This is a genomic window from Streptomyces coelicoflavus (genome assembly GCF_003112555.1).
In the GTDB taxonomy this organism is placed as follows: domain Bacteria; phylum Actinomycetota; class Actinomycetes; order Streptomycetales; family Streptomycetaceae; genus Streptomyces; species Streptomyces coelicoflavus.
Genome location: NZ_BEWB01000006.1, coordinates 389,599 through 568,030, shown reverse-complemented (window position 1 = coordinate 568,030; position 178,432 = coordinate 389,599). Strand labels below are relative to the sequence as shown.

Genomic DNA, 178,432 nt, shown 5'->3' with positions numbered 1-178,432 from the left:
TGGCCGCAGTCCTGGCCACCGCCGACGCGGATGACGACGTGGAGTGGACGGTCTCGCTGGACTCCACCATCTGCCGGGCCCATCAGCACGCGGCTGGGGCCGTGAAAAGGGGGCTGCGCGACGGTCGGAACCCGACGATCACGCACTCGGACGTTCTCGTGGCGGCCTGAGTACGAAGGTACATCTGGCCAGCGATAACCGGGCACGGCCGTTGGCCCTCTACGTCACCGCTGGTCAGGCGGGTGATGCTCCGGCATTCGAGGCCGTCATGGCGAGAATCCGCGTCCCGCGACGCGGACTCGGCAGGCCCCGGACTCGACCGGAGACCGTCCTCGCGGATCGCGCCTATTCTTCCCGCGCGATCCGTAGCCATCTCCGACGGCGAGGCATCCGCGCCGTCATCCCGCAGCCTGCCGACCAGGTCGGACACCGCCTGCGGAGAGGGCGAGCCGGAGGCCGGCCACCAGGCTTCGACGCGGAGGCGTACAAGCAGCGCAACACCGTCGAACGGTGCATCAGCCGCTTGAAGCAGTGGCGTGGTCTGGCGATGCGCACGGACAAGCTTGCCCTGGCCTACGAGGCTGCTTTGCACTTGGCGGCCATCCTGATCTGGTCCCGCTCGACGCGGTGATCAGAGCAGCTCGTGCACGACCAGACGCGACTGCCTCCCTGAAAAGACGCTTCGCAGGGCTCGAGCTTCGCGGTTCCGGGCCGCGAAGACTCCTCGTTTGTCCACGTGCACGACCAGGACGTCATAGCTGTCGATGACCTCGGAGATGCCCCGCGTCTGGATGGTGTCCCGCCAGGCTTCCGTGTTCCGGCCAAACCACTCCGGCAGTCCGCAAGGCTCAGCCACGGCGTCCCAGAAGTCATCGAGCATCTCGATCGACCTACCCCGCAGGTCAACCACCAGCTCCGACTCAATCCTCTTGGCCATCACGACAGAGTAATCGGCCCTCATCCAAGGCGTCAGACCTCCAAAGAGACAGGACCTAGGGCGCCTGCTCCGCGGACTCGAGGCACGCCCTCAACCCGACCCGACCCGACCGGAGTCGCCCAGTGGCAACCGGCACCGAACCTCCAGCCACCGATGACCGTCCCCCGGGCGGTGGCGTCCACACCCCGACGCGCGCCGCCATCCGCGCCCCGCACCTGCGCACCGACCGCTGGTGGCTGGCCCCGGCCGCCACCGCCGCGGGCCTGCTGGCCTTCGTCGTCTACTCGACCTGGCGGGCCTTCGCGAACGCCGACTACTACGCGGCCCCGTACGTCTCGCCCTTCTACTCCCCCTGTCTGGCGGAGAACTGCGAGCCGATGCGCTCGGGGCCCAACTGGGAGCTCTTCGGCACCTGGTGGGGCATCTCCCCGGCGATCATCATCCTGATCTTCCCGCTCGGCTTCCGCCTGACCTGCTACTACTACCGCAAGGCCTACTACCGGGGCTTCTGGGCGTCCCCGCCGGCCTGCGCGGTGGCCGAGCCGCACAAGAAGTACACCGGCGAGACCCGCTTCCCGCTGATCCTTCAGAACGTCCACCGGTACTTCTTCTACGCGGCGCTGCTGGTCGCGGGCATCCTCAGCTACGACACGGTGCTCGCCTTCCGCGACGAGCACTACGCCTGGGGCCACATGGGGCTCGGCACCCTGGTCTTCCTCGCCAACATCGCGCTGATCTGGGCGTACACCCTGTCCTGCCACTCCTGCCGGCACATCGTCGGGGGCAAGCTCAGGCACTTCTCCCGGCATCCCGTGCGCTACCGGATGTGGCAGTGGGTCGGGAGGCTCAACGCCCGCCACATGCAGCTGGCCTGGGCGTCGCTGGTGAGCGTGGCGCTGGCCGACTTCTACGTGTATCTCGTGGCGTCCGGTGCCTTCGACGATCCGCGTTTCTTCTGATGAGTGAGGCCTTCTGATGTCCGTGGTCGACCGGCAGGAATGGGACGTCGTCGTGGTGGGCGCGGGCGGCGCCGGGCTGCGCGCCGCGATCGAGGCCCGCGAGCGGGGCGCCCGTACGGCCGTGATCTGCAAGTCGCTGTTCGGCAAGGCGCACACCGTGATGGCCGAGGGCGGCATCGCCGCCTCCATGGGCAACGTCAACTCCGGGGACAACTGGCAGGTCCACTTCCGCGACACCATGCGCGGCGGCAAGTTCCTCAACCAGTGGCGGATGGCCGAGCTGCACGCCCAGGAGGCGCCGCAGCGGGTGTGGGAGCTGGAGACGTGGGGCGCGCTGTTCGACCGGACGAAGGACGGCCGGATCTCGCAGCGCAACTTCGGCGGCCACGAGTACCCGCGCCTCGCCCACGTCGGCGACCGCACGGGCCTGGAGCTGATCCGCACCCTCCAGCAGAAGATCGTCTCGCTCCAGCAGGAGGACTTCCGCGAGACCGGCGACCACGAGTCCCGCCTCAAGGTCTTCCAGGAGTGCACGGTCACCCGCGTCCTCAAGGAGGACCGCGTGGTCTCGGGGGTCTTCGGCTACGAGCGCGAGAGCGGCCGCTTCTTCGTCCTCCAGGCGCCCTCGGTGGTGATCGCGACCGGCGGCATCGGCAAGTCGTTCAAGGTGACGTCGAACTCGTGGGAGTACACCGGCGACGGCCACGCCCTGGCGCTGCTGGCCGGGGCGCCGCTGCTCAACATGGAGTTCGTCCAGTTCCACCCGACGGGCATGGTCTGGCCGCCCTCGGTGAAGGGCATCCTCGTCACCGAGTCGGTGCGCGGCGACGGCGGGGTGCTCAGGAACTCCGAGGGCAAGCGGTTCATGTTCGACTACGTCCCCGACGTCTTCAAGGAGAAGTACGCCGAGTCGGAGGAGGAGGGCGACCGCTGGTACGACGACCCGGACCACAACCGGCGCCCGCCCGAACTGCTCCCCCGCGACGAGGTCGCCCGCGCGATCAACGCCGAGGTGAAGGAGGGCCGGGGCTCACCGCACGGCGGGGTCTTCCTGGACGTGTCGACCCGGATGCCCGCCGACGTGATCCGGCGCCGGCTGCCCTCCATGTACCACCAGTTCAAGGAGCTGGCGGACGTGGACATCACGGCGGAGGCGATGGAGGTCGGGCCCACCTGCCACTACGTGATGGGCGGCATCGCCGTCGACTCCGACACCGCCGCCGCCCGCGGGGTGCCGGGACTGTTCGCGGCCGGTGAGGTGGCGGGCGGCATGCACGGCTCCAACCGGCTGGGCGGCAACTCGCTGTCCGACCTGCTGGTGTTCGGGCGCCGGGCGGGCCGGTACGCGGCCGAGCACGCGGCGGGCCGGGCGGACGGGGGCAGGCGCGCCCGGGTCGACGACGCGCAGGTCGACGCCGCCGCCGCGGAGGCGCTGCGGCCGTTCTCGGCCGAGGCGCACGAGCCCGCCGACGGCCCGCCGGAGAACCCGTACACCCTGCACCAGGAGCTCCAGCAGACCATGAACGACCTGGTCGGGATCATCCGCCGGGAGGCGGAGATGAAACAGGCCCTGGAGAAGCTGGCGGAGCTGCGGGTGCGCGCCCGCCGGGCCGGCGTCGAGGGGCACCGGCAGTTCAACCCGGGCTGGCACCTCGCCCTGGACCTGCGCAACATGCTGCTGGTCAGCGAGTGCGTGGCACGGGCCGCGCTGGAGCGCACCGAGTCGCGCGGCGGGCACACCCGTGAGGACCATCCGTCGATGGACCGGCGCTGGCGCCCGGCCCACCTGATCTGCTCGCTGGCCGACCCGGCGGGCGAGGCGGCGGGCGACCCGGCGACGACGGACCCGGAGCGCGGCCGGATCGCCCTGGAGCGGCAGGCCACCGAGCCGATCCGGCCCGACCTGCTCGCCCTCTTCGACAAGGAGGAGCTGGTGAAGTACCTCGCCGACGAGGAACTGGAGGGCCGGTCCGAATGAGCGGTTACGAGGCCCGCTTCCGGGTGTGGCGCGGTGACGTGGAGGGCGGCGGGCTCCAGGACTTCACGGTCGAGGTCAACGAGGGCGAGGTGGTCCTCGACATCGTCCACCGCCTCCAGGCCACCCAGGCCCCCGACCTCGCGGTGCGCTGGAACTGCAAGGCGGGCAAGTGCGGTTCGTGCTCGGCCGAGATCAACGGGCGGCCGCGGCTGCTGTGCATGACCCGCATGTCCGTGTTCACCCGCGAGGAGACGATCACCGTCACACCGCTGCGCGCGTTCCCGGTGATCCGGGACCTGGTGACGGACGTCGGCTTCAACTACACCAAGGCCCGCGAGGTCCCGGCCTTCGTGCCGCCCGCCGACCTCGGGCCGGGCGAGTACCGGATGATGCAGGAGGACGTGGACCGCTCGCAGGAGTTCCGCAAGTGCATCGAGTGCTTCCTGTGCCAGGACACCTGCCATGTCGTACGGGACCACGAGGAGAACAAGCCCGCCTTCGCGGGCCCGCGCTTCCTCATGCGCGTCGCCGAACTGGACATGCACCCGCTGGACGCCGCCGGTGACACCGGCCTGGACCGGTCGCGCACCGCCCAGGACGAGCACGGCCTCGGCTACTGCAACATCACCAAGTGCTGCACGGAGGTGTGCCCCGAGGGCATCCGGATCACGGACAACGCGCTGATCCCGCTCAAGGAGCGGGCGGTCGACCGCAAGTACGACCCACTGGTGTGGCTGGGTTCGAAGATCGGCCGCCGGTCCCGGGACGGGTCCTAGCGCACCCAGCCGTCCCGGTACGACGCCCAGTCCTGCTCCGTCGCCGCGAAGTCGATGTACGCGGCGACGCCGAACCGCTCCCGGTCGGCGTCCGTGCGGGACAGGCCGAGGCGGACGCCGCGGACGGCGGCGGCGACGGTCTCCGCGTGGTTCCAGTGGCCGAAACGGTTCTCGTGGTAGAAGGGCAGGCCCATCAGGAGGTGGGTCGTGGGCGGGGTGACCTCCAGAGCCAGTGAGGTCTGCTGGGCGACGTAGCCGCCGTACAGGCTCTCCAGGGGCTGCATGGTGTCGTACGACATGACGGCGATCTGGTCGACGCGGCGGGCGACCTGGCCGAAGAACTCCTGCGACCACCACTTGGGGTGCCCGGCGACCGTGCCCCAGAAGGAGTGGAAGCCCGGCAGCGGGTCGATCTGGTGAGCGGCGACGGAGAGCTGTGCGTCGCGGGCGCGGGTGACGGCGCGGATGTCGTCCAGGAGGGAGAGGTAGTTCCGGTCGCCGGAGTGCAGCGGCTCCAGGTCGAGGTGGACTCCGTCGTAGCCCACGTCCAGGACCTGGCGGGCCGAGTCGACGACGGCGGCGCGGGTGCCGGCCCGCTCCAGGCGCATGCCGTCGGGGCTCTCGGTGGCGAGGACGTCGCCGAGGAACGCCTGGACGCGGATGCCGGGCATCTCGCGGTGCACGCCGTCGACCAGCCAGCGGGCCCTGGGGTAGAGGGACTTCGGCAGGGTGCCGTCGTGTTCCATCGGGCCGGTGTGGACGTACAGGTCGCGGATTCCGGTGCTCTTCAGTTCCCGGGCCAGTGCCTTGAGGTCCGCGTCCTTCTTGCGGCCGTCGACCCAGGCGTGGCCGAGCCACATCGCGTCGCGGTTGCGGGTGTGGGTGCCGGCTGCGGGGTCGCCCATGTAGTTGATGCGGAGGGCGGTCTCGGCGGTGAGGAGGGGGACGAGGAGGACGAGGACGATGGCGAGCACCGTTCGGCGGATGCGGATGCCGGTGCGGCGGCGCGTTCGTCGGGACGCCTCGGCTTCGCCTTCGGCATCCCTGTTCCCACCCGCACCACCCGTGCTGCTTTCGTTGTCGGGTGCGGGTGGCCCCTGTGGGGGCTGATCGCCGTCGGCGGCTGCCGGATCGGCTTGTGGTTCGGTGTCTCTCGGCTCCGTGTCTGCCACGGTGTCCCCTCCCTGTGGCCCGTCCCCGGTCGCGGTGGCCGGCTGCCACGCTTACGATCCGAGCGTGTTGCCACCAGGGACGATGCGTACCGGTGTTCCGGTTGCGGTCAGGGGTGTGCGGTGACGATCTCCGCCGATCTGGTGCCGCCCCTGGTCACGGCCGGGGCGGCGCTGCTGCTGGCCGGGTACGGGCATGTGCGCCGCACCCGGCGGTCCCGGAACCGGACGACTCCGGGCCGGGTCAGAACAGGCTCAGCAACGCCTCCGCCGGGTCCGTGAGCTGGGTGTCGGCGCCCGGCAGGGGCAGTTCGAACCAGACCGTCTTGCCGCGCGGCGTACGGCGTGAGCCCCAGGCCGCGCTGAGCAGGCCGACCAGTTGCAGGCCCCGGCCGCCCTCGTCGGTGTCGCGGGCGCGGCGCCGGCGCGGCTGGACCAGGCCGGAGTCCCAGACCTCGCAGACCAGGGTGCGGTCCAGGAGGAGGCGGAGCCTGATCTCACCCTCGCCGTAGCGCAGCGCGTTGGTGACGAGCTCGCTGACGAGCAGTTCCGTGGTGTCGACCAGCTCCTCCATGTCCCAGGCCAGCAGCCGGGCGCGGGCGTACTCGCGGGCCCGGCCGACGCTGCGCGGCTCGCGCGGCAGCGTCCAGTCGCCGACCGAGTCGCTGGGCAGGCCCTGGACGCGGGCCATGAGCAGGGCGATGTCGTCCTCGCCGTGGTGGCTGTCGAGGGTGTTGAGGACCTGGTCGCAGACGTCCTCGAGGGGCTGGGTGGGGTCGGTGAGGGCGCCCACGAAGGCCTGGAGTCCCTCGTCGAGGGGGTGGTCGCGGCTCTCGACCAGTCCGTCGGTGTAGAGGGCGAGCAGGGCGCCCTCGGGCAGTTCGACCTCCACCTCCTCGAAGGGTTCCCCGCCGACGCCGAGCGGCAGTCCCGGCGGTACGTCCAGCATCAGCGCGGACTCGCCGGGCTCGACCAGGACGGGCGGCAGGTGGCCCGCGTTGGCGAAGGTGCAGCGCCTGGTCACGGAGTCGTAGACGGCGTACACGCAGGTCGCCAGGTACACCTCGGACAGGTCGGCCTCGCGGGGGCGGCGCGCGGCCCGGGTGGCCTGCTGGACGCCGGAGGGGGTGCCGAGGCCGCGGGCGATCTCGTCGAGCTGGGCCAGCACCTCGGCCGGTTCGAGGTCGAGCTGGGCCAGGGTGCGTACGGCGGTGCGCAGTTCGCCCATCGCGACGGCGGCGCGCAGGCCGCGGCCCATGACGTCGCCGACGACCAGCGCGGTGCGGTGCCCGGGGAGTTCGATGACGTCGAACCAGTCGCCGCCGACCTCGCTGGCCCGGCCGGTGGCCGCCTCGCCGGGCAGGTAGCGGCAGGCGATGTCGAGTCCGGAGGCCTCCGGGTCGCCGGGCGGGAGCAGGGAGCGTTGCAGGATCAGCGCGCGTTCGTGTTCGCGCCGGTAGAGGCGGGCGTTGTCGATGCAGACGGCGGCGCGTGCGGCCAGTTCCACGGCGAGGTCCCGGTCGCGGTCGCCGAACGGCTCGCTGCCCTTGGTGCGGGCGAACTGGACGAGTCCGACGACCGTGTCGTGGGCGACCATCGGCACGGCGAGCGTGGACTGCACGAGGCCGCCGTCCTCGGCGGGGACGCTGCGCGGCCGGGCGGTGCGCAGGGCGTCGGCGCAGGGCGAGTTGAACGGGTAATGGTGGACGGCGCCGAGCTTGACCCGCTCGCCGGTGCCGAGGAACGGGGCGTCGGAGACCGCGCTGGAGAAGGCGACGCGGCGCAGTTCCGCGCTGCCGTCGGCGAGTCCCGGCGGGGTCTCGTCGCCGACCAGCAGGCCCTGGTAGAGGTCCACGGTGGCCAGGTCGCAGAAGCCGGGGACGACGACGTCGAGGAGTTCCCGGGCGGTGGTCTCCAGGTCGAGGGAGTTGCCGATGCGGGCGCCGGCCTCGTTGAGGAGGGCGAGGTTGCGCCGGGCGTTGGCGGCCTCGCGGGCGGCCTGGCGGCGGGCGGTGATGTCGGTGCCGAGCCAGGCGACGCCGATGGGCCGGCCGGAACCGCTGTGCACGCGGTACAGGTTGACGGACCAGTGGCGGCGTTCCTCGGTGCCCGGCACGAAGCCCGTGACGTGCATGTCCGTGATGGAGTCGCCGGTCTCCAGGACCCGGCGCAGGGTCGCGGAGACCCGGTCGGCCTCGGCGCGCGGCAGGTAGTCGTGGACGCCCTTGCCGCGGTGGTCGTCGGGGGTGCCGCCGAAGGTGGAGGCGAACCGCTGGTTGGCGCGGCGCACCGTCAGGTCGGGGTCGATCAGCAGGAAGCCGAACGGAGACTGGCCGAATATGGCCTGTGAGGCGGCCAGGTCGGTCTCGATGCTGCGCAGGACGCGGACGTCGACGACGATGCAGACGGCGGCCTTCTCGCCGTCCTCGGTGCGCGTCGGCATGACGTACACCTCGGCCAGCCCGCGCTGTCCGCGCCGTCCGCTCGCCCGCGACCCGGACCCGGCGCCGCCGCCCGGTGTCCGGAAGGGGACCACGCCGGTCCACTCCCGGCCGTCGAGGATCTCGGTCATCTTGCGCCGGCCGCGCTCGCGCAGGTCGGGGTCGATGAAGGCCTCGATGGGGTCGGTACCCACGGCGTCTTCCGCCCGGATGCCGAGCAGTTGTTCCGCCCGCAGGCTCCATTGGTCGACGAGCCCGTCGGGGCCGATGGAGAAGGACGCGACCTTGACGTAGTCGTAGATGGAGCCGGGCGGGCTGCTCTGCCACACCGCGTCACCGAGGGGCGCGTCTTGCGACGGGCCCCCGGACTCCGTGGACTCCGTGGGCTCCTCGGCCCTCGCTGGTATCTCGCTCACGCGAACCGTCCCCTCCAGCTCACCGCGTCCGGCACCGGTCACCGGAGGCGGCTGCCCGCAGTATCCAGCACTACGGCGCCGCACGACACGGTGTTCACGATCACAGCACGGTCCCGATGGTTTTCGGTCCGGACCGTGACAACACTTCCAGTCTTCTAACCAGCGGACACGGCATCGAATCACGCAGTTCCACAACTGCCACTGGCCTGAACCGGTTGACGGCCGCAGTCAGGGGTGATGTCGGTACATTCCGGACACTTGTCGTCGCGATGGCAACGGTGTGTCACGAAGCCGTCGCGTCAGCTCGGCAGGGCGAGTTCGAACCACACCGTCTTGCCCGCCTCGCCGGGGCGCGTGCCCCAGCGCCGCGTCACGGACGCCACCAGTTGCAGGCCGCGGCCGTCCTCGTCGTCGGGGCGGGCGACGCGCTCGCGCGGCGGGTCGGGCAGCGGGTCGGACACCTCGACCAGCAGGACCCCGGCGGCTCCGGCCGGGTCGCGCACCAGGCGGACGCCGATGGGTCCGGTGGCGTGCCGCAGGGCGTTGGTGACCAGTTCGCTGACCAGCAGGGCGGTGATGTCGCCGACGCTGCCGAGGCGCCACTCGTCCAGCGTGCGGCGGACCAGGGAGCGGGCGGTCCGCACGGCGTCCGGGGCCGCGGGGAAGACCCACTCGGCACAGTCGCCCTCGTCGTCGCTCACGCCGATCACTTCCCCGGCCGACAACCCCCACCGGTGTCCCTTTTCATGGGGTTAATGGGCACATACCCTTTATCCGGGCCGGGTACCGCTCATCCGGTCCCGGTACCGCGCGCCGCGCCCCTCGCCCCGAGTCCCAGGTGGGCGAGCACCCGCTCGACGGCGGGTACGTCCTGCTCGAGCCAGGGAACGTCCCAGACCTGGGCGGGGGTCAGCCAGCGCAGGTCGTCGTGGTCCTCGAGGGGTTCGGGGGCGGCGGAGCCGGGGAGCAGGCGGGCGGTCCACACCTGGAGGACGAACGGCGCCCGCAGGGGCCACTGCCCCGGGACGCGCTCTCCGGCCTCGGCCGCCACTCCGAGTTCCTCGCGCAGTTCGCGCTCGAGCGCCGCCTCGGGCGTCTCCCCCGCCTCGACCTTGCCGCCGGGCAGCTCCCAGCGCCCGGCCAGTTCCGCGGGCGCGCTCCGGCGTGCGGCGAGCAGGCGCCCGCCGTCGAGCAGGGCGGCACCCACCACGATCCGTTCCGTCATGCGCCGGAGCCTACGGCCTCTCCGGCCGGCCCCGGCCCGCCCCCGCGGAGGGCGCCGGTCAGTCGGCCGTGCCCGTGCCCGCCGCGCCGAGCCTCTCGACCCAGTAGAGCTGCTGGTGTCCGCGACCGTCGAGGGTGTCCGCGATCTGCTGGGCCTCGGCCCGGGTCGCATACCTGCCCACGCGATAGCGATTGCCGTTGTCGTCCTGCCGGAAGACCAGCCAGGGAAGAGTGACCGTGCTGTCGTTCATCGCGCCCTTCCACCTCCCGTTCCCGCCCGCGGCACTCGCCGCGCCCCGCCCGCCAAGGAAACCGCAGTCCGCATATGCCCGAGCGTACGCCCAACCTTCACGGAGCGAATACGACTTTGCACAAAGAGGTACGCAACCAGCCAGAACGCAGGGGGCGCACGATGCAGAACGCGCCGCCCACGCACACCGATGCCTCCGGTCACAGGCATGGCGGGGCCGAGGGACGCGACCTGCGGGAACGGCCGGATTACGGCGCCGCGCGCGGAGGTACCGAGCCTCGGCCCGGGTGCGGGCAGGCGCGCGTGCGGCGGAAAGCGGCGCGGGAGGCGCACGACGGGCGTGCGCCATCTCACACCGTGGCGGCGGTGAACCGCCCTGGACCGGGCGCCGGTTGCCGGGTTACCTGACCGGCAGGTGGTACGCGACCCGGTAGCGGTCGGCCGGGACGACCACGTCGGCCGTCTCCACCGCGCGCCCCGAGGCGTAGAACGTGCGCTGGACGACCAGCACCACGTGCCCCGGTACGCCGCCCAGCGCGAGCAGCTCCTCGGCGAGGCCGGGGCGGGCGCCGACCTCCTCGGTGACGTTGTCGACGACGACGTCGATGGCGGCCATCCGCTCGACGACGCCCATGCCGCCGAGCGGCCCCTCCTCGGGCAGCATCACCGGGGTGCGCCCGGTCAGGTCCAGCGGCTCCCAGGAGGTGGAGAGCATGACGGCCTCGCCGGCCTCCCGGAAGACGTACCGGGTGCACATCACCCGGTCGCCGGGCTTGATCCCGAGCCGCTCGGCCACGGCACCGCTCGCCTCGGCCTGCTCGCTGCGCGATTCCCAGGTGCCGCGCGCGTCGGCGTCGGCCTGCTCCTGCCGGAAGGGCGTGGCGCCGCCGGCCGGCCGGTACCCGGAGCGGGCGACGCGCCTGGGGACGGGCCGCTCGCGCACGTAGGTGCCGGAGCCGGAGCGGCCCTCGACCAGCCCCTCGGCCATCAGCACCTTGCGGGCCTCCAGGGCGACGGTGTCCGAGACGCCGTACTCCTCGCGGATCCGAGCCTGGGACGGGAGGCGGGTATGAGGCGGCAGCAGGCCGTCGGCGATCTTCTTGCGGAGATCACCCGCGACACGGAGATACGCCGGCTGCTCACCGAATGTCACTGGCCGCTCCCATCAGGTTGTACAGACAGCAACAGCGTGGCAACCGCCGGTCGACCGGGCAAGCAAAGGCCAAAGAATCACTCGATGTGATGACTTCTGCGGCCCGAGGGCTTTACGCAGGCACTTTCTCCCCGCTATGGGCGCCCTCACACCTCCTTGCCGGGGCTCTCTCCCCCGTCGCCGCCGGACTCCGCGTACTCCGGCGGCGAGGTGTCGAGGCCGAGGGACTCGCGGGCGGTGACCGTGGTGTCGCCGTCTATGAGCGCGTAGCCCTGGTAGAGGTGCTCGTAGAACGCGTCCGCGTCGGGGGTCACCTCCGCCGCGGCGAACTCCTCGCGTGCCGCCTCCAGGTCGGTGACCAGCTCGTTGACCGGCTGCTTACTCGCGGACGGCCAGGAGTGCGCGCCCAGCATCCCGATCTCCTCGGTGAGCGCGTTCTCCACCCGGCCCGCCCACGCCTGCTGCGCGGTCGGGTCGTCCTCGAAGTACTCGTTCTCCGGCGTCGCCTCCAGGGCCCCGTCCAGGGACCGCGCCGCCTCCAGGTACGCGATCTGGTGCGCGTCGAGCGTCGTCGCGTCGTTGCGCAGCGAACCGGTCAGGTTCTTCCGCTCGTCCGTGCTGCCGAACAGGCAGGTGATCTCCCGGTCGTTCGACAGCCAGCTGCGCCGGGTCGGCGTCAGGTAGTACACGTCGACATCGGCGGGCAGGGCCCAGTCGTCCATGGCGTACTCGCCCACGAGCCCGTAGCAGCGCAGGTCGGCCATCGACGTGAGCGCGTCGTCCCCCGGGTACGAGCCGCCGCGCGGCAGGTCGAACACGGCGAACACCTCGCCGTCGTGCTCCCCGGCGCACGGCACCTGGTCGACGTCGTACGTCACCCCCTGGAGAGAGCCCCCGGGTGTGGTGAAGCACTCGCCCTTCTCCAGCGCGTAGGCGGTGCCCTCACCGCGCGCTGCGTCCCGGAAGCCCTCCCAGAAGTCGGCCACGGCGCCCGTGGAGAGCGTCAGCGCCCACAGGGCCAGCCCCACGGAGGACAGGACGCAGCCGGCCACCGCGAACCCCTTGCCCCGCTCGCCCCGCTTCCGGATCCGGGCCAGCGCGATCAGCCCCAGCACGAGCCCGACCGCCGGCACGAAGCACAGGACCCCGAGCACGAACGCGGCGACGGCGAGCCCGCTCACGGGGGCCTGCCGGGGGTACGGGCCGAGGGGGTGGCCCCACGGCGGAGCGTACGGGCCCTGCGGGTACGGCCCTTGGGGTCCCGGCGGTGGCGGTATCGACACGGGTGCCTTGCTCCTGTTCGCGAGGGTGGTGCACCGACGGGTGCGGCCTCGCGCATCGTAAGCGGCCCGGACGGGAGGCGGCCCGCGGACCGCGGACGCGCCGGGTGCCCTCACTGCCTCCACAGCCGTCTGAGCGCCGCGTTGACCAGGCAGACACCGGCGAAGGCGACCGCCCAGCGCGGTCTGCCGGAGGCGGCCAGGGCGGCCGCGCCGGCACCGAACCAGAGCACCTCCAGGACGATCCGCCACGCCCCGCGCGCGGGGTGTGCCGCGCGGGGCGACCCGAACAGGGCCCACACCGTCATCATCACCACCGGCGCCCCCGCCCCCAGGGCCGCCTCGACCGGCCACCGGTCGCCGACGGCGATCCCCCAGAGCACGACCGCGACGTACACCGCCAGTTCCAGCAGGAACATCAGCAGGAGGTTGAGGGACTTCAGGAACGAGAGCACGACGGACTCCTGGTTCGGACACGGGCACGGTCGGATGCGGAGACCAAGGTGTCAGCCCGCTCGCCATGGACGGAACAAAGCCGGGGAATCCGTCGCGCCGCGGCTCAGTCGTCGAACCCGGTGGCCCGGGTCTGCTTCTCCCACGCCTCGACGTCGGCACGGACCTGGTCGAGGTGGCCGAGGACCGCGCCGACGCCGTCGTCGCCCAGGGGCAGGCGCAGCGGGGTGTGCTCCGCCGCGAGGGCGGCCCGGATGACGGCCGCCGCCTTGGCCGGGTCGCCGGGCTGGCCGCCGTCGCCTCCGGCGATCATCCCGCGGGTCTCGCCGACCTTGGCGTACACGCCGCTGTCCGCGCTGATCCCGGCGTTGCCGGCCTGGAAGAGGCCGGTGCGGAAGGAGCCCGGCTCGACGATCAGCACCTTGATGCCGAAGTCCCGGACCTCGTCCGCGAGCCCTTCGGACATGCCCTCCAGCGCGAACTTCGTGCCGCTGTACGCCGAGAAGCCGGCGAAGGACATCTGCCCGCCCATACTGCTCATCTGCACGATCGCGCCCGAGCGCCGCTCCCGCATGGAAGGCAGCACCGCGCGCGTCAGCGCGGCCGGCCCGAAGACGTGCACGTCGAACAGCGCGCGCAGTTCGTCCTCGCCGGTCTCCTCGAGGGCGCCGACGTGCGTGCGGCCCGCGTTGTTGACGAGCACGTCGACCCTGCCGTGCCGTGCCAGCACGTCCCGCACCGCGTCCCCGGCGGCGGCCGTGTCGGCGACGTCCAGGCGCAGCGCCTCCATCTGGTCGGGGTACGCGGCCACGAGGCCGTCGAGTGCCTCGGGGCGCCGTGCCGCTCCGACCACGACGTCGCCGTCGGCCAGGGCCGCCTCGGCGATCGCCCGCCCGAAGCCACTGCTCGCACCGGTGATCAGCCAGACCTTGTTCATACCGACTCCTCGTGTCCCGTTCACGTCCGTCGCTCCGACGCCAACCAGCCTCGGCCACAAGCCGGTTGCCGGTCCAAGACCCACGGTGATAACCCATGGCTATGACGACGGACGTGCATCTGCGGGAGCTGCGCTACTTCGTGACGGTGGCCGAGGAACTGCACTTCACGCGGGCGGCCGAGCTGCTGTACGTGTCCCAGCCCGCGCTGAGCAAGCAGATCCGCGCGCTGGAGCGGCAGGTGAACGCCGAGCTGTTCCGCCGCGACCATCAGGGCGTGGCGCTCACCGAGGCGGGCACGGCACTGCTGCCGCACGCCCGGCGGGTGCTGGCCGACTGGGCCGAGGGCGCGGCGGCGGTGGAGGCGGTCCGGGAGGCGCGGCGCGGCACGCTGGTCGTCGGCATGAGCACCAGCCCCGGACGCGGCGGGCTGCTGCCGGCGATCCGCTCCCGCTTCACGGCGGCCCATCCGGAGGCGGTCCTGCGGCTGCGGCAGATGAGCTGGGAGGACTCGACCGCGGGCCTGGCCGACGGCACCGCCGACGTCGCGTACGTGTGGCTGCCGCTGCCCGACGCGGGCCGCCACGCCTGGACGGTGGTCGCCGAGGAACCCCGCCTGGTCGCCCTCCCCGACACCCACCCGCTCGCCTCCCGCGCGGAGCTCGACTTCGCCGACCTCGTCGCCGAGCCGTTCCTCGCCCTGCCCCCGGAGGCGGGCGTGCTGCGCGACTTCTGGCTGGCGCTGGACGAGCGGCGCGCACTCGGCGCCGGCCCACCGCGGGTCGGCGCCGAGATCTCCGGTACCGAGGAGACGTACGAGGCCCTGGTCGCGGGCCTCGGCATCTGCCTGGTGGCCACGGGCAACGCCCCGCTGATCACCCTGGGCGGCGTCGGCACCCGCCCGGTCCGCGGGCTGAGCCCCAGCCGCTACGCGCTGGCCTGGCGCCGCGAGGACGAGGGGCGGGCCCTGGTCCGGGGCTACGTGGAGGCCTGCCGCCGGGTGACGGCCGGGGGCTGACCGGGCGCTCGGGCACCGCCGTCCCGCACGTGCGCCCGCACCCCCTGGAGGCCGAAGAGGACGAGCAGTTCGACCGCGCCGCCGTCGGCGCTGCCCAGCCAGTGCGGCAGGGACGTGTCGAACTCCGCCGCCTCACCGGGCGTCAGCGTGAGGTCGCGCTCCCCGACCAGCAGCCGCAGCCGGCCGCTGAGCACGTACAGCCATTCGGAGCCCTCGTGGGTCTGCGGGGTCGGTTCCAGCGGTGCCGGACGGCTCGGGATGATCATCTTGAACGCCTGGGTGCCGCCCGGCCGCCGGGAGAGCGGCACGAAGACCATCCCGAAGCGCCGGACGGGCTTCAGGTGGATGCGCGGGTCGCCGGTGCGCGGGGCGCCGACGAGGTCGTCCAGGGGAACGTCGTAGATCCGGGCGAGCGGCAGCAGCAGCTCCAGGGTCGCCCTGCGCTGCCCGCTCTCCAGCCGCGACAGGGTGCTCTCCGACACCCCGGTCGCCGCAGACAGGTGGGCGAGGGTGATGCCCCGCTCACGGCGCAGCGCGCGCAGGCGCGGGCCCACCGCGTCGAGTACGTCGTCCACGTCGTCCGCTCCGGCGTCCATCGGGCCACCTTGCCACAACGGCAAGTTCTCGTGCCGGATCGGACGGCCGCTGCCAAGACTGTCCGCATCCGCCGCCCACGGCTGCCGGCCCAGCCCGGCCGAGCCCGAACGAGCCCGAACGAAGGAGTCCCGGTGAGTCCGAACGATCCGATGAGGCCGACGAGTCCGAACGATCCGCCGAGTCCGGCGAGTGCCGCCGAGGCGGTCACCTTCTGGGACGGCGTGTACGCCGCCCGCCCGGCGCCCGACGCCCCCCGGCCCAACGTCCGTCTCGTCGAGACGGTCACCGGCCTGCCTCCCGGCACCGCCCTGGACCTGGGGTGCGGCAGCGGCGGGGACGCGCTGTGGCTCGCCCGGCGGGGCTGGCGGGTCACGGCCGTGGACATCTCCGGCGTGGCGGCCGAGCGGCTCGCGGGACACGCCCGCGCGCACGGCCTCGGCGACCGGGTGGACGCCGTACGGCACGATCTGCGCGCCTCCTTCCCCGGGGGCCGGTTCGACCTGGTCTGCGCGCACTACCTCCACACCCCCTTCGACCTGGACCGGGCGGCGGTCCTGCGTGCGGCCGCGCACGCGCTGCGCCCCGGCGGGCGGCTGCTGGTCGTCGACCACGGCTCGACCGCGCCGTGGTCGTGGGACCAGGACCCCGACGCCCGGTACCCGGCCCCGCGGGAAGTCGCGGCGGACCTCGCCCTCGACCCGGCGACGTGGCGGGTCGAACGGGCCGAGGCCCCTCGCCGGACCGCGACCGGCCCGGACGGGCGCACCGCGGAGGTCGTCGACCACGTCCTGCTCGTCCACCGCACCGGCTGAAGGCACACGTCCACCAGGAGGTCACCATGTCCACCACACCCCGCCGGGACGCGCCGCCGCCCCGCACCGGAGACGGTGAGGCCGAGACCCTGCGCGGGTTCCTCGACTACCTGCGGACCTCGGTCGCCGGCAAGGTCGAGGACGCCCCGGAACCGCAGGTCCGCACGGCCGCGGTGCCGTCCGGCACCAACCTGCTCGGGCTGCTCAACCACCTGACCCACGTCGAACGCGCCCTCTTCCTCGGGGAGGAGGTGCGGAGTTGGCCGGCGACGTTCCGGGCCGCGCCCCGGGACGGCGTGGCCGATGTCGTCGCCCGCTACCGGGAGGCCGTCGAACGCGCGAACCACGTCCTCGACGCCTGCGCCGACCTCGGCGCCCCGCTCCCCCGGCCCCGTCCGGGCCGTCCCGCGCCCAGCGCCCGCTGGGCCCTCGCCCACATGATCGAGGAGACCGGCCGCCACGCGGGCCACGCGGACATCCTGCGCGAGCTGATCGACGGTACGACGGGACGCTGAGCGGCCGGCCCGTGGCGTGCCCCCACGTGGCCCGCCCTCAGGCCGCGCCCGTGGCCCGGCGGGCGCGGCGTGCGCGGCGGTTGCGCCACCAGGTGACCAGCCAGAGCACGTTGACCCCGCCCAGGACCACCAGCACCGTCACCGCGTCGGCGTTGCCGGCCAGGCCGTGTTCCGGTCCCAGTCCCCGCACGGCGCGGACCAGGAGGGCGATGTCGACGGGCAGGGTGACCGCGGCCATGAACGTCAGACAGGCCGCCGTACCGGCCACGAGGACGACGCTGTAGATCCGGACGGCCCGCCGCTCGTGCGCGGGCAGCCGGGTGCTCGGGTCGTCCCGTGCGTGCGCCGGTGCCTCGCCCCGGGCGAGGCGCCGCACCGGCCGCACCGCGCGCCGGAACCGGTACCGGGCGTACGCCAGGCCGTCTCCGTACAGGTCCCGGCAGCCGGTGAGGTCCTGGAGGACGAAGTACAGGTCGGTGCGGGTGAAGACCATGCACTGGAAGGGCAGCGGCAGCAGGGCGAGGAGCAGGGCCGCGGCCAGCAGGCGGTGGGCGGTCGTCCCGGCCTCCGTCGCGGCGAGGACCAGGACGAGGCACGACGCGACGGACAGGTTGAGGGCGATTCCGGCCAGGTAGGCCGTCAGCCGGTGCCGGCGGGGGGCGAGTTCGATGCCGCTGATGTCGGTCTGCATGACGAGGAACTGAAGCCGGGTGCCCAGCCGCATCCGCCCCGGCACGCCCGCCGCCCGGGCGGTCACCAGGTGCGCCAGTTCGTGGGCCAGCAGCAGCGTCCACCCGGCCGCCGCACCGCTCAGCAGGACCACGCTGCCGTGGCGGCTCCACAGCAGGTCGCGGTAGCCGGGAAGCAGGTCGGGACGGCGCACCAGGACGGCGACGGCGGCCGTCAGCAGTGCCCCGACGAGCAGCGGGAGCGCCGGGTGCAGGGCGAGACGGACGTGGCGGGGCCGCAGCCACGGCAGGGACGCCCGCGGCGGTTCGGCGTCGGGGACCGGACGGTCGCCGATCCGCGCCACGAAGCCCAGCGCGGTCAGGTCCCCGACGAAGTCCGCGATATCGAACTCCTCCCCGGTCTCGGCCCGCAGCGTCTCCTCCGTACGCGCCACGCTCAGCCCGTCGCCCAGGAGTTCCACCGCGCGCGCCCCGACCGCCGGCAGGGCGACGAAGTTCCGGGTGACCATGCGGCCCACGATCCACTCGTCGCGGTCGCGTCGTACGGCCAGGTCGTGCAGGACGACACGGGTCGCCGGCCCGATCCGGGGAGGGCCGCCGGCGGTCGTGTCCGTCACGAGGGGCTCCGGTCCCCGGAGCCGGAACGGGCGGCCGGCGCCGGGCCGTTCTCCGTCCGGCGGCAGGCCGGGCAGTCGGGTCGCCGCGGCGAGCGTTGCAGGACCGGGTCGCCCGGCATCATGAGGTTGAGGCCGAACCGGCATCCGGGTTCGACGGGCGGGACGCCGCACAGCAGCATCAGGGCGGCGTGGGCCAGCAGCCCGCCGGACAGGCCCGCGGTCACGGCGTTGGCCGGATTCCACGGCATGCGGGGCGAGGCCGCGTCCTCGTCCTGGCCGGGGCCGAGCCGCAGGTCGCGGCGTTCGGTCTCGGCGTCGCGCAGGCACTGCCAGCACGCGCCCCGGCCCGGCGTGAAGACGCCCACGGCGACCAGCGGTCCGCGGTAGCCCGCCTCGGCCCACGGTGTGCCCGTGGCCAGGCAGACCTGGTTGGCCCATCGGCGGATCGCGGCGGGGCGGTCGGCGGCGAGCAGCAGGGCGTCGTAGCCGGACGCGCCGCGGGCTCCCGTCAGCAGGTCCTCGAGGTCGGCCGGGCCCCGTACCTCGCGCCGCTCGCCGGTGACCTCGACGTCCGGGTTGAGCGCGCGCAGGGCGGTGAGCGCGGCGTCGAGCTTGGGTCTGCCGAGGTCCTCCTCGCGGAAGAGCGTCTGCCGGTTGAGGTTGGACAGTTCGACCACGTCCGGTTCGACGCAGTGCAGCCGCCCCACGCCGGAGGCCACCAGGTCCCGGGCGGCGGCCGAGCCGGTGCCGCCGACGCCGACCAGCAGGACCTCGGCCCGGCGCAGCAGCAGCTGCGGCTCCCAGGCACTGTCCCTGGGCCGGAGGTCCATCCACCGCAGGAGGGTCATGCCCCTGCCGTACCGCTCGCGTTCCCGCTCGGACAGTTCCGCCGGCGGCTCGGCACCGGCGTCCTCGACGTACCCGGCGTCGGTCAGGTCCGTCATGGCCTGGGCGATGTCCGGGGCCGGCAGCCGCAGTTCCGGGTGGCGTCCGGCCACCTCGGCGACGACGTCCGGGGCGCTGCGCGTCCCGTCCATGACCTGGACGAGCGTCCAGACCCAGCCGTCGTCGTCCCGCACCTCGGCGCCGATGCCGTGGACGACGCTGCCGATCCGCACGTGGCCGTCCACGGTCCGGTAGGCGCGGTGCTCCGGCTTGATCCGGGGCCGCCGCATCGGGTGCACCGTCATTTTCGCGCCAACCTCGCCATCCCCAACCACGCGTGCCACAACGGACATTGACAACGGTGCACGGGTGAGCGAACGCTGACAAGAGCACCAGGTGCCTCGCACGCCCAAGGCGCCACGGTCATCACCGGTCATCACCACCGGAAGGAGACGGCATGGCGAACAAGATCGAGATCCGTCCGCTGGACAAGAAGGAGACCACCGGCGACAGCGGTGGCAACGGCGGCTCCTGACCGGACACGCCCGATGCACCGCTACCTCACGGTCGCGGAAGTCACCGAGTCGGCGCGACGGCTGGTCTCCCGGTTCCCCGGGGCCGGCCGCCTGCGCCGCATCGGCACGTCCAGGGCCGGCCGGCCGATCCTGATGCTGTCGGTGGGGCACGGACCGCGCCACGTCCTGGTGGTGGCCCGGCCGCACCCGGACGAGCCGGTGGGCGGCGCGACGGCGCTGGCGCTGGCGGAGCGGGTCGCGGCCGGCGACCGCCGGTCCCCGGCGACCGACCCCGAGACCGTCACCTGGGACATCGTCCTGTGCCTCGACCCGGACGGCGCGGCACTGAGCGAGGGCATCGAGGCGGCGACGGCCGGCCCCGGCGCCACACTGGCCCGCTACTACCGCGCCGCCTTCCGCCCGGTCGCGGCGGAACAGCCGGAGTGGGCACCGATCGTCGGCCGGCGGCTCCCGGAGAGCCACGCCCTGTTCGACACGATCGACGCCCTCCGCCCCGTACTCCAGTGCTCCCTGCACAACGTCGACGCGGGCGGCGCCTGGGTCCAGCTCACCAGCGGCCTCCCGGGCCTCGCCGCCCCCTTCGCGGCATCCGCCGCCGACCTCGGCGTCCCCGTCCAGCACGGCACGTACGACGCCCTGTACTGGGAGAACCCGGCCCCCGGCGTCCACGTCCTGCCGCCTCCGGACAGCACCGCCCGGCTGGCGGCCGGGTCCGAGAACATCGGCCGGTCCACGTGGTGCGCGCCCCAGCGGTACGGCGGTGTCACGGCGATCGTCGAGGTGCCCCTGTGGTCCACCGGCACGGCCGACGACCCGGCCCCGCACCCGGACCCCGCCCGGGCCCTGCGCGAGCTGTCCCACCTGGTCCGGGAGGGCGGACGACACGTCACCGACGTGTTCGACAAGGCCCGCGGCTTCCTGCCCCCGGCCGCGGAAAGCCCGCCCGGTCGCGTACTGGAGTGGATGGCCGACGACCTGTACGACCTGGTCGCCGACTCCTGGCAGCCGCTGGTCCGGCAGGCGGAGTCGGCACCCCGCGCCGGCAGCTCCCCCGCGCTGACGACGGCCGGGATCAGCGCCCTGGAGGTCGTCGCCCGACGCCAGCCACTGCGCGCGGCGGGCCTCCTGCTACGCCTCCTGGACGCGACCGGCGACCCGGCGTCCATCGCCCTCCGCCACGAACTCGACGGCCTCTTCACCACCTGGTGCACGGACTTCGAGACGTCACTGCGCCTGCGCCCGGTCCCCGTCCGCACCCAGGTGGAACTCCAGACCCGCACGGTGCTGGCGGCGGCGGAGTGCGCGCTGATGCGCTGACGCTCTGAACCTACTGAACCTCTGAAGCTCTGCCGCTCTGCCGCTCTGCCGCTCTGCCGCTTTGAAGCGGTGATGCGCTGATGCGCAGTCGGGACGGGGGCCGGCTAGGGCAGTTGCAGGTCGATGACGTATTTGCCGCGGACACCGCCCGCCTCGAGCCGGCGATGGGCCTCCGCGACGTCCCGCATGGGGAAGACGGTGTCGATCACGGGCCGGATCGTTCCCGCCTCCGCGGCCCGGGTGAGCTCCGCGATCCGGTCGGCCGACGGGTTGTTGCTGAACATCTTGACGCGCCGGGGAACGGCGGCCGCCCGCAGCGCGGTGCCGAGCATGGAGGAAACGACGCGGTCGGCGTCGAAGGAGAGCGCGACCAGCCGCCCCTTGCGCGCCAGCCGTGCCTGATAGGCACCCACGTCGGTGCCGACGACGTCGACGATCACGTCGAAGCGGCCGAGGTCCTCGGGCCGGGTCGTGCGGTAGTCCAGGGCCTCGTCCGCCCCGAGCCGGGTGATCCAGTCGAGGTTGCGGGCGCCGGCGAGGGCGGTGACATGGGCGCCGAGCGCCTTGCCCAGTTGCACGGCGGCGCTGCCGACGCCACCGGTGGCGCCGCGGACCAGGAGCTTCTCCCCCGGCTGGAGCCGCGCCTTGTCGGTGAGGGCGGTCGTCGCGGTGGTGCCCGCCACCGGAAGGGCGGCGGCTTCGAGCAGGCTCAGGTTCTCCGGGGCGCGGGCGAGCCGCCGCTCGGGCACGGCGACGTAGTCGGCGACGGCCCCGAAGACGAGGTGCGGCATGAGCCCCCACACCGCCTCTCCGACGTGCCGGGCGCGTACGCCGCTGCCGACGGCCGCGACCCGGCCGGCGAAGTCGCTGCCCAGGCCGCGAGGGAAGCGGGTGCGGGTCACCCGGCGCATTGCGCCCGCCCGGAAGGCGGTCTCGCCGGCGTCCACGCTCGCGGCGCGCACCTCGACGAGGACTTCACCCGGGCCCGGCCGGGGCGTGGGGACGTCGTTGATGCGCAAGACGTCGGGCGGGCCAAAACGGTCGAACTGTACGGCACGCATGCCTCTGACTCCTCTCCCCGAAACGGGGTGCTCCCCCGTTTAAAATATGGGGGCCCACCCCACTTTGTGTCAAGCGGTGCCGTCCGACGCCGGTGCGAGAATGGGGCGGCGCCCCGTTTTCCGGTGGCGAGGAAGGAGAGCAGGAGCGTGAACAGGGAGAACCCCGGCCCGCCCAAGCGCGCGGACGCACGTCGCAACTACGACCGGATCCTCGAAGCCGCCGCGGCGGAAGTCTCCCGGCACGGAGCCGACGCCTCCCTGGAGGAGATCGCGCGGAGGGCCGGCGTCGGCTCGGCCACCCTGCACCGCCACTTCCCGTCCCGGTGGAACCTGCTCCAGGCCGTCTTCCAGGAGCGCGTGGCGCAGCTGTGCGACGAGGCCCGGTCGCTGGCGAGCGAGTACCCGCCCGCGGCCGCTCTGGCGAAGTGGCTGATGTCCCTGGCGGTCTTCGGCGCCGCCACGCGCGGCGCCGCCCGCTCCCTGTTGCGGGCGACGGGCACGGCCGGGGCGTCCTCGCGGGATTCGAGGTGCGAGCAACTGCTGACGGAGGCCTGCGCCGATCTCCTGGCCCGCGCCCAGGAACACGGGACCGTCCGCGACGACGTGACCGTCCTCGAACTGCTCACCCTCGCCAACGCGGTCTCCCTCGGGACCGAACAGGCTCCCGACGCCGCGCGGCACGCCACTCGGCTCATGGGGATCGCCATCGAGGGCCTGGGCGTGTCCGGGCACTGCGCCGGCGACTGATCCGCGCCGCTGTCCCCTGCCCTTGTTGCCGCGCCCGTCCGTCGGCCCGCTCTCCGGTGCGCGGAAGGGAGAGTGCGGAGGCGAGAGTGCGGGTCAGCTCCAGGCCCGTCGTTCCTCGCTGCGGGGGTCGTCGGTCCGGGTCCACTCGGCGTCGATGCGCATGGTGGCCCGGCGGTCGGTGTCGTACGGGTCCCAGCCGGGGTCGCCGGTCCGGGCGAACCGGATCCAGGTCCCGTGGACACGGGTGGCGAGGTCCGCGGGGGCCTCGTCGGGGCCGAGCAGGGCGTGGGGGCCGTTGAGTTCGGGCCGGTCCGCGAGGTCGAAGACGAAGGGCAGTTCCACGGTGTGCGTGGCGCCGAGTCGTCCGTCCAGGGCGTGGGAGCGCCAGGCGAACTCGTAGGCGTAGGTGCCGGAGCGCGGGTGCGCGGCATGGGCGTCGGCCAGCGCGCGGCTGCCCGCGCCGAACAGGGCGTCGGCCATGACGGCGGAGCGCAGCTCCCCGAAGCCGGCCTCGGGCCGGGACTTCCGGTAGGTCTCGACGAGCCGCACCGGATCGGGGTGCGCGCGTGCGGCGGCCTCGTCGACGTCGGCGGCGGTCGAGGTGGCGTACGTGCCCACCGGGACCAGGTAGAGGTTGCCCTCCTCCGCGTTGGTGCCGACGAGCAGGTCGACGTCGGCGGCGAGACCGGCGGCGACGGACACGGCGGGCTGGGTGTCCAGGACCAGGCTGAAGGGGCTGAGGCCGATCAGCGGATCACGGTGGGTCCCGGTCCGCAGGTCGAGGCCCGCGAGTCCGGATGCCGCCTCGACGAGCCGCTCGTCGGGGAGGCCGGCGAAGGCGTCGGCGTGGGGCTCCACGCCCAGCGCCCCGGCCGCGGCCCCGGTGACGCGGGCGGCCTGCTCGGGGGTGAACGCGCCCAGACCGCTGCCGCTCTGCACGATCGCCCGGCGGACCAGGCCGGCGGCCTCGGGGGTGGCGAGGACGCCGCCGACGATGGTCGCCCCGGCGGACTGACCGAACAGGGTGACACGGTGCGGGTCGCCGCCGAAGGCGGAGACGTTCTCCCGCACCCAGCGCAGCGCGGCGACGACGTCGAGCAGGCCGCGGTTGGCGGGCGCCCCCGGAAGGTCGAGGAACCCGGCGATGCCGAGGCGGTAGTTGAGGGTGACGAGGACGACGCCGTCCCGGGCGAACGCGGAGCCGTCGTACAGGGCGGCCCGCGTCGATCCGGCGACGAAGCCGCCGCCGTGGACGAAGACCATCACCGGCAGGGCGTCACCGCCGCCGGCGGGCGTGAAGACGTTGACGGTGAGGTAGTCCTCGCCCCGGCTCCAGCCGGTGCCGAAGTAGGGGGTCATGTCGACGTCGCCGAGCCTGCGTTCGGACTGCGGGGCGTTGGGCCCCGGCACGGTGGCGTCCCGTACCCCGTCCCACGGCTCGTGCGGCAGCGGAGCGGCGAACCGGCCGGCGCCGTGGGGCGGAGCGGCGTACGGGATGTTCAGGAAGGTGAGGGTGTCGCCCCGGCGCAGGCCGCGGACGGCACCCTGCGCGGTGGTGACGACGGGATCGGGGCGGTGCTTCATCTCTCGTGTCCTTCCGTGGATTCCATGGACTCCGTGGATTCCATGGACTCCGTGGATTCCATGAATTCCGTGTATTTCAGGCCGACTCGGTGTACGCGGCGTACTTGGCGAAGGGCGCCCAGCCCTTGACGGCGAACCTGCCGCCCTCGCGCACGACTTCGGCGGCACCGTGGCCACCGAGGTGTGCGGGGAAGACGAGGGCGTTGCCGTCGGCGGCCGAACCCAGGAGCCGGTGGCGGGTGGCGCGGGCTTCGGCGGGGTCCTCGCAGAAGCAACTGTTGGCGTCGGGCTCGACGATCTGGATCGGGCTGTGCATCAGGTCGCCGACGAACAGGGCCCGGTCGGAGCCGGACTCCAGCCTCAGCACGGAGGAGCCGGGGGTGTGGCCGGGGGCGAGGTCGAGGCACAGGTTGCGGTCGATCCGGTGGCTGCCCTCCCACAGCCGGGTGAGACCGGCCTCGTGCACGGGGGCGACGCTGTCCTCGAAGACGTTCTGGTTGCCGCGGCCGAGCAGGGTCCTGATCTCGTTGGCGGGGTTCCAGTAGTCGAAGTCCGCCTTGGCCATCAGGTAGGTGGCGTTGGGGAACGTCGGTACCCAGGTCCGTCCGTCGAGGTAGGTGTTCCAGCCGACGTGGTCGACGTGCAGATGCGTGTTGATCACGATGTCGACGTCCTCGGGGCGGACCCCGGCGCGGGCGAGATTGCCCAGGAAGTCGGTGTCCAGGCGGTTCCACACGGGCGCGTACGGCCGGTCCTTGTGGTTGCCGACGCCGGTGTCGACCAGGATGGTCCTGCCCTCGCTGCGCAGGACCCAGGTCTGGATCGCGGTGTTGACGATGCGGGTGTCGGCGTCCAGGAAGTCCGGGACCAGCCAGGAACGGTGCGTGTCCCACGCCTGGGCCGGGCTGTCCGGGACGAACGCCTCGGGCGTCAGGTCGACGGGGCCGTAGTACTCCCGGACCCGGGTCACGGTGACGTCGCCCAGGGTGATGGTGTCCACGGTGTGCTCCAGTGCAGAAGGTCGGGCTTGAACGCCCCTGTTCCGCAAGCGTGCGTCGCGGGTGGCGGGCCGCGGTATGCGTCATGTGACTGCACCCGGTTCCGCCCGACCCGTGGGGTCCGGCTGCGGGACGGCAGGAATACGGCCACGGCACCGCCACGTTGCCGTGAGGGCTGTCTCAGTTCCTGGAGCATCCGTGAAGCATGGTGAACGCGCCCGAGCGGGCCGGGGCTCGCCCGGGGATCCCGGTCCGGCCGTGGTGGGCCGGGAGAGCGAGACCGCGGAGATCATGGGGCGCGTCGCCGCCGACCGGTCCCGCGGCGCGGTGCTGGTCGTCGAGGGCGGCCCCGGTGCCGGCAAGAGCGTGCTGCTCGACCTCGCCGTGCGGCGGACCCGCGGTGCCGGCCACCGGGTGCTGAGGGCGGTCGGCAGCGAGTCCGAGGCGCGTCTCGCGTTCGCCGGCCTGCACCAGTTGCTCCGCCCGGTCCTCGGCGACCTGGGCGGCCTGCCGGCACGGCAGCGTTCCGCGCTCCGGGCGGCCCTGGGCCTGACCGAACACGCCGAGGCCCCCGATGCTCCCGACGCCCTGCTCGTCGGCCTGGCGGTGCTGACGTTGGTGTCGGACCTGGCGGAGCCGGCAGCACCGCTGCTCGTGGTGGTGGACGACGCCCAGTGGATGGACCGCGCGTCGCTGGACGTTCTCTCCTTCCTGGCGCGGCGCCTGGACGGCGAGCCCGTGACGCTGCTGCTCGGCGTGCGGACCGCGGCCGTGCTGCCCGGATTCGACAAGGGGTACGCGCGTCTGGAGGTCGGCCCACTGAGCGGTGACGCGGCGAACCGCCTGCTCGACGAGCAGCCGGAGCCGCCCACCGGCCGCACCCGGGTCCGGATTCTGCGGGAGGCGGCGGGCAATCCCCTGGCCCTGGTCGAGCTGTCCCGCGCCGTCGCGGGCAGACGGCCGGAAGACCTCGCGGCCGGGGGCCCGCTGCCCGTCACCGACCGCATGGAAGCCCTCTTCGCGCTCCGCGTGAGTCACCTGCCGGAAGTCACCCGCCGCGCTCTGCTGCTGCTCGCCGCCGCCGACGCGGTGGACGCGCCGGCGGCCGCACGGGGCCCGGCCGAGACGGACGGCACGGCATGGGCACCCGCCGAACGGGCCGGTCTCGTACGGCAGGACAGCGCCGGGATCTCCTTCCGTCACCCCCTCGTCCGCTCGGCGGTCTACCACGCCGCGTCCTTCCGGGAACGCAGGCACGCGCACCTCGCCCTCGCCCGGCTGCTGGACGACGACCCCGACCGCCGTGCATGGCACCTCGCCGCCGCGACCGCGGGGCCCGACGAGCAGGTGTCGGCGGTGCTCCTGGAGACGGCGGGCCGGGCCCGGCGCCGGGGCGGCCACGCGGCTGCCGCCGCCGCTCTGGAACGCGCCGCGGAACTCAGCCCGCGCCGCGCGGACCGGGCGCGGCTGCTGGCCGACGCGGCGGACATGGCCGTCTTCACCGGTCAGCTCGGCTGGGTGGCCCACCTGGCCGACGAGGTGCGCAGGCGCAGTGACGACCCGGCGCTGATCAGCCGGGCCGCGCTGGCGGCGGGGCGGCTCATGACGATGGGCCCGCACCACACGGCCGCCTTCGCGCTGCTGGCCCGCATCGCCGACGAGGCGGCGGACGCCCGGTCGCCCCGGCTGCTGGACGCCCTCGCCGCGGCAGCGGTGGTCCGCTACTACTCGGGCGAGGAGTCCCAGCGGCAGCGGATCGAGAGCCTGCTCGCCAACCTGCCGGACACCGCCGCGGGGGGAGCGCTGGGCGCCTGGGTGCGGGCCGTCTCCGATCCCGCCGGCGCGGGAGCTTCCCTCGCCCCGGCGCTGCCGCGGCTGATCGACGAGGCCGGGCACGACGCCGGGACTCTGACCGCGCTCGCCGTCGTGGCCTGGCTCCTGGACCGGACCGCCCTCGCCGCCAGGACCTTCGACGAGGCGGCCGACCGTTGGCGGGCCCACGGCCCGCTGCCGGCCGGTCTGGGCTGCGCCGTCGGCTGGACCTATCTGGAGCAGGGCCGCTGGGCCGAGGCCCGCTCGGTGGCCGCCGAGATCGCGGAGGTGGCCTCGCAGTCCGGACTGGACCACGCCGAGGCGTGCGCGCGAGCGCTCGACGCGGCAGCGGTGGCGCTGCTCGGTGAGCCGGCCGACGCACGCGAGAACGCCGAGCGGGCCCTGGCCCTCGTCGATCCGCTGGAGAGCCGCTCCGTCGCGGTCGCCGCCCGCCGTGCCCTGGGCATGGCGGCGGTGGCCGAGGGCGACTACGACACCGCGTACGCCCACTTCCGCTCCGCCTTCACCGAGGACGGCGACCCGGTCCACTACCACGTCTCCTACACCGTCCTGGCCGAACTCGCCGCGGCGGCGGCCCGCCGGGGACAGTGCGCACCCGCCGCGGAACTGCTGGAACGGTCGGTGCGGCGCTTGGGCACCGGTATGTCGGCACGGCTCGCCCTCCTGGTCGAGCGCGGCCGAGCCCTGCTCGCCGACCCGGAGCACGCCGAACGGCACTTCCGGGCGGCGCTGGCGGACGAGACGGGCGAGCAGTGGCCCTTCGAGCAGGCACAGACCCGGCTGGACTACGGCGAGTGGCTGCGCAGGCAGCGCCGGATCGCGGAAGCCCGCCCGCTGCTGACCGGAGCACTCGACACGTTCCAGCGGCTCGGCGCACGACCGTGGATCGAGCGCACGAAGGCGGAACTGCGCGCGGCGGGCATCGAGGCGACCGGTGCCGCACCCGGTGCGCTCACCGAACTCAGCCCCCAGCAGCAGCAGATCGTCCAGCTCGCGGCCCGCGGCCTGACGAACCGCGAGATCGGGGAGAGACTGTTCCTCTCCCCGCGCACGGTCGGCTCCCACCTCTACCGGGTCTTCCCCAGGCTGGGCATCACCGCCCGCGCCCAACTGCGCGACGTGGTCGACGGCACGCGATCGCTTCTACCGGATCGGCACAGCGGGACCGGCGCACCGGCCGCACGGTGAAGCGCACTGCGGGGGGAGCGTGCCTGGACCCGGCGCCCCGGGGGACCGGGGCACATCCAACCTGGACGGGCGTCGGAGCAACGACCCGACCAGGCCAGTTCTGGTTGGCGTGCGCTGGTCCCGGCCGTCGCTCACGGGTGTCCCGCGGACTCCCTGCGGACCGCCCCCAGCCGCGCCTGCTCCTCCTCGACGATCTGGCGGGCCATCGCGGTGTCCGAGACGTCGACCGCGTCCGGTGTCGACTCGGCGACCGCGCTGCGGCGCGCGTACGCGTCGAACAGGCGGGTCCCTGGAGCTGTGCGACTGACGCCCCCCCCTTGTGGGCCATCCCGCCGAGGACGGGTCCGGAACGCCCCTCGGCAGACGACCGGCAACTCGATATGACCGGGACAGTGCACGACCCGGCACGGGCGCCCGGATCCCATCTCAGCACGGGAAGAAGCAAAGGGCCCGACCCCGAAGGGTCGGACCCTCTCTGACCTGCATGTTTGCCAGATCAGCGACGTGGTGAACGTCAGCCGCTACACGTTGAAGCGGAACTCCACCACGTCCCCGTCCTGCATCACGTAGTCCTTGCCCTCCATGCGTGCCTTGCCCTTGGCGCGCGCCTCCGCGACCGAGCCGGTCTCGACCAGGTCGTCGAAGGAGATGACCTCGGCCTTGATGAAGCCCTTCTGGAAGTCGGTGTGGATGACACCGGCGGCCTCGGGGGCGGTGGCGCCCTTCTTGATGGTCCAGGCGCGGGATTCCTTGGGGCCGGCCGTCAGGTAGGTCTGCAGGCCGAGGGTGCGGAAGCCGACGTGGGCGAGGGTGGCGAGGCCGGGCTCCTCCTGGCCGACGGACTGGAGGAGTTCGAGGGCCTCGTCCTCGTCCAGCTCGGCGAGGTCCGCCTCCAGCTTGGCGTTGAGGAAGATCGCCTCGGCGGGGGCGACCAGGGCGCGCTGCTCGGCCTTGAAGTCGTCGTCGGTCAGCTCGTCCTCGTCGACGTTGAAGACGTAGAGGAAGGGCTTCGTCGTGAGGAGGTGGAGGTCGTGGAGGAGTTCCGCGCGCTCGGTGCCCTGGAGGATGCCCTGGGAGAAGAGGGTGTCGCCCTTCTCCAGGATCTCCTTGGCCTCCTCGACCGCCTTGACCTTGGGAGCGACGTCCTTCTTGATGCGCGACTCCTTCTGGAGGCGCGGGAGGACCTTCTCGATGGTCTGGAGGTCGGCGAGGATCAGCTCGGTGTTGATCGTCTCGATGTCGTCCTTGGGCGAGACCTTGCCGTCGACGTGGACGACGTTCTCGTCCTTGAAGGCGCGGATGACCTGGCAGATCGCGTCGGACTCGCGGATGTTCGCGAGGAACTTGTTGCCCAGGCCCTCGCCCTCGCTCGCGCCGCGCACGATGCCCGCGATGTCGACGAAGTCGACCGTCGCCGGGAGGATCTTCTCGGAGGAGAAGATCTCGGCCAGCTTGGTCAGGCGGGGGTCGGGGACGCCCACCACGCCGACGTTGGGCTCGATCGTGGCGAACGGGTAGTTGGCCGCGAGCACGTCGTTCTTGGTCAGGGCGTTGAACAGGGTCGACTTGCCGACATTCGGCAGACCGACGATTCCGATCGTGAGCGACACGTTGCGACTTCCCGTACGTGAGATGCGGAGGGATGGGCGGGATGGGGCAGGCCAGACGTGGGCCGATCCACCAGTCTACGGGGTGTGCCGCAGCGGACCCGCTCGGAGTCGAACGCTTGGCCAACGGGCGCCCGACGGCGTGTCTGTCGGCCTATTCGGCACATAAACCGACCTAAGTTGGTCCAGTGGAGCAATACAGGACGCGACCTGCGCAGTACGGACCGCGACGAAACGGGGCGCCGCTGCCCGCCCAGGGCCGGGGCGGTGCCGCCGCCGCACGGCCGCCGGCGGGGCGGGTCGGCCGGCCGGTGCGACAGCGACCGGCCCCGGTACGGCCTGCTCCCGGCCCGCCGGGTTCGCCGGTGGCCCGGGCGGTGCGCGCCCTGCGCGCGATGCCCAACCCCCGGTTGACGGGGCTGGGCAGCGGGCTGTTCTGCGCGGCCGTGATGACCCTGCTGGGCTTCCTCGACGAGCTGCTGTTCGGCGCGTCCCTGACCGTGTACGGGGTGCTGTTCGTGCCGGTGAGCCTGCTCACCGCGCTCTGGGTGCGCCGGGGCGACCTGCTCACCGCGCCCGTGGTGGTGCCGATCGCCTTCGCCGTGGGCCTGGTGCCCGTGGCCGAGAGCGGGGACGGTGTCGGCGGACGGCTGATGGGGCTGGTGACCGCGCTGGCCACCGAGGCGGGGTGGCTGTACGGCGGGACGCTGGTCGCCGGGTCGACCGTGATCGTCCGCCGGATCCGGCTGGTGCGGCGGCGGGCCGCGGCGCGGAACCGGAGCTCGACGTGACCGGCCTCGACGTGACCGGCCTCGGCGTGACCGACGTCGACGTGACCCGTCCCGCTCAGCCGACCACCCCCGCTCAGCCAACCACCCCCGCTCGGCCGATCTCCGCGCGGCCGACTCCCACTCAGCCGGCCGCGTGCATCGCCGCCCCTACGATGCCCGCGTTGTTCTGGAGCTGAGCGGGGACGATCTCCGCCTGGATGCCCTTGATGTGCGGCAGGAACTTGTGGGACTTCCGGCTGACCCCGCCGCCGATGACGAACAGCTCGGGCGAGAACAGCATCTCGACGTGGGCGAGGTACTTCTGCACCCGGTGGGCCCAGTGCTCCCACGACATGTCGTGGTCGTCCTTGACCTTGCTGGAGGCGCGCTTCTCCGCGTCGTGGCCGTCCAGCTCGAGGTGGCCCAGCTCCGTGTTGGGGATCAGGATCCCGTCGGTGAAGACGGCGCTGCCGATGCCGGTGCCGAAGGTGAGCAGGATGACCGTGCCCTTGCGGCCGCGGCCGGCCCCGAAGTGCATCTCGGCGACGCCCGCCGCGTCCGCATCGTTGACGACCGTCACGTCCAGTCCGCCCAGCCGCTCGCCGAACAGGGCGCGCGCGTCGGTATCGACCCAGCTCTTGTCGACGTTGGCCGCAGTGCGCACCGTCGCGCCGCCCGTCACCACGCCCGGGAAGGTGAGCCCGACCGGGCCGGTCCAGCCGAAGTGCTCGACGACCTCCTTGACCCCGTCGGCCACGCCGTCCGGGGTCGCCGGGTGCGGGGTCAGCACCTTGCAGCGCTCCTGGGCCAGGTCGCCCCTGTCGAGGTCCACAGGGGCGCCCTTGATCCCGGATCCGCCGATGTCCACGCCGAAGATCTGCATGGCCCTACGTTACGACGGACGACTGACAGTCACGCTCCCGCGGTACCCGCGGCGCCCGAGCCGCCCCGCTCCGCCACCAGCGACGCCGCCTCCTCGCGCAGGTCGCGGCGCAGCTCCTTGGGCAGCGAGAAGGTGATCGACTCCTCGGCGGCCTTGACGATCTCCACGTCCTCGAAGCCGCGCTGCGAGAGCCACTCCAGGACCTGCTCGACCAGGACGTCCGGCACGGAGGCGCCGGAGGTGACGCCGACCGTGGTGACGCCGTCCAGCCAGGACGCGTCGATCTCGTCGGCGAAGTCCACCAGGTACGCCGCGCGGGAGCCGGCCTGCAGGGCGACCTCGACGAGGCGCTTGGAGTTGGAGGAGTTCCTGGAGCCGACGACGATCACCAGCTCGGCCTCGGCGCCCATCTGCTTGACCGCGAGCTGACGGTTCTGCGTGGCGTAGCAGATGTCGTCGCTCGGCGGGGAGATGAGCTGCGGGAACTTGTCCTTGAGGGCGTCGACGGTCTCCATGGTCTCGTCGACGGAGAGGGTGGTCTGGGAGAGCCAGACCACCTTCGACGGATCGCGGACCTCGACCTTCGCCGCGTCCTCGGGTCCGTCGACGAGCTGGATGTGGTCGGGGGCCTCGCCGGAGGTGCCGATGACCTCCTCGTGGCCCTCGTGGCCGATGAGCAGGATGTCGTAGTCGTCGTTCGCGAAGCGGACGGCTTCCTTGTGGACCTTGGTGACGAGCGGGCAGGTGGCGTCGATGGTGGCCAGCTTGCCGCGCTCGGCCTCCTCGTGGACGACGGGGGCCACGCCGTGCGCGGAGAACATCACGATGTTCCCCTCGGGGACCTCCTCCGTCTGCTCGACGAAGATCGCGCCCTTCTTCTCCAGCGTCTGGACGACGTACTTGTTGTGGACGATCTCGTGCCGGACGTACACCGGAGCCCCGTACTGCTCCAGGGCTTTCTCGACGGCGATCACGGCGCGGTCCACACCCGCGCAGTAGCCACGGGGGGCGGCGAGCAGGACACGGCGGCCAGGCGAAGCAGTCATGGCACCCATCGTAAGGCCGCGTTCGGCGGGTCAAAGATCGCGGCGGTGCGGCGTTGCCGGGGAGACTGGCGGGAACGTCTGGAGACGGAGTCCGAGGCGCCCGCGGAGGAACGATGTCGCAGAACGGACAGACTGGACACAACGGTACGACGCCCGCCCCGGGGGCCGGTGCGGAACAGCAGCTGAGGCGCAGTCTGGGCTTCAGGGACCTGGTGGTCTACGGCCTGCTGTTCATCGCCCCCATGGCGCCGGTCGGCGTGTTCGGCACGCTGGACGCCAAGTCGCACGGCGCGGTGGCCCTGGTCTACCTCGTCGCCACGGTCGCGATGGCGTTCACCGCATTCAGCTACGCGCAGATGGTGCGGGTGGTCCCCCAGGCGGGGTCGGTGTTCGCCTACGCGCGCGCGGGGCTCGGAAACGGGGCCGGCTTCATCGCCGGGTGGATGGCGATGCTGGACTACGTCCTGATCCCGGCGGTGGCGTACCTGTTCTCCGGCATCGCCATGGAGGCACTCGTCCCCGAGGTGTCGCGGTGGGTGTGGACGGCGATCGCGGTGGTCGTCACCACGCTGCTCAACCTGTGGGGGGTGCGGACGGCGGCCCGGGTGGGCTTCCTGGTGCTCGCCATGGAGATCGTCGTACTCGTCGTCTTCGTGATCACGGCGATCGTGGTGCTGGCGCAGGACGGGGCCGAGCGCGACTGGCTCTCGCCGCTGTCCGGGGACGGCACGCAGGGGGCGTTCGCGCTGTCGGCGGTGGTCGGCGCGGTGTCGGTGGCGGTGCTGTCGTACCTCGGCTTCGACGCGATCGCCACCTTCGCGGAGGAGGTCACCGGCGGTTCGGCGAAGGTCGCGCGGGCGCTGCTGTTCTGTCTGGCGCTGGCCGGTGTGCTGTTCGTGGCGCAGACGTACCTGGTGGCGCTGCTCGAACCGGTGTCGTCGGCGCAGCTGGCGGCGGAGCCGGAGCGGCAGGGGTCGGCGTTCTACGACGCCGTGGACGCGTCGGTGGGCACGTGGCTGCACGACCTGGTGGCGGTGAGCAAGGCGATCGGCGCGGCGTTCGCGGCGCTGGCCGGGCAGGCGGCGGCCGGGCGGCTGCTGTTCGCGATGGGCCGTGACCGGCGGCTGCCGGGTGCGCTGTCGCGGACGGACTCCGGGGTGCCGCGCGTGGCGCTGCTGGTGTCGGCCGTGATCACGATGGCGGCGGCGGTGTGGGCGGCGCGCCGGGACGACGGTCTCGACCACCTGGTCTCGGTGGTCGACGTCGGCGCGCTGACCGCGTTCACGCTGCTGCACGCGAGCGTGGTGGGCTGGTTCGTGGTCCGGCGCGGCGGGGGCGGCGCGGTGCGCTGGGTGCGGCACCTGCTGGTGCCGGTGCTGGGCGCGGCGATCACCGTCGCGGTGATCGTGGAGGCGTCGGGCACCGCGCAGGTGGTCGGAGCGATCTGGCTGGCGGTGGGCCTGGCGGTGCTGGCGGCGCAGTGGAGGGGGCGCAGGGACGCGGAGCGGGCGGGGGTGTGAGCCGGGGACGCGGGCGCGGCCGGGGCGTTTCGATGGACCGGGGGCTCGGAGGGCCGGATTGTCGGACCCGGCCGTTACGCTCGGGCGCATGGCTGCCAACTCGACTCCCGAAAGCCCGCTGCCCGTGGGCGAGGTGTCCCGGCTGATCGGGGGCTGGATCGACCGGCTCGGCGCAGTGTGGGTCGAGGGACAGATCACCCAGTTGTCGCGGCGGCCGGGCGCCGGTGTGGTGTTCCTGACGCTGCGCGACCCGTCGTACGACATCTCGGTGAGCGTGACCTGCTACCGGCAGGTGTTCGACGCCGTGGCGGACGTGGTCGGCGAGGGTGCGCGGGTGGTCGTGCACGCCAAGCCGGAGTGGTACGCGCCGCGCGGGCAGCTGTCGCTGCGGGCCGCCGAGATCAAGCCGGTGGGCGTCGGGGAGCTGCTGGCCCGGCTGGAGCAGCTGAAGAAGGCGCTCGCGCGCGAGGGGCTGTTCGCGGCGGAGCGGAAGAAGCCGCTGCCGTTCCTGCCGCAGCTGATCGGCCTGGTCTGCGGGCGGGCGTCGGCGGCCGAGCGCGACGTCCTGGAGAACGCCCGGCACCGCTGGCCCGCCGTCCGCTTCGAGGTGCGCAACGTCCCGGTGCAGGGCGTGCACGCCGTGCCGCAGGTGGTGCAGGCCGTGAAGGAGCTGGACGCGCTCGACGACGTCGATGTGATCGTCGTGGCGCGCGGTGGCGGCAGCGTGGAGGACCTGCTGCCGTTCTCCGACGAGCAGCTGGTGCGGGCGGTCGCCCAGTGCCGTACGCCGGTCGTCTCGGCGATCGGGCACGAGCCGGACAGCCCGCTCCTGGACCTGGTCGCCGACCTGCGCGCCTCGACCCCGACCGACGCCGCCAAGAAGGTGGTGCCGGACGTCGGCGAGGAGTACGAGCGGGTACGGCTGCTGCGCGACCGCGCCCGGCGGTGCGTGGCGGCGTTCGTCGACCGCGAGGAGCGGGGGCTGGCCCACGCACTGGCCCGGCCGTCGATACAGGATCCGCACCGGATGATCGAGGAGCGGGCCGAGCAGGTGACGGCGCTCCTCGACCGGGGCCGCCGCTCACTGCGGCACCACCTCGACCGGGCCGACTCCGAGCTGACGCACACGCACGCGCGCGTGGTGGCCCTCTCCCCCGCCGCGACCCTCAAGCGCGGGTACGCCGTGCTCCAGCGGGCCGACGGCCACGCGGTCCGCGACCCCGGCGAGGTGGAGCCGGGCGAGACGCTGCGCGCTCGGGTGTCCGAGGGCGATTTCTCCGTACGAGTCGACGCATAGGGTGGGTGGATGACCAGCGAGGTGGAGCAGCCGACGGCGATGTCCGAGGCGCTCGGGTACGAGCAGGCGCGGGACGAGCTGATCGAGGTCGTCCGGCGGCTGGAGGCCGGCGGTACGACGCTGGAGGAGTCCCTCGCCCTGTGGGAGCGGGGCGAGGAGCTGGCGAAGGTCTGCCGCCGCCGGCTGGACGGCGCCCGCGCCCGCCTGGACGCGGCGCTGGCCGAGGAGGCGGGCACGGAGGACGAGGACGAGGACGCGGCCTCCTAGCCCTCGCCCAGCCCCCGTCCGGCCGTCGTCCAGCCCTCCGCGCGACCCGGTCGACCCCCGTGCGACCCGGTCGACCCCCCGTCGGCCCCGGCCCTCCCTCAGCCCTCCTTCGCCGTGTCCTCGGCCAGGGTGTGGGCGACGAGCGCGTTGGCGTGCCCGTGGCCGAGGCCGTGCTCGGTCTTGAGCCAGGTGACCAGTTCCATGTGCTTGCTGAGCGGCGAGGACCGGATGAGGTCCTTCCACTCCGCGATCGGGCGGCCGTACTTCTTCTCGATGGACGGGAAGTAGGAGGCGGGGCCCTTCACGGCGGCGGTCATGTCGATGCGCTCCCATTGGACGAGGTACGAGGCTCGAGGCCCCCGGTACGGGTGACGATGTCTCCAGTAGGACCGCGGCGGACGCGGGAAGTGATCGTCGCCCGCCTGTGATTCACGTCACTCGACCTCCAGCGAGGTGAAGCGGGGCCACCGCTGCTCCGCCCCGTCGTTGCGCACGCCGAGCGAGAAGCCGCCGGCCCCCTCCGCCGCCCGCCACCGGGTGCGCGCTGCCCGCCCGTTCGTGCCGCCGTACACGCCAGGGCCCCTTCACTCAGGCGGCCGTGTGAAGCGGATCACCGCACTCCCAGTTTGATTGAAGGTTGAACTTCTTTGCCGTAGTGTCGTCGCAGTCAACGGCTCCGGCCCCCACGTCACGCGGAGCCGACGCACCCCGCAAGGAAGATCACGTATGTCTCTCGTTCTTGACCCCGCCGCCCAGGACCTGCTGTTCCGCGAGGCCCGCACCGCGAACACCTTCACCGACGAGCCGGTGACCGACGAGCAGGTGCAGGCGATCTACGACCTGGTCAAGTACGGCCCGACCGCGTTCAACCAGTCGCCGCTGCGCATCACGCTGGTCCGTTCCCCCGAGGCCCGCGAGCGTCTCGTCCGGCACATGGGCGAGGGCAACCGGCCCAAGACGGCCACCGCGCCGCTGGTCGCGATCCTGGCGGCGGACAACGAGTTCCACGAGGAGCTGCCGCAGCTCTTCCCGCACGCCCCCCAGGTCAAGGACGCCTTCTTCAGCGAGCGTCCGGTGCGCGAGGGTGCCGCCTCGCTGAACGCCGCCCTGCAGGCCGCGTACTTCATCGTCGGCGTCCGTGCGGCGGGTCTGGCCGCCGGGCCGATGACCGGCCTGGACTTCGAGGGCGTGCGCAAGGAGTTCCTGGACGACGACCACACCCCGCTGATGGTCGTCAACATCGGCCGCCCGGGCCCGGACGCCTGGTTCCCGCGCTCCCCGCGCCTGGCCTACGACGAGGTCGTCACCACCGTCTGAGACCGACGCACACGACGAAGCCCCCGGTGGCGCACCGGGGGCTTCGTCGTGTGCGCGAGGGTGCTCCTTCAAGGAGCCCGTGCGGGTACGGCGGCGGGTCAGGCCAGCTTCAGGGCGGCCGCCATCTTGCCCAGCTGCTCGAACGAACCCGTGCCGGCCACGACCGTCGTCGCGCCCTTCACGCCGTCGGTGTCCCGCAGCACCAGGGCCTCGTACCGCCCGCCCGTGTAGCGGGTCCACGTCCGGCCGCCGATCTCCTCGGTGGTCTCGGTCTTCCGCGCGCCCTGGCTGGCTTCCTCGATGAACTCGGCCGGCTTCCCCGTCGACTGCTCGACCGCCACGTACTCCCCGTCGGGGGCGTGGTAGCCCAGGTGCCAGGCGTTGTCCTCGGCGCCGCGGTAGCGGACGGAGGTCGGCTTCCACTCCTGGGCCAGCCCCTCGGGCGCCGCCACCGGATACGGCGCGGCGCGGCGCGCGGTGGTCAGCTCGACCGTGTAGTCGACCCTCTTGAGGTCGGGCCCGTCGTCGTCGCCGTGCGGGATGAAGAGCCACATGACCAGTCCCGCGAGAACGATGACCCCCAGGGAGAGGACCATGTCCCGGGCCGTCTTCTGCTTGCCGTTCGTACCTGCCACGCGTCCTATCGTCGCAGGTACCCCATGTGCTCATACGTGGGGTCCCCTGCTCATTTTGTCGGACTGACGATAGAGTCGTGGCCATACCCTCATCCGGCCGTCGTCGTATCAGAAAGGTGCGTTCCGATGACCGAGCATCATCTGCCCTCCGAGCTGGACGTCCCCTCGGAGGCTCCCGACCGCAACCTCGCCATGGAGCTGGTGCGGGTCACCGAGGCCGCGGCGATGGCCGCCGGCCGCTGGGTCGGGCGCGGTGACAAGAACGGCGCCGACGGTGCCGCGGTGCGCGCCATGCGCACCCTCGTCCACACCGTCTCGATGAACGGCGTCGTCGTCATCGGCGAGGGCGAGAAGGACGAGGCGCCGATGCTCTTCAACGGTGAGCGGGTCGGTGACGGGACCGGGGCGGAGGTCGACATCGCCGTCGACCCCATCGACGGCACCACGCTGACCGCCAACGGCATGACCAACGCGATCGCCGTCCTCGCCGCCGCCGAGCGCGGCTCCATGTTCGACCCGTCCGCGGTCTTCTACATGGACAAGCTGGTCACGGGCCCCGAGGCCGCCGACTTCGTCGACATCAACGCGCCCGTCGCCGTGAACATCCGCCGGATCGCCAAGGCCAAGCGCCGCATGCCCGAGGACGTCACCGTCGTCATCCTCGACCGGCCCCGGCACCAGGGGCTGATCAAGGAGGTCCGGGAGACCGGCGCCCGCATCAAGCTGATCTCCGACGGCGACGTGGCCGGCTCCATCCTGGCCCTGCGCGAGGGCACCGGCATCGACCTGCTGCTCGGCATCGGCGGCACGCCGGAGGGCATCATCTCGGCCTGCGCCGTGAAGTGCCTGGGCGGCGCCATCCAGGGCAAGCTGTGGCCCAAGGACGACGAGGAGCGGCAGCGGGCCGTGGACGCCGGGCACGACCTGGACCGGGTGCTCACCACGGACGACCTGGTCTCCGGGGACAACGTCTTCTTCGTCGCCACCGGCATCACCGACGGGGAGCTGCTGCGGGGGGTGCGGTACCGGTCGGAGACGGCCACGACCGACTCGATCGTGATGCGGTCGAAGTCGGGGACGGTGCGGCGGATCGACTCCGAGCATCGGCTGAGCAAGCTGCGGGCGTACAGCGCGATCGATTTCGACCGGGCGAAGTGACTCCGTCGGTTGTGCGGGGCGCCCATTGAGTCGGGGGTGCCTGTTGCGTGGCGTCTGCGGCGCCGTCGTGGCTGGTCGCGCCCGCGCGGCGGAGCCGCAGATCGGACACAGCCCCGCACCCCTTGGCCGGCTGCAGTTCCCGGCGTTGAAAGGGCACCCTCTGTGCGGAGAGGGTGCCCTTTTCGGGTGGTGGGGTTTCAGCCGGCCGCGGCTATGCGGCCCGTGGTGCGGGCGGCGTTCTTGAGTTCCACGTCGCGGCGGCGGCGCCGGGCCAGGACCACGCGGCGTTCGGCGGCGGTGAGGCCGCCCCAGACGCCGTACGGCTCGGGCTGAAGCAGGGCGTGCTCGCGGCACTCGACCATGACCGGGCAGCGCGCGCAGACGCGCTTGGCGGCCTCTTCGCGGGAGAGCCTGGCGGCGGTCGGTTCCTTGGAGGGGGCGAAGAACAGTCCGGCCTCGTCGCGCCGGCACACCGCCTCGGTGTGCCAGGGAGCGTCTTGGTCCCTGTCCCGCACGGGCACCCGCTGGGCCGGAACGGCAGCTACCTGCAGGGACGAATGCGGCGGTTGCAGCACGGGTCTACTCCTGACGACGGCTTCGCTAGCGAGAGACGATGCGTCAAGGCTTACCCGTTGTACGCGTGCCTATGCACTGGGTTCCCAACCGCTGCCGGGCCGCGCTACAGGTGCTTGCGCACACCTTTCTCGACCCGCCGGTGCACCCGGTCCAGGATGTCCGCGACGACCTTGCCGCGCTTGGGACGCGCCTCGACGCTGCCGAGGACGGCCCAGCCGTCCACGTAGACGACGGGGGCGTCGGCCTCGGCGGAGTCGTGGGTGTGGACCTCGAAGCTGCCGAGCACGCCGCCGCCCGCGCCGCGCACCGACACGTTCTCCGGGACGCGCACCTCCACGCTGCCGAAGACGGAGAACGCCTTGACGACGACCTGCTGGTACTCGAAGACCGCCTCGCTGAGGTCTATCTCGACGCTGCCGAAGACCGCGTAGGCGTGGATGCGGCGGTTGGCCCGCCAGCGGCCCTTGCGGACCGCGCTGCTGAAGACCGCCACCACGTTCTCGTCGGGCTCCGCCGGGATGGCGCCGGCGGTGGGACGGTGGGGGGCCGGGGCGGCGTCGTCCCGGCCGCGGTGGGCGGCGGGCAGGTCACGCACGAAGACGTCCAGCTCGCCGACGGTCTTGGCGGCCAGCACGCCCTCGACGCGCTCGGCGTGCTCGTCGGCGGTGAGCCGCCCCTCGGCGAGGGCTTCGCGCAGCATGTCGGCCACGCGATCACGGTCGGCGTCCGAGGCGCGCAGCTCGGAGGTACGCGGTGCGGCGGGGGCGTGCTTGTGAAGGTCCACGGCCGTAGCGTACCGAAACGCGATAGATCGCGACCAGCCCTGTGGACAACCTTGTCGCACCCTGCCGTCGCCCCGAGGGCGGCCAACTGAGCCTTACCTCACAGGCTCGGCGCGGTGGGCAGGTTCTACGCTGGATGGCGCTGCCGATGGAGGCCAGCCGTCGTTGCTGCGAGAAGCGCCGGGGGATCCGCCGGGATCCCGCCGTGGGATCCGCCGGGATCCGGCGAAATCCAGCCGCGCGTGATGTCGAGTGAGGAATGGGCGAGATGCCTGAGTTCGCGTACACCGATCTGCTCCCCCAGGGCGAGGACACCACTCCGTACCGGCTGGTGACCGCCGAGGGCGTCTCCACCTTCGAGGCCGACGGGCGGACGTTCCTCAAGGTGGAGCCGGAGGCGCTGCGCAAGCTGGCGGAGGAGGCCATCCACGACATCCAGCACTACCTGCGCCCCGCCCACCTGGCGCAGCTGCGCCGCATCATCGACGACCCGGAGGCGTCCGGCAACGACAAGTTCGTCGCCCTGGACCTGCTGAAGAACGCGAACATCGCGGCGGCGGGCGTGCTGCCCATGTGCCAGGACACCGGCACGGCGATCGTCATGGGCAAGCGCGGCCAGAACGTGCTCACCGCGGGCGGCGACGAGGAGGCCCTGAGCCGGGGCATCTACGACGCCTACAAGAACCTGAACCTGCGCTACTCCCAGATGGCGCCGCTCACCATGTGGGAGGAGAAGAACACCGGCTCCAACCTCCCGGCCCAGATCGAGCTGTACGCGACCGACGGCGGCGCCTACAAGTTCCTGTTCATGGCGAAGGGCGGCGGCTCGGCCAACAAGTCCTTCCTCTACCAGGAGACGAAGGCCGTCCTGAACGAGTCCTCCATGATGAAGTTCCTGGAGGAGAAGATCCGCTCGCTCGGTACGGCCGCCTGCCCGCCGTACCACCTGGCGATCGTGGTCGGCGGCACGTCCGCCGAGTACGCGCTGAAGACCGCGAAGTACGCCTCCGCGCACTACCTGGACGAGATCCCGGCCGAGGGTTCGGAGCTCGGGCACGGCTTCCGGGACCAGGAGCTGGAGGAGAAGGTCTTCGAGCTGACCCAGAAGATCGGCATCGGCGCGCAGTTCGGCGGCAAGTACTTCTGCCACGACGTACGCGTGGTGCGCCTCCCCCGGCACGGGGCGTCCTGCCCGGTCGCCATCGCCGTGTCCTGCTCGGCGGACCGGCAGGCGGTCGCCAAGATCACCGCCGAGGGCGTCTTCCTGGAGCAGCTGGAGACCGACCCGGCCCGGTTCCTGCCGGAGACGACGGACGAGCACCTCGACGCGGACGGCGCCCGCGGCGAAGCCGCTGATCGGCCAAGTGTCAAGGTCGACCTCAACCAGCCCATGGACGACATCCTGGCCGAGCTGACGAGGCACCCGGTCAAGACCCGGCTGTCGCTGACCGGTCCGCTGGTCGTGGCCCGCGACATCGCGCACGCCAAGATCAAGGAGCGGCTGGACGCGGGCGAGGAGATGCCGCAGTACCTGAAGGACCACCCGGTGTACTACGCGGGTCCGGCCAAGACGCCCGAGGGGTACGCCTCCGGCTCCTTCGGTCCGACCACCGCCGGGCGCATGGACTCCTACGTGGAGCAGTTCCAGGCGGCGGGCGGCTCCAAGGTGATGCTGGCCAAGGGCAACCGGAGCAAGCAGGTCACCGACGCGTGCGACACGCACGGCGGCTTCTACCTGGGCTCGATCGGCGGTCCCGCGGCGCGGCTCGCGCAGGACTGCATCAAGAAGGTGGAGGTCGTCGAGTACGAGGAGCTCGGCATGGAGGCGGTCTGGAAGATCGAGGTCGAGGACTTCCCCGCGTTCATCGTGGTGGACGACAAGGGCAACGACTTCTTCCAGGACCCGGCGCCCGCGCCGACGTTCACGACGATCCCGGTGCGGGGGCCGGGACTGGCGTAACCCTCGCCGCTCCACGGCTCAGCGGCAGGCCGGTCCGGACCCGTCCGGGCCGGCCTTTCGTCTCTCCTCTCGTGTCCGGATAGCGAACACACGGTTCTTCTTTCGGACAACCTGCCCTCCCGGGCGTCCGCTCCATTGACTGCCCCGGCTTCCCCTGTGAGTCTTTCGCCGCTCCGACATGTACACGCCATGCGTACATGTTCTGCGTGGCCACCCCTCAGCCACTTCTGGAGGACCAAAGGTGAAACGAAGATTCGCCGTGGCGAGCCTGTCCCTCGCCGTCGCGCTCGGCCTCGGCACACTCCCCGCCGTCGCCGCCGACTCCGCGCCCACCGCCCAGTCGCCCGACGTCGACGTGACGAAGGTGAAGGCGCATCTGACCGAGCTGAACTCCATAGCCGGACGCAACGGCGGCAACCGCCGCTCGACCGGCCAGGGATACCGCGACTCCGTCGCCTACGTGAAGGGCAAGCTTCAGGCGGCCGGTTACACCGTCACCGAGCAGCCGTGCACGTCCGGTTGCAGCAGCGGCGCCGGTCCCAACCTGATCGCCGAGTGGCCGCACGGCGACGCCAACGATGTGTACATGTTCGGCGCCCACCTCGACAGCGTGTCGGCGGGCCCCGGCATGAACGACAACGGCTCGGGCTCGGCCGCCCTCCTGGAGAACGCCCTGACCCTGGCGCAGCAGAACCCGACGATGAAGGGCCGGGTCCGCTTCGCCTGGTGGACCGACGAGGAACAGGGGCTCAACGGCTCCGACTTCTACGTCCGCTCGCTCTCCTCGGCGCAGCGGTCCGCGATCACGGCGTACTACAACTTCGACATGATCGCCTCCACCAACGGCGGCTACTTCATCAACCACGTCACCTCGGCCGCCGCGGCGCCCATGAAGGCGTACTGGGACTCGCTGGGCCTGCAACCCGAGGAGAACACCGAGGGCGCCGGGCGCAGCGACGACTACTCCTTCGAGCAGTACGGCATCCCGACCTCGGGCTACGCGATGGGCGCCGGTGCCCGCAAGACCTCCTCACAGGCCGCCAAGTGGGGCGGCACCGCCGGGGCCTCGTACGACCCGTGCTACCACCGGTCGTGCGACAACCTCGACAACATCAACACCACCGGCCTGGACCGGGCGTCGGACGGCATCGCGTACACCATCTGGCAGCGCGCCGTGGGCACCGGCGACGACGGCGGCGACGGGTGCGACACCGACCCCGTCGTCAACGGCGGCTTCGAGAGCGGCAGCACGCCGTGGACCGGGGACACCGGCACCATCGGCGCCCACTCGGGCCAGTCGGCGCACAGCGGGACCCGCTTCGCGTGGCTCGCCGGATACGGTTCCACGCACACCGAGTCGGTCGGCCAGACGGTGACCGTGCCGGCCGGGTGCACCAGCCTCACGTACTGGCTGCACATCGACACCGACGAGTCGGGGTCGACGGCGTACGACACCTTCACGGTGAAGGCCGACGGCACCACGCTCGCCACCCTGTCCAACGTGGACGCCCGGAGCGGCTATGTGCAGCGCACGGTCGACCTCGGCGCCTACGCCGGCCGGCAGGTGACCCTGAGCTTCACCGGCAGCGAGGACCGCAGTCTTCAGACCAGCTTCGTCCTGGACGACGTGAGCCTGCGGGAAGGCTGACCCGCCGGACGGCAGGGCCGAACCGGACGGCCGGCCCACCCGCGGGCCGGCCGTTCCCGGGCCGCCGCCGAGTCACCACCCGTCCGCCGCCGAGCCACGCCGTGACCCCGCACCCGTTCGGCCCGGTCCAGGAACATCCGCCCCGCCCCGCACGCTGTACCCGGTATGAGCGACTACCGCATCGAGCACGACTCCATGGGCGAGGTCCGCGTCCCCGCCCACGCCAAGTGGCGGGCGCAGACCCAGCGTGCCGTCGAGAACTTCCCCGTCTCCGGGCAGCGCATCGAGCGCGCGCACATCGAGGCGCTCGCGCGGATCAAGGGCGCGGCTGCCAAGGTCAACGCCGACCTGGGCGTGCTCGACCGGGACGTCGCCGACGCGATCCGGGAGGCGGCCGCCGAGGTCGCCGAGGGGAAGTGGGACGAGCACTTCCCCGTGGACGTGTTCCAGACCGGCTCCGGGACCTCGTCCAACATGAACACCAACGAGGTCCTCGCGACCCTGGCCGGTGAACGGCTCGGCCGCGACGTGCATCCCAACGACCACGTCAACGCCTCCCAGTCGTCCAACGACGTCTTCCCGTCCTCCATCCACATCGCCGCCACCGCCGCCGTCACCCGTGACCTGATCCCGGCCCTCGACCACCTCGCCGGCGCCCTGGAGCGCAAGGCGGAGGAGTTCGCCGACGTGGTGAAGTCGGGGCGCACGCACCTCATGGACGCCACGCCGGTCACGCTGGGCCAGGAGTTCGGCGGGTACGCGGCCCAGGTGCGGTACGGCATCGAGCGGCTGGAGGCGTCGCTCCCCCGCCTGGCCGAACTGCCGCTGGGCGGCACCGCCGTGGGCACCGGCATCAACACCCCGCCCGGCTTCTCCGCCGCCGTCATCGAGGAGGTGGCCCGCGCGACCGGGCTGCCGCTGACCGAGGCGCGCGACCACTTCGAGGCGCAGGGCGCCCGGGACGGCATCGTCGAGACGAGCGGACAGCTGCGGACCATCGGCGTCGGGCTCACGAAGATCGCCAACGACCTGCGGTGGATGGCGTCCGGTCCGCGCACCGGGCTCGCGGAGATCGCGCTGCCCGACCTCCAGCCGGGGTCGTCGATCATGCCGGGGAAGGTCAACCCGGTGATCCCCGAGGCCGTGCTCATGGTCGCCGCCCAGGTCACCGGCAACGACGCGACGGTCGCCGCCGCCGGGGCGGCCGGCAACTTCGAGCTGAACGTCATGCTGCCGGTGATCGCCAAGAACGTACTGGAGTCGGTGCGCCTGCTGGCCAACGTCTCCCGGCTGCTCGCCGACCGGACGGTGGACGGGATCGTCGCGCACCGGGAGCGGGCCCGCGAGTACGCCGAGTCGTCCCCCTCCGTCGTCACGCCGCTCAACAAGTACATCGGGTACGAGGAGGCCGCCAAGGTCGCCAAGAAGGCGCTGGCGGAGCGGAAGACGATCCGTCAGGTGGTGCTGGAGAGCGGGTACGTCGAACGCGGCGACCTGACCGGCGAGCAGCTGGACGAGGCGCTGGACGTGCTGCGGATGACCCGTCCGTGACGGGCCCCATGGGGAGCCCCGGGGGACGAGCGCCCGGCGTACACCGGCGCACGCTCTCGCGATCACCGGCGCGCCGGATGGCCATGGCACCTAATATCTCCGCATGACAGACGCTGAAGCGGTGAGCGCGGCGACGGGACCGGCAGCGGACGGTCCGGCGGGCCCCGGGGGCCACTGGGCGCCCGGCCGTCACATCCTGTGGCGGTACCGGGAGAACGGCGGCCCGCACGTGCACATCGCGCGCCCCGTCACCGTCGTACGGGACGACGCCGACCTGCTCGCCGTGTGGCTGGCGCCCGGCACCGAATGCGTGAAGCCGGTCCTCGCGGACGGTACGCCCGTGCACCTGGAACCGCTGGCCTCGCGCTACACCAAGCCGCGCACCGTGCAGCGCGACCGGTGGTTCGGCACGGGGGTGCTGAAGCTGGCGCGGCCCGGCGAGGCCTGGTCGGTGTGGCTGTTCTGGGACCCGGGCTGGCGGTTCAAGAACTGGTACGTGAACCTGGAGCAGCCGCTGGCCCGCTGGGAGGGCGGCGTCGACTCCGAGGACCACTTCCTGGACATCTCCGTGCACCCGGACCGCACCTGGCACTGGCGGGACGAGGACGAGTTCGCGCAGGCCCAGCGGGACCGGCTGATGGACCCGGCGCTGGCCGGGCGGGTGCGCCGGGCGGGCCGGGCCGCGGTCGCGGAGATCCGGGCCTGGGGGTCCCCGTTCGCCGACGGCTGGGAGGACTGGCGGCCCGATCCGGCGTGGCCGGTACCTGCCCTGCCGGGGGACTGGGATCGCACGCCCGCGCACGTGTCCTCATGAGACCCTTGATGTGCCCCCCGGCAACAAACGTAGGATCGTCCTCCGCAATGAGCGCGGCAGCGGCAACCGGCGCAGTGGGCACTGCGCCTGACCGATCGTCACCGAGGGGCGGCAGGACGTGATCGAGAGGTACGAGGGCAACACCCGGGTGGGCCGCAGACGGTCCGACGGTGACACAGGAACTGCCTCTGACCACGCGGGAATCCCGTTCCTTGGACACGGATTGCGGGTATCGGGATTTCTGCGGGACGAACTGCACGCGCCGCGCGCAGTCCCGGACGGATGGATTCGACACGCGTGACGGAGCACCCGACATCCTTCGACCGCCCCTCGACGGGCGGCGACCCCACGGATCCCCGCGGGGCGCTCCTGCGTACCCCCGTGCCGCCGGACACCTCCGGGCCGGCCTTACCGGCCCAGGGGCGCACCGGACGGACCCCGACCGCCGCGGGCGCGGGCTCCCCGGGGACCTTCGAGCACGCCCAGCCGGGCGCCGAGCAGGCCGCCGAGCCCGACGCGCACCGGCCGCGTCCCGTGTCCGAGGGCGTCCCGGTCCAGCCGGACGGCGGGCAGCCGGCCGGCGCCCGGTCCGGCGACGTACCTCCGGCGGACACGGCGCCGGGCGACGTGGCCGCGGGTGCCCTGCCCCCGGGTGAGGTGGCCCCGGGTGACGTCGCCCCGGGCGGCGGACCGGCCGGTCCGGTGCGTCCGGGGTCCGGGGAGCCGGCCGGTGTCGCGGGCCGGCCCGGAGAGGCACCGGAGCCGGACCGGCGTACCGGGCAGCCCACCGCGCCCGGCCGGCCCACGCCCATGCGGCGGGACGGGGACCGGCTGCGCTTCGTGGGCGCCGCGACCCGGCGGATCGCCCGGGGCATGGACCTCGACGAGATCGTGATGGGGCTGTGCCGGGCCACCGTGCCGACGTTCGCGGACGCCATCCTGGTCTATCTGCGCGAGCCGCTGCCCGTCGGCGACGAGCGGCCCACCGGCCCCCTGGTGCTGCGGCTGCGGCGCACCGACCGCATACCGGCCGAGCGGGACACCGAGGGCGGCTTCGCCCCCGTGCCCCAGCCCGAGCCCACGGAGCTGGAGACGGTCGGCGCCGAGCTGTGCGAGGTGCGGCCGGGCAGCGCGCTGGCCGAGGTGCTGCGCGGGGTGCGCCCGGTCTTCACGGACACCCCGGCCGCCCGCGCCGCGCTGCCGGAACTGCTGGGCGAGGAGCGCGACTTCCCCCTGCCCGACGGCCGCAGGGCGATCCTCGCGCCGTTGCGCGGCCGCCGCCGGGTGATCGGCGCCGCGCTGTTCCTGCGCGGCCCGGAGCGCATCGCCTTCGAGGCCGACGACCTGCTGGTGGCGGCGCAGCTCGCCACGCACAGCGCGCTGGGCATCGACAAGGCGGTGCTGTACGGGCGCGAGGCGTACATCGCCGACGAGTTGCAGCGCACGATGCTCCCGGAGAACCTCCCGCGCTGCACCGGCGTACGGCTGGCCTCCCGCTACCTCCCGGCCGCCGAGACCGCGCGGGTCGGCGGCGACTGGTACGACGCCATCCCGCTGCCGGGCAGCCGGGTCGCGCTGGTCGTCGGGGACGTGATGGGCCATTCCATGACGTCGGCGGCCATCATGGGCCAGCTGCGGACCACGGCGCAGACCCTGGCCGGGCTCGACCTGCCGCCGCAGGAGGTGCTGCACCACCTGGACGAGCAGGCGCAGCGCCTGGGCACCGACCGCATGGCGACCTGCCTGTACGCGGTGTACGACCCGGTCACGCACCGCATCACCGTCGCCAACGCCGGCCACCCGCCGCCCGTCCTGCTGCACCTGGGCGGCCACGCCGAGGTGCTGCGGGTGCCGGCCGGCGCCCCGATCGGCGTGGGCGGCGTGGACTTCGAGGCCGTGGAGCTGGACGCCCCGGCCGGCGCGACCCTGCTGCTGTACACGGACGGCCTGGTCGAGTCCCGGCTGCGCGACGTGTGGACCGGCATAGAGCAGCTGCGGGAGCGCCTGGCGGCGACCGCACAGCTCACCGGACCCGACCATCCGCCGCCCCTCGAAGCCCTCTGCGACGAGGTGCTCGACATGCTCGGCCCGGGCGACCGGGACGACGACATCGCGCTGCTCGCCGCCCGCTTCGACGGCATCGCGCCCAGCGACGTCGCGTACTGGTTCCTGGAGCCGGAGGACGCGGCGCCCGGCAAGGCCCGCCGCCTGGCCCGGCGCGCACTCGCCCGCTGGGGCATGGAGGACCTCACGGACTCCGTGGAGCTGCTCGTCAGCGAGGTCGTGACCAACGCGGTGCGGTACGCCTCGAAGCCGGTCACCCTGCGCCTGCTGCGCACGGATGTGCTGCGCTGCGAGGTCGGCGACGACGTGCCGCAGCTGCCCCGGCTGCGGCAGGCGCGGGCGACCGACGAGGGCGGGCGCGGGCTGTACCTGGTGAACCGGCTGGCCCGGCGCTGGGGCGCCACGCGGCTGAGCACCGGCAAGGTGGTGTGGTTCGAGCTGAACCGCGGCTGATCCGCGACCGGCGGGCAGCAGCGCGCGAAGGGGCGCCCGGTGCTCACCGGGCGCCCCTTCGCGCGTCCTGGCGACGTCCGCCGGTCTACGGCACCAGGTCCCCGTCGGGGAACTCCGGGTCGCCCGACTCGGTGGACCCGCCGCCGTCCGGCGGTGTCTCGCCGCTGGACGCGCTGTTCGACGGCGACTGCGTCGGCGACTCGGGCGGCTCCTCGGTCGTCGGCTCCTTCGACGGGGGTGCCTCGGTCGTCGGATCGTCCGACGTGGGCGGTGCCTCGGTCGTCTCCTCCTGGGACGGCGACTGGCTCGGCGACTCGGAGGTCGTCGCGGACTTGGTGGGCTTCACCGCGGCGCCCTGCTTGGTGTCCAGGTCGAACTTGGTGACCTCGTCCATGACGCCGAAGGTGTACGCGGCCCAGATCTCCGCCGGGGGGCCACCGCCGTTGACGCGGTAGTCGACGCCGGCCGCCTTGTACATCGGGACCTGGGCGTGCGGGGGCTTGTCGTCCTCGCCGAACAGGCCGACCGAGGTGACCAGCTCGGGCGTGAAGCCGGTGAACCAGGCCGACTTGTTGTTGTCGGACGTACCGGTCTTGCCGGCCACCTGCTGACCGTCGCGCAGCGGGTTGTTGCGTACGGACTCCCTGGCCGTACCGTCGTCGACCACGCCGGTGAGTACCGACGTCACCGTGTCGGCGGCCTCCCGGCTGATGACCCGCTCGCCGATGGGGTCGGGCATCTCGATCGTGCGGTCCTTGTGCTCGACCGACTTCACGACCGCGGGGGTGACCTTCTTGCCGTGGTTGTCGAGGGTCGCGTAGACACCGGCCATCTCCATGGGGCTGGCGCCCATACTGCCCAGGGTCTGCGCGGGCACGGGGTCGTCGCCCTCGGTGTCCATGCCGAGATCGGCGGCGACCTTCATGACCTCGGTCATGCCCACGTCGATGCCCATCTGGGCGAAGACGGAGTTGACCGACTGGTTCATCGCCTCCTGGACGTCGATCTCGCCGTAGTCGACGTCGTTCTCGTTGGGCGGGGCGAAGCCGACCTCCTTGCCGTCGTCCACCACGGGGCGCTTGCTGTCGCCGTCGTAGCGGGTGCTGGCCGTGATCGGCACGCCGTCCTGGGTCTCGGCGTCGTGGTCGACGGCGGCGGCGAGGATCACCGGCTTGAAGGTGGAGGCGGGCTGGTAGTCGTCGCGGGTGGCGTTGCTGGTGTAGTGCTTCAGGTAGTTCACGCCGCCGTACATCGCCACGACGGAGCCGGTCTTCGGGTCGACGGAGACCGCTCCGGCCTGGACGTCGGCGTCGACCTCGCGCTTGTCGGGGTCCAGCCTGCTGGTGAGCTTGGCCTTGACCGCCTTCTCCAGCGCGGCCTGCTTCTTCTTGTCGATGTTGAGGGTGACGGTGTAGCCGCCGAGGTCCACCAGGGCCTTGGCCTGCTCCATGTCCTCGGCGGCGCCCTGGGCGACGAGCTGCTTCTTGAGGGCGTAGTCGGCCGCGTCCACGAGGTAGCCGATCTGGCCCTCCTTGCCGGCGGCGGGCTTCGGCTCCTCGGGCTCCGGGAAGGTCATGTCCTTCCGGTCGCCCGCGTCCAGCCACTTCTGCTCGACCATGTTGTCCAGGACGTAGTTCCAGCGCTGCTGGACGAGCTTCTTGCCGGTCTCGCTCGCGATCGCCCAGTCGTACTGGTTCGGTGCCTGGAGCAGGGCCGCGAGATAGGCGCCCTCTTCGACCGTCAGGTCCTCGGCGTCGACGCGGTAGTACGCCTGGGCCGCGGCCTGGATGCCGTAGGCGCCGCGGCCGTAGTAACTGGTGTTGATGTAGCCGGCGAGGATGTACTCCTTGGACTTCTTCTGGTCCAGCTTCAGCGAGATGACCAGTTCCTTGAGCTTGCGCGTGACCGTCTGTTCCTGGGTCAGGTAGTAGTTCTTGACGTACTGCTGGGTGATCGTCGAACCGCCCTGCGCGCCCTTGCCGGAGAGGGTGTTGAGGACGCCGCGGGCGGTGCCCTTGAGGTCGACGCCCGAGTCCTTGTAGAAGGTCTTGTTCTCGGCGGCGACGAACGTGCGCTGGACGTCCTTGGGGATCTTGGCGAGGTCGACGATCTCGCGGTTGCGGTCACCGGTGCGCGCCATGACGCTGCCGTCGCTGTACTTGTAGACGTTGCTCTGGAGATCGGCCTCGGGGTTGCCCTCGGGGATGTCAATCACCATGTACAGCACGATGAAGGCACCCATGCCGAGCAGGCAGAGGCCGAAGAACGTGCCGAGGATCTTCTTCCAGGTGAACAGCCGGCGTATGCGGCTCTTCCCGCCCGCGGCTCCGCCGGCAGCCCCGGCCGCGCCCGACGAACGGCGGCGTTTCGGCGCCGCGCGGCGTCCACCGCGCTGCCGCGCTCTTCTCTCGTCCGCACGTCCCATGGGTCCGATCCGCTCCGCTTCGGTCATCTGTGGGCACGTCTCGCTCACGCGTCACACAGGTTCGTCGCTCAGGTCAGCTCAGAAAGCTAACACCGGGAGATATGACAAAGGGCAACCGATCCAGCCTTGTACGGACGTGAGAATCAGCACCCGCTCCACAGGAACCGACGTGCGAGAGGGGTTCAGGGTTGTGATCCGAGGGTAAAGTGATATCACTTAGTAAGCGATGAGTGAGCAGTCAGAGAACGGGGGACCACCCATGTCCACGCACGATGCCCCGCAGGTCACCGCCGATGTGCCCGAGATGCCGGCGCCACGGGTGCGCGAGCAGCAGGCGCACAGCATCGGCGGCGGTTTCGCGCTGCTGCTCGGCCTGGTCGGACTGCTGGTCGGCGCCGGCCTGATCGCCACCGCCACGGCGGTCGACTCGACCGGGGGCAAGGCCGTCCTGATCATCGGCGGCATCCTGATCGCCCTGGCCGCCTTCCTCGCGATGTGCGGCCTGAACATGGTGGCGCCGGGCGAGGCCCGCGTGGTGCAGCTCTTCGGGCGGTACCGGGGGACGATCCGGCAGGACGGCCTGCGCTGGGTCAACCCCTTCACCTCCCGCACCAAGATCTCGACGCGGGTGCGCAACCACGAGACGGCCGTCCTGAAGGTGAACGACGCCTACGGCAACCCCATCGAGCTGGCGGCGGTCGTGGTGTGGCGGGTGGAGGACACCGCGCAGGCCACCTTCGAGGTGGACGACTACGTCGAGTTCGTCTCCACCCAGACCGAGGCGGCCGTGCGGCACATCGCCATCGAGTACCCCTACGACGCCCACGAGGAGGACGGCCTGTCGCTGCGCGGCAACGCCGAGGAGATCACCGAGAAGCTCGCCGTCGAGCTGCACGCGCGCGTGGAGGCGGCCGGCGTGCAGATCATCGAGTCCCGCTTCACGCACCTCGCGTACGCGCCGGAGATCGCCTCGGCGATGCTCCAGCGGCAGCAGGCCGGTGCGGTGGTCGCCGCGCGGCGGCAGATCGTGGACGGCGCGGTCGGCATGGTCGAGGCGGCGCTCGCCCGGATCAGCGAGCAGGGCATCGTGGAGATGGACGACGAGCGCAAGGCGGCGATGGTGTCCAACCTGATGGTCGTGCTCTGCGGGGACCGCGCCGCCCAGCCGGTCCTGAACACGGGGACGCTCTACCAGTGACGACTCCGTCCGAGGATTCCGCGCCCGGGGAGCCCGCGCCCCAGCCGTCCGCGCCCCGGGACTCCGCCAAGGACTCCGCGCCGTCCGGGGGCCCGGCTCCCAGGCGCCGGCCGCAGCAGCGCAAGCAGGTGCTGCTGCGGCTGGACCCGCAGGTGTACGAGGCGCTGGCCCGCTGGGCGGGCGACGAGCTGCGGTCGGCCAACGCCCAGATCGAGTTCCTGCTCCGCAGGGCGCTGGCGGAGGCCGGCCGGCTGCCCGGCGACACCGGGCCGCTGCCACGCCGGGGCCGTCCGCCGGGGGGCGGCCGCCCGGGGGCCGCGCCACCGCCCTGACCGTCGGGGCGGAGGCCGGCCCTCCGTCGTAGCGGAACCGTGACAATCGCCCCCGACCTGCACTCCCGCACCCACCGCACACCCGTCCCGCACCCGCCGCCACGGTCTCTGCACCGTGCGTATACATGGCGCGTATACACCGTGTGTAGAGTGCTCCGCATGTCCATCGGTCACACCCTCCTCGGGCTCCTGGAGTCCGGGCCGCGCCACGGTTACGACCTCAAGCGCGCCTTCGACGAGAAGTTCGGTCACGACCGGCCGCTCCACTACGGCCAGGTCTATTCGACGATGTCCCGCCTGCTGAAGAACGGCCTCGTCGTCGTCGACGGCATCGAGGCGGGCGGCGGTCCCGAACGCAAGCGGTACGCGATCACCGACGAGGGGATCACCGACGTACAGCGGTGGCTCGCCACGCCGGAGAAGCCCGAGCCGTATCTCCAGTCGACGCTGTACACCAAGGTCGTCCTCGCGCTGCTCACCCACCGCGACGCCGCCGACGTCCTCGACACCCAGCGTTCGGAGCACCTGCGCAGCATGCGCATCCTGACCGACCGCAAACGCAAGGGCGACCTCGCGGACCAGCTCATCTGCGACCACGCACTCTTCCACCTCGAGGCCGACCTGCGCTGGCTGGAACTGACCGCCGCGCGCCTCGACAAGCTCCGTGAGGCGGTAGCCCGATGACTCCCCCCGCAGGCTCCCTGCTCTCGGCGGACCAGCTCCGCAAGGCCTACGGCCCCACGCTCGCCCTCGACGGCGCCGAGTTCTCCATCCATCCCGGCGAGGTCGTCGCCGTCATGGGCCCCTCCGGCTCCGGCAAGTCGACGCTGCTGCACTGCCTCGCCGGCATCGTGCCGCCCGACTCGGGAACGATCACGTACAACGGGCGTGAGCTGTCCGCCATGTCCGACGCCCAGCGCAGTGCGCTGCGCCGCTCGGACTTCGGGTTCGTGTTCCAGTTCGGCCAGCTGGTGCCGGAGCTGACCTGTGTCGAGAACGTGGCCCTGCCGCTGCGGCTGAACGGCACCTCCCGCAAGGAGGCCGAGCGGGCCGCGCTGAGCTGGATGGAGCGGCTGGAGGTCGACGACCTCAGGAAGAAGCGGCCCGGTGAGGTGTCCGGCGGCCAGGGGCAGCGGGTCGCGGTGGCGCGCTCGCTGGTCACCAACCCCCGCGTGCTCTTCGCCGACGAGCCGACCGGCGCGCTGGACTCCCTCAACGGCGAGCGCGTCATGGAACTCCTCACGGACGCCGCCCGCTCCACCAACGCGGCCGTCGTACTGGTCACGCACGAGGCCCGGGTGGCCGCCTACTCCGACCGCGAGATCGTCGTACGGGACGGCAAGTCCCGGGACATGGAGCGGGTCGTATGAACGTGCGCCAGTGGGCCGCCGACCTGATGCTGGGCGTCCGCTTCGCCTTCACCGGCGGCCGCGAGGGCTGGACCCGGGCCGTACTGACGGCCGTCGGCGTCGGCCTCGGCGTGGCGCTGCTGCTGCTGACGACGGCACTGCCGAACGCGCTCACCGTCCGGCACGACCGGGAGGCGGCGCGCTCCGACATCACCTTCGCCATCCAGCCGATGCCGAAGGCGAACGACACGCTCGTCATCGCCGACGTCGACGAGGACTTCCGCGACAAGCAGGTCCGGGGCCGGGCCATGGAGCCCGAGGGTCCCAGGGCGCCGCTGCCGCCCGGGGTGGACGAGTTCCCGGCGGTGGGCGAGATGGTGGTCTCCCCCGCGCTGAAGGAGCTGCTGGACTCGGACTCCGGCGCGCTGCTGGGCGAGCGGCTGCCGTACCGGATCGTCGGCACGATCTCGGAGGAAGGGCTGATCGGCTCGGCCGAACTCGCCTACTACCGGGGCGCGGAAGGGCTCGCCGAACACATCACGCCGGGCAACGTCGAGCGCATCGACCGGTTCGGCGACCCGGAACCGGTCGAGGAGCAGTCCGACCCGGTGCTGATCCTGCTGATCCTCGTCGTCTTCGTGGTGCTGCTGATGCCGGTCGCGGTGTTCATCGCCGCCGCCGTACGGTTCGGCGGCGAGCGACGGGACCGGCGGCTCGCGGCGCTGCGCCTGGTGGGCTCCGACAGCCGCATGACCCGGCGCATCGCCGCCGGTGAGGCCATGGCCGGCGCGATCCTCGGGCTGCTCTTCGGTGCCGGGTTCTTCATGGTCGGACGGCAACTCGCGGGCAGTGCCGAGGTGTACCGCATCAGCGTGTTCCCCAGCTACCTCAATCCCTCGCCGGCGCTGGCCCTGCTGGTGGCGGTGGCGGTGCCGGCGGCGGCGGTGCTGGTGACGCTGTTCGCGCTGCGCGGGGTGGTCATCGAGCCGCTCGGCGTGGTGCGTGCCGGACGCCCGGCGCGGCGCCGGCTGTGGTGGCGGCTGCTGCTGCCGCTGGCCGGACTGGCGATGCTCTACCCGATGATCGGCAACGGCCGGGACAACGGCGACTTCAACCAGTACCTGGTGACCGGCGGTGTCGTCCTGCTCCTGGTCGGCGTCACCGCACTCCTGCCGTGGATCGTGGAGAGCGTCGTCGCCCGGCTCGGTTCGGGCGGTGTGGCCTGGCAGCTGGCCGTGCGCAGGCTGCAGCTGAGCAGCGGTACGGCGGCCCGGATGGTCAACGGCATCGCGGTGGCCGTCGCCGGGGCGATCGCCCTTCAGATGCTGTTCGCCGGCGTGGACGACGACTACACCAAGTCCACCGGGCAGGACGTGTCGTGGGCCCAGATGGAGGCGATCCTGCCGAGCGGGGTCCCACTGGACCGGGCGGCCGAGAAGTTCCGCGACACCAAGGGTGTGAAGGCCGTCTTCGCCTACTCCGAGAGCTGGCTGGGCGACCGCCCCCAGGACCCGGACAACGGCACGACGCTGACCGTGGGCGACTGCGCCGCACTGCGGGAGATCGCCCGCCTGCCCTCGTGCGCCGAAGGGGACGTGTTCGTCGTCCACGGCGCCGAGTGGGACGGCGAGGAGGACGTGACGAAGCTGGCCGCGCCGGGCCGGAAGCTCTACGTGGACCCGTCCTACGAGGGCGGCCCGGAGCGTCCGGCGGTCCCCTGGACGATGCCGGAGGGCGTCAAGGCCGCGAAGCCGCGCACCGGTCTGCTGGCCGGAATCGACCGGGGCGGCTTCCTGATGACGCGGGAGGCGATGCCGGACGCGTTCGCGCCGGCGCTGGACGGGCACGCCTACCTCCGGCTGGACGAGTCGGTACCGGACGTGCACGACCTGGTACGGAACACCACGGCGGCCATCGACCCGCTGGCGGACGCCATGACCTGGGCGTCGACCGAGCGGACCGACCGGTTCGACGCCATCCGCACCGGCCTGTTCGTGGGGGCGGCGTGTGTGCTGGCCCTGATCGGCGCCAGTCTGCTGGTCTCGCAGCTGGAGCAGCTGCGCGAGCGGAAGAAGCTGCTGTCGGCCCTGGTCGCCTTCGGCACCCGGCGCCGCACGCTCAGCCTGTCGGTGCTGTGGCAGACGGCGATTCCCATCGTGCTGGGCCTGCTGCTCGCCTCGGTGGTGGGCCTGACCCTGGGCACGGTGCTCCTGAAGATGACGGGCACCCCGGTCGGCGTCGACTGGACCGGCGTCCTCGCCATGACCGGCATCGGCGCGGGGGTCGTCCTGGTGGTGACGCTGTGCAGCCTGCCGCCGCTGCTGCGGCTGATGCGGCCGGAGGGGCTCCGGACGGAGTAGCCGCGCCGTACACCGCCCGGCCGAGCGACCGCCCGACGGGGCGGTCGCTCAGCCGTGCACCGTCCGCACCGGCAGGTCCGCCATCGCCTCCCGCAGGGCCGCGGCCAGTTCCCCGTACTCCGCCGAGCGGGCCGCGCCCGTGCGCATGGCGAGGGCGATACGGCGGGTGGGGGCCGGGTCGGTGAAGGACGCGGTGAGGAGCTGGCTGGAGCGCGAGGTCTCCACCCGGACGGCGGTGCGCGGCAGCAGCGTCACCCCGAGGCCGCCCGCCACCAGCTGCACCAGCGTCGAGAGGCCGGCGGCCGTGGTCGTGGCGGGGACACCCGCGCGGCCCGCCTCCCGGCAGATGTCGAGCGCCTGGTCGCGCAGGCAGTGCCCCTCGTCGAGCAGCAGCAGCTTGAGCTCGCGCAGCACCGAGCGTTCGAGGCCCTCCCGGCCGCCCAGCCGGTGGTCGAGCGGCGTGACCAGGACGAAGTCCTCGTCGAAGAGCGGGAGTTCGGTGACGCCGGGGACACCGAGGGGGACCGCGAGCAGCAGCAGGTCGAGCCGGCCGGTCGTCAGGCCCTCCAGGAGACTGGCCGTCTGCTCCTCGTGGACCTGGAGGTCGAGGTCGGGATAGCGCTCGTGGACGAGACGCAGCACCGTCGGCAGCAGGTACGGCGCCACGGTGGGGATCACACCGAGCCGCAGCGCGCCGGTGAAGGGCGCCCGCACCGCCTCCGCCTCCTCCAGCAGCGCGCCGACCTCCGCCAGTACGGCCTTGGTCCGCACCGCGAGCCGTTCCCCGGCGGGTGAGAGCAGCACCTTGCGCGTCGTACGCTCCAGGAGGGTGACACCGAGTGCCTCCTCCAGGGCGGAGACGGCTCCGGAGAGCGCCGGCTGGCTCATGCCGATCGCGGCGGCCGCGTCGCGGAAATGCAGGTGCTCGGCGACCGCGTCGAAAGCCCGCAGCTGGGCGAGGCTGGGCTGCCTCTTCTTCCCGGACACTAATAGCCACCTCCGATCAACTCGACCGATTGTAGCTATTTCCCTAATCAATGCACCCTGTGCCAACATCAACAACGTCCAACCCATGGGAAACACTCGCAAAATGGGTGTTTCTTCGCTGCGCTTTTGGAGAGCACGTGCTCACTGTCGGTGACAAGTTCCCCGAGTTCGATCTGACCGCCTGTGTCTCGCTGGAGAAGGGCAAGGAGTTCCAGCAGATCAACCACAAGACCTACGAGGGTCAGTGGAAGGTCGTCTTCGCGTGGCCCAAGGACTTCACCTTCGTGTGCCCGACCGAGATCGCCGCCTTCGGCAAGCTGAACGACGAGTTCGCCGACCGTGACGCCCAGGTCCTCGGCTTCTCCGGCGACTCCGAGTTCGTGCACCACGCCTGGCGCAAGGACCACCCGGACCTGACCGACCTGCCCTTCCCGATGCTGGCCGACTCGAAGCACGAGCTCATGCGTGACCTCGGCATCGAGGGCGAGGACGGCTTCGCGCAGCGCGCGGTCTTCATCGTGGACCAGAACAACGAGATCCAGTTCACGATGGTCACCGCCGGCTCCGTCGGCCGTAACCCCAAGGAGGTCCTGCGGGTCCTCGACGCCCTCCAGACCGACGAGCTCTGCCCGTGCAACTGGAGCAAGGGCGACGAGACCCTGGACCCGGTCGCGCTGCTGTCGGGGGAGTGAGCTGACATGTCCCTCGACTCCCTGAAGTCCGCCGTACCGGACTACGCCAAGGACCTGAAGCTCAACCTGGGTTCGGTCATCGGCAACTCCGACCTCCCGGCGCAGCAGCTGTGGGGCACCGTGCTGGCGACCGCCATCGCCTCGCGCTCCCCCATCGTCCTGCGCGAGCTGGAGCCGGAGGCGAAGGCGAACCTGTCGCCGGAGGCGTACTCGGCCGCCAAGTCGGCCGCCGCCGTCATGGCGATGAACAACGTCTTCTACCGCACCCGGCACCTGCTGTCGGACCACGAGTACGGCACCCTGCGCGCCGGTCTGCGGATGAACGTCATCGGCAACCCGGGCGTCGACAAGGTCGACTTCGAGCTGTGGTCCTTCGCGGTGTCCGCCATCAACGGCTGCGGCATGTGCCTGGACTCGCACGAGCAGGTGCTCCGCAAGGCCGGCGTGGACCGCGAGACGATCCAGGAGGCGTTCAAGATCGCCGCCGTGGTCGAGGCCGTCGGCGTCACGCTGGACGCCGAGGCGGTCCTGGCCGCCGAGTAGTCCCGCTTCGCACGGCACCGACGACAACGGGCCCCGCTCACCGGAAGGTGGGCGGGGCCCGTTCGCGTACCGGCACCCGGGGGCGGCGGCGCTCCGCTAAGCCGGGGAGGCGTCCGACGGCGGACCGGCCTTCGGGGGCTCCTGTGCCTCCTGGACCCCCGGTGCCCGGCCGAGCGCCGGGGCGGCGTCGGTCGAGGTGGCGCCGTGCGGCTTCGGCCGCTGCCGCAGGGCGGCTTCACGGGAGTACGCCCGCAGATAGCCCACGACGGTGTTGGTCACCGCCACCAGCGGCACGGCGACCACGGCGCCGCCGATGCCTGCCACCATGCCGCCGGCGGCCACCGACAGCACCACCGCCAGCGGATGGACCCGCACCGCGCGCCCGAGGATGAACGGCTGAAGGATGTGCCCCTCGATCTGCTGCACCGCCAGCACCACCACGAGCGTCATGACCGCCGCGAACACGCCCTGCGTCACCAGCGCCACGACCACGGCGAGCGCGCCCGAGACCACGGCGCCGACGAGCGGGATGAACGCGAACAGGAAGATGAACACGGCCAGCGGGACGGCCATCGGCACGTCCAGGAAGTAGATGCCGAGTCCGATGAAGATGGCGTCGATCAGCGCGACGATCACCGTGCCGCGCACGTAGGCGGTCAGCGTCCGCCACGCGCGCGGACCCGCCCCGGCCACGCCCGGCCGGGCGGCCGCGGGCACCAGCTTCAGCGACCACTGCCAGATGCGCTTGCCGTCGTAGAGCAGGAAGAGCGTCGAGAAGGCGGCCAGCAGGATGCCGGTCAGCGCCTCGACGACGACCGTGACGCCCTCGAGTCCCGCCGACGTTATCTGGTCGGTGTTGGCGCCGACCGCTTCCCGCAGGTTCTTGGCGATCTCGTTGATCTGCTTGTCGGTGACGTGGAAGGGGCTGTTCAGCAGCCAGTTGCGCAGCTCGTCGATGCCGTCCTGGACCTGGTCGGAGAGGTTGTCGATGTTCTCCATGACCTGCCACGTGACGAACCAGCCGATCAGCCCCATGATCACGAACCCGAGGATCGCGGTCAGCGCGGTGGCGGGCCCGCGCGGTACTCCGTGCCGGCGCAGCCAGGCCACGGCCGGCTGAAGCAGCGCGGTGATCAGCAGCGCGGCCACGAACGCCAGCACCACCAGCTGCACGGCGCTGATGACGCGCATCAGCACCCACACGGTGCCCGCGAGCACCAGCAGCCGCCACCCGGCCTCCGCGGCCACCCGGACCCCCCAGGGCACGGCCTGTGCCGGATCCGGACGGCTGCCGACGGCGACCGCAGGGTGTGGCATGTGTTCCGCGGCCGCGTCCTCGGCCGCCGCGTCGCCCCCGGTGTGCGGCACGTGGTCGGAGACCGGACCCGGTCCGTCGTCCGCGTCGTGCCGGCGTGCCTCTTCCCGGCGCTGGTCCAACCGCTCGCTCATCTGCGTCAGTCCGGCGCCGAGCCGACCGAGCCACCCTGGCACTCGTGACATGATCCGTCCTCTTCCCCCGTCCTTCCCCACCACTCCCCCCTGGAGTCGTTCCGGTCCGACCGTACATGGCGGGAGCGCGAAAGCCCCTCACCGTAGGACGGTGAGGGGCTACGCGAGGTTGAGCGCGGACCGCGGGGATCCGGTTGCCCGCCTAGTACCAGTGGTTGGCCTGCCAGAAGGTCCAGGCCTCGCACGGGCTGCCGTAGCGGTTGTCCATGTAGCTGAGGCCCCACTTGATCTGGGTGGCCGGGTTGGTCCGCCAGTCGGCGCCCGCGGAGGCGTACTTGCCCGCGGGGAGGGCCTGGAAGAGGCCGTAGGCACCGGAGGAGGGGTTGACGGCCTGGTAGTTCCAGCTGGACTCGTGGTTCACGATGTTGCTGAAGCACTGGAACTGGCCGCTGGGCACCATCTGACGGGCCATCGCCTGGATCTGGCCGGTGCTGTAGGAGCTCTGGACGGCGAAGCTGGTCGACTCGCGCTTGGCGTCGCGACTGGCCGCTTCCTTCGCCTCCTCGCGCTGCTTCGCCGCTTGGGCCGCCTTCTTGGCCTTCTCCTGCTTGTCCACGGCGGTCTTGGCGGCTGCCTTGCGGGCCGCCTCCTCGGCGTCCTTCTTGGCGCTCGCGTCCGCGGCGATGGCCTGCACATCGGCCTGATGCGTCAGGGACGCGGTCTGCACCTGCGCCTGCTCACCCATGGGGATGTCGGCAAGCAGCGTCGTGCCTGCTGCCGTCGCCTCCGCGTCGTCGTTGTTCTGCGCGACGCTGCCCGAGGCAACGCCGACGACGCTTCCGACGGCGGTGACCGCCGTGGCCGAGGCCACTGCGAATCCCCGGACCGAGATCCGGCTCACACGGTTTCCTTCCAGCATCGCCCGCTTCGGTGACCCTCGCGGACGCAATCGTGCCCCTGGCACTGGCCTCCCCAACTACGGGTCACGGGAGGCACGGGCCCGGTGGACAACTCCCCTGCGGGGAGCGCCGCGTGGTGCTCGGGCGGCATACGACGCTGCTATGGAGTTGGATCTGGTGCTTCTGGGGCGCCATACCGCTGGGGGCACGGCTGTGTCGTATGCGGGGCCTGACAGGAGTGAGACTCTGCCGTAACCCGGCGGGGTGAGGCAATTCTGTGTTGCGTGTGAAAGCTCACATCCCGTTTGGCCCAGGGGATTCACGGAAATCCGCACACGCCGAGGCGCCGCCCGGCTAGGCTCTGGGCCTTTCCGGACGGCGCCGAACTGACGGGTAACCGGCCCTTGTCGGGTCGGAGTTCTCGGACGGGTCAGATGTGACCGTCCTCCAGCATTTCGGTCACAAGTGCCGCGATCTGGGACCTCTCGGAGCGCGTCAGCGTGACGTGCGCGAAGAGCGGATGCCCCTTCAGCTTCTCGACGACGGCGACCACTCCGTCGTACCTGCCGACCCGCAGATTGTCCCGTTGTGCCACGTCATGGGTGAGTACGACCCGTGAGTTGGCCCCGATCCGGGACAGCACGGTCAGCAGCACGTTGCGCTCGAGCGACTGCGCCTCGTCGACGATCACGAACGCGTCGTGCAGCGAGCGCCCCCGGATGTGGGTGAGCGGCAGCACCTCCAGCATCCCGCGCGCGGTGACCTCCTCGATGACCTCGCGGCTGGTGACGGCCGACAGCGTGTCGAAGACCGCCTGCGCCCAGGGGCTCATCTTCTCGGCCTCGGAGCCGGGCAGATAGCCGAGTTCCTGCCCGCCCACCGCGTACAGCGGCCGGAAGACCATCACCTTCTGGTGCTGCCGGCGTTCGAGCACGGCCTCCAGGCCCGCGCACAGCGCGAGCGCCGACTTGCCGGTGCCGGCCCGGCCGCCCATCGACACGATCCCGACGTCCGGGTCGAGGAGCAGGTCGAGCGCGATCCGCTGCTCGGCGCTGCGGCCCTTGATGCCGAACACCTCCCGGTCGCCGCGCACCAGCCGGACGCTGCCGTCGGGCGTGACCCGGCCGAGGGCCTTGCCGCGCTCGGACTGGATGGTCAGCCCGGTGTGCACCGGCAGCTCGGCGGCCTCGGGGACGTAAACCCGGCCCTCCTCGAAGAGCACGTCCACCTGCTCACCCGGCAGGGTGAGTTCGGACATTCCGGTCCAGCCGGAGGAGTCCGTGATGGCCAGCTCGGCGCGGTACTCCTCGGCGAGGAGACCGACGGAGGACGCCTTGATCCGGAGCGGAAGGTCCTTCGAGACGACGGTGACGTCGAAACCCTCCGCCTGCAGATTGCGGGCGACCGCCAGGATGCGGGAGTCGTTGTCCCCCAGGCGGTAGCCGCTGGGCAGCACGCTGGGGTCCGAGTGGTTGAGCTCGACGCGGACGGTGCCACCGAGGTCCCCGATCGGGATGGGGGCGTCGAGGCGACCGTGCCGTACCCGGAACTCGTCCAGCAGGCGCAGGGCCTGCCGGGCGAAGTAGCCGAGTTCGGGATGGTGCCGTTTGGCCTCCAGCTCCGTCACCACGACGATGGGGAGCACGACCTCGTGCTCGTCGAAGCGGTTCAGGGCGTTGGGGTCGGCCAGCAGGACGCTGGTGTCGAGAACATAGGTGCGCCTGTCGGGCTTGTGGCGCTTTGTGCTGGTCACCACGGAAGGACGTACCCCCTCGGAAGAGGTCGGGGAGCGACGGAGTGGACGCTGGGCCGGGAGGGCGGGAACGAGCCGCGCCGGGAGGGCGGGATCGAGCCGACCGGTCGGGGGGCCGCCGGACGGTCGTCGTCAGGCAGGTCCCTGGGGCCGCCCTGCACTGGCGCGGACCGGGGACCGGTCCTCCGCCGCGTCTTCCGTGCCGTGACCGCACGGTGGGGCTGGTGCAAAGGGCCTCCCGGGCGGACGGCTCCGTGCCGTCCGCTGAGAACCGACACCCGGGGTTCGGGCGTCGACCTGCTTGGGTTATGCCCTCGAACAAGCGCCGCCATGCCCCGACACGGGACGGCGCACCGGTGAACTCCTCGTTACGGGCGTACCGCTCACGGCACCGCGCGGGAGGACACAAAAAAACGGGCCGGTCCGTGGGGGGGGGGATACGGACCGGCCCGAGGGGGGGTTTCCACCATAACCCTTCGTAAGTGATGCTGCGTGCATCGGCACGCCACAACTACTCTCCGAAGTCGACCGGCGACGCCCGGATGCTGTCGGAGCCCCTCATTCCGCCCTGAATCATGGCCAAATCGCAGCGAACCCGGGGAGTGAGGGCGCGCGTCGGCCCTCTGCCCGAGCCGGAGGCCGGGCACGCCCGGACGGCACCCCGCTTCCCCCGTCCGGGTGACGCCACCGGTACGCCCGGACTTGACCCGGCACCGCGCAGCCCCCTCCACTGCGCGGTGCCACACGCGTAGCTTTGCTCACGCGAATTACCTGGGTCCGAATTTACGTGACCGGGTGGCCCGGGTTCGACCCGAGGAGGACACCGGTGAATAACGATGTGGACACCCGGTGAGAATCGGCGGCTGATTCCGCGCCCTGCGGCCATGCGAGCGGATATTTGCGAAGGTACGACCCTTACGTCCCGAAGGTCCACGACACGAAGCGCGGACACCGGCAGCGGACGCCGCCCGTCCCGCCCTCCTCGTCCCCCTCTGACGCCGGCTCACGACGAGGAGGACGGGGAACCCTTGACCGGCGGCCGGTACTCCTCGCGTCGACCGGCGGTTCCCGGCCATGTCGGCCGGGGCGGGATGCGGACCCACTGCGGGGGGGGAGGGAGGGGAGAGAGCGGGCCGGCTATGGCTTGCGCACGTCGAAAAGATGACGAGAGCTGTGGGCTACGAAGGGCCCGTCGGCCTTGATGCGCTCGTGCAGGTCGCGCAGCCGGTCGCGGTAGGCCTCGACGGTGAACCCGGGGACCATCCACACCACCTTGCGCAGGAAGTGGACGACGGCACCGATGTCGAAGAACTCCATCCGCAGCCGCTCGGCCCGCAGCTCCACGACCTCCAGGCCGGCCGCCTCGGCGTCGGCACGCTCACGCTCGGGACGACGGTGCAGGTGGCTGGCTTCCGGCAACGGCCCGAGGAAGTACTCGATGAGCTCGAAGACGCTGGCGGGCCCGACGTGCTGGGCGAAGTAGGTGCCGCCGGACGCGAGCACGCGGGCGATTTCGTCCCAGTGCGGCTCGACGGGATGCCGGCTCACGACCAGGTCGAAGGCGCCGTCGGCGAAGGGCAGGGGCGCGTCGTCGGCCGAGACGACCACCGGGACACCGCGCGGGCGCAGCAGCCGGGTGGCCTTGGCGACGTTGGGCGCCCAGCCCTCGGTGGCGACGACGAGCGGGGCCCGGTCCGGACCGGCGGCCTCGAGGGCGAAGTCCAGCACCTCCCCTCCCCCGGCCTGCACCTCCAGTACGGCGGTGGCGGTCCCGGCCAGCCGCTCCGCCATGGACCGCGCGTACCCCCAGGAGGGACGCGCCTCGGTGGCCCGCCCCTCGAACCAGGAGAAGTCCCACCCCTCGGTGGGGACGGCGACGGCTTCGGCCACGAGTTCGTCGAAGGAACGGGAACTGGGACGGGAACTGGAACTGGAACTGGCACGTGAACGGGTCATGACTGCGCCGCCACCAGGGGCCGGACCTGCTCGGCGGCGAACCGCACGAACCCCTCCGGGTCGGGCTCGTCGCCGGTCGGCTGGAGGATGACGGTGTCGGCCCCGGCCTCGGCCAGCCGCCGCACGGCGCCGGCAACGGCGTCCGCGCCCCCCGCGACGCCGAGGTCCGGCACGTCCGCGACGCCTTCGGCGACCAGTTCGGCCCGGAGCCGTTCACGGGCGCCGACCCCGGTGGCGGCGAGCAGATAGACGACGACCTTGTGCACGTCGTCTCCGCGTCCGGCCGCCGCACGACCCTCGTCGATGAGCCGCCGGGCGCGACGCACCCCGTCGGGCGGTGTGTTCGCGGTGAGCACGGTCCCGTCGGCGGCCTCACCCGCCAGCCGCAGCGAACGGGGCCCGGTGGCGCCGGCGAACACCTCTTCCGCCCGCTCCGGCGGCCAGTCGAGCGCGACGTCGTCGAGCTGTACGTAGCGCCCCTCCGCGCTCACCCGCTCACCCCTCAACAGCGCCCGCAGCGCGAGGAAATACTCCCTCAGCAGAGTGACCGGCGACTCGACCCGCGCCCCGACCTGCCCCATCCAGTCCTGCACCCCGTGTCCCACACCGAGGACGGCACGGCCGGGGAACATCCGGTGCAGCGTGGCGGCCTCCATCGCGGTGACGGCCACGTTCCGCAACGGCACGGGCAACAGCCCGACCCCGACCCGCACCCGCTCGGTCCACGCGAGGACGGCGGCGGCCGAGGAAATCCCGCCTTCGCGGAAACAGTCCTCCCACAGCCACAACTCGTCGAGCCCCACCTCGTCGGCGACCTGCGCCACGGCACGCAGCCGCTCGGGGGCAAGCTGGGGACGGAGTACGGCACCGAGTCCAGTCATGCGGCCTTCCTACCCTCGGCCGGGGCCGCGGTTCAACACCATTACGAGGCTGCCCCCGGAGGGTCCTCGAGGTCGTACCGTCAACGATCCCGGGGGGACGGCGGTCGAGCGCCTCAGGGGTTCACTCACGGCTGGCATTCTTCACTCCCCCGGCTCGACACGATGTCGGTCGTCTGCCAAACGCCTTCGGAGTTCTTCGCGAGCTTGGTGTTGTAGAGGACGTAACTGTCCGCCGTTGTCGGCGTGTCCTCGACCTTCCCCGTCTTCTTGTCCTTGATGAAGGACTTACTCTCGTCCGAGCAGTAGGTGACGTATGCCTCGTGCTCTCCGGAGAGGCTGACCTTGTAGTCGAAGTACCGAGTCTCGCCCACCCATGTGTGCTTCTCGTCGATGTACCCCGATACATACGTGATCGAGTCACTCAAAGCCGACTCGACGTTGTAGTAGCCGAGGGCCTTGGTGTCGGTACTGCCCGCAAAGATAGCCTCATCAACAGAGTTGGTACTCAGCGCGCTGTCCGCGAGGGCCGCGTCCTTCGCCGCGTTTCCCGTCCTCTCGTACTCGAAGACGTTCTTCGCGTCGGAAGGAAAGGTGATCTTCGGTCGGCCTTCGGCGCCTGTCCGACTCGGACTCGGAGCGGCTGACGTCTTGCTGCCCGTGACGGCAGCCGCACTCTTGTCGCTGTCCTGCGCGGCGCCGTCTTCGTCGCTGCCACACGCGGACAGCGTCAGGGCGGCAGTGGCGGTCAGCGTGAGAGCTGCGAGCAGAGTGGGGCGTCGGCGAATCACTGTCGGCTCCTCGAAGTTCGTGGTCGTGCGACGCCTACGTGATGCTTCAGCGTTTCCACGGGGCATCAAGGCGGTCCGGTACTTCATGGCCGGCACTTTGCGCTCCCCCGCTCGGAGACCAGCCGCTCCGTCACCCAGACACCCTTGCTGTTCTTGCGGAGTTTACCGGCGTACACGACATAACTGTCCTTCGTTGCCGGCGTGACCTCTGTCTTCCCCGTCTGAATGAATTTGTTGAACGACTTGCTCTGGTCTTCGCAGTACACAAGCGCGGCAGTGCCGTCCTCCTCGACGTTCACACTTTCGCCGTAATAGCGGGTCAAGCCGGTCGTTCGGGCCTTGTGATCCACAAAGTCCTGGATGTACTGCTCGCTCCCGGCCGCTGCCTCGCCTTCAGAATAAAAGCGGTATGCCTTGTGCAGCGGATCCTGCTCGGCGATAGCCATGTCCACGGCCCTGATGCGTTGTTCGGCATCGTGCAGCACCGCATCCTTGACGGGATCGCCGGTTCTGCCCCACTCGAACTTGTACGTCACGTCGGCGGGCAACGTGATCTCCGGCCGATCCACCTCGACCGGAACGCTCACAGTAGGTGACGTCGATGGATCACTGTCCGTCCCCGCTCGCGCGGTCTTGTCTCCCGTCTGGCCCGAGCTGTCGACGGTGCTGGCGCACGCGGACAGCGTCATGGCCGCTGCCGCGGTCAGCGTGAGGGCCGCGAGCAGGGCGGGACGGCGGCGAATCACTGTCGGCTCCCGGGCCGGACGAGCCTTCTCTTGAGCGAGGCAACGCTATCCGTTCCGACGCGGGTCCGGCGCGTCAAGGCCGGCACTTGGCACTGCCGCTCTGCGAGTCGATGTTCTGGATCTCCCAGACACCTTCACTGTTCTTCTTCAGTGACGCGTGGTAGATGACATAGCTCTTTGCAGTCACCTCGGTCCTTCTCACCTCGTTGGTCTCCAGGTACTTCACGTACGCCTTGCCTTGATCTTCGCAGTAGGTGAAGGAAGCAGTGCCGTCATCGTCGACCACCACTTCAGGAGCATAGAAGCGATAATTTCCCGTGATTCCCGCCTTTTGATCGACATAGTTCTGAATGAACTTCTGCGTGCCGGCGGCAGCCTCGCCCTCGTAGTAATAGAGATAGGCCCCGTCCAGTGCGTCCTGCTTGACGATCGCCGAGTCCACGGCCTTGATGGACTGCTCGGTGTCCCCGAGGACTGCGTCCTTGTCCTTGTCGCCGGTCTTGGGCCACTCGAACGTGTAGGAGAGGTCGGCGGGTAGTTCGATCTCGGGCCTACCGTCCTGCGAGGACTCGGACGCACTCGGTGCGGCCGACGGGGTGGTGCTGCTCGTGTCCGCCCCTGCACTCTTGTCGTTGGCGCCGGAGCTGTCTTCGCCTCCGCACGCCGACAGCGTCAGGGCCGCGGTGGCGGTCAGCGTGAACGCTGCGAGCAAGGCGGGACGGCGGCGAACCACTGGTAGCTCCTGGGTAGAACGAGGCAGTCCATGACGGCCTGTGCGAGTGGGAATTTCCTGCTGATGATCTCGCGAACCCGATGTCCGGTCACTCGCTTCATCAGCGGTTGACGGCTTGGATCTCCTGGACGACAACGTCTTGCTCCCCGCCGAAGTTGCCGTCGGGCAAGCGCTGCTCACCGGCCACGCCGGTGCCGGTCCAGTGGATCTTCCAGGTGACCGTCGCCTTCAGCTGGTAGGACCCGTCGCCCGACGACCGCAGATACTTGACGCCACACGGCGGCGTCTCGTCGGCCCTTCCCTGCTCATAGGGTTCACCGATCCTGCCGTTCACGACTTCGCACACCCCGGACGCCGGGTAGGGCTGCGCGTCCTCCGTACCCGGGTCGATCCTCACCGACACCGGCTCCGCCGTGGTCGTCGCCTCAACCCCCAGCATCGGCACGGAAGCCGTCACCGACACCGAGCTGAAGTCCGTCGCGTCCAGCCACGCCCATGTCGGAAGGTTCACCTTCGTCGCTCCCTCAGGCCTCAGCTCCACCTCCGTGGTGGGGACGCGGATCTCCGCGTAGGCAAGCTGGGCAAGGACCTCCGGCGTTATCGCCTGCGGGATGTCCGCCGGCGGGTCGTCCCCCGTGTCCACCCAGAAGGTGTCTTCCTTGCAATCCAGCGCGCCCGGGTCGCCTTCCCGCCCTGGCGTGACGTAGGAGTCCCACCAGTACCCTTCGCCGGCCTTCTCCTTGTTGAAGTCCTTGTACGGGTGCCCGTTCACGTATTTGTCGCGCTGCTCGCCATCCCACTGGTAACCCGTCGACTCGGCCTCCCAGACGGGCTCCTTGACCTTCCGCAATTGCTCCGGGGTGTACTTCGGTGCGTAGTAACAAGCAGGCGGTGTCCAGTTCGTCGCAGCGGCCACAGGGCCCACGGACGTTCCCGAGCCGTTCTTGGAACGCTCGAAGACGACGGCACCGGCGGTCGCCGAGACGGTACCGCTCCCGTCGGACTCACCGTGCGCCTCCGTACTGGGCGACTGGGCACCCCCACCGATTTTGTTGTCGGCCACAGCGGGACCAGTCGTCCCCGTGACGACAGCGGCGATCACGGCTGTCACGGCTGTCACGGCCAGGACGCGCGTGAGGGAAGTCAGGGCTGGCATTTGTCACTCCCCCTCTGGGACAGCATCTTCTGCACGACCCAGACACCCTTGTCGTTCTTACTCATCTGGGTGTTGTACAGCACGTAGCTGTTCTTGGTCACGGGCGTTTTGTTGATCTTCTTTGGCTTCAGATACATGTCATAGGCTTTGCCCTGGTCTTCGCAGTACACGAGCGAGGCACTGTCTTCCCCACGGATGTTGACCGTCGCGTCGTAGAAGCGGTAGGCCCCCGTCACTCGCGCGTTCTCTTTGACGTACGCCTGGATGAACTCCTGTGTACTGGCCGCAGCTTCGCCCTCGTAGTAGTAGAGGTATGCCTTGTCGAGGGGGTCCTGGTTGACGATCGCCAGGTCCACGGCCTTGACGGACTGCTCGCCGTCGGTGAGAACGGCGTCCTTGTCCTTGTCCCCCGTCTTGGGCCAGTCGAAGGTGTAGGAGAGATCGGCGGGCAGTTCAATCTTCGGCCGACCGGGCTCCGGCGACTTGGACGCAACCGGTGATTCCGTCGGAGTGGAGCTGCCGGTGGCCGCTCCGGCGATCTCGTCTTTCCCCTCCCCGGGGCTGTCGTCGCTGCCGCACGCGGACAGCGTCAGGGCCGCGGTGGCGGTCAGCGTGAGCGCTGCGAGCAAGGTGGAACGGCGGCGAATCACTGTCAGCTCCTGGGTGGGACGAGGCTTCTCCGTGGCGAGGCAACGCTATCCACCGGGGTTGAGGGACACCAGAGTGACTGCCAACCTGCGCGACACCCTCACGCCGGCGGGCACTGGGCCGCCCCTCTCGTGGAGGTGATCTGAGATGTCTGCCAGACGCCGTCGGCATTCCTGTCGAGTTTGGTGTTGTACCGGACGTAGCTGTCCTTGGTGACGGGCGTCCTGGCGACCTTGCCGGTCTCCGTGTCCTTGCTGAATCCCTTGCTCTCATCCGCACAGAACGTGAGGACGGCGGAGGACTTGCCCTCGAGCGTGACCTTCCGGTCGAAGTAGCGGACCTGACCGGTCACAGTGGCGTTGGCCTTCTCGAACTGCCCGACCCACGACACCGCCGCTTCCAGGGCCTTGCCCGTGTTGTAGAAGCCGAGTGCCTTTCCCTCAGCGTCCGTCCCTGCGATAGCAGCGTCGACCGCACGCATGCGCTCCGCATTGTCGGTGAGAACAGCGTCCTTCACCGGGTCTCCGGTCGCAGCGCTCTCGAAGATCAGCTGCAGGTCTGCCGGAAGCTCCACTTGCGGTCGGCCGACTGCACCCTCGGACGAGGGGGACACGCTCGACGACTTCGACGATTCGCTGCCCGTGTCCGCCGCCGTGCTCTCGCCCTTCCCCTTGGCGGGGTTGTCGCCGTTTCCGCACGCGGACAGCGTCAGGGCTGCGGTGGCGATCAGCGTGAGCGCTGCGAGCAGGGTGGGGCGGCGGCGCATCACTGTCGGCTCCTGGGTGAGAGGGGACTTGTCCTTCGGCGAAGCAACGGTATCCACCGGCTCGAGCGAGGCCGAGCGGCTCTCTGGCCCGTGTCGGGTCTGCTCCAGGACGGATACCTTCAGCGCGTAAGCGGACTTGGTGGGCACGGGTGAAGGGCACGGAAACAGGCATGGGACGGCGGCGCCGGCGGGACGGTGTAGGGACACTGATCGTGGAGCAGGGGCACGGCGGGACCGTCTGCGTTCCGCTGCAGATCGCGGGTTCCTACCGCGCCCGTACCAAGGGACTGCTGGGGCGCGACTCGATCGAGGGGGCGATGCTCCTGACGCCCGCCAACAGTGTGCACACGTTCGGGATGCGGATGCCCATCGACGTCGCCTACCTCGACCGTCGGCTCAAGATCATCGCCGTACGCACGATGCGTCCCGGCAGGCTGGGGCTCCCCCGGATGCGTGCTCGGCACGTGCTGGAGGCGGAGGCCGGGGCCATGAACAGGTGGGGTGTTCAGGTGGGGACGCGCATCATGGTGGAGAACGAGTAGGGGCCAGCCGCGCGACATCGATCGGGGCGCGGCTCATGTTCCCTCTAAAGGTTGTCCCGTAAGCCCACGAGGCTGAGCGTCATGCTGCGTCAGGTTCGGTGCCGATGGCGCCGGCCGAGCGAAGGGAACGCCCGAGGTCTCCGGTGAGAATGCGCGGGTGTCGCCGCCACCACCACAGGTCGGGGCCTGGCATCCAGTGGAACTGGTCAAGTGCTTGGCCGTCGTCGTCGACGGTCGCGGTCCTGTACCGGTCGTCCAGATCTTTGATCCGCGGAGTCCAGAGCTGGACGACGTGTTCGTCCAGCAGGAGCCATGCCTCGTGCAGCCAGTTCCGGCAGTAGAGGTCGTTGGTGTACTCGTAGATGTCGTCGCCGTAGCCGCGCTCGACGGCGCTCACCAGGGCGGCCCACGCGTTCACCCTTTCAGTGACCGTGAACGCCGTTCGCCAGCCGCGCTGGTGCAACAGCTCCCCCACCTCGGTCTCCGTAGCCACGGGTGGAGGATCTCACGCGGAAGCCGTCCGGGCGATCGAGATACCGTCCCGCCAGAGGCTGCTGGCCTTGAAGTTTGATCAAGGTGAGACGATCTCGCCGTGGCTGGTGTGATCACGGCGTCGGAACCCTCCTGGATAGCCCCGTTCACCGGACTGAGCCCACGACAGTTCACGGAAGTTGTGACCGCGTTGCGGCGCGAGGGCGCCGACCCGGCGAGCAGAGGCCGGCCCTGGGGCATGCCGCTGGAAGACAGATTCCTGCTGGTGGCCGCGTACTGGCGGACGAACCTCACCCTGCGGCAGTTGGCCCCGTTGTTCGGAGTCTCCAAATCCGCCGCGGACCGGATCATCGCCCACCTCGGGCCATTGCTCGCACTGCGGCCTCGCACGAGGTTACGGAAGGACACGGTGCTGATCGTCGACGGCGCCCTGGTCCCCACCCGGGACCACACGGTCGCCGAGCAGTCGAAGAACTACAGGTACTCCACCAACCACCAAGTCGTCATCGATGCCGACACCCATCTGGTCGTCGCCGTCGGCCGGCCGGTCCCGGGAAACCACAACGACTGCAAGGCATGGGAGCTGTCCCAAGCGAAGGACGCCGTCGGCCGGACCACTGTGATCGCTGACGGCGACTACCGGGCGCTGGCCTGATCATCCCTCACCGCCATGACGCCGGTCGGGCCGAACTACCAAGCTGGAAAGAGGAACACAACGCCTCTCACCGCAAGGTCAGGGCCCGCGTCGAGCACGCCTTCGCCCGGATGAAGAGCTGGAAGATCCTCCGCGACTGCCGCTTGAAGGGCAACGGCGTTCACCACGCCATGCTCGGCATCGCCCGCCTCCACAACGTCACCATCACCGGCTGAACCGAGCAGGCAGGTTAGCAAGCACGACCGTGATCAATTACGGGACAACTCTTAGGCGCTGGCCGCGTTGGGTTAGCTCTGTCCGGCGGCACGCTCCTACTCGTGCGGGACTTCCTCGACCACGGTCTCACCGAAGCGCCATGACCCGCGGTTGCCGAACGCCTCCGCTCGCAAACCCACCTCCCACGCAATGCGAGCAGCTCGCTGCTGCGAGATATCCGGATAATGCTCCGGAGGAACCTTGATGTAGCCGCGCCTGTCGGCGGGATACGTACGCAATGCCTCACGGAGCTTTTGCTCTTGTTCCTGGACCGTGGTGTGGTTGCGGGTGACGACTTTGTAGGCCTTACGCACACCGGCTGATGGTTTGCCGTCGTCCCGGCGTTTCGCGGCATCAGACCCTCGCCACGTCATCCAACCCACGGAGCCGAGTGCCGCCAGGGCAAGCGCCGCAGCACCCAGTACTTCAGCGGTTACGTCCACCTGCCCCGGAGTCTGGGGACGCAATTCACCTTTTGGGTCCTCAAGCACCGTGAGCACCTGGCCAACGTCGTACAAGTCAGACGTCGTTTCCATCTCGGAACCCGAAACCCGGGTGCCGTCTTGCCGTTCGAGCACGTAATGGGAGTGACGCCCCTTGCGTCCCTGGGCCGGGTCGAGCCATTCCTTCACAACCGTGGCTTTGACCTCGTGTCCACGCTGTTGAAGAACAAGGTCGCTACGCACCACCCCCATGACGTACACGGACATCGCCGAAGTGACCACGATGAACAGAGCCGCATACAGACTCGACTCGGTGGCCCCCAGCTTCTCGATGAGTACGACGAGAATTACTCCGTGCACAATCCACAGAGGGACCAGCAGAACAAGTCCCACATCATCCGCGAGCAGGAACATGCCCGCGACAGCGGCGAGCACGTAACAACACATGCCTAGCGCCAACGGTATGGGGTACCGCGTACGGCTCACCAGTGCATCGTTCTCCGCGCCGGCGCTCATACTTCGCCCTCCGCCCTTCCTCCTGCCACTTGATCAACGGCCCTCGTAGTGCTCGCCTCATCCGGCGAGACTGACTTCATGATGCCGCTGAGCAAGTCAAGGTACTCGGGCCAATGCTCGACATCTTCGGTCATGAACATGAAAATTGCAGACCCTGGGCCAGTACGCAACGGCACACAGAACTGCACCTGCCGCACAGTGGCAGGTATGGGATCGTCCAGGCCGAAGAGCACACCAGGGATCTGCATCCCCTGATCACGTACGCAGAGTGCTGCGATGCCGTAAGGCAGCATGACCAGTCCGACCTCGGCGTCCGGATACAAGTCGCGCCACTGGAGGGCGGTACGCCTCGCGGACCCTTGCCGGTCCTGGCTCTGCGGACCGATATCCGGTCTCTCGATGAACACACAGAGCGTGCCCTGGGAAAGCTTGTCACCGGGCATTCGCAGCAAACAGCTTGATACGTGTTCGGCACCTGCCGCGATCAGCGTCTGCAGAATGTACTCGCCCGAGACGACGAGGCTGAGCTTCTGTTCTTGAGTTGCGCTGGTGAAGAGCAGGTCGGCCGCGTCCGCCATCCTCAGGGAACGAGACTCAGGGTCCTCGTCGAGATCGAACTGTAGGAACCCGGGCGGCAGGTCGAACCACAAGTCGGGGGCTTCGGCGGGGGACCCAGTCATCGTGCGACTTGTCGTGTCGATGTGCACCATCAGTCCGTCAACTCCCACGCGCCCAAACCGATAGTGCTGCCGACAGCTACCAGGCCGCCGAACTTTCCACCGCCGGCGCCCGTGGCAACGTTTGCCACACCGGTCCCCCATGTGGCGACGTCATACCGGCCAGTGCTCGTCGCATATGCGTTCACGGCAGTCGGCGCCGTCCACGCGAGCTGTGCAGCCGCCTGGATACCTTCGGTGGCGGTCAGGGCGGCACCGCGCGAGACCCCCAGCTTGCTGGCGGCGGCCATCACAGGCTTGTCGATCACCATGGCTACCGGGTCGGCCTCCTTCGCCAGTCTCCTCGTCGCGGAGACGGCTGTCTTGATCCCGACCCGACTGCCCTTGGCAACACCTCCAGCAGCTCGTGCTGCCTTGTACCCAGCTTTGATTCCTCCGAAGCCCGGCACCATGCCGAGTGCGTCGCCACCCAGTGTGAGCCAGTTGCCAATGTTCTCTCCCGTGGGTGGAAACAGTCCGTCCACCCCATAGGACGCTGCATGAGCGAAAAAGGCCACCGCACTCAGGCCAACCGCCAGAGGAGCAAGCACCGGACAGAAGATGGCGATGACACCGATGACCGAGGCAGCGACGGTGATCCAGTCCGCGTGGCTCTTGATCCAGTCACCGATGTCGGAAAGCAGTTCGCCCACCTGGCCGGGGAGATCGGCTATCGCCTCGCCGAGATCCGCGATGGCGTCACCGAGCTTGTCCCACATGCCGGGTTCGTTCGGAGCGATGTTCATGGCGCTCTTCAGCCGGTCGGATATCTCCTTGCCGTACTCCTGATAGTTGCCGGCCATGCTGCGGCCCCGGCGGCGGAACTCTTCAAGCTCGAGTTCCTTGGCGTCCACCGCGCGGTCGGCCTCCTTCACTCTGCCCTTGTGGCCCTGGGTGTTCTTCTTGTCGTCGTCGGCGCCCTTGAGCTTGTCGGCCTTGGAGTTCGCCTTGCCCAACTGCTCTTGGACTTCGGCCGCCTGCGCCTCCAGTCGTACGGCTGCCGCCTGCTTGACCTCCATGTACGCTGCCCAGTCCTCCAGAACGGTGGCAGCGTCGGAGAACGAGTCGCGTGCGTCATCCATCCGGGGACGGAACTCGTCGTCGAACTTCTCCCGGAAGGCCTCTGCCGCCTTCCCTTTCCAGTCCCCAACGCCAGTGCCGTGCAGGACCTCGGATATTTCGACGAGGGCCTTCGCCGTCCTGCGAACTGTCTTGGCCACGTCGTCGGCCATCGTCTGGTCACCCGGGCAGGGCACAAACCCAAGGGCCGGGAATCTCTCCAGTTTCGTCGCGGTCATGACTACTTAGCGCTCCTCTTGCCCTGCCCTCTATTCGCCTCGGCGAGTTCGTCATCGAGCTTTTCGAAGGACTCTTTGACTGTGAGCAGTGCTTTGGAAGCCTTCTCGGAGAATTTTGTGAGTTGCTTGATTCCGTACGACCACTCGTCGCCGAAGTCGTCCATGCGACGGGCGAGCTCAGGGACCCCCATGGAGCTGCCGCTGACCTCTTTCATTTCCCGTCCCGGCTTCTTCATCAGTTCGGCTATGTGATCGAGGTTGCCTCTCACGCGGTTCAGTACCTCATAGTCAGCGGTCAGATCGCTCACATTCCCCCGGTTCCCTTCCCACGGCATGCTGGTCGTTCGACGCCCAAGAGCCGGCTCTCCGAGATCGATGCTTTGGGTCGCTTCGATCCGCCCTCTCCTGACCCCGACCAGGGCAAGTCGTCGCTTCACTGAGCCGCAAGGCAGGTCGGCAGCAACGGCGTCTCGTCAAACACAGCAAAGCTATCCAGAAGACGCATGCGAACACCAGTCGGACTGCGGTTCTCCAGTCACAGAGACACCCTGTTGCCGGGGTCACCCCTCGGCAGGCGTGCAGCTCTTCCGACGAGGTACTTCGCGCACCATCAACACCGCCGCCGCGGGCCTTTCCCCGTTGTGGATCCCTCAGGGCGAGACGATGCGGAGCAGTGCCGGGCCGTCCGCGCTGGTCGTCGCCTGGATCACCACGGCGTCGGGCTGTGGGCTCGGGCGGGTGGGGGCGAGGGGGCCGCAGGAGTTGCCGCTGCCGTGTGCGCGGAGGTATGTGAGGCAGCCTTGGCCCGGGCCGGTCGCGCCGCCCTTGGAGCGGTTGTTGCCCGCCTTCACCTCGTACTCGATCTTGTTCGGGCCGACCTCGGTCACCGACAACGTTGCCCGGCCGCTGCCGCCCGGGCCCGGGAAGTGGAGGGTCACGGGCTTGGTCACCGTGATCTCGCAGTCGGCGTCGGAGCACGCGCTGACGTCCGTGCCGTCCGCTGCGGAGGGGGACGGTGGCCCGGGTGCGGGGTGGTGGGACGTCGTGGGCCGGGTCCGGGGCGCAGGGGGTTCGGCGTTCGGTTCGTGGGTGGTGCTGCATGCGGCCGTGGTGAGTGCCGTCAATACCGCGAGGGTCGTCAGGCCGGCGCGGGGGCGCGTGCGCTTGCTCATGTGGGTCAGGGCTCCGTGCGGGGGAAGGAGACCTCGACCCTGCGGTTCTTCTTGCGGCCTGCCTCCGTCGAGTTGTCGGCGATGGGGTACTGCTCGCCGTAGCCGCGGACCTCGTAGGTGATGCCGGCGTCGTTGAGGGACTGGGACAGGACGTCGTGCACGGCGTTGGCGCGGCGCTTGGAGAGGACGTCGCCGTGGGCGGAGGAGCCGAGGTTGTCGGTGAAGCCGAAGACACGGACCCGTGTGGCGTTCTGGGTTCTGATCTCGTCGGCGATGCCCCTGATGCGGGACTTCGCCTCGGCGCCGAGCTTCGAGCTGTCCTTGCCGAACAGGACCTCGGCCTGGAGCGCGAGGGTCACGCTCGTGTTGGTGTCCTCACGGCGTTCGTCGCCGCTCTGCTCCTCGACCACCGACTTGATGTCCAGCACCTTCGCCTGCGCGAGCGTGGCGCCGTCGGGGAGCTTGAGGTCGGGGTCGTTGGGGTCGACCTCCACGGGGGCGGAGGCGGAGGGTTCGGTGCCCGGGGGGTCGTTGGGGTCGTCTTCGGCGTGGGCGGTGGTGGTGCCGTAGACGGTGGTGGCGAGCATGAGCGTGACTGCGGCCAGCAGGCGCGGGGGTGAGGTCATGGTGTGCCTCACCCGGTGATTGAGATGGTCGCGCTGGCGAAGGTGGGCAGTTGGAAGGTCACCTTTGTGGTGTCTTCGGGAGGTGCCGGGAACTGCATGAAGACTGGAATGGATGCGCCGGGCTTGATTCTGGGCATGTTCGTTGTGGTCAGGGGCCGACCGTCCGTGTCGCGCAGAACGTAATAGCGTTTCTTCTTCACGGAATCGATAAGCGTCGCTCCGCCCAATGACGAGCCATGCCGGATGATCTCTGTCTCGTCGCCCGCTGTCCGTACGGAGACGCGCGCGGGATCGTCACCATCGTTCTTCATCTCACCACTTACGGTTACGAATCCCCCAACGTCTCTCGTGGCAGAGGTGAGCTTGAGCATGAGCCCATCCTCTCCCTTGACCTCGGCCAAGGGCTCGTCCGAACCCTCCTGAACGCTGGGATCAGAGCCCGTCTCCTTGGAGACAGATGCCGAGGCTTCCGCCGATTTCCCGTCTCCGCCCTCGTCCCCGCTGCAACCGACCACACTCAGGGCGAGGCCGGCGACGACAGTCACCGCGACCATCCCCTTGCGGGCTTTGGTGGTGAACCGAGTGTTCATGCCCCCTGCTTCCCTCTTCCTCGTCGCTCGATTGTCAGTCGGCCAGATGAACGTCAAACAGCTCATCTGCCGTTGGAAGGTCAATCGGGTTCTCCGGGTCAAGGATCCAGCGCTCGTCCCCGCACGCAAGTTCCGGTAGATCTTCAGCCCCTGGATCGTCGGCAGGCAGCTCAAATGTGCACCGACTCTCGACCTCAGCAGTCGCGGAGGCCCGCGATCGTTTGTCTTCTGTGCCAGGCACTATGGAGTTCCCCACGGGCTTAACCGTCTCGACTTCTACCGTGAAGCCGAGCAACCCTTCCGTAGTGCAGCTCAGCACACGTGCGTCGTTGCGTGAGGCAAATTGCTCGGCACGCCAACATGACGGACCCAGACCAGCAACGTCACCTTCGAAAATACGCTGCCACTCGGCGGGGTCCGGAACGTCTTCGATCCACTTGTCTGCGAGCTGGTCGCGAGTGTCTTGTGCCGCCGCGAGAGCAGCAGAGTCGGCGGCGGTCTGAGCGCCGTTTCGGTTCACCGAAGCCTGACCGACCGCGAAGTACGCCAACGCGAGAAAGAGCAGGCCTCCCACTACAGTGATGTAGATGGGAAAGGCCTGTCCCGCGTCCCGGCACTCGCGGCTGCGCATCAGCCGTTGATCACCTCGTCGACCTTGTCGACGATGGCGTCGTAAATCGTCTGCCCGATGTCCGTCCCCGTGATCGCCAGGACGATCGCCACCACCACCGCGATGATCCCCAGGTACTCCACCGCCGTCTGCCCCCCGTCCCTGCGGCGGTCGGCGGTGTGGGTGTGCAGGTATGCGGCGGCGGTGTGGAGCCAGTTGGTCATGGTGTTCCCCTCCAGGGTGGGCGACGTCGCGTTCCTGTTGCGGAACGCACGGTTGGGCGGCGGTGATCTGCTGGCTGGTCGTGCCGGACGTCATGGCGTCCACGATCTCCACCTCCCTTGCGCTCGGTTGGGACGTCGGCCTGTCGGGAGTACCAGGCGACGACTGTCCCACAGTTGATTGCAAGTGCGAAAGGCATTGCGGCGAAGTGGGGCGAGTGTGTCGGCGGAGGACGGTAGTTGACGTCTTCTGTTCATGTGCAGTCGCACTCCCCTACTCGCCCGTGATCGTGCCGAAGTCCGTCCCCGAGCCCAGGATCAGACCCGCGCCGAGGAGGATCATCGTGGCCGGGACCATGAACGTCGTGATCATCAGCGTGGCCTTGGGGACCGCACGCGCGGCCTTGCGGCGGGCGTTCTGGGCGTCGGTGCGGCGCATGTCCTTGGCCAGGGAGACCAGGGTCTCGACGATGGGGGCGCCCAGCTCCTCGCCCTGTTGCAGTGCCGTCACGAACATCGCCACCTGTTCGGAGTCGTTGCGCCGGCGCAGCTCCGTGAAGGCTTCGCGGCGGCTCATGCCGAGGTCCATCTGGCGGAGGGTGATGCGCAGTTCGTCGGCCCATGGGCCCTCGTAGCGCGTCGATACGCGGTCCAGTGCCTGGCGGAAGCCCAGGCCCGCGCTGACCACGACCGCGAGGACGTCCAGGAAGTCGGGCAGCGTCCGCTCGATGACGTCCCTGCGGATGCGGATCGCCGACCAGATGCCCACCTCGGTCCAGAACGCGCCGAAGGCGAGGAGGAGCAGCGCCACCAGGTACTGGCCGCGGAGGAGGAAGACCAGGAAGCCCAGGGCGCCCAGGAAGCCGTAGACCGCGCGTCGGGCGGCGTAGCGGTCGATGGTGAGGCCGCCGGGGTTGCCGGCCAGGTCGATCCTGCGGCGGTACCTGGCGACCAGGGCCGGGCCCATGAGGCGCAGTACGGCGGGGGCGTAGCGCATGCCCAGGCGGTCGATGAGGGAGTGCGCCGCGCCGGTGCGGGTGGCGCCGACCTCCAGGGCGAGGGCCAGGTCCTCGGGGAGTTTCGCCTCCGCCCGGTACATGCGGATGCCGGCGAAGACGCCCCAGACGGCCAGTGCCATGAGGAGGGCGAGGAGGAATCCCGGCAGTGCGAGGCCCATGTCGTCTCTTCCCTCCTCTCAGACGTCGATGCGGGACATGCGGCGGATGAGGACGAAGCCGACGGCGTACAGCGCGAAGGCGGTGATGACCGCGGCCTGGCCGGCCGGGGAGCCCGTCATGCGTTCCAGGGCACCGTCCTTCACCCCGTTCATCAGGAGCAACGAGCCGATGCCCAGGACGGGGACGGCGTACGACGTCATCGTGACCTGGGAGAGCTGGGTGCGGACCTCGCGCCGGGTCTCCTTGCGTTCCTCCAGGGTCTCCGTGAGGTTGCGCAGGGCGCTGACGACCTGGCCACCCGCTCGGTTGGACAGGACGAGGGTCGTGACCAGGACGACGAGCTCGCGGGAGGGGAGGCGGCCGGCGAGTTCGCCGAGGGCGTCGTCCATGGAGGCGCCGACCGCCAGTTGGTCGGCCACCTTGCCGAGTTCCTCGCCGGCCGGGGCCTCCAGTTCCTCCGCGGCCATGCCGATGGCGGTGCGCAGGGCGAGCCCGGCCTGGGTGGCGTTGGCGAGGATGCGGGCGAGTTCGGGGAGCTGGTTGATGAACCTCTCGATGCGTTTCTGGCGTTGCCAGTTGAGGAACTGGACCGCTGCTCCGATGCCGAGGAGGCCCGCCAGCGGGCCGAAGAAGGGGGCCAGGGCGGCCTGGCCGATCAGCCACAGGCCCGCGACCGTCGCCAGCATGTACGCGAAGAACTCGCCCGGGGTCACGTCCAGGCCGGTGGCCGACAGGCGCCGTTCCAGGTTCCGGCCGAGCTTGGTGCGGCGCAGGCGGCGGTCCAGGCCCGGAAAGCGGCGCCGTCGTCCCGGCGCCGAGGTCTGGCCGGCCGCGGTGAGGCGGTCGACCAGGGCCGCGCGCTGGGCCTTCCCGGCGGCGTACGAGTGCAGGCCGACGACCGCCAGGACGCAGGTCAGCAGGGTGATGCCGGTGGTAAGCGTGACGAGCGTGTCGAGTTCCGGTTCCATCGGGCGGTCCTACCTGGCTTCTCGGGTGGTGAGCTGGTCCGGTGTGTGGGCCACGCCGAAGACCTGCGGGACGGGCTGGCCCGCCATGTAGAGGCGTTCGGCGGTGCGGTGCGGGAGCGGGTGGTACTCGTACGCGCCGAGGACGCGGCCGTCGGGGGTCATCGGGCGGGCGTGGAAGCGGACGGCCGTGGCCAGGCGGTACGGCTCGCCGCCGTGACTGGCCAGCAGTGCGATCTCGGTGATGCGGCGGGCGCCGTCGGCGAAGCGGGTGAGCTGGATGAGGACGTCGACGGAGCTGTTGATCTGGTCGTGGAGCGCCACGAAGGGGATTTCCACGTCGGACATCGAGGCCAGCGTCTGCAGGCGCATCAGGGCGTCCTCGGCGCTGTTGGCGTGGACGGTGGCCAGCGAGCCGTCGTGGCCCGTGGACATGGCCTGGAGCATGTCCAGGGACTCGCCGCCGCGCACCTCGCCGACGACGATGCGGTCGGGGCGCATGCGCAGCGAGTTGCGGACCAGGTCGCGGATGGTCACCCGGCCCTGGCCCTCGACGTTGGGCGGGCGGGACTCGAGGCGGATCACGTGGGCCTGCTGGAGTTGCAGTTCCGCCGAGTCCTCGATGGTGATGATGCGGTCCGACTCCGGGATGAGGCCGGAGAGGGCGTTGAGGAGGGTGGTCTTCCCGGTGCCCGTCGCGCCCGAGACGATGATGTTGAAGCGGGCCTGCACGAGGCCCGCGAGCAGGTAGAGCATGTTCTCGTCGAGCGAGCCGAGGCCGATCAGCTCGTGGAGGGTGAAGGAGCGCGGGAAGCGGCGGATGGTGAGGGTCGCGCCGGTGAGGGAGAGCGGCGGGATGATGACGTTGACGCGCTCACCGGAGGGGAGGCGGGCGTCGACCATCGGGTTCGACTCGTCCACGCGGCGGTTGACCGTCGAGACGATGCGCTCGATGGTCTGCATCAACTGGTCGTGGGAGGCGAAGCGGAGGGGGAGCTGCTCGACGCGGCCGGCGCGCTCCACGAAGATCGCGTCGGGGCCGTTGACCATGATCTCCGTGATCGAGGCGTCCTCGAGGAGCGGTTCGAGGATGCCGAGGCCGAGGGCCTCGTCGACGACCCGGCGGATCAGCTGGGAGCGTTCCACCGTCGAGAGGACCGGGCCCTCGCGGCTGATGATGTGCCCGAGGACGCGCTCCAGGCGGGCCCGGCGCTCGGCCGTCGCAAGCGCGCTCATCTCGGCGAGGTCGATCTCCTCCAGCAGTTTGGCCCGGTAGGAGGCGACCAGGTGTCCGTCCTCGCCCCGGCTGCCGTGCTCCTCGGGGGAGTGGATGCGTGCGCGCAGGCTCATGCGTCCTCGGCTCCTCGGTCAGTGGTCCAACGGCATGGTGGCCGTCTTGCGGGCCGGGTCGAAGTCCCAGCCAGGCACGATCGACGGGATCTCGACGGTGGCGGTGACCGTCACCTCGTCCGCGCCGAACGAGGGCGAGCACGTCGTGCCCCCGGCCAGCCGTCCGCTGACGGCCGCCGCACACGCCGCGTCCGCGCTCTCCCGGAGCGAGGCACTGCGCGCCCCCGCCCGGGCCGCCGTACCGGCCTGCTGGGCGGTGTACGCGATGAGGCCGAGCTGGACGACCGCCATGCCGACGAGGACCAGGATCGGGAGGAAGCCGAGGTACTCGATGGCCACCTGGCCCCGGTCCCTGGCGCGCCCCTTCGGGGAGTACGGCATCTCAGTCGTCCTCCTCTTCCACGGCCCCCGCGTGTCCGTGCACGGTGAACGGGACGCTGAGGGTGCCCGGGAAGAGGATGGGGACCTCGATGCGCACGTCGGCGGTGACGTAACCGCCCGCGGTGCCGCAGGTCACCTCGGCGCCTCCCTCCCAGGAGCCCGGCAGCTTGTCCAGGCCCGCCTCCCGGCACGCGCCGTCCCGTGCCCCGCGCTCGGCCGCCGTCGCCGCCCGTACCGCCTCGTCCGCAGCATTCCCCGCGAGCGTGTACGTGTATCCCACGAGCACGAGCTGCCACAGCACCACCAGCGTCGCGACGATCACCGGGGTCATGCCGAGGAACTCGATGGTGACCTGGCCGCCGTCCCCGTCCCGGATCGGTCTCCGGGCGCGTAACGCGTTCACCCCGCGCCCTCCTTCCGGCGCCGGAAGCCGGTCGCGCCCCGGTCGCCGCGCAGGCGCCCGTGGCCCTTCCGGCCGCTCTCGGGCACGCCGGCCAGGCCGAGTTCTCCCGCGAGCGCCCACAGGGCCTGCTTCACGGTGCTCTTGGCGTCCAACTCGTGGACGCGGCCCGCGTCCACGGCGCCCTGGAGTTCCTTGAAGTTGGCCGGGACGGTGGTGGCGGCGATGGCCGTGCCGGTGATCCGCCGGATCAGCGGGGGCTGGATCTCCGTGCCCCGCGTGTGCCGGTTGACGACGACGGTCGTCTCCTCCGCCTTGCGGATCTGGAGCCGGTCCCACATCCGCACCGCCCGCTTGGCGCCCCGTACGGCGACCACGTCCGGGGTGGTGACCAGCAGCGCCGTGTCGGCCGTCTCCACGGCGGCCGCGCCGGCCCCGCCGAGCTGGGCGCCGCAGTCGATGACGACGACGTCGTAGCGGGAGCGCAGGGCGCCGACGATCTGGCGGGCGGCGCGGTCGGTGACCTCTTCGCCGCGTTCGCCGTCGCCGGGGGCGAGCAGCAGGGCCAGGCCGCTGTCGTGGCGGAAGACGGCGTCGGCCAGGACGCGCGGGGAGAGGTCGGTGATGGCGGCGAGGTCGGCCACGGAGCGGCGGAACTGGACGTCCAGGTAGGAGGCGACGTCGCCGGTCTGGAGGTCCATGTCGAGCAGGGCGGTGGAGCGGCCGGACGCCTGGGCGGCCAGGGCCAGTTGGATGGCGGTGAGCGTGGCGCCGACGCCGCCCTTGGCGCCGCTGACGGTGACGACGGTGCCGCCGGTCCCGGTGAACACGTCGACGGCGCTGCCGAGATGCCGGCGTACGCCCAACGACCACTGGGCCACCGCCTGGACGCGGCTGGCGAGTTCCTCGTAGCCGAGCGGCAGGGCGACCAGGCCGCGGGCGCCGTAGTCCATGGCGGCCTGGAAGAGGCCGGGGCCGGGATCGGAGGTGACGAGGATGACGCCGACGGCCGGGAAGCGGAGGGCGACCTCGCGGATCAGCTCCAGGGCCGGGACCGGGCCGATGCGCTCGTGGACGACGACGACCTCGGGCAGTTCGTCCACCGACTCGGCGGCGAGACGGGCGAGGGTGTCGACGAGCTGGGTGGAGTCGGTGACCGGCGCGACCGGTTCGGCGTCCGGCAGCTGGCCGAGCAGCGACGTGAGGGACCGTACGGCGTCCGGGTCGCCGACTGCCGGGAGGATCCTCGTGGCCATACGGTTCTCACTTGTCCTTCGCGAGTTCGTACGTCCGGTCCTTGTCGGGGACCGTGGTGTCGCCGCCGGGGGCCACCAGCGCGAGCCGGACGCGCCGCGCGAACGACTCGGCGTAGGTGATGCGCTGGGCGTCGATGGTGGACAGGGCGAAGGTGATGGGTACGGCGTCGGTGGGCTCGCGGTCGCGGCTCTCCTCGTCGGGCTTCAGCGAGGTGAGTTCGCCGACGTCGATGACCTTGGCGTTGGTCACGATGATCTTGGACTGGTCGGGGTCGCCCTCGCGCTGCCCCTCGAAGGTGGCGTACACGTTGACGCTGGAGCCCGGGGTGATCTTGCCGGCGACGCCGGTCGCCGCGTCGATCATGATGGCGACCTCCTGCTGCCCGGGCCGCAGGGCGGGCGTGTCGACGATCATGTCGGTCTGGAGCAGCGAGCCTGCCTTCAGTTTGGTCACGGCTATCTTGCCGCGGACCTGGGACAGGTCGGTGACGGCGTTCTCGGACAGCCAGCGCTCGGGCATCTCGATCTTCTCGAACTGCGCCGCGCCGAGCTCCGTGTAGGGCTCGATGTCGGACTTCAGCCGGTACGCGGTCACCTCGGGGCCGACCTTGGACTTCACGTCGTTGACGACGGACAGCACGCCGGCGAACGCGCCGAGGGCGCAGAGGACCGACAGGATCAGCAGGATGACGCCGCGGCGCTGACGGGAGTTCATGGACCGGTGCAACCTCATTGGGGGGTGGTCGAGTGTCCCGACGGACGGAGGACGGACGGAGGACGGAGGGGCGGACGGGCGGGGCTGACGGGCGGGGACTGACGGGTGTGGCGGTACCGACCTACCCAGTCAGCGCGCGTCTCTCACGACGACGGCCGAGGGCGGGGTCACGGCGGTGCCCCAGCGCACGGTCCCGGCCGCCCGCTCCGCCGCCTCCGCCGCCGTCGTCGTAGACCGGCGGGGTCGCGGAGCAGAACACGCAGCGGTCGCCGATGACGTCGATGCCGCACCAGTGGCAGGCGTCCTGCCGTACGGACGTGACCAGTTGGTAGAGGACCGAGAGGTCGGGGAGGTAGGCGCAGAACTCGGTCAGCCGCCCCGTCCCCCACCAGCCGGAGGACTCCGCGGGCAGCGCCGTCTCCCGCAGCCCCTGCACCTGCCAGGCCGGAGCGAGGGTGCCGGTGACCCAGTCGGACGGGAGCTGCCCCTTGGCGACCAGCAGCGAGGTGCCGAACTCGGGGCCGGAGAGGGTGGCTTCGGGGCCGATCCGCACCAGCTGCGGCTCGGGGTGGGCCACGACGCCGAACTGGCTGCCGGGCACCCAGGACCTGGCGTGCGCCTTGAGGTCCACCGGGACGCGGTCGAGCCGGGCGACGGAGCCGAGCAGGGCGCCGGCGTGGATGTAGTGGGTGAGCAGGCGGCCGGCGGAGGCGAGGACGCCGGGGCCGAGGTCGCAGGAGGCCAGCTGGCGCAACTGGCGTGCCAGTACGGCGATGCCGAGCGGCGGGAGGGGCGGCCGGAAAAGGGCGATGCGGTCGGTCTCCAGGAGGGCGCGGACGGTGTGCAGCCGTCGTTCCACGCCGGCCGGGACGGCCTCGGAGCACACCACGATCACGTGTCCGCACTGGTCGACCAGCGTCTGCAGCTCGGCCAGGACGTGATCCAGGGGGCGCCGGTCGACGTCCTGGAGGACGGCCGCGGGCAGCGTCCGTTCGTCCTGCGGCGGCAGTGCCATGTCGGCACTGGTCACGGCAATGGCAGTTGGCACGCGCGGCTCCCCGTCTCCCATGCCCGTCGGTCCACCGGTGTTACTCCGGCACACCCGGATGACTTCACTGCGTGACTACCTGAGCACTGTATCCACGCGTCTGTGACCGGAGAACAGCGTTTCTGTAGCTGTGGAACAACTTGTGTTGCACAAGATGCGTCAAAGCGGGGCAGGTTGAGCATTTTCGAGGGCGGACCGACCGCCGAGGTCCGACCGCACACCCGGTCCACGCTTGGTCCGCACTCGGTCCGAGCCCCGGCCCGCACTCGGTCCGCACTCGGTCCGCGCCCGACCCGCACTTGGTCCGTACCTACCTCTTGACACCCTCAATTGGTCTGGACCACCTTGTACTTCAGCGGTGGCCACCGTCCCCCATCCCGCCCCACCCCACCCCCGGAGGCAGCAGTGGACCCCGTACGCAGACGGCGCGGAAGACGTCTCGGCTCCTTGACGGGCGCCGTCACCGCCGCCCTGGCCCTCGCGTTCACGGCCGTCGGCCCGGCGTCGGCCGCCGACGTCAACAACGCCAAGAACGCCGGCTTCGAGTCCGGTCTGAGCAACTGGACCTGCTCGGCGAACAGCGGCACCACCGTCGCCTCCCCGGCGCACGCGGGCTCCGCCGCGCTGAAGGCCACCCCGGCGGGGCAGGACAACGCGCGCTGTTCGCAGAGCGTCGCGGTCAAGCCCAACTCGACGTACACGCTGAGCGCGTGGGTGCAGGGCGGCTACTCCTATCTCGGTGTGACGGGCACCGGGACGACGGACGTGTCGACCTGGACCCCGGACTCGGCCTCCTGGAAGCAGCTGAAGACCACCTTCTCCACCGGCTCCTCGACGGCCTCCGTGACGGTGTACACGCACGGCTGGTACGGGCAGTCGGCGTACTACGTCGACGACCTGTCCGTCTTCGGCCCGGACGGCGGCGGTGGCGGCGACGACGGCGACCCCGACCCCACGGTCCCCTCGGCGCCGGCCGGCCTGAGCGTCTCCGGTACGACCCCGAACTCCGCCTCGCTCGCCTGGAACACGGTCTCCGGCGCCACCGGCTACAACATCTACCGCGACGGCACGAAGGTGACCGCGGTGACCGGCACGTCGGCGACGGTGACCGGCCTCGCGGCCTCGACGTCGTACTCGTTCCAGGTCACGGCGACGAACGCGGCCGGTGAGTCGGCCAGGTCGGCGGCGGTCACGGCCCGCACCACGGCGCCGGACGACGGGGGCGGCAACGGCGGCGACCTGCCCAAGCACGCGGTGACCGGCTACTGGCAGAACTTCAACAACGGGGCGACGGTCCAGAAGATCTCCGACGTGCCGGCCGCGTACGACATCATCGCGGTGGCCTTCGCCGACGCGACCACGACGCCGGGCGCCGTGACCTTCAACCTCGACTCGGCCGGGCTCGGCGGCTACACGGTCGACCAGTTCAAGGCGGACGTGCGGGCCAAGCAGGCCGCGGGCAAGAAGGTCATCATCTCGGTGGGCGGCGAGAAGGGCACCGTCTCGGTGAACAGCGCCTCCTCCGCGGCGAACTTCGCCGACTCCGTGTACTCGGTCATGCAGGAGTACGGCTTCGACGGCGTCGACATCGACCTGGAGAACGGGATCAACCCGACCTACATGACCCAGGCCCTGCGCAGCCTGTCGGGCAAGGCCGGTCCGGACATGATCCTCACCATGGCCCCGCAGACCATCGACATGCAGTCGACGCAGGGCGGCTACTTCGAGACCGCGCTGAACGTGAAGGACATCCTCACGGTCGTCAACATGCAGTACTACAACAGCGGCACGATGCTGGGCTGCGACGGCAAGGTGTACGCCCAGGGCACGGTCGACTTCCTCACCGCCCTGGCCTGCATCCAGCTCGAGGGCGGCCTCGCCCCGTCCCAGGTGGGCCTCGGACTGCCGGCCTCCACCCGCGCGGCGGGCGGCGGCTACGTCTCCCCGTCGGTGGTCAACGCCGCCCTGGACTGCCTCACCAAGGCGACCAACTGCGGCTCCTTCAAGCCGTCGCGGACCTACCCCGACCTGCGGGGTGCGATGACCTGGTCCACCAACTGGGACGCCACGGCGGGCAACGCGTGGTCGAGCTCGGTGGGGGCGCACGTGGACGCGATGCCGTAACCCACGACCGGCAGGCTCCCCCGCCCGCGAAGGTCCGGGCGGGGGTGCCTGTCTGCGGCCGCCTCCGCTCGAGGCCGGCCCCCGGCGTCCACCGCCGCGCGAGGCTCAGCCGCCCCTCTCCATGGTGTCGCCCGGCAGGAATCTCTGGCGCAGCCAGAGACTGAGCAGCACCGTCCCGCCCACCAGCAGCGGAACCGGGTCCCGTGCGGTGGGGGCCAATACGTGTCCCAGCGCCATGACCGTACAGACGGCCAGGGGCACGAACGCCGCCGCACCCTCCATCCCCCACCGCAGCGTCGGCCGGGCCGTACCCAGGACGTCGGCCCCGCCGGGCAGCCACGGGCCGACGGCGATCACCAGCAGGCCCACGGTCTTGCAACCGGCGACCAACTGAGCGGCGTCCACGTCGAGTCGGTGCGGGCCGACCGTCCACAGGTGCATGGTGTCGCCGAGCACCATGAGGGACAGTCCGGCGACCCCCGCCCACACCGTGGCCCTCCGGTCACTGCGCACGCGGCGGCACAGGGCCAGCAGGAAGCTGAGGAAGACCAGTTCGGCGGCCCACAGGAACCCCACCATCCCCTCCCCCAGCCGCCAGCCGCCGCCGGTCCCGCGCAGCAGTACCCAGCCCGCCATGAACGCGGCTCCCGCCGCGACGAGCCCGTCGAGCACCCTCCGCAACAGCACCGGTCTCCCGGCGCCCGTGTCGGCCGCGATCACCAGACCGGCCGCCGCCAGGCCCACCGCGAGCGGTGCTCCGACGGCCACCACCGGCTCCAGCAGCGGTCGTTGGTCCGCCCCGGCATCCGACGGGTGCGTCGACAGCGCGCCGGCCAGCAGCCGGTACACGCCCCCCGCCACCGCCGAACCCGCCAGCATCAGCAGTCGCGTACGCACCCGTCCGCCGGCCCACCGCGCGCGCAGCGCCAGCGAGACCGCCAGCAGGCAGCACCCGACGGACGGCCCGAAGGACACCGTCCGCGCCATCGCGCTCCCCAACCCCGACATCAGGTGAGCCTTTCGCCGGTCCTGCTCCCAAGAGTCCCCTTGCGGCCCGCATATGCCATCACCGAACGTAGAAGACGGACCATCCGCCGTGACCCGAGCCACCGGCCCGTTCACCCATATCGCGTACGAGAAGGAACCTCCGCTTGCCCCGCGCTGACGCGCACCGTGCGCCGGCGACCACCCCGGCCTGCGGGGCGCGAGGGCAGTCGCGGACCAATCAGTCCGGTCACGGGGCCTCGAACCGGGTCACGGCCAGTGCCTTGTCCACCCGAGCGGCAGCCAGGTCGTCGTGGCGGATCACGAAACTCGTGCAGTACTCCTCGTAGGCCCGTGCCTCACTGGCGAGCGATATCCATTCGCCTGCCAACCGGTGCTTCTCCTCCTCCAGGTGGGAATACCATTTCGCGATCGGGATGGCCGGGATCTCGCCTGCCTTCTCGCGTCCCGCGAGGGTCTGCTCCGCGATGCCGTTGATCACCTCGTCGTCGACATACCCACCGAGGACGACGCCGGCGCCGGACGGCCAGACGTCGTGGGCCAGGGTCCGCAGTTCGTCCAGGTGCGGCAGGTCGCGTTCCATGTACCGGGCCAGCCGCTGCTGGAAGGGAGACATGTCCTCCCATTCGAGGTCCTCCCAGAACTCGTGCCAGTCCTCGTCGCCCTCCTGGAGCCAGAGGGGCAGTTCCGCCCCGAGCCGGGCGCTGACGTCGAACTGCTCGCGGACACAGTGGGGCTCGGGAGCTTCCGCGACCGCCGTCACGGTGCCGTCCGGTACATGCACGACTCGCGCGTACCTCCCGGAACGGTCCTCGTGGTCCCTCTCCTGGTGCACGAAGAAGAGCAGCGTCCCGTCCACCGGCAGGTCGAAGCCGTCGGCTCCCGGCAGCGCCCCACAATCGACGGAAAGGAGCAACGGCAACGGAATGTCCCCTGCGGACGGCCACTCCATGCCCACCGGCAGCCGGGGAAGCCCGCCCATCCGCCCGACCGGAGCACCACCGCCCCCGGACAGTCCGACCGACGGACGGAGGTGCCGGCTGAACCTGCTGATCTCGTCGCCCGGGATGCCCAGCTCAAGCGCTGCGCGGCGAAACGCGCCCTGATGATCCATGCCCGAAAAGATAGACCGCCCCAACCGCCGTCAAGGCGCCCCGTACGCCGCCGCTCCCGCTCTCGGCAGGGTCGCCCACCGGGCCTCGTGATCCTCGACGTCAAGGCGGGGAGGGCCGACCAAGTGCTGTGAAGTCCGTATGAAACATTTCCGGGGGTCCACCGCATTGATGAGGTGAAGGCAGCAGGCATCGGGGGCGCTGGTTATGGCACGGCAGAGACGGACGGACGAGTACGCCGAGTTCGCGGCGGCGCGGGCCGGGCACCTGTACCGGTCCGCCTGCCTGCTCACCGCCGGGGACACGCATCTGGCCGAGGATCTCGTGCAGGAGACCTTCGGGCGGCTGTACGTGCGGTGGGGGCGGGTGTCGCGGGTGGAGAACCCGGCCGCCTACGCACAGACCGTGCTCACCCGCGCCTTCCTCGCACATCAGCGGCGGCGCAGCAGCGGGGAGCGGGCGACCGATGTCTTTCCCGATCTGCCCGGCGCCGGTGACGGGGACGCGTCGCTGCGGCTGACGCTGCTGGACGCGCTCGCGCGGCTGCCCGCCAAGGACCGGGCGGTCGTCGTCCTGCGGTACTGGGACGATCGCTCGGTCGAGCAGACCGCCGACGTACTCGGCGTCAGTTCGGCGGCGGTGCGGACGCGGTGCTCGCGGGCGCTCGGCCGGCTGCGGGCGCTGCTGGGCGCGGATCTCGCCGAGTACGCCAGACCCTGACGTCCGTTCTCCTGCCGTCCCGCCGTTCCCTTCTCGTCGTTCCCTTCTCGTCGTTCCCTTCTCGTCGAGTTCTCCCATCTCTCTTCACCCACGCGGAAAGGGTGGTTCGCCATGCCCGAAAAGCAACAGCAGGACTCCTTCGAGGAGCAGCTCGCCGCCGCGCTGCGCGACACCGGCGGTGCGTTCCGGGCCGCCGACCGTACGGCCCTCATCGACGCGGGGCGCACCCGCGGGCGCCGGGCGCTGACGCGGCGCCGTACCGGCGTGCTCGGCGGGGTGGCCGGGGTCGCCCTGATCGGGGTGGGCGGGGCGATGCTGCTGCCGTCGGGGGGCTCCGACGACGGCGAGCGGTCCTCCGCGGCCTCCCGGACCACCGCCCGGGCGTCCTCCTCGGCCGCTCCGTCCCCGGTCTCCGGCGACGCCATCCTCAAGTCGCTGAAGGAGCTGCTTCCCGAGGGCGAGTACGGCGCCTCGGACGCCCGGGGGTCCGGTGAGAAGCCGGGGCCGTACGCGCAGGTCGTGTTCGACGACGGCGAGGGCGCGGCCGCGATCAGTCTGGGCTTCGGGCGGGTCGAGCCCGGGAGTCCGGAGGTGGGGCAGCTCACCCAGTGCCCGGACCAGACCTTCATCCCGTACGACTCGTGCGACTCGAGCCGGCTGGACGACGGTTCGACGCTCCGGCTGATGCGGGGCTACGAGTACCCCGACCGGCGCGTCGACACCAAGCTCTGGTCCGCCGACCTCGTCACGGCCGAGGGGCAGCACGTCAGCGTGAGCGAGTGGAACTCCGCTGCCGAGAAGGGGGCGCCCATCACGCGGGAGGACCCGCCGTTGTCGACCGACGCGTTGAAGAAGCTCGTCACGGCCGACGTGTGGCGCGACGTGGTCGCGGCCACGCCGGTCCGGCCGACGCCCTCCGCCTCCGCCGGGGCCTCCGAGAAGGAGCGGCCCCCCGCCGTCTCGGGCGAGGACATCACCAAGACGCTCGTCGGGCTGCTCCCCGAGGGGCTGAACGTGGTCAAGAAGGGCGGCCAGGAGACCGAGTTCTCCTACGTCGTCGTCGACGACGGACGTGGCGCGAGCATGGTCCAGGTCAACGTCCAGCACGGCATGGACGACGTGGCCGGTCAGCTCTACGGCTCCGGGACGACCCTGCCCGACGGCACCCGCATCGCCACCCGCCAGGGAATCGGCGACGACCGGGTCCCGGGGGTCGTGATGTGGACGGTCGACACCATGCGCCCGGGTGACGACGGCTTCCGCGTGGTGATCAGCGAGTTCAACAACGGCTCCGCCCACGGCCGGCCCACCCGCGACGCTCCCGCGCTGACCATGGACCAGCTGCGGGAGATCGCGCTCAGTGAGGAATGGGACGCGCTGCGGTAGCCGGGAACGGAACGGTCAGAAGAACTCCGACCACGGCTGGTCCCAGATCTGCTTCACGCACAGGACCAGGAACAGCAGGCCCGCCACGGTCAGCATGCCGTTGCTGAGGTTGCCGTTGCGCCACTCGCGCGGGGTGCGGGAGGAGTTGAGGAGCCACATCAGGGTGAGGGCGAGGAAGGGCATGAAGGCGGCGCCCAGGACGCCGTAGATGATGATGAGGCGGAAGGGCTCGTCCTGGAAGAGCAGGACGATGGGCGGGAAGGTGAGCCAGAGCAGGTAGGCGCGGAAGGCCCAGGAGCGTTCGCGGCGGCCGGAGGCCAGCTCGTCTCCCCGCGCCTCCCGTTCGCCGCGCCGGCGGGCCAGGAAGTCGGCGAACATCAGGCTCACGCCGTGCCAGACGCCGATCAGCGAGGTGAAGGAGGTGGCGAAGAAGCCGATGAGGAAGAGCTTGCCGGTCGCCGTGCCGTACTGGTCCTCGAGGATGTCGCCGAGCTGGATCAGGCCCTTGTCTCCGCTCGCGAGCGCGATGCCCGCCGAGTGGAGCAGTTCGGCGCCGACGAAGAGCATCGCGACGACGAAGATGCCGGTCGTGGCGTAGGCGACCCGGTTGTCCAGGCGCATGACCTTCATCCAGCCGGTGTTGGTCCAGCCCTTGGCGTTGACCCAGTAGCCGTACGCGGCCAGCGTGATGGTGCCGCCCACGCCGCCGATCAGGCCCAGCGTGTTGAGGACCGAGTCCTTCTCGTCCGGGAGGACCGGCAGGAGGCCGGCGAAGGCGTCGCCCAGGTTGGGCGTGACCCGGATCGCCAGGTACACCGTCACCACGAACATGACGCCCACCAGGACCGTCATGACCTTCTCGAAGACGTTGTACTTGTTGAACCAGACGAAGACCAGGCCCGCCAGGCCGCAGGCGATGCCCCACCATTCGAGGCCCATCACGTCCGGGAAGAGGGCCTGGAGGGGCAGGGCGCTGGACGACATCGCCGCTGCGCCGTAGACGAAGCCCCAGATCACGGCGTAGATCGCGAAGAACCAGGTGGTCCAGGGCCCGATGCTGGCCCAGCCGTCGAAGAGCGTGCGGCCGGTGGCCAGGTGCCAGCGGCCGCACGCCTCGGCGAGGGAGATCTTCACGAGGCAGCCGATGACCGCCGCCCACAGCAGGGTGTAGCCGAAGTTGCTGCCCGCGATGAGGGTGGCCACGAGGTCGCCGGCGCCCACGCCGGTCGCCGCGACGACGATGCCGGGGCCGATGTAGCGCCAACTGGACTTACGGGGGGCCGAGTCGGCGCCGACCGATACGCCCGCGTCTGAGGTGTTGCCCGTGGTGTCCGCCATGGGGGTCAAGAAATCCCATGGCCGACGGCGCGGCAAGAGGGCGTGCACGGATCTTCACCCGAAACGCTTACTCGGCGCGGGCCTTGGCGTCCTCGGTGTCGTCGGCCTTCTCGGCCTTCTCGGCCTTCTCGGCGTCCTCGGCGTCCTCGGCGTCGTCGTCCGTCTTCTCCGACGTGACCGCGGATTCGGCCTCGGTCTCCGCCTCGCCGTCCTCGAAGTACGCGTCGAGTACCTCGTCCAGGGCCGATTCCCACTCCGCGAAGCGGCTGCGCGACGCGGCCTCGATCTCGATCGGGTACCAGCGGCGGTCCGGCGTGTGCACCGTCACCGTGAACCGCTTGCCGAAGCGGCCCGTCTCCGTCTCGACGGCGCCGACCTCGTCCCAGCGGAACTCGCAGCTCTGGTCGTCGAGGGAGAGACGTACGCCCTTGTGGTCCGCGACGATCCTGGCGCGGCGGTCGGAGGCCTCGAAGACCGGGCCGTCCACGGGGGCCTCGTCCGCCGGTTCCGCGGCGTCGTCGGCGCCGTCGGCGTCCTCGGCGGACGGTTCGCCGGCGGCCGGAGACTGCGACGCGTCCGCGGTCTCCGCGTCCGCGTCCTTCCCGGCCTCCGCCTCCTCGCGTCTCACGTCCTCGGGCTCACCGGACACGGGTGCGGTGAGCCCGGGGATGAATGCCGGGTCGAATCCGGCGCCTTCCAGGGGCTGGCTCGTCGATCCTCTGCGCTGCTCCACGCGGGCAGTATGGTCGACGATCCTGTGTCGGGCACAGCCAGCCCCAACTTCGTTATCAGACGCCTACACGAGCCGCCCGCACGAGCCGCCTACACGAACAGGCTCACCACCGCCGCCACCACGAACCCGGCGACCGACAGGACGCTCTCCAGCACGGTCCACGTCTTGAGCGTGTCCCGCTCGCTGATGCCGAAGTACTTGGCGACCATCCAGAAGCCGCCGTCGTTGACGTGCGAGGCGAAGATGGAGCCCGCCGAGATGGCCATGATGACCAGCGCGACGAACGCCTGCGAGTGGTCGCCCTCGGCGAGCAGCGGCGCCACGATGCCCGCCGTCGTCACGATCGCCACCGTCGCCGAGCCCTGCGCGACCCGCAGCACCACGGAGATCAGGTAGGCGAGGACGATCACCGGCAGGCCGACGTCGTTGAAGGTGTCCGAGAGGGCCTGCGCGACGCCGCTGGCCTTGAGGACGGCGCCGAAGACACCGCCGGCCCCGACCACCAGCAGGATGTTGCCGACCGGCTTCAGCGAGGCCGTCGAGACGGTCTCCAGGGACTTGCGGGACCAGCCGCGCCGGATGCCGAGGAGGTAGTAGGCGAGGAGCAGGGCGATGGTCAGGGCGACGAACGGGTTGCCGAAGAACTCGATCACCGAGCGGAGGGTGGACGGGTCCAGGGCGATGGAGGAGAAGGTCGCGGCGAGGATCAGGACCAGCGGGGTGCCGATGATGCCGAGGACGGTGCCGAGCGCGACGGGGGTCTCGGTGGGCGCGACGCCGGCCTTGCGCTGCTCCTCGATGACGGCCTGCTTGGCCTCCTCGGACGCCTCGACCATGTCCTGCGGCACGGGCACGAAGATGCGGCGGCCGATCCAGGCGGAGAACACCCAGGCGGCGAGGACGGCGGGGATCCCGCAGACGATGCCCATGAGGATGATCCAGCCGAGCTTGACGTTCAGCAGTCCCGCGGCGGCCACCGGGCCGGGGTGCGGCGGCAGGAAGGCGTGGGTCATGGAGAGGCCGGCCAGCAGCGGCAGGCAGTACAGCAGGATCGACTTGCCGGAGCGCTTGGCGGCGGCGTAGACGATGGGCGCGAGGACGAAGATGCCCACGTCGAAGAAGACCGGGATGCCGAAGATCAGGCCGGTCAGGCCCATGGCGAGCGGGGCGCGCTTCTCCCCGAAGAGGCCGAGGAGGCGGGAGGCGAGTACCTGTGCGCCGCCGCTGACTTCGAGGATCGCGCCGAGCATGGTGCCCAGGCCGATGATGATGGCGACGTGGCCGAGGATGCCGCCCATGCCGGACTCGATGGTGGAGACGGCGTCCGACTTCTGGACGGTGCCGAAGAGTTCGGTGACCGACAGGCCGGCGAGCAGGCCGACGGCTATGGAGACGGCGAGCAGCGCGACGAAGGGTTGCAGCCGCACCTTGATGATGAGGAAGAGCAGGAGTGCGATGCCGATGGCGGCGACGGTCAGCAGGCCGGCCGTGCCGTCGATCAGGGTGAGCAGACCGCCGGTGTGGGGTGGGGTCTCCGCGGCGGAGGTGGCGGCGAGCTGGAGGGACGAGTAGGACATACGGGGGTCCTCTGGGTAAACACATACTGCTTTCGGGCAGGGCGGGGCGCGGCACGGCGCCCCGAAGGGGAGGGCGCCGTGCCGTGCGACAGAGCAGAGAGAGAAGGTGCGGCCGGGCGGGTCAGCCCAGGACGGCCAGCGCGTCGATCTCGATGAGGAGGCCGGCGGGCAGACCGACGTACACGGTCGTGCGGGCGGCGGGCGGCTGGGTGAGGCCCTGCTCCGCGAAGTAGGCGTTGTAGATCTCGTTCATCTCGGCGAAGTGGTCCACGTCCGTGAGGTAGACGCGGAGCATCATCACGTCGTCCCAGGAGGCGCCGCCCTCCTCCAGGATCGCCTTGACGTTGGCGAGGGTCTGGAGGGTCTGCTCGCGCAGGGTCGGGCCGGCCGGGGTGGGGGCCTTGCCCTCCTCGTGGGGGAGGAAGCCGACCTGGCCGGCGACCTGGAGGATGTTGCCCTTCTTCACGCCGTGGCTGAACTTCGCCGGGGGGACGGTGTGGGTCGCGGGGACGAGAGCGATCTTGTCGGTCATGCGGTGACTTCCTTGACTGGGGTCCTGCCGGAGTACTCGCCGCTGATGGCGTCCGCCGTACGGCGCACCAGCGGGAGCAGGGTGAGGAGTTCGTCGGCGGTGACGACGACGTTCGGCGCGGAGACCGACATGGCGGCGACCACCCGGCCGTCCGCGCCCCTGATGGGTGCGGCGACGCAGTTGATGGACTCCTCGTGGCCACCGAGGTCGGTGGCCCAGCCCTGTTCGCGCACCTTGGCGAGTTCCTTGAGGAACCCGTCGGCGTTCGGTGTCGAACGGGCCGTGTACATGGGGTAGTCGAGCTGCTCGGCAATGTTCCGGCGCTCGTCCTCGGGGAGGTCGGCCAGCAGCAGCTTGGCGACGGCCGCGACGGTGATGGCGACGGGCTTGCCGATCCGGGAGTACATACGGACCGGGTAGCGGCTCTCGACCTTGTCGATGTAGAGGACCTCGTCCTCCTCGTGGACGGCGAGGTGGACGGTGTGTCCGACCTGCTCGTTGAGGCGTACGAGGTGGGGGTGGGCGATCTCGCGGACGTCGAGGTTCTCCATCGCCTCCTGGGCGAGGGAGATGAGCCGGGCGCCGAGGCGGTAGCGCTGGTCGGCCTGGCGGTAGACGAAGCCGTGGTCGTGGAGGGTGCGCAGCAGGCGCAGGGCCGTGGACTTGTGCACGCCGAGGCGGTCGGCGACCCGGCCCAGGTCGGCGGGGCCCTCGGCGAGCAGCGGCAGGATGCTGAGCGCGCGGTCGACGGTCTGGCTCATGGTGTGCGTACCTCCTCGTCGGCCCCTTCGCCCGTCCTGTCGCCGGGCCTTTCGCCGTCCTGTGTCCAGCCGGGGCCGAGTCGCAGTCTCCCCCACGCGGTGTCGTCGAGGGCGGCCAGGCGGTCGGCGTGGTCGCGGGCCGGGGGTGTGGCGAGGTCGCCGGGGACGGTGAGGGCGGCGGCGGCCATGAGGTGGCCGTGGCGCAGGCGGTCGCGTACGGGCAGGTCGCGCAGGGTGGCGGAGAGGAACCCGGCGGCGAAGGCGTCGCCCGCGCCGACGGCGGCGACGACGTCGACGCGCAGGGCGGGCACGGAGGTGACCTGGTCGGCGCCGGAGGGGCCGTGGAAGGCGGTGGCGCCGGTCGCGCCCTGTTTGACGACGAGCAGCTCCGGTTCGGGCAGCGCGGCGCGTACGGCCTCGGGCCCGTCGAGGCCCCAGGCGTCCCGCGCCTCGTCGTCGCCGACGAAGACGAGGTCGGCGCCGCGGGCCAGTTCGAGGAGCACCTCGGGACCGTGACCGTGAGCGGCGTCGCGCCACAGGCCGGGGCGGTGGTTGACGTCGAAGGAGACGAGGGGCCGGCCGGGGCGGCGGGCGGTCAGCTCGCGCGTCAGGCCGAGGCAGTCGGCGGAGAGCGCGGGCGTGATGCCGGACAGGTGCAGGATCCGGCCGGAGCGGATCGCGTCGAGGTCCATGGTGTCGACGGACATCGCGGAGGCGGCCGAGCCCGCCCGGTAGTAGGCGACCTCGTGGGCGTCGGTGGACCGGTCGCCCGCGGTGCGGAAGTAGATCCCGGTCGGGCGGGCGGGGTCGCGGCGGACGGCACGGACGTCGACGCCGTAGCCGCCGATCGCCTCGACGAGGTGGTCGCCGAAGCCGTCGGCGCCGGCCCGGCCGACCCAGCGGACGGAGTGCCCGGCGGCGGCGAGTACGCAGGCCACGTTGGACTCGGCGCCGCCGATGGCCCGGTCGAAGGAGGGGACGTCGGCGAGGCGCCCGGGGCGGGAGGGCAGGAAGGTGACCATGGACTCGCCGAGCGCGACGACGTCCGCGACGTCGGGGGCGGTGCTGGTTCGTCCGTTGGCGGTCACGATGGTGGGGGCTCCTCGTCGCGTCTGGCGGGCGGCGGCTCCGTTGACCCCGCGTTCGCCGAGATGTTAGACAGCAGTTAGCGATATACGCAACGATCGTTGCAGATTTTGCAACGGATCAGATCAGGGAGGCTCCATGGCCCTCGACCACGGCCCCGCAGGCGGCCGCGAAGCCCTCGCCGAGCTGGCCGGGGAGCGCGTCGACCACCGCTTCAAGGGCCTCCCGCCGGACGCGTACGGCCTGACCGTCGCCGAACTGGCCGGACAGCGCCGCAACCTCTTCACCGGCGGCTTCGCCACCCCCGTCCTCGCGCTGTCCGCCGAGCGCCTGGAGCACAACCTGCGGCTCATGGAGACGTACGCCGCCCGGCACGGCCTCGCCTTCGCGCCGCACGGCAAGACCTCCATGGCCCCGCAGCTCTTCCACCGCCAGATCGAGCACGGCGCCTGGGGCATCACCCTCGCCGTGCCGCACCAGGTGTGGGTGGCGCGGGCCTTCGGCATCGGGCGGATCTTCCTGGCCAACGAGCTGGTCGACGCCGCAGCCCTGCGCCGCCTCGCGGCCGAGCTGGACGCCGACCCGGACTTCCGCTTCGTCTGCTACGTCGACTCGGTGCGCGGCGTCGAGCTGATGGACGCGGCCCTGACGGACGCGGGCGCCTCCCGCCCGGTGGACGTCGTGGTCGAGCTGGGCGCCGGTGAGGGCGCCAGGACCGGGGCGCGTACGGAGGCGGACTGCGCGGCGGTCGCCGACGCGGTGGCCGGGACGCGGACGCTGCGGCTGGCGGGCGTCGCCGGGTACGAGGGCGAGGTGCCGGACGCCGACCCGGAGCGCGTGCACGCCTGGCTGCGGCGGCTGGTCGCGCTGGCGGCCGACTTCGACAAGGCCGGGCGGTTCGAGGGCCTGGAGGAGATCGTGCTGAGCGCGGGCGGCAGCGCCTGGTTCGACGCGGTGGCCGACGCGTTCGCCGAGGTGCCCGACCTCTCCCTGCCGGTGCTCAAGCTGCTGCGCTCCGGCGCCTACGTCTCCCACGACGACGGGCACTACCGGGAGGTGACCCCCTTCAACCGCGTCCCCGCCGAGGGCGCCCTGGAGCCCGCGTTCCGGCTGTGGACGCAGGTGGTCTCCCGCCCCTCCCCCGAGCAGGCCTTCGCCAACGCCGGCAAGCGGGACGCGGCCTACGACCTCGACCTGCCCTTCGCCCAGGTGGTCCGCCCGGCCGGCGGCGGCCCCGAGCGCCCGGCGGCCGGCATCGCCGTGAGCGGCCTGTCCGACCAGCACGCCTGGCTGCGCACCGGCCCGGAGGCGGAACTGGAGGTCGGGGACTGGGTGGGCCTTGGCCTGTCCCACCCCTGCACGTCCTTCGACAAGTGGCAGCTCATCCCGGTCGCGGAGGCGGACGGGACGGTCGTCGAGTACATCCGCACGTTCTTCTGAGGCAGCCGAGGTCCGAGGGACAAGAGGGAGCAGAAGCATGGAAGAGCTGGTCATCCGGGACGCCGACGTCGTGGACGGTTCCGGCGCCGACTCCTACCGCGCCGACGTCGTGGTCGACCGCGGCCGGATCGTCTCGATCGTCAAGGAGGCGGCGGCCGCCGGCTGCCAGCGCCCCAAGGCGCGCCGCGAGCTGGACGCCGAGGGCCTGGTCCTCTCCCCCGGCTTCATCGACATGCACGCCCACAGCGACCTGGCCCTGCTGCGGGACCCCGACCACAGCGCCAAGGCCGCGCAGGGTGTCACCCTGGAGGTCATCGGCCAGGACGGGCTGTCGTACGCGCCGGTCGACGACCGCACCCTCGGCGAGGTGCGCCGGGCGATCGCCGGGTGGAACGGCCCCGGGGACGACGTCGACTTCGACTGGCGGACGGTCGGCGAGTACCTGGACCGGCTCGACCGCGGCATCGCCGTGAACGCCGCGTACCTGATCCCGCAGGGCACGGTGCGCGCGCTCGCGGTGGGCTGGGACGACCGGGAGGCGACGCCCGCCGAGCTGGAGCACATGCGGCGCCTGGTCGCCGAGGGCCTGGAGCAGGGCGCGGTCGGCATGTCGTCCGGGCTGACCTACACGCCCGGCATGTACGCCAAGGACGCCGAGCTGACGGAGCTGTGCCGGGTGGTCGCCCAGTACGGCGGCTACTACTGCCCGCACCACCGCTCGTACGGCGCCGGGGCCCTCGAGGCGTACGAGGAGATGGTCGAGCTGACCCGGGAGGCGGACTGCCCCCTCCACCTGGCACACGCGACCATGAACTTCGGCGTGAACAAGGGCAGGGCCCCCGAGCTGCTGACCCTGCTGGACGACGCGCTCGCCGGCGGCGCCGACATCACGCTCGACACCTACCCGTACACCCCCGGCTGCACGACCCTCGTGGCGCTGCTGCCGAGCTGGGCGAGCGAGGGCGGCCCGGAGCAGATCATGAAGCGGCTGGCGGACGACGACACCGCCGAGCGGATCCGGCACCACATGGAGGAGATCGGCTCCGACGGCTCCCACGGCGTGCCCATGGAGTGGGAGACGATCGAGATCTCCGGCACGGGCGACCCGGCGCTCGCGGAGTACATCGGCCGTACGGTCCTGGAGTCGGCGCGGCTGCGCGGCGAGAGCCCGTGGCAGGTCGCCCGGCACCTGCTGCTGGCCGACCGGCTGGCGCCGACCATCCTCCAGCACGTCGGCCACGAGGAGAACGTCCGCGCGATCATGCGGCACCGCGTCCACACCGGCGGCTCGGACGGCATCCTCCAGGGCGCCAAGCCCCACCCGCGTGCCTACGGCACCTTCCCGCACTACCTGGGCCACTACGTGCGCGAGCTGGGCGTGCTCCCCCTGGAGGAGTGCGTCGCCCACCTCACCTCGCGCCCGGCGGCCCGGCTGCGGCTGCCCGACCGGGGCCTGGTACGCGAGGGGTACCGGGCCGACCTGGTCCTCTTCGACCCGGCGACGGTCGCGGCGGGCAGCACCTTCGAGGAGCCGCGCGTCCTACCGACGGGCATCCCGTACGTACTGGTCGACGGGCGGTTCGTGATGGAGGACGGGCGGCGCACGGACGTGCTGGCGGGACGGGCCGTCCGCAGGACTCCCCGCTGACCGCCCGCCCGCGGTCCGTCACGGCTTGGGCACGGCGCAGCCGCTCATGCTCAGGTCGAGCTTGCTGTCGACACCGAAGCAGGCAGCGAAGAGGTAGGTCTGCTGGGCGTAGTTGATGCCCTCGCGGACCGTGACCCGCCCGGTCTCGTCGACCTCGCACGGGTTGTTCACCGTGCAGCGCTCGCCGTTCGTGTTCCCCGTGTTGTTGACGGCGACCACCTGGCCGGTGGCGCTGTCGACGACCGGTGAGCCGGAGGTGCCGCCGATGGTGTCACAGGCGGAGGTGTAGCGGACCGAGTCCTTCCAGGTCCAGTCCCCCTCCTTCATGCGGTAGACGAATCCGTCGATGGAGCAGTCGTAGATCCGCTTCCAGTAGCCGGACACCACGCTGATGGACGTACCGGCCGCCGGGCGGGTCCCGCTCAGCTCCAGCGCGTCGATGCCGTACGCGCTCTTGATCTGCCCGTAGGTCGTGCGGAGCCGGTAGATCGCGGCGTCCGTGTCGGTCATGGTCGCGTAGACGAGGCGGTCGGCGCGCAGGGTGGCGACCTGGGAACCGGAGGAGTCCAGCAGCCCGAAGCCGCGGCTGGAGGCACGGTCGACGAGGACCTGGCCGGCCGCGGGGAAGCCGCTCTCCAAGCAGTGGCCGTTGGTGAGCACGAGCGCCGGGTCGTCGTCCGCCGAGCCGGGCATGCGGACGACGGAGCCGGAGCAGTTGCTGAGCGCGACGGTGCCGGCGAAGTTCACCGCGCCCGCCTCGGGAGCGCGGAGTCCGGACAGGGTGTCCGCCGCGGTCCCGACCACACCCTCGACGACATCCGTCAAGGTGCCCGGGGCGGCGTCCGTGGTCGTGTCCGCGCCCGTGGGGGCCGGCGCGGCAGCGACCGCGGGTGTCGCGCCGACCCCGGCGAAGGCCAGGGCGCAGAGCGCGACAAGGAGAGGTTTTCTCATGGGGGGTCCCCTCTTGCGACGTCGGGCGACCGGAGGGCCTCCGGCCACCCGTTCAGTTGTCATGCGCATTGTCATCACGCGGATAACGAGGGGACAAGGCTTGGTTTCCAGCCGGTAGCTTCGTCGCGCGACCAGGGTCTCCCGGGACGAAGGGGACGGGGGGCGAGGGCCTGGGGAGAGTCGGTGTGGAGGTGGTGGAGGGGACCGAGGAGACGGGCGGCTACTTGGGCCGCTTCGGTTCGCGCCCCCTCCCCGGCCGCCCGTCGGAGCCTCCCGGGCCCGAAGAGCCCGGCCCCGTGGTGGCGGAGGGCGACACGGCCGGGGCGTCCGGTGCCGGCGTGACACCGGCCGACGGCTCGGCCGGCACCCCTCCGGACGCGCCCCCTTCGCCCCTCCGGTCCGCGTCCCCGCCCTCGCCGCTCGCGCTCGGAGGCTCCGGGCGGACGGCCGGGGAACCGCCGTCGGCGGCCGGTTGCCCGGCGGTGGCGGAAGCAGCCGGCTCCGCCACCACCGGGGAGGGCGAGGCCGAGCCGGACGCCTCCACGCCGAACCCCTCGGCCGTCGGGCCCGTACGGCCGTCCTTGCCGCCGGAACCGCCGGAGCCGCCGGACGGCGAGCCGGGCCAGACGAATCCCGCGATCAGCGCCGCCACCGCCACCGCGCCCACCACTTCGGCCACGGCCACCGCGCGCCCCGGCCGCCGGGCGACGGCCCTGCGGCCCGCACCGTGGCGCGGGCCACCGCCCCCCGTCACGGAGGGGACGTCCCGCTCCCCCACCGGCGGCAGTTCGCGCGTCTCGTCGTACGCGTTCTCCCAGCCGTGAGCGCTCGCCGGGTCGGCGTACCCGTCGTACCGCGTGGGTGGGGCGTTCTGCGGGAGGTACACGTTCGGCGAGCCCTGGGCCTCCGGCACGGTGTTCCCCCCGTCGGCGTACGGAGAAGGGCTGGACATGGCGGGGCAGTGTAGGGAGCCGAGGCGCTCCAGGGACAGCGAGCGGACAAATCGTCCGAATCGAACCGTCTCACGTGGCGGATAACACGACCCGAAGGGCCATACCGGGCCGTAAGCTCCCAGCATGCAGGTGATCCAGTCGACCAAGCTCGCCAACGTCTGTTACGAGATCCGGGGCCCGGTGCTCGAGGAGGCGATGCGGCTGGAAGCGGCCGGTCACCGCATCCTGAAGCTCAACACCGGCAACCCGGCGGCGTTCGGCTTCGAGTGCCCGCCCGAGATCCTGGAGGACATCCTCCGCAACGTCTCCACGGCACACGGCTACGGCGACGCGAAGGGCCTGCTGGCGGCGCGCCGGGCGGTCGTCATGCACAACCAGACCCTCGGCATCGAGACGGACGTCGAGCACGTCTTCATCGGCAACGGCGTCTCCGAGCTGATCGTGATGGCGATGCAGGGCCTGCTCGACGACGGCGACGAGGTCCTCGTCCCGGCCCCGGACTACCCCCTGTGGACGGCCGCCGTCTCGCTCTCCGGCGGCACGGCGGTGCACTACCGCTGCGACGAGCAGTCCGACTGGATGCCCGACCTCGCGGACGTCGAACGGAAGATCACCGACCGCACCAAGGCACTGGTGATCATCAATCCGAACAACCCGACGGGCGCGGTCTACGACGACGCGATGCTGCGCGGGCTGACGGACATCGCCCGCCGGCACAACCTGCTGGTCTGCTCCGACGAGATCTACGACAAGATCCTCTACGACGACGCCACGCACACCCCGACCGCCGCGATCGCCCCCGACCTCCTCACCCTCACCTTCAACGGCATGTCGAAGGCGTACCGGGTGGCCGGCTACCGGGTCGGCTGGATGTCGATCTCCGGGCCGCGCGCGCACGCCGAGTCCTACATCGAGGGCCTGACGATCCTGGCGAACATGCGGCTGTGCGCCAACATGCCGGGCCAGCACGGCGTGGTCGCGGCGCTCAGCGGGCGGCAGACCATCAACGAGCTGGTGCTGCCCGGCGGGCGGCTGCGCGAGCAGCGGGACGCCGCCCACGAGGCGCTGACCAGCATTCCGGGCGTGACCTGTGTGAAGCCGAAGGGCGCGCTGTATCTCTTCCCCCGGCTCGACCCCAAGGTCTTCAAGATCAAGGACGACCGGCGGATGGTCCTCGACCTGCTGCGCCAGGAGAAGATCATGGTCGTCCAGGGCACCGGCTTCAACTGGCCGGAGCCCGACCACTTCCGGGTGGTGACCCTGCCGGCGGCCGCGGACCTGCGCGAGGCGGTGGACCGGATCGGGAACTTCCTGGACGGGTACGGGCAGCCCTGAGCCGTCTCCGCCTCAGCCTCAGCCTCCGTTTCGGGGGCTGTCCCGAACGGCGTCAACTTTAGATTGGATCTAATGTAGGATGGTTTCCTGAAGCACTCAGGAGGCCATCCCATGTACGAGCCGATCCGCAGCAAGTCGGTCCACAGCACGATGGCCGACGGCACCACGGACTTCCCCCACCGGTCCCGGGGCGAAGAGCTGGACATCCAGCTCGCGGGCCATCTCGCCGCGCTGCTCACCGTCACGGACGAGCTGCGCGCGCTGGCGCCCGGGACCGACCTGGACACCGCCGCCGACCGGCTCGCCGAGCAGGTGACCCGGCTGCGGGGAGGCCTGGCGCCGGCCCGGCTCGAGGTGGCCGCCACCCGTCCGAAGGCGTGTCCGGCGGCCCTGCACCGGCGGGCGCACACGCTGGCGGCCCGCGCCCTGGTGGTCGCGGCCTCCCGCGCCGACACGGCGGCGGCGATCCTCACCGCCGAGCGCATGGACGCGCACGCCGCGACCCTCGAACCGCGCGAACTCGCGTCGCGCTGAGCCCACCGGGCTCCTCGGACGGCCCCGGCCCGCGCGCACCCGCAGCGACGCGCGGGCCGGGTGCCATGCACTGCGTGGCCTTGGCGGGTCGCTGCGGCGCCGTGGGACCGCTTGCCGGTTGGCGGCTTTCCGTCGCGTGTGGCTGGTCGCGCCCACGCGGCGGAGCCGCACATCGACACAGCCCCGCGCCCCTTTGGGGCGCGTACTTGTCGGCGCGAAGAGGGAAGCCCGGAATGCCGAAGGGCCGGGTCCTCCGCACGCCGTTGTGCGGTGACCCGGCCCGAGCGGGACCTTCCCGCGCCCCGGGTACTGCTGAGCTACTGGGGCGCGGGGAGATCCCCTCGTGACCGGCCTTCGTGACGACTTCGCGGGTCAGGGCTAGTCGGACCGGCCACGGAGCTGAGTGGGGACGGTGCTCAGCCCAGGCGCTCCACCAGCGCCCGGTACTGGTCCCACAGCTCGGTCGGCGTGTGGTCGCCGAAGGTGTTCAGGTGCTCGGGGACGAGCGCCGCCTCCTCGCGCCACACCTCCTTGTCGACACTGAGCAGGAACTCCAGGTCGGCGTCGGCCAGGTCGAGGCCGTCGGTGTCGAGGGACTCCTTGGTCGGCAGCACACCGATCGGGGTCTCGACACCGCCCGCCCTGCCCTCGAGGCGCTCCACGATCCACTTGAGGACGCGGCCGTTCTCGCCGAAGCCGGGCCAGACGAACCGGCCGTCGTCGTCCTTGCGGAACCAGTTGACGTAGTAGATCTTCGGCAGCTTGGACTGGTCCCCCCTCTGCGAGGCGGACTTGCCCACGTCGACCCAGTGCCCCATGTAGTCGCCCATGTTGTAGCCGCAGAACGGCAGCATGGCGAAGGGGTCGCGGCGCAGCTCGCCGACCTTGCCCTCGGCGGCGGCGGTCTTCTCGGAGGCCACGTTGGCGCCGAGGAAGACGCCGTGGTTCCAGTCGAAGGACTCGGTGACCAGCGGTACGGCGCTGGCGCGGCGCCCGCCGAAGAGGATCGCCGAGATCGGCACGCCCTTGGGGTCCTCCCACTCCGGCGCGATGATCGGGCACTGCGCGGCGGGCGTGGTGAAACGGGCGTTGGGGTGCGCGGCGGGCGTGCCGGACTCGGGCGTCCAGTCGTTGCCCTTCCAGTCGGTCAGGTGGGCCGGGGTCTCCTCGGTCATGCCCTCCCACCACACGTCGCCGTCGTCGGTGAGGGCGACGTTGGTGAAGACCGAGTTGCCCCACAGCGTCTTCATGGCGTTGGCGTTGGTGTGCTCACCGGTGCCGGGCGCGACGCCGAAGAAGCCGGCCTCGGGGTTGATGGCGTACAGGCGGCCGTCCTCGCCGAAGCGCATCCAGGCGATGTCGTCGCCGATGGTCTCCACGGTCCAGCCGGAGATCGTGGGCTCCAGCATGGCGAGGTTGGTCTTGCCGCAGGCCGACGGGAAGGCGGCGGCGACGTACTTGGGCGCGCCGGTGGGCGGCGTCAGCTTCAGCACCAGCATGTGCTCGGCGAGCCAGCCCTCGTCGCGGGCCATGACGGAGGCGATGCGCAGGGCGTAGCACTTCTTGCCGAGCAGGGCGTTGCCGCCGTAGCCGGAGCCGTAGGACCAGATCTCGCGGTCCTCGGGGAAGTGCGAGATGTACTTGGTGCTGTTGCAGGGCCACGGGACGTCCGCCTCGCCCTCGGCGAGCGGGGCGCCGACGGAGTGCACGGCCTTGACGAAGAAGCCCGTCTCGCCCAGCTCGTCCAGGACGGGCTGTCCCATGCGGGTCATGGTGCGCATGGAGGCCGCGACGTAGGCGGAGTCGGTGATCTCGACGCCGAGCGCGGAGAGCGGGGAGCCGAGGGGGCCCATGCAGAAGGGCACGACGTACATGGTCCGGCCCCGCATGGAACCGCGGAACAGACCGCCCTCGCCCTGGTCACCACGGAAGATCTCCCGCATCTCGGCGGGGTCCTTCCAGTGGTTGGTCGGGCCGGCGTCCTCCTCCTTGGCGGAGCAGATGAAGGTCCGGTCCTCGACGCGCGCGACGTCGGTGGGGTCGGAGGCCGCGTAGTAGGAGTTGGGGCGCTTGATCGGGTCGAGTTTGCGGAAGGTGCCCTTCTCGACGAGCTCCCCGCACAGGCGCTCGTACTCGGCCTCGGATCCGTCGCACCAGACCACGGAGTCCGGCTGGGTCAGTTCGGCGATCTCGTTGACCCACGAGATCAGTTCCTGGTGGTTGGTGGGGACGGGGGGAGCCGCGATGTCGCGCGCCACGATTGCTCCTAAATGAGGGGTTTTTTGTTGGAGGCCCCGTGGGGGCTGCGACCCGGATGCGTGACGTGTGCCTCGTGGGCGCTCATCCGGTGTCGACCGCACTCATTTGATCATCCGACTCGAGCGCCCATCTGTCCAGAGGGCGTCACACCTGAGCGGAGTGAGGATCGCCACGTGCCCGAACCGGGCGTGCGGCGCCGGGCCCCCCGTGAGACGATGGCCACTCGCCGTTCGTCATACGTCCGTACTGATACGTAACTTACGGAACCGTAGGTACGATGCGCCCATGACTGCGTCCGTCCCCGACGCGCCCAAGGACTCGCCGGCCGCCGGCCCCGGCCCTGTAGCGCTCTCCCTCCCGCACCCGGTCAAGCCGAAGCTTCGCGGCTGGCTGCATCTCGGCATGTTCCCGGCGGTCCTGATCGCCGGTCTGGTGCTCACCGCCCTCGCCGAGTCGCCCGAGGCCCGCATAGCCTGCGGCGTCTACGTCCTGACGGCCTGCCTGCTGTTCGGCGTCAGTGCGCTCTACCACCGGGGCGACTGGAGCCCCCGCATGGACGGCGTCCTGCGCCGTCTCGACCACGCCAACATCTTCCTGATCATCGCGGGCACCTACACCCCGCTCACGATGCTGCTGCTGCCCGGCGCCAAGGGCGAGTGGCTGCTGTGGGGCATCTGGGCGGCCGCCGCGGCAGGCATCGTCTTCCGGGTCTTCTGGGTCGGCGCCCCGCGCTGGCTCTACACCCCCTGCTACCTCGCCATGGGCTGGGCGGCCGTCTTCTACCTGCCCGAGTTCATGCGGGCCGGCGGCATCGCCGTCCTGGTCCTGGTGATCGTCGGCGGCCTGCTCTACAGCGCGGGCGGCGTGATCTACGGCCTCAAGCGCCCCAACCCGTCACCCCGCTGGTTCGGCTTCCACGAGGTCTTCCACTCCTTCACGCTGGCCGCCTTCATCGCCCACTACGTGGGGATCTCGCTGGTCGCGTACTAGGGCCTGTCCGGCGGATCAGGTCGCAGGTAAGACGCGGCACCTCGTAGACGCTGGTGAGCGGGGTCGGGTGCGTGCAGCTGCAAGGCGGAGGAGGGCGTCGACGCGAAGCGTCGACAACCGACGACAACGCCGCAGATGGGCGTGCCCGGCCCCGCGTCTGCGGCATGATCCGCCGGACAGGCCCTGGTCGCGCGCCTGCTCGGAAAGACCGGGCTCCGGGCCCGGCCCCCGTGGCATCCTGACCGGGTGAACGGTCCCGAGATCCGCGTCGAGTTCGCCCCCGAGCTGCACCTGTTCGTCCCGCGCGCCCGCCCCGCCGGCGTGGCCCGTGCGGCCGCCGACGGGGTCTCCACCCTCGGCCACCTCGTCGAGTCCCTCGGCGTTCCGCTCACCGAGGTCGGCGCCCTGCTCGTCGACGGCCGCGAGGTCCCGCCCGGACACATCCCGGCGGGCGGCGAGTCGGTGCGCGTACGGCCCGTCCGGCACCCCCAGCGCGTGCCCGGCGCTCCCCTGCGGTTCCTGCTCGACGTGCACCTGGGCACCCTGGCCCGCCGGCTGCGGCTGCTCGGCGTGGACACGGCGTACGAGTCGACGGACCTCGGCGACCCGGCGCTCGCCGCGCTGTCGGCGGCCGAGAAGCGGGTCATGCTCAGCCGCGACCGCGGTCTGCTGCGCCGCCGCGAGCTGTGGACCGGCGCCTACGTCTACAGCACCCGCCCCGACGAACAGCTCCAGGAGGTCCTGGACCGGTTCCGGCCCGAGCTGCTCCCGTGGACCCGGTGCACCGCCTGCAACGGACTGCTCCGGGCGGCCACCAAGGAAGAGGTCGCGGCGCAGCTCGAGGGCGGGACGCGGCGGTCGTACGACGTCTTCGCCCAGTGCGCCGACTGCGGACGCGCCTACTGGAGGGGCGCGCACCACGAGCAGCTGGAGGCGATCGTGGAGCGCGCCGTGAGCGGCACCCGGGACGCCTGAGCGGGCCGCCTCAGCCGGTCGGGGCGGCGCCCAGCGCGGCGCGCAGCCGCTCGGGGTCGGTGGTCGGCGCGTCGCAGGTGAAGTTCCGGCAGACGTAGGCGGCCGCCGCCCCGCCCACCAGGGGCCGGTCGGCGAGCAGCGGGAACTCGTCGCTCCCCTCGGTGCCGAAGGCCACGACCGCTCCGGGCGCCGTACCCAGCAGTGCCGTACGGTGCAGCCCGCGCGCGGCGGGGTCGGCGGGCGCCGGTCCGACGACGGCGACTTCCCGGGGGCCGTCGAGCAGGGCCTCGGCGGCGGCCAGGCCCCAGCCGATGAAGCGCGGGACGCGTGGGCCGAGCGCCTTCACCACGCCGAGGGCGTGCTCGGCGGCCGTGCGGTGGGGCTCGGAGCCGGTGTGCGCGGCGTACGTCAGCAGGGCGCCCGCGGCGGCGCTCCAGCCGGACGGGGTGGCGTTGTCGGTGGGGTCCTGCGGGCGGCGGATCAGCTGCTCGGCGTCGGCGGCGGTGTCGTAGAGTGAGCCGGACCCGTCCGTGAAGCGGGTGAGGACGTGGTCGAGCAGGAATCCGGCGAAGTCCAGCCAGACGCCCTCCCCGGTGACCGACGCCAGCGCGAGGAAGCCCTCGGCCGCGTCGGCGTAGTCCTCCAGCACCCCGGCGTTGGCACCGGGCCTGCCGTCCTTGCTGGTGCGGGTGATCCGGACCTGCTCGTCGAGGTGGAGGCGCACCAGCAGGTCGGCGGCGGCGACGGCGGCCTCGACCAGGTCGGGGCGCTCGAAGTAGGCGCCGGTCTCGGCTAGCGCGGCGATCGCCAGGCCGTTCCAGGCGGCGACCACCTTGTCGTCCCGGCCCGGTGCGGGACGCCCGTCGCGCGCGGCCAGCAGCCGCTCCCGGACCGACGCGATCCGTGCGGCGTCGAAGACGCCCTCCTGCTGCGGCAGTTGCAGCACGGAGGCGCCGTGCTCGAAGGTGCCCTCCTCGGTCACGCCGAAGTACTGCGCGGCCAGTTCCGCGTCCTCGGCGCCGAGGACCTCGGTGAGCTGCGCGGGCGTCCACACGTAGTACGCGCCCTCGACGTGCTTCCCCGTCCCGTCGTCGCTGTCGGCGTCCAGGGCGGAGGCGAACCCGCCCTCTGCGGTGCGCAGTTCCCGCACCATGAAGTCGGCGGTCTCCAGGGCGACGCGGCGGGCGAGGTCGGATCCGGTGGCCCGCCAGAGGTGGGCGTAGACCCGGCACAGCAGGGCGTTGTCGTACAGCATCTTCTCGAAGTGCGGCACGACCCAGTCGCGGTCCACGGAGTAGCGGGCGAAGCCGCCGCCGAGCTGGTCGTAGAGGCCGCCGCGGGCCATCCGCTCGCAGGTGTCGGCCGCCATCTGGAGCGCGCCCTCGGCGCCGGTGCGGGCGTGGTGGCGCAGCAGGAACTCGATCGCCATGGACGGCGGGAACTTCGGCGCCCCGCCGAACCCGCCGCGCTGCGCGTCGTACTCCCGGGTGAGGCCGAGCAGCGCCTGCCCGAGCTGCTCCTCGCCGGGCGCCTCGGCGTCGCCGTAGGAGATCTCCCGCCCGGCGAGGTCCCGCACGATCTTCCCGGCGACCTCGCTCACCTCGTCGCGCCGCTCCGCCCAGGCCTGCTGGACGCCCTGGAGCACCTGGCGGAAGGAGGGCATGCCGTGCCGGGGCTCGGGCGGGAAGTAGGTGCCGAAGTAGAAGGGCTCGGCGTCCGGGGTGAGGAACACGGTCATGGGCCAGCCGCCCTGGCCGGTGGCCGCCTGCACGGCCTCCATGTAGACGGCGTCGACGTCGGGGCGCTCCTCGCGGTCGACCTTGACGCTCACGAAGTGCGAGTTGAGGTACTCGGCGGTGGGCCCGTCCTCGAACGACTCGTGCGCCATGACGTGGCACCAGTGGCACGCGCTGTAGCCGACGCTCAGCAGGACGGGGACGTCGCGCCGCCGGGCTTCTTCGAACGCGTCGGTTTCCCACGGCCACCAGTCGACCGGGTTCTCCGCGTGCTGGAGGAGGTAGGGGGACGTCGCCTGCGCAAGTCGGTTGGGCATGCCCCCCATCCTCGCGCACGCGCCGCCGCCCCGTCCGTACGCCACGGTGGGGGGGCGCACGGACGGGGCGGCCGGAGTCCCGTCGGGGCTTCTGCTCAGTAGTCGACGCGGTCGGTCTTGGCGATCCAGGCGTCGAACGGCTGGGTGCGGTGGGGCAGGTCGAGGTGTTCCACGGTCATGGGCCAGTTCGCCTGCGGCCGCTTCTCGAACAGGTCGTAGAACTTGCGGTCGTCGAAGCCGGCCACGGCGGCGTCGTGGCGGTCGGCGGAGAAGACGAGGCGGTCGACGCGGGCCCACAGGGCCGAGGACAGGCACATCGGGCAGGGCTCGCAGGACGTGACGAGGGTGCAGCCCTCCAGGCTGAACGTGTCGAGCGCCTTGCAGGCGGCGCGGATGGCGCTGACCTCGGCGTGGGCGGTGGGGTCGAGGCCCGCGGTGACCTGGTTGTTGCCGAGGGCGATGATCTCGTCGCCCCGGGCGATGAGGGCGCCGAAGGGGCCGCCGCCGTTCTGGACGCTGGTGGTGGCCAGCTCGATGGCCTTGTCCATCCAGGCGCGCTCGAACTCGCGGATGCCGGTCTCGAGGGTGTCGGTGGTCATGCGTGCTCCTTCTTGGGCATGCGGCGTGCGGGAGGACGGCGTGCGGGCCGGGGCGCTTCGAGGGGAGGAGGCGTAGGAGCAGTACACAGCTCGGCGACGAGACCCGGCCAGGGGCCGAAAACATGAACTACGGACGGGCTGCGACCGACGGTTCGTAGACTCCTACAAAGGCCTGCCGCGGCCTCTTCGGGTCACTGACCGTCGGCCTCGAAGGTGCGCAGCAGGTCCGCCGCGACGCTCACGGCGATGGTCGCGGGCTCCTTGCCGGTGATGTCGGCCAGCCCGATCGGTGTCTTGATCCGGTCGATGACGGCCTCGTTGTGGCCGCCCTCGGTGGCGAGGCGCTTGCGGAAGCGGGCCCACTTGGCCGCCGATCCGATGAGTCCTATGGACCCGAGGTGGTCCGTGCGCAGGGCCGCGTCGCACAGGGCCGCGTCCTCGGCGTGGTCGTGGGTCATGATCAGGACGTGGGTGCCGCGCGGCAGCCGTGCGAGGACCTCCTCGGGCAGCAGCGGCGTGTGGTGCGTGTGCACCTGCGCCACCGCGTCCGCCAGCACGCCGAGGCGCTCCTCGGTGAGCATGTCGGAGCGGTTGTCGACGAGGTGGAGGTCGAGGTCCTGGCGGGCCAGGACGCGCGCCAGCTCGAGACCGACGTGGCCGACGCCGAAGATCGCCACCGCCCGGACCGCCGGCAGCGGTTCCAGCAGCACCGAGACGGCGCCGCCGCAGCACTGCACGCCGTGCTGGTTGGTCACCTTGTCGTTCAGGGCGAAGTCGAGCAGCTCCGGTTCCGCCTTGGCCGCGGTGATCATCTCGCGGGCCCGGTCGATCGCCACGGCCTCGACGTTGCCGCCGCCGATCGAGCCCCACGTCTCGGTGTGCCCCACGACGAGCTTGGCCCCGGCGTCGCGCGGGGCGTGGCCGCGCACGGTCGCGACGGTCACCAGCACGCCGGACTCCCGGCGTGCCCGCAACCGCGCGACCGCGGCGACCCACGTCATGTCAGGCACCGCTCAGCGCTTTCGCACCGGCGCCGACCCGGCCGCCGTCGGAGGCGGCTGCGTCGCGGGCGCCGCCGTTCCCGGCGGAGCCGGCCCGCCGGGCCGACTCGATCGCCCAGTACACCGCCTCCGGTGTCGCGGGCGAGGCCAGCTCGACGCCGGTCCCCTTCGGGCCGAACGCGGCGGCGGCCTGCCGCAGTGCCTCGCGCACCGAGAACGCGAGCATCAGCGGGGGCTCGCCGACCGCCTTGGACCCGAAGACGGCGCCCTCCTCCGTGGCGTTCTCCAGGAGGGTGACGTTGAACTCCTCGGGCATCTCCGAGAAGCTCGGCAGCTTGTACGTGCTCGCCGCCTGCGTGAGGAGCCGGCCCCGGTTCGGGCCGTCGCCGGTGTCCCAGCGCAGGTCCTCCAGCGTCAGCCAGCCCGCACCCTGCACGAAGCCGCCCTCGATCTGGCCGATGTCGATCAGCGGGGACAGGCTGTCGCCGACGTCGTGCACGATGTCGACCCGCCGGATCCGGTAGGCGCCGGTGAAGCCGTCCACCTCCACCTCGGTCGCGGCGGCGCCGATGGCGAAGTACTTGAACGGCGACCCCTGGAACGTCTTGGCGTCCCAGTGCAGCCCCTCGGTCCGGTAGTAGCCGGCCGCGGACAGCTGGACCCGCTGGAAGTACGCGGTGTGCACGAGGTCGTCCCAGGCCAGTTCCCGGTCGCTGCCCAGGGTGCGTGCGACGCCCTCGACGATGCGTACGTCCGAGGCGTTCGCACCGAGCTGCGAGGCGGCCACCCGCAGGAGGCGTTCGCGCAGTTGCTCGCAGGCGTTCTTGACCGCGCCGCCGTTGAGGTCGGCCCCGGAACTGGCCGCGGTGGCGGAGGTGTTGGGCACCTTGTCGGTGCGGGTCGGGGCGAGACGCACCTTGTGCAGCGGGATGCCCAGCGTGGTCGCGGCCACCTGGAGCATCTTGGTGTGCAGACCCTGGCCCATCTCGGTGCCGCCGTGGTTGATCAGGACGGAGCCGTCCTTGTAGATCAGCACCAGCGCGCCGCCCTGGTTGAAGGCGGTGAGGTTGAACGAGATGCCGAACTTCACGCCGGTGATCGCCAGGGCCCGCTTGGTGTGCGGGTGCGCGGCGTTGAACGCGGCGATCTCGCGCTCGCGGTCGGCGAAGCCCGCCCGGTCCAGGACCTGCTGCCAGGCGGCGGTGATCCGCTCGGGCTGCGTGACCGGCTGCCCGTACGGCGTCGTCTGGCCCTGGCCCGGCCGGTAGAAGTTGCGTTCCCGCAGCTCCCGGGGGTCGAGGCCGAGCCGCGGCGCGCAGCGGCCCAGGATGTCCTCGATCACCAGCATGCCCTGCGGTCCGCCGAAGCCGCGGAAGGCGGTGTTGGAGACCGTGTTGGTCTTGGCGATGCGGCCGGCGACGCGGGCGCTGGGGATCCAGTACGTGTTGTCGATGTGGCACAGCGCCCGGGCCAGGACCGGCTCGGACAGGTCCAGGCTCCAGCCGCCGTCGGCGACCAGGGTCGCGTCGAGTGCCTGGATACGGCCCTCGGCGTCGAAGCCGATCCTCCAGGTGGCGTGGAAGCCGTGCCGCTTGCCGGACATGGTCAGGTCCTGGGTCCGGTTGAGCCGGAACCGCACCGGACGGCCGGTCAGCTTGGCGCCGAGCGCGGCGACGGCCGCGAAGCCGTGCGGCTGCATCTCCTTGCCGCCGAAGCCGCCGCCCATCCGCAGGCACTGCACGGTCACCTCGTGGGCGGGCACCCCGAGCACGTGCGCGACGATCTCCTGGGTCTCGGACGGGTGCTGGGTGCTGCTCTGGATGAACACCTGCCCGTTCTCGTCCACCTGGGCCAGCGCCGCGTGCGTCTCCAGGTAGAAGTGCTCCTGCCCGGAGAACTGGAACTCGCCGGTGAACACGTGCGCGGAGTCAGCGAAGCCCGCGTCGACGTCGCCGTGCGTCATGACGGGACGGGCGCCGTGGTAGCTGTCCGCCGCGATGGCGTCCTGGAGCGTGATGACCGAGGGCAGTTCCTCGAGGTCCACCTCCACCGCCGCCGCGCCGATCCTGGCCGCCTCCAGCGTCTCGCCGAGCACCCAGGCGACCGCGTGGCCGTGGAACATGACCTCGTCGGGGAAGAGCGGCTCGTCGTGCTTCATGCCCGCGTCGTTGACACCGGGCACGTCGGCGCCGGTCAGCACCCGTACGACACCCGGCACCGCGAGGGCGGCCCCGGTGCGGACGGCCGTGACCCTGCCGCGGGCCTTCATGACCTGGACGGGGTGGGCGTGCAGGACGTCCTTGGTGCGCTGGACCAGGTCGTCGGTGTAGAGCGCGGTGCCGGTGACGTGCTGGACCGCGCTCTCGTGCGGCATGGAGACGCCGACGACGGGCTTCTCGGGACGCTCGGACAGTTGGCTCATGACGGCACCGCCTCGGTGGTCTGTGCGTACAGCTTCAGCAGGCTCTGGCCGAGCATCGCGGCGCGGTAGCCGGCGCTGGCGCGGTGGTCGCTCATCGGCGTGCCCTCGCCCCGCAGCACCTCGGCCGCGGCCTCGGCGGTCCCGGACGTCCACGGCCTGCCCTCCAGGGCGGCCTCGGTGGCGAGCGCCCGGACCGGGGTGGCGGCCACGCCGCCCAGACCGATGCGCGCCTTGCGGACGGTGCCGCCCTCGACGTCGAGCGCGAAGGCGACGGCGACGCTGGAGATGTCGTCGAAGCGCCGCTTGGCGATCTTGTGGAAGGCCGCGACCGGCGACAGCGGCAGCGGGAGGCGCACCGCGCGGATCAGCTCGCCGGGACGGCGCACGCTCTGCCGGTAACCGGTGAAGTACTCGGCCAGCGGAACCTCGCGTTCGCCGTCGGCGTCGGCGAGCACGAGCGACGCCTCCAGCGCGAGCAGCACCGGCGGGCTGTCGCCGATGGGCGAGCCGGTACCGAGGTTGCCGCCCAGGGTGGCGCCGTTGCGGATCAGCCGGGACGCGAACTGCGGGAACAGTTGCGCCAGCAGGGGCACCGTGCCATCCAGGCGGCGCTCGATCTCGGTGAGCGTCAGGGCCGCCCCGATCTCGACGTGGTCGGACTCGACGCGCAGTTCCCGCAGTTCGGGCAGCCGGTCGACGGCGACCACGCAGTCCGCGCGGCGGGAGCGGATGTTGACCTCGACGCCCCAGTCGGTGCTGCCCGCGACCACGACCGCGTCGGGCCGCTCGCGCAGCAGCCGCAGCGTCTCGGCCAGGGTGTCCCGGCGCACGAACGCGCTGTCGTCCTGGCGGTACTCGGTGGCGACGGGCGCGGGCGGGGCCTGCTCGCGGCGCCGGGCCAGCGGGTCCTCGTCGGTGGGCGCGCCCACGGCGAAGGCGGCGTCGCGGATCGGGCGGTAGCCGGTGCAGCGGCACAGGTTGCCGCTGAGGGCGTGCAGGTCGAAGCCGTTGGGACCGTGCTCGGCGTCGGCGCCGTCGTTGCCGTCGGTCCCCTCGCCCGTGTCCGGGCCCTGCTCCGCGTGCGCGCAGCGGTCGGGCCGGTAGTACTCGCCCGCCATGCTGCAGACGAACCCCGGCGTGCAGTAGCCGCACTGGGAGCCGCCGCGTACCGCCATCTCCTCCTGCACCGGGTGCAGGACGGGTGGCGTGCCCGGTGCCTCGACGGTGGCGAGGCCCTCGGAGGTGACGACCTCCTGGCCGTCGAGCGCGGCGACCGGGACCAGGCAGGCGTTGACCGGCACCCAGTCGGTGGGCTTGTTCACCCCGGGGCGGGCCACCAGGACCGAGCAGGCGCCGCACTCACCCTCGGCGCAGCCCTCCTTGGTACCGGTCAGACCCCGCTCGCGCAGGAAGTCCAGGACCGTGGTGTGGGGCGCGGCCGGTGCGATCGGTGCTTCTTTTCCGTTGACGGTGATCCGTGCCGCTACCATGACCGACCTTCATTTCGACTCGGGACACGTCGATTCATCATGTTCGCCAATTTCAGGCAGCTTTCTCTGTTCGGACGCGCCGCGTAGGAAAAGCGGGCGCACATCGGCACGCGACAGCGGCATGCCGTGAAGAGGTGAAGCGGAGGAGGGGTGAAAGGGGAAACCCCGAGATGTGCCACGCGAGGGCACAGCGGAACGGCGTGTCAGCAGCCGTGCGCGACCCGGCCCGAAACCCACACGGTGCGGCGGGCGAGGCGACTCAGATCGGAGTTGGTGTACATCCGCGATCGCCTCCTGTCGGTAGTCATGGGTCTGCTTCCCTGGCAAATTAGTGGCTCCGGTCACCCGGGTCAAGAGAGGAATTCGTTGAATTTCCCCGCCCGGAGACGGACAGGCGCGAATCCGGTGCCGACCACCCCTCCCCAGGGTCTCCTCACCGCAGGACACTTGACCCACGCACAACCGGGGAAGGACCCGGGGACGGGCCGGGAGGGCTCTGGGACGCCCGGGGTCACCGGGGCGCCAGGGGCGACCCGGCAGGACACCGATGCCGCCGGAGGGGGCGCGACATGCGGGACAGTCATCGGGCGGAGGCCGAAGGGCTGCTCAGGCGGGCCGTGGAGGAGGAGGTACGGCGCTCGGGCGGACGCACGGACGGGAACGTGCTGCTCTCCCGTGCCCGCGCGGCGCTGGACGCGATGGCGGGGACGGCCGGCGAGGAGTACGCGGCCTACACCCACGCCCTCGACGAGGCCTCGGCCGGGCAGCTCACCTTCCGCGAGCGGTACGCCCGTGAGGGCGCCGGCACGCCTCTGCTGGTGGCCGCCGTGGCGGCGGTCGCCGCGGTGGTGGCCGACGTGGCGCTCGGCACGGGCACCGGCACCGCGGTGGGCGCGGGGGTGACGGTCGGGGTCGTCGGCGCGGCGGCGACCGTGGTGAAGGTGGTCGGGGCCCATGTGCCGGCCGCCCATCACCGCGCCGGGGCGGTCAGCCAGCCCGGCGGACCCGAGCAGCTGCGGCTCCAGTGGCTCACCGCGCTGGAGGTGCGCGGCATCCGGCCGTTCCTGGACCAGCAGCGGATGCTCGCCGCGTCCACCGGCCCGGCCAAGACCGGGCCGAAGCTGCGGGGTGCCGACAAGAGCGCGGCCGCGCGGGGGCGCAGCGCGCTGGAGCAGTCGTTCGGACAGCTCCCCGTGGCGGACGGCCCGTTCGCGGGCCGGCGGCAGGAGATGGCCCGGTTGCGGCAGTGGGTGCAGGCGGCCCGCGCGAGCACGGAGACGAAGCCGACGGTGGTGGTGCTGCACGGGCCGCCGGGCAGCGGCCGTACGACGCTGGCGGTGCGGGCCGTGCACGAACTGCGGGACTACTTCCGCGGGGCCTGCCTGGTCGACCTGCGCGGGGACGGGTCCGCGGCGGGCGGCTCGGGCACGGGCATCTCGGGAGCGGGCGGCTCCCGGTCGGGCGGCTCGGGAACGGGTGGCTCACGAACAGCTGGCTCCGGTACGGGCGGCTCGCGGACGGGCGGTGAGGCGCCGCTGAGCACCCGCGACGCCCTGCTGCACCTGCTGAACCGGCTCGGTGCGCCGCGCGAGCAGCTGCTGTTCCGGGAGCGGTCCTCCGCCGACCAGCAGGTCAGGCGGCTCAGCGAGCTGTACCACCAGCACCTGACGGGCGTCCCGGTCACCGTCGTCCTCGACGACGCCTCGGACCCCGATCAGGTACGGGCGCTGGTGCCGGAGCGGTCGGACAGCCTGGTGCTGGTCACCGCGCGGGAGGCGCTGCGGCTCCCGGGCGACCTGCCCGCCCGGGTGTACGACCTGCCCGTGGAGGCGCTGGACGCGGCGGGCGCGGAGGAACTGCTCGGCGCCGCCGCCGAGGACGCGTCGGGGCCGTACGACTCCGAGTCCAGCGAGCAGATCCGGCAGCTGTGCGGCGGGCTGCCGCTGGCCCTGAGGGTCGCCGGATCGTCGCTGGGTCCGCGCTCGCCGCGCGCGCTGGCGACCGACCTGGGCGCCTACGGACCCGTGGAGCCGGTCGAGCGGGCGCTGTGGCTGCGCTACACCGACCAGTCGGAGCCGGCCCGGCGGCTGCTGCGCCGGCTGGCGCTGGCGGGGCGTACCTCCCTGGGTGCCGCGGCCGCCGCCGCGCTGCTGGCCACGGACGAGACGGAGGCGACCCGGCAGCTGGCGACGCTGTCCCGGGCGGGCCTGATCGACCACGTAAGGGGCAGCCGCTACCGCCTGCACGACGTGGTGCGCGCCTTCGCCCGCGCCCGGCTCGCCGACGAGGAGGAGCCCGGTGAGCGGACGGCCGCGCAGGAACGGCTCATCGCGAACTACGCCGAGCTGGCCGACTCCGTGCTGCGCCTGGTCGACGGCAACATGTCGACCCGCTCGAACCAGTTCGGGCAGTACGGCTTCACGTCCCTGGACGAGGCGCTGCGCTGGCTGGACGACGAGTCGAGCTTCATCACGGCGGCGCTGCGGCACGCGGAGGGCGTCGACCAGGGCACGGTGCTGAACCTGCTGGGCGCGCTGTGCGACTACTGCCTGCTGCGCGGCGACCTGTACCGGCTCGGTGAGATCAACGAGCTGGCGCAGTCCGTGGACCAGGGGCTGCTGGTGCGCTCGGTGCAGTGGCGCACCGGTATCGCGGCCCGGCAGCTCGGTGAGCTGGACAAGGCGCGTACGACGCTGGCCTCGGTGGTCGACCTGTACCGGGACGCCCACCACGACGCCGGCGCGGCGCGCGCCCTGTGCTCGCTGGGGATCACGCTGCACCACCAGGGCAACCTGACCGACGCGGCGGCCAAGCTCCAGGAGGCGCTGGACCTCCAGGCCGCGCCGGAGCTGGCCACGGACCGGGCGTGGACGCTGCACGCGCTGGCGGCGGTGCAGCGCGACCGGGCCAGGCTGGCCGAGGCACTGGAGCTGCTCACCGAGTCGCTGGTGCTGCACCGCGCGGGCGAGTCCGTCCACGGCCAGGCGTGGGCCCACTTCCAGCTCGGCCAGCTGCATCTGCGCATGGGCGACGTGCCGGGCGCGGAGGCGGACCTGCGGGCCGCTCTCGACCTGTACGGCCGCACCCAGGACGCCCGCGGCGAGGCCTGGGCGCTGACCCAGCTGGCGCGGACCCGACTGGTGGACGGCGACGCCCTGGAGGCGGTGGACGAACTGCGGCGGGCGGCGGCCCGGCACCGCGAGAACGAGGACGCCCGCGGTCAGGCCTGGACGGTCTACTACCTGGGCCAGGCGCTGGAGGAGACCGGCGACCTGGACCAGTCCGTGCGCGAGCTGGAACGCTCCCGCACGATGTTCTCCCGGATGCGCGACGTGTACGGCCTGGCCTGCGCCCGGCACCACTCGGCGCGCGTGACCCGCGACCAGCGGGCCGCCCAGACCGGTTCGCTGCGCAACTCGGGTTTCGCCCGGCAGCTCCTGGTCGACGCGCGCGCCGACTTCCAGCGCATCGGCGTGGGCCACGGGGAGGCGTGGACGTGCCTGGAGCTGGCGGTCGTCGACGCGGGCAACGCCCGTACCCCGCAGGCGCTGGCCCTGTGCGACGAGGCCGCCGCCCTCTTCGCCGGGTACGGCGACCGGCGCGGCGAGGACTGGGCCCGCTTCCTGCGCTGCACGCTGTTGCCCTACGCGGCCCCCGGCGGGGTGGAGATCGGCACGGCGGTGGCGCAGGAGGAGCTGACCCAGCTGTCCCGCGCCCGCCATCCCGCCCGGGACACCAAGCTGGACGACTACGTGGACGCCTACCAGCTCCTCCTGGAGCGCGGCGTGCAACTGGAGGCGGGCTGGCAGGCCTGGCGTCTGGGCATGGTCCCGGGCCGCCAGGCGCGGGAGGTGATGGGCGTGGCGGTCACGGCCTGAGGCCGGGGCCGCCCGCCCATGAGGTGGCCCCGGGTTCCCGGGGTCCCGGGGTCAGCCCCGCTGGGGCTTGGCCTCGGGGCCGCCGGAGGCGTCCTGCTCCGCCGGCTCCTTGAAGTCCACCTTGCCCATGTGCCGGTTCATGGACTTCATCAGTCCCCACACCGCCAGAGCCATCACGGCGAACACGATGAACCCGAGGACGCCGGGGGTGACCTTGTCCTCGTCGAGCTCGGCGAGAGTGACGAGGTGCGTCATTGCCAGGCTTGCGCTTGCACTCATGTCAGGCATTGTCCCGGATGCCCGCGAAGAGGTCGTCCTCGGGGAGGGAGGTTTCCACGAGCGACTTGGCCAGCTCGTACTCCTCGGTGGGCCAGACCTCCTTCTGGATCTCCATCGGCACCCGGAACCAGCCCCCGTCGGGGTCGATCTGCGTGGCGTGCGCGATCAGCGCCTTGTCACGGGTCTCGAAGAAGTCCGCGCAGGGAACGTGCGTGGTGAGGGTGCGCTCCTTGCGCTCGAACTCCGCCCAGCGCTTGAGCCAGTCCTCGTAGGGCGACTCCAGGCCGCGCTCCAGCAGCGCGTTGTGCAGCGCCTCGGTGCGGGGCCGGTTGAAGCCCTGGTTGTAGTAGACCTTCAGCGGCTGGTACGCCGGTCCGTACTCGCTCTCCGGGTACTTCTCGGTGTCGGCCGCACCCTCGAACGCCACCATCGTGATCTTGTGGGTCATGATGTGGTCGGGGTGCGGGTAGCCGCCGTTCTCGTCGTAGGTGGTGATCACCTGGGGACGGAAGGAGCGGATCTTCCGCACCAGCTCACCGGCGGCCTTGTCGACGTCCTCGAGGGCGAAGCAGCCCTCCGGGAGCGGCGGCAGCGGATCGCCCTCGGGCAGGCCGGAGTCCACGAAGCCCAGCCACTCCTGCCCCACGCCCAGGATCTCCCGGGCCTCGTCCATCTCCTTCCTGCGCACCTCGTGGATGTTCTCCTCGATGTACGCGTCCCCCTGGAGCTTCGGGTTGAGGATGGAGCCGCGCTCCCCGCCCGTGCAGGTCACCACCAGCACGTCCACCCCCTCGGACACGTACTTCGCCATGGTGGCCGCGCCCTTGCTCGACTCGTCGTCGGGGTGGGCGTGAACGGCCATCAGTCGCAGCTGGTCAGTCAAGACTCAATCCTCGGTCAGTCGGCGCCCCGGCGTGCAGCGGCGCAATCGCAGGCTTCTATAGTGACCGAATCGGGAGCGGAATAATTCCGGGGCCCGAGAACCCGGACCCGCTCCCGCGGAGAGGACGATCATGAGCACGGCGAGCACGCGGACTCCTCAGGGCCGCTACGGCCGCTCCTCGGACGAGCAGGCCGACCGCACGCTCAAGATCGTCGGCGCCGTACTCGGCGCGCTCCTGCTCGCACTGATCGGCTGGTTCGGCTACCACTACGTCGGTCAGAACAAGATCAGCGGCGAGCTGATCGGCTTCGAGCTCGCCGAGGACTCGGTGCAGGTGCACCTGGAGGTCCGCAAGGACGCCGGCGTCACCGGCTACTGCACGGTGCGCTCCCAGGCGGAGGACGGCGACGAGGTGGGCCGGGCCGATTTCCGCTTCGACGGGGACGACACCCGCATCGACAAGGTCGTCACTCTCCGGACCAAGGCCGCGGGCACGACGGCCGAGCTGCTCGGCTGCCATCCGGAGTGACCCAGCGGGCCCCGCTGGCGCCAATGCAGGCCACCTGACCTGCGCCGACAGGAATCTGGTGGCTTATGTCCTCCCCCTTTGGCCACTGAATTGTTAGGCTCGTGGTTTCGCCCTTCCGTGAAGGAACATCCTTCTGGGTAGGGCGTTGATTTGTATTCCCAGTACCAACGAGGAGCACCCGTGACCCAGACCAGCGAGAACGTCACCTGGCTGACCCAGGAGGCGTACAACAAGCTCAAGGAGGAGCTTGAATACCTTACTGGTCCTGCGCGCACCGAGATCTCTGCCAAGATCGCCGCGGCCCGCGAGGAGGGGGACCTGCGTGAGAACGGCGGGTACCACGCGGCGAAGGAGGAGCAGGGCAAGCAGGAGCTCCGCGTGCGCCAGCTGACCCAGCTGCTCGAGAGCGCCAAGGTGGGCGAGGCCCCGGCCGCCGGCGGCGAGGTGGCACCCGGCATGGTCGTCACGATCGCCTTCGACGGTGACGAGGACGACACGCTGGACTTCCTGCTCGCCTCGCGCGAGTACGCGAGCTCGGACATCGAGACGTACTCCCCGCAGTCCCCGCTGGGCTCCGGCGTCATCGGCCACAAGGTCGGCGACGACGCCGAGTACGAGCTGCCGAACGGCAAGATGGCCTCGGTGAGGATCCTCAAGGCCGAGCCGTACAACGGCTGACGCACCGCCCGTCGCCGACGAGCCCCCGGTGTCCCCGTGACGCCGGGGACTCGTCGTCGTCCTGCCGGTCCCGCCGGTCCCACGGCCCGGCCGTGCCCTCCGTCAGCTGGCCGCCGAGCGGTACTTGCGCACCGCCAGCGTCCGGAAGACCGCGATGATCAGGACGGACCAGATGATCGAGGCCCAGACGGGGTGCTGCATGGGCCAGGCGTCGGACTGCACCACGCCCGGGTTGCCGAAGAGCTCGCGGCAGGCCTGCACCGTGGCGCTGAACGGGTTCCACTCGGCGATGTGCCGCAGCCAGGGCGTCATCTGGCTGGAGTCCACGAAGGCGTTCGACACGAACGTCACCGGGAACAGCCAGATGATCCCTCCCGAGGTCGCCGCCTCCGGGGTGCGCACGGACAGACCGATCAGCGCCCCGATCCAGGTGAAGGCGTATCCCAGGAGCAGCAGCAGTGCGAAGCCGGCGAGGATCCGGCCGGCGTTGGTCGGGTCGGCGGAGCCGGTGCGCCAGCCCACGATCAGCGCGACTATCGCGAGGACGAGCAGCGTGATGGCCGTCTGCACGAGGTCCGCGACGGTGCGGCCGGTCAGGACCGCGCCGCGCGCCATCGGCAGCGAGCGGAAGCGGTCGACGAGCCCCTTCTGCATGTCGTCGGCGATACCGGCCGCCGATCCCGCGGTGGCGAAGGTGACGGTCTGCGCGAAGATGCCCGCCATCAGGAAGTCCTTGTAGACGTCCGGATCGGTGGTGTTTCCGATCTTCATCGAGCCGCCGAAGACGTACGTGAACAGGACCACGAACATCACCGGCTGAATGATCCCGAACAGGACCATCTCCGGGATCCGGGTCATCCGGATCAGGTTTCTGCGGGCGATGACCAGTGAGTCCCGGAGGGACTGGCCGAGGGGGTTGCCGGGCGCCGTGACCGGCGCCGCTTCGGTGGCGGCGCTCACTTGGCGGTCTCCTTCTCCTGCTCGTGGCCGGCGTCGTCCGCCGAGCCGTTCGCCTCGTCCTTCGCCTCGGCCACGTGGCCGGTGAGGGAGAGGAAGACGTCGTCGAGGGTGGGGCGGCGCAGGCCGATGTCGTCGATCTCGATGCCGCGGGCGTCGAGCTCGCGGATGACCTCGGCGAGCAGCTTCGCGCCGCCGGTGACGGGGACGGTCAGCTTGCGGGTGTGCTCCTCGACGGTGGTGGAGCCCTTGCCGAACCCGGCGAGCACCTCGGAGGCCGTCGCCATGTGGTCGCGCTCGTGGACGACGACCTCGACGCGCTCTCCCCCGGTGCGGGCCTTGAGCTGGTCGGAGGTGCCGCGGGCGATGACGCGGCCGTGGTCGACGACCGCGATGTCGTGCGCGAGGTGGTCGGCCTCCTCCAGGTACTGCGTGGTCAGCAGCAGGGTGGTGCCGCCCGCGACCAGCTGCTTGATGACCTCCCACAGCTCCTGCCGGTTGCGGGGGTCAAGGCCGGTCGTGGGTTCGTCCATGAACATGACGGGCGGGGAGACGACCAGGGCGGCCGCCAGGTCGAGCCGGCGGCGCATGCCTCCCGAGTAGGTCTTCGTCGGGCGGTCGGCGGCGTCCGAGAGGTGGAACTGGTCGAGCAGCTCCCCGGCCCGGGCCTTCGCGGCCTTGCCCTTCATCTGGTAGAGCTGGCCGACCATTTGCAGGTTCTCCCGGCCGGTCAGGTATTCGTCGACCGCGGCGAACTGGCCGGAGAGACCGATGGAACGCCGTACCTCGTTGGGCTGCCTGAGGACGTCGATGCCCGCGACGACCGCTTTGCCGCTGTCGGGGCGCAGCAGGGTCGTGAGGCAGCGGACGGCGGTGGTCTTGCCCGCGCCGTTCGGCCCGAGCAGGCCGAGGACGGTGCCCTCGGGCACGTCGAGGTCGACGCCGTCCAGAGCCCTTACGTCACCGAAGGTCTTCACCAGGCCTTCGGCATAGATGGCGCCTGGCATATGAGTCTCCACGTCGTCGGGGATTCTTCGGAAAGCCTAGGTTTGTACGTTTCGCCGCGCTCAGCGAGCGATTTACGACACACCATAACGCGATGTATCGCGTCTCACAATGAGGTTGCTCGAAAGAGTGACAAGCGAGTGACGAAGCGGCTGCCGGGCCCTGCTCGGGCTCGGGCTCAGGCTCGGGCTCGGGCTCGGGCTCAGGCTCAGGCGATGACGGTGTAGCCCGCCTCCCGCAGCGCGCGGCCGACCTCGGCGCAGTGCTCCGGCCCCTTCGTCTCCAGGTGCAGCTCGACCTCCGCCTCCGTGAGCCCGAGCCGCGGATGCGTTCGGACGTGGCTCACATCGAGGACGTTAGCGTCGACCACTGACAACACCCCGAGAAGCGTGGCGAGGGCCCCGGGCCGGTCCGTCAGCCGCAGCCGCACCGCCAGATAGCGCCCCTGCGCGGCCATGCCGTGCCGCAGCACGCCCTGCATCAGCACCGGGTCCACGTTGCCGCCGGACAGCACCGCCACCACCGGCCCGGCGAAGGCGTCCGGCGCGCTCAGCAGCGCGGCGACCGGGCTGGCCCCGGCCGGTTCCACGACCAGCTTGGCCCGCTCCAGGCACAGCAGCAGAGCGGTCGACAGCTCGTCCTCGGAGACCGTGCGGACCTCGTCCACCAGCTCGCCGACGATCCCGAACGGCACGTCACCGGGCCGCCCCACCTTGATGCCGTCGGCCATCGTCGCCGGGTTCTCGACGGCCACCGGGCGCCCCGCGGCCAGCGAGGGCGGGTACGCCGCCGCGCCCTCCGCCTGCACGCCCACGATCCGCACGTCCGGCCGCAGCGCCTTCACCGCGACCGCGATGCCGGCCGCCAGTCCGCCCCCGCCGATGCCGACCACGACGGTCCGCACCTCGGGGCACTGCTCCAGGATCTCCAGCCCGACCGTGCCCTGTCCCGCGATGACGTCGGGGTGGTCGAAGGGGTGGATGAACACCGCGCCGGTCCGCTCGGCGTACTCCTGCGCGGCGGCCAGCGTCTCGTCGACCATCTGGCCGTGCAGCCGCACCTCGGCGCCGTACTCCCGGGTCGCGCTGATCTTCGGCAGCGGCGCCCCCTTCGGCATGAACACCGTCGACCGCACGCCCAGCAGCGACGACGCCAGCGCCACACCCTGCGCGTGGTTGCCCGCGCTCGCCGCGACCACGCCCGCGGCCCGCTGCTCGGGCAGCAGCCCGGCGATCCGCACGTAGGCGCCGCGCAGCTTGAACGAGCCGGTCCGCTGGAGGTTCTCGCACTTGAAGTGCACCGGGGAGCCGACCAGCTGCGACAGGTGCCTGCTGCCCTCCATCGCCGTCACCCGTGCCACGCCCGAGAGCATCTTCTGGGCTCCGCGCACGTCGTCGAGGGTGACGGGAGCGACCAGGGCCGGTGTGCTGTAGCTCATGCTCCCCAGCATCGCAGTTCCCGGCCGCCCCGCATTGTTGTGACCAACCTCCGAGACCCGCTTTGTCCGGCGCAGGTACGCCTTGCTGCCCGGCCGCGTACCCTGTCCCCCAATTAGCAGCCCTCCACGAAGTGAGCCCCCGGCCATGCCCACAACACCTGAAATGTCGATGGACATGACGACCGCCGGTGACACCGGTCTTCTCGAGACGCTCCAGCACGAGGTCGCGCTCTTCGCCCGACGCGCCGAACAGACCCGGCTCGGCGGGGTGGGACAGGTGCGCAACTCCATGGACCGCGCCGCCTACCTGCTGCTCAACCGCCTGGACACCGAGGGTCCGATGGGCGTGAAGGCGCTCGCCGCGAGCATGGGGATCGACTCCTCGACGGTCACCCGGCAGGTGGCCCCGCTCGTCGACACCGGACTCGTCAAGCGCACCTCCCACCCCGAGGACGGGCGCGCGGTGGTCCTCCAGCTGTCCCCGCGCGGCCTGGCACGGCTCGAGGAGGTCCGCTCGTCCCGACGTCAGCTCATGGCCGAGCTGACGCACGACTGGGCACCGGAGGAGCGCGAGGCGTTCTGCGCGCTCCTGTCGCGCTTCAACGGCGCCCTGTCCGCCCGTATGGCCCCGTCCGGCGTCGGGGCCACGGAGACGCCGTCGGGCTCCTGAACGACCTTCGGGAGCGGTTGCGGCGGCTTTCCGGGGGCGGGGTTCCAGGGGATTCCGCCGCTTTCGGGACCGGCATTCGACCGAACCCTTGACCGGCGGGCCGCCCCTGGCCTGATATGAGACCTCAGGGGTCGTCGCCGTCCGGGCGGGAGGCGCGGTGCGAGACCGGCATGCGTCCCACAGTGCCCGCCGGGCCCGCGAGTTCGAGGCGTTCGTCGCGGGCGCGGCAGGGCGGCTGCTGCATGCCGCCACCCTGCTCACCGCCGAGGCCCCGGACGCCAATCCACGGGCGCGGCGCCTGCTGGCCCTGAGCCTGGCCCACACGTACGCCGGCTGGGACCGGCTGCACGGGGAGGACCCCTACGACCGCGCCCGCCAGTACTTGGCCACCCGCTTCGCCCGCGAGATCTGGCACCGGTACGGCGTGCTCGGCCGGGCCCGCCGACGTCCCGCGGGCCCCTTGGGCGGGCTCGCCCCGCACGAACGCCTGATCCTGGTGCTCAGGCTGTACGAGGGTGTCGCCGAGGAACAGGCGTCCGCGCTGCTGGGCCTGCCCGTGGACCGGATCCGGACGATCTGCGACCGGGCGACGGCCACCGTGCTGCACCCGCAGCCGGCACCCGACCGGCCGGCGGCGACGAAGACGGCGGCGGCACCGGCAGCGGCAGCGGCAAACGCAGCGGCGGCGGATGCGGCAGAGACGACGACGGGGGCGACGACGACGAAGAAGACGGCGAATGCGAAGGCGGCGACGCCATGACGGACGGGGCGACCGGCCGGAGCGCACGCAAGGCCGAGCGCGCGACGGGCAGTACAACGGCCGACGCCGACAGGGGCAGAGGCCTCAGCAGGGGCAGGGGCCGCGGCAGCGGCAGCGGCAGCGGCAGAACGCCCCTCGCCGGTAGCCGTACTACGGCCGGCACGCGCGCGTGGCGCGGCGGGAGGTACCGGTGAACCGCCCCGGGCGCGAGGCAGCCGCGCGGCGGATCATGGAGCAGTCGCCGCCGCGGGTGCCGCCCGACCTCTACGCGGAGGCCGTCCGGCGGGGCGCGCGCATCCTGCGCCGCAGGAGGGCCGTCCGCCGCCTGACGTGGCTGCTCCTGGGCGCCGCGGCCGTGGCGTTCGCGGTGTGGGCGCTGACCGTCCAGCCGTGGGTGGAGCCGCCCTCGGAGACGACCCCACCCGTGACCGGCTGGGAGGGCTGGTGAGCCCCGCCGCCTAGCCGAGCGCCTGCTGGAGGTCGGCCAGCAGGTCGTCGGCGTTCTCGATGCCGACCGACAGGCGCACCAGGTCGGCGGGCACCTCCAGGGCCGAGCCCGCCGCGGAGGCGTGCGTCATCCGGCCCGGGTGCTCGATCAGCGACTCGACGCCGCCCAGGGACTCGCCGAGCGTGAAGACCTTCGCGCGGTCGCACACCTCGACGGCGGCCTGCTCGCCGCCCTCGACGCGGAAGGACACCATGCCGCCGAACGCCTTCATCTGCTTGGCGGCGACCTCGTGCCCCGGGTGCTCGGGCAGCCCCGGGTAGAGCACGCTCGTCACGCGCGCGTGCCGGGAGAGCATGTCGGCAACCTTGGTCGCGTTCTCGCTGTGCCGGTCCATGCGCACGGCTAGGGTCTTGGTGCCGCGCAGCACCAGCCAGGAGTCGAAGGGCCCGGCGACCGCGCCCATCGCGTTCTGGTGGAACGCCAGCTCCTCGCCCAGCTCCGGGTCGTCGACGATCAGCGCGCCGCCCACGACGTCCGAGTGCCCGCCCATGTACTTGGTCAGCGAGTGCACGACGACGTCGGCGCCCAGCGCCAGCGGCTGCTGGAGGTAGGGGGTGGCGAAGGTGTTGTCGACGACGAGCCGGGCGCCGGCGTCGCGGGCCACCTGGGCGACCTGGGCGATGTCGGTGATGCCGAGCAGCGGGTTGGAGGGCGTCTCCACCCACACCGCCTTGGTCTTCGGGGTGAGGGCGGCCCGCACGGCGGCGGCGTCGCTCGTGTCGGCCACGGACCACTCGACGCCCCAGCGGGTGGCGACCTTGGCGAAGAGGCGGAAGGTGCCGCCGTACGCGTCGTTCGGGATCACCACGTGGTCGCCGGGACGCAGCAGCGTACGCAACAGGCAGTCCTCGGCCGCCAGTCCGGACGCGAACGCGAGGCCGCGACGGCCGCCCTCCAGGGCGGCGAGGTTCTCCTCCAGCGCCGTGCGGGTCGGGTTGGCGCTGCGGCTGTATTCGTAGCCGCCGCGCAGCCCGCCGACGCCGTCCTGCTTGTAGGTCGACACCTGATAGATCGGCGGGACGACCGCGCCCGTCAGGGGATCGGCGGTGTTGCCCGCGTGAATCGCGAGCGTCTCGAAGTGCTGACTGATGTGCCTGTCGCTCATGGGCACCGAGGGTAGCCGTGCGGAACGCATCGCGCGTTTTCCACAGGGCGGGGGACGGGTTGGCCAATTGTCGGCGGCGTCTGGTTCGCTTGAGACATGGAGATTCTCTGGGTCCTGATGGCACTGGTCATGCTCGGCTTCGTGCTGCTCCAAATCTCGCGGCGCAGGCGCGGTGCGGTCGGCCTGGTCGAGCCCGGCCACCCGGACGCCGCCGACCCCGCGAACTACGGTTTCGCGCGCGAGGAGGAGCTGGACATCCGGATGCCCGGTCCCGACCAGGACCTGCTGGACGTCCTCGACCTGGTGCAGCGCACCCAGGACTACCGGGGGGCGCAGCAGCTCCTGGCCGGCACGGAGGCGGAGGGCGAGCGGCGCTGGCAGCGTGTCCAGGCCTTTGCGGGCGCCGCGTCGCTGGAGCTGCGGCAGCGGCCGGGCGGGGTCGGGGAGACGCCGGGCGGGCAGTGGCTGCGGGTGTGGCGGGCGGAGGCACCCAAGGACGCGGGCGGGGCGGCGGTGCACGCCGAGTTCCTGGTGCAGCAGGCGTGGCGGACGGCGACGCCGGGCTCGGACGACTTCCGGATCATCATGGAGGAGGCGAAGGCGGCCTGCGGTGAGGCGGCCCTTCTCGCGCCCGGGGACCCGATCCCGTACATCGTCGAGCTGTCGGTGGCCCGCGGTCTCGGCTACTCGCGCGAGGAGTTCGAGCAGCTCTGGCTGAAGATCCTGGACCGCGCTCCCAACCACATGGGCGCCCACCTGGCCGCCCTTCAGTACTGGTGCGAGAAGTGGCACGGCTCGCGCGAGCTGGCGTACTCCTTCGCGGAGGCGGCGGCCGCCAGGGCCCCGCGTGGCTCGCTGCTCGCGGCGATGCCGCTCTTCGCGGTCTTCGAGCATCTGCCCGAGGTCAACCTGGTCAGCGGCTTCTACCAGAGCGAGGTCGTCACCAAGGCCGTCCACGGCGCGCTGCACGCGGTCCACTCGGCCCGCCCGGACGATCCGATGCAGGCGCACGTCCGCCACCTGCTGGTCTTCTTCCTGGTCCGCGGCGAGCGCTGGGCGGAGGCCATGAACCAGCTGACGGTCATAGACGGCCACGTCGGCGCGCTGCCCTGGACCCTGTCGGCCGACCCGGCGGCGGAGTTCGCGGTCTACCGCGCGCTGGCGGTCGCGGGGTACGAGGCGAACGGCGGCAGCCCGGCGACGCTGCCGCACTGAGTGCCTGGCGCCCTCGTGCGGACGGTCCGGCCGTTCACCCGGCCGGACCGCGTTCCGCCACCGCTGCCGCTCTGTCTCAGCAGCCCTCTCTGTCTCAGCCCTCGCTGCGGGCGGGCAGTCGCCAGCCCGGGCGGGGGAAGTGGCAGGTGTACCCGTCCGGGTAGCGCTGCAGGTAGTCCTGGTGCTCGGGCTCGGCCTCCCAGAAGGGACCGACCGGCTCCACCTCCGTGACGACCTTGCCGGGCCACAGCCCGGAGGCGTCCACGTCGGCAATCGTGTCCTCGGCGATCCGCTTCTGCTCGTCGTCCACGTAGTAGATCGCCGAGCGGTAGCTGAGGCCGATGTCGTTGCCCTGGCGGTTCCTGGTGCTCGGGTCGTGAATCTGGAAGAAGAACTCCAGGAGCGTGCGGTAGTCGGTCGCCTCGGGGTCGAAGAGGATCTCGATGGCCTCCGCGTGCGTGCCGTGGTTGCGGTACGTCGCGTTCGGCACGTCACCGCCGGTGTAACCGACCCGGGTCGCGGCCACGCCCGGAAGCCGGCGGACCAGCTCCTCCATCCCCCAGAAGCATCCGCCCGCCAGTACGGCCCTCTGCGTCTGCGCAGCCATTGCGCCCTCCAATGTCTCTCTCGGCTCGGTCACTCGGGCGCTGCTCGGCCCGCACACGACCGGCCTTCCATGCCCACCCTGCGTGCAACGCGCGAGGCTCCCCAACGATTCCATGCCCGAGGGTGGCCCGGTTCGCCGGCGTACGGCCGTCCCCGCCGAGGCCGTCGCCGCCGAAAACGGGTGGCCCGGGCGGGGCCCCCGCCCCAAGCTGTACGGCATGCAGGAACCGCAGCGCGAGGAGATCGGCCTCCCGGCCGCCCGCGACGGACGTTTCCCGGCGGCCTGGAAGCGGGACAGGATGACGTGGGTCATCAAGCCGCGTTCACAGACTTCGTAAGGGGCGTCATACGTCACACGAGGAGTCGTCTCGTTGGGCCGGCCAGAGAGACCGCAGTGTGGCGACCGCTCGCTGCGATGCCTCGTGAGGCGTGGGACGGGGTGCGTGGACCCTTGGGCCCGCCAGGTCCCGACCACTGAGTGAACGGGCGGGGACCGCGGCCCAGTCAGGGCGGTCCACGGCGGCTACGTGCCCGTACTCGTGGGCAGCTTCGTCCTGCCAGTCGTCCGGCGGTGCCATGAGGACACGCAGCGTCCGCTCGTCGAGCCACTCCAGTCCCAGAACTTGACGGCCGAACTCGTTCTCGATGAGAGAAGCCACCGCGCCCGATTTCAGGTGCAGGAGGAGCAACTCTCCCTCGAAGAAGTAGCCACCGTCGTACTTACCGGTACCTACTGCGAGCAGCGGGCGCCGAGGGTGGAAGGCCAGTGCGTGCACGGGGAAGCGTGAGCGAACGAGTACGCGCCGGACGAAGGAACGGCTGTCGTAGACCGCGACCGGCGTTGCCCCGCTGTGCGCAGGCGCGCCTGCCACGGCCAAGAGGCCCCGCTGCTCGTCGTGGACGACCTGGAGCGGGTCTCCGACACCGAGGAAGTCCCAGCCGTCAGGGGGGTGTTCACTGGAGGCTGTCATGCCGTGATCTTCCCAACCGCCCTGCTTGGCCAGGTAGCTGCTTGGCGCGAATCATGAAGGGATGACGAAGTGGATGAAGAAGACGCCTCCAGCCGAGCAATCCTCCAGTGAGCCGGCGCTCTCCGCTTACCAACGGGCGCTGCGCGACCGATTGCTCGCTGCCCCGGTCGTTCCCCCGCCCGCGCCTTGGCGCCCCGTCTTCGAGTACACGTACGGCATCCCTGTCGGCGGGCTGCTCGGCATCGGCTTCGCGTCGCACCCCGGCAGCGGACACGACCTGGTAATGGTCGTCTCGCACGACGGTCACGGCCTCTTCGACGCCGTCACCGGCGAGAAGATCGCAAGGGACCACGACCCCGAGGGCAGCACCCCGGATGGTGTCGCCGACCTGACGTGCCCCGGACTGGGGCCGATCGCCGGCAGCCGCGTACACATCGCCGGGCTCTTCGGCGGAGGCCTGCACACCAAGGCCGAAGACGGCTGGATCCTGGAGGCCGTCACACCGGCTTGGCCCAACGATCGTGTGCTCCTCTCGGTCGACGGCGGACTCCCCCACTCCGGTCCGTACGGAGAGCAGTGGTGGCACATCTTCCACGCCGCATACTCGGAGCTTCGGGCCTTCGGCTTCTCTCCCTCCGGGGAGACCATCGCCGTCGCCACGAGCAGTGACCTTTCCCTTTGGACCCGCCACCCTGCGCGGAACAACGAGGACGTCGCTCGACGCTGACCACGCAGCGTCAAGCCGCGTTCACAGCCTCTGTCGAGTCTGTCGGTGAAGCCGGTGTGTCTCGGGGTGTCAGCCGTCGAACCGGTCCCAGTCGACCAGGTCGGCCAAGGGAGCGAGAGCACTCCGGTGAGTGGCGCCGGCCCAGGCGCTGAACCCGTTGCCGATTCCTTCGTCTGTGACATGCAGGACGAGGCCCGGAGCCACGTAGAAGCGCGTGGGAGCCGCGGGCCAGAACGGGTGCAACGGCACGAGAAGGAGTGCCTCGGCGAGCCGGTCGACCTGCTCCGCGGTGAGCCGACAGGACGATGCCACGTAGTCGGCGCCCATGGATGCCTCGAAGAGCGAGAACTGGATGAGGAAGCCACTGAGTGGTTCCTGCTCGGCGATCGCCGGTTCGTCGTCCTCACGGAACCAGACGGTGGGATCCGCTTCGGGGCCGTCGAGCGTCCACAGCAGCGACCAGAAGAAGCACCCCTGATTCTCCTCGCCGAAAACGAGCATCTCCCCCGTGGCATCGGTATGAAGCTTGGAGAGGGGAAGGACTCGGTTCTGCACTCCCAGGCAGCGCGGGCGGTGCTGTGCCAGCCGGTAGAACTGCTTCAATCCGTCGGGCAGACCCCGGGTAGGCCCCGGTGCCGACGGTGGCTCGTCCGTCTCAGACTCAGCGGAATACCAGCCGGTGACGAACTGTGCGAGCGCCTGGGCTCGCTGGCCGTCCAGGTGCCGGAGCCACTCCAGGTTCGGAAGGTCCGATGGTGGGAGAGCAGGACGCACGCGGGCCAAGTCGAGCTTGCTCAAGGGCGTATGAAGCCGAAAGGCGCAGTCGGAGAGAACGTGTTCGTCGCGGCCCGGCCGAGCGACTGTTCCGGCCCGAGTCACGGATCCGGTGCCCAGATACACGAGCCCCTCCGACAGGCGCACCGCCAGGTGAACAGACAGCTTCGTCTCACTTGTGGCGCGTTCCCAGGGCTCCTCCAGGAGCCGCTGCATCACCGCCGTCGGAGCAGGGCCGACGAGACGGACCTCATCCGCGTTCCACACGCAACTCCTGTCCAGGGCATCCCCGGCCGCCACAATGATCAGTGTCCCGGCATCGCCGATGCCAACGGTGGCGCTCCCGAAGGTGAGGCACTCCGTGGACGCCGTACCACCGCAGAGCGTGTATGCCCACTCCTCGTCCACGAGTGACATGCGGGACATACCGTGAGGGTGATCAGCCATGCGGACATCTTCCTCGACGGTCCGACGGCTGCTTCGCTCATGCCAGAAGCCGCCTGCCAGCAGGGCCCAAAGGTCTGCGAAGGCGGCTTGACGTGGATCAAGCCCTCGTTCCTGTGGATGATGTACCGCTGCGGGTGGGCCACCAAGGCGGGGCAGGAGACCGTCCTGGCCGTCGAGATCGGCCGCGAGGGCTTCGAGTGGGCCCTGCGCCACGCGTGCCTGTCGAGCTACGTGCCCGGGACGCACACCGACCGGGCCGCCTGGCAGCGCGAGCTGAGGCGCTCGCCCACCCGTGTCCAGTGGGACCCCGAGCGCGACCTGCGCCTGCGGCCCCTGCCCTACCGTTCCCTGCAACTGGGGCTGTCCGGCGAGGCCGCGCGCCGGTACGCGGACGAGTGGACGGTCGCCGTCCGCGACGTGACCCCACTCGCCCACGAGATCCACGCCCTCGTACGCGACGGCGCCCTGGACGCGGCCCGGGCGCTGCTGCCCGGGGAGCGGCCGTATCCGGCCCCGGAGGAAAGCCTGAGGAATCCACGACCGTGACGGACCACTCCCCCGGCTTCCCAGCCACACCCGCGCACGAGCCGGGGCTTTCGGCGTACCAGCGGGCGATGCGGGAGCGGCTGCTCGCGGCGCCCGTGGTGGCCGCGCCCGAGCCCTGGCGGGCCGTCGCCCTCGTTCCGGTCGGCGGGCTGCTCGGCATCGGCTTCGCGTCGCACCCCGGCAGCGGGCACGACCTGGTCATGGTCGTCTCGCACGACGGTCACGGCCTCTTCGACGCCGTCACCGGCGAGAAGATCGCCAGGGACCGGGACCCCGGTCCCGGCGGCAGCACGCCCGACGAGGCGGCCGACCTCTCGTGTCCCGGGCTGGGGCCGGTCGCGGGCAGCTGGGTGCACATCGCCGGGCTCTTCGGCGGAGGGCTGCACACCGGCACCCGGGACGGGTGGGAGCTGGAGGTAGTCGCCCCGGCCTGGCCGAACGACCGCGTCCTGCTGTCCCGCGACGGCGGGCTCCCGCACGCCGGTCCGCACGGAGAGAAGTGGTGGCACATCTTCCACTCCGACTGCTCCACCTTCCGGGCGGCCGGCTTCTCGCCCTCCGGCCGGACCGTCGCCGTGGCGACGAGCAGCGATCTCTCGCTGTGGACGCGTCAGTCCACCTCGACGCCGAAGTCGCGCAGCAGTTCCTCCAGGCCGCCCGCGTAGCCCCTTCCGCCCACGACGAAGTCCCAGTCGCCGTTGGTCCTGCGGCGGAAGGAGCCGAGAACCAGGGCGGTCTCGTGCGGACGGCCGTCGGAGACCTGGAGCCGGCCCAGTTCCGTCAGCGCCGGGTCGAGGAGGCGGATGCGCGCGTCGGTGAAACCGGACAGATCGGCGTCCGGATTCGCCTCCGGGTCGACGGCGGCCACCAGCACGAGGCGGTCGGCGTCGTCCGGCAGGGTGTCGAACGAGGCGCAGAGCGCGGCCTTGTCGGGCGGGGTGGCGGACAGCGTCCGTACGGAGCCGTCCGGGGTGCGCGGGTTGTTGTAGAAGACGAAGTGGTCGTCGGTCAGGATGCGGTTGCCGCGGCACACCAGGGCGCACACGTCCAGGGCCACGCCCCCGGTCCAGGACATGCCGAGGATGTTGTACGCGTCGGGCAGCGACGGTTCCGGGACGGGCGGCGGGGGCGCGGTCGGGTCCCGGCGGCCGCCCTCGCCCAGCCGGCCGCGCAGGCCGTGGCGGCGCAGCAGGTCGACGAGTTCGGTTCCCGAGATCAGTTCCAGCGGCTTGCCGTTGGCGAAGGTGTGGGAGCCGGGACCGAACCCGGACGTGGTGACGAGGACGCCCTTGTTCGCCCCGGCGTCCTGCACGGTCCCGTACAGGTCGCGGACGGCGGTGGGCGGCACCGTGTTGCGGTACCGCTTCACCTGGACGACGATCTGTCCGCCGCGGATCGGCGTCGGGTCCAGCGCGTGGACGTCGACCCCGCCGTCGTTGGAACGCTGCGTGGTGACCGCCCGCATCCCCATCGCCTCGAACAGCTCGGCGACGAGGCCCTCGAAGGCGATCGGGTCCATCTCGTAGAGGTCGGGTTCCTCGTCGTCGCCGTGGGTGGCGACGTGATGGCCGGCCTCCTCGGGCCGGCGGCCCGGCCTGATCGCGACGAGCAGGTCCGGGCGGGCCGACAACTGCCCGCGCAGCGCGTCGGCCAGGCAGCTTTCCGCGTCCACCTGCGCCAGGTGCAGTTCGCGGAACGAGGAGCGCTCGGCCATGACGGTGGCCAGGAAGATGCGGTCCGGCCGGCCCGTCGTGGGGTCGTGTCCGTCGACGAAGCCGTTGAGGGCCACCGACTCCAGCGCGCCGGGCTCGTCGGCGGCGAACAGTTCGTGCAGTACGAGCAGCATGCACTGCGCGACGACTTCCTTGTAGAGCGCCCTGCGCTGCCCCACCGGGCGGGGCGTCTCCTTGTACTGGTCGGCCGCGTACATGTACCGCACGTACTTGGACTGCGGGACGACGTCGGCCGGGGGCAGTTCCCAGTCCAGCACCAGTTGCCGCGCCGCGGGGTCGTAGGCCATCGCGACCCGCCGCGGGAAGCCCTCGGGCCATGCCGTCGAGGTGTAGAGGGCCGCGGAGAAGTACTCCGTCACGGCGTCGGGCTCCCGGCGTCCGACGCCGTCGATCACCGCGGCCAGGGGCGCGAGCTCGTCGGAGCGCAGGAGCGCGCCGGGCCGGAAGACCGATGCCCGGCAGCCCGAGGCCAGCAGGCCCTGGAGCGCCGCGACCCGTGCGTCCAGCTCCTCCGTGCGGCGGATCGCCTCGGCCTGTTTGTATCCGCGGTAGCTCTGGGCGGCTCGCCGCTCGTAGGCCCGCGCCTCCTGGGCCTCCAGTCTGCGCTGCCGCGCCTCGGCCTCCAACTGGCGCTGTCGCTGCCTCTGCATCTCGGCCCAGACCCCGAAGGGCCCCGTGGTGCGACGACTCATGGGTTGTCAGCCCTCCCCCCAAGCACCGGTTGTCCCCACAACCGGTTGTAGCGGCTCGACTGTATCCAGCAATCGCCGCCGCGCACATCCACTCGCCGTCCTTGGCGGCCGGGCGGGGATCAGCCCGTCGCGCGCAGCCCCGCGATCAGGATGCGCACCAACTGCCGTGCGTCGTAGTCCGGGTTGGGGGTTTCCGCGCCGATGCAGAGGTTGCCGACGCCGCGCATGAGCCCCAGGGCCGGTACGTCGGTGTCGATCTCGCCGGCGTCGGTGGCGGCGGCGAGGAGGTCGGTGCAGACGGGGACGAGGCGGTCGAGGAAGTACGCGTGGAGGGTCTCGAAGCCCGCGTTGTCGGACTGGAGGACCGCGGCGAGGCCGTGCTTGGTGACCAGGAAGTCGACGAACAGGTCGATCCAGCCCGCGAGCGCGGCGTACGGGGTCGGGCTGCTCGCCAGCAGGGCGGGGCCGGCCTCGGCGCAGGCCTCCACCTGGTGCCGGTAGACGCCGATGATGAGGTCCGCCCGGGTCGGGAAGTGGCGGTAGATGGTGGCCGTGCCGACACCGGCCTCGGCCGCGATGTCGCGCACGGGAGCCTCGACGCCGGACCTGACGAACACCGCGGCGGCCGCGTCGAGCAGGGTCTTCTCGTTGCGCCGGGCGTCCGCGCGTTTGGGCCGGGAGGCCGCCTGTCCCGTCGCCGCTTCGCCGTCCTTCACCGTGCCGTTCCCTTCACCGGTTGATAAACGGGACACCGTTCCGTATCGTGGGGCAAGTAAACGGGACGGCGTTCCGCTTGGTCTTCTCATGATGCCAGAGCGCCGGGCCCGCCACCAAGTCATGCCTCGTCACACTCCTGGCAGTGGAGGAATCGTCATGCAGTACCGCACCTTGGGCCGCACCGGTGTGCAGGTCAGCTCGCTCGCACTCGGCGCCATGAACTTCGGCAGCATCGGACGCACCACCCAGGACGAGGCCACCGCCATCGTCGACGCCGCCCTGGAGGGCGGGATCAACCTCATCGACACCGCCGACATGTACGGCGCCGGCGAGTCCGAGGAGATGGTCGGCAAGGCGATCGCCGGACGCCGCGACGACATCGTGCTGGCCACGAAGGCGAACATGCCGATGAGCGACGAGCCCAACCACCGGGGCTCCTCGCGCCGCTGGCTGGTCACCGAGCTGGACAACAGCCTGCGCCGCCTAGGCGTCGACCACGTCGACCTCTACCAGATCCACCGGTGGGACCCGAACACGAGCGACGAGGAGACGCTGTCGGCCCTCACCGACCTCCAGCGCGCCGGGAAGATCCGGTACTTCGGTTCCTCGACCTTCCCCGCCTACCGCATCGTGGAGGCCCAGTGGGCCGCCCGCGAGCACCGGCTGAGCCGGTACGTCACCGAGCAGCCCAGCTACTCCCTCCTCCAGCGCGGGATCGAGAGCCACGTGCTGCCCGTGACCGAGCAGTACGGGCTCGGGGTGCTGGTGTGGAGCCCGCTGGCCTCGGGGTGGCTGTCGGGCGCGGTGCGCGCGGGGCGGGACGTCGCCACGCACCGGTCCGTGATCCTGCCCGAGCGTTTCGACCCCGCGCTGCCCGCCAACCGGGCCCGGCTGGACGCCGTCGAGAAGCTGGCCGCAGTCGCCGACGAGGCCGGGCTCACGCTGATCCAGCTCGCGCTCGGCTTCGTGACCGCGCACCCGGCCGTGACCGGCGCGCTCGTCGGGCCCCGCACCCTGGGCCACCTGCACTCCCAGCTCGCCGCCGCCGACACCGTGCTCTCCGACGACGTCCTCGACGCGATCGACGCGATCGTCGCGCCGGGCACCGACCTGGCCGCGCACGAGAAGTTCGACGCCACGCCCGCGCTGCTCGACCCGGCACTGCGCCGCCGGCGTCACCCGGCGGCCCGCTGAGCGTCAGCGCACCTGCCCCGCCCGCACGTCGCCGCGGCCCCGGGAGCGGTACACGACGTACGGCCGCACCAGGTAGCCCAGCGGCGCCGTGAAGGCGTGGACCAGACGGGTGAAGGGCCACAGGGCGAACAGGGTCATGGCGAGGAGCGCGTGCAGGCGGTACACCAGCGGCGCCTCGGCCATGGCGGTCACGTCCGGGTCCAGGGCGAACAGGCTGCGGAACCAGACGGAGACGCCGAGCCGGTAGTCGTACGCGGACTCGGCCGTCGCGCCGGACGCGGTGGCCGTCAGCCCGGCGAGGACGACCGTGATCAGCACCGGGTAGACGATCCGGTCGCTGCGGCTGGTCGAGGCCCGGACGGCGGGGGTGCGCAGGCGGCGGTACAGCAGGAGGGCGAGGCCCGCGAGCGTGGCCAGGCCCGCCGTGCCGCCCGCGATCAGGGCGTTGGCGTGGTAGAGGTGCTCGCTGACGTGGAGGCGGTCGGTCAGCGACTCGGGGACCAGGAGGCCCGCCACGTGGCCGGCGATCACGAACAGCAGGCCGTAGTGGAAGAGCGGGCCGGCCACCCGCAGCAGCCGGCTCTCGTGCAGCTGGCTGGAGCGGGTGGTGAAGCCGAAGCGGTCGTAGCGGTAGCGCCAGGCCGTGCCCGCCACCAGCACCACCAGTGTCAGGTACGGCAGGACGCCCCACAGGGCGATGTGCAGGTGCCTCATCGGCGGGCTCCTTCGTCGTTCGGCCGGGGCTGGGCGGGGAAGGGCCCCAGGACGTCCAGACCCACCGCCTCGGCCGGCGGACCGGTACGGGTCAGGCGCAGGGCCTCCTCGCGGCTGGCCGGTGCCTGGCCCGGCAGGCACCGGCAGACGGCCTGGAGGAGGGCGGCGTAGGGACTGCGGTGGGCTTCCAGGGCGTAGCGCAGGACCTCGATCGCGGCGCGGTGGTCCGTCAGCAGGGCGGTGCCCGCCTCGGGGGTACGGGCGGCGAACTCCAGCATCAGCGGCAGGAAGTCGGGCAGCTCGTCGTCCGGGGGCAGCCAGCCGTGAGTGCGGTACACGGACTTGATGCCGGCCAGTGCGGCGCCCCGGCGGCGGGTGTCGCCGTCGGTGTAGTAGGTGAGGTAGAGGCAGCGGCGGCGGCTGCGGTCGAAGGTGGCGACGTAGCGGGCGGCCAGGGCCAGCGGGTCCTCCCGTTCCGCCTGGTCGCAGAAGGAGAGCAGGAGGGGGAACTCGGGGCCGGGGAGCCCGGCGACCGCCTCGCGGACCGTGCGCGGGCGGCGGTCCCAGTCCCGGTCGGGGTAGGCCAGCAGCAGGGCCGCTGCCTGGAAGACGACGGGGGCCGTGCCGACGCTCCCGGTACGGATACCGCTACGGATACCGCTACGACTACGGCTCACAGCTCGGGCTCCGTCCGGACGGTGCCGCGGGCGCGCGGGAAGAGGCCGTTCGGGCGTCCCTTGCCGTTCCAGTTCAGGAGGTTGACCCGGCCGCGCAGGGACGTGGACGTGCCGGAGGTGCCGGCGGTCGGCGGCGCGTGGAAGGCGTCCGGGTCGAAGCCCCCGGCCTGGGGCACCGGGCCCCCTCCGGCCCCCGTACCGTCCGGCATCATCCCCGGCCCGCCCTCGCCGTCCAGGCTGCACCCCGCGCCGCTCCCGTCGGGGTCGGGGACCGAGCCCGTGTAGCTGGTCGGGATGACGTACCGCTCGTCGTACTTGGCGAGGGCGAGCAGCCGGTACAGCTCCAGGATGCCGGGCTCGTCGAGACCGACCGACCCGGCGATCCGCGGGTCCTGCTCCTCGCCGAGGTTGACGCGCCGCATGTGGGAGCGCATCGCGGCCAGCCGGCACAGGGCGGCCTCGACGGGCCCCGGATCGCCCGCGGTGAAGAGCTCGGCGAGGTAGCCGAGGGGGATGCGCAGCGTGTCGATCGCGCCGAAGAGCGCGGCCGGGTCCTCCCCGTCGTGTCCGCTGCCGGTGAGGGCGTCGACGACCGGGGAGAGCGGCGGGACGTACCAGACCATCGGCATCGTGCGGTACTCCGGGTGCAGGGGGAGCGCGACGCGGTACCGGGTGATCAGCGCGCGGACCGGGGAGCGGCGCGCGGCCTCGACCCAGTCGTGCGGGATGCCGGACGCCTCGGCCGCGCGGGCCACCTCGGGGTCGTCGGGGTCGAGGAAGCAGCCGAGCTGGGCCTCGTACAGGTCCTTCTCGTCGGTGACGGAGGCGGCGGCGCCGACCCTGTCGGGGTCGTAGAGCATCACGCCGAGGTAGCGGAGCCGGCCGACGCAGGTCTCCGAGCAGACGGTCGGGTCGCCGGCCTCGATGCGCGGGTAGCAGAAGGTGCACTTCTCGGCCTTGCCGGTGGCGTGGTTGAAGTAGACCTTCTTGTACGGGCAGCCGCTGACGCACATCCGCCAGCCCCGGCAGCGGTCCTGGTCGACCAGGACGATGCCGTCCTCGACGCGCTTGTAGAGGGCGCCGGAGGGGCAGACGGCGACGCAGGACGGGTTGAGGCAGTGCTCGCAGATGCGGGGCAGGTAGAACATGAACGCCCGCTCGTAGTCGAGGCGGACCTGCTCGCTCATCCGGGCGAGGAGCGGGTCGGCGGCCAGCTGGTCGGGGCCGCCGCCGAGGTCGTCGTCCCAGTTGGGGCCCCAGGTGATCTCGGTGGGGCGGCCGTCGATCAGGGAGCGGGGCGGCGCGGTGGGAATGTCGTCGCCGAGGGGGGCGGTGGTGAGGTTCTCGTAGTCGTAGGTCCAGGGCTGGTAGTAGTCGTCGAGGGTGGGGAGTTCGGGGTTGGCGAAGAGACGGGCGAGGCGCCGGGCGCGGCCGCCGCTGCGCGGGACGAGGCGCCCGCCCTTGAGCCGCCAGCCGCCCTTCCACTTCTCCTGGTCCTCGTGGCCGCGGGGGTAGCCCTGGCCGGGGCGGGTCTCGACGTTGTTGAACCAGACGTACTCGGTGCCGGTGCGGTTGGTCCAGGTCTGCTTGCAGGTGACCGAACAGGTGTGGCAGCCGATGCACTTGTCGAGGTTCATGACCATCGCCACCTGTGCCATGACGCGCATCAGTAGGTGACCTCCTGGGAGCGGCGCCGGATGGTGGTGACGGCGTCGCGCTGGTTGCCGGTGGGCCCGTAGTAGTTGGGGGCGAAGGAGAGCTGGCCGTAGCCGCCGATGAGGTGGGTGGGCTTGACCAGGAGCTTGGTGAGGGAGTTGTGGACGCCGCCGCGGCGGCCGTTCGCCTCCGACTTGGGGACGTTCACCAGGCGTTCCTGGACGTGGTACATGAGCACCGTGCCGTCCGGGACGCGGTGCGAGACGATCGCGCGGGCGACGACGACGCCGTGCGCGTTGACGGCCTCCACCCAGTCGTTGTCGGCGGCGCCGATCGCGTCGGCGTCGGCGGGGCTCATCCAGACGACGGGGCCGCCGCGGGCCAGGGTCTGCATCAGCAGGTTCTCCTGGTACTCGGAGTGGATGGACCACTTGGCGTGCGGGGTGAGGAAGCGGACGGTGACCGCGCGGCCCTCGCCGGCCCGCGTCGGGGCGTCGCCCAGCTCGGCCAGGTTCAGCGGGGGGCGGTAGACCGGGAGTTGCTCGCCCAGTTCCGCCATCCAGTCGTGGTCGAGATAGAAGTGCTGGCGGCCGGTGAGGGTGTGCCAGGGCTTCCTGTGCTCGGTGTTGACGGTGAACGGCGAGTAGCGCCGGTCGGGCGCCTCCTTGCCGGACCACTCGAAGCTCGACCCCACCTGCACGGGCCGCTCCTGGGTGTCCGAGAAGACCACGCGCCGCTCCGACACCGACGCGGCCAGTTCCGCGAGCCCGGCGCCGGGGCCGACGCGGTCGGCGAGGCGGTCGAAGCCCTCGGCGGCGAGACGGCCGTTGGTGGTGCCGGACAGGGCGAGGACCGCCTCGCAGAACTTGACGTCGGTGTCGAGCAGGGGGCGGCCGTGGACGGGTCCGGCGGGGGCGGTGCCGCAGCGGGCGGCGAGCCAGCGGGCCTCCTCGTGCGGGTTGACGGTGACGCCCTTGACGGTCATGCCGTGTTCCTCGGCCAGCGGCCCGAAGGCGGCGAGCCGGTCGGCGACGGCCGTGTAGTCCCGTTCGACGAGGGTCACCGACGGGGCGTTGCGGCCCGGCTCGACGGGGGTGCGGCCGTCGCGCCAGTCGATGACCCGGCCGCCGGGCTGGGCAGTCTCGCCGGGGGTGTCGTGCTGGAGGGCGGTGGCGACCAGGTCGTGGGCCGTGCCGAGGCGGCCGGCGGCGAGTTCGCTCAGGCGGCGGGCCAGGCCCTGGAAGATCTCGAAGTCGGTGCGGGCCTGCCACGGCGGATTGATCGCGGGGCTGAAGGCGTGCACGAAGGGGTGCATGTCCGTGGAGGACAGGTCGTGCTTCTCGTACCAAGTGGCGGCGGGCAGCACGAGGTCGGAGAAGAGCGTCGTGGAGGTCATCCGGAAGTCGAGGCTCAGCAGCAGGTCGAGCTTGCCCTGCGGGGCGTCGTCCCGCCAGGCCACGGAGCGCGGCCGGTGCTCGGGCGGGGCCTCGTCGCTGGTGGCGCCGTCGCGGGCGCCCAGCAGGTGGCGCAGGAAGTACTCGTTGCCCTTGGCGGACGAGCCGATGAGGTTGGCCCGCCACACGGTGAGGACGCGGGGCCAGTTGCGGGGCGCGTCGGGGTCCTCGCAGGCGAAGTCGACGGCGCCCGAGCCGAGTTGCTCCGCGATCCAGTCGACCGGCTCCTGGCCGCTCTCGCGGGCCCGGCGGCCGAGGTCGAGCGGGTTGGCGTCGAAGGTCGGGTACGACGGCATCCAGCCGAGCCGGGCGGACTGGGCGACCAGGTCGGCGGTGTGGAGCCCGGCGAGGGTGCCGGGCGCGGTGGGCGACGCGAGGGCGTCGGCGGCGTGGGACTCGTACCGCCACTGGCCGGTGTGCAGGTACCAGTACGGGGTGCCCGCCATCTGCCGCGAGGGCCGGACCCAGTCGGCGGCCGTGGACAGCTGCTGCCAGCCGGTGTACGGGCGGACCTTCTCCTGGCCGACGTAGTGCGCCCAGCCGCCGCCGTTGACGCCCTGGCAGCCGGTGAGGACGAGCAGGGAGAGGAAGGAGCGGTAGATGGTGTCGGAGTGGAACCAGTGGTTGGTGCCGGCACCCATGACGATCATGCAGCGGCCCCGGCTCTGTTCGGCGGTGCGCGCGAACTCCCGGGCGGTGCGCACCGCCGCGTCCGCCGGGACCGAGGTGATCCGCTCCTGCCAGGCGGGGGTGCAGGGTTCTCCGGCGTCGTCGTAGCCGGTGGGCCAGTGGCCGGCGAGTCCGGGGCGGGCGACGGCGTACTGGGCGAGCAGCAGGTCGTAGACGGTGGTGACGAGCCGGCCGCCGATCTCCCGGGCCGGTACGCCGCGCACGACGGTGGCGCCGGGTTCGTCGAAGCGGGGCAGCACCACCTCGACACCGTTGTCGGAGCGGCCGCCCGTGTGCCCGTGCAGGGTGAGCAGCGGGTCGGTCCCGCCCAGGTCGAGGTTCCAGCGTCCCTGGCCATCCTTGCCCCACCGGTCGCCGAGGGTGCCGTTGGGGACGACGACGTCGTCGGTGTCGGCGTCGATCAGCACCGGCATCCAGGCCCGCGCCCCGGCGTCGGCGTGCCGGCCGAGCCCGAGGTCGGCGGCGGTGACGAACTTGCCGGGCGTGTAGCTCCCCTCCGCGTGTTCGTCGAGGGCGACGAGGAAGGGCAGGTCGGTGAAGCGCTTCACGTAGTCGGTGAAGTACGGCACCTGCCGCCGCACGAAGAACTCGGTGAGCAGCACGTGCCCCATCGCCATCGCGAGAGCCCCGTCGGTGCCGGGGTGCGGGTGCAGCCACTCGTCGGCGAACTTGGTGGCGTCCGCGTAGTCCGGCGAGACGACGACGACCTTCTGGCCCCGGTAGCGGGCCTCCACCATCCAGTGGGCGTCCGGGGTGCGGGTGACGGGGACGTTGGAGCCCCACAGCATCAGGTACGCCGCGTCCCACCAGTCCCCCGACTCCGGTACGTCGGTCTGGTCGCCGAAGACCTGCGGGGAGGCGATCGGCAGGTCGGCGTACCAGTCGTAGAAGGAGATCATCGGGGCGCCGATGAGGGAGTGGTAGCGGGCGCCGACCGCGTGCGAGGCCATGGACATGGCGGGGATCGGGGAGAACCCGGCGACCCGGTCGGGGCCGTACTCGGCGATGGTGTGCACCTGGGCTGCGGCGGCGATCTCCAGCGCCTCGTCCCAGTCGACGCGAACAAAGCCGCCGTGGCCGCGGGCGCACTGGTAGCGGCGCCGCTTGTCGGGGTCACCGGTCAGCTCGGCCCAGGCGGCCACGGGATCGCCGCCGTGCCGGCGTTTGGCGTCCCGGTACATTTCGACGAGGACACCGCGGGCCAACGGATGGCGAACGCGGGTGGGCGAGTAGGTGTACCAGGAAAAGGAAGCGCCGCGCGGACAGCCGCGCGGCTCGTACTCGGGCCGGTCGGGGCCGACGCTCGGATAATCCGTCTGCTGGGTCTCCCAGGTGATCAGTCCGTCCTTGACGTACACCTTCCACGAGCAGGATCCCGTGCAGTTGACGCCGTGCGTGGAGCGCACGACTTTGTCATACGCCCACCGCTCCCGATAAGGACGGTCATTGACTTTCTGGTCCGTGCGGTACACGGCCCTCAGGTCGAGGGTGGTCGGGGACTTCCGCAGCAGCTGACCGGCCTTCAGCAGCCGGTCGGCGGCGTCGGCCGCGGCCTTCGCCCTGCTTCGCACCACGTTGCCATCTCCTTGCGAACGCGACGGAGCAACGCCCGCCGGGTTCCGGCGGGCATGCTGTGTGCCGCATTCAGGATCTCGCCGAAATTCGCTGCAGAAACGGTATTCCAGCACCCTTTGCGGAGGTGGGGACGAAGGTTTTCATTCGCTTTGCAATAGTTGTCATGCGCATATTCTTCGACTGCGCCGACTTTCGGCCAGAAAGGCCGGGAGAACTCATACGGTCACCCTCTCCGCCAGGAATTCGGCCCACGTCAGCTTGCCGACCAGTGCGTCTTCCAGGGTGAGGTTCGCGCCAGAACGGTACGCGCGCCCCGCTTTCCCGGGAATGCGCACCGGCAGCTTCGGACGCCGGCGTCCGCCGCGCGCGTCGAGGTAGGAACGGGCCAGCGTGGCCAGATCGTGGACCTCGGGGCCGGTCATGTCGGGCACCCGGCCGGACGGCTCGGCCAGCGTCAGCTCGGCCAGGCGCGCGGCGACCTCGCGGGCGGCGACCGGTTGCAGACGCAGCCCGCCCGGGGCCGGGAGGACCGGCAGCCGGGTCATCTTCTCGATCATCGTCAGCGTCAGCTCGTGGAACTGGGCCGCCCGCAGCACCGTCCAGCCGATGCCCGAGCCGGCGATCGCCCGCTCGGACTCCAGCTTGGTGCGCAGCCAGGCCAGCGGGACGCGGTCGGCGCCCACGACCGAGATGTACGCGAGGTGCCGTACGTCCGCACCGACCGCGGCGCGCACCAGGGTGCGGGTCGCCTCGTCGTCACCCTTGGGGCCGCCGGCCAGGTGCAGCACGGTGTGCACGCCGTCGACGGCGGCCTCGACGCCCTCGCCGGTGCGCAGGTCACCGGTGACGTACGTGATGCCGTCCGCGTCCGGGCGGGGGCGCCGGGTGAGGACGCGGATGTCCCGGCCGGCCGCCCGCAGCAGCGGGACGACGTGGCCGCCGAGGGTTCCTGTGCCGCCGGTGACCAGGAGGGGCGTCGTGGAGATCGAGGGGTGGGTCATGGCTGCTGCTCCCGGTGTCCGTGGCGTCCGGGGGCGGGGTGGGAGCCGATGTGGAACCGCCCCGCCCCGGACGTCCGCCGTTGTGTGTCGTGGCGGTATGACCCGGGGCGGGGCGGCTGTGTGACAGGAGGGAGGAAGAAATCCCGAAGAATCTTCCTCCGGGGATCAGATCGTCGCGGTGTCGATCACGAAGCGGTACCGCACGTCGCTGGCGAGCACCCGCTCGTACGCCTCGTTGACCTCGGACGCGGCGATCAGCTCGATCTCGGCGCCGATGCCGTGCTCCGCGCAGAAGTCCAGCATCTCCTGGGTCTCGGCGATGCCGCCGATCATGGAGCCGGTCAGGGACTTGCCGCCGCCGAGCAGCGCGAACAGGTTGAGGGAGACGGGCTCCTCGGGGGCGCCGACGTTGGCCAGCGTGCCCTCCGTCTTCAGCAGCCCCAGGTAGGCGGCGAAGTCGAGCGGGGCGGAGACCGTGGAGACGATCAGGTCGAAGGTGCCCGCCAGCTCCTCGAAGGTGGCCGGGTCGCTGGTGGCGTAGTAGTGGTCGGCGCCCAGCTTCAGGCCGTCGTCCTTCTTGCGCAGGGACTGCGACAGCACGGTCACCTCGGCGCCCAGGGCGTGCGCGAGCTTGACGGCCATGTGGCCGAGGCCGCCCAGACCGACGACGGCGACCTTCTTGCCGGGGCCCGCGTTCCAGCGCCTGAGCGGGGAGTACGTGGTGATGCCGGCGCACAGCAGGGGTGCGGCCTCGTCCAGGGAGATGCCCTCGGGGATGCCGAGGACGAAGTTCTCGTCGACGACGACCTTCTCGGAGTAGCCGCCGTAGGTGACCTCGCCGTCCCTGCCGACGGCGTTGTAGGTCATCACGTTGCCGTTGGTGCAGTACTGCTCCCGGCCGGCCTTGCAGTTCTCGCACTCGCGGCAGGAGTCGACCATGCAGCCGACGCCGACGCGGTCGCCGACGGCGAACCTGGTGACGCCGGGGCCGACGGCGGAGACGACGCCCGCGATCTCGTGGCCGGGGACCATCGGGAAGATGGCCTCGCCCCAGCCCTCGCGGACCTGGTGGATGTCGGAGTGGCAGATGCCGGCGAACTTGATGTCGATCAGGACGTCGTGCTCACGCACCTCGCGCCGCTCGATGGTGGTGCGCTCCAGCGGTGCCTTGGCGGCGGGTGCTGCGTACGCGGCGACAGTGGTCATGCCGGGTTCTCCGGGATTCTCTTGGCGTGACTGGGTGATGCTTCCACCCTGCCTGCGACCTGCGGATCCACCCAGACCACGGCTTTGCGTACGACCGGCGTGCGTACCACTGACGGGGACAGGCTCATGTGCGTACGACCGGGAATACATCCGGTGATACTGGAAGCATGGACGGACAGCTTGACCGGCGGGCCGAACTGAGCGAGTTCCTGCGTACCCGGCGGGCTCGGCTGAAGCCGGAGGACGTGGGCCTGGAGTCGTACGGGCGGCAGCGCCGGGTGCCCGGGCTGCGGCGCGAGGAGCTGGCGCAGCTGGCCGGGGTGTCGGTGGCGTACTACACGCGTCTCGAGCAGGGCAACGGGCAGAACGTGTCGGCGGAGGTCCTGGACGCGATCGCCCGCGCGCTGCGGCTGACCGACGCGGAGCAGGCACACCTGACGCACCTGGCGAAGCCGAAGCAGCAGCGCCGGCGGGCCGGGGCACCGCGGGGCAAGCAGCCGGTGCGGGTGGCGCTGCTCCAGCTCCTGGAGTCGATCGACACGGTGCCCGCGTACGTGACGGGCCGCCGCTCGGAGATCCTCGCCTGGAACCGGATGGCCGCGGCCCTCTTCGGCGACTGGGGCAGGCTGCCGGCCGCCGAGCGCAACTGGGCGCGGTTGGTCTTCCTGAACCCGGACTACCGCGACCTGTTCGTCGACTGGGACCAGAAGGCGTACGACATGGTCAGTTTCCTGCGCATGGACGCGGGCCGGCACCCGGACGACCCGCGACTGTCCGCGCTCGTCGGGGAACTCTCCGTGAAGAGCGAGGAGTTCCGCCGCCTGTGGGCCACGCACGACGTCAAGGAGAAGAGCTACGGCGTCAAGCGGATGCGACACCCGCTGGTCGGCGACCTGACCCTGTCCTTCGAGACGTTCCGCCTGGTCGACGACGACGAGCAGGCCTTCATCACGTACCACGCGGAGCCCGGCTCCCCGTCGGCGGACGCACTGCGCCTGCTGGCGAGCTGGGGGACGGACGCGGCGGCTTCACTGTCGGCGTGACGGTGCACACGACGCGCTACGAGTTCTTCGGAAGGTCCTCCGTCCGAATGAGCGAAGTCATCCGATGCCATGCGTTCGCGTGGCTCGTCGTGCCGGTCTTCCTCTTGCTCACTTCCGCGGCTGTCCTGTGGTGGTTGACGCACGACTCCGGCTGGTCCTCCGGGCTTTGGGGGTTTCTCGCGGTGGCCGGCTGGGCGACCAAGTCGATCCGGTTGCTCGCCATTTCGGTGATTCCGGACCGCCGCACGGTGAGGGTCAGGACTGGTCCAGAGCCCGCTCGATCGCGCGGCGGGCCCGGTCCGCGGCCGTGCGGTCGTGCTGGAGCTGCATGGCCGCGTTGAGCGCCAGCCCCGCCGCGACGATCTCGAACAGCGCCTGGTCGACGTCGAAGTCCGCGGGCAGCTCGCCGTTGTCCACCGCCGTGGTCAGGTCCGCCCGCAGTTGTTCCCGCCAGCGCGACCACACCTCGGCCACCGCGTCGCGGACCCGGCCGGGCCGGCCGTCGTACTCGCTGAGTGCCGCGGTCATCAGGCAGCCGCCGGGCAGCAGCGGCTCTTCCAGGTAGCCCACGGAGTTGGCGCAGACCGCGCGCAGTCGCCGCAGACCCGGCGGCTCGCCGAGTACCGGCTCGACCACCCGGTGCCAGAAGTCCACGAACGCCTTGTCCAGCGTGGAGATCTGCAGCGTCTCCTTGGTGCCGAAGTGCTTGTGCACCCCGGACTTGCTCATCTCCAGCTCCTCGGCGAGCCGGCCGATGGTGATGCCGTCCAGCCCTTCCTCGGAGGCGATCTCGGCGGCACGGCCGAGGATCCGGCCCCTGGTGGCCTGCGCTTCGGCCGCTGAGCGACGTGGTGACATGCGACGACTATAGCGTACGGGCGTTCGCTATTGATTTAGCGAACGCCCGTACGCTAACGTCCGGAGCTCCACCGACCGAAGGAGTGCGACATGCGAGTGCGACGACTGGGCTGGGCCGGACTGGAGGTCGAGGCGGGCGGCGAGCGACTGCTGATCGACTACGTGCGGGACCTCTCGCCGCTGTTCACGGGGTGGAAGCCCGGCGAGAACGTGGCGGTGCCGGGCGGGAGGGCGTCCGCCGCGCTCGTCACCCACCTGCACCGGGACCACACCGACGCGGCCGCGCTCGCGGACGTGCTGACGCCGGGGGCGCCGGTGCTGCGGCCGGCGCCCGGTCACGGCGACGACGTGGACAACGTGACGACGCTCCTGGCCGAGCGCGAGCTGGTCCGGCACCGGCTGGCCGTCGAGGTCGTGGACGTCTGGTCCTCGCGCGACCTGGGGCCGTTCCGCGTCACGGCGGCCCCCGCTGTGGACGGGCTCGGCGACCCACAGGTGAACTGGGTGGTGGAGGCCGACGGGCGGCGGATCCTCCACGGCGGCGACACGATGTTCCACGGCTTCTGGTGGCTGGTCGCGCGCCGGTTCAGCCCGTTCGACGCGGTGTTCCTGCCCGCCAACGGCGCGGTGGTCGACGCACCGCACCTGCGGCCCCCGAGCCCGGTGCCCGCCGCGCTGGACCCGCGGCAGGCCGCCGCGGCCGCGGAAATCCTCGACGCCCGGTTCGCGGTGCCCATCCACTACGAGCCGGAGCAGCCGGACAAGGTCCCGGGCTACGTCGAGGTCGCCGACCCGGAGGCCGAGTTCCGCACGTACGCCGGACGGCGCGCGCACGCACTGGCCGTCGGGGAATGGCTGGACCTCGCCGGCTGACCGGAGCCCCGGCGCCCCCGCCCCCCGGCCTCCCCCGGCTCACGCGGCCGGGGCCGTCGCCCAGGAGCGCAGCTTCTCGGGGTTGCGCATCGCCCACAGGTGGCGGACGCGGTGGTCCGAGACGCCGAAGGAGTACACCGTCACGACGGCACCGTCCTGGCAACCGACCAGTCCCGGCCGCCCGTTGACCGTGCGTTCGAGCAGCGTCTGCCCGGACTGCCGCGGGCCGAAGCGGAGCAGGCCGCGCACGATCCGCTCGCTGCCCCGCACTGGGTGCTCCAGGGTGCGCACCACGCCGCCTCCGTCGCCGACCGCGGCCACCTCGGGGTCGAGTAGCCGGATGAGCGCGTCGACGTCGTTGGTCTCCCAGGCCCGCTTGAGTTCGCGTACGACGACCGCGTCCTCCGCCGTCGACGTCGCGGCGGACTCCTGCGCGGTGCGGATCGCCCGGCGCGCCGTGGACGCCAGCCGGCGGCAGGCGGCCGGCGTACGGCCGACGATCCTGGCCACCTCGGGGAACGGATAGCGGAAGACGTCGTGGAGGACGAAGGCGACCCGCTGGGCCGGGGACATCGAGTCCAGGACGATCAGGAAGGCCATGCCGACCGACTCGTCGAGGGTGATCAGATCGGCCGGGTCGGAGGCGATACCGGGCGTCCGTGCGGCGTTCCGCTCGGCGGGGTCGGCCAGCGGCTCGGGGAGCCACTGCCCCACGTAGTGCTCCCGCCGGACCCGGGCGGAGCGCAGGTGGTTGAGGCAGACCCGGCTGACGACCGTCGTGAGCCAGGCCCCCGGGGTCCCGACGGCCTCGCGGCGGCCCGCCGGCATCGCGTACCAGCGGGCGTACGCCTCCTGGACGGCGTCCTCCGCGTCGGCCAGCGAGCCGAGCATCCGGTAGGCCACGTTGATCAGTTGCCGCCGCTCGCCGGTGACCGGCGCGGATCGGGTGGTCATTGCTTCCGACGCTCCTTCTGCCGCGTGCGCGCGTGTCCTCACCTCCTTACGACGCGACAGCGCGGCCATGTGTGACATGCGGGCCGGAGCACCCGGTCCGGGACGGGGGCTCACACTTCGGGCCGCCACGGTGTCGGAGGGGTGGAACGACGTCCGAACCGACTCCGAGGAGCGACTCCGCCATGACCACCACCGAGGACACGACGACCACCACCGCGGGGCAGGACGGGGTACGGTCCCGCCTGCCCGACCCCACCGGGCTCTACCCGGAGTTGCTGGCCCTCTCCGCCGCCGTGCAGAAGGCACTCCGCAGCGGTCCGGTCCCGCAGGCCACCCTCGCTCTGATGCGCCTGCGCACCGCACAGCTCATCGGCAGCACCTACCACGGCGTCGCGGCGACCGACGCCCTGCGCAAGGCCGGCGAGGAGGAGTGGCGCATCACGGCCGTGGCGACCTGGCAGAGCGCCCCCTGCTTCACCGGTCCCGAGCGTGCCGCGCTGGAACTCGCGGAGGCCGTCCTCACCCCGAACCCGTTCGGGGACCGGGTGAGTGACGACCTGTTCGCCCGGCTGTCCCGGCACTACGACACCGACGGGATCTGGCAGCTCACCCTGTACCTGGGCCACATCAGCCTGTTCACCCCGGTCGCCCTCGTCGGCAAGCCGGTGCCCGGCCGGCCCCCGGGGAAGAACTACACCGACTGACACCGCCCGAGACGAGACAGCGCCTGCCGCCCCGGTGCGGGGCGACAGGCGCTGTGTGGCTCGGAGAACGGGGGGGGGCCGGGGCCGTCAGACCGCCGAACCCGCCTTCCACTGGGCCCAGTCCATGTTCCAGCCGTTGAGGCCGTTGTCCGGGGCGATGGTCTTGTCGCCGGTGTTCTGGACGACGACCACGTCACCGATGATCGAGTTGTTGTAGAACCAGGCGCCCGGGGTGTTCGGGTCGTCGGCACCCTTGGCGTCGGCCAGGCCCACGCAGCCGTGGCTGGTGTTGGCGTTGCCGAAGATGCCCTTGCCCCAGTAGTTGCCGTGGATGAAGGTGCCGGAGGTACTCAGGCGCATGGCGTGCGGCACGTCCTTGATGTCGTACTCGCCCTTGCCGTCGTCGTCGGTGAAGCCGACGGTCGAGCCGTCCATCCGGGTCTCCTTGAACTTCTCGGAGATCACCATCTGGCCCTCGTACGTCTTGTTCTCCGGGGAGCCGGCCGAGATCGGGATGGTCTTGACCGTCTTGCCGTCCTGCGTGACCTTCATCTGCTTGGTCTTCGCGTCGACGTAGGAGACCTGGTTGCGGCCGATCTTGAAGGTGACCGACTTCTGCTGGACACCGTAGACGCCGTCGGCGCCCTCGACCCCGTCGAGCGCCAGCTTGAGGGTGACGGTCGAGCCCTCCTGCCAGTAGTCCTGGGGGCGGCAGTCCATGCGCTGGGTGGAGAACCAGTGGCAGGCGACCTCCTGGCCGCTGCTGCTGTTGACCGTGATGCCCTTCTGGACGGCGGCCTTGTCGGTGATCTCCTTGTCGAAGTTGATCGACACGGGCATTCCGACGCCGACGGTCTTGCCGTCGTCCGGGGTGAAGGTCCCGATGAAGCTGTTCTGGGGCGAGACCGTGGTGAACGAGGTGTTCTCGTGGGCGGCGCGGCCCTCGGAGTCCTTCGCGGTCGCCGAGATCGAGTACTTGGTGGCGCGCTCCAGCTGACCGCTGGGCTTCCAGCTGGTCTTGTCGGCGGATATCTCGCCCTTGACCTCGGTGCCGTCCGAGGCGGTCATCTTCACCTCGGTGAGCGTGCCCTTGCTCACGGTGACGCCGGCGGAGTTGTTGATGGAGGCGTTGTCCGAGCCGCCCTTGGGCGTGATCTTGATCTGGGCCTCGGACGTCTTCTTCGCCGCCGCCTCGTCGACCTCGGCCTGCGAGGTCTTGCCGTCCCCACCCCCGGAGGTGTCGGCGTCGCTACTGGAACATGCCGAGAGCACCAGCACACCGCCGAGCAGTGCGGACGCGGCCGCCAGGCCCTTGCGCCGCTTACCGTCCGTCATCACACGCTTCTCCATCGTTGCCGATTCCCGAAACCCCGAGATACCCCGTCAATAACTTTCAACGCTACGACCGGTTCGTCCCGTTCCACATCGCTCACAGGTGTGGCCCATACCACGTTTGCCGCTCAGGGCGCGGACGGTGCGGGGAGGTGTCGGTCAGTGCGCACCGTGAGACGACGAAACCCCGGACGGCGGTTGCCGTCCGGGGTCAGGAATTTCCCCACACCGCGTCAGCCGACCGTCATTTCATCGTCTTCCGGGTCGTTCTCGTCGCCATCATCCTCGTCGAGGTCCCACTCGGACGAATCGGGGTCGTAGTCGATCTGCTCACTGCTCCAGGAGGCCTGCCGGAGCTCGACCCCCGGCACCGCGCCGACCAGGTCGAACGGGTCCACCAGATGCGCCAGGGCCTCGGCCGTGTCCTCCGTCACAGCGCGCTCGGAGTCCGCCCGTTCCGCGTCGGACAGGTCGGTGTCGTCGGCGAGGGCCTGGAGTGCGGCCCCGGTGACGGCCTCGTCGTCGTCGATCTCGAGAACCAGCTCGACGCGAACCCGTACAAACCGTGATGTCTCTGGAGTGCTCATGCCCGGAGCGTAAGGCCGACCCCTCCCGTGACTTTCCTGTGACCCGCGCCTTTCACTAACATCTGCCCACACGGCCAATTCGCCAGCGCCACAAGGGGATCGATATTCCGTGTCATCCGCTCGCCGTTCCTTGCTGACCGCCACCGCCGCGGGCGGCCTGCTGTGTGCCCTGTGGTTCGTCCCGTCGGCCAACGCGACCCCCGAGACACCGGTGCTCGAGTCCGCGGCCGCGACGCCGTCTCCGCAGGTCACGGCCCAGGCGAGAGCCGCATCCGCGGACACCTCCGCCGACACCGCCACGGACACGGCGGCGACCGGCGAGGGCACGACCCGGCTGGCCGACACCGGCAGCTTCGACAGCACGCCGTACGTCGTCGGCGGCGCCCTCTGCCTCGGCCTCGGCGCGGGCTTCGTGGGCTACTCGGTCCGCCGGGAACGCCTCGACTTTTGACAGAACTTGACGTTTTTTTGGCCTTCTTGACCGTCCGGGGCCGTCCCGTGCCCTACGAGGTCGCCGTCGACCGTCCGGAGCGTCCAGGAGCAGCACGAGGGGCCCCGGCGTCGTTCCGCCGGGGCCCCTCGGACACGTCACCGTCCGCTAGCGCAGCGGCCCCGTGACCGTCTCCGCCGCCGCGACCAGGTGCCCGGCGCGCACGAACGCGTCCGCCGCGGCGAGGTCGGGCGCCAGGAAGCGGTCCGGTCCCGGCCCCTCGACACCGGCCGCCCGTACGGCGTCGATGACGGCCTGCGAGGCCGGGGCGGGGGTGAGGCCCTCACGGAGCTCGATCCCGCGCGTGGCGGCGTACAGCTCCACGGCGATCACGCGCGTGAGGTTGTCGACGGCCGTGCGCAGCTTGCGCGCCGCCGACCAGCCCATCGACACGTGGTCCTCCTGCATGGCGGAGGACGGGATGGAGTCGGCGGAGGCCGGTACGGCGAGCCGCTTCAGCTCGCCGACCAGGGCGGCCTGCGTGTACTGGGCGATCATCAGGCCGGAGTCGACGCCCGCGTCGTCGGCGAGGAACGGCGGCAGGCCGTGGCTGCGGTTCTTGTCCAGCAGCCGGTCGGTGCGCCGCTCGGCGATGGAGCCGAGGTCGGCGACGGCGACGGCGAGGAAGTCCAGGACGTAGGCGACCGGGGCGCCGTGGAAGTTGCCGTTGGACTCCACCCGCCCTCCCCCAGAGCCGAAAGCCTGGGAGGTACCCCCAGGCAGGACGACGGGGTTGTCCACGGCCGCGGCCAGCTCGCGCTCGGCGACGAGGCCGGCGTGGGCCATGGTGTCGCGTCCGGCGCCCGCGACCTGCGGGGCGCAGCGCACCGAGTAGGCGTCCTGGACGCGGGGTGCGTCGTCCTGGTGGTGCCCGGTCAGGCCGGAGCCCTTGAGCACGGCGGCCATGTTGGCGGCGCTGGCGGCCTGCCCGGGGTGCGGGCGGATGGCGTGCAGCTCGGGGGCGAGCACCTTGTCGGTGCCGAGCAGGGCCTCCATGGTCAGCGCGGCGGTGATGTCGGCCGACTTGTAGAGGGTGTCGAGGTCGGCGAGGGCCATGACCAGCATGCCGAGCATGCCGTCGGTGCCGTTGAGGAGGGCGAGGCCCTCCTTCTCGCGCAGCTCGACCGGGGTGATCCCGTGCGCGGCGAGCAGCTCACCGGCCGGCCGTACGGTGCCGTCGGGGCCCTCGGCGTCGCCCTCGCCCATGAGGGTCAGCGCGCAGTGCGACAGCGGGGCGAGGTCGCCGGAGCAGCCGAGGGAGCCGTACTCGTGCACGACCGGGGTGATCCCGGCGTTGAGCACGTCGGCCATGGTCTGGGCGACCTCGGGGCGGACACCGGTGTGTCCGGAGCAGACGGTCTTCAGCCGCAGGAACATCAGCGCCCGCACCACCTCGCGCTCCACGCGCGGGCCCATCCCGGCGGCGTGCGAGCGGACGATGTTGCGCTGGAGCTGCGCGCGCAGGTCGGGGCTGATGTGCCGGGTCGCCAGGGCACCGAAGCCGGTGCTCACGCCGTACACGGGGTCCGGCTTGGCGGCCAGCGCGTCCACGATGCCGCGGGCCGCGGCCAGGGCGGCGACCGCGTCGCCGGAGAGCTCGATCCGGGCGCCGCCGCGCGCCACGGCGAGAACGTCGGACGCGGTGACCCCGGCCGTCCCCACCACCACAGTGTGCATATCCATATTCAGGAGCGTACGCAGTGAATTCGATGATGTCACGAGGGGATGCGTCACGGATGCGCGCGGGCTGCGCCCCTTACCGCTCCCGCGCGCCCCGGCGTCACGGCGAGTGCCGCCCCCTGAACCGCCTGCGCTCCCCGTCCTCCTCCCGGGAGGGCTCGTCCGCGAGCCGCACGACGGGGTCGTCGGGCCCCTCGCGTCCCGCGACGACCGGCCCGGACGCCCGCTCGGCCTTGGCGCGGTACTGGGCGGCGTCGGCGAGCCGGAACAGCCGGCGGGCGGACCGCACCGGCCCGACCGGGTCCTCCGTGGACGCGACCCCGCAGGCCACGCCGTCGCCCAGCTCCAGTTCGGCCGCCCGGCGGCACAGCTCCTCGGCCGCCTTGACCACCGCGTCGGCGGCCGGCCCGACCGCGAGCAGGCAGAACTCGTCCCCGCCGAGCCGCGCGGCGAGCGCCCCCGGCAGCATCGCGCCGCACAGCGACAGCACCGACCCGAACCGCTCCAGGAGCCGGTCCCCGACGGCGTGGCCGTGCGTGTCGTTCACCCGCTTGAGGCCGTTCAGATCGCAGACGACGAGGCTGACGACGACACCCTCCTCGCGGTGCCGCTCGACGGCCTCGTCCAGCGCCGAGTCGACGGCGCGGCGGTTGGCCAGCCCGGTGAGCGCGTCGGTGTACGCGAGCCGCCTGACCTCCTCGAGCCGCTCGGTCTGCGCGATCCCGGCGGCGACGACGGAGGCCAGGACGGTGGCGAAGTCGGCGTCGCCCCGCTCGAAAACCCGCTCCCCCACCGGCCGGGCCACGTACAGCTCGCCCCACGCCCGGCCGTGCAGCACGATCGGCGCGACCACGCAGCAGCCGCGGCCCCGGCGGCGCAGGGCGGCGACGCGCTGGTGGACGTACCCGGGGCGCCCGGCGGCGGGCCCCTCGGCCGTCTCGACCCAGGCGTCGGGCTCACCGCCGCCCGCCCAGCGCTCGTGCAGGAACTCGGTGATCTCCGCGAACTGGTGCACCGGGTAGGACTCGTTCTCCGGGAACTCCTCCTCGTCCTCGGCCCGCCGGCCGACGTTCACGAGCACCCGGAGCCGGCCCAGCTCCCGCTCCCACACCGACAGCGCGGCGAAGCTGCCGCCCAGCGCCAGGCATCCGCCGACGGCCGCCGCCCGCCACGCCTCACGCGCGCTCTGCGCGGCGGCCATCCCCTGCGCAAGCGCCACCACGGCCGCGAGCCGCCTGTCGTCACCCATCACTCCAGGCTAGGGAGATTCACGAAGAAACGTTACTCAAACGGGGCGAACCGGGCGATTGCCTTCGACCCGTGCGCTCGGCTCACTCACCCGGCCACCGCGGCGCCCGCTTCTCGTTGAACGCCGCCACGCCCTCCGCCCGGTCCCCCGAGAACGCCACCGACCGCCACGCCGCGTCCTCGACCTCGAGGCCCGCCCGCAGGTCGAGACCGTGCCCGAGCCGCAGTGCCCGCTTGGCCGCGCGCAGGCCCACCGGCGAGTTGGCGGCCATCCGGGAGGCCAGCTCCAGCGCCTCCTCCCGGTCCCGCCCCTCCTCCACCAGCTGGTCCACGAGCCCCAGCTCGCGCGCCTCCCCGGCCGCCACCCGCCGCGCCGTGAACACCAGCTCGGCCGCTCGCGCCGCCCCCACCCGGCGCGGCAGCAGCTGCGTACCGCCGCCGCCCGGGATCACGCCCACCGACACCTCCGGCAGCCCCACCACGGCCGTACGGTCGGCCACGATCACGTCGCAGGACAGCGCCAGCTCGAAGCCGCCGCCCAGCGCGAACCCGTGCACGGCCGCGACCGTCGGCTGCGGCAGCTCGAGCACCGCCGTGTACGCCCCCCGCGTCACCGGCCGCTGGCGCAGCAGATCGGCGTCGGAGAAGGAGTTGCGCTCCTTCAGGTCCGCCCCGACGCAGAACGCCCGCTCGTGGGTCGAGGTCAGCACCACCACCCGTACGCCCCGGTCCTCACCCAGGGCCGCGCAGGCCGCACCCACGGACTGGGCCATGGCGGTCGAGACGGCGTTCATGGCCTTCGGCCGGTCGAGCGCGAGCTCCGCGACATGCCCGTCCCCGTGCCGCCGCACCAGGACGAACTCTCCGAACCGCTCCTCGCTCATGACACCCTCCGGTTAACGCGTGTTAACAAGTCGACCGCCCGATCATCGCAGGCGGGCCCGCGCGGGGGAAGACCGGACGCGCCCGCCCCGCACACCGGCCGCCGCCCACCCGTTCGAGTGACATACGGGCGACCGCCCCACTCCGGCCGACGGCAGACCGTAGCCTCGCTCCGCCACGGCGCAGCGGGGGCGCGTGCGCACCGGGGAGGGACCATGACGACGACCGGCACACGGACGACCGGCAGACGGACGACCGGCAGACGGACGGCCGACACGCGGACGGCCGACACGCGGACGGCCGGAAGACCGACCGCCGAAACGACCGGCGGCCCGAGCACCGGCGCGGTGCCGGAGCCGCGGTACGCGTGGTTCCGGCGCGGCCGGCACCGCAGGCCCCGCCCCCGCAAGGTACTGCTGGTCGCCGGCGGCCTCGCCCTGGCGGTCGGCGCCCTGAGCCTCGTGCGCCTGCTGCCCGAGCCCGGCGGTGCCGCGACCGGCGGCTACGGCGCCGAGGCGGCGCCGCACGTGGACGGCGGAGGCCGGGACACGGCCGCGGACGAGTGGGCGCCGGCGTCCACCACCGCGGGCACCGGCGGCGGACCGCCCGGGGCGAGCCCTTCGGCGACGTCCGCCATGGGCGGCCTGAGCGGCTCCCCCGGGCCGGGCCTCATACCCGGCGCCCTGCCGGGCCCGTCCGCGAGCGGTGCACCGGTCCCGCTCCCCACCGCCACGACCGCGCCGGGCGGCCAGGACGCCACCGACGGGCGCAGGCAGGGGCAGACGCGGGAGGGGCAGAGCGGAGGGGGACGCGAGGACGGCGCCGACGACCGGGGCCGTACCCCGGCCCCGGGCACTCCGCGGCCGTCCCGGTCCGAGTCCCCCACCGCACCGACGCCGCCACCGGCGCGCAGCACGCCACCGCCGTCCGCCCCGGCGCCGGAACCCGACGACCCGGGCCTGTGCGTGCCGGTCATCGGTCTCTGCGTCGACCTGCTCGGCGGCTGAACGACGGCCTCTCCGGGCCTACGGCTCCCCGGCTGTCCCCGCCTACGAGGCTCCTCCGCCTACGACTCCCCGCCGGCGTGGCCCCGGCGCGTGAGCAGCCACGGTTCGACCACGCCGAGACCTCGTACCGGGCGCTGCCACATCGGCTGGAGCGCGAAGCGGTACACCGGCGGTTCCTCGCCCTCCTTCTCCGCGGCGGCCGCTTCCTCGGCGGCCGCCGCCTCCGAGGCGGGGGCGTCCCCGGTGCGGATCAGCTCCTGTGCGAAGGCGGAGTCGACGAGGACGGCGTCCTTGGGGGCTATCGAGGTGAGCCGGGAGGCCAGGTTGACGGTGGTGCCGAAGACATCGCCCATCCGGGTGGTGACGGTGCCGAAGGCGATGCCGACGCGCAGTTCCGGCATGGTCTCGTCGTGGGCCATCGTCTCGACGAGGAGCAGCGCGATCTCGGCGGCCGTACCGGCGTCGTCGGCGGCGTAGAGCACCTCGTCGCCGAGGGTCTTGACCAGCCGTCCGCCGCGCGCGGCCACCAGGTCGGCGGAGGTCGTCTCGAAGGCCTCGACCAGTTCGCCGAGCTCCTCCTCCTCCATCCGCCGGGTCAGCCGCGTGAACCCGACCAGGTCCGCGAAGCCCACCGCGAGCCGCCGATCCACCATCTCCTCGTCGTCCCCGGCCTGGATGACCCGTCCCGCCGAGGCGGCGAGCTGGCGCCGCCAGACGTAGACGAGGAACTCCTGAAGCTCGGGAAGGAGCAGTTCGACGATGGGATACGTGACCTCGGTGCGCGTCATCCCGGGCTCGGGCGGCTCGGTCAGGCCCTCGAGGAAGGAGTCGATCTGCCACTCGGCCAACCGGGCGGTGGTCTGCCCCGTGGACCGGGCGACCTGAACGGCCATCGCCTCGCTGAGCAGCCCCGCCTCCACCAGACCGGCCAGCCGCCGCAGGGCGAGGACATCGGCCTCGGTGAGCGCCTTGGCCTGGCCGATGTCGGCGAAGCCCATGGCCCGCCAGAACCGGGAGGCCAGCTCCATGGAGACGCCCGCGCTGCGGGCGGCCTGGAAGGGGGTGTAGCGGCGCTCGGCGCCCAGGATGAGCCCCTCCAGGCGCAGCGCGAGCGGGTCCTCGCCGGGGTCGGCGGCGTCCGGGGCGGGCTCGGGGTCCACCCGGCCGTCCCCGTCCGCGCCGGAACCGGTGTCGTCGACGGTCACGCCTGTTGCCTTTCCGATCTGCCGCGGTCAGGTTCGACCGGCCCCAACTTTACGTCAGGTGTGCCCCAGCTCACTCCCGTGCGTCCCGTACTCCGAGGGTGCCCCGGGGCCGCGCTCACGCCAACCGCAGGTGCACGATGTCGCCCGCTCCCACCGGCTCCTGCACCCCCGCCTCCGTCGCGAGGACCAGCCGCCCGTCGCCGTCCACGGCCACCGCCTCCCCCACGAGCGACCGGTCACCGGGAAGCTCCGCCCGCACCATCCGCCCGAGCGTCGCGCAGCCCGCCGCGTACGTCTCCTGAAGCCCGCTGGCCGCCGGGTCGCCCCCGGCCTCGCGCCAGCGCCCGTACCAGTCCTCCAGCGACCGCAGCACCCCGCGCAGCAGCGGGTCGCGGTCGGTGTTCGCGGCCCCGGCCAGCGCCAGCGAACCGGCCCGCGGGACCGGCAGTTCGTCGGCGCGCAGCGAGACGTTGATGCCGACGCCGATGACGACGCCGTCGTTCCCGGCCCGCTCGGCGAGGATGCCGCCGGCCTTGCGCTCCTCGTCGCCGACGGTCACCAGCAGGTCGTTGGGCCACTTCAGGGCGGTGTCGACGCCCGCGACGCGGGACAGCCCGGTCGCCACGGCGACGCCGGTGAGCAGCGGCAGCCAGCCCCAGCGGGTCACGGGGACCTCGGCGGGGCGCAGCAGGACGGAGAAGAAGAGCCCGGAGCGGGCCGGCGCCGTCCACTGCCGGTCCAGGCGCCCCCGCGCGGCGCTCTGCTCCTCGGCGACGAGGACCACGCCCTCCGCCAGGTCCCCCTCGGCGGCCCGGGCGACGAGGTCGGAGTTGGTGGACCCGGTGCGCTGCACGACGTCGACCCGCCGCCACAGTCCTTCCTCCCGCACCAGGCCCCGGCGCAGGGCCGTGCTGCTGAGCGGGGGCCGGTCCAGGTCGGACCACCGGCTGCGCGGGGCGTCGTTCGCGGCGTCCTTGGGGGCGTCCTTCGGGGCGTCGTTCGGGGAGTCGGAGGAGTCACGGGGCGTCATGCAACCCACCCTAGGTGTGGGAAACACCGCACTGCCGATCGGAAGGGCCCCTACTACTCTACGAACGAGTAACCGTCCCCCCTTTTGAGCAGGCAGGGAGCCGCATCCCGATGTCCGAGCCGGAAGAGCAGCAGCCCGACATCCACACGACCGCGGGCAAGCTCGCGGATCTCAGGCGCCGTATCGAGGAGGCGACGCACGCCGGTTCCGCACGCGCCGTGGAGAAACAGCACGCCAAGGGCAAGCTGACGGCTCGTGAACGCATCGACCTCCTCCTCGACGAGGGTTCCTTCGTCGAGCTGGACGAGTTCGCCCGGCACCGCTCCACCAACTTCGGCCTCGACGCCAACCGCCCCTACGGCGACGGCGTCGTCACCGGCTACGGCACCGTCGACGGCCGCCCGGTCGCCGTCTTCTCCCAGGACTTCACCGTCTTCGGCGGCGCACTGGGCGAGGTGTACGGCCAGAAGATCGTCAAGGTGATGGACTTCGCGCTGAAGACCGGCTGCCCGGTCGTCGGCATCAACGACTCCGGCGGCGCCCGCATCCAGGAGGGCGTGGCCTCCCTCGGCGCCTACGGCGAGATCTTCCGCCGCAACACCCACGCCTCGGGAGTGATCCCGCAGATCAGCCTGGTCGTCGGCCCGTGCGCGGGCGGCGCGGTCTACTCTCCCGCGATCACCGACTTCACGGTGATGGTCGACCAGACCAGCCACATGTTCATCACCGGACCCGACGTCATCAAGACGGTCACCGGCGAGGACGTCGGCTTCGAGGAGCTGGGCGGCGCCCGCACCCACAACTCCACCTCGGGCGTGGCCCACCACATGGCGGGCGACGAGAAGGACGCGGTCGAGTACGTCAAGCAGCTCCTGTCCTACCTGCCGTCCAACAACCTCTCCGAGCCCCCCGCCTTCCCGGAGGAGGCGGACCTCGCGGTCACGGACGAGGACGCCGAGCTGGACACGATCGTCCCCGACTCGGCGAACCAGCCCTACGACATGCACAGCGTCATCGAGCACGTCCTGGACGACGCCGAGTTCTTCGAGACCCAGCCCCTGTTCGCGCCGAACATCCTCACCGGCTTCGGCCGCGTCGAGGGCCGCCCGGTCGGCATCGTCGCCAACCAGCCGATGCAGTTCGCCGGGTGCCTGGACATCACCGCCTCCGAGAAGGCGGCCCGCTTCGTGCGCACCTGCGACGCCTTCAACGTCCCCGTCCTCACCTTCGTGGACGTCCCCGGCTTCCTGCCGGGCGTGGACCAGGAGCACGACGGCATCATCCGGCGCGGCGCCAAGCTGATCTTCGCCTACGCCGAGGCCACGGTGCCGCTCATCACGGTCATCACCCGCAAGGCCTTCGGCGGCGCCTACGACGTCATGGGCTCCAAGCACCTGGGCGCCGACCTCAACCTGGCCTGGCCCACCGCCCAGATCGCCGTCATGGGCGCCCAGGGCGCGGTCAACATCCTGCACCGCCGCACCATCGCCGAGGCCGGTGACGACACCGAGGCCACCCGCGCCCGTCTGATCCAGGAGTACGAGGACGCCCTCCTCAACCCCTACACGGCGGCCGAACGCGGCTACGTCGACGCGGTGATCATGCCGTCCGACACCCGCCGCCACATCGTCCGCGGCCTGCGCCAGCTGCGCACCAAGCGTGAGTCGCTGCCCCCGAAGAAGCACGGCAACATCCCCCTGTAAGGAGCCGCTGTGACCATCAAGGTCGTCCGGGGCAACCCCACCCCGGAAGAACTGGCCGCCGCCCTGACGGTGGTCAGGGCCCGCGCCGCGGCGGCGGCCGCCGAGCCGTCCACCACCGAGCGCCCGCGCGACGCATGGTCGGACCCGTCCCGCCTCGCGGCCCACCGCCTGCCCCACCCGGGCCCGACGGCATGGGGCCGCACCTACTGGCCGACCTGAGGCCGGTCGTCCCAGGGGCGCGGGGCTGTGTCGATTCGCGGCTCCGCCGCGTGAGCGCACAGAGCTGCAACCCCGCGCCCCGATTTAGGTACCCGTACTCAAGCCCCGCCCCCCGGCCAAGCCCCACGCTAGTGGCATGCTGTGGTCCGACCCCGAGAACGAGCCGCCCAAGGAACTGCGCGACATGCAGGACATGCTGCGGCGGCTGAGCGTCTTCCTGGCGCTGGCCATGGTCCTCGCGATGATCGTCCTCGGCCTGGGGTGAGCCGCCCCCGCCCCCGGTGGCTAATGTGACCCCATGACTGCTGCTCAGCCCCGCCGCCGACTCGTCCTCGCCTCCCAGTCCCCGGCCCGGCTCGGCCTGCTGCGCCAGGCAGGACTGGCCCCCGAGGTGCTCGTGAGCGGTGTCGACGAGGAGGCCGTCACCGCCCCCACCCCCGCCGAGCTGGCCCTCGCCCTGGCCGAGGCCAAGGCGTCCGTGGTGGCCGCGAAGCCCGAGGTGCACGGCGCCCTGGTGATCGGTTGCGACTCGGTGCTCGACCTGGACGGCCAGGCGCTCGGCAAGCCGGCGGACGCCGAGGAGGCCACCGCCCGCTGGAAGGCGATGCGCGGCCGGGCGGGCACGCTGCAGACCGGCCACTGCGTCTGGGACACCGACTCCGGCCGCCACGTCTCGGCGACGGCGTCCACCGTCGTCCGTTTCGGCGAGCCGACCGACGACGAGATCGCCGCCTACGTGGCCTCCGGGGAACCCCTGTACGTCGCGGGCGCGTTCACCCTGGACGGCCGCTCGGCGCCGTTCATCGACGGCATCGACGGCGACCACGGGAACGTCATCGGCCTCAGCCTGCCCCTGCTGCGGCGTCTCCTCGCCGAGCTCGGCACCGGCATCACGGAGTTGTGGGCGCCGGCGGAGGGCTGACCGGGGCGCCGTCGTCGCCCTTGCCGCCGTTGCCGCCCTCGGGCCGCGGCCCGGCGGCAGACTCCTCGCGGGCGTCGTACGTCATCAGCAGCAGCACGATGAGACCCAGTACGACGATCATGAAGACGAAGGCTCCGGGTCCCACCAGCCCCCAGGTGAAGGCGCCGAGCAGCCCGTGCACCACGGCGGCGCTGATCAGCAGGACCCGGCCCAGCCCCGCGGGCGCGCGGTCGCGCAGCGCCACGAGCAGGGCGACCAGGGCGCACAGCGCGAAGTACAGGCCGAAGACGACCCCGCCGATCTTCGAGGACACGGACATCATGTCCGGGTCGAGACCGGCCAGGGACATGTCCTGGCGGTCGACGACGATCGCCAGGAACCAGTTCAGCGCCGCGACGCCGACCGCCTCCGCGAAGAGCACGACCGCCACGATCCACGCCACCGGCCTGCGCACTGACACCGGTCCCCACCCACTTCCGACCGCTGCCGCAAGGACAGCTGTTACTCCAAGTACGTTCGAGACCAGAGGAACGCTACTAACGGGTAAACCTCGCCACAAGGGTTCCGGCACGAGCAAAGAATCATTGGGCCATTAGTAGGGACTCCACAAAGAAACGGAGTGGCCCGCAGCACGCCCTTACAGAGACCTTGACCACACGGGCGGGCTAGGGTTTCCCCCAGGAGTCCTGCGCAGCGCGGTACTACAAGGGCTTTCGCGGGTCGAGCGAGCCTCGAATCACGCTCCGTGTGGGCAAGCTCACCATTGGGGACGGGTCGTAGTGCCGTGTCGGCAGTCCCTAAACTCGGCTTGTTTCAAGGAGGGAGCCTCAATCGTGCGCAAGGTGCTCATCGCCAACCGTGGCGAAATCGCTGTCCGCGTGGCCCGGGCCTGCCGGGACGCCGGGATCGCGAGCGTGGCCGTCTACGCGGACCCGGACCGGGACGCATTGCATGTCCGCGCCGCTGATGAGGCGTTCGCCCTGGGTGGTGACACCCCCGCGACCAGCTATCTGGACATCGAGAAGGTCCTCAAAGCCGCGCGCGAGTCGGGCGCGGACGCCATCCACCCCGGCTACGGATTCCTCTCGGAGAACGCCGAGTTCGCGCAGGCGGTCCTGGACGCCGGTCTGATCTGGATCGGCCCGCCCCCACACGCCATCCGCGACCTGGGCGACAAGGTCGCCGCCCGCCACATCGCCCAGCGCGCCGGCGCCCCCCTGGTCGCCGGCACCCCCGACCCCGTCTCCGGCGCGGACGAGGTCGTCGCCTTCGCGAAGGAGCACGGCCTGCCCATCGCGATCAAGGCCGCCTTCGGCGGCGGCGGCCGCGGCCTCAAGGTCGCCCGCACCCTCGACGAGGTCCCCGAGCTGTACGAGTCCGCGGTCCGCGAGGCCGTGGCCGCGTTCGGCCGCGGCGAGTGCTTCGTCGAGCGCTACCTCGACAAGCCCCGCCACGTGGAGACCCAGTGCCTGGCCGACACCCACGGCAACGTGGTCGTCGTCTCCACCCGCGACTGCTCCCTCCAGCGCCGCCACCAGAAACTCGTCGAGGAGGCCCCCGCCCCGTTCCTCTCCGAGGCCCAGCTGGCCGAGCTGTACGCCTCCTCCAAGGCGATCCTCAAGGAAGCCGGCTACGTCGGCGCCGGCACGGTCGAGTTCCTCGTCGGCATGGACGGCACCATCTCCTTCCTCGAGGTCAACACCCGCCTCCAGGTCGAACACCCGGTCACCGAGGAAGTCGCCGGCATCGACCTGGTCCGCGAGATGTTCCGCATCGCCGACGGCGAGGAACTCGGCTACGACGACCCCGCTCTGCGCGGCCACTCCTTCGAGTTCCGCATCAACGGCGAGGACCCCGGCCGCGGCTTCCTGCCCGCCCCCGGCACCGTCACCCTCTTCGACGCACCCACCGGCCCCGGCGTCCGCCTGGACGCCGGCGTCGAATCCGGCAGCGTCATCGGCCCGGCCTGGGACTCCCTGCTGGCCAAACTGATCGTCACCGGCCGCACCCGCAAGGAAGCACTGGAACGCGCCGCCCGCGCCCTGGACGAGTTCACCGTCGAGGGCATGGCCACCGCGATCCCCTTCCACCGCACGGTCGTCCGCGACGCGGCCTTCGCCCCCGAGCTCACCGGCTCCGCCGACCCGTTCACGGTCCACACCCGCTGGATCGAGACGGAGTTCGTCAACGAGATCAAGCCCTTCACCGCGCCCGCCGACACCGAGGCGGACGAGGAGTCCGGCCGGGAGACCGTCGTCGTCGAGGTCGGCGGCAAGCGCCTGGAGGTCTCCCTGCCCTCCAGCCTGGGCATGTCACTGGCCCGCACCGGCCTGGCGGCCGGCGCCCGCCCCAAGCGCCGCGCGGCCAAGAAGTCCGGCCCCGCCGCCTCCGGCGACACCCTCGCCTCCCCCATGCAGGGCACCATCGTGAAGATCGCCGTGGAAGAGGGCCAGGAAGTCCAGGAGGGCGACCTCGTCGTCGTCCTGGAAGCCATGAAGATGGAACAGCCGATCAACGCCCACAAGTCCGGCACCATCAAGGGCCTGGGCTCGGAGATCGGCGCCTCCATCACCTCCGGCGCCGCCATCTGCGAGATCAAGGACTGAGCGACACCCGCACCACGGCAGGGGCGCCCGGCGGACCGATCACCGGTCCACCGGGCGCCCCTGCCGCTGCCCGGCGGACGGGGACCGCCGGACGACGCGGAGTCCGTCCTACCGGCGGCGCATGTCGGCGACGCGCGCCCGTTCCGTCCCGCCGTTCTGCTCGCTCAGGGCGGCGGCCGACCGCAGCCCCGCCGCCGCACCCGGAACCTGTCGGCGTGGCCCCGGAAGCGGCACGTCCCGGCGCTGCTGACGCGCCACGGATTCAGCCCCCGAGGCCCCCGATGGCCCGCCGCCGTTCGCCCCACCACCCCCCGACGCCCCGGCCACGGCGATCTGCACGCCCTGGTCGGCCAGGGCCTGGAGCTCGGTGGCGGCGCGGTCGTCGTGGGCCGGCGACTCGTCGGTGACCAGACGGGTGATGACATCGGTGGGCACGGTCTGGAACATGGTGTCCGTGCCCAGCTTGGAGTGGTCGGCGAGGACGACGACCTCGGCGGCGGCCTGGACCAGCGCCCGGTCGACGGACGCCGACAGCATGTTGGACGTGGACAGTCCCCGCTCGGCGGTCAGCCCGCTCCCGGACAGGAATGCCTTGGACACCCGCAGCCCCTGGAGGGACTGCTCGGCCCCGGACCCCACCAGGGCGTAGTTGGACCCCCGGAGCGTGCCGCCGGTCATCACGACCTCGACCCGGTTGGCATGGGCAAGGGCCTGGGCCACCAACAACGAGTTGGTGACGACGGTCAGCCCGGGCACCCGCGCGAGCCGGCGGGCCAGCTCCTGCGTCGTGGTACCCGCACCCACCACGATGGCCTCGCCCTCTTCGACGAGGCCCGCGGCGAGATCGGCGATGGCCGTCTTCTCGGCGGTCGCGAGATGGGACTTCTGCGGAAAGCCGGACTCTCGCGTGAACCCGCCCGGCAGTACCGCACCGCCGTGCCGGCGGTCGAGGAGTCCTTCTGCCTCCAGTGCGCGCACGTCCCGCCGTACGGTCACTTCGGAGGTCTGGACGACGCGGGCGAGCTCACGGAGCGACACGGCCCCGTTCGCTCGCACCATTTCGAGGATCAATTGGCGACGTTCTGCAGCGAACACGAAACTGACAGTAACCCCAACGACCGTCTGCTTTCAGCAGTATGCGCCGAATAACAGAAGTTGTTCACATGCCACCACGGGAAGTGGTATACGGACCTACCCCGGCCGCCTATGCCACTCGCAAGCGCCGCAACTCCCCGTGACCAGCGGGGAGTCGTTTCCGGCCGCAGGCCGCCGGGCTAGCCCTCCCCGCCGGCCTTCCGCGTGTGCAGTTGCCGCGCCACCTCCGCGATCGACCCCGACAGCGAGGGGTAGACGGTGAACGCGTTGGCGATCTGCTCGACCGTCAGGTTGTTGTCGACGGCGATCGAAATCGGATGAATCAGCTCGGAGGCGCGCGGCGCCACCACGACGCCTCCCACCACGATCTCGGTACCGGGCCGGCAGAAAATCTTGACGAAGCCGTCCCGGATGCCCTGCATCTTGGCGCGGGGGTTGCGCAGCAGCGGCAGCTTCACCACCCGGGCGTCGATCTTGCCCCCGTCGACGTCGGCCTGCGAATAGCCGACGGTGGCGATCTCGGGGTCGGTGAAGACGTTGGCGGACACGGTCTTGAGGTTCAGCGGAGTCACGGCGTCGCCCAGGAAGTGGTACATGGCGATCCGCCCCTGCATCGCCGCCACCGAGGCGAGCGCGAAGACGCCGGTGACGTCACCGGCGGCGTACACGCCGGGAGCCGAGGTGCGCGAGACCCGGTCGGTCTTGATGTGCCCGGAGTCCTTGAGCCGGACTCCCGCCTCCTCCAGCCCCATCCCCTCCGTGTTGGGAATGGCACCGACGGCCATCAGACAGTGCGACCCGGTGATGACCCGCCCGTCGGACAGCGTCACCTCCACCCGGTCGCCCACCCGCTTGACGGACTGGGCCCGCGACCGCGACATGACGTTCATCCCACGCCGCCGGAACACGTCTTCCAGAACAGCCGCCGCATCCGGGTCCTCGCCCGGCAGCACCCGGTCCCGCGACGACACCAGCGTGACCCGCGACCCGAGCGCCTGGTAGGCCCCGGCGAACTCGGCACCGGTCACACCGGACCCGACCACGATCAGCTCTTCGGGCAGCTCCTCCAGGTCGTAGACCTGGGTCCAGTTCAGGATCCGCTCCCCGTCGGGCCGCGCGTCCGGCAGCTCCCGCGGATGCCCACCCGTGGCAATGAGCACCGCGTCGGCGGTCAGCGTCTCCTCGCTCCCGTCGGCGGCCCGCACCACGACCTTGCGGGACCCGTCGAGCCCCTGCATGCCCTCCAGCCGCCCGCGCCCGCGCATGACCCGCGCTCCGGCGCGCGTCACGGAGGCGGTGATGTCGTGCGACTGCGCCAGCGCGAGCCGCTTCACCCGCCGGTTGACCTTGCCCAGGTCGACGCCCACCACCCGGGCGGCCTGCTCCATGGGCGGGGTGTCGTCGGCGACGATGATCCCCAGCTCCTCATAAGAGGAATCAAAGGTGGTCATCACCTCAGCCGTGGCGATGAGGGTCTTGGACGGCACGCAGTCGGTCAGCACCGACGCCCCGCCCAGGCCGTCGCAGTCGACGACGGTCACCTCCGCGCCGAGCTGAGCGGCCACCAGCGCCGCTTCGTATCCGCCGGGTCCGCCGCCAATGATCACGATCCGAGTCACGTACTCCATTGTCCCGCACCCTTCAACGACCGGCCGCCCGGGGCCACCACCGTTACAAGAACGGCGCGTACCCTTCCCCACATGTCGCTCTACGCCGCCTACGCCGGCAACCTCGACGCGCGGCTGATGACCCGCCGCGCCCCCCACTCGCCGCTGCGCGCCACCGGCTGGCTGAACGGGTGGCGGCTGACCTTCGGGGGCGAGCACATGGGCTGGGAGGGCGCACTGGCGACCCTCGTGGAGGACCCGATCTCCCAGGTCTTCGTCTCCCTCTACGACATCGCCCCGATGGACGAGGACTCCCTCGACCGCTGGGAGGGCGTGGGCCTGGACATCTACCGCCGCACCCGCGTCCGCGCCCACACCCTCGACGGCGAGGAGGGTGCCTGGACCTACGTCCTGAACGCCTACGAGGGCGGCCTGCCCTCCGCCCGCTACCTGGGCGAGGTCGCGGACGCCGCCGAATCCGCCGGCGCCCCCCACGACTACGTGATGGAACTCCGCAAACGCCCCTGCTGAGCACCGCCCCGTCAAAACCTCCAACCCAAAAACCCCTATCCCGTGACCTCCACCATCTACGCGCGTAGCCGTAAACCGGCTACCCTCTTCGGCGTGAACGCATCTCTTCTTCCGGACGACATCCAGGGCGACCCGTACGCCGCCGCCGACGCCGCCGCGGCCCGCCTGCGCGAACTCACCGGCGCCGAGACCCACGACGTCGCCCTGGTGATGGGCTCCGGCTGGGCACCGGCCGTGGACGCCCTGGGCGCCCCCGAGGCCGATCTCCAGGTCACCGACCTCCCGGGCTTCCCCAAGCCCGCGGTGGAGGGCCACGGCGGCAAGGTCCGCTCGTACACCCTCGGCGACAAGCGCGCACTGGTCTTCCTGGGCCGCACCCACTACTACGAGGGCCACGGCGTAGCCGCCGTCTCCCACGGCGTCCGCACCGCGGTGGCGGCCGGCGCCAAGACGATCATCCTCACCAACGGCTGCGGCGGCCTGCGCGAGGGCATGCGCCCCGGCCAGCCGGTCCTGATCAGCGACCACATCAACCTCACCGCCACCTCCCCGATCGTCGGCGCCAACTTCGTCGACCTCACCGACCTCTACTCCCCGCGCCTGCGCGCGCTGTGCAAGGAGGTCGACGCCACGCTGGAGGAGGGCGTCTACGCCCAGTTCCCCGGCCCGCACTACGAGACCCCGGCCGAGATCCGCATGGCCCGCGTGATCGGTGCCGACCTGGTGGGCATGTCCACGGTCCTCGAGGCGATCGCGGCCCGCGAGGCCGGCGCGGAGGTGCTGGGCATCTCCCTGGTCACCAACCTCGCCGCGGGCATGACGGGCGAGCCCCTCAACCACGAGGAGGTCCTCCAGGCGGGCCGCGACTCGGCGGCGCGCATGGGGACACTGCTGACCCAGGTACTGGGCCGGCTCTAGCAGACGCGGGGTGGGCCACGTGGCCCGGCGTTCCCTTCGCACCGGCGCGGATGCGAGCGCCGGGCGGGGAGCACGGCTCGGCGTTCCACCCGGCACCCGGCGCGGGTGCGGGCGCGGGGTGGGGTGCGCGGCCCGGCGTCGCGGGGGGCCGCCGCGCCCACCCTCCCCCACTCTCGGCTTCGCTCGAGCGGGGGGACCCCCATCGCCCCAGCGGCACGACTGCCCGCAGTTGCGGGGCGGCGTGGCGCTGTTCGCGGCGACGGCGGGCAGCCGCGAGCGGCGAGACGGGGCAGCGGGGCGTAGGCGGCCGGCAGCCGCGTACGGCGGGAAGGGGTCGGGTCGGGGGGTGTCCGCCCGCAGCGGTTGGCGCGTCCGCGCCGGGAAGATCTGTGGCCGACCGATTCCGCGCCGTTCCGAGGACGGACACCCCCCGGCGCGGCCCCGACCCACAACGCACCCCAACGCGCTACGCGCACCCCCACACCCCGCACAGGCGCCGCAGGCATCGCACCCACACCCCCACCGACCCCGCACAGGCGCCGCAGGCACCCGCACCCCCACCGCACCCGCACAGGCGCCGCAGGCATCCGCACCCCCACCGCACCCGCACAGGCGCCGCAGGCATCCGCACCGCACCGCACCGCACCGCACCGCACCGCACCGCACCCGAGAGGCTGACCGACGTGCCAGACGTGAACGACGACGACCTCCTCGCACGAGCCAAGGCATGGCTGGCCGAGGACCCCGACGCGGACACCCGCGCGGAGCTCGCCCGCCTCATGGACGCCGGGAACCACGCCGAGCTCACCGCACGCTTCTCCGGCACCCTCCAGTTCGGCACCGCCGGCCTCCGCGGCGAACTGGGCGCCGGCCCGATGCGCATGAACCGCTCGGTCGTCATCCGTGCCGCCGCCGGCCTCGCCGCCTACCTGAAGAAGCAGGGGACCCCCCACGGGGACGGCACGGCCGGCCTGGTCGTCGTCGGCTACGACGCCCGCCACAAGTCCGAGGACTTCGCCCGCGACACCGCCGCCGTCATGACCGGCGCCGGCCTCAGGGCGGCCGTATTCCCCCGCCCCCTCCCCACCCCCGTCCTCGCCTTCGCGATCCGCCACCTGGGCGCCGTCGCCGGAGTGGAGGTCACCGCCAGCCACAACCCGCCCCGCGACAACGGCTACAAGGTGTACCTCGGCGACGGCTCCCAGATCGTGCCCCCCGCCGACGCCGAGATCGCCGCGGAGATCGACGCCGTACGCTCCCTGCACGACGTCCCCCGCCCGGAAACCGGCTGGCAGACCCTGACGGACGACGTCCTCGACGCCTACCTCACCCGCACGGACGCGGTCCTCGCCGAGAACTCGCCCCGCACCGCCCGCACCGTCTACACCGCGATGCACGGCGTCGGCAAGGACACCCTCCTCGCCGCCTTCGCCCGAGCCGGCTTCCCGCGCCCCACCCTCGTCACCGAGCAGGCCGACCCCGACCCGGACTTCCCCACCGTCGCCTTCCCCAACCCGGAAGAGCCCGGCGCGATGGACCTCGCCTTCGCGAAGGCCCGGGAGACGAATCCCGACCTGGTCGTCGCCAACGACCCGGACGCGGACCGCCTCGCCGTCGCCGTACCCGACCCCGCGGCCGCCGTGGGCTGGCGCATGCTCCGGGGCGACGAGGTGGGCGCCCTCCTCGCGACCCACCTGGTCACCCGCGGAGCGCAGGGCACGTTCGCGGAGTCGATCGTGTCGTCCTCCCTCCTCGGCCGCATCGCCGCGAAGGCGAACGTCCCCCACGTCGAGACCCTCACCGGCTTCAAGTGGATCGCCCGCGTGGAGAACATCCGCTACGGCTACGAGGAGGCCCTGGGCTACTGCGTCGACCCGGAGGGCGTCCGTGACAAGGACGGCATCACCGCGGCCCTCCTGATCACGGAACTGGCCTCGACCCTCAAGGAAGAGGGCCGCACCCTCCTCGACCTCCTCGACGACATCGCCGTGGAGCACGGCCTGCACGCCACGGACCAGCTCTCGGTCCGCGTGGAGGACCTCTCCCTCATCGCCGCCGCGATGCACCGCCTGCGCGAACAGCCCCCGACGAGCCTCGCCGGCCTGACCGTCACGAAGGCGGAGGACCTCACGCAGGGCACGGACACCCTCCCGCCCACCGACGGCCTGCGCTACACGCTCGACGGCGCGAGGGTGATCGTCCGCCCGAGCGGCACGGAGCCCAAGCTGAAGTGCTACCTGGAGGTGGTCGTCCCGGTCGCCGAGCACGCCGGCCTCCCGGCGGCCCGCGCGAAGGCGACGGACCTCTTGACGGCGCTCAAGCACGACCTGTCGACGGCAGCCGGCATCTGACGAAACCGGGGGCCCGCAAGGGCCCCCGGACAACACCCACCCGCAACACTCACCCGCCTCGGACGGACACCCGCGGCCCGGACTCCCACCCGCCTCGGACGGACATCCGCGGCCCGGACTCCCACCCGCCTCGGACGGACACCCGCGGCCCGGACGCTCACCCGACCCCGAGCAGCACCGCCAGCCCCACCGCCCCGACCGCCACCGGCACGACGATCTCGTAGGCCCACCGCACCGTCACCGCGCCCTTCGAGCTCGCGGCGTCCTTGCGCGCCTCCCACAGCTCGCGCAGCTCGTCCATGGTCTTGTCGCCCTGGGCCCGTACCGGCCCGTCCGCCTCCACGGCGGTGGACCCGGCACCGTCGGTGCGCCCACCGAGCTGAAGCTGCCCCATGCCGCCGAGCATGCCGCGCCCGCGACCGCGACCGGCACCACCGGCCGCCCGCCGGTCCTCCCGACGCGCGGCCTTATTGCGCCCCCGCAGCGAGACGGGAATGGACCACAGCTGGTACTTGTCGCCGCCCTCGGCGAAGACCTCGTTGGAGTAGGCGGACCGGAACGAGGCGACCTCCGCCCACGGGAGCACGATCACCCGGAACGGATTGCGCACCCGCAGCCGGTCCTCGTTGGCGAAGACGGCGGGCCGCACGGTGTAGGCGGCGACGAGCGGCACGAGGAAGAGCAGCGCCGCGATCGCCTTCCAGCGGGTGTTGCCCTCGCCCACGACCAGGGCGTCGATGCCGAGCCACAGCGCGAGGGCGAGGACCAGCACGCCTCCGGCCATGCCTGCGGGCGAGCGGTAGACCCGGTCCTTGGACACGGGTTCCGACGGCTGAGGCGAGGGCGACTGCGGCTCCGGGGTCGTCATGCAGCCGATTGTGCCCGACGGCCCGGCAAAGGTTCACGGGCGGTGTCGTTCCACCCGGACCCGCGCCGGGGACTGTACAGACCGCTACGCGCGTAGATATGCTCACCTGGTGACCATGCCCACCACTGCACCCGCCGCACAGGGCCCCGTGAACGGCCCCGTACACGGACTCGCCGACGTCACCGCGTCCGACAGCACGCTGCGCCGCCTCCTCCACGGGTTGCCCGGCGTCGACACGGTCGGCCTGGAGGCGCGCGCCGCCTCCCTCGGCACCCGTTCCATCAAGACCACCGCGAAGGCGTACGCCCTCGACCTCGCCATCTCGATGGTCGACCTGACGACGCTGGAAGGCGCGGACACCCCGGGCAAGGTCCGGGCGCTCGGCGCGAAGGCGGTCCGTCCCGACCCGACCGACCGCACGGCGCCCGCCACGGCCGCCGTCTGCGTGTACCCCGACATGGTGCCCACCGCGAAGGAGGCCGTCGCCGGCTCCGGCGTGAAGGTCGCCTCGGTGGCCACCGCCTTCCCGGCCGGCCGCGCCTCGCTGGCCGTCAAGCTGGCCGACGTGCGCGAGGCCGTGACGGCGGGCGCGGACGAGGTCGACATGGTCATCGACCGCGGGGCCTTCCTCGCGGGGCACTACATGAAGGTGTACGACGAGATCACCGCCGTCCGCGAGGCGTGCGGCACGTCGGCCCGCCTCAAGGTCATCTTCGAGACCGGCGAGCTGTCGACGTACGACAACATCCGCCGCGCGAGCTGGCTCGGCATGCTGGCCGGAGCTGACTTCATCAAGACCTCCACCGGCAAGGTCGCGGTCAACGCCACGCCCGCCAACACGCTCCTCATGCTGGAGGCGGTCCGCGACTTCCGCGCGCAGACCGGTGTCCAGGTCGGCGTGAAGCCGGCCGGCGGCATCCGCACCGCGAAGGACGCGATCAAGTTCCTGGTCCTGGTCAACGAGACCGCCGGCGAGGACTGGCTGGACAACCACTGGTTCCGCTTCGGCGCCTCCTCGCTGCTGAACGACCTGCTGATGCAGCGCCAGAAGCTGGCCACAGGCCGTTACTCCGGCCCCGACTACGTGACGGTGGACTGATCCCCATGGCACCCGCATCTTCATCCGCACCCGCGTTCGAGTACGCGCCGGCTCCCGAGTCCCGCGCGGTCGTCGACATCGCCCCCTCCTACGGCCTGTTCATCGACGGCGAGTTCACCGAGGCGGCCGACGGCAAGGTCTTCAAGACCGTCTCGCCGTCCACCGAGGAGGTCCTCTCCGAGGTCGCCGAGGCCGGCGAGGCGGACGTCGACCGTGCCGTCAAGGCCGCCCGCAAGGCCTTCGAGAAGTGGTCGGCGCTGCCCGGCGCGGAGCGCGCGAAGTACCTCTTCCGCATCGCCCGCATCATCCAGGAACGCAGCCGCGAGCTGGCCGTCCTGGAAACCCTCGACAACGGCAAGCCGATCAGGGAGACCCGCGACGCGGACCTCCCCCTGGTGGCGGCACACTTCTTCTACTACGCGGGCTGGGCCGACAAGCTCGACCACGCCGGCTACGGCGCGAACCCGCGCCCGCTGGGCGTCGCGGGCCAGGTCATCCCGTGGAACTTCCCGCTCCTGATGCTGGCGTGGAAGATCGCCCCGGCCCTGGCCACCGGCAACACGGTGGTCCTCAAGCCCGCCGAGACCACCCCCCTCTCCGCCCTGTTCTTCGCGGACATCTGCCGCCAGGCCGGTCTCCCCAAGGGCGTCGTCAACATCATCACCGGCGACGGCCGCGCCGGGGCGGCCCTGACCGCCCACCCGGACGTGAACAAGGTCGCCTTCACCGGCTCCACGGCCGTCGGCAAGCAGATCGCGCGCACGGTCGCGGGCACCCGCAAGAAGCTCACCCTGGAGCTGGGCGGCAAGGGCGCCAACATCGTCTTCGACGACGCCCCGATCGACCAGGCCGTGGAGGGCATCGTCAACGGCATCTTCTTCAACCAGGGCCAGGTCTGCTGCGCGGGCAGCCGCCTCCTGGTCCAGGAGTCGATCCACGACGAGCTGCTCGACTCCCTGAAGCGCAGGCTCACCACCCTCCGTCTGGGCGACCCCCTGGACAAGAACACGGACATCGGTGCGATCAACTCCGCCGAGCAGCTGGCCCGGATCAGCGCCCTCGCCGACCAGGGCGAGGCGGAGGGCGCCGAGCGCTGGTCCCCGGCCTGCGAACTCCCCTCCTCCGGCTACTGGTTCGCCCCGACGCTCTTCACGAACGTCACCCAGGCGCACACCGTCGCCCGCGACGAGATCTTCGGCCCGGTCCTGTCCGTGCTGACCTTCCGCACGCCGGACGAGGCGGTCGCGAAGGCCAACAACACGCCGTACGGCCTGTCGGCGGGCATCTGGACGGAGAAGGGCTCGCGCATCCTGGCGGTCGCGAACAAGCTCCGTGCCGGTGTGATCTGGTCCAACACGTTCAACAAGTTCGACCCGACGTCGCCGTTCGGCGGCTACAAGGAGTCGGGCTTCGGCCGCGAGGGCGGCCGCCACGGCCTGGAGGCGTACCTCGATGTCTGAGCGACTCAGTGTCTTCAAGACCTACAAGCTGTACGTCGGCGGGAAGTTCCCGCGTTCCGAGAGCGGCCGGGTGTACGAGGTGACCACGAGGACATCAGCCGCTGCCGCGGCGGGAAAGGGCAAGTGGCTGGCGAACGCACCGCTTTCCTCCCGCAAGGACGCCCGTGACGCGGTGGTCGCCGCGCGCAAGGCGTTCGGCGGCTGGTCCGGCGCGACGGCGTACAACCGCGGCCAGATCCTCTACCGCGTCGCCGAGATGCTGGAGGGCCGCCGCGACCAGTACGTCGCGGAGGTCGCCGACGCGGAGGGCCTGTCGAAGTCGAAGGCGGCGGCGCAGGTGGACGCCGCGATCGACCGCTGGGTCTGGTACGCGGGCTGGACCGACAAGATCGCCCAGGTGGTCGGCGGCGGCAACCCGGTCGCGGGCCCGTTCTTCAACCTCTCCTCCCCGGAGCCGACCGGCGTGGTCGCCGTCCTGGCTCCGCAGGAGTCGTCCTTCCTGGGCCTGGTCTCGGTGATCGCCCCGGTCGTCGCGACGGGCAACACGGCGGTCGTGGTCGCGTCGGAGAAGTCCCCGCTCCCCGCCCTCTCCCTGGGCGAGGTCCTGGCCACCTCCGACCTGCCCGGCGGCGTGGTCAACGTCCTCTCCGGCCGTACGGCGGAGATCGCCACCCCCCTCGCCGCGCACCAGGACGTCAACGCGATCGACCTCGCGGGCGCCGACGAGACGCTGGCCAAGGAGCTGGAGATCGCGGCGGCGGACAACCTCAAGCGCGTCCTGCGTCCACAGCCTGTGGACGACGTCGACTGGTCGGCCACCCCGGGCACGGACCGCATGACGGCGTTCCTGGAGACGAAGACGGTCTGGCACCCGACGGGCGCGCTGGGCGCGTCGGGCTCGTCGTACTGACCGCCTCCACCACCCGACAGGGCCGCGGTTCCTCTCCGTCCGGAGGAGCCGCGGCCCGCCTGGGTCACTCACTCACCGGAGCACGGCCGCAGCTCCGGTTTGCTCGGCGGCGTCTTCCTTCCGGTCAGCGGGGAC

The 178,432-nt window shown here is 71.6% G+C and carries 166 protein-coding genes and 3 pseudogenes (1 of these 169 cut by a window edge); 67 read left to right on the top strand and 102 right to left on the bottom strand.

Annotated features, from left to right (window positions below; translation table 11 throughout):
• Positions 1-631 (top strand): annotated as a pseudogene (locus tag Sco07f_RS17540) (IS5 family transposase); the annotation flags it as partial.
• Here Sco07f_RS17540 and Sco07f_RS17535 read toward each other — a convergent pair.
• Positions 632-937, bottom strand: a complete 306-nt coding sequence (locus Sco07f_RS17535) for a barstar family protein (RefSeq protein WP_087792868.1) — start codon at positions 935-937, stop codon at positions 632-634. It lies immediately after the preceding pseudogene.
• Between the two features lie 122 nt (positions 938-1,059).
• Here Sco07f_RS17535 and sdhC point away from each other — a divergent pair, with 122 nt between their 5' ends.
• The 3 genes from sdhC to Sco07f_RS17520 are packed head-to-tail and all read left to right on the top strand — an operon-like array spanning position 1,060 to position 4,650.
• Positions 1,060-1,896, top strand: coding sequence for a succinate dehydrogenase subunit SdhC (sdhC, locus tag Sco07f_RS17530; protein ID WP_007444464.1), 837 nt, complete (start codon positions 1,060-1,062; stop codon positions 1,894-1,896).
• A 16-nt stretch (positions 1,897-1,912) separates the two neighbouring features.
• Positions 1,913-3,874, top strand: a complete 1,962-nt coding sequence (locus tag Sco07f_RS17525) for a fumarate reductase/succinate dehydrogenase flavoprotein subunit (RefSeq protein ID WP_108988340.1) — start codon at positions 1,913-1,915, stop codon at positions 3,872-3,874.
• Positions 3,871-4,650: a succinate dehydrogenase/fumarate reductase iron-sulfur subunit gene (locus Sco07f_RS17520; RefSeq protein WP_108988339.1), complete on the top strand. Its 780-nt coding sequence runs from the start codon at positions 3,871-3,873 to the stop codon at positions 4,648-4,650. Before Sco07f_RS17525 ends, Sco07f_RS17520 begins: the two co-directional genes overlap by 4 nt.
• On the opposite strand, the gene Sco07f_RS17515 is transcribed toward Sco07f_RS17520, so the two are convergent.
• The 9 genes from Sco07f_RS17515 to Sco07f_RS17475 all read right to left on the bottom strand — a co-directional run bounded on the left by Sco07f_RS17515 (position 4,647) and on the right by Sco07f_RS17475 (position 13,973).
• Positions 4,647-5,822: a glycoside hydrolase family 18 protein gene (locus Sco07f_RS17515; protein WP_108988338.1), complete on the bottom strand. Its 1,176-nt coding sequence runs from the start codon at positions 5,820-5,822 to the stop codon at positions 4,647-4,649. The genes Sco07f_RS17520 and Sco07f_RS17515 overlap by 4 nt on opposite strands.
• A gap of 241 nt (positions 5,823-6,063) precedes the next feature.
• Complete coding sequence (locus tag Sco07f_RS17510) at positions 6,064-8,676, bottom strand: SpoIIE family protein phosphatase (protein WP_108988337.1); 2,613 nt, start codon at positions 8,674-8,676, stop codon at positions 6,064-6,066.
• Between the two features lie 299 nt (positions 8,677-8,975).
• A complete protein-coding gene (locus tag Sco07f_RS17505) occupies positions 8,976-9,386 on the bottom strand; it encodes an ATP-binding protein (protein ID WP_167468135.1) in 411 nt (136 codons plus the stop codon).
• Between the two features lie 80 nt (positions 9,387-9,466).
• The gene (locus Sco07f_RS17500) at positions 9,467-9,901 is read right to left on the bottom strand and encodes a (deoxy)nucleoside triphosphate pyrophosphohydrolase (protein WP_108988336.1); all 435 of its coding nucleotides are present in this window, start codon (positions 9,899-9,901) and stop codon (positions 9,467-9,469) included.
• Between the two features lie 58 nt (positions 9,902-9,959).
• Positions 9,960-10,151 carry an SPOR domain-containing protein gene (locus Sco07f_RS17495; RefSeq protein WP_007444327.1) on the bottom strand — a complete coding sequence of 64 codons (192 nt, stop codon included), beginning with the start codon at positions 10,149-10,151 and terminating at the stop codon, positions 9,960-9,962.
• 399 nt (positions 10,152-10,550) lie between these two features.
• Positions 10,551-11,303 (bottom strand): GntR family transcriptional regulator, encoded by a 753-nt coding sequence (locus tag Sco07f_RS17490; protein ID WP_007444326.1) that lies wholly within the window; start codon positions 11,301-11,303, stop codon positions 10,551-10,553.
• Between the two features lie 146 nt (positions 11,304-11,449).
• On the bottom strand, positions 11,450-12,586 hold the full coding sequence (locus Sco07f_RS17485) for a DUF4190 domain-containing protein (protein WP_108988335.1): 1,137 nt from the start codon (positions 12,584-12,586) through the stop codon (positions 11,450-11,452).
• Positions 12,587-12,696: 110 nt separating this feature from the next.
• Entirely contained in the window at positions 12,697-13,038 is a 342-nt protein-coding gene (locus Sco07f_RS17480; protein WP_108988334.1) for a YrdB family protein, read from the bottom strand.
• A gap of 104 nt (positions 13,039-13,142) precedes the next feature.
• Positions 13,143-13,973 (bottom strand): SDR family NAD(P)-dependent oxidoreductase, encoded by an 831-nt coding sequence (locus Sco07f_RS17475; RefSeq protein ID WP_108988333.1) that lies wholly within the window; start codon positions 13,971-13,973, stop codon positions 13,143-13,145.
• Positions 13,974-14,068: 95 nt separating this feature from the next.
• Between Sco07f_RS17475 and Sco07f_RS17470 the strand changes: the two genes are divergently transcribed.
• Positions 14,069-14,989, top strand: a complete 921-nt coding sequence (locus Sco07f_RS17470) for a LysR family transcriptional regulator (RefSeq protein WP_087789652.1) — start codon at positions 14,069-14,071, stop codon at positions 14,987-14,989.
• Here the strand turns inward: Sco07f_RS17470 and Sco07f_RS17465 are convergent.
• Positions 14,950-15,585: a helix-turn-helix domain-containing protein gene (locus Sco07f_RS17465; protein WP_007444322.1), complete on the bottom strand. Its 636-nt coding sequence runs from the start codon at positions 15,583-15,585 to the stop codon at positions 14,950-14,952. The two genes, Sco07f_RS17470 and Sco07f_RS17465, sit on opposite strands and share 40 nt — an antisense overlap.
• 150 nt (positions 15,586-15,735) lie before the next feature.
• Between Sco07f_RS17465 and Sco07f_RS17460 the strand changes: the two genes are divergently transcribed.
• Complete coding sequence (locus tag Sco07f_RS17460; protein WP_108988332.1) at positions 15,736-16,398, top strand: class I SAM-dependent methyltransferase; 663 nt, start codon at positions 15,736-15,738, stop codon at positions 16,396-16,398.
• A gap of 26 nt (positions 16,399-16,424) precedes the next feature.
• Positions 16,425-16,913 carry a DinB family protein gene (locus Sco07f_RS17455; protein WP_108988331.1) on the top strand — a complete coding sequence of 163 codons (489 nt, stop codon included), beginning with the start codon at positions 16,425-16,427 and terminating at the stop codon, positions 16,911-16,913.
• A gap of 37 nt (positions 16,914-16,950) precedes the next feature.
• Here Sco07f_RS17455 and Sco07f_RS17450 read toward each other — a convergent pair whose 3' ends face one another.
• Positions 16,951-18,219, bottom strand: a complete 1,269-nt coding sequence (locus Sco07f_RS17450) for a hypothetical protein (RefSeq protein ID WP_087789655.1) — start codon at positions 18,217-18,219, stop codon at positions 16,951-16,953.
• Positions 18,216-19,409, bottom strand: coding sequence for a HesA/MoeB/ThiF family protein (locus Sco07f_RS17445; protein WP_087789656.1), 1,194 nt, complete (start codon positions 19,407-19,409; stop codon positions 18,216-18,218). Before Sco07f_RS17445 ends, Sco07f_RS17450 begins: the two co-directional genes overlap by 4 nt.
• Positions 19,410-19,652: 243 nt before the next feature.
• On the opposite strand from Sco07f_RS17445, the gene Sco07f_RS17440 reads away from it, so the two are divergent.
• Positions 19,653-20,957, top strand: a complete 1,305-nt coding sequence (locus tag Sco07f_RS17440; RefSeq protein ID WP_108988330.1) for a M14 family zinc carboxypeptidase — start codon at positions 19,653-19,655, stop codon at positions 20,955-20,957.
• A 104-nt stretch (positions 20,958-21,061) separates the two neighbouring features.
• On the opposite strand, the gene Sco07f_RS17435 is transcribed toward Sco07f_RS17440, so the two are convergent.
• Positions 21,062-22,018 carry an NAD(P)-dependent alcohol dehydrogenase gene (locus Sco07f_RS17435; RefSeq protein WP_108988329.1) on the bottom strand — a complete coding sequence of 319 codons (957 nt, stop codon included), beginning with the start codon at positions 22,016-22,018 and terminating at the stop codon, positions 21,062-21,064.
• A 147-nt stretch (positions 22,019-22,165) separates the two neighbouring features.
• Between Sco07f_RS17435 and Sco07f_RS17430 the strand changes: the two genes are divergently transcribed.
• Positions 22,166-22,765, top strand: coding sequence for a TetR/AcrR family transcriptional regulator (locus Sco07f_RS17430; RefSeq protein WP_108988328.1), 600 nt, complete (start codon positions 22,166-22,168; stop codon positions 22,763-22,765).
• A gap of 93 nt (positions 22,766-22,858) precedes the next feature.
• On the opposite strand, the gene Sco07f_RS17425 is transcribed toward Sco07f_RS17430, so the two are convergent.
• Both Sco07f_RS17425 and Sco07f_RS17420 read right to left on the bottom strand, forming a co-directional pair.
• Positions 22,859-24,349: a carboxylesterase/lipase family protein gene (locus Sco07f_RS17425; protein ID WP_108988327.1), complete on the bottom strand. Its 1,491-nt coding sequence runs from the start codon at positions 24,347-24,349 to the stop codon at positions 22,859-22,861.
• Positions 24,350-24,425: 76 nt separating this feature from the next.
• Entirely contained in the window at positions 24,426-25,349 is a 924-nt protein-coding gene (locus tag Sco07f_RS17420; RefSeq protein ID WP_007387617.1) for an MBL fold metallo-hydrolase, read from the bottom strand.
• A 196-nt stretch (positions 25,350-25,545) separates the two neighbouring features.
• Here Sco07f_RS17420 and Sco07f_RS17415 point away from each other — a divergent pair, with 196 nt between their 5' ends.
• Positions 25,546-28,368: an ATP-binding protein gene (locus Sco07f_RS17415; protein ID WP_108988326.1), complete on the top strand. Its 2,823-nt coding sequence runs from the start codon at positions 25,546-25,548 to the stop codon at positions 28,366-28,368.
• 521 nt (positions 28,369-28,889) lie between these two features.
• Here the strand turns inward: Sco07f_RS17415 and ychF are convergent.
• On the bottom strand, positions 28,890-29,978 hold the full coding sequence (gene ychF / locus Sco07f_RS17405) for a redox-regulated ATPase YchF (protein ID WP_108988324.1): 1,089 nt from the start codon (positions 29,976-29,978) through the stop codon (positions 28,890-28,892).
• Between the two features lie 185 nt (positions 29,979-30,163).
• Here ychF and Sco07f_RS17400 point away from each other — a divergent pair, with 185 nt between their 5' ends.
• Positions 30,164-30,766: a DUF6542 domain-containing protein gene (locus Sco07f_RS17400; protein ID WP_108988323.1), complete on the top strand. Its 603-nt coding sequence runs from the start codon at positions 30,164-30,166 to the stop codon at positions 30,764-30,766.
• 121 nt (positions 30,767-30,887) lie between these two features.
• On the opposite strand, the gene ppgK is transcribed toward Sco07f_RS17400, so the two are convergent.
• Positions 30,888-31,628 (bottom strand): polyphosphate--glucose phosphotransferase, encoded by a 741-nt coding sequence (gene ppgK, locus Sco07f_RS17395; RefSeq protein ID WP_007387613.1) that lies wholly within the window; start codon positions 31,626-31,628, stop codon positions 30,888-30,890.
• 29 nt (positions 31,629-31,657) lie between these two features.
• Positions 31,658-32,683 carry a 4-hydroxy-3-methylbut-2-enyl diphosphate reductase gene (locus Sco07f_RS17390; protein WP_054099147.1) on the bottom strand — a complete coding sequence of 342 codons (1,026 nt, stop codon included), beginning with the start codon at positions 32,681-32,683 and terminating at the stop codon, positions 31,658-31,660.
• A gap of 104 nt (positions 32,684-32,787) precedes the next feature.
• On the opposite strand from Sco07f_RS17390, the gene Sco07f_RS17385 reads away from it, so the two are divergent.
• The 3 genes from Sco07f_RS17385 (at position 32,788) to Sco07f_RS17375 (ending at position 35,758) form a co-directional block, all read left to right on the top strand.
• Entirely contained in the window at positions 32,788-34,194 is a 1,407-nt protein-coding gene (locus Sco07f_RS17385; protein ID WP_007387599.1) for an APC family permease, read from the top strand.
• A gap of 88 nt (positions 34,195-34,282) precedes the next feature.
• Positions 34,283-35,491, top strand: coding sequence for an exodeoxyribonuclease VII large subunit (xseA, locus tag Sco07f_RS17380; RefSeq protein WP_007387598.1), 1,209 nt, complete (start codon positions 34,283-34,285; stop codon positions 35,489-35,491).
• A gap of 9 nt (positions 35,492-35,500) precedes the next feature.
• Positions 35,501-35,758 (top strand): exodeoxyribonuclease VII small subunit, encoded by a 258-nt coding sequence (locus tag Sco07f_RS17375; RefSeq protein WP_007387597.1) that lies wholly within the window; start codon positions 35,501-35,503, stop codon positions 35,756-35,758.
• Positions 35,759-35,856: 98 nt separating this feature from the next.
• Here Sco07f_RS17375 and Sco07f_RS17370 read toward each other — a convergent pair whose 3' ends face one another.
• Both Sco07f_RS17370 and Sco07f_RS39760 read right to left on the bottom strand, forming a co-directional pair.
• Positions 35,857-36,075, bottom strand: coding sequence for a DUF4287 domain-containing protein (locus Sco07f_RS17370; RefSeq protein ID WP_007387611.1), 219 nt, complete (start codon positions 36,073-36,075; stop codon positions 35,857-35,859).
• A gap of 117 nt (positions 36,076-36,192) precedes the next feature.
• Entirely contained in the window at positions 36,193-36,330 is a 138-nt protein-coding gene (locus tag Sco07f_RS39760; protein WP_007387610.1) for a hypothetical protein, read from the bottom strand.
• Between the two features lie 154 nt (positions 36,331-36,484).
• On the opposite strand from Sco07f_RS39760, the gene Sco07f_RS17365 reads away from it, so the two are divergent.
• Positions 36,485-37,075, top strand: coding sequence for a malonic semialdehyde reductase (locus Sco07f_RS17365; RefSeq protein ID WP_007387596.1), 591 nt, complete (start codon positions 36,485-36,487; stop codon positions 37,073-37,075).
• A gap of 98 nt (positions 37,076-37,173) precedes the next feature.
• Here Sco07f_RS17365 and Sco07f_RS17360 read toward each other — a convergent pair whose 3' ends face one another.
• Positions 37,174-37,710, bottom strand: coding sequence for a DUF4245 domain-containing protein (locus Sco07f_RS17360; protein WP_007387609.1), 537 nt, complete (start codon positions 37,708-37,710; stop codon positions 37,174-37,176).
• 126 nt (positions 37,711-37,836) lie between these two features.
• On the opposite strand from Sco07f_RS17360, the gene glpX reads away from it, so the two are divergent.
• Entirely contained in the window at positions 37,837-38,868 is a 1,032-nt protein-coding gene (gene glpX, locus Sco07f_RS17355) for a class II fructose-bisphosphatase (protein ID WP_108988322.1), read from the top strand.
• Between the two features lie 197 nt (positions 38,869-39,065).
• Here the strand turns inward: glpX and Sco07f_RS17350 are convergent, their stop codons facing one another.
• Together Sco07f_RS17350 and Sco07f_RS17345 are read right to left on the bottom strand one after the other, a co-directional pair.
• Positions 39,066-39,443: a WhiB family transcriptional regulator gene (locus Sco07f_RS17350; protein ID WP_003973931.1), complete on the bottom strand. Its 378-nt coding sequence runs from the start codon at positions 39,441-39,443 to the stop codon at positions 39,066-39,068.
• Between the two features lie 104 nt (positions 39,444-39,547).
• The gene (locus Sco07f_RS17345; RefSeq protein ID WP_007387608.1) at positions 39,548-40,228 is read right to left on the bottom strand and encodes a DUF1707 SHOCT-like domain-containing protein; all 681 of its coding nucleotides are present in this window, start codon (positions 40,226-40,228) and stop codon (positions 39,548-39,550) included.
• 266 nt (positions 40,229-40,494) lie between these two features.
• On the opposite strand from Sco07f_RS17345, the gene Sco07f_RS17340 reads away from it, so the two are divergent.
• The 5 genes from Sco07f_RS17340 to Sco07f_RS17320 all read left to right on the top strand — a co-directional run bounded on the left by Sco07f_RS17340 (position 40,495) and on the right by Sco07f_RS17320 (position 48,716).
• The gene (locus Sco07f_RS17340) at positions 40,495-42,186 is read left to right on the top strand and encodes a fumarate hydratase (RefSeq protein WP_007387594.1); all 1,692 of its coding nucleotides are present in this window, start codon (positions 40,495-40,497) and stop codon (positions 42,184-42,186) included.
• Positions 42,187-42,427: 241 nt separating this feature from the next.
• Entirely contained in the window at positions 42,428-43,834 is a 1,407-nt protein-coding gene (locus Sco07f_RS17335; protein WP_218030740.1) for a M28 family peptidase, read from the top strand.
• Positions 43,835-43,999: 165 nt separating this feature from the next.
• Positions 44,000-45,385: a class II fumarate hydratase gene (locus tag Sco07f_RS17330; protein WP_007442415.1), complete on the top strand. Its 1,386-nt coding sequence runs from the start codon at positions 44,000-44,002 to the stop codon at positions 45,383-45,385.
• Between the two features lie 103 nt (positions 45,386-45,488).
• Positions 45,489-46,199 (top strand): cytidylyl-2-hydroxypropylphosphonate hydrolase, encoded by a 711-nt coding sequence (gene fomD / locus Sco07f_RS17325; protein WP_108988320.1) that lies wholly within the window; start codon positions 45,489-45,491, stop codon positions 46,197-46,199.
• A 297-nt stretch (positions 46,200-46,496) separates the two neighbouring features.
• Positions 46,497-48,716, top strand: coding sequence for a SpoIIE family protein phosphatase (locus Sco07f_RS17320; protein WP_108988319.1), 2,220 nt, complete (start codon positions 46,497-46,499; stop codon positions 48,714-48,716).
• A gap of 85 nt (positions 48,717-48,801) precedes the next feature.
• On the opposite strand, the gene Sco07f_RS17315 is transcribed toward Sco07f_RS17320, so the two are convergent.
• A complete protein-coding gene (locus tag Sco07f_RS17315; RefSeq protein WP_167468123.1) occupies positions 48,802-51,141 on the bottom strand; it encodes a transglycosylase domain-containing protein in 2,340 nt (779 codons plus the stop codon).
• Positions 51,142-51,400: 259 nt separating this feature from the next.
• Between Sco07f_RS17315 and Sco07f_RS17310 the strand changes: the two genes are divergently transcribed.
• The 5 genes from Sco07f_RS17310 (at position 51,401) to Sco07f_RS17290 (ending at position 56,380) form a co-directional block, all read left to right on the top strand.
• Positions 51,401-52,339 carry an SPFH domain-containing protein gene (locus Sco07f_RS17310; protein WP_007444258.1) on the top strand — a complete coding sequence of 313 codons (939 nt, stop codon included), beginning with the start codon at positions 51,401-51,403 and terminating at the stop codon, positions 52,337-52,339.
• Positions 52,285-52,671 (top strand): type II toxin-antitoxin system antitoxin, encoded by a 387-nt coding sequence (locus Sco07f_RS17305; protein WP_167468133.1) that lies wholly within the window; start codon positions 52,285-52,287, stop codon positions 52,669-52,671. The genes Sco07f_RS17310 and Sco07f_RS17305 overlap by 55 nt, the downstream gene beginning before the upstream one ends.
• Positions 52,672-52,830: 159 nt before the next feature.
• Positions 52,831-53,355, top strand: coding sequence for a PadR family transcriptional regulator (locus Sco07f_RS17300; protein WP_007444371.1), 525 nt, complete (start codon positions 52,831-52,833; stop codon positions 53,353-53,355).
• Positions 53,352-54,041 carry an ABC transporter ATP-binding protein gene (locus Sco07f_RS17295; protein ID WP_007444369.1) on the top strand — a complete coding sequence of 230 codons (690 nt, stop codon included), beginning with the start codon at positions 53,352-53,354 and terminating at the stop codon, positions 54,039-54,041. The genes Sco07f_RS17300 and Sco07f_RS17295 overlap by 4 nt, the downstream gene beginning before the upstream one ends.
• Positions 54,038-56,380, top strand: a complete 2,343-nt coding sequence (locus tag Sco07f_RS17290; protein ID WP_007444368.1) for an ABC transporter permease — start codon at positions 54,038-54,040, stop codon at positions 56,378-56,380. The genes Sco07f_RS17295 and Sco07f_RS17290 overlap by 4 nt, the downstream gene beginning before the upstream one ends.
• Positions 56,381-56,428: 48 nt before the next feature.
• On the opposite strand, the gene Sco07f_RS17285 is transcribed toward Sco07f_RS17290, so the two are convergent.
• Positions 56,429-57,367 (bottom strand): LysR substrate-binding domain-containing protein, encoded by a 939-nt coding sequence (locus Sco07f_RS17285; protein WP_007444402.1) that lies wholly within the window; start codon positions 57,365-57,367, stop codon positions 56,429-56,431.
• Positions 57,368-57,504: 137 nt separating this feature from the next.
• On the opposite strand from Sco07f_RS17285, the gene Sco07f_RS17280 reads away from it, so the two are divergent.
• Both Sco07f_RS17280 and Sco07f_RS17275 read left to right on the top strand, forming a co-directional pair.
• Positions 57,505-58,059, top strand: coding sequence for a peroxiredoxin (locus Sco07f_RS17280; protein WP_007444367.1), 555 nt, complete (start codon positions 57,505-57,507; stop codon positions 58,057-58,059).
• Positions 58,060-58,065: 6 nt separating this feature from the next.
• Positions 58,066-58,602: an alkyl hydroperoxide reductase gene (locus Sco07f_RS17275; protein ID WP_003973946.1), complete on the top strand. Its 537-nt coding sequence runs from the start codon at positions 58,066-58,068 to the stop codon at positions 58,600-58,602.
• A 96-nt stretch (positions 58,603-58,698) separates the two neighbouring features.
• Here the strand turns inward: Sco07f_RS17275 and Sco07f_RS17270 are convergent, their stop codons facing one another.
• The 11 genes from Sco07f_RS17270 to Sco07f_RS17215 all read right to left on the bottom strand — a co-directional run bounded on the left by Sco07f_RS17270 (position 58,699) and on the right by Sco07f_RS17215 (position 70,377).
• On the bottom strand, positions 58,699-60,102 hold the full coding sequence (locus Sco07f_RS17270) for an AI-2E family transporter (protein WP_007444401.1): 1,404 nt from the start codon (positions 60,100-60,102) through the stop codon (positions 58,699-58,701).
• Between the two features lie 151 nt (positions 60,103-60,253).
• Positions 60,254-60,952 carry an aggregation-promoting factor C-terminal-like domain-containing protein gene (locus Sco07f_RS17265; protein ID WP_007444400.1) on the bottom strand — a complete coding sequence of 233 codons (699 nt, stop codon included), beginning with the start codon at positions 60,950-60,952 and terminating at the stop codon, positions 60,254-60,256.
• Positions 60,953-61,380: 428 nt separating this feature from the next.
• Positions 61,381-62,706, bottom strand: coding sequence for an RNA 5'-3' helicase PhoH2 (gene phoH2, locus Sco07f_RS17260; protein WP_108988317.1), 1,326 nt, complete (start codon positions 62,704-62,706; stop codon positions 61,381-61,383).
• A 1,134-nt stretch (positions 62,707-63,840) separates the two neighbouring features.
• Positions 63,841-64,659 carry a class I SAM-dependent methyltransferase gene (locus Sco07f_RS17250; protein WP_108988315.1) on the bottom strand — a complete coding sequence of 273 codons (819 nt, stop codon included), beginning with the start codon at positions 64,657-64,659 and terminating at the stop codon, positions 63,841-63,843.
• Positions 64,656-65,540, bottom strand: coding sequence for an LLM class flavin-dependent oxidoreductase (locus tag Sco07f_RS17245; RefSeq protein ID WP_108988314.1), 885 nt, complete (start codon positions 65,538-65,540; stop codon positions 64,656-64,658). Before Sco07f_RS17245 ends, Sco07f_RS17250 begins: the two co-directional genes overlap by 4 nt.
• Positions 65,541-65,665: 125 nt before the next feature.
• Positions 65,666-66,328, bottom strand: a complete 663-nt coding sequence (locus tag Sco07f_RS17240; RefSeq protein ID WP_108988313.1) for a hypothetical protein — start codon at positions 66,326-66,328, stop codon at positions 65,666-65,668.
• 83 nt (positions 66,329-66,411) lie between these two features.
• Positions 66,412-67,074 (bottom strand): hypothetical protein, encoded by a 663-nt coding sequence (locus Sco07f_RS17235; RefSeq protein ID WP_108988312.1) that lies wholly within the window; start codon positions 67,072-67,074, stop codon positions 66,412-66,414.
• A 73-nt stretch (positions 67,075-67,147) separates the two neighbouring features.
• Positions 67,148-67,807, bottom strand: coding sequence for a hypothetical protein (locus Sco07f_RS17230; protein WP_108988311.1), 660 nt, complete (start codon positions 67,805-67,807; stop codon positions 67,148-67,150).
• A 100-nt stretch (positions 67,808-67,907) separates the two neighbouring features.
• Positions 67,908-68,963 (bottom strand): hypothetical protein, encoded by a 1,056-nt coding sequence (locus Sco07f_RS17225; protein ID WP_108988310.1) that lies wholly within the window; start codon positions 68,961-68,963, stop codon positions 67,908-67,910.
• The gene (locus Sco07f_RS17220) at positions 68,951-69,610 is read right to left on the bottom strand and encodes a hypothetical protein (protein ID WP_108988368.1); all 660 of its coding nucleotides are present in this window, start codon (positions 69,608-69,610) and stop codon (positions 68,951-68,953) included. The genes Sco07f_RS17225 and Sco07f_RS17220 overlap by 13 nt, the downstream gene beginning before the upstream one ends.
• Positions 69,611-69,711: 101 nt before the next feature.
• The gene (locus Sco07f_RS17215; protein ID WP_387918753.1) at positions 69,712-70,377 is read right to left on the bottom strand and encodes a hypothetical protein; all 666 of its coding nucleotides are present in this window, start codon (positions 70,375-70,377) and stop codon (positions 69,712-69,714) included.
• Positions 70,378-70,547: 170 nt separating this feature from the next.
• Between Sco07f_RS17215 and Sco07f_RS17210 the strand changes: the two genes are divergently transcribed.
• Positions 70,548-70,919 (top strand): DUF192 domain-containing protein, encoded by a 372-nt coding sequence (locus Sco07f_RS17210; RefSeq protein WP_108988308.1) that lies wholly within the window; start codon positions 70,548-70,550, stop codon positions 70,917-70,919.
• Positions 70,920-70,998: 79 nt separating this feature from the next.
• Here the strand turns inward: Sco07f_RS17210 and Sco07f_RS17205 are convergent, their stop codons facing one another.
• A complete protein-coding gene (locus Sco07f_RS17205; RefSeq protein ID WP_108988307.1) occupies positions 70,999-71,412 on the bottom strand; it encodes a hypothetical protein in 414 nt (137 codons plus the stop codon).
• 99 nt (positions 71,413-71,511) lie between these two features.
• Between Sco07f_RS17205 and Sco07f_RS17200 the strand changes: the two are divergent.
• Positions 71,512-72,281, top strand: a pseudogene (locus Sco07f_RS17200) (transposase).
• 96 nt (positions 72,282-72,377) lie between these two features.
• Here Sco07f_RS17200 and Sco07f_RS17195 read toward each other — a convergent pair.
• The 17 genes from Sco07f_RS17195 to Sco07f_RS17115 all read right to left on the bottom strand — a co-directional run bounded on the left by Sco07f_RS17195 (position 72,378) and on the right by Sco07f_RS17115 (position 85,827).
• Positions 72,378-73,280 (bottom strand): hypothetical protein, encoded by a 903-nt coding sequence (locus Sco07f_RS17195; RefSeq protein WP_108988306.1) that lies wholly within the window; start codon positions 73,278-73,280, stop codon positions 72,378-72,380.
• Positions 73,277-73,990, bottom strand: a complete 714-nt coding sequence (locus Sco07f_RS17190; protein ID WP_108988305.1) for a hypothetical protein — start codon at positions 73,988-73,990, stop codon at positions 73,277-73,279. Before Sco07f_RS17190 ends, Sco07f_RS17195 begins: the two co-directional genes overlap by 4 nt.
• Entirely contained in the window at positions 73,990-75,294 is a 1,305-nt protein-coding gene (locus tag Sco07f_RS17185; protein WP_108988304.1) for a putative T7SS-secreted protein, read from the bottom strand. The genes Sco07f_RS17190 and Sco07f_RS17185 overlap by 1 nt, the downstream gene beginning before the upstream one ends.
• A gap of 2 nt (positions 75,295-75,296) precedes the next feature.
• The gene (locus Sco07f_RS17180) at positions 75,297-75,602 is read right to left on the bottom strand and encodes a hypothetical protein (protein ID WP_108988303.1); all 306 of its coding nucleotides are present in this window, start codon (positions 75,600-75,602) and stop codon (positions 75,297-75,299) included.
• A gap of 342 nt (positions 75,603-75,944) precedes the next feature.
• On the bottom strand, positions 75,945-76,466 hold the full coding sequence (locus Sco07f_RS17175) for a hypothetical protein (protein WP_108988302.1): 522 nt from the start codon (positions 76,464-76,466) through the stop codon (positions 75,945-75,947).
• Positions 76,467-76,471: 5 nt separating this feature from the next.
• Positions 76,472-77,092, bottom strand: a complete 621-nt coding sequence (locus tag Sco07f_RS17170) for an OmpA family protein (RefSeq protein ID WP_054099154.1) — start codon at positions 77,090-77,092, stop codon at positions 76,472-76,474.
• A gap of 8 nt (positions 77,093-77,100) precedes the next feature.
• Positions 77,101-77,682: a hypothetical protein gene (locus Sco07f_RS17165; protein ID WP_007444389.1), complete on the bottom strand. Its 582-nt coding sequence runs from the start codon at positions 77,680-77,682 to the stop codon at positions 77,101-77,103.
• Between the two features lie 34 nt (positions 77,683-77,716).
• Positions 77,717-78,313, bottom strand: a complete 597-nt coding sequence (locus Sco07f_RS17160) for a pilus assembly protein TadG-related protein (protein ID WP_042825077.1) — start codon at positions 78,311-78,313, stop codon at positions 77,717-77,719.
• Complete coding sequence (locus Sco07f_RS17155; protein WP_108988301.1) at positions 78,313-78,516, bottom strand: hypothetical protein; 204 nt, start codon at positions 78,514-78,516, stop codon at positions 78,313-78,315. The genes Sco07f_RS17160 and Sco07f_RS17155 overlap by 1 nt, the downstream gene beginning before the upstream one ends.
• A gap of 271 nt (positions 78,517-78,787) precedes the next feature.
• Entirely contained in the window at positions 78,788-79,690 is a 903-nt protein-coding gene (locus Sco07f_RS17150; RefSeq protein ID WP_007444387.1) for a DUF5936 domain-containing protein, read from the bottom strand.
• Positions 79,691-79,708: 18 nt separating this feature from the next.
• Entirely contained in the window at positions 79,709-80,659 is a 951-nt protein-coding gene (locus tag Sco07f_RS17145; RefSeq protein WP_087789692.1) for a type II secretion system F family protein, read from the bottom strand.
• Between the two features lie 9 nt (positions 80,660-80,668).
• On the bottom strand, positions 80,669-82,006 hold the full coding sequence (locus Sco07f_RS17140; RefSeq protein WP_054099158.1) for a TadA family conjugal transfer-associated ATPase: 1,338 nt from the start codon (positions 82,004-82,006) through the stop codon (positions 80,669-80,671).
• A gap of 18 nt (positions 82,007-82,024) precedes the next feature.
• Positions 82,025-82,387, bottom strand: a complete 363-nt coding sequence (locus tag Sco07f_RS17135; protein ID WP_007444383.1) for a TadE/TadG family type IV pilus assembly protein — start codon at positions 82,385-82,387, stop codon at positions 82,025-82,027.
• Position 82,388: 1 nt separating this feature from the next.
• Entirely contained in the window at positions 82,389-82,790 is a 402-nt protein-coding gene (locus Sco07f_RS17130; RefSeq protein WP_174855372.1) for a TadE/TadG family type IV pilus assembly protein, read from the bottom strand.
• Positions 82,787-84,043: a CpaE/TadZ family protein gene (locus tag Sco07f_RS17125; protein WP_108988300.1), complete on the bottom strand. Its 1,257-nt coding sequence runs from the start codon at positions 84,041-84,043 to the stop codon at positions 82,787-82,789. Before Sco07f_RS17125 ends, Sco07f_RS17130 begins: the two co-directional genes overlap by 4 nt.
• Positions 84,044-84,050: 7 nt before the next feature.
• Positions 84,051-84,758 (bottom strand): Flp pilus assembly protein CpaB, encoded by a 708-nt coding sequence (gene cpaB / locus Sco07f_RS17120; protein WP_007444382.1) that lies wholly within the window; start codon positions 84,756-84,758, stop codon positions 84,051-84,053.
• A 121-nt stretch (positions 84,759-84,879) separates the two neighbouring features.
• The gene (locus tag Sco07f_RS17115; protein ID WP_108988299.1) at positions 84,880-85,827 is read right to left on the bottom strand and encodes a hypothetical protein; all 948 of its coding nucleotides are present in this window, start codon (positions 85,825-85,827) and stop codon (positions 84,880-84,882) included.
• A gap of 384 nt (positions 85,828-86,211) precedes the next feature.
• Here Sco07f_RS17115 and Sco07f_RS17110 point away from each other — a divergent pair, with 384 nt between their 5' ends.
• Positions 86,212-87,930: a chitinase gene (locus Sco07f_RS17110; RefSeq protein ID WP_108988298.1), complete on the top strand. Its 1,719-nt coding sequence runs from the start codon at positions 86,212-86,214 to the stop codon at positions 87,928-87,930.
• A gap of 105 nt (positions 87,931-88,035) precedes the next feature.
• Here Sco07f_RS17110 and Sco07f_RS39755 read toward each other — a convergent pair whose 3' ends face one another.
• Together Sco07f_RS39755 and Sco07f_RS17095 are read right to left on the bottom strand one after the other, a co-directional pair.
• Positions 88,036-88,938, bottom strand: coding sequence for a hypothetical protein (locus tag Sco07f_RS39755; protein ID WP_159106954.1), 903 nt, complete (start codon positions 88,936-88,938; stop codon positions 88,036-88,038).
• Positions 88,939-89,164: 226 nt separating this feature from the next.
• Complete coding sequence (locus Sco07f_RS17095; protein WP_108988366.1) at positions 89,165-90,049, bottom strand: DUF1963 domain-containing protein; 885 nt, start codon at positions 90,047-90,049, stop codon at positions 89,165-89,167.
• Positions 90,050-90,254: 205 nt separating this feature from the next.
• On the opposite strand from Sco07f_RS17095, the gene Sco07f_RS17090 reads away from it, so the two are divergent.
• A complete protein-coding gene (locus Sco07f_RS17090; RefSeq protein WP_007444363.1) occupies positions 90,255-90,767 on the top strand; it encodes a SigE family RNA polymerase sigma factor in 513 nt (170 codons plus the stop codon).
• Positions 90,768-90,878: 111 nt separating this feature from the next.
• Positions 90,879-92,153, top strand: coding sequence for a hypothetical protein (locus tag Sco07f_RS17085; protein ID WP_108988296.1), 1,275 nt, complete (start codon positions 90,879-90,881; stop codon positions 92,151-92,153).
• Positions 92,154-92,168: 15 nt separating this feature from the next.
• On the opposite strand, the gene Sco07f_RS17080 is transcribed toward Sco07f_RS17085, so the two are convergent.
• The 6 genes from Sco07f_RS17080 to Sco07f_RS17055 all read right to left on the bottom strand — a co-directional run bounded on the left by Sco07f_RS17080 (position 92,169) and on the right by Sco07f_RS17055 (position 98,182).
• A complete protein-coding gene (locus Sco07f_RS17080; RefSeq protein WP_164141865.1) occupies positions 92,169-93,491 on the bottom strand; it encodes an Nramp family divalent metal transporter in 1,323 nt (440 codons plus the stop codon).
• Between the two features lie 67 nt (positions 93,492-93,558).
• On the bottom strand, positions 93,559-94,224 hold the full coding sequence (locus Sco07f_RS17075; RefSeq protein WP_108988294.1) for a hypothetical protein: 666 nt from the start codon (positions 94,222-94,224) through the stop codon (positions 93,559-93,561).
• Positions 94,225-94,313: 89 nt separating this feature from the next.
• On the bottom strand, positions 94,314-95,801 hold the full coding sequence (locus tag Sco07f_RS17070; RefSeq protein ID WP_007444376.1) for a GntP family permease: 1,488 nt from the start codon (positions 95,799-95,801) through the stop codon (positions 94,314-94,316).
• A 121-nt stretch (positions 95,802-95,922) separates the two neighbouring features.
• The gene (locus tag Sco07f_RS17065) at positions 95,923-96,333 is read right to left on the bottom strand and encodes a RidA family protein (protein WP_003973987.1); all 411 of its coding nucleotides are present in this window, start codon (positions 96,331-96,333) and stop codon (positions 95,923-95,925) included.
• The gene (locus tag Sco07f_RS17060; protein ID WP_108988293.1) at positions 96,330-97,094 is read right to left on the bottom strand and encodes an IclR family transcriptional regulator; all 765 of its coding nucleotides are present in this window, start codon (positions 97,092-97,094) and stop codon (positions 96,330-96,332) included. Before Sco07f_RS17060 ends, Sco07f_RS17065 begins: the two co-directional genes overlap by 4 nt.
• On the bottom strand, positions 97,091-98,182 hold the full coding sequence (locus Sco07f_RS17055) for a sugar kinase (RefSeq protein ID WP_007444373.1): 1,092 nt from the start codon (positions 98,180-98,182) through the stop codon (positions 97,091-97,093). The genes Sco07f_RS17060 and Sco07f_RS17055 overlap by 4 nt, the downstream gene beginning before the upstream one ends.
• 136 nt (positions 98,183-98,318) lie before the next feature.
• On the opposite strand from Sco07f_RS17055, the gene Sco07f_RS17050 reads away from it, so the two are divergent.
• Both Sco07f_RS17050 and Sco07f_RS17045 read left to right on the top strand, forming a co-directional pair.
• Complete coding sequence (locus Sco07f_RS17050; protein ID WP_108988292.1) at positions 98,319-99,620, top strand: amino acid deaminase; 1,302 nt, start codon at positions 98,319-98,321, stop codon at positions 99,618-99,620.
• A gap of 37 nt (positions 99,621-99,657) precedes the next feature.
• A complete protein-coding gene (locus Sco07f_RS17045) occupies positions 99,658-101,268 on the top strand; it encodes an N-acyl-D-amino-acid deacylase family protein (protein ID WP_108988291.1) in 1,611 nt (536 codons plus the stop codon).
• A gap of 18 nt (positions 101,269-101,286) precedes the next feature.
• Here the strand turns inward: Sco07f_RS17045 and Sco07f_RS17040 are convergent, their stop codons facing one another.
• Positions 101,287-102,219, bottom strand: a complete 933-nt coding sequence (locus tag Sco07f_RS17040) for a S1 family peptidase (RefSeq protein WP_108988290.1) — start codon at positions 102,217-102,219, stop codon at positions 101,287-101,289.
• 220 nt (positions 102,220-102,439) lie between these two features.
• The gene (locus Sco07f_RS17035) at positions 102,440-103,171 is read right to left on the bottom strand and encodes a hypothetical protein (protein WP_108988289.1); all 732 of its coding nucleotides are present in this window, start codon (positions 103,169-103,171) and stop codon (positions 102,440-102,442) included.
• Positions 103,172-103,295: 124 nt separating this feature from the next.
• On the opposite strand from Sco07f_RS17035, the gene Sco07f_RS17030 reads away from it, so the two are divergent.
• Together Sco07f_RS17030 and Sco07f_RS17025 are read left to right on the top strand one after the other, a co-directional pair.
• Positions 103,296-104,507, top strand: a complete 1,212-nt coding sequence (locus tag Sco07f_RS17030; RefSeq protein WP_007445667.1) for a pyridoxal phosphate-dependent aminotransferase — start codon at positions 103,296-103,298, stop codon at positions 104,505-104,507.
• A 111-nt stretch (positions 104,508-104,618) separates the two neighbouring features.
• Positions 104,619-105,041 carry an SCO4983 family protein gene (locus Sco07f_RS17025; RefSeq protein WP_054099168.1) on the top strand — a complete coding sequence of 141 codons (423 nt, stop codon included), beginning with the start codon at positions 104,619-104,621 and terminating at the stop codon, positions 105,039-105,041.
• A 416-nt stretch (positions 105,042-105,457) separates the two neighbouring features.
• On the opposite strand, the gene Sco07f_RS17020 is transcribed toward Sco07f_RS17025, so the two are convergent.
• A complete protein-coding gene (locus tag Sco07f_RS17020; RefSeq protein ID WP_108988288.1) occupies positions 105,458-107,299 on the bottom strand; it encodes a phosphoenolpyruvate carboxykinase (GTP) in 1,842 nt (613 codons plus the stop codon).
• A 286-nt stretch (positions 107,300-107,585) separates the two neighbouring features.
• On the opposite strand from Sco07f_RS17020, the gene trhA reads away from it, so the two are divergent.
• Both trhA and Sco07f_RS17010 read left to right on the top strand, forming a co-directional pair.
• Positions 107,586-108,290 (top strand): PAQR family membrane homeostasis protein TrhA, encoded by a 705-nt coding sequence (trhA, locus tag Sco07f_RS17015; protein ID WP_087789707.1) that lies wholly within the window; start codon positions 107,586-107,588, stop codon positions 108,288-108,290.
• Between the two features lie 246 nt (positions 108,291-108,536).
• On the top strand, positions 108,537-109,265 hold the full coding sequence (locus tag Sco07f_RS17010) for a Mut7-C RNAse domain-containing protein (RefSeq protein ID WP_007444201.1): 729 nt from the start codon (positions 108,537-108,539) through the stop codon (positions 109,263-109,265).
• 10 nt (positions 109,266-109,275) lie between these two features.
• Here Sco07f_RS17010 and Sco07f_RS17005 read toward each other — a convergent pair whose 3' ends face one another.
• The 5 genes from Sco07f_RS17005 to Sco07f_RS16985 form a co-directional block, all read right to left on the bottom strand.
• Positions 109,276-111,318 (bottom strand): thioredoxin domain-containing protein, encoded by a 2,043-nt coding sequence (locus Sco07f_RS17005; protein WP_007444205.1) that lies wholly within the window; start codon positions 111,316-111,318, stop codon positions 109,276-109,278.
• 95 nt (positions 111,319-111,413) lie between these two features.
• Positions 111,414-111,917 carry a nucleoside deaminase gene (locus Sco07f_RS17000; RefSeq protein WP_054099171.1) on the bottom strand — a complete coding sequence of 168 codons (504 nt, stop codon included), beginning with the start codon at positions 111,915-111,917 and terminating at the stop codon, positions 111,414-111,416.
• A gap of 191 nt (positions 111,918-112,108) precedes the next feature.
• Positions 112,109-112,918, bottom strand: coding sequence for a xanthine dehydrogenase accessory protein XdhC (gene xdhC / locus Sco07f_RS16995; RefSeq protein WP_108988287.1), 810 nt, complete (start codon positions 112,916-112,918; stop codon positions 112,109-112,111).
• A 1-nt stretch (position 112,919) separates the two neighbouring features.
• Positions 112,920-115,340 carry a xanthine dehydrogenase molybdopterin binding subunit gene (xdhB, locus tag Sco07f_RS16990; RefSeq protein WP_087789709.1) on the bottom strand — a complete coding sequence of 807 codons (2,421 nt, stop codon included), beginning with the start codon at positions 115,338-115,340 and terminating at the stop codon, positions 112,920-112,922.
• Positions 115,337-116,830, bottom strand: a complete 1,494-nt coding sequence (locus Sco07f_RS16985; RefSeq protein WP_087789710.1) for a xanthine dehydrogenase small subunit — start codon at positions 116,828-116,830, stop codon at positions 115,337-115,339. The genes xdhB and Sco07f_RS16985 overlap by 4 nt, the downstream gene beginning before the upstream one ends.
• A 569-nt stretch (positions 116,831-117,399) precedes the next feature.
• Here Sco07f_RS16985 and Sco07f_RS16980 point away from each other — a divergent pair.
• Positions 117,400-120,708, top strand: coding sequence for a tetratricopeptide repeat protein (locus Sco07f_RS16980; RefSeq protein WP_159106953.1), 3,309 nt, complete (start codon positions 117,400-117,402; stop codon positions 120,706-120,708).
• Between the two features lie 51 nt (positions 120,709-120,759).
• Here the strand turns inward: Sco07f_RS16980 and Sco07f_RS16975 are convergent, their stop codons facing one another.
• Together Sco07f_RS16975 and mca are read right to left on the bottom strand one after the other, a co-directional pair.
• Entirely contained in the window at positions 120,760-120,996 is a 237-nt protein-coding gene (locus Sco07f_RS16975) for a hypothetical protein (protein ID WP_174855371.1), read from the bottom strand.
• Positions 120,989-121,870, bottom strand: coding sequence for a mycothiol conjugate amidase Mca (mca, locus tag Sco07f_RS16970; protein WP_007444314.1), 882 nt, complete (start codon positions 121,868-121,870; stop codon positions 120,989-120,991). Before mca ends, Sco07f_RS16975 begins: the two co-directional genes overlap by 8 nt.
• A gap of 130 nt (positions 121,871-122,000) precedes the next feature.
• Here mca and Sco07f_RS16965 point away from each other — a divergent pair, with 130 nt between their 5' ends.
• The gene (locus Sco07f_RS16965) at positions 122,001-122,399 is read left to right on the top strand and encodes a DUF4307 domain-containing protein (protein WP_003974010.1); all 399 of its coding nucleotides are present in this window, start codon (positions 122,001-122,003) and stop codon (positions 122,397-122,399) included.
• 180 nt (positions 122,400-122,579) lie between these two features.
• Positions 122,580-123,077 carry a transcription elongation factor GreA gene (gene greA, locus Sco07f_RS16960; protein WP_007444281.1) on the top strand — a complete coding sequence of 166 codons (498 nt, stop codon included), beginning with the start codon at positions 122,580-122,582 and terminating at the stop codon, positions 123,075-123,077.
• Between the two features lie 102 nt (positions 123,078-123,179).
• Here the strand turns inward: greA and Sco07f_RS16955 are convergent, their stop codons facing one another.
• The 3 genes from Sco07f_RS16955 to ilvA form a co-directional block, all read right to left on the bottom strand.
• Positions 123,180-124,037: an ABC transporter permease gene (locus tag Sco07f_RS16955; RefSeq protein ID WP_007444313.1), complete on the bottom strand. Its 858-nt coding sequence runs from the start codon at positions 124,035-124,037 to the stop codon at positions 123,180-123,182.
• Positions 124,034-125,041: an ATP-binding cassette domain-containing protein gene (locus tag Sco07f_RS16950; RefSeq protein ID WP_087789713.1), complete on the bottom strand. Its 1,008-nt coding sequence runs from the start codon at positions 125,039-125,041 to the stop codon at positions 124,034-124,036. Before Sco07f_RS16950 ends, Sco07f_RS16955 begins: the two co-directional genes overlap by 4 nt.
• Before the next feature lie 206 nt (positions 125,042-125,247).
• Positions 125,248-126,477, bottom strand: a complete 1,230-nt coding sequence (gene ilvA / locus Sco07f_RS16945) for a threonine ammonia-lyase (RefSeq protein ID WP_108988365.1) — start codon at positions 126,475-126,477, stop codon at positions 125,248-125,250.
• Between the two features lie 163 nt (positions 126,478-126,640).
• On the opposite strand from ilvA, the gene Sco07f_RS16940 reads away from it, so the two are divergent.
• The 3 genes from Sco07f_RS16940 (at position 126,641) to Sco07f_RS16930 (ending at position 128,355) form a co-directional block, all read left to right on the top strand.
• Positions 126,641-127,147 (top strand): MarR family winged helix-turn-helix transcriptional regulator, encoded by a 507-nt coding sequence (locus tag Sco07f_RS16940; RefSeq protein WP_063739951.1) that lies wholly within the window; start codon positions 126,641-126,643, stop codon positions 127,145-127,147.
• A 157-nt stretch (positions 127,148-127,304) separates the two neighbouring features.
• Positions 127,305-127,907 carry an RNA polymerase sigma factor sigma-70 region 4 domain-containing protein gene (locus tag Sco07f_RS16935; protein ID WP_087789714.1) on the top strand — a complete coding sequence of 201 codons (603 nt, stop codon included), beginning with the start codon at positions 127,305-127,307 and terminating at the stop codon, positions 127,905-127,907.
• Between the two features lie 190 nt (positions 127,908-128,097).
• Entirely contained in the window at positions 128,098-128,355 is a 258-nt protein-coding gene (locus Sco07f_RS16930) for a hypothetical protein (RefSeq protein WP_087789715.1), read from the top strand.
• Between the two features lie 10 nt (positions 128,356-128,365).
• On the opposite strand, the gene Sco07f_RS16925 is transcribed toward Sco07f_RS16930, so the two are convergent.
• Positions 128,366-129,520, bottom strand: a complete 1,155-nt coding sequence (locus Sco07f_RS16925) for a cystathionine gamma-synthase (protein ID WP_042825064.1) — start codon at positions 129,518-129,520, stop codon at positions 128,366-128,368.
• Positions 129,521-129,616: 96 nt separating this feature from the next.
• Between Sco07f_RS16925 and Sco07f_RS16920 the strand changes: the two genes are divergently transcribed.
• On the top strand, positions 129,617-130,735 hold the full coding sequence (locus Sco07f_RS16920) for a hypothetical protein (protein ID WP_007444277.1): 1,119 nt from the start codon (positions 129,617-129,619) through the stop codon (positions 130,733-130,735).
• Positions 130,736-130,829: 94 nt separating this feature from the next.
• Here Sco07f_RS16920 and msrA read toward each other — a convergent pair whose 3' ends face one another.
• Positions 130,830-131,342, bottom strand: a complete 513-nt coding sequence (gene msrA, locus Sco07f_RS16915; RefSeq protein WP_007444309.1) for a peptide-methionine (S)-S-oxide reductase MsrA — start codon at positions 131,340-131,342, stop codon at positions 130,830-130,832.
• 217 nt (positions 131,343-131,559) lie between these two features.
• On the opposite strand from msrA, the pseudogene Sco07f_RS40605 reads away from it, so the two are divergent.
• Positions 131,560-131,661 (top strand): annotated as a pseudogene (locus Sco07f_RS40605) (DUF4291 domain-containing protein); the annotation flags it as partial.
• A gap of 24 nt (positions 131,662-131,685) precedes the next feature.
• On the opposite strand, the gene Sco07f_RS16905 reads toward Sco07f_RS40605, so the two are convergent.
• Positions 131,686-132,312, bottom strand: a complete 627-nt coding sequence (locus tag Sco07f_RS16905) for a hypothetical protein (RefSeq protein WP_108988286.1) — start codon at positions 132,310-132,312, stop codon at positions 131,686-131,688.
• A gap of 61 nt (positions 132,313-132,373) precedes the next feature.
• Here Sco07f_RS16905 and Sco07f_RS16900 point away from each other — a divergent pair, with 61 nt between their 5' ends.
• Positions 132,374-133,039, top strand: a complete 666-nt coding sequence (locus Sco07f_RS16900; protein WP_108988285.1) for a hypothetical protein — start codon at positions 132,374-132,376, stop codon at positions 133,037-133,039.
• Positions 133,040-133,108: 69 nt separating this feature from the next.
• Here Sco07f_RS16900 and Sco07f_RS16895 read toward each other — a convergent pair whose 3' ends face one another.
• On the bottom strand, positions 133,109-134,230 hold the full coding sequence (locus Sco07f_RS16895; RefSeq protein WP_159106952.1) for a hypothetical protein: 1,122 nt from the start codon (positions 134,228-134,230) through the stop codon (positions 133,109-133,111).
• A 69-nt stretch (positions 134,231-134,299) separates the two neighbouring features.
• On the opposite strand from Sco07f_RS16895, the gene Sco07f_RS16890 reads away from it, so the two are divergent.
• Positions 134,300-134,806, top strand: a complete 507-nt coding sequence (locus tag Sco07f_RS16890) for a DUF4291 domain-containing protein (RefSeq protein WP_108988364.1) — start codon at positions 134,300-134,302, stop codon at positions 134,804-134,806.
• Between the two features lie 68 nt (positions 134,807-134,874).
• Positions 134,875-135,471 carry a hypothetical protein gene (locus tag Sco07f_RS16885; protein WP_167468130.1) on the top strand — a complete coding sequence of 199 codons (597 nt, stop codon included), beginning with the start codon at positions 134,875-134,877 and terminating at the stop codon, positions 135,469-135,471.
• Here the strand turns inward: Sco07f_RS16885 and Sco07f_RS16880 are convergent.
• Both Sco07f_RS16880 and Sco07f_RS16875 read right to left on the bottom strand, forming a co-directional pair.
• Positions 135,417-137,231, bottom strand: a complete 1,815-nt coding sequence (locus Sco07f_RS16880; protein WP_108988282.1) for a restriction endonuclease — start codon at positions 137,229-137,231, stop codon at positions 135,417-135,419. The two genes, Sco07f_RS16885 and Sco07f_RS16880, sit on opposite strands and share 55 nt — an antisense overlap.
• 119 nt (positions 137,232-137,350) lie before the next feature.
• Complete coding sequence (locus Sco07f_RS16875; RefSeq protein WP_007444303.1) at positions 137,351-137,947, bottom strand: TetR/AcrR family transcriptional regulator; 597 nt, start codon at positions 137,945-137,947, stop codon at positions 137,351-137,353.
• Positions 137,948-138,104: 157 nt separating this feature from the next.
• Here Sco07f_RS16875 and Sco07f_RS16870 point away from each other — a divergent pair, with 157 nt between their 5' ends.
• Positions 138,105-139,142 (top strand): aldo/keto reductase, encoded by a 1,038-nt coding sequence (locus tag Sco07f_RS16870; protein WP_108988281.1) that lies wholly within the window; start codon positions 138,105-138,107, stop codon positions 139,140-139,142.
• 3 nt (positions 139,143-139,145) lie between these two features.
• Here the strand turns inward: Sco07f_RS16870 and narI are convergent, their stop codons facing one another.
• The 6 genes from narI to Sco07f_RS16840 form a co-directional block, all read right to left on the bottom strand.
• Positions 139,146-139,856, bottom strand: coding sequence for a respiratory nitrate reductase subunit gamma (narI, locus tag Sco07f_RS16865; RefSeq protein ID WP_108988280.1), 711 nt, complete (start codon positions 139,854-139,856; stop codon positions 139,146-139,148).
• Positions 139,853-140,533 (bottom strand): nitrate reductase molybdenum cofactor assembly chaperone, encoded by a 681-nt coding sequence (narJ, locus tag Sco07f_RS16860; protein WP_167468121.1) that lies wholly within the window; start codon positions 140,531-140,533, stop codon positions 139,853-139,855. The genes narI and narJ overlap by 4 nt, the downstream gene beginning before the upstream one ends.
• Positions 140,530-142,200: a nitrate reductase subunit beta gene (gene narH / locus Sco07f_RS16855; protein WP_167468120.1), complete on the bottom strand. Its 1,671-nt coding sequence runs from the start codon at positions 142,198-142,200 to the stop codon at positions 140,530-140,532. Before narH ends, narJ begins: the two co-directional genes overlap by 4 nt.
• Positions 142,200-145,907, bottom strand: coding sequence for a nitrate reductase subunit alpha (locus tag Sco07f_RS16850; protein ID WP_167468119.1), 3,708 nt, complete (start codon positions 145,905-145,907; stop codon positions 142,200-142,202). The genes narH and Sco07f_RS16850 overlap by 1 nt, the downstream gene beginning before the upstream one ends.
• 216 nt (positions 145,908-146,123) lie before the next feature.
• Entirely contained in the window at positions 146,124-146,909 is a 786-nt protein-coding gene (locus tag Sco07f_RS16845; RefSeq protein WP_108988279.1) for an SDR family oxidoreductase, read from the bottom strand.
• 165 nt (positions 146,910-147,074) lie between these two features.
• Positions 147,075-148,115 (bottom strand): NAD(P)-dependent alcohol dehydrogenase, encoded by a 1,041-nt coding sequence (locus Sco07f_RS16840; protein WP_007444294.1) that lies wholly within the window; start codon positions 148,113-148,115, stop codon positions 147,075-147,077.
• Positions 148,116-148,282: 167 nt separating this feature from the next.
• On the opposite strand from Sco07f_RS16840, the gene Sco07f_RS16835 reads away from it, so the two are divergent.
• Entirely contained in the window at positions 148,283-149,158 is an 876-nt protein-coding gene (locus tag Sco07f_RS16835) for a helix-turn-helix domain-containing protein (protein WP_108988278.1), read from the top strand.
• A 255-nt stretch (positions 149,159-149,413) separates the two neighbouring features.
• Here the strand turns inward: Sco07f_RS16835 and Sco07f_RS16825 are convergent, their stop codons facing one another.
• Positions 149,414-150,016 (bottom strand): TetR/AcrR family transcriptional regulator, encoded by a 603-nt coding sequence (locus tag Sco07f_RS16825; protein WP_007444292.1) that lies wholly within the window; start codon positions 150,014-150,016, stop codon positions 149,414-149,416.
• A gap of 90 nt (positions 150,017-150,106) precedes the next feature.
• On the opposite strand from Sco07f_RS16825, the gene Sco07f_RS16820 reads away from it, so the two are divergent.
• Positions 150,107-150,889, top strand: coding sequence for an MBL fold metallo-hydrolase (locus Sco07f_RS16820; protein ID WP_108988276.1), 783 nt, complete (start codon positions 150,107-150,109; stop codon positions 150,887-150,889).
• 39 nt (positions 150,890-150,928) lie between these two features.
• Here Sco07f_RS16820 and sigJ read toward each other — a convergent pair whose 3' ends face one another.
• The gene (gene sigJ, locus Sco07f_RS16815) at positions 150,929-151,843 is read right to left on the bottom strand and encodes an RNA polymerase sigma factor SigJ (protein ID WP_108988275.1); all 915 of its coding nucleotides are present in this window, start codon (positions 151,841-151,843) and stop codon (positions 150,929-150,931) included.
• Positions 151,844-152,025: 182 nt separating this feature from the next.
• Between sigJ and Sco07f_RS16810 the strand changes: the two genes are divergently transcribed.
• Positions 152,026-152,547, top strand: a complete 522-nt coding sequence (locus Sco07f_RS16810; RefSeq protein ID WP_108988274.1) for a carboxymuconolactone decarboxylase family protein — start codon at positions 152,026-152,028, stop codon at positions 152,545-152,547.
• An 87-nt stretch (positions 152,548-152,634) separates the two neighbouring features.
• Here Sco07f_RS16810 and Sco07f_RS16805 read toward each other — a convergent pair whose 3' ends face one another.
• Both Sco07f_RS16805 and Sco07f_RS40140 read right to left on the bottom strand, forming a co-directional pair.
• A complete protein-coding gene (locus tag Sco07f_RS16805) occupies positions 152,635-153,882 on the bottom strand; it encodes a L,D-transpeptidase (protein ID WP_007444290.1) in 1,248 nt (415 codons plus the stop codon).
• 230 nt (positions 153,883-154,112) lie between these two features.
• The gene (locus tag Sco07f_RS40140; protein ID WP_007444289.1) at positions 154,113-154,466 is read right to left on the bottom strand and encodes a hypothetical protein; all 354 of its coding nucleotides are present in this window, start codon (positions 154,464-154,466) and stop codon (positions 154,113-154,115) included.
• A 109-nt stretch (positions 154,467-154,575) separates the two neighbouring features.
• On the opposite strand from Sco07f_RS40140, the gene Sco07f_RS40135 reads away from it, so the two are divergent.
• On the top strand, positions 154,576-154,917 hold the full coding sequence (locus Sco07f_RS40135) for a hypothetical protein (protein ID WP_174855370.1): 342 nt from the start codon (positions 154,576-154,578) through the stop codon (positions 154,915-154,917).
• A gap of 147 nt (positions 154,918-155,064) precedes the next feature.
• Here the strand turns inward: Sco07f_RS40135 and hutH are convergent, their stop codons facing one another.
• From hutH to Sco07f_RS16785, 3 genes are all read right to left on the bottom strand, one after another.
• Positions 155,065-156,633 carry a histidine ammonia-lyase gene (gene hutH / locus Sco07f_RS16795; RefSeq protein WP_108988273.1) on the bottom strand — a complete coding sequence of 523 codons (1,569 nt, stop codon included), beginning with the start codon at positions 156,631-156,633 and terminating at the stop codon, positions 155,065-155,067.
• Positions 156,634-156,736: 103 nt separating this feature from the next.
• Positions 156,737-157,885, bottom strand: coding sequence for a GGDEF domain-containing protein (locus tag Sco07f_RS16790; RefSeq protein WP_164383451.1), 1,149 nt, complete (start codon positions 157,883-157,885; stop codon positions 156,737-156,739).
• Positions 157,886-157,967: 82 nt separating this feature from the next.
• Positions 157,968-158,768, bottom strand: a complete 801-nt coding sequence (locus Sco07f_RS16785; protein ID WP_108988272.1) for an enoyl-CoA hydratase/isomerase family protein — start codon at positions 158,766-158,768, stop codon at positions 157,968-157,970.
• 213 nt (positions 158,769-158,981) lie between these two features.
• On the opposite strand from Sco07f_RS16785, the gene Sco07f_RS16780 reads away from it, so the two are divergent.
• A complete protein-coding gene (locus Sco07f_RS16780; RefSeq protein ID WP_244942065.1) occupies positions 158,982-159,773 on the top strand; it encodes a hypothetical protein in 792 nt (263 codons plus the stop codon).
• A gap of 59 nt (positions 159,774-159,832) precedes the next feature.
• On the opposite strand, the gene Sco07f_RS16775 is transcribed toward Sco07f_RS16780, so the two are convergent.
• Together Sco07f_RS16775 and Sco07f_RS16770 are read right to left on the bottom strand one after the other, a co-directional pair.
• Complete coding sequence (locus Sco07f_RS16775; protein WP_007444195.1) at positions 159,833-160,978, bottom strand: adenylate/guanylate cyclase domain-containing protein; 1,146 nt, start codon at positions 160,976-160,978, stop codon at positions 159,833-159,835.
• Between the two features lie 115 nt (positions 160,979-161,093).
• Positions 161,094-162,008 carry a biotin--[acetyl-CoA-carboxylase] ligase gene (locus Sco07f_RS16770; RefSeq protein ID WP_108988271.1) on the bottom strand — a complete coding sequence of 305 codons (915 nt, stop codon included), beginning with the start codon at positions 162,006-162,008 and terminating at the stop codon, positions 161,094-161,096.
• A gap of 110 nt (positions 162,009-162,118) precedes the next feature.
• On the opposite strand from Sco07f_RS16770, the gene Sco07f_RS16765 reads away from it, so the two are divergent.
• From Sco07f_RS16765 to Sco07f_RS16750, 4 genes are all read left to right on the top strand, one after another.
• Positions 162,119-163,711 carry an acyl-CoA carboxylase subunit beta gene (locus tag Sco07f_RS16765; protein ID WP_007444189.1) on the top strand — a complete coding sequence of 531 codons (1,593 nt, stop codon included), beginning with the start codon at positions 162,119-162,121 and terminating at the stop codon, positions 163,709-163,711.
• Between the two features lie 9 nt (positions 163,712-163,720).
• Positions 163,721-163,930: an acyl-CoA carboxylase subunit epsilon gene (locus tag Sco07f_RS16760; RefSeq protein WP_108988270.1), complete on the top strand. Its 210-nt coding sequence runs from the start codon at positions 163,721-163,723 to the stop codon at positions 163,928-163,930.
• 136 nt (positions 163,931-164,066) lie between these two features.
• On the top strand, positions 164,067-164,195 hold the full coding sequence (gene mmpB / locus Sco07f_RS41100) for a morphogenic membrane protein MmpB (protein WP_042825042.1): 129 nt from the start codon (positions 164,067-164,069) through the stop codon (positions 164,193-164,195).
• Positions 164,196-164,228: 33 nt separating this feature from the next.
• Positions 164,229-164,852 carry a nucleoside triphosphate pyrophosphatase gene (locus tag Sco07f_RS16750; RefSeq protein WP_007444185.1) on the top strand — a complete coding sequence of 208 codons (624 nt, stop codon included), beginning with the start codon at positions 164,229-164,231 and terminating at the stop codon, positions 164,850-164,852.
• Here the strand turns inward: Sco07f_RS16750 and Sco07f_RS16745 are convergent.
• A complete protein-coding gene (locus Sco07f_RS16745; RefSeq protein WP_042825040.1) occupies positions 164,821-165,312 on the bottom strand; it encodes a hypothetical protein in 492 nt (163 codons plus the stop codon). The two genes, Sco07f_RS16750 and Sco07f_RS16745, sit on opposite strands and share 32 nt — an antisense overlap.
• Before the next feature lie 373 nt (positions 165,313-165,685).
• Between Sco07f_RS16745 and Sco07f_RS16740 the strand changes: the two genes are divergently transcribed.
• Positions 165,686-167,458: an ATP-binding protein gene (locus Sco07f_RS16740; RefSeq protein WP_108988269.1), complete on the top strand. Its 1,773-nt coding sequence runs from the start codon at positions 165,686-165,688 to the stop codon at positions 167,456-167,458.
• A gap of 108 nt (positions 167,459-167,566) precedes the next feature.
• Here Sco07f_RS16740 and Sco07f_RS16735 read toward each other — a convergent pair whose 3' ends face one another.
• A complete protein-coding gene (locus tag Sco07f_RS16735) occupies positions 167,567-168,553 on the bottom strand; it encodes a DeoR/GlpR family DNA-binding transcription regulator (RefSeq protein WP_063739950.1) in 987 nt (328 codons plus the stop codon).
• A 179-nt stretch (positions 168,554-168,732) separates the two neighbouring features.
• Positions 168,733-170,181 carry an NAD(P)H-quinone dehydrogenase gene (locus Sco07f_RS16730; protein ID WP_007444191.1) on the bottom strand — a complete coding sequence of 483 codons (1,449 nt, stop codon included), beginning with the start codon at positions 170,179-170,181 and terminating at the stop codon, positions 168,733-168,735.
• Positions 170,182-170,253: 72 nt separating this feature from the next.
• Between Sco07f_RS16730 and Sco07f_RS16725 the strand changes: the two genes are divergently transcribed.
• From Sco07f_RS16725 to Sco07f_RS16715, 3 genes are all read left to right on the top strand, one after another.
• Positions 170,254-170,691: a gamma-glutamylcyclotransferase family protein gene (locus tag Sco07f_RS16725; protein WP_007444183.1), complete on the top strand. Its 438-nt coding sequence runs from the start codon at positions 170,254-170,256 to the stop codon at positions 170,689-170,691.
• Between the two features lie 93 nt (positions 170,692-170,784).
• A complete protein-coding gene (locus Sco07f_RS16720; RefSeq protein ID WP_042825038.1) occupies positions 170,785-171,609 on the top strand; it encodes a purine-nucleoside phosphorylase in 825 nt (274 codons plus the stop codon).
• 683 nt (positions 171,610-172,292) lie between these two features.
• Positions 172,293-173,960, top strand: a complete 1,668-nt coding sequence (locus Sco07f_RS16715) for a phospho-sugar mutase (protein ID WP_108988268.1) — start codon at positions 172,293-172,295, stop codon at positions 173,958-173,960.
• A gap of 157 nt (positions 173,961-174,117) precedes the next feature.
• On the opposite strand, the gene Sco07f_RS16710 is transcribed toward Sco07f_RS16715, so the two are convergent.
• The gene (locus tag Sco07f_RS16710; protein ID WP_108988267.1) at positions 174,118-174,828 is read right to left on the bottom strand and encodes a PH domain-containing protein; all 711 of its coding nucleotides are present in this window, start codon (positions 174,826-174,828) and stop codon (positions 174,118-174,120) included.
• 115 nt (positions 174,829-174,943) lie between these two features.
• Here Sco07f_RS16710 and deoC point away from each other — a divergent pair, with 115 nt between their 5' ends.
• The 3 genes from deoC to Sco07f_RS16695 are packed head-to-tail and all read left to right on the top strand — an operon-like array spanning position 174,944 to position 178,297.
• Positions 174,944-175,927 (top strand): deoxyribose-phosphate aldolase, encoded by a 984-nt coding sequence (gene deoC, locus Sco07f_RS16705; RefSeq protein ID WP_108988266.1) that lies wholly within the window; start codon positions 174,944-174,946, stop codon positions 175,925-175,927.
• Between the two features lie 5 nt (positions 175,928-175,932).
• The gene (locus Sco07f_RS16700) at positions 175,933-177,387 is read left to right on the top strand and encodes an aldehyde dehydrogenase family protein (protein WP_108988265.1); all 1,455 of its coding nucleotides are present in this window, start codon (positions 175,933-175,935) and stop codon (positions 177,385-177,387) included.
• Positions 177,380-178,297 carry an aldehyde dehydrogenase family protein gene (locus tag Sco07f_RS16695; protein WP_108988264.1) on the top strand — a complete coding sequence of 306 codons (918 nt, stop codon included), beginning with the start codon at positions 177,380-177,382 and terminating at the stop codon, positions 178,295-178,297. Before Sco07f_RS16700 ends, Sco07f_RS16695 begins: the two co-directional genes overlap by 8 nt.
• Before the next feature lie 68 nt (positions 178,298-178,365).
• On the opposite strand, the gene Sco07f_RS16690 is transcribed toward Sco07f_RS16695, so the two are convergent.
• A protein-coding gene (locus tag Sco07f_RS16690) for a bifunctional serine/threonine-protein kinase/glutamate ABC transporter substrate-binding protein (RefSeq protein WP_108988263.1) crosses the window boundary here: on the bottom strand, positions 178,366-178,432 show its end. Its footprint extends 1,934 nt past the window's final position; 67 of the gene's 2,001 nt are visible here — the last part of the coding sequence; its start codon lies beyond the right edge, outside the window — the gene reads right to left on this strand; it ends in the stop codon at positions 178,366-178,368.

Coding starts and splice junctions, on each gene's coding strand:
- Sco07f_RS17085 (WP_108988296.1), top strand. CDS start 90,879: ATGCCCGAAAAGCAACAGCAGGACTCCTTCGAGGAGCAGCTCGCCGCC.
- trhA (WP_087789707.1), top strand. CDS start 107,586: ATGACTGCGTCCGTCCCCGACGCGCCCAAGGACTCGCCGGCCGCCGGC.
- Sco07f_RS17000 (WP_054099171.1), bottom strand. CDS start 111,917: ATGACCACCGACACCCTCGAGACCGGCATCCGCGAGTTCGAGCGCGCC.
- Sco07f_RS17050 (WP_108988292.1), top strand. CDS start 98,319: ATGGCCCTCGACCACGGCCCCGCAGGCGGCCGCGAAGCCCTCGCCGAG.
- Sco07f_RS17365 (WP_007387596.1), top strand. CDS start 36,485: ATGTCTCTCGTTCTTGACCCCGCCGCCCAGGACCTGCTGTTCCGCGAG.
- ppgK (WP_007387613.1), bottom strand. CDS start 31,628: ATGCAGATCTTCGGCGTGGACATCGGCGGATCCGGGATCAAGGGCGCC.
- Sco07f_RS17375 (WP_007387597.1), top strand. CDS start 35,501: ATGACCAGCGAGGTGGAGCAGCCGACGGCGATGTCCGAGGCGCTCGGG.
- Sco07f_RS17080 (WP_164141865.1), bottom strand. CDS start 93,491: ATGGCGGACACCACGGGCAACACCTCAGACGCGGGCGTATCGGTCGGC.
- Sco07f_RS16765 (WP_007444189.1), top strand. CDS start 162,119: ATGTCCGAGCCGGAAGAGCAGCAGCCCGACATCCACACGACCGCGGGC.
- Sco07f_RS17035 (WP_108988289.1), bottom strand. CDS start 103,171: ATGTCCAGCCCTTCTCCGTACGCCGACGGGGGGAACACCGTGCCGGAG.
- msrA (WP_007444309.1), bottom strand. CDS start 131,342: ATGGCTGCGCAGACGCAGAGGGCCGTACTGGCGGGCGGATGCTTCTGG.
- Sco07f_RS17140 (WP_054099158.1), bottom strand. CDS start 82,006: ATGAGCCTGCGCGCACGCATCCACTCCCCCGAGGAGCACGGCAGCCGG.
- Sco07f_RS16985 (WP_087789710.1), bottom strand. CDS start 116,830: ATGGTAGCGGCACGGATCACCGTCAACGGAAAAGAAGCACCGATCGCA.
- Sco07f_RS17435 (WP_108988329.1), bottom strand. CDS start 22,018: ATGCGTGCCGTACAGTTCGACCGTTTTGGCCCGCCCGACGTCTTGCGC.
- Sco07f_RS17095 (WP_108988366.1), bottom strand. CDS start 90,049: ATGGATCATCAGGGCGCGTTTCGCCGCGCAGCGCTTGAGCTGGGCATC.
- xdhB (WP_087789709.1), bottom strand. CDS start 115,340: ATGAGCCAACTGTCCGAGCGTCCCGAGAAGCCCGTCGTCGGCGTCTCC.
- Sco07f_RS16895 (WP_159106952.1), bottom strand. CDS start 134,230: ATGTCACTCGTGGACGAGGAGTGGGCATACACGCTCTGCGGTGGTACG.
- Sco07f_RS16805 (WP_007444290.1), bottom strand. CDS start 153,882: ATGACGGACGGTAAGCGGCGCAAGGGCCTGGCGGCCGCGTCCGCACTG.
- Sco07f_RS16825 (WP_007444292.1), bottom strand. CDS start 150,016: ATGTCACCACGTCGCTCAGCGGCCGAAGCGCAGGCCACCAGGGGCCGG.
- Sco07f_RS17470 (WP_087789652.1), top strand. CDS start 14,069: ATGGCTATGACGACGGACGTGCATCTGCGGGAGCTGCGCTACTTCGTG.
- Sco07f_RS17520 (WP_108988339.1), top strand. CDS start 3,871: ATGAGCGGTTACGAGGCCCGCTTCCGGGTGTGGCGCGGTGACGTGGAG.
- Sco07f_RS17195 (WP_108988306.1), bottom strand. CDS start 73,280: ATGAGCGCCGGCGCGGAGAACGATGCACTGGTGAGCCGTACGCGGTAC.
- Sco07f_RS17215 (WP_387918753.1), bottom strand. CDS start 70,377: ATGCGCCGCCGCCCCACCCTGCTCGCAGCGCTCACGCTGATCGCCACC.
- Sco07f_RS16780 (WP_244942065.1), top strand. CDS start 158,982: ATGACGACGACCGGCACACGGACGACCGGCAGACGGACGACCGGCAGA.
- Sco07f_RS17270 (WP_007444401.1), bottom strand. CDS start 60,102: ATGTCACGAGTGCCAGGGTGGCTCGGTCGGCTCGGCGCCGGACTGACG.
- Sco07f_RS17390 (WP_054099147.1), bottom strand. CDS start 32,683: ATGGGTGCCATGACTGCTTCGCCTGGCCGCCGTGTCCTGCTCGCCGCC.
- ilvA (WP_108988365.1), bottom strand. CDS start 126,477: ATGAGCTACAGCACACCGGCCCTGGTCGCTCCCGTCACCCTCGACGAC.
- Sco07f_RS16880 (WP_108988282.1), bottom strand. CDS start 137,231: ATGAGTCGTCGCACCACGGGGCCCTTCGGGGTCTGGGCCGAGATGCAG.
- Sco07f_RS16820 (WP_108988276.1), top strand. CDS start 150,107: ATGCGAGTGCGACGACTGGGCTGGGCCGGACTGGAGGTCGAGGCGGGC.
- Sco07f_RS16840 (WP_007444294.1), bottom strand. CDS start 148,115: ATGACCACTGTCGCCGCGTACGCAGCACCCGCCGCCAAGGCACCGCTG.
- Sco07f_RS17125 (WP_108988300.1), bottom strand. CDS start 84,043: ATGGCCACGAGGATCCTCCCGGCAGTCGGCGACCCGGACGCCGTACGG.
- Sco07f_RS16900 (WP_108988285.1), top strand. CDS start 132,374: ATGACGAAGTGGATGAAGAAGACGCCTCCAGCCGAGCAATCCTCCAGT.
- Sco07f_RS17455 (WP_108988331.1), top strand. CDS start 16,425: ATGTCCACCACACCCCGCCGGGACGCGCCGCCGCCCCGCACCGGAGAC.
- Sco07f_RS17040 (WP_108988290.1), bottom strand. CDS start 102,219: ATGAGAAAACCTCTCCTTGTCGCGCTCTGCGCCCTGGCCTTCGCCGGG.
- Sco07f_RS17150 (WP_007444387.1), bottom strand. CDS start 79,690: ATGGGCCTCGCACTGCCGGGATTCCTCCTCGCCCTCCTCATGGCACTG.
- Sco07f_RS17440 (WP_108988330.1), top strand. CDS start 19,653: ATGCACCGCTACCTCACGGTCGCGGAAGTCACCGAGTCGGCGCGACGG.
- Sco07f_RS16785 (WP_108988272.1), bottom strand. CDS start 158,768: ATGAGCGAGGAGCGGTTCGGAGAGTTCGTCCTGGTGCGGCGGCACGGG.
- Sco07f_RS16770 (WP_108988271.1), bottom strand. CDS start 162,008: ATGACGCCCCGTGACTCCTCCGACTCCCCGAACGACGCCCCGAAGGAC.
- Sco07f_RS17175 (WP_108988302.1), bottom strand. CDS start 76,466: ATGAGCAAGCGCACGCGCCCCCGCGCCGGCCTGACGACCCTCGCGGTA.
- Sco07f_RS17385 (WP_007387599.1), top strand. CDS start 32,788: ATGTCGCAGAACGGACAGACTGGACACAACGGTACGACGCCCGCCCCG.
- Sco07f_RS16810 (WP_108988274.1), top strand. CDS start 152,026: ATGACCACCACCGAGGACACGACGACCACCACCGCGGGGCAGGACGGG.
- Sco07f_RS17045 (WP_108988291.1), top strand. CDS start 99,658: ATGGAAGAGCTGGTCATCCGGGACGCCGACGTCGTGGACGGTTCCGGC.
- Sco07f_RS17290 (WP_007444368.1), top strand. CDS start 54,038: ATGAACGTGCGCCAGTGGGCCGCCGACCTGATGCTGGGCGTCCGCTTC.
- Sco07f_RS17535 (WP_087792868.1), bottom strand. CDS start 937: ATGGCCAAGAGGATTGAGTCGGAGCTGGTGGTTGACCTGCGGGGTAGG.
- Sco07f_RS16845 (WP_108988279.1), bottom strand. CDS start 146,909: ATGACCCACCCCTCGATCTCCACGACGCCCCTCCTGGTCACCGGCGGC.
- Sco07f_RS17275 (WP_003973946.1), top strand. CDS start 58,066: ATGTCCCTCGACTCCCTGAAGTCCGCCGTACCGGACTACGCCAAGGAC.
- Sco07f_RS17210 (WP_108988308.1), top strand. CDS start 70,548: ATGGGACGGCGGCGCCGGCGGGACGGTGTAGGGACACTGATCGTGGAG.
- Sco07f_RS17465 (WP_007444322.1), bottom strand. CDS start 15,585: ATGGACGCCGGAGCGGACGACGTGGACGACGTACTCGACGCGGTGGGC.
- Sco07f_RS16700 (WP_108988265.1), top strand. CDS start 175,933: ATGGCACCCGCATCTTCATCCGCACCCGCGTTCGAGTACGCGCCGGCT.
- Sco07f_RS17340 (WP_007387594.1), top strand. CDS start 40,495: ATGCCTGAGTTCGCGTACACCGATCTGCTCCCCCAGGGCGAGGACACC.
- Sco07f_RS17460 (WP_108988332.1), top strand. CDS start 15,736: ATGAGGCCGACGAGTCCGAACGATCCGCCGAGTCCGGCGAGTGCCGCC.
- Sco07f_RS40140 (WP_007444289.1), bottom strand. CDS start 154,466: ATGAGCACTCCAGAGACATCACGGTTTGTACGGGTTCGCGTCGAGCTG.
- Sco07f_RS16980 (WP_159106953.1), top strand. CDS start 117,400: ATGCGGGACAGTCATCGGGCGGAGGCCGAAGGGCTGCTCAGGCGGGCC.
- Sco07f_RS17330 (WP_007442415.1), top strand. CDS start 44,000: ATGAGCGACTACCGCATCGAGCACGACTCCATGGGCGAGGTCCGCGTC.
- Sco07f_RS16885 (WP_167468130.1), top strand. CDS start 134,875: ATGCGGGAGCGGCTGCTCGCGGCGCCCGTGGTGGCCGCGCCCGAGCCC.
- narI (WP_108988280.1), bottom strand. CDS start 139,856: ATGAGGCACCTGCACATCGCCCTGTGGGGCGTCCTGCCGTACCTGACA.
- Sco07f_RS17155 (WP_108988301.1), bottom strand. CDS start 78,516: ATGACCAACTGGCTCCACACCGCCGCCGCATACCTGCACACCCACACC.
- Sco07f_RS16870 (WP_108988281.1), top strand. CDS start 138,105: ATGCAGTACCGCACCTTGGGCCGCACCGGTGTGCAGGTCAGCTCGCTC.
- Sco07f_RS16730 (WP_007444191.1), bottom strand. CDS start 170,181: ATGGAGTACGTGACTCGGATCGTGATCATTGGCGGCGGACCCGGCGGA.
- Sco07f_RS17245 (WP_108988314.1), bottom strand. CDS start 65,540: ATGACTGGACTCGGTGCCGTACTCCGTCCCCAGCTTGCCCCCGAGCGG.
- Sco07f_RS17370 (WP_007387611.1), bottom strand. CDS start 36,075: ATGACCGCCGCCGTGAAGGGCCCCGCCTCCTACTTCCCGTCCATCGAG.
- Sco07f_RS16725 (WP_007444183.1), top strand. CDS start 170,254: ATGTCGCTCTACGCCGCCTACGCCGGCAACCTCGACGCGCGGCTGATG.
- Sco07f_RS17135 (WP_007444383.1), bottom strand. CDS start 82,387: ATGCCGTACTCCCCGAAGGGGCGCGCCAGGGACCGGGGCCAGGTGGCC.
- Sco07f_RS17310 (WP_007444258.1), top strand. CDS start 51,401: ATGTCCACGCACGATGCCCCGCAGGTCACCGCCGATGTGCCCGAGATG.
- Sco07f_RS39755 (WP_159106954.1), bottom strand. CDS start 88,938: ATGTCGGGGTTGGGGAGCGCGATGGCGCGGACGGTGTCCTTCGGGCCG.
- Sco07f_RS17315 (WP_167468123.1), bottom strand. CDS start 51,141: ATGGGACGTGCGGACGAGAGAAGAGCGCGGCAGCGCGGTGGACGCCGC.
- Sco07f_RS17250 (WP_108988315.1), bottom strand. CDS start 64,659: ATGACCCGTTCACGTGCCAGTTCCAGTTCCAGTTCCCGTCCCAGTTCC.
- Sco07f_RS17225 (WP_108988310.1), bottom strand. CDS start 68,963: ATGCCAGCCCTGACTTCCCTCACGCGCGTCCTGGCCGTGACAGCCGTG.
- Sco07f_RS17070 (WP_007444376.1), bottom strand. CDS start 95,801: ATGTCCTACTCGTCCCTCCAGCTCGCCGCCACCTCCGCCGCGGAGACC.
- Sco07f_RS17495 (WP_007444327.1), bottom strand. CDS start 10,151: ATGAACGACAGCACGGTCACTCTTCCCTGGCTGGTCTTCCGGCAGGAC.
- Sco07f_RS17190 (WP_108988305.1), bottom strand. CDS start 73,990: ATGGTGCACATCGACACGACAAGTCGCACGATGACTGGGTCCCCCGCC.
- sigJ (WP_108988275.1), bottom strand. CDS start 151,843: ATGACCACCCGATCCGCGCCGGTCACCGGCGAGCGGCGGCAACTGATC.
- Sco07f_RS17115 (WP_108988299.1), bottom strand. CDS start 85,827: ATGGGAGACGGGGAGCCGCGCGTGCCAACTGCCATTGCCGTGACCAGT.
- Sco07f_RS17030 (WP_007445667.1), top strand. CDS start 103,296: ATGCAGGTGATCCAGTCGACCAAGCTCGCCAACGTCTGTTACGAGATC.
- Sco07f_RS16695 (WP_108988264.1), top strand. CDS start 177,380: ATGTCTGAGCGACTCAGTGTCTTCAAGACCTACAAGCTGTACGTCGGC.
- Sco07f_RS17090 (WP_007444363.1), top strand. CDS start 90,255: ATGGCACGGCAGAGACGGACGGACGAGTACGCCGAGTTCGCGGCGGCG.
- Sco07f_RS16950 (WP_087789713.1), bottom strand. CDS start 125,041: ATGCCAGGCGCCATCTATGCCGAAGGCCTGGTGAAGACCTTCGGTGAC.
- Sco07f_RS17025 (WP_054099168.1), top strand. CDS start 104,619: ATGTACGAGCCGATCCGCAGCAAGTCGGTCCACAGCACGATGGCCGAC.
- mmpB (WP_042825042.1), top strand. CDS start 164,067: ATGCTGTGGTCCGACCCCGAGAACGAGCCGCCCAAGGAACTGCGCGAC.
- Sco07f_RS17145 (WP_087789692.1), bottom strand. CDS start 80,659: ATGGAACCGGAACTCGACACGCTCGTCACGCTTACCACCGGCATCACC.
- cpaB (WP_007444382.1), bottom strand. CDS start 84,758: ATGAACTCCCGTCAGCGCCGCGGCGTCATCCTGCTGATCCTGTCGGTC.
- xseA (WP_007387598.1), top strand. CDS start 34,283: ATGGCTGCCAACTCGACTCCCGAAAGCCCGCTGCCCGTGGGCGAGGTG.
- Sco07f_RS17005 (WP_007444205.1), bottom strand. CDS start 111,318: ATGCCCAACCGACTTGCGCAGGCGACGTCCCCCTACCTCCTCCAGCAC.
- Sco07f_RS16925 (WP_042825064.1), bottom strand. CDS start 129,520: ATGAGCGACAGGCACATCAGTCAGCACTTCGAGACGCTCGCGATTCAC.
- Sco07f_RS17475 (WP_108988333.1), bottom strand. CDS start 13,973: ATGAACAAGGTCTGGCTGATCACCGGTGCGAGCAGTGGCTTCGGGCGG.
- Sco07f_RS17170 (WP_054099154.1), bottom strand. CDS start 77,092: ATGACCTCACCCCCGCGCCTGCTGGCCGCAGTCACGCTCATGCTCGCC.
- Sco07f_RS17295 (WP_007444369.1), top strand. CDS start 53,352: ATGACTCCCCCCGCAGGCTCCCTGCTCTCGGCGGACCAGCTCCGCAAG.
- Sco07f_RS16965 (WP_003974010.1), top strand. CDS start 122,001: ATGAGCACGGCGAGCACGCGGACTCCTCAGGGCCGCTACGGCCGCTCC.
- Sco07f_RS16975 (WP_174855371.1), bottom strand. CDS start 120,996: ATGCCTGACATGAGTGCAAGCGCAAGCCTGGCAATGACGCACCTCGTC.
- Sco07f_RS17300 (WP_007444371.1), top strand. CDS start 52,831: ATGTCCATCGGTCACACCCTCCTCGGGCTCCTGGAGTCCGGGCCGCGC.
- Sco07f_RS17185 (WP_108988304.1), bottom strand. CDS start 75,294: ATGACCGCGACGAAACTGGAGAGATTCCCGGCCCTTGGGTTTGTGCCC.
- Sco07f_RS16920 (WP_007444277.1), top strand. CDS start 129,617: ATGGAGATTCTCTGGGTCCTGATGGCACTGGTCATGCTCGGCTTCGTG.
- narH (WP_167468120.1), bottom strand. CDS start 142,200: ATGCGCGTCATGGCACAGGTGGCGATGGTCATGAACCTCGACAAGTGC.
- Sco07f_RS17165 (WP_007444389.1), bottom strand. CDS start 77,682: ATGAACACTCGGTTCACCACCAAAGCCCGCAAGGGGATGGTCGCGGTG.
- Sco07f_RS17065 (WP_003973987.1), bottom strand. CDS start 96,333: ATGACCGACAAGATCGCTCTCGTCCCCGCGACCCACACCGTCCCCCCG.
- Sco07f_RS16710 (WP_108988267.1), bottom strand. CDS start 174,828: ATGACGACCCCGGAGCCGCAGTCGCCCTCGCCTCAGCCGTCGGAACCC.
- Sco07f_RS16750 (WP_007444185.1), top strand. CDS start 164,229: ATGACTGCTGCTCAGCCCCGCCGCCGACTCGTCCTCGCCTCCCAGTCC.
- fomD (WP_108988320.1), top strand. CDS start 45,489: ATGACAGACGCTGAAGCGGTGAGCGCGGCGACGGGACCGGCAGCGGAC.
- Sco07f_RS17425 (WP_108988327.1), bottom strand. CDS start 24,349: ATGAAGCACCGCCCCGATCCCGTCGTCACCACCGCGCAGGGTGCCGTC.
- Sco07f_RS16890 (WP_108988364.1), top strand. CDS start 134,300: ATGCCAGAAGCCGCCTGCCAGCAGGGCCCAAAGGTCTGCGAAGGCGGC.
- Sco07f_RS17160 (WP_042825077.1), bottom strand. CDS start 78,313: ATGCGCAGCCGCGAGTGCCGGGACGCGGGACAGGCCTTTCCCATCTAC.
- deoC (WP_108988266.1), top strand. CDS start 174,944: ATGCCCACCACTGCACCCGCCGCACAGGGCCCCGTGAACGGCCCCGTA.
- Sco07f_RS17525 (WP_108988340.1), top strand. CDS start 1,913: ATGTCCGTGGTCGACCGGCAGGAATGGGACGTCGTCGTGGTGGGCGCG.
- Sco07f_RS16940 (WP_063739951.1), top strand. CDS start 126,641: ATGTCGATGGACATGACGACCGCCGGTGACACCGGTCTTCTCGAGACG.
- glpX (WP_108988322.1), top strand. CDS start 37,837: ATGACCGAGCATCATCTGCCCTCCGAGCTGGACGTCCCCTCGGAGGCT.
- hutH (WP_108988273.1), bottom strand. CDS start 156,633: ATGCACACTGTGGTGGTGGGGACGGCCGGGGTCACCGCGTCCGACGTT.
- Sco07f_RS16905 (WP_108988286.1), bottom strand. CDS start 132,312: ATGACAGCCTCCAGTGAACACCCCCCTGACGGCTGGGACTTCCTCGGT.
- xdhC (WP_108988287.1), bottom strand. CDS start 112,918: ATGACGTGGGTCGCCGCGGTCGCGCGGTTGCGGGCACGCCGGGAGTCC.
- Sco07f_RS17445 (WP_087789656.1), bottom strand. CDS start 19,409: ATGACGGTGCACCCGATGCGGCGGCCCCGGATCAAGCCGGAGCACCGC.
- Sco07f_RS16835 (WP_108988278.1), top strand. CDS start 148,283: ATGGACGGACAGCTTGACCGGCGGGCCGAACTGAGCGAGTTCCTGCGT.
- Sco07f_RS17060 (WP_108988293.1), bottom strand. CDS start 97,094: ATGAGCCAGACCGTCGACCGCGCGCTCAGCATCCTGCCGCTGCTCGCC.
- Sco07f_RS17500 (WP_108988336.1), bottom strand. CDS start 9,901: ATGACGGAACGGATCGTGGTGGGTGCCGCCCTGCTCGACGGCGGGCGC.
- Sco07f_RS16790 (WP_164383451.1), bottom strand. CDS start 157,885: ATGGGTGACGACAGGCGGCTCGCGGCCGTGGTGGCGCTTGCGCAGGGG.